Here is a 228285-nt window from a genome sequence, read left to right as displayed (position 1 = left end):
GCCGGCCGCGCGCCGTCACGAGGAAGATCTCGATATCGATACCGAGCTTGCGACGCTGTTTGCGCCTGCGGTTGCCGGCGGTCTCGACCGTCATAAGCACGCGGAAAACCGTGGCGCCGCCCAGGCGCGTCCCGCGCAGGCTCCGGAAGAAGCCGACGAATTCGAACGGGCGCTTGAAGAGGATTTCCGCCGCTCCATGCAGGAGGCTGCGGCTTCCCGTGGCAGCGCCCCGCGCGATGCCGAAAACACCTATGTCGACCATCAGGCGGCCTATCGTGAGGAAGATGAACGCGGCGGTCGCCGCTGGATCATGCCGGTTGCCGCTGCAATCGGTCTGGTGCTGATCGGTGGCGGCGTTTACGCGCTGGTCTCCGGCGGTTCGTCCAGCACCGGTTCCAATGGCGCGCCGGTCATCATCTCCGCCGATAACGATCCGATGAAGGTCGTGCCGGAAAATCCGGGCGGTCGCGTTGTGCCGAACCAGGACAAGGCGGTTTATGACCGCGTGGCCGGTGGCAGCGCTGCCGATCCGAAGCAGCCGGCGCTGATTTCCAGCAACGAGCAGCCGGTGGATGTGGTTCAGCGCACGCTGATCCCCGAACAGTTGCCGCTGGAAGGCGAAAACGACGCGGATGTGGAAGCCGCCGGCACGCCGGTTGGCGAGACCGAGGATCCGCGCCTGCTTTCGCCGGAAGAAAAGGCCGCACAGAACGAAGGTTCGGCTGCAACCGGCGTTTCGCCGCGCAAGGTCCGCACCATGATCGTCAAGCCTGACGGCACGCTGGTTGCCCAGGAAGTCGAGGTGCCGGCAGCCCAGCCGCCGAAGGCCGACAAGGTCGAGGAGCTTGCAGCACCGCAGACCGCCAAGCCCGGTGAGGGCGCTCCCGCCGTCATCGCCGCATCGCGGGTTCCGGTCGCGCCGGAACAGGCTCAGCCCCAGGCAAATACGCCAGCCGCTACGGCACCGACTGCACATACGGCACCGGCTGCCCAGTCGGCGGCGCCCGTTCCTGCGGCACGTCCGTCCTCGCAGCCCGCCAATGTGGTGGCAACGGTGACCAATCAGGGCAATGTCCGCCCCGCGACCGCTCCGGCGCAGCCGCAGGCCGCGCAGCAGCAGACGGCAGCCGCGACGCCTGCAGCGACCAGCACGCCTTCCGCCGGTGGCTACTACATCCAGATCGCCTCGCTGCCGAGCCAGGCGGAAGCCCAGAAGTCCTACCAGAACATGTCGGCCAAGTTCGGCTCGGTCATCGGTGGACGCGGCGTCGACATCAAGGCCGCCGAAATCGCCGGCAAGGGCACGTTCTACCGCGTCCGCATCCCGGCGGGTGACAAGAACGAAGCCGTGGCGCTGTGCGAAAAGTTCCGCTCGGCCGGCGGTAGCTGCCTCGTGGCGCGGTGATAGAGACGCGCCGGGGGTAGTACCCCGGCGCTGTTGTCTAACGACAGTGACGGAGCACCTAACCTCCGTCATGCCGAACTTGATCCGGCATCCAGCCACGGCGCGTCTGCGCCGTGAAACGAGTCTTACGCGATCAAGGACTTGATCGCGCTGGACCCCGGCTCGGAGGCCGGGGTGACGGACGGTAAACGTCGCCGCCCCCGGCATTGGCCGAGGAGCAGGCAAAGTTCTTCCCATCTATTCTGTAACAGGCGTGACACCATGACCGATTGCAAAGCTATGATCCTCGGATGCAGCGGGCTTTCGCTGACTGCCGACGAGATTGCCCTTTATCGCGATGAGCAGCCCTGGGGCTTCATCCTGTTCGGGCGCAACATTGGCGAGCCGCAGCAGATCACCGATCTCGTCGCCGCCATGCGCAATGCCGTCGGGCGGCCAGATGCGCCGGTTCTGATCGATCAGGAGGGCGGGCGCGTGCAGCGTATCAAGCCGCCGATCTTGCAGGCCTATCCGAACGCCCGCATTCTCGGTGAAATCTATGAGCGCGACCGGGGGGCGGGTCTGCGCGCCGCCTGGTTGATGTCGCGCCTGCATGCTTTCGACCTTATGAAATTCGGCATCAATGTCGATTGCCTGCCGGTGCTCGATGTGCCGGTGGAAGGCGCCAGCAATGTCATCGGCAATCGCGCTTATGGCTATACCCCGACCATGGTGGCCGAGATGGGGCAGGCGGCGGCCGACGGGCTGAAGGCGGGCGGCATGCTGCCTGTCATGAAACATATGCCGGGCCATGGCCGTGGCATGGTGGATTCGCACCATGAACTGCCGGTCGTCGATGTGCCGCTCGATGAGCTGGACGCCCATGATTTCGTGCCGTTCCGGGCGCTGAACCGCGAATTGATGGCGATGAGCGCGCATCTGGTGTTCAACGCCGTCGACCGTGAGCGGCCGGCGACGACCTCGCCGAAGGTGATCGAGGAAATCATTCGCGGCCGGATCGGATTTGACGGCCTGCTGATGTCCGACGACAGTTCCATGAATGCGCTGAAGGGCACGCTCGGTGAAAGAGCTGCGAATATTGTTGCGGGCGGCTGCGATATAGTCTTGCATTGCAACGGTGTGATGGGTGAAATGCTTGAGGTCGTGAAGGAGGTTCCCGTTCTTTCCGGCCGTTCGCTGGAGCGGGTGCGGGCCGTGGAAGCGGGTTTCCCCGTTGCGGACCCTTCCGACGAAGCGGAACTGAGAGCCGAATTCAACGCCATGTGGGCCGTTTCCTGACAGTCGGGCGGCGGCCCGTTACTCGGGACGACAGGCCGGACGCCCGGCGGATGGAACAATGGCCGCAGACAAGTCTCGCAATTCGACACCGATGGACAAGCTCTGGCAGGATGTGACGCCGGAGCGGCTGACGGGCGAGGCCGGGCTGGTCATCGATGTCGCGGGTTTCGAAGGCCCGCTCGATCTGCTGCTGCATCTTGCCCGCACGCAGAAGGTCGATCTGTCGCGCATTTCGGTGCTGGCGCTTGCCGAACAATATCTGCAATTCGTGGAAAGCGCGCGCCGTGTGCGTATCGAGCTTGCTGCCGATTATCTCGTCATGGCGGCGTGGCTCGCCTTTCTCAAATCCAAGCTCCTCATTCCGCAGCAATCGAAGGATGACGGTCCCTCGGGCGAGGAAATGGCCGCGACGCTCGCTTTCCGGCTGAAACGCCTGGAAGCGATGCGCGAGGCGGCGGAACGCCTCGTCAACCGCGCCCAGCTCGGCCGTGATGTTTTTGCCCGTGGCGCGCCGGAGCATATTCCCCATATCAACCGCTCGGCCTATGAGGCCAATCTCTACGATCTCCTGAGCGCTTACGCCAATCTGCGGCAGCGGCAGGCGATTACCCAGGTCACCATTGAAAAACGGCAGGTCTGGTCGCTTGTCGAGGCGCGTGAGCTTCTGACCCATCTTCTCGGCGATGTCGGGGAATGGACCGTGCTCGACCAGTATCTGCTGCAATATGTGCCCGATCCCGCCATGCGGGTGACGGCGATTGCCAGCGCCTTTGCCGCTTCGCTGGAGCTGGTGCGCGAGGGCTCGCTGCAAATCCGGCAGGAGGGCGCTTTCCAGCCCATTTATATGCGTAAGGGTGGACGGGACGACCGTGCGGTGAATGCCGAAAGGACTGACAATGATGAGTGACGACGAGACCGCCGAGGCTACCATCGCCGCCGACGGGGCCGAGCCCGAACCCACGGTATTTTCCGAGCGCCAGCTGAGGGAGGCCGAGCGGATCGCCGAGGCCCTGGTCTTTGCCTCGTCCGAGCCGGTTTCCGTGGGTTTCATCGCCGAGCGCCTGCCGCGCGGCATGGATGTCGTCGCCATTCTGCAGCATCTCAAGGTTCTTTATGCGGAGCGGGGCGTCAATCTCGTGCAGGTGGGCGGGCAATGGGCCTTCCGCACCGCCGGCGATCTTTCCTTCGTGATCCGCGCGGAGGAAAAGGAGCCGAAGAAGCTGTCGCGCGCGGCGCTGGAAGTTCTGGCGATTATCGCATATCATCAACCGGTGACACGCGCCGAAATCGAGGAAATCCGCGGCGTTCAGACCTCGCGCGGCACGCTCGATGTGCTGATGGAGGCGGGCTGGGTCAGATTCCGTGGCCGCAGGCGTACCCCCGGCAGGCCGGTGACGATCGGGACCACGGTGGAGTTTCTCGACCATTTCGGCCTTGAGGAATTGCGCGATCTGCCGGGACTCGAGGAGTTGAAGGGGGCAGGGCTGCTTTCGGGCCGCATTCCCTCCAATTTCGGCGTTCCTCTGCCGATGATGAGCGACGAATTGCGGGAGGACGAAGACCCGATCACGCAGCTCGATCTCGAGGAACTGGGCCTGCTTGCGCCGGGCGGGGGCGATGGCGACGACTGATATCGCCATCCTGTTGGCGTGGCCACGAAAACTTTATGCGCACTCGCTGTCGAAGCGGCGATTTGTCGTTTGAAAAAGCCTTTCAAACGTCTTACATCGTCTGAAAGCGAAATTCAGGAGTTTCAGTTATGGGTTCTTTTAGTGTGTGGCATTGGCTCATCGTGCTGGTGATCGTTCTCGTCCTCTTCGGACGCGGCAAGATCCCGGAATTGATGGGCGATGTCGCAAAGGGCATCAAGAGCTTCAAGAAGGGCATGGCTGACGAAGACCAGACGCCGCCGCCGGCCGATGCCAACACGAAGACCGTCGACCACAAGGCTGACGAGATCAAGTAAGCGGCCTGTCGCCGCTTGGTGTGGGACTGGCGCTAGAGCGCCGTGCGTTTTTTCGGACGTACAAGGACGCTCTACCACTTGTATGTTGCGCATCGTTCCGGTCGAAAATCGATTCCGATTTTCGGGGCCGATGCGCTAGGGTCTCGGGAGCATATTGATGTTAGATATCGGCTGGAGCGAGCTTCTGGTGATTGCGGTCGTGTTGATCGTGGTCGTCGGGCCGAAGGACTTGCCGCCCATGATCCGCGCTTTCGGCAAGACGATGGCCGGCCTTCGCAAGATGGCGGGGGATTTCCGCACCCAGTTCGACGAGGCCCTCAAAGAGGCCGACATGGACGATGTGCGCCAGACCATCTCCGATGTCCGCAATCTCAACCCCACCAACTCGCTGCGCGATGCGATGAACCCGCTTCGCCAGCTTGGCAATGAGATCAAGTCCGATCTGCAGAAGGCGACCACCCCGCCGGACGGCCTGTCTTCCACCCCTGCGCCCGTCGCAGGCGAGCCGGTTGCGCCGCTGGTGAGCGTGCCCGAGCCGGAGATGAAGCTGCCGGATGCGCCGCCTGTTGTCGCCGCATCCGCCGCGCCGGTTGCCGCAGCCGTCGCTGCGGAGGAGAAGCCGAAGCGCGCGCGGGCGAAATCGATTGCGACCGTGGAGGCCGAAGCGGTTGCCGTCAAGCCCAAACGCGCCGCCCGCAGCAAGGCCGCGGCGGCAACGCCCGAAACCGCCCCGGTCGCGAAAACCGCCGCGAAAACCAGTGAGCCCGCCGTTTCGAAGCCCGCTGTTTCCAATCCCACCGTGAAGGCCGTTGCCAAAAAGGCTGCCGTCAGGAAGTCTGCCGCAGACAAGGCGGTCGTGGCCGAGACCAAGCCGGCGAAAACGGCAAAAACCAAGGCCGCAAAGCCCAAAAAGGATGAAGCATGAGCGGGGATATCGAGGACAAGCCGCAGCCGCTTATCGAGCATCTCATGGAGTTGCGCACGCGGCTGATCTGGGCGCTCGGCGCGTTCTTCGTCGCCTTCATCGCCTGTTTCGCCGTTGCCAAGCACCTGTTCAACCTGCTCGTCATTCCTTACAAATGGGCGGTTCTCTGGGCAGGCCTCGATGTCACGAAATCGTCGCTGATCTATACCGCGCCGCAGGAATTCTTCTTCACGCAGATCAAGGTCGCCATGTTCGGCGCGATGGTGATCTCGTTTCCGGTGGTCGCCTCGCAGCTCTATAAATTCGTGGCGCCCGGTCTCTATAAGAACGAACGGGCGGCCTTCCTGCCGTTCCTCATCGCTTCGCCGATCCTTTTCCTCATCGGTGCGGCGCTCGTCTATTTCTTCTTCACGCCCATGGTCATGTGGTTCTTCCTCGCCATGCAGCAATTGCCCGAGGATGGCGAGGTGGCGATTTCACTGATGCCGAAGGTGTCGGAATATCTGAGCCTTATCATGACGCTGGTTCTCTCCTTCGGTCTGGTGTTCCAGCTGCCTGTCGTCACCACGCTTCTGGCGCGCGTTGGGCTTTTGACCAGCGACTGGCTGCGGGAAAAGCGCAAGTTCGCGATCGTCCTCGCCTTCGTGGTCGCCGCCGTGCTGACGCCGCCGGATCCCATGTCCCAGATCGGTCTTGCGCTGCCTGCGATCATTCTCTACGAGATTTCCATCTACATGGCTCGACTCGTGGAGAGGAAACGTGCGGCGGAATCCAAAAGCACGGAGCTGGAGGAGACCTGACATTCTTGAAGGTCTCGCCGCTCACGACATTTCCTCGCGCCGGGCTCATGCCCGGCGTTTTGCTGTAAAACGCGACGATGCAACAACGGTCTGGAACGACGATGCACGACATTAAATGGATACGCGAAAACCCCGAAGCTTTCGATGCGGCGCTTGCACGCCGAGGTGCTGAGCCCGCCGCCAGCGGTCTGATCGCGCTCGATGAAAAGCGCCGTTCCGTCATCCAGTCCCTGCAGGACATGCAATCGCGCCGCAACGCCGCCTCCAAGGAAATCGGTGCCGCCATGGCGCAGAAGAACATGGAGCTTGCCGAAAAACTCAAGGCGGAAGTCGCCGATCTCAAGGACAACATGCCGCGCGCGGAGGAGGAGGACCGTCAGGTCACCGCCGAGCTCAACGATGCCCTGTCGCGCCTGCCCAACATGCCCTTTGACGACGTGCCCGACGGCAATGACGAGCATGACAATGTGGTGGCCCGCGTGGTCGGCCAGAAGCCCGGCTGGAACCATGAGGCCAGGGAACACTTCGATATCGGCGAAGCGCTCGGCTATATGGATTTCGAGCGCGCCGCCAAGCTTTCCGGTGCGCGCTTCACGGTGCTGACCAGCCAGCTCGCGCGTCTGGAACGGGCGCTCGGCCAGTTCATGATCGACCTGCACACGGGCGAACACGGTTATACCGAAGTGTCCTCGCCGCTGATGGTGCGCGACGAGGCGATGTTCGGCACCGGCCAATTGCCGAAATTCACCGAGGACCTGTTCAGGACTACGGATGGCCGCTGGCTGATCCCGACAGCGGAAGTGACGCTGACCAACCTCGTCTCCGGCGAAATTCTCGACCAGGAGAAGCTGCCGCTACGCTTCACGGCGCTGACGCCGTCCTTCCGTTCGGAAGCGGGCTCGGCCGGCCGCGACACGCGCGGCATGCTGCGCCAGCATCAGTTCTGGAAGTGCGAACTCGTCTCCATTACCGATGCGGAAAGCGCCGTTGCCGAACATGAGCGCATGACGGCCTGCGCCGAAGAGGTGCTGAAGCGCCTTGGCCTGCATTTCCGCACCATGACGCTCTGCACCGGCGATATGGGCTTCAGCGCCCGCAAGACCTACGATCTGGAAGTGTGGCTGCCCGGGCAGAACACCTATCGCGAAATTTCGTCCTGCTCGGTCTGCGGCGATTTCCAGGCGCGGCGCATGAATGCGCGCTATCGCGGCAAGGACGACAAGGCGACGAAGTTCGTGCACACGCTGAACGGCTCCGGCACGGCCGTCGGCCGCTGCCTGATCGCGGTTCTCGAAAATTATCTGAACGAGGACGGTTCCGTCACAATTCCGGACGTGCTGCTGCCCTATATGGGCGGTCTGAAGCGCATCGAGAAGGCGGCCTGATTGTTCGTCTGCTAAGGGCGCGGCCGTCATTCCGGCCTTGAGCCGGAATCCAGCCAGCCCAAGTCCTTGGGCTGAAAAAAGACTCTTCCCGCCGCGCAGACGCGCGTCGACTGGATTCCGGCTCAAGGCCGGAATGACGGTCGTGGGGGTGCTTCTGTTAGAGAAATCATTGTGTCCTCATAGTGGGATACAGCAGCGGAGGAAAACATGCGGATTTTGCTGACGAATGACGACGGTATCCACGCCGAGGGTCTGGCCGTGCTGGAGCGTATCGCCCGTACGCTGTCCGACGATGTCTGGATCGTCGCACCGGAGACCGACCAGAGCGGTCTCGCGCACTCGCTGACACTGTCCGAACCGCTGCGTCTGCGAAAAGTTTCCGACAAGCATTTCGCGCTGCGCGGCACGCCGACCGATTGCGTCATCATGGGCATTCGCGAAGTCCTGCCGGAAAAGCCGGATCTCGTGCTCTCCGGTGTCAATGCCGGCGCCAACATGGCCGATGACGTGACCTATTCCGGCACCATTGCCGGCGCCATCGAAGGCACGCTGCAGGGCGTGCGCTCCTTTGCGCTCAGCCAGGCCTTCAGCCACGCCGATGGCCGCGTCGTGCCGTGGGAAGTCGCCGAAACCTATGCGCCGGACCTGCTGCGCAAGCTGATGAATGTCGATCTGCCTGACGGCACGTTCCTCAATCTGAATTTCCCCAATTGCGCGCCCAAGGATGTGCAAGGCGTTTCCGTGACCGGGCAAGGCAAGCTCGATTTCGGCCTGACGGTGGAAGAGCGTCAGGATGGCCGCGGTTTTCCCTATTACTGGCTGCGCTTCGGCGAGCGTCTCGGCACCTTCCGCGAAGGCACCGATATCCACGCTTTGAAACATGGCAAGATTTCCGTCACACCGCTTAAGCTTGACCTGACGGACTACACGGTGAAGGATCGGGTTGCGCAAGCACTTGGATTCGGAGTCGCCGATTGAAATCCGCAATGGTCGAAAAGGAAGGTTTTGCCGCTCTCGTTCTCCGCTTAAGGGGCGAGGGGATTTCCGATCTCGACCTTCTGACGGCGGTCGAGCAGACACCACGCTCCAAATTCGTGCCGCCGCAATTTGCGGCGGACGCCTATTCCAGCCGCACGATTCCGATCGACTGCGGCGCCTTCATGGAAGGCGCGGACATGGCGGTGAAGATCCTTGCCCGGCTGCAGCTGAAACCCGGCCAGCGCGTGCTGGAAATCGGCACGGGCAGCGGTTTCATGACCGCGATCATCGCGCGCCGAGTGGAGCGCGTCTTTTCGCTGGAGCGTTACAAGACGCTGGTGCAGCAGGCGCAGAACTGTCTAGACGATCTCTCCATTCGCAACGTCGTCATCCGTCAGGCGGATGGCAGCAACGGCCTGGTGGGCGAGGGCACCTTCGACCGCATCGTCTCCACCGCCGCCTTCACCACCATGCCCCGCTTCTTTGCCGAGCAGATCGTTTCGGGCGGCATGATGATCGCGCCGATCATTCTCGAAGACGAACGTTGCGTGATGACACGCTTCTCCAAGACCGGCAGCCGCTTCGAGAAGGAAGAGCTGTTCGAGGCGCCTTACCTGCCGCTCAGCACTCATATTGCGCGTCATTTGTGACAAAATGAAAATTTTGGCGACATTGTATTTTTGTCTCCTAATGTTCTGAATTGCCGCAACTATCTGATTTTCAATATCATTATTGTATCAACATGACGCATCCGGTTTTCGTCATGGTTATCGAAGTGTCAAAAAAGCGCTGAACGGCTTAACGTTTTAACGGCGTGGTAACACTAACGCGCTTTAATCATAAACATCGACGCATGGTTTTCCCCACCTCGGGAAATGGGCCTTGCAAGAAGTGAAATTTGTGCCGGATCGGTCTCGATGCGGCGGGTTGGCGTCAGTGTAGATCGAGTCATGCGTATGAGACATTCGTCTAAAATCGGAAAATCAGTCGCAAAAATGTTCGCAGCGGCATTGCTGGCAAGCGTCGCAACGGGCTGTAGCTCGGATGCAACGCGGTTCAGCGGCCTCTTTTCCAGTGGACCGGATCAGATGACCACGGCGTCAATTCCTGCCCGTCAGGGCGGCGGTGCTTACGGGCAGGCCCCGGTTCCGCAGGGCGACATGAATGGCGGTTACGCCTCTGCAGCACCGCAGGGCGGTTATGCCAACCAGAACATGGCGGGCAATTCCTACCCGCAATCGGGCGGTTATGGCGGCGTTCAGCCTTCCACGGCCCGCTCGGCTTCGGCCTCTCCGGTGCAGCGTTCCGAGCTGTCGGCGCCGACGGCGGTGGCAAGCCGCGATCCGTCGAGCCGCAACGAAGCCATGGCCCAGCCTTTCCCGTCCGCTCAGCCCAAGGCCGCGCCGTCTCTTGCGGCGCCCGCCCGGCAGGCTGCCGCTCCCGTCACTGATAATCTGACGACCGCAACCGTTCGTTCCGACAAGAACGGCTGGCACACCGATGGCGCTTCCTCCGTGACCCTGCGTCCCGGGGAAAGCATCGCGACCCTCTCCAACCGCTACGGCGTTCCGGAAAAGGAACTGCTGCGCGTCAACGGTCTGAAGACCGCATCCTCGGCGCAGGCCGGTCAGTCGATCCTCATTCCGAAGTTCGGTCAGGTCCGCAATGCCGCCAAGGACGCGGCCGGCGATATCGCTCTCAACCGCAATGGCGACCAGCCGACACCGCTGCGTAGTCCTGAAGGGAACGTGGCTGTGCTGCCGTCGCAGGCCGCCGCCCGTGACAAGGTTTCCTCCGAAACCGGCAAGCTGACGCCTCCCGGCGGCAAGCCGCTGCCGCCCACCGGTGGCTACAAGGTTCAGCCGGGCGACAGCCTGGCGAAGATCGCCCGCGAAAACGGTGTGTCGGTCGCTGCCCTCAAGGCGGCAAACGGTCTCAGCAACGAAAGCATCCGCGTCGGCCAGACGCTCAATATGCCCGGCGCTTCGACGGATGCCATCAAGACGGCTTCCGTTCCCGCCAAGGAAGCGGCCAAGCCGGTCGAAACCGCATCGGCCAAGCCTGAGCCCTACAAGGCACCGGCTGCTGCCGCGGCTCCGACTGCGCCTGCCACACCGGCCACCGCCAGTGTCAGCGACATCGAGAAAAAGGCCGACATGGCTTCCGTCGCACCGGAATCCACGGGCATCGGCAAATATCGCTGGCCGGTTCGCGGCGCGGTCATCAACAATTTCGGCGACAATGTCGAAGGCAGCCGCAACGATGGCATCAATATCTCCGTTCCCGAGGGCACGCCGATCAAGGCTGCTGAAAACGGCGTGGTCATCTATGCGGGTAACGGCCTGAAGCAGCTCGGCAACACGGTTCTCGTCCGCCATGACGACGGTAAGGTCACCGTTTACGGCAACGCCGCCAATCTCGATGTGCAGCGCGGCCAGAAGGTGCAGCGCGGCCAGACCATCGCCACATCGGGCATGACCGGCAGCGCCAAGCGTCCGCAGGTTCACTTCGAAGTTCGCAAGGATGCGACGCCGGTGAACCCCTCCAGTTTCCTTGAATAGGTATTGCGTCTCAAGGAATGATGAAGCCGGGTGAAGAGCCCGGCTTTTTCATTTTTGGGGTGGGGATCACGGGAGATTGCGTCAGGCGTTGTGGGCTTCGGCTTCACGGCACTTCTCCTCCGTCATGCCGGACCTGATCCGGCATCCAGCCGACGCGCGTCGGCGCGGCGAAAGGGTCCTTTCAGCCCAAGGACTTGGGCTGGCTGGATACCGGCTCAGGGCCGGTATGACGGAAGTGGGGAGGCAGTCGACTCGGACATCATCCCCGGTTTCAGGGGCATTACCCCTTCACTAACCCAACCGTCTTCTCGATGAAATCGGCAATGGCCCCGGTATCGTCGAGATCGAAAACCGGCAGCGCCGTGTCTGTCACCGCATGGTCGGCGGCAATGGCGACGATATGCGGATCGAGCGGCGCAAGCGGTTCGGTCTTGGCGGCCTCCAGCCGGCGTGCTTCGATCTTCGGCACCGGCTCGTATTTGTAGCCTTCGATCAGCACCAGATCGCAGGGGGCGAGGCGGGCGAGAATATCCTCGAAGGAGGGTTCCGGTTCGCCGCGCAATTCATGCATGATGGCGAAGCGGGTGCCTGAAACGATGGTGACCTCATGTGCGCCGGCCTGGCGGTGACGCCAGCTATCCGCGCCGACCTTGTCGATATCGAAATCATGATGGGCGTGCTTGATGGTGGAGACGCGGTAGCCGCGCGCCGTCAGCTCGGTGACGATACGGACCGCAAGGCCGGTCTTGCCCGAGTTCTTCCAGCCGGCGATGCCGAAGACCTTTTGTGCCGTCATGATTGCAGGTTCTCCAGATAGCTGCGCGCCAGCGCCAGTTCATCCGGCGTGTTGATGTTGAAGAACGGATCGAGGCTGCCCTTTGCCGTTTCCAGCGGCGGGAAGGCCACGCCGATGGTGACATGGCGGGCGAGATAGGCGCGGATGCGCCGGTTCGCATCGTTCTTCAGCCAGGCCTCGAGATCGTTGGCCAGCGCCAGCGGCCACAGCGCAAAAACCGGGTGAAGCTGGCCGCTGGAGGCGGCGATGACGATTGCATTGTCCGACAGGTGTTCGTAAAGCCGCGCCACGAGATCGTCCGGGAAAAATGGGCTGTCGGCGGGCGCCGTCAGGAAGTGGCTCGCCGCATCCCCGCGATGCTGGAAATGGCGCATGCCGGCGAGAATACCCGCGAGCGGCCCGGCATGGCCGTTCAGCGTATCGGGCAGCAGCGGCAGGCCGAAACTCTCCGCCCAGCCATTGGCCGCATTGATGGTGACATCTGAGACCTGCGGCGTGATGCGGCTGATGACATGGGAGATGAGGGGCGCATCGCCCAATTGCACCATCGCCTTGTTGCTGCCCATGCGCCGCGAAAGCCCGCCGGCAAGCACGAGACCGGGTATTTCGAAAGGGGCCGTCATTCCCGCTTTTCCTGCAGCCTTACGACATAGGTGGTGAGGAGGGCGACAAGGCCGGTCGCCAGCATCACCAGAAGAAGCGGCCAGGTTCCGTCCTCCCTGGACAGGACCGAGGAGGCGAGCACCGAGAGCGCTGCGCCGCCGCCGATGGTCATCGCGCCGCCGAGGCCGGAGGCGGAACCGGCCAGATGCGGCTGGACGCTGACCATGCCGGCATTGGCGCTTGGCAGTGTCACGCCGTTGCCGACGCCGATCAAGGCGAGCGGCACGAAAAACGCATAGGCGCTTTCCGCCCCGGCGGAGATCAGCATCATGGTCGTGGCGATGCCCGCAATGGCGATGACATTGCCCGACAGCATCATGCGGGTAATGCCGATTTCGCTGGCATAACGGCCGGAGATGAAGTTGCCGAGCATGTAACCGCTGGCCATGAAGAAGAATTGCAGCCCGAGCATGGCCGGCGCAAGCCCGTAAAGCACGCTGCCGACAAAGGGCGCACCGCCGAGGAAGGAGAAGAACATGCCTGACGAGAAGGTCGAGGTCAGCGCATAACCCCAGAAGAGCGGCGAGCGCAGAAGTTCCGGCCAGGCGTGAAACTGCTGCGAAAAGCTTGCCGATTTATTGTGGTTGGTTTCGCCGAGATCGAACCAGGCGAGCACCAGAATGCCGACGCCGAGCAGGGAGAGGAGGGCGAAGCTCGATTGCCAGCCGGAAATGTCGTTAAGCAGGCCGCCAACCGTCGGCCCCACCATCGGCACCACGGACATGCCCATGGTCACGTAGCCGATCATCGAGGCCGCCTGTTCCATCGGTACCATGTCGCGCACGATGGCGCGCGCCAGCACGAAGCCGGAAACGACGGCCGCCTGCGCGACGCGCCCGATCATGAAGACGGTGATGTTGGGCGCGAGCATGCAGACGAGCGTTGCGACGATCATGATGGCGATGCTGGCCAGCATGACCGGGCGGCGTCCGAAGAGATCGGAAAGCGGGCCGATGATGAGCTGCAGGCAGGCGGTGGCGGCAAGATAACCCGAAACGGCAAATTGCATCACCGCGTAGTCGGTCTCGAAATAAACCGCCATGGCCGCAAGCGAGGGCAGGAACACATTCATGCACAGCGCCGCGACGCCGGCGATGACCACCAGCGTGATGATGTGGGGCGGGGTGGTCCTGTCCAGAAAACGGCCGCTGTTCATGTCATTCTCCCGCCTCTTCCGTAACGGCAGTTTTCGTTACGGAAGCCGGCCGTACCGTGGTCGCGGCGGTGGGTGTGGCGGCTGCGCGCTTGGCCATCTGCGAGCGCTTGCGCAGGCTTTCGCGGTAGAAGGTATAAAGGCCTGAGCCGATGACAATCATGGCGCCGACGATGGTGTAATTGTCGATCTTTTCGTTGAAGAAGAACACGCCGATCATGAAACCCCAGAGCAGGCCGGTATAACGGAACGGCGCGACGAAGGAGATTTCGCCTGATCGCATCGACAGTATGATCGCCTGATAACCGACGAGCACCAGAATGGCCGAAGCGGCCAGATGCGATACGATCATGAAGTTCATCGGTTGCCAGCCGCCGAAGGGCACGATCAGCAGGCCGCCCACCGCCATGTTGACGAAGGCGGTGATGACCGTAATGGCGAGCGAGGGCACATCGGCATACATTTTCCGGGTCAGCAGATCGCGCGCGGCGGTGACGGCGAGCGATGCGACGACCAGAAGCGCACCCGGCGTGAAGCCTTCCGGGCCGGGCCTGATGATGACGAGCACGCCGATAAAACCGACGATGATCGCTACCCAGCGCCGCCAGCCCACGGGCTCACGCAGAAACAGCGCCGCACCCAGCGTCACCACCAGGGGCAGGGACTGCAATATGGCCGAGGCATTGGAGAATTCGATAAGGCCGAGCGCCGTCAGATAGAGCACGGCCGCAGTCACCTCGCAGAGACAGCGCAGGATGATGATGGGGCGCATGAGGGTTTTCAGCGGCCGGAGCGCGCCGAAATGGCGGGCGGCTATGTAGATCAGCACCACCGTCATGATGCCGCGGACGAACATGATCTGGCCGGTGTTGATATAGGGGGTGACGGATTTCGTCAGGGCGTCATTGGCCGTGAAGCTTGCCATGGCGAGCGCCATCAACAGGGCGCCGCGCGTATTGTCCGTCAATGCCATTCCAAAATATCCCAGACCATGCGCGGTTTTCCCGGCCGCCCTTTCGGGGCGATTTGGGCCGCCTTTCCGGCGTGACCGCGCATTCCTCCATGTAAAGAGACGTGGCATGGCACAGCCGGCATTTCAACCGTTTATATGGGTTGGTGGACGAGAAACAGTTTCAGCCGTCGCTCAGCCGCCGGTCACGCTCATATGGCGGGAGACGGCAGGCCGGTTGTGGGTGCGGTCGATGATGAAATCATGCCCCTTCGGCTTGCGCAGAAGGGCTTCATCGATGGCGCTGGAAAGATAGGCGTCGCTGTCGGAGGCGCGCAGTGCGGTGCGCAGATCGGCGGCGTCATCCTGGCCCAGGCACATATAAAGCGTGCCGGTGCAGGTGAGGCGGACACGGTTGCAGCTTTCGCAGAAATTATGCGTCATCGGCGTGATGAAGCCGAGCCGGCCGCCGGTTTCCTTCACCGTCACGTAACGGGCGGGGCCGCCGGTCTGGTAATCGCTGTCGATGAGCGTGAAGCTCTTTTCCAGATCGGCGCGCAACTGCGAAAGCGGCAGGTAGCGGTCGGTCCGGTCTTCCTCGATCTCGCCCATCGGCATGGTTTCGATCACCGTCAGGTCCATGCCGCGACCGTGGGCGAAACGCATGAGGTCGGGAATTTCGGTGTCGTTGAAATCCTTCAGCGCCACCGCGTTGAGCTTGACCTTGATGCCTGCGGCCTGGGCGGCGTCGAGCCCCTCCATGACGCGGTCGAGATCGCCCCAGCGGGTGATGTGGCGGAATTTGTCGCGGTCGAGCGTATCGAGCGACACGTTGATGCGGCGCACGCCGCAATCGGCGAGTTCCGCGGCGAATTTCGCAAGCTGCGAGCCGTTGGTGGTCAGCGTCAGCTCGGTGAGGGCGCCTGTGCGCACATGCCGGCCGAGGTTTCGCACCAGCGACATGATGTTCTTGCGCACCAGCGGCTCGCCGCCGGTCAGCCTCAGCTTGCGCACGCCGCGCGTTATGAAGACGGAACAGAGCCGGTCGAGTTCTTCGAGCGTCAGAAGGTCCTTCTTGGGCAGGAAGGTCATGTGTTCGGACATGCAATAGGTACAGCGGAAATCGCAGCGGTCGGTGACGGAAACGCGCAGATAGGTGATGGCGCGGCCGAAAGGGTCCACCATCGGTGTGCTGTTTTCCGTCAGGGTTTTCGCTTTTTCAAGCGAGCCGGAGAAACCGTTCACGTCTCCATCCTCAATGCGCCTTGCGCCGGGCACACACGCCGAATGTGTGCTCTATTAGCTGATGTAGTGGCTTGCCTATCGTGAGGCAAGTCCGTAATTCTGACGCATATGACGAGCTTGCGGAAGTGAAAAATGAGCGATGCCTGGCCGACCGAACTGCTTGTGTCGAAAGACCGGCGCGAATTGACCGTTTCCTTCGACGATGGAAGCGTTTACCGGCTTCAAGCCGAGATGCTGCGCGTGCTTTCGCCCTCTGCCGAGGTGCAGGGCCATGGGCCGGGACAAAAGGTCACGGTGCCCGGCAAACGCGATGTTGCCATCCGTTCCATGGTCGCCACCGGCAATTATGCGGTTCGCATCGTTTTCGACGATGGCCACGATAGCGGCATCTACACCTGGAAATATCTGAAGGAACTGGGTGAGACCGGGGATGCGCTGTTTGCGGATTATGAGCGGCAGCTCGCCGAAAAGGGCTTGAGCAGGGAGCCGCGATACCGGTAGGCGGACGCAAGGCCTGCGGACCCTCCCACCCTCATTCCTGTGCTTGTCACAGGAATCCAGCCAGCCCAAGTCCTTGGGCTGAAAAAGACTCCTCCCGCCGCGCCGACGCGCGTCGACTGGATTCCTGTGACAAGCACAGGAATGAGGGGAAGGAGGACAGCGGCATCTGAAGCCCGCATGCCTGATGGACAAATAACCCGTTGAATCTGCGCATCGTCCTTCAGTAAAATCGTTTTCGCTTTTCACGCCGATGCGCTAGGAAGTGAGGGAGGGAACACCCTCGTCTTATCGATTTTCAGCGGGGTGGCGTGTGGCTGTAGAAGCGAACGGAAATGATCTGGCCCAGGTGGTCGTGTTGCTGGCGGCAGGCGTTGTCGCCGCGCCGATCTTCAAGCGCATCGGCCTCGGTTCGGTGCTCGGCTATCTGGCCGCCGGTCTGGTCATCGGGCCTTACGGTCTCGGTTTTTTCTCCGATTCGCAGGCCATTCTGCATATAGCGGAACTCGGTGTGGTGATGTTCCTGTTCATCATCGGCCTTGAAATGCAGCCGTCGCGGCTGTGGTCGATGCGGCAGGATATTTTCGGGCTGGGTGCGCTGCAGGTGCTGGTCTGCATGGCGGGCCTGACATTGATCGGGGTCGGTCTCGGTTTTCCCGTCATCATGTCCTTCGTCGCCGGCACCGGTTTCGTGCTGACGTCGACGGCGATCGTCATGCAGATGCTGCAGGAGCGCAACAGCATGTCGAGCCTGAAAGGCCAGCGCATCATCGCCATCCTGCTGTTCGAGGATCTGGCCATCGTGCCGTTGCTGGCGCTTGTCGCCTTCCTCGGTTCGGGCGGCGAACATGTCACGGCGTCGGAGCGCTGGGCTTCCGTCGGCATCGCGCTTGCCGCCGTCGGTGCGCTCATCCTTGCCGGGCGTTATCTTCTCAACCCGTTCTTTCGCCTGCTTGCGGCTTCCGGCGCGCGGGAGGTGATGACGGCCGCGGCGCTGCTGGTGGTGCTGGGTTCGGCGCTTCTGATGCAGGTCAGCGGCCTTTCCATGGCCATGGGGGCCTTTCTTGCAGGCGTGCTGCTGTCGGAATCCTCCTTCCGCCATCAGCTGGAAGCGGATATCGAGCCGTTTCGCGGCATCCTGCTCGGCCTGTTTTTCCTCGGCGTCGGCATGGCGATCGATCTTGCCGTCATCGCCTCCAACTGGCAGCTCGTGGTCATCAGCGTTGCGGGCTACATGCTGCTCAAGGCCTTCCTGATCTATGGCGTGGCGCGGGCGCTCGGCACCACCCGGCGCGAAAGCCTGGAACGGGCGGTGCTGATGGCGCAGGGCGGCGAATTCGCCTTCGTGCTTTATTCGGCCGCCGTCAGCGCCGGCATTCTCGACCGGGAGGCGAACGCCATCCTGACGGCGACCATCATCATCTCCATGGTGCTGACGCCGCTGATGGTCATTCTGCATGACCGGCTGGTGCCGGCGGCGGTTCCCAATACCGACGATCTCGACGTGCCTGAAAATGTCGAGGGCAGCATTCTCCTGATCGGTTTCGGGCGTTTCGGCCAGATCGTCAGCCAGCCGCTTCTGGCGCGGGGCTACACTCTGTCGCTGATCGACAAGGATGCCGACTTTGTGCGTGAAGCGGCGGAATTCGGTTTCAAGGTCTATTATGGCGACGGCTCGCGGGCGGAAATCCTGCATGCCGCCGGTGCGGGCACGTCGCGCGCGGTTCTCATCTGCGTCGACGACAAGGAGGCGGCCGTCAGGATCGCGGAGATCGTCAAGCACGAATTCCCGCTGGTTCCGGTTCTCGCCCGTGCTTACGACCGCGGCCACGCCATCGATCTGCTCAAGGCTGGCGTCGATTACCAGATCCGCGAAACGCTGGAATCGGCGCTGAATTTCAGCGAGGAAGTGCTGGGCGCCATGGGTGAGGAGCGGGAAGACGCCGCGCGTCTGGTGGAAGAATTCCGCGACCGCGACGAGGAACGTTTCGCCATGGAAGTCGTCGGTGGCATTTATGCCGGCCGTTCGCTGATCCGCGGCAACGCCCAGCCGGCCGACCTCGTTGCCGCCCGGACCGCGCGCGAGCGGGCCGAGCGGGAAAAGGCGGAAGCGGCAGAGGAATAGGACGCCCCGGTCTTTCGGCGGCGACAGAGGGAATTGGTAGGGATAGGAACGGACATGACGATCATTCGCACGGTTGAGGAATTGAAGGCCATCTATGACAGCACGAGCGAGGCATCTATCGCCAAGGTGACAGCCACGCTGACGGCCGAATACCGGCTGATGATCGAGACTTCGCCCTTCCTGGCGCTGGCGACGGTCGGGCCGGAAGGCATGGACTGTTCGCCGCGCGGCGACAAGGGCGGCGTGGTCCGGGTGGCCGATGAGAGGACCGTGCTTCTGCCGGATTGGCGCGGCAATAACCGCGTGGATTCGCTTTTGAACATCGTGCGCGATCCGCGCGTGGCGCTGATGTTCCTGATCCCAGGCTCGAATACGACGATGCGCATCAACGGCCGCGCCGTGGTCTCCGTCGATCCCGATCTGCTGGAAAGCTTCGAGATGGATGGCAAACATCCGCGCACCGTCATCGTGGTGACAATCGATGAAGTCTATTTCCAGTGCGCCCGGGCGCTGATGCGCTCGGAACTGTGGAACCCCGATAATTTCGTCGACCCGGCTTCGCTTCCGACACCCGGTCTTCTGCTCAAGGCGGCCAAGGCGGAATTCGATCAGGAGACCTATGACCGGGAATGGGCGGCGCGGGCTGCGAAGACCATGTGGTGAGGCTTCCCCCTCCCACCCTCATTCCTGTGCTTGTCACAGGAATCCAGTCGACGCGCGTCTGCGCGGAGGGGAGGAGTCCTTTCAGCCCAAGGACTTGGGCTGGCTGGATTCCTGTGACAAGCACAGGAATGAGGGTGGGGAGAGCGCCGTGTTTTTAATGCGCCCAAATTGGCGCAATTTGCTTCACGTCCGATAAATCAGCCAGTTCTTGCCGGTATAGTTCTTCTGCATGCCGTCCTCGTAATAGACGGAGCGGTTCCGGCCGGTTTCCTTGGCATGGTAGAGCGCGGTGTCGGCATGGCCGTAAAGCTCGCTGGGGTTGGTGGCCTGTGCGGCGGAAGCGAAGCCGAGGGAGATCGTCACCGTGCCGTAGTCGGCTCCCGATCTCGAATTGCGGAAGGGCGTGCTTTCCAGCGACAGGCGGATGCGCTCGCACATCACCATCACCTCTTCCGGCGTATTGCCGTCCAGAATGATGGCGAATTCCTCGCCGCCGCTTCTGGCGACAAAACCATCCTTGCGGACATTGGCGCGGATGACCGAGGCGACGGTGGCGAGAATCTTGTCGCCGACCGGATGGCCGAAAGTGTCGTTGATCCGCTTGAAATGATCGATATCGAGCAGGACGAGCGTGGTATATTGCAGGCCGATGGAACTGTCATAGACGGATGCCAGCCGGTCGTCGAAGGCGCGCCGATTGGACAGGCGCGTCAGCGAATCCGTATTGGCGATGCGCTTGTACTCATCCAGCTCCAGACGCACCTGGTGCATCTCCTCGGCATGGCGGTTGACATCGTTGAAGGCCTTTTCGCCGTCGATGATCTTCGAGCCGGTGGCCTCGGCCAGCAGCGAAATCGCATTCCTCAGAATATTGCTGCTGGCGGCATTCTTGTCATCGATGCGCTGGCGCGTTTCGCCGAGAATCCTGTTGTAGTTTTCGATGGAGGATTGTTCGCGCCTCAGCGTGCCCAGAAGGCTCTCCAGTTCGCGCCTGAGCTTCTCATGCGCATCGTCGATGGACCGGGCGGGATTGCCTTCCCCGTAACGTGAGGACAGCTCGTCCAGATCCTCCTGCGTGACCCGATTTCCAAGCGCGGCCAGATCCTTCGTCAGGGCAGGGTTCGAACCGATATAGGCTTCGTAAAAGAGGCTGTAGTTACGCGGGATCGGCGAAACACCCATGCTCCGCATGGCATAGGCAATCTGCCCGGCAATGTCGGGCCCCGTGGTTTTGGGCGTGGATGCCGTGTTCATCAAGAAACTCCAGTGAGTCTGCTTATCGACTATGATTATTATTATGAAGCTCGTTTTGGAAAGCTTAATTTATGGGAAACTAATTTTTGTGCCCGGAAACTTCATTTTCGTCACTTTTTATTTTATTTAATTGATAAATATAAGTAATTTTCATTTTGAAGAATTCCGGAACTTTTTCCCTCTACTATTCGCCTTGGTGACAGCATCGCATTTATTCTGTCAATCCCAATAACGGGATTCGTGTGATTTATTTTGGCACAACAATATGGAGAAATAATCCCGGGGCAGAAAGGCATGGTGGTTTTTGAATTCGTGGAAATCCCGCCTATAGGCGGTTTTTTTTATCATTCGTGTCGGGATACAGGAATGTTACAGTCTTATCTTCGGTTTCCGTGCCATGCGACACGCGGCAGTGCCGTTTTGTGACGGCGCGGCAACCATTCGGTAAGGTTCAGGAGGAGGCGAGTTATGCTGCCGGCCGCAGGTCCGGCCGTATCGCCGGCATGTCAGGATCTCAGCCTGATGACCGGGCATTCCGTCCCGGCCGCCGCCGCCGGCGCATTTGGCGGGCGCACGATCAAGCCTTCGGAATGGGCCAATATCTTCATCATCGATGAATCCTGCTTCGCATGGGCTTCCGCCACCAGCAGGCCGTTTTCGTCCGTGCTGAAACGGGCGCGCAGATAATCCTGCCGGTGATCATTCGCTTTCAACGGCGTGGCGGTGCGGGCGGTGGCCGTGCGTTGCAGCGGCGCGCGGCGAGCGATGCTGCGGAGCAGCGGTTCGAGGAAAAGCAGGCCGCAGACGAGGCTTGCAACCGGGTTTCCGGGCAGGCCCAGAACCTGCATGGCGCCGATGGACCCGACCATCAGCGGTTTCCCCGGACGCATGGCGATGCGCCAGAAATCGAGCTGCATGCCTTCCGCCTTCAAGGCGGCCTGCACGAGGTCGTGGTCACCGACGGAGGCGCCGCCGAGTGTCACCAGCACATCGACCTTCGCCGCGACCGCCTTGCCGATGGCGGCGCGGATCAGCCTGTCATCATCGGCGATGATGCCGAGATCGACAACCTCGGCACCGGCCTGCCGGGCAAGGGCTGCGACGCCGAAGGTGTTGGAGGCGATGATCTGGGCGGGCTGTGGCGCGCTTCCCGGCGGCAGCAATTCATCGCCGGTGGCGAGGATGGCGATGCGCGGCCTGCGATAGACGGTGAGCGCGGCATGGTTCATAGCCGCCGCGAGCGTCAGGTCGGTGAAGCCGAGCTCACGCCCGGCCGTCAGGGCCGCTTCGCCTTCGGTAAAATCCTGTCCGCGCGGGCGGATATGTCGCCCGGCGGTGACGTCGAAGGCGGTGCGGATTTTTCCGCCCTCCAGCACTTCGGCATCTTCCTGAATGAGAATGGTGTCCGCACCCTGCGGCACGGGCGCGCCGGTGAAGATGCGCACGGCCTGACCTTCACCCACCGTGCCGGTAAAGGCATGGCCGGCGGCAGCCTGACCGATGACGGTGAGGACCGAGCCGATCTCCGCCGCATCGGCGCTGCGCAGCGCATAACCGTCCATGGCCGAGGCATCGAAGGGGGGCTGGGTGAGGCGCGCGGTGAGATCGGCCGAGAGAACCCGGCCATCGCATTCGGCGAGCGGCAGGGTTTCGCTTTCGGTCACCGGAACCGCTGCTTCCAGAAGGCGTCTCATGGCCTCATCCACGGGCAGCAGCGGTTTCATTCAAGTCTCCTGTCGCCGGAAATCGCCGGATTTGCCGCCGCTCTTTTCAAGAAGGCGGATATTGACGATTTCCATCGCCTTGTCGGCGGCCTTGGCCATGTCGTAGATCGTCAGGCAGGCGATGGATACGGCGGTCAGCGCTTCCATCTCCACGCCGGTCTTGCCGGACAATTTTACCAGCGCTTCGACCCGCAGGCCGGGCAGGGCGGCGTCTTCGGCAATGTCCACCGCCACCTTGGTCAGCATCAGCGGATGGCAGAGCGGGATAAGATTTGCCGTCTGCTTGGCGGCCATGATGCCGGCGAGGCGTGCGGTGCCGATGACATCGCCCTTCCTGGCGTTGCCCTCGCGGATGAGCGCCAGCGTTTCCGGCTTCATCTTCACGAAGCCTTCGGCGACGGCGACACGGACGGTCTCGGCCTTGTCGCCGACATCGACCATATGCGCTTCGCCGCCAGCATCGATATGGGTGAGCTTTCCCGCCTCGCTCATCGGTGCATTATTCCGCTGCCAGAATGCCGGATTGGCCGGTCAGCAGCGCTTTGGTCGCCGCTGTCACATCGTCCTTGCGCATCAGGCTTTCGCCGACGAGGAAGGTGCCGATACCGCTTTTTTCGAGACGCTTACAATCCTCGAAGGTGAAGATGCCGCTTTCGCCGACCAGCAGCTTTTCCGCCGGCACGAGGCCTGCGAGCTTCTCGCTGGTTTCGAGGCTGACTTCGAAGGTGCGCAGGTTGCGGTTGTTGATGCCGAGAAGCGGCGAGGAAAGCTTCAGCGCCCGTTCCGTTTCTTCCTCATCGTGCACTTCCACCAGCACATCCATGCCGAGCGCGAAAGCCTCGTCCTCAAGGCGTTTCGCCTCGTCGTCGGAAAGCGAGGCCATGATGAGGAGAATGCAGTCCGCGCCCCAGGCGCGCGCCTCATGCACCTGATAGGTCTCGAACATGAAATCCTTGCGCAGCGCCGGCAGGGCGCAGGCATTGCGGGCGGCGGTCAGGAATTCCGGGGCGCCCTGAAAGCTTGGGCTATCCGTCAGCACCGAAAGACAGGCGGCGCCACCGGCTTCATAGGCGGCGGCCAGCGCCGGCGGATCGAAATCCGGACGGATCAGGCCCTTGGAGGGGCTGGCCTTCTTGATTTCGGCGATCAGGCCGAACTTGCCTTCGGCCTGCTTTGCCCGGAGCGCCCTGTAGAAACCGCGCGGCGCGCTCTGGTCGGCGGCCATGGCCTTCAGGTCGGCCAGCGAAACCTTGGCCTTGGCGGCGGCGATTTCCTCGCGCTTGTAAATCTCGATCTTTTTCAGAATGTCGCTCATGATCTCGCTCTCATTCCTGATCCTCGTTGGACACGGCAACCAGACGGTCGAGCGCGGCTGCGGCCTTGCCACTGTCCAGCGCTTCGCTGACGATCGCCATCGCCTGAGACAGTGTTTCCGCCTTGCCGGCGATAACCAGCGCTGCGGCCGCGTTGCACAGCGACACGTCACGATAGGCGTTGCGCTTGCCGGACAGAACCTCGCGCAGCGCCGCCGCATTGGCAATGCCGTCGCCGCCCTTCAGATCTTCCATGGACGCGGGCTCGACACCGAAATCCTTCGGCGTCAGGTCGAAGGTGCGGATCTTGCCATTTTCCAGTGCCGCGACATGGGTAACGCCCGTGGTCGTCACCTCGTCCATGCCGTCGCCATGCACGACCCAGATGCTTTCCGAACCCAGATCGCGCAGCACTTCCGCAAGCGGCACCAGCCAGCGCGGCGAAAAGACGCCGAGCAATTGCCGTTTGGCGCCGGCCGGGTTGGAGAGGGGGCCGAGCAGGTTGAAGATGGTGCGCGTGCCGAGTTCGACGCGGCTTGGGCCGACATGGCGCATGGCCGAATGGTGCAGCTGCGCGAACATGAAACCGAGACCCGCCTCGCTGATGCAGCGGGCGATGAGTTCCGGACCGATATCGAGCTTCACGCCGAGCGCCGAGAGCGCATCCGCCGTGCCGGATTTGGAGCTCAGCGCCCGGTTGCCGTGCTTGGCGACCGGCAGGCCGGTGCCGGCGACGATGATCGAGGCGAGCGTCGAGATATTATAGGTGCCGATGCCGTCACCGCCGGTACCGACGATATCGATGGCATTGGCGGGGGCCGAAACCGGCAGCATGCGGGAACGCATGGAGGAGACGGCGCCGACGATTTCGTCCACCGTCTCGCCGCGCACGCGCAGCGCCATCAGGAAACCGCCGATCTGCGACGGCGTGGCTTCGCCCGACATCAGAATGTCGAAAGCCGCCCGCGATTCCTCGCGGTTCAGGCTTTCTCCATTGGCGACCTTGGCGATCAGCGGCTTCAGTTCGGCCATCTTGTCGCCCCCCGGGTTAGAAGCCGACCATCGCCTGATCGGCGAGGGCCTGATTGATGGTGACACCATAGTCATTCTGCAGGCGGTTGACCATCTGGTCCAGCATGTCGTCGCCGGCCGCGCGGGCAATGGCGGCGAACTGCTGGTCGTCATTGGCGAGCGCGTCGGCAGGCGCATTGGTGTCGACCGAGGTGACCTTGAAGAGGATACGGCTGGAACCGTCGGCATCGGCCGCCGTGCCCACCTTGCCCTCCGCGCCGGAGAAGACCGCCGCGATTGTCTGCTGGCCGAAAATAGCGTCTTCGCTGTTGCGGCGCAGGCCGGATTTCTGTTCGACGGCAAGGCTCAGCTCACCGGCCACGGCTTCCAGCGTGTCGCCCTTTTCGACGCGCGCCTTCAGTTCCTCGGCCTTGGCGGCAAGCGCGTTGCGCTGCTGCTCCGCCGTCCAGTCGGCCACGACATCGTCGCGAACTTCGGCAAGCGTGCGGTCGCGGGCGGCGATGATCTGGTCGACATCGAACCAGATGTAGCCCTCACGGCCGAGATTGATCGGCAGCGCTTCCGTGCCGGGTTCGGTCTTGAAGACCTCCTGCGCGAGCTGCGGGGAGGGCAGGCCCTGAACCGCATCGCCCTTTTCATCGAGGCCGGAAGCGTCGATGGCGGCGATGGTGACGGGTTTCAGGTTCAGCTGCGTTGCGGCATCGGCGAGCGAAGAACCGCCGGCGCGCAAATCCTCGTAACGGTCGTGAACATTGGTGATTTCTTCCGCAGCGGCGGCGGTGGCGAGGTCCTTGCGGATATCTTCCTTCGCCTCTTCCAGCGTGCGGGTCGTTTCCGGCTTGATGCCGGTGACGCGCAGGAGAACCGGGCCGAAGGAACCCTGGACCACCGGCGACACACCGCCATCCTTCTGGATGGCGAAAGCCGCATCGGCAATCGACTGGTCGGGGATGGTATCCTTGGTGAATTCGCCGAGGGTCACGTCGGAAGCGGTCTTGCCCTGATCCTTCACCACCTGGTCATAGGTGGTGTTGCCAAGGCGGATCTGCTCGGCGGCGGCCTCCGCCATTTCCTTTTCAGGGAAGGTCAGCTGCTCCACCGTGCGGCGGCCGGCGGTGCGGAAGCTGTCCTTATGGCTGTTATAATAATCGGCGATCTGGGCGTCGGTGACGGCGGCCTGATCGGCGATATCGGACGGCTCAAGCTTCACATAGGTGAACTTGCGGAACTCGGGCGCGCGATATTTCGTCTTGTTGGTTTCGAACCACGGGGCAAGCACGTCGTCGCCCGGCGCCTTGACCGGCGGAATGACGGCGTTCGAAAGAATGACGTAATCGACGGCGCGCTGCTCGTTGCGATATTGCTTCAGCGCATCCACCAGCACCTGTGGTGCGGCAAAACCGTCGGAAACGGCTTCGACGATCTGGCTGCGGACGGCGACCTTGCTGCGTTCCTTGATATAGTCATCCTCACGGAAACCGGAATTGCGCAGGCGCTCGCTGAAGAGATTGCGGTCGAACTGGCCGTTGACCGCCTTGAAGGCCGGGTCTTCGGCAATGAGATTGGCGAGGCGGTTTTCCGAGAGGCCGAGATTCATCCTGGAGGCCAGCTCGTCAAGCGCTGCACCGGCCGCAAGCTGGCTGAAGACCTGACGGTCGATGCCGAAGGCCTTGGCCTGCTCGGTCGTCAGCCTTGTGCCGAACTGGCGGCTGAGATCGGAAATCTGGCGCTGATAGGCGAGGCGGAATTCCTCCGGGCTGACCGTCTGGTCGCCCACCGTCATGACGGCGTGGGAATTGGCGGTGACAAGCGATGCGGAAACGCCCCAGATGCCAAAAGAGACAACAAGCAGGAGAAGCAGCAGCTTGGCTGCCATGGTTCGAGAAGCATTTCTCAGGGAATCGAGCATCGTTATGCAAACCTCACAGGAACGTCATCGCGGTCGCCGTCTGTCCGGCCCGCAACGTATCGGCGTTCCTTAAATCAATCCAAACGGAAATTGAAGGGAATTTGCCTTGGAAAAACGGGGTTTTGAAAACGCTTGTGTGATTGGAGGCGGGATTTTCCGCCATCGTCTTCGCCCCATCGCCCTCCGCGAGGCGCAAAATAAAACCGCCCGGAAGGTCCAGGCGGTTGAAAAGAATCACTTTTAAGCGGCCGTCTGTCCGGTCCGTCGCGCTCAGAAGGCGCGGTCGCGCCGGATCATCGCCTTGAATTCCTCGTCTTCACGTCGCATCTCAGCGACCACGGAGACCATCGATGTCACGAACATAACGCTGATCAGGGCAAGAAGCATTGTCAGAAATGTGAACATGATATCGTCTCCGGGAGTTTCGAGAAAATTCTCTCCGTTATCAGTAGTAATTCATATACTGATAACGGGCGGTCAGCTGCGGATAGTCTGGGCCCAGCTTTTCAGGCTTCTGTTCATAAAGGCTAAACGTCGTTGCTACCATTGCGATAACCAGTACTGTCCAGGCTGTGCTGATGACGCTGATTTTCGCCGAAGTAGACTGTTTTTCTCTTATAAACATCTGTCCGTTCCTTTGGTTCTTTCTTAACGCGCCATGTCTCGACATGTTCCGCGTCAACCGTAAAAATCGATTAGCATCGCGCCTGTGAAACTTCCTTGAATGGCTCGTTCATCTGGCGTTCAGGAAACTGGCTGATGTCGTCATTCGAGAAAAAGATACTCGGCTGCGAATGAAGCGATGATCGAAAGGACGATCATGAAGGCCAGCATTTTCAATTCTCCGGATGCTTAACGAGTGAGGGGCGTTTCGGTTTCCCGATGCCGTGCATTTAGACAAAATAGCTGTGAAACCGCACTGAACGGCCCATTCATCCGCGGTTCACGCCGCAGCCGCGCTTGTGAGGGGTGGTTATAAAGTCTTGCGCCGCGTGCCTCTCCATGACAAAAGGCGGCACATATGCTGAAGCGTCGAGACGCGCCCACCACCTGAGAGCGATATGACGATTGCCTTTTATCCAGGATCCTTCGATCCGATGACCAACGGACATCTGGATGTGCTTATTCAGGCGCTGAACGTGGCGTCGAAAGTCATCGTTGCGGTCGGCATTCATCCCGGAAAAGCGCCGCTGTTCAGCTTCGAGGAGCGGGCAGGGCTGATAAAGCGGGCGCTTGCCGAACATCTGCCGGGCGAAGCGGCGCGCATGGAAGTCGTCTCTTTCGATAATCTCGTCGTCGATGCCGCCCGAGAGCACGGTGCGCGCCTTCTGCTGCGCGGCCTGCGCGACGGCACCGATCTCGATTATGAAATGCAGATGGCCGGGATGAACCGCCAGATGGCGCCCGATATCCAGACCGTATTCCTGCCCGCCGGCACCTCGTCGCGACCCATTACAGCCACATTGGTCCGGCAGATCGCCGCCATGGGCGGCAATGTCGACGCCTTCGTGCCGAAAGCCGTGCTTGAAGCCCTCAACGCCAAGCTGAAGCGCTGACTTCAGCCCCACATTCTGGAGCCAATCCGATGAAACTCGTTCGATTTGCCTTTGCCGGCGCCATGTTTGCAGGCGCGCTCGCCGCCAGCACCTTCGCTTCCGCCGCCGAACTCCTGACCGTGCAGCTGAAGGACGGTCCCGTTGTCATCGAGCTGATGCCGGATGTCGCGCCGAAGCACGTGGCGCAGATCGAGGCGCTGGCCAAGAAGGGCGCTTATGACAATGTTGCCTTCCACCGCGTCATCGATGGCTTCATGGCGCAGACCGGCGATGTGCAGTATGGCAACATGGAGAAGGGCTTCAGCGCCCAGCGCGCGGGTACGGGCGGTTCCGACCTGCCGGATATTCCGGCCGAATTCTCCAAGGTTCCGTTCACGCGCGGCGTGGTCGGCATGGCCCGCTCGCAGGATCCGAATTCCGCCAATTCGCAGTTCTTCATCATGTTTGCCGACGGTCCGTTCCTGAACGGCCAATATACCGTGGTCGGCAAGGTCGTGTCCGGCATGGAAGCCGTGGACAAGATCAAGCGCGGCGCCGGCGGCAACGGCGAAGTTTCCAACCCCGACCGGATGATCAAGGTCACCGTCGGCAAAAAGTAAGGTAAGGGCAATGGAGCCCGAACAGAGGAGAATAGTCATGGCCGAGATCAAGGATCCGGAAAACACCATCATCATGGAAACGACGACCGGCAAGGTCGTGATCCAGCTGCTGCCGGAAGTTGCTCCGGGCCACGTCGCCCGCATCAAGGAACTCGTATCGGAAGGCGCTTACGATGGCGTCGTTTTCCACCGCGTCATCGAAGACTTCATGGCCCAGACGGGCGACGTGAAGTTCGGCAAGAAGGGTGCGGAAAGCTTCAACCCGGCCCGCGCCGGCATGGGCGGCTCCGACAAGCCGGATCTGAAGGCCGAGTTCTCCGCCATTCCGCATGTGCGCGGCACCTGCTCCATGGCCCGTTCTCAGAACCCGAACTCCGCCAACTCGCAGTTCTTCATCTGCTTCACGGATTCGCCGTGGCTCAACAAGCAGTACACCGTCTGGGGCCAGGTCATCGAAGGCATGGAAGCCATCGACAAGGTCAAGCGCGGCGAGCCGGTGAAGGACCCGGATTCGATCGTTTCCATCAAGCTCGCTTCTGCGGCCTGATTTGCGGAAATTGCAGTTCGACCCGTCTCGCAGTCTATGCGAGGCGGGTTTTGACGTTTATTGACGGTACGTGATTTTAAGGATGGACGCGGCAGTTTTGACGCTTGCCATCCGTCGCGCCGTTCTCTTCTTCCCTCATTCCTGTGCTTGTCACAGGAATCCAGCCAGCCCAAGTCCCTGGGCTGAAAGGACTCCTCCCGCCGCGCAGACGCGCGCCGACTGGATTCCTGTGACAAGCACAGGAATGAGGGGCGAGGATGCGTCGGGCCGCAAAACACCGTGCCGTGTCAAATTGGATTTCTGGAAGACCCTTGCAATGCGTGTAGACCTGTTCGATTTCGATCTGCCCGAGGAGAATATTGCCCTTCGCCCGGCGAACCCGCGCGATAGCGCGCGCCTGCTCGTCGTCGATCCGAATGAGAACCGCATGGAAGACAACCGTGTCTTCGACCTGCCGTCCTTCCTGAAGCCCGGCGATGCGCTTGTCTTCAACGACACCCGCGTCATTCCCGCCCAGCTCGAAGGTGTCAGGCTGCGCGAAGGTGCGCCAGAGACGGCGGTTTCGGCCACGCTGCACATGCGCGCCGATCAATCCCGCTGGAAGGCTTTCGCGCGTCCCGGCAAGCGCATCAAGCAGGGCGACCGCATCCGTTTCGGTTATGAGCGCGACAATGCCTGCGGCCTTGCCCATCTGGAAGCCACCGTTGAGGAGAAGGGCGAGGAGGGCGAGATCACGCTGCTGTTCGACGTCTCCGGCCCGGTGCTGGACGAGGCGATAGCCTCAGTCGGCCATATTCCCCTGCCGCCCTATATTGCCGCGAAACGTCCGGAAGATGCGCAGGACCAGACCGATTACCAGACGATCTACGCCCGCGAAAAGGGAGCCGTTGCCGCCCCCACCGCCGGGCTGCATTTCACGCCCGATCTGTTTGCCGCGCTGGACAAGGTGGGCATCGAGCGGCATTTCGTGACGCTTCACGTTGGGGCAGGCACCTTCCTTCCGGTCAAGTCCGACGATACCGACGATCACAAGATGCATTTCGAGATCGGCCATGTGTCGCAGGAAACCGCCGACCGGCTGAATGCCGTGAAGGCGCGCGGCGGACGGATCGTTTGCGTCGGCACGACATCGCTGCGCCTGATCGAAAGTGCGGCCGATGAGAATGGTGTTATCCACCCATGGTCCGATGCCACCGGCATCTTCATCACGCCGGGATACCGCTTTCGCGCGGTCGATATTCTGATGACCAATTTCCACCTGCCGAAATCGACGCTGTTCATGCTGGTTTCGGCTTTCTGCGGTCTCGAAACGATGCGTGACGCTTATAAGCACGCCATCGAAACCGGATACCGCTTCTATTCCTATGGCGATTCCAGCCTGTTGTTCCGGAAAAACTGATGCACGACAAATTCACCTTCACCCTGAAAGCCACGAGCGGCGGCGCGCGCCTCGGCGAAGTCGCCATGCCGCGTGGCGTGATCCGCACGCCTGCCTTCATGCCGGTCGGCACGGTCGGCACCGTCAAGGCCATGTATCTCGATCAGGTGCGCGAGCTTGGGGCCGATATCATTCTCGGCAATACCTATCACCTGATGCTGCGGCCGGGTCCGGAGCGTGTTGCCCGCCTTGGCGGCCTGCATGAGCTGATCCGCTGGCCGCACCCGATCCTCACCGATAGCGGCGGTTTTCAGGTGATGTCGCTTTCCGGCCTGCGCAAGCTTGACGAGCAGGGTGTGACCTTCAAGAGCCATGTGGACGGTTCTCTGCACCATATGTCGCCGGAACGCTCCATCGAAATTCAGGGCATGCTCGATTCGGATATCCAGATGCAGCTCGATGAATGCATCGCGCTGCCGGCCGAGCGCAAGGAAATCGAGCGCGCCATGGAAATGTCGCTGCGCTGGGCCGAGCGCTGCCGCGTGGCTTTCGGCGACCAGCCCGGCAAGGCCATGTTCGGCATCGTGCAGGGCGGCGACCAGCCGGACCTGCGCATCCGTTCCGCAGAGGGACTGAAGCAGCTCGATCTCAAGGGTTATGCGGTCGGCGGCCTTGCCGTCGGAGAGCCGCAGGATGTGATGCTCGGCATGCTCGATATCACCCTGCCGGTGCTGCCCACCGAAAAACCGCGTTACCTGATGGGCGTCGGCACGCCCGATGATATCCTGAAATCGGTGGCGCGCGGTATCGACATGTTCGACTGCGTGATGCCGACCCGCTCCGGCCGCCACGGGCTTGCCTTTACCCGTCGCGGCAAGGTCAATATCCGCAATGCCCGCCATGCCGAGGATATGCGCCCGCTGGACGAGCAGTCCAACTGCCCGGCCTCGCGCGATTATTCCCGCGCCTATCTGCACCATCTCACCCGCGCCAACGAGGCGCTGGGCGGCATGCTGCTCTCCTGGCACAATCTTGCCTATTATCAGGAGCTGATGCAGGGTATCCGCAAGTCTATCGAGGAAGGCCGTTTCGCCGATTTTTATGCGGAAACCATCGAAATGTGGGCGCGGGGCGATATAGACCCCATCTGACTCTTCCCGACTTTTTCTCCTGTTTCGGACGCTTTCCTTGGCACACGCGCCTTACGTTCTTTTCCGGGATGATACGACCGGCACGGTGACAGCCTTCACCGAGCCGGAAGAGATCATCGTCGCGGATGAACCGGCGTCGTTTTTTGCTGCGCTCAAGCGTATGGAAGAGCTGCGCCGGGCCGGGAAATACCTCGCCGGCTATATGTCCTACGAGGCGGGCTTCCTGTTCGAGCCGAAGCTTGCGCCTTTTGCGGACGAGTCTCGCAACGTGCCGTTTCTCAATTTCGGCGTCTTTTCCGGCCCGCAGCCGGATGAGGGACGGTTTGCGCGGCCGGCAAATCTGCCGGATGCGGATGCGTTTCTGTCCGATCCCGTGCCGGCATGGACCCTTCAAGACTATTGCCAGCGTTTCGCGCGGCTGCACGGGCATCTGCGTCGCGGCGACTGTTACCAGGGTAATCTGACCATGCCGGTCCATGCCCGCTGGAGCGGCGATCCGCTGACGGCCTTCTGGTCGCTGATCGAACGGCAGCCAGTGAAATATGGCGCGCTGGTCGATCTCGGCGGCCCGGTCATCCTGTCGCGCTCACCGGAACTGTTCTTCTCGGTGGATGGGGAAGGTTTCATCGAAACCCATCCGATGAAGGGAACGACGCCGCGCGGAGCCGATGCGGAAGAAGACCGGGCGATTATCGCCGCAATGCTGGCGGACGAAAAGACGCTTGCCGAAAACCGCATGATCGTCGATCTGCTGCGCAACGATATTTCCCGCATTACCGAAGTCGGCAGCCTTGATGTGCCGCGGCTGTTCGATATCGAGACCTATCCGACCGTGCACCAGATGGTTAGCCATGTGCGGGCGAAACTTCTGCCTGACGTGACGGTGGAAGATATCTTCGCCGCTCTGTTTCCCTGCGGCTCCGTTACTGGCGCGCCGAAAATGTGGGCGATGAAAATCCTGCGAGAGCTGGAAGCGACGCCGCGCGACGCCTATTGCGGCGCAATCGGCTTCATGTCCCCAAATGGTGAGATGCGGTTCTCCGTGGCGATCCGCACGCTCAGCCTGTTTGACGACGGCCGTGCCGTCTTCAATGTCGGCGGCGGTATCGTGTTCGATTCCGTTGCCGAGGCGGAGTATGACGAGTGTCTGCTGAAATCGAAATTCGCGGTGGGGGACAGGTTGCTTCGGGGGTGATTATCGCCCGATCACCTCAAACACCCCATTCTCCACCAGCACTTCCTTCGCCGCCGCATGGCTCAGAAAACCCGCAGGGCTGGCGCTGGCGCCATAGGCGCCCGATTGCAGGATGGCGAGGAGATCGCCTGCCTTGAGCTTCGGCAGCGCCGTATTGCGGGCGAGCGTATCGAGCGGCGTGCAGAGCGGGCCGACGATGGTTGCCGTCTCTTCATGCTCCGCCAGCATCATGGCCGGTGCGACGATGGGATAGTTGCGCTTGACGATCTGGCCGAGATTGCCGGATGCGGCCAGGTGGTGGTGCATGCCGCCATCCATCACCACGAAGGTGGTGCCGCGCGAGGTCTTTACCGAATTCACCTCCGCCACATAGACGCCGCCGGGACCGGCGAGGAAACGGCCGGGTTCGACGATGACATGGGCGTCGGTTATCAGCGGATGCGCCTTCAGGAGCGCCTTGAGATCGGGAATGGCGGCGCTGACTTTTTCAAGATCGAGCGGCGTTTCGCCTGCGAAATAGGGAATGCCGAGACCGCCGCCGAGATCGATGGTTTCGAGCGGCCTGCCGAGCATCTCGGCCATGCGCGCGGCAAGGGAAATGCCGTGTCTCCATTGGGAGACAAGCATGTCGGCATCGAGGATCTGCGTGCCGCCGTAAATATGGACGCCGACGAGATCGATATATCGGGCGTCCTTGAAGAGCGGCAGGACATTTTCCAGCTCCTCCTCATCGAAACCGAAGGCTGTGGCCTTGCCGCCCATGCGCATCGCGCCGGCCTGTGCATCCGGCACCGGATTGATGCGGATCGAGGCTTTGACCGGCTTGCCGATTGCCTCGATGCGGGTGATTTCCTCGGCGCTTTCGATATGGATTTCGCCGATGCCGCCCTCGATCACTTCGCGCAGCTCGGCCATGCCTTTGCCGGGGCCGGCGAAAATGATGTTTTGCGCTGCGACACCGGCCCTGATGGCGGCGCGGTATTCGCCGACGGAAGCGATTTCCGCACCCGCACCTTCCTGCCGGAAAAGCGAGACGATGGCGGGCAGGGGATTGGCCTTCACCGAATAATAGATATCGGCAAAACCGCCGAGCGCGGTTTCGAGATCGCGATAGGCGCGGCGCATGGCGGCGGCGTCATAGAGGAAGCAAGGCGTTCCGGTCCCGGCGACAATATCGCGCACGGGAAGTCCGCCGATCATCAGATCGTTCTCGCTTGTGTCGAATAACGCGGCTGCAAAAGCCGGGCCGTGGCTCTGGGGTTTATCCGTTGGCGCCATTGTCCGTCCGTTCGCGCACCAGCGCGCGGTAATCCACCTTGCCATTGGCCGTGACCGGCAGTCGTTCCACCAGTTCGATGGCGCGCGGGATCATGAAGGGGGCGAGCATTTCGGCCGCCTTCTTCAGCGCCGCCGAAACATCGATATTCTGGTTGGCGGCAGTCGCCACGGCATGGACCTTTTCGCCCGCAAAGGGGTCGGGCAGGCCGATGACGGCGACCTGCTGGAAAAGGCCTGTCGACATCAGGCTTTCCTCAACCTCGGTCGGGCTGATGCGATAGCCCGACGATTTGATCATCGCATCGTTGCGGGCGACGAAGCTGAAGAAACCATCCTCGTCCTCCACCGCCAGATCGCCGGAATAACACACGGTCTCGCCGCCCAGCGCCGCCGGAATGAAGGGGTGAGGGCGCAGCACCTTTGCCGTCTCCTCCGGCCGGTTCCAGTAACCCAGCGAGACGGTCGGGCCGCGATGCACGAGAATGCCGGGTTCACCCGGCTTCGCCCTCTGTCCCTCGGCGGTGACGATGAAGATTTCGCATTCGGGAATGGCCTTGCCGATGGAGGTCGGGCGGCGGTCGATTTCATCGGGCGGCAGGAAGGTGGAGCGGAAGGCTTCCGTGAGGCCATACATCAGGTAGATTTTCGTATCCGGCAGCTTCTCGCGCAGCGCTTTCACGGTTTCCTGCGGCACGCGTCCGCCGGAATTGGTGATGTAACGCAGATGCGGCAGAGGCGTCTTTGTGAGCGACGGGGCCGCTTTCGTCAGGATCGCCCAGATCGTCGGCACGCCGGCGAGACCCGTAATGGCGTGGTCGCGCAGATCGCGGACGATCTCATCGCCCAACCGGAAGGTGGAGATGATCGTGGCCGCGCCCTGTTCCACCGCCGTCAGCAGCTGGTTCAGGCCATAATCGAAGCTGAAGGGCAGCAGGCACAGAATGCGGTCTTTGCCGGTGATGTCCAGATAGGTGCGCACGATGCGGGCGCCGGCCAGAAGATTGCGGTGCGACAGCATCACGCCCTTCGGCGAGCCGGTGGAGCCGGAGGTATAAAGAATGGCGGCCAGGTCTTCCCCTATTGCCGCTGAAGGCCGGGCGGGTGTGTCGGCGCGGGCCTCTATCTCTTCCGCCAGCAGGACCGTGACCCCGGGAAGGTCTTCCAGTGCCGCTTTCAGCTCATCCATCATCGCGGCGTCGCTGATGACGATTTTTGCGCCGCAATCCTTAACGATATGGCGAATCTGCTGCGCCTTCAGCAATGCGTTCACCGGCACGAAGACGCCGGACGCCATGCTCACGCCAAAGATCGACCAGCATTCCTCGATGCCGCGCGGCAGATAGATGACGACGCGGTCTCCGCGTTGGGCTCCGGCTTCCTGCAATGCCGCCGCGCAACGGGCCGCCGCTGCGGAAAATTCGCGATAATTCAGCGATCGGTCCTTGTGGACGAGGGCCTGATCGTCGCTCGCCGCGCGGGCGGTAAGCAGGTGGTGCAGCAGGAAATGGGGTGTCATCTCCTCCGTTCCCTGAGGACGAAGGCGATGAGATCGGCCGGCGTGCCGAGATTTTCAGGCGTGAAATGTTCGTCATCGAGAATGATGCCGAAACCCTCGCCGAGGAAGATCATCAGCTCCAGAAAGCCGAGCGAATCGATCACGCCGCCTTCGAGAAGCAGCGTATCGGCGGAAAAGGGGGCATAGGCGGGAAAACGGTTGGAGAGGTAGGAATAGATGGTATCGGCAACGTCGATTTCACTCTTTTTCGCTGCAAGCATGCTCGTTCTCCGATTTCCCGCGTGTTTCCCAATGACCTGCCCGGAACGGCGCTTTTTCTGTAGAGGCCAAGATTCCGTCAAGTCGCGCACGACTCACTAAAATACCTACGGTGGCAATAACACCAACTCTGAGTATGCTTCGTTAATAAATCGTGGGTTCCATGCGCCTTTTACTTGTATCGGTGCAGATTTATGTGCGGCAAGCCCGCCGGCCTTTCGCTCTGCGCCCATTGCCGCCATGGTCAGCGCAAGCCGGCCATGGCCAAGAAGGTGGCGGGCAATTGCGGATATGTGCCTTTGCGCGACCTGCCGGTCTTCGCAATGGATGAGGCGCGCGGATGGCAATCTTTTGGTCGTGGTTTTCAGGAAGACCAGCGGGTAATGGCGGTTCTCTGCCTCCATAACCGCCACGATGCAGCCGAGACGGGCATGGTCTTCCAGCATGTCGCGCATTTCGGCGGAGAGTATTTCCGGTTTTATCGCGCCTGGCGGGCGCAGCCGTGCGCTTGCCGGGCGAAGCGCTGCAAAGGGCAGCGGATAAAGAAGCGTGGAATCGGTCACCGTCGCAAAGCCCAGCCTCTCATTCAGCTTGCAGGCTTCGGGAGAGGGGGTGAGATCGGTGAAGATTTCGTCCTCATTGGAGGATGCCATCTGCAACATGCGCGGGGCGAACCAGCGGCAGGAAGGCTCCACATACCAGCTCGACAGGTTGACGACGATCCTGCCGGTCTCCGGCAGGCGGCTTTTGATCGTCAGCAGCACACCTGCGGCATCGTCGCCCTTCATCAGCAATTGCCCGATCGGGCCGAGTTCGCGCCGCTCGTGATGTTCGCTCACGAGCGACAACCCGCGCGACCAGAAGGCCTCGCTTTTTTCCGAGAAGCCTTTCGCCAGAAGAGCGACGGCGGCGACGCGGTTTCCGTTGTCGATCGGTACGATTTTCAGGGTCGCTCTCCGCAGGTCTGGCGTCGTTCTGGGCGGGGAGGGATTTTCAACTCCACCGCGTAGTATCGGCTTACGACGATAGATTTACCGTCCCGTTAATCGCAATGGCTGCAGCGGGTTGGAGGCGATCACATTTGCATGAATGGCGGGCGCGCGGGGTTGCGCGCGCCGGCCTGCGTCTTGTCCAATCAATAAACCACGACGCCGCGAATGCTTTCGCCCTTATGCATCAGGTCGAAGCCCTTGTTGATGTCTTCGAGCGGCATGGTGTGGGTGATCATCGGGTCGATCTGGATCTTGCCTTCCATGTACCAGTCGACGATCTTCGGCACATCCGTGCGGCCGCGTGCGCCGCCAAAGGCGGTGCCCATCCAGTTGCGGCCGGTGACGAGCTGGAACGGACGCGTGGAGATTTCCTGGCCGGCGCCGGCAACGCCGATGATGACCGACTTACCCCAGCCACGATGCGAGGCTTCCAGCGCCTGGCGCATGACTTTGGTATTGCCGGTGCAATCGAATGTGTAATCGGCGCCGCCGATCAGGTCGCCATTGCGCTTCGTCATGTTGACGAGATAGGGCACGATGTCGTCGCCGACTTCCTTGGGATTGACGAAGTGGGTCATGCCGAACTTCTCGCCCCAGGCCTTGCGGTCGGGGTTGATGTCCACGCCGATGATCATGTCCGCGCCGGCAAGGCGCAGGCCCTGCAGCACGTTGAGGCCGATGCCGCCGAGACCGAAGACGATTGCGGTGGAACCGATCTCGACCTTGGCGGTGTTGATGACCGCACCGATGCCGGTTGTCACGCCGCAGCCGATGTAACAAACCTTGTCGAAGGGCGCGTCGGGATTGATCTTGGCGAGCGCGATCTCCGGCAGAACCGTATAGTTCGAGAAGGTCGAGCAGCCCATATAATGATGGATCTTGTCCTTGCCGATGGAGAAGCGCGAGGTGCCGTCCGGCATCACGCCCTGGCCCTGTGTGGCGCGGATGGAGGTGCAGAGATTGGTCTTGCGCGAGGTGCAGGAATAGCATTCGCGGCATTCCGGCGTGTAGAGCGGAATGACATGGTCGCCCTTCTTGACCGAGGTGACGCCGGGGCCGACATCGACGACGACGCCCGCGCCCTCATGGCCGAGAATGGCCGGGAACAGGCCTTCCGGATCGGCGCCCGACAGGGTGAAATCGTCTGTATGGCAGATGCCGGTCGCCTTGACCTCAACCAGCACTTCGCCGGCGCGCGGGCCTTCGAGTTGAACGGTCATGACCTCAAGCGGCTTTCCGGCCTGAATGGCAACTGCGGCGCGAACGTCCATATCTTATCTCCTGGCATTGTCTTGTGATTGAACAGGGCTGTTTTGCCCGAGCTTGGCTGGAGGGACAAGGGGCAAAGCCCGGTTTGTCGCCCCGAAGAAAACTGCATTACCGAAAACGGCCCGGTAGTGACCGGCACGGCGACCATAATTCATACGTTCTAATTTATTAATAAATGAATTAAGCATATGAATTTGCAGCATATTTTCCGGTTTTTGTTGGCCTTTGGTTTACGGTTTCCATGCTAATAACCCCGTGGATTTTGAGAGGTCGGCGAGAACTGCTTGCGAAAAAAGCAGTCGCCAATCGACAGGCAACTTTTAGCACCCGGCGGCGGGCCGGATATTTTTTAGCGTGGCAGAAACCCGGGCGCACCGCTTTTCACAGCGCGCCTTTCCCGCCGCGATGAGCGACATGAGACGGTGTTTTCAGGATGTTTGAGTGGACAAGAAAAAAGGTTGTTCGTGAAGGGCTGTTTTCGCTTTTCATGAAGGACCGCGCGGCGACCTTCGCAATCATGACGGCGTTGCTTCTGCCGGTTTTCCTTTTGTTTTTCGGACTTCTGTTCGAAGGCGGCCGGGCCATGGCCTATTACAGCCAGTCCAAACGTGTGATTGCACAGGCCTGCGAGCGTTCGACGAAGCCGACGCGAACGAATGTGCCGCTGGATGAGATACGCCGTAAGAATGTGCTCGATACTTTCGATGCGCTGATCCGTTCCACCAAGCAGGATGTGGTGAGCCGGGACGTCAAAATCGATTGGTTGACGACGGATATCGAGGCGAAGTTCGCCTACAAGACAGTTCTTGGGGATCTGTTCCAAACCAGGAAACTGGACTACCGCCTGTCCTACCGTTGCGGCGGTATTCCGCCTTATCCGCATGACGGCGAGGTCATCGTCAACAACACCTTCGAAAAATCGCTGAACGGCACGGAACGAATACTGAAAAACGGCAAGACCACCAAGACACCGAATGGTTGTTGGGGCGTTTACACCTACACTGAACTGGGATGGGACGGTGGTACGGGTCCGGGTATCGAGCTTCAGGACTGGAGCGATGCGGATTGTCGGAAGAATCACGGCTGGCAGGGCTACGGGGAGCAGGAAAAGGAAAAGACAACAGAGGCGGGAACGGCGTGTGTTGAAAAATCCGGAGCCACGACGTCCAAAGAAAACAGCGCTTCGAAAGACGGCAGCAAAACGCAATCCGGCGACAAGGAAGCCTTGAATTCCGGCGCGGCGCAGCAATGCCCGACAGAGGAAGAGGGGAGCGACAAAGCATCGCTACGCAACAAACAAGACGAGCGCATACCGCCAACCCGCTACGCCGTTGAACTCGACAGCCATTGGGAAGGGCAAAAAAGACGCGACGCCAACAGTTCGATCTTCAAATATGTGGAGATGCACCCCGGCAAATACGAAGTCTCGGTTTGGTACAGCGGACGCAACAGAGACTACGAGGGCTCGAACGACATCGAGATTTCCCTGCAGCTGCTGCGCCCACAAATGGGTCTGGAGAAAAAAATCATCCAGATGAGTCAGAAGGCGAATGAAATCCGCTGGGAGCGCCGCAGCTACAAGATCACGGTCGATACCTATTCGCTGTACAAGCTTTCGATCGCCGCTGCTGGAAAGAGCGACAGTCTGGGCGGCATCATAACCGCATTCGAGGTCACCTATCTTGACTCGCTTTAAAACACCCCGTCGCCGCTTCCCCAGTCTGTCCGGATCGTTTGCCGCCAATATCCAGGCGGCAAGCGCCGTCGAATTCGCTCTGCTTGCGCCGGTCTATATCCTGCTGATCTTCGGCACCATCGAGGTCAGTCTCGCGCTTTTTTTCAGTCTCAACATGTCGACGGCGGCCTATAGTGGTGCTGAATATCTCCGCAAGGCGGCGGCAAATAGAACCGTTGTTACCGAGGTGGATTTCAGGAAGGTGATCGCGTCCGGTTTTCTGCTCCCCACCACGGAGGAGGACATGAAAATATCACTCATTGCCATTGCGGATGCGGACCTTGCCGCCTCGCCAGTGACATTTCCGATTGAGAACAGGTTTGAAACGCCGAGCGCTGCGGCCGGACAATATCTGCTGGCGCTCGGTTATAACTGGAAATTCATTCTTCCCACCACTCACCTGCTTTTTTCCGGTTCCGGAAAGAATCCACAATTGCAGAATGTGTCGCTGGCGATCACCGCCATTCGGGTGACGGAGTGAGCGCGGTGCGGCTGAAATCTCTCTTCACTTCGCTGATGCGTTCGCGTTCCGGCGTGGCGGCGGTGGAGCTTTCTCTGCTGATGCCATTGCTCATTCTGGTACTGGCAATCGCAATCGAAATCGGTCGCGGCTGGATAAGCTATGACCGCTTCGTATCGGTGGTGGACAATACGGCGCGTTGGTCTGCCCGTTTCCCGGAATTCGAGGAGCGCGTCAGAACGGGGATCAAATCCTTCGTCATCGATACCGGGCGGCCGCTCGATCCAGACAAGCTCGATTTGACGCTCAGGAGCGCCAGGCTGGTGGGCGGCGTCGCCGTGACCGAATTTGCCCCTTACAATTTTTTCGGTTCCGCCGAAAATGTGAAGTGGGACAAGATATTAACAGAAGGAAACTTCAAGACCGAAGAGACGGCAATCGTGATTTCGGGTCGCTATAAGTATCGCCCGTTCATTTCGTTGCTGAGCAACACGACCATCGAGTTCGAGTATGTGACGGCGGTGAACCCGTATTTCTCCCGACACTACAAATATCAGAAGGGCAAGTCGGACTGGTCGTTCTGGAATGTTCGCTGATGGGATTGGCTACGGGCTTTCGCCGTAGCCAATGCTGTCGTGTTCAATGATCCTGAACGGTGCTGGTTTCCGGTGTGGTTTCACCAGTCTCCAACCACGCCGCACAATCCCGCAACGCCCGCGCTGCAATGAGCTGGCGTTTCATGATCGTCTTGTCCTTGCCGCGAAAACGCTTCACGCCTTCCGGCTTGACGATGGAACCCGGCGCCAGTTCCGGGAAGAGGCCGAAATTGATGTTCATCGGCTGGAAGGAGCGTTTGCCCGGCTCATCATCGGAGGAGAGGTGGCCGCCGGTGATGTGGTTGAGGAGCGAGCCGAGCGCGGTGGTGGCCGGCGGCAGGCTCGGGGCCTCGCCTTTCTGTTCGGCGGCGGCGAAGCGGCCGGCGAGAAGGCCGACGGAGGCGCTTTCCACATAACCTTCGCAGCCGGTGATCTGGCCGGCGAAACGCAGGTCCGGCCGCGATTTCAGCTTCAGCGAGCGGTCGAGCAGGATCGGGGAATCGATATAGGTGTTGCGGTGCAGGCCGCCGAGGCGCGCGAATTCCGCATTTTCGAGGCCCGGTATCATGCGGAATACATCCGCCTGCACACCGTATTTCAGCTTGGTCTGGAAACCGACCATGTTGTAGAGCGTACCGAGCGCATTGTCCTGTCGCAGCTGCACGACGGCATAGGCCTTGACCGTGGGGTTATGGGCGTTGGTCAGTCCCATCGGCTTCATCGGGCCATGGCGCAGCGTTTCGCGGCCGCGCTCGGCCATGATCTCGATAGGCAGGCAGCCGTCGAAATAGGGCGTGCCTTCCCATTCCTTGAAACCCACCGTGTCGCCGGCAATCAGCGCGTCGATGAAGGCGTTGTACTGCTCTTCGTTCAGCGGGCAGTTGATGTAATCCTTGCCGGTGCCGCCGGGGCCGACCTTGTCGTAACGCGACTGGTACCAGCAGATATCCATATTGATGCTGTCGCGGTGGACGATGGGGGCGATGGCGTCGAAAAAGGCGAGCGCATCCTCACCCGTCTCTGCCTGAATGGCGGCTGCGAGATCCGGCGAGGTCAGCGGGCCGGTGGCGATGATCGAGTTGCCCCATTCCTTCGGCGGCAGGCCATTCACCTCTTCGCGGATGATTGTCACCAGAGGGTGACTTTCCAGCTCTTTCGTCACGGCCTCGGAGAACCCGTCGCGATCGACGGCAAGCGCGCCGCCGGCGGGCACCTGGTGCCTGTCGGCGCAGGCCATGATCAGCGAGCCGGCAAGCCGCATTTCAGCGTGGATAACGCCGACCGCATTGGCGGTCGCATCGTCGGAGCGGAAGGAGTTGGAACAGACCAGTTCCGCCAGCGTATCGCCCTTATGCGCATCCGTGCCGCGCACGCCGCGCATTTCATGCAGGGTGACGGGCACACCGCTTTGCGCGATCTGCCATGCGGCTTCCGAACCGGCCAGTCCGCCGCCCACGACGTGAATGGGAGAAGTGGTCTTGTCTTGCATGCTGGCGTCCATGGGCGGCCGCGGGGCAAAGGCTCCCGTCCGGCGGCTGTCTTTCGAGTAATTGTTCCGCACGGGTCCCGAAGGACGCGGCATTGTTTGCGGATGCACTAGCATGCATGGCCGGGGCAGCCAAATGTTTTTGAGGGTGAGGGATGTGAGAGAGGGGATGTGGAGCGGGCGGGTGCCGCTTGTTTCTTCTCCCCGCCGGGGAGAAGGTCGCGGCAGCGGGATGAGGGGGCGAGGGTGCGGTCTATCGCAGGCGTCGCCCCCTCATCCGACCCTTTGGGCCACCTTCTCCCCGGCGGGGAGAAGAAATATGCCGCGATGCCGGGCGCCTTTCCAAAGGCTGGTTCCTCCAGCCAAACTCCAGAATCAAAAACGGCGCCAGAGGCGCCGCTTTTTTTACCTGTCGCTCAATCGTCGCGCCCTGGAGGTCGGGCAGCGGGACGATCGTTTACGCCTTAGCGGAACGAACGGGCTGCTACGTTACGGATGTCGTAACGGGTCAGGCCGATGTCGCTCAGAGCCTGGTTGGAAAGGCTGCCAAGTTCGTTGATCGTGCGGCGGTAGGAGATCCAGTTCTTAGCGATGCGGATAGGGTTCATGGTCGTTTCCTCAATCTATCTCTGTTGATTTCGTCTGCCGGCTCAGCGTTTCTCTGTGCTCTCGGCTGTTGAGGTTTATATATAGACATTGAGCCATGTTGTGCAGTGCAGAATTTAGGCTACTGCCATGCATTTGTGCAGTATGTCGGCTAAATTTGCGGCTTTGAATATCATCTGAGCAAAATATGAGCGGAAATGCCTGTGTTTCAGGCGGTTTTGACTGATATGGCAGCCTTTGGCGGCGCTAAAGGCGCTTTCAGGTGTGAAAAGGCGCGTCGGGAGGGGCTCGGACGTTATCCGGGCGCTGCGTAAATGGTCGGCCATCGATGCATTTTTCATCTGCCGACCCTGCTGGCGGCTAAGGCAGTGCCGCTTCGACCCGGAGAACCGCCCAAAACGAGAAAAGGCCGGAGGCGGGAGCCTCAGGCCTTTTTGGGTAGGTCGTCGCGCATCCGCCGCAAGGAGCGGCGGGGCGTATAATCAGAAGCCGACGGCGGTCTTGGCGACGCGGCGGATGTCCTGACGGCCAATGCCGAGGTCACTCAGTTCGCGGTCGGTCATGCGGCCGAGTTCGGTTACGGTCTGACGATACTTGCGCCAGTTGGTGAGCGAGCGTGCAATGTTCATTTTCATCTTCCTCTTCGTGCTGTTCAGTCTCTGCGGCCAGTCTTGGGAGGCGTTGGTCCGGGGCTGAACTCGATCTCTGTATGACCATGAATATAATCGGTTTAATCAAAACAAAAACAGACAAAGCAAGATGCCACCTATGCACGCATTGCAATGCACGCCGGTAAAACAGGCCGATTGCGGCGATTCATGCATAATTTGTGACCAATTTGTGTGCTTTTGGTGATCGTCTGGGGCTCCGGCAGTGCGAAGGCGTGAGGGATGACCGGATAAGGGGCGGGGCGGGGTGCGGAAGCCCCTCAATCGCTGGTCTGGAGCAGGGGCCGGCAATCCGGTAACTGGGCTGCGGGGCGCGCTATATATAATGTCAATGTAGCCGCATAAATATTGCCTGTTTTATCCGCCTGCCTGCATGCGATGCGCCGGGCGAGGTGGGGCGGGAAGGCGATGAGAGGCGGGCGCGGTGCGGCTTGCCGTTTTCCGCGCCAAATCGCCTCTGTCCGGCTGTTGCGCCCTGTTCCCCGGCGCGGGTGGCGAATAAGCGGAGAGCGCGGCCGCCTCCCGCCACCGGCGCGGGGGATGAGAAAAGTCCGGAGGAAACGAAAGGCGGCGATAAGGCGTGCTTGACCCTTTCTGAACATTGTGACATACCGCCGCCCAACGTGCGGGTATGGCGGAATTGGTAGACGCATTGGTTTTAGGTACCAACGCTTCGGCGTGGGAGTTCGAGTCTCTCTACCCGCACCACAAGCAAGGCATGGCTGCGCCACGCTTGCGCCAGAGTGCATCTTTATAAGATGCGGGGAGCTTCGGGGTTCATTTCTCCCCTTTGGTCTTTTCTCCGGTGCAGGCTAAATGGTGTCCGGCAGGCGCTTGTGTAAAGAAATAAGGGAAGCCACGGCCGGGGAACGATGTTTCCGGCGCAGTGCTCGAAAGTAAACCAACGGCTGTCTGAGCACCGCCGCCATGATGTGAAGGTTAGGAAAATGCAGGTTATCGAAACGCTCGCTGAAGGGCTGAAGCGCGAACTCAAGGTCGTTATTCCGGCCGCCGACATGAAGGCTCGTCTGGACGAACGCCTGGTTGACGCCAAGGACAAGGTTCGCATCAACGGTTTCCGTCCCGGCAAGGTGCCGATGGGCCACCTGAAGAAGATGTACGGCAAGTCCATCATGGCCGACCTCGTCAACGAGCTGGTTCGTGAAAAGCCGACCGAAATCCTCTCCAGCCGCGGCGAGAAGTCTGCGACGCAGCCGGCCATCTCCATGACCGAAGACGAGCAGGAAGCCGAAAAGATCCTGTCGGCCGAATCCGATTTCGAATTCACCGTTGCCTACGAAATCATTCCGGCCATCGAACTGAAGGCCAATGACGGCATCAAGGTGACCCGCGAAGTTGTTGAAGTCTCCGAAGACGAAATCAACGAGCAGATCCTGAAGATCGCTGAAAGCGCCCGCACCTACGAGACCAAGAAGGGCAAGGCCGCCGATGGCGACCGCGTCACCATGAACTATCTCGGCAAGGTTGACGGCGTTGCCTTCGACGGCGGCGCTGCCGAAGATGCCGAACTGGTTCTCGGTTCCGGCCGCTTCATCCCCGGCTTCGAAGACCAGCTGGTCGGCGTCAAGGCTGGCGATGAAAAGACCATCACAGTGACCTTCCCGGCCGACTACCCGGCTGCGAACCTTGCTGGCAAGGAAGCCAACTTCGACATCACCGTCAAGGAAGTCGCTGCCGCTGCTGCCGTCGAAATCAACGACGAACTGGCCACCAAGCTCGGTCTCGAATCGGCTGAAAAGCTGAAGGAAATCGTCAAGGGCCAGATCGAAAGCCAGTACGGCAACATCACCCGCCAGAAGGTCAAGCGTCAGATCCTCGACCAGCTGGACGAAATGTACAAGTTCGACACGCCGGCCGGTCTCGTCGACGCCGAGTTCGACAACATCTGGCGTCAGATCAACACCGATCTCGCCCAGTCGGGCAAGACCTTCGCTGACGAAGACACGACCGAAGAAGAAGCCCGCGAAGAATATCGCAAGCTGGCTGAACGCCGCGTCCGTCTCGGCCTCGTTCTCTCCGAAATCGGCGAAAAGGCCGGCGTGGAAGTGACCGAAGAAGAAATGCAGCGCGCGCTGTTCCAGCAGCTGCAGCAGTTCCCGGGCCAGCAGAAGGAAATCCTCGATTTCTTCCGCAACACCCCCGGCGCTTCCGCTTCGCTGCGCGCTCCGATCTTCGAAGAAAAGGTCATCGACAAGCTGCTTTCCGAAATCTCGGTAACGGACAAGACCGTTTCCAAGGAAGAGCTTCTGGCTGACGACGGCGAAGAAGCAACGGAAACCAAGAAGAAGGCGCCTGCCAAGAAAAAGGCTGCTGCCAAGGCTGACGACGCCGCTGAAGGCGAAGAAGCCGCTCCGAAGAAGAAGGCTCCGGCCAAGAAGAAGGCCGCCGAAGGCGACGCCGAATAATCTTCTTCAGTGCAAGCTGATTGAACAAGGGGCCGTGGCGCAAGCTGCGGCCTTTTTGGTTGATTCAGGATGCGATGTGGTCGGCCTTGAACCGGTTGGCCAGCGGCGTAATCATCGCCACTGGCCGCTATGCTAGAACTCCTTCCGGCCGTCGCTTCTCGGATCGTTATCCACCTGATGAGGGGCGTAGAGATCGGTGCGAGCTTTTCTGCGCCATGGTCGCGCGGGATGTTCGCGATCTATGATGAGATCCGCGAGCGCGATAGCTGGTAAACCGTTCATCGGGCATTGCGCCACCCATTGACCATCCGGTGCTGCGATTCCGGAGGGCGCGCCGGGGCTCTGGGCGGCAAGGGTTGAATAGCTGACCCAATAGGTGTTGCTCGCTGCATGTCCCAATATCTCGGCGGCAAACGCAGGGGCATTGGAAGCATCTTCGCCTGCAGTCGAAAACAGCATGCAATCGACATTCAGCTTCTCATATTCCATGAATATTTCCGGGTAGTGCGCTTCCATGCCAAGCGCGCAACCGAAACGGAAGCCATCGACTTCGAACGTCACCGGAATATGTCCGGGCGAGTACATGAACGAGATTTTGGTGTTCGACAGCAAACGTTCGTCGTAGCGGGTGACGAGCTTCCCACGATCGGAGACGACATACAGGCTGTTATATGGCCGGTGCGGCGGTGTCAGTCGATGGACCGCACCCAGAACTGTCCAAAGCTTCAGCTTGCGCGCCAGTTTTCTGATCGCCTCCAGTTCTTCGCGCAGAGTTTCCCATTCAAAGCGTGTCCAGTCGGATGGTCCGATTTGCCCCGGACCAGTCTCTGACATGATCCGTTTATGAGGCCAGCACGTCGCCCCTTCAGGGAAATGTATGAGACGAGCGCCAGCCTTATGGGCATCGTCCATGAGACGGCGTATTTCCTGTCCGCAGATTTTTAGGGCGGAGACGTCCCGAGGATCGTTGAACAAGGATGTTTGCGCGACCGCCACTCGTATTGAGTTGCTCAAAGGAGCGTCCGGTACTCTGCGAATATGCTGGAGAGCAGCTGTATAGGATTCGCCGGTTTTGGCTGCGCGCGCTCTTACACGCCGTTTTAGGTTGCTATTTTGCGTCATTGTCAGGCCTTTCACGTCCCGGACGCAGTTCCCCAGCAACCCGCCCGAAACGATCGGACCAAGACAATTGCCTGAGACAATGGTCCCTTTGCCTCCATTGAAGACCCTGCTGGGGAAGGTCGTGGAGGTTAGGCGCAGGCTACGCGGGGCAAATATCCGTTGGAAAAAGCCGATTCGTCAAGCGGTCGGCGCACCGCTCATGGGAAGTTTCCCGATCACAATGCAGTGCAGCATGATTTTTTGCTGCATCTGCTCTTGTTCATCTCCCGTTCATCTGGCACCCTGCGCAGCATGATTTGCCCCGGCCGCTGCATGCGGTCGTTCGGGCATTATGTGCCGCTCTTGCGCGGCCTTATCGCTGCCAAACCATTGGCCTTAAGCTTTTACCGTGCCTGCCGGGTTCTCCCGGTGTGCCCTTAATTTGCCAGGGGACAAGTATGTCGCCACGAATGGGTTTTACCCTTCTGTTGTCTCTTTTCACCGCCACTAGTACCGCGGCCCATGCCGATGAGGCCGGGTTGATCTGGAAGCCGGTGAAGAATTCGGACCGTTCCTATACGGCGCGCATCGGCGCGAAACTGCCGGTCGATACGCCCATTCGCGCGGGGCTGGAAATGGGCATGAGCACTTCCAAGACGGGGCAGGTGGTGGATACACCGGTGCGGGTATGGGGCAATGTCACGCTGCTGGCCGAACAGTTGCCCGGCGTTTCCCTGGCCCGTGATGTCGGCGTCATCTTCAATGCGCTGACGGGATCGAGCAGCGTTTCCGTGACCTCGCAGCAGAAGCGCATCGTTACGCCGGAGCTGGATATCGAGGCGAACCGCAATTTCACCGTGCGTTATGACGGCACGGCGCAGCAATGGAATGGCCTCGATGTGTCGCAGTCGCTGCGCCTTTCCCGCTCGGAAACCGGCACGGCCTTTGTGCTGACGGGGGCGAGCCGCAACAGTTTCAACGAGTTCAGCAGCGGCGTGGCGGTGGAGCAGAAACTGGGCGATCACCTGACTGTGCGGGGGACGCTCGATCAGGGTTATGCGGATCATTTCCGGCCGGGGGTGAGTGCGCGGTATAGTATTCGGTGGTGAGGGAGTGCCCTACCGGTTGTCGGATGAATGAGCAGAAACGATAGGCATTTTCGCGCCCTACGCGGCGTCATCCTTGGGCTCGTCCCAAGGATCTAATCACGTCGCATAAAATTGCGGCGTCGCAGATGCTCGGGACAGGCCCGAGCATGACGGAGGAGAGGGTTGCGCATATCGCACGAACTCTCCCCGCAACAAAAGCCTAGTCCTTCCTGATCTCACCCATGCGGTTCCACGCATCGAGCCCCGCAATCTTATAAGCCTCGGCAAGCGTCGGATAGTTGAACGTATTCTCCACGAAATATTCCACAGTGCCTTTGAGGTTCAGCACCGCCTGGCCGATATGCACCAGTTCGGTCGCGCCTTCGCCGACGATGTGGACGCCGAGCAGGCGGCGGGTTTTCAGCGAGAAGATCATCTTCAAGAGGCCGCTGTCGAGACCCATGATGTGGCCGCGCGAGGTTTCGCGGAAATGGGCGATGCCGCATTCATAGGGAATGCCGCGTTCGATGACTTCTTCTTCCGTCAGGCCGCAGGTGGAGATTTCCGGTACGGCATAGATGCCATAGGGGAAGAATTGCGGCGGTTCGCCGGCTGGTGCGCCGACGGCGTGGCGGGCGGCGATGCGGCCCTGTTCCATGGAGGTGGAGGCAAGGCTCGGGAAACCGATGATGTCGCCGGCGGCATAGATATTCGGCACCGAGGTCTGGAAGGTTTCGGGATCGACCTTCAGGCGGCCGCGGCTGTCGGCCTCCAGCCCGCAGGCCGAAAGATTGAGCGTATCGGTGGCGCCGACGCGGCCAGCGGCAAACAGCACCGTCTCGGCCTTCAGCACGCGGCCATTGCCAAGCGAGACGAGGCATTTGCCGCTTTCGTCGCGCTCCACCTTTTCCGCCTTCTGGCCGAAGATCAGCTTCATGTTGCGGTCGCGCAGCTGATAGGTGAAGTCCTCGACGATTTCCTTGTCGATGAATTCCAGCATGGTTTCGCGCGGCTCCACCACCGTCACCTGCGTATCGAGCGCGCTGAAAATGGTGGCATATTCGATGCCGATGACGCCGGCGCCGACGACGACCATGGAGCGCGGCAGTTCCTTGATCTCGAGAATCTCGTCCGAATCGAGCACCGCTTCGCCATCGAAGGGAATATGCGGCGGCCGATAGGGTCGGGTGCCGATCGTCAGCAGGATGGAGGTGCCTGTCACGGTCATGATTTCGCCGTCGCTCTTCACCACCTTCATGGTGTTGGCGTCGATGAAGCTCGCCGTGCCGCGAATGTGCTGCACGCGGTTGCGGGCGAACTGGTGTTCCAGCACTTCCACTTCGTGATCCAGCGTGATGAGCAGGCGGCGGCGCAGGTCTTCCGCATCGATCTCCTGCTTGACGCGATAGGCGCGGCCGTAAAAACCGCGCTCGCGCCAGCCGGTGAGGTTGAGCGCCGTCTCGCGCAGGGTCTTCGATGGAATGGTGCCGGTGTGCACGGAAACGCCGCCGACGCGGCTGCCCTTCTCGATGACCAGAACCCTCTTTTCGAGCTTGGCGGCCTGAATGGCGGCCCGTCTTCCCGCCGGACCGCTGCCGACAACAATCAGATCGAACTGGTGCATGAAAAACCCCGGAACAGAATTATTGCGATGACCGGATGTCGCATCCGGCATGGCGTCGCCGCGAAATGGTCGTGATGCCATTTTGACGATGGGGAGTGATTCCCCTTCAGCCTTGCCCGCTAGAGTGCAATGCAACAAACGCCTGCGTCAATCTGTAGCGCAAGAATCTGACGGATTCGTAACTGGGGGTGAATTTCGGCTTAGCTAAGGAGCGCGGGGCTTACCCCCCTCTGCCCTGCCGGGCATCTCCCCCACAAGGGGGGAGATCGGCAAGACGCATCTTTATCGCTTCAATCTCCAGCTTTGTGTCGGACGAGACCGCGCCGCAGATCGATCTCCCCCCTTGTGGGGGAGATGCCCGGCAGGGCAGAGGGGGGTAAGCCCCACGCACCTAGGCCCACCTTTCCTGAAAACGCCCTAAACCCCCAACAGCTTCATCCCGCCCGGCGTTGCCGGTCGGGGATACTCAGCGTGCGTCGGGCGATTGCCCGGCTGCGCTTCGGTTGAGGTTGGTGTGGGTCGGATGCGTTGCGCAGCCGGGTCTTTCACCATGCCGTATTTCGCAAGCGGCGGTGCACCGCCTTTTGCGAAATGGTCCTTTCCACGAACGTTGCCAGCGTTCCACCACCAGGACCGTCCCTCGGTTTCCGCCACGTCTGGCGTCCACCCGGCGGGACTGCGTTTAATCTAACAGCGCATCGCGGGGTGGGGAAAAGCGGGGATGAATTTTCCGGCGTCAGTCTTCCTTGCGGGTGACATGGCGGTGGAGTGCGGCAAGGTCCTGACGGAGCGCGGCCAGTTCGGCCAGCACCTTCACATCGATCTTTTCATGCAGGGAAAGAACCTCAAGCTCGGCCTTCAGGTTCACCTCATAATCCTTGGCGGCCTCGAAACGGTCGCGGGCGGCCTGGCGGTTCTGCGACATCATGATGATCGGCGCCTGAATGGCCGCCAGCATGGAAAGCAGCAGGTTGAGGAAGATGAAGGGGTAGGGATCGAAAGCGCCGGTCGTCAGGATGATGGTGTTGATGATAGCCCAGAAGATCAGGAAAAAGCAGAAACCGAGGATGAAACCCCAGGAGCCGCCGACCTTGGCGATATTGTCGGCCAGCCTGTCGCCGAAACTCGCGCCAGCGGAAAATTCCGCATTGGTGTCGCTCGAAACGAGCTTCTTCTGGTGCGACAGTTCCAGAATGCGCCGCTCCACTTCGCCGATTTCGCGAGAGGAACGCTTGAAATGCGAAACGATATAGTCGGAGATATCTGACACGGTGTGTCTCCGGTTCTGATGGGGCGCTGCGGATGTTTCCCGAGATAAACCCGCATGGCGGTGGAATTCAAACGATTTCCACCGCCATGCGGTTCAGGCGTCCCCGCCGAAAAACATCAGACCGATGGCGCGCCCTCGTGCAGCCAGTTGAAACCGGGGAAGAAGCGCTCGCGGCCATATTGCTGGCCGAACATCATGTCGAATTGCAGCAGGCGGTAATCGCGCACCACGTCGGGAACGGCGTTCGGGGCAATTGACCAGTCGGGCAGGGCCTTGCCGTCGGTCGTCACCAGCATATGCCGGTCGATGACGGAAAAGGCCTGCTGCACTTCGCCCAGCGTGCCGGTATAGAAGGGATCGGAGAAGCCTGCCGTCTTCAGCACGTGATAGGGCAAAAGCGCCGGGCTGATGGTTCCGATATTCTTGCGCACGCCCTTCTTTGAGGACCAGACGACGAGCGGCGTCTCGTGTTCCTTCTTCATCACCTCCAGCGGCGCGCGGCGGCTGGCCACCATGCCCGGCATGTAGCCGCTTTCCACGAAGGTCTGGCCGAGCGGCGGCAGATGGTCGCCGAAGAGGACGACGATGGTTTCACGGTCGCGCTTCTTCGCCCAGCGCATCAGTTTCAGCAGCGCTTCATCGGCTTCCGCCACCCCTTGCGAATAGGTGGCGAGCGCCTGCGAGGCCGAGGCGGAGAGATCGCCTTCGACGCCGATGGTGTTTTCGGCGTAACGGGTCGCCTCGTAGGGACCATGTCCCTGAAGGGTGACGGCGAAGAGGAAGAGCGGGTTCTGCGCCTTTTCGGCCGTCGCCATGATCTCGTCCATCAGCGCATCGTCGGAGGCGAAGTTGCCGCGTTTTTCCATGGCCGGCAGCGTCTCTTCGGAGCGGAATTCCTCGAAGCCGAAATTCCTGTAGACCTGCTTGCGGTTCCAGAACCATTCCTGGAAGGGGTGCATGGCGATGGCGGAATAACCTTCGCCCCGGAAGAAGCTGGCGAGCGACGGCACCGGGCGGCGGATATATTGCTGATAGGGAATGCTGCCATAGGGCAGGAATGCGTTGGAAAAGCCGGTCAGCGCCTCGAATTCCACATTCGCCGTCATGCCGCCGAATTCCGGGGAAAAGACATTGCCGGACTGTTTGGCGCGGATCGTCGGCATGGGGTCGGCGGAGAGGTTCACATTTTCCAGCCGCGTCGGATCCCACAGCGATTCGCTCATCAGCATGATGACATCGGGGTAATTGCCCTTGTTGGCGGCGAAGGCGGCGGGTTCGGATGTCAGGTCGGCAATGGTGTTTTCGCCGTAACCCTGCGGCGCCGAGACATTGGCCATCGGAATATTGAAGGCGAAGGCCATCAGGAAGCCGTTATGGCGGTAATTTTCCTGCTGATCCCACATCTTGGGAATGATGTTGAGGCGATCGCGCACCCAGGAATAATGCGAATAGTCCATCAGCGAGGCGAGACCCGCAAGAAGCGGCAGCGCCAGCGCGAGACCGGCGGCGCGTTCTCGCCAGCTCAAGCCCGGTGAATGGCGGCGCGCCAGCAGCCACAGCGCTGCGAGAGCGGCAATCGTGGCGCAGATGCCGAGGGCGACGAGTGCTGCCGTCATCGGCTGGGCCTTCAGCATGGTCGGCAGAAGCTCGAGAATCTGGCGGCCGAACAACAGGTCGGATGGATAAAGTGGATCGGAAAGATAGGTCTGTTTCTGTGCCGAAATCAGCCCCGTCAGCGCGCAGAGCGGCGCAAGCGCGATCAGCGACAGGTAACGCCTGCCAAGAAGTGCATCCAGCGCCACGAGAAGGGCGAGCACGGCGGCGATGGTGGTCATGCCGGGGCGGGCGGAGGAGGTGAGGAAAGCGCCGACATCGCTCAGCGAACCGCGGGCGATCCACTCCAGCGCCACGACCAGCACGACGGACGCGACCGTCAGATTGGCAAGCGGATAGGCGATGCCCGAAAGCTTGGAAAGGCTCCTTGTCCATGCAGGCGAAAAGACGAAACCAGCCTTTTCGGAAGCCGTTGTTTTTGGCGCCGAATCTCTCAAACCCATACTCCGGTATTGCAGGCGGCACGGCCGATCCGGGGAGGTGAATCGGGTGTCGCAAAAGTGTCATGTAACTGTCACATAAGCGCGATGAACGCGACATGAACTTTGAAGAGTCTGGCCGGTGCGGCGATAACCTTAGCGTGAACGCGCGCGGCCGAAGCGTAACGGACGCCGCCATGCAATTGCCGCGTTGCGGAGCGGCCACGGGCGCGGTATTGAAAAGCCATGAGCGACAGACACGATATCCAGAACCATCTCCGGATTGCCGTCGGGCAGTTCAATCCCACGGTTGGCGACGTGGCGGGCAATCTCGCCAAGGCGCGAGAGGCAAGGGCCGATGCGGCGACGCAGGGCGCCGATCTTCTGCTCCTGACGGAGCTGTTCATATCCGGCTACCCGCCGGAAGACCTGGTGCTGAAACCGGCTTTCCTGAAAGCATGCCTGAAAGCCGTGGAAGAGCTGGCGGCGGAAACCGCCGATGGCGGACCGGGCATCGTCATCGGTTTTCCGCGACAGGGCGAGACGGGCCGGCACAATTCCGTGGCGCTTCTGGATGGCGGCAAGATCATCGCGCTGCGCGACAAGATCGACCTGCCGAATTACGGCGAGTTCGACGAGAAGCGGGTTTTCTCCGAAGGCTCGATTTCCGGTCCCTATAATTTCCGTGGGGTCAGGATCGGCATTCCGATCTGCGAGGAAATCTGGAACGATATGGGTGTCTGCGAGACACTCGCCGAAAGCGGGGCGGAAATCCTGCTGGTGCCGAACGGTTCGCCCTATTATCGCGGCAAGCTGGATGTGCGCCATCAGGTGGCGCTGCGGCAGGTTATCGAAAGCGGCCTGCCGCTCGTCTTCGCCAACCAGCTGGGCGGGCAGGACGAGCTGGTGTTCGACGGCGCGAGCTTCGGCTTCAATGCCGATAAGACGCTTGCCTTCCAGATGAGCCAGTTCGAAGCCACACTTGCCGTCACCGACTGGAAACGCACGGCAGACGGCTGGCATTGCGAAAGCGGACCTTTCTCGAAGATTCCCGAAGGCGAGGAGGCGGACTATCGCGCCTGCATGCTGGGCTTCCGCGATTACGTCAACAAGAATGGCTTCAAAAGCGTGGTTCTCGGCCTTTCCGGCGGCATCGATTCGGCCATCTGTGCCGCCCTTGCCGTCGATGCGCTGGGCGAGGAGCGGGTGCGCTGCATCATGCTGCCTTACCGTTATACTTCGGAAGAATCGCTGAAGGACGCGGCCGATTGCGCGAAAGCGCTGGGCTGCCGTTACGACATCGTGCCGATCGTCGAGCCGGTGGAGGGTTTCCTCTCGGCGCTCTCCGATCTCTTCGAGGGCACGGAAGAGGGCATTACCGAGGAAAACCTGCAGAGCCGCACGCGCGGCACCATCTTGATGGCCGTCTCGAACAAGTTCGGCTCCATGGTGGTGACGACGGGCAACAAGTCGGAAATGTCGGTGGGTTATGCCACGCTTTATGGCGACATGAATGGTGGTTTCAACCCCATCAAGGACCTCTACAAGATGCAGGTCTATGCCATTTCCAGCTGGCGCAACGCCCATGTGCCGCCGGGCGCGCTCGGCCCTTCCGGCGAGGTGATCCCGGCCAATATCCTTTCCAAGGCCCCGTCGGCCGAATTGCGCCCCAACCAGACCGACCAGGATTCGCTGCCGCCCTATCCGGTGCTGGACGATATTCTGGAATGCCTCGTCGAGAAGGAAATGTCGGTCGAGGAAATTCTGGCCCGTGGCCATGATGTGGCGACCGTGCACCGGGTGGAGCATCTGCTTTACCTCGCCGAATACAAGCGCCGGCAATCGGCGCCGGGCGTGAAGATCACCAAGAAGAACTTTGGGCGTGACCGGCGTTATCCGATCACTAACCGGTTCCGGGATCGGTGATTGAAGGAAGACGCTGGTAGCGGATGTTTTGCCCGACAATGCCGCGTGTTTCTTCTCCCCGCCGGGGAGAAGGTGGCCCGAAGGGTCGGATGAGGGGGCAACGCTGCCGTAACTCACTGCCCTTGCCCCCTCATCCCGCTGCCGCGGACTTCTCCCCGGCGGGGAGAAGAAACAAGGGGCATGCGCTCGTTCCACAACAAGCCTTCGTGTTTAAGCAAGCGGCGCGGAGAAAGCCCCGCGCCGCCCACTCATCTCAAATAACCTGCCCCACATCGATGCGGTTGCCATCCGGGTCTTCAAACACAAAGGCGCGCAGGCCGTAATCCTTGTCCTGCAGGCCCTTGATGATGCGCAAGCCCTGGCTCTTGCAGAGCGCGTGCAGCGCATCGACATCGCTCACCATCATATGCGCCACATTGAAGGGTGCTGCCTTGTGGGCGGGCTGCAATGTCAGGTGCAGCTCGGCATTGCCCTGTTTGAGGATCATGAAGCCGACAGGGTTGCCGTTTTCGAAGGTCTTTTCGAAACCCAGCACGCCAACGTAAAAATCATGGGCCTTTTCGATATTCCTGACAGGAAGCATTGCGGCAATCCGCCCGAAGCGGATGCCGTGATCGGCGATGGTATTCATCGCGGAACCTCGGATCTGGGAGAAACGGCAAGGGTCACGGACGGTGCCGGAGCGCTGGCGTTTTTTCCGGTTTGAATTTGCAGGACGGTGCCTGCCGCCCTAGGATCATAATCATGGCGATGGCGGATGCAAACGGAATGTCTGCATTGCCGGGCGCTTTGAACGAGACACGGACACGCCCGGGAGGCAGAATGCGCAGCTCCATCGAAATCTTCAACATCCGCACCCGGCAGATGCGGGTGGTGTGGCAGACGCCCGATCTCTTCGAAGCGCCGAACTGGTCGCCGGATGGAAAATATCTGCTGCTGAACAGCGAAGGGCTGCTTTACCGCCTGTCCCTTGCCGGTGATGCGTCGCCGGAGAAGGTCGATACCGGCTTTGCGACGCTCTGCAACAACGACCACGGCATATCGCCTGACGGTTCGCTCTACGCCATTTCCGACAAGGTGGAATTCGGCAAGAGCGCCATTTATCTTCTGCCATCGGCGGGCGGCGCGCCAAGGCTGATGACGAAGAACCTGCCTTCCTATTGGCACGGCTGGTCGCCGGATGGGAAAGGTTTTGCCTATTGCGGCATTCGCGATCAGGTCTTCGATATCTATTCGATGGATATAACAAGCGGCGTCGAGACGCGGCTGACCCATGGCGAGGGCCGCAATGACGGACCGGATTATTCGCCTGACGGTGAGTGGATCTATTTCAATTCCAGCCGCACCGGGCGAATGCAGATCTGGCGCGTGCGGGTGGATGGCTCCGCCGTCGAGCGCATCACCGACAGTTCCTATGGCGACTGGTTTCCGCACCCGTCTCCGAAGGGAGGCAAGGTGGTGTTCGTTTCCTATGACGGCGACGTTTTCGACCATCCGCGCGATCTCGATGTTCGGGTGCGGCTGATGGACATGGATGGCGGCAATGCCGAGACGCTGTTCGAACTTTTCGGCGGGCAGGGCACGATGAATTCGCCCAACTGGTCACCGGATGGGGACGAGTTCGCTTATGTCAGGTATTTCCCGGCGGAATGATGGGGGTGAGGCAGGCCACATTGCCGCACCGCCGGCAGGATGCTTGCATTCGCAAACTTTTTTGCCCATAGCTTGCCTGTCAGGTGCCTGCCCATGCGGCGGGAGAATCGGGAATCCGGTGAAAGACCGGAACGTGCCCAGCGCTGTGAGGCGGACGTTCTTTTTTTTAGCCACTGAAGCAATTCGGGAAGGCGAAAAGGGCGGATGAAGCCTAGTCAGAAGACCGGCCTGACGGGATAGACCGAACCGCGCGGACGGCGGCAGGTTGTTGTCGAGGCGGGGCGCGCATTTGCGCCCGGTCTTCGCATTGTTGGGGATAAACGATGCCAGCCGATTCGTCCGTAAGCAATCCGCCCGGCGCCAGTTCGTTCGATCACGCGCTCTCGCCCGCCCGCCCGTTTTCCTGTGAGGAACGCGAGGCGATTTACCGCGCCATCGAGACCCGTCGCGACGTGCGCGATCAGTTCCTGCCGGACCCGCTGCCGGACGATCTGGTGGAGCGTCTTTTGAAGGCGGCCCATTCCGCGCCCTCGGTCGGTTTCATGCAGCCGTGGAATTTTACCCTCGTCACCGATGGCGCGATCCGTCAGGCGGCCTTCGTGGCCTTCAGCCGCGCCAATGAGGAGGCGGCGGCGATGTTTACGGGCGAGCAGCAGGCGCTTTATCGCAGTCTCAAGCTTGAAGGCATCCGCAAGGCGCCGCTCAGCATCTGCGTCACCTGCGATCCGACGCGCGGCGGCAAGGTGGTGCTGGGCCGCACTCATAATCCGCGCACGGATGTCTATTCCACCGTCTGCGCCATCCAGAATCTCTGGCTCGCGGCGCGCGCCGAAGGCGTCGGCGTCGGCTGGGTCAGCATTTTCCACGATAGCGACATTCGCACCATTCTCGATATTCCCGACCATATCGAAATCGTCGCCTGGCTTTGCCTCGGCCGTGTCGATGCGCTCTATAACGAGCCGGAACTGGCGGTGAAGGGCTGGCGACAGCGCGTGCCGCTGGAGGAACTGGTGTTTCGTAACCGCTGGGGCGGGGTGTAGAAGCGGAGACCTGTGAATAAGGCGGGACGTCGTCGCATGTTTCTTCTCCCCGCCGGGAGAAGGTGGCCCGAAAGGTCGGATGAGGGGGCAAGCTCTCCGAATATCGCTGACGCCGCCCCCTCATCCCGCTGCCGCGGACTTCTCCCCTTTGGGGAGAAGAAGCAAGGGGCGCGCGCTCGCTCCGCGATGTATGTCACTGCTGCGGCTGTATACCCTTCAATGCCGGGTTCTTCAGGTCGATCCGGCCTGTCTGGTCGGGCAGGAATTTCGGGCCAATGACGCGGACGCGGCTGTCGTTCGGGTCATAGTCGCGTTCGGGAACGGGCTGTTCCGGTGGCTTGGCGGCCTGTTGCTGTTCGGCGGGTTTCTCAGCCTTGTCACCTTGCGGTGATGGAATGGTGGTGATGCCGGAATAGGGTTTTTCGGGCTGCGGCCGGGCGGCCTCTTCCTGCTTTTGCATTTCCTTGTGATAGGCGGCCATGTTGCAGGCGCAGCCCGGCGCTTTTGTGCTAGCGTTCCTGTAGGCGAAGGCGGTCGGCAGGTCCCTGTAGGGTTTGCCTGTTTCCGCCGAAACCATGTCGGCGGTTTCCTGATCCGTCATGGAGTGGAAATAAAGCTCCGTCTCGGTCCCCGGACACATTTTCTCGCACTGCTCCGCCTGGGCGCGGAAATCGAGCGGCGAGGCATTGGAGGCGATGGGGAAAAACGAGCCGTCGCAGGTGCGCACGCACAGTGTGCGAAGCCCGCCCTCGGCGGTGGCGTTGGGGTAGGGCGAAAGCCCCGCCTGTCCCGGCGCGTCGCCGTTCTGCGGGCCATTCTGCCGGAAAGCGTCGGGATAACGCGTCACATCCGGAGGCGGCGGCAATTGCGTTTCCGTTTGCGGCACGGTGTTGCAGCCATTCGCATCGAGGGCGGCGAGAATGCGCTGACGCCTGATGTCGCCGTCGTCGTTACGCGCGGCCGCCATGGCGTCGTCGCGGTCACGGATGATGGCGTTGCGCTCGTTTTCCGCTTCCGCCAGCGCGTCGCCGATTTCGGCGCAGATACCCGCATTGGGATTGCCGTAGACGATGACGCTGCCGGATGAGCAGCCATAGCCGCGCAGGTCGTTCCTGATCTTGCGGATGACGATATTCTGGCGGGCGAGCGCATTGGCGTAACGCCGCACCTCGGCCGTATTGCCGATGACGCGGGGCGGCTCGCGCAATTGCGCATAAAGCGTATCGCAGACCTGATCCGCAAAAGCGGCGGCCGGGGTGATGAAAACAAGGGGAAGCAGGAGGCCGATGATGCGGCTGCGGCGGGTCAATTGTTCGATCCGTTCGATGTCCCCGGCCGGTGGCAGGGGCGTTATACTTCACGAAATCCGTGTTTCGGGAAGATAACATAAGCTGTTGCCGCAAGGCGGCAACAGCCTGTTCAAAATTGCGTTAATAGGGCCTCTATCACACCGAAGGGTGCGATGCCTGCACAACGGCGAAGGCCGCCATGTTGACGACGCCGCGCGAGGTGACGCTGGGCGACAGGATATGGGCGGGCAGGGCCGTGCCGAGCAGGATCGGGCCGACATGCAGGCCTTCCGTCAGCGTGCGGGTGACGCCGAGCGTGATGTTGGCGGCATCGAGGTTCGGGAAGACCAGCAGGTTCGCCTCGCCGGTCAGCACGCTGTTCGGCATGGCGCGCTTGCGCAGTGCTTCGGACAGGGCCGAGCCGCCCTGCATTTCGCCATCCACTTCCAGTTCCGGTGCGGCTTCCTGCACGATCTTCAGGGCACGGCGCATCTTGCGGGCGCTTTCGGAATCGCGCGAGCCGAAATTGGAATGGCTGGCGAGGGCGATCTTCGGCGTGATGCCGAAGCGGCGGATTTCCTTGGCCGCGAGAATGGCCATTTCCGCCACTTCCTCGGAGGTCGGGTCGTAATTCACGAAAGTGTCGGTCAGGAACAGCGCGCCCTGCTGGGTGATGAGCAGGCTGAGGCCTGCGAAGGAACGCACGCCTTCCTGCTTGCCGATGATCTGGTTGACGTCGCGCAGGTGGCGGTCGTAACGGCCTTCGAGACCGCAGATCAGCGCATCCGCTTCGCCGCGCTTCACCGACAGCGCGCCGATGACGGTCGTGTTGGTGCGCACGATGGTACGCGCGGCTTCCGGGTTGATGCCGACGCGGCCGACAAGGGCGAAATAGTCATCGACATAGTCGCGGTAGCGCGGATCGTCTTCCGGGTTGACCACGGCGAAATCCGTATGCGGGCGGATGCGCAGGCCGAAGCGCTTCAGGCGCGTTTCGATGATCTGCGGGCGGCCGATGAGGATCGGGATGCCGGTGCCTTCTTCCAGAAGCACCTGGGCGGCGCGCAGCACGCGCTCGTCTTCGCCCTCGGCAAAGATGATGCGCTTCTTTTCGGCGGCCTTGGCGGCATTGAAGACCGGCTTCATGATGAAGCCGGAGCGCCAGACGAAACGGTTCAGCTGGTCGAGATAGGCTTCGAAATCGGTGATCGGCCGGGCGGCGACGCCGCTTGCGGCCGCGGCACGGGCAACCGCCGGAGCGATGCGCAGGATGAGGCGCGGATCGAAGGGCGAGGGGATGAGGTAGTTCGGGCCGAAGACCGGCGTTTCGCCGCTATAGGCCTTTGCGGCCACTTCGGAGACTTCCTCCCGCGCGAGTTCGGCGATGGCCTGCACGGCGGCCATCTTCATTTCCTCGTTGATCGTGGTTGCGCCGCAATCGAGCGCGCCGCGGAAGATATAAGGGAAGCAGAGAACGTTGTTGACCTGGTTCGGGAAATCCGAACGGCCGGTGCAGATCATCGCATCCGGACGGGCCGCGCGCGCCGCTTCCGGCATGATTTCCGGATTGGGGTTGGCAAGCGCGAGGATCAGCGGGTTTTCCGCCATGCGCTCCAGCAGTTCCGGCTTCAGCACGCCGGCGGCGGAAAGGCCGAGGAAGACATCCGCACCGTCGATGGTTTCGGCCAGGACGCGCTTGTCGGTCTTCTGGGCGTAAACTTCCTTCCACTCGTCCATCAGCGTATTGCGGCCGTCATAAACGAGGCCTTCAATGTCGTGGACCCAGATGTTTTCTTTCTTCGCGCCCATGGCGACGAGCAGGTTGAGGCAGGCAAGGGCCGCCGCGCCGGCGCCCGAGGCGACGATCTTGACGCTCGAGAGCGATTTTCCAGCGAGTTCCAGCGCGTTGGTGACGGCGGCGGCGACGATGATCGCGGTGCCGTGCTGGTCATCGTGGAAGACCGGGATATTCATCTTTTCGCGCAGCTGGCGTTCCACCTCGAAACATTCCGGCGCCTTGATGTCCTCAAGGTTGATGCCGCCGAAGGTCGGCTCCAGCGCTGCGATGGTGGAGACCATGTCGTTGATGCCGGGCGCATCGATTTCGATGTCGAAAACGTCAATGCCAGCGAATTTCTTGAAGAGGACGGCCTTGCCTTCCATCACGGGCTTGGAAGCGAGCGGGCCGATATTGCCGAGGCCGAGCACCGCCGTGCCGTTGGAAATGACGGCGACGAGATTTGCGCGGGCGGTATATTCTGCGGCCGTTTCCGGATTTTCATGGATGGCGAGGCAGGGGGCGGCAACACCCGGCGAATAGGCCAGCGCCAGATCGCGCTGGTTGCCGAGCGGCTTGGTGGCCTGGATTTCCAGCTTGCCGGGACGCGGATAGCGGTGGAAAAAGAGCGCCTGTTCCTCGATGTCGGCCTTTGCCGTGTTGGCGGGCGTGTTGTTCTTATCGTGAGAGGTCATTCTTCCACCGTCATGTCTGGTTCAATTCCGGACCCCTGAATACAACAAACTTCCCCGTGGTACAGCCGTTATTTGACCGCACCTTATGCAAATGCGGCCATGGCTTATTCGCGTTTTCGTGAAGGCTTTCGTCATATTCCCTATAAAAACCGGCGTCTGTCATGTTGCTGAAACACGAGTCTGGTTCTGAGAGGTAAGAAAGCCGCAGGGACGCAACCGAACAGGGGGATGAAATCCGTGGCCGGTCAAATCGAAACCAGACAGTTCAGAACGCTTTTCATTTCGGATGTTCATCTTGGCTCCAAGGCGGCCAAGACGGATTATCTGCTCGACTTCCTGAAACATCACGAGGCCGAGACGATCATTCTCGTCGGCGACATCGTCGACGGCTGGCGCCTGCGCCGCAGCTGGTACTGGCCGCAGGGCTGCAACGACGTGGTGCAGAAGCTTCTGCGCAAGGCCCGCAAGGGAACGCGCATCGTCTACATTCCCGGCAATCACGATGAATTCCTGCGGGAATTTCCCGGCATGCATTTCGGCGGCATCGAAGTGGCCGAGCGCATGATCCATGAGGCCGCCGACGGCAAGAAGTACCTCATCATCCATGGCGATGAGTTCGACGTGGTGGTGCGCAATGCCCGCCTGCTCGCCTATCTCGGCGACTGGGCCTATGACGCGGCGATTGCGCTCAACATCGCCATCGCCGCCGTGCGCCGCCGCATCGGCCTGCCTTACTGGTCGTTTTCGGCCTGGGCCAAGCTGCAGGTCAAGCACGCGGTCAACTTCATCGGCGAATTCCAGCGCGTGGTGGCCGAAGAGGCGCGCCGCAACAATGTCGAGGGCGTCATCTGTGGCCACATTCACCATGCTGTCATGGAAGACATGGACGGCATCCGCTACATCAATACCGGCGACTGGGTGGAAAGCTGCACGGCGATTGCCGAAAACGCCGATGGCAGCTTCGAGCTGATCACCTGGATGCAGACGAGCGACGTTACCGCCGAGCAGGCATCGGACGAGATGGAGCCGGTGGATATTCCGGGACTGATCGGGAAGCACGCGGCCTGAATTGGGGCGTTTGACGTGCGCTGACGATAGGCTCGTATGGAATGCCGCATTCGATGAGTGGCAATATCCGCACACCGTCATCCCGGCCTTGAGCCGGGATCCAGCGCGATCAAGTCTTTGATCGCGTAAGACTCCTCTCACCGCGCAGACGCGCGGTGGCTGGATGCCGGATCAAGTCCGGCATGACGGAGGAAAGGTTCTGCTTCCCTGTGACTCTTTGAGTAAGGCATGAGGAGGATGCTGCCTTGGCGCGCGGTGCCTGGGCGAGACTTCCGCAATTCTGGCGGGGCCGGATAGCCATGCCTTCCTCATAGACGAGCCCTTCCGTCATTTAAGGCGAGCGGGTACGTCTTTCGTCTTCTCCCCGCCGGGGAGAAGGTCGCGGCAGCGGGATGAGGGGGCAAGCTCTCGGTTTATCGTTGACCTCACCCCCTCATCCGACCCTTCGGGCCACCTTCTCCCCGGCGGGGAGAAGAAACAAGGGGCGACGTTGTGGATCACCTTGTCTCACTGCTTCCAATACTAGCGACTTACCCCCACAGTTCCGGCCGCGCCGGATAAACCAGTGAACCCTCATAAACCAGACCAGGCTCACGATCCTCGGCCAGCAGCAGCGGTCCGTCGAGATCGGCAAAGGCTGTACCCTGCGCCGCCAGCACGGCGGGGGCCATGCCGAGGGAGGTGCCGAGCATGCAGCCGACCATGATGGTGAAGCCGAGCCTTTCGGCCTCGGCCTTCATGACGAGCGCTTCGGTCAGGCCGCCGGTCTTGTCGAGCTTGATGTTGATCGCATCGTAACGGTCGCGCAGGGCGGCGAGGTCCTTGGTGGAATGCACGCTTTCATCGGCGCAGATCAGCACCGGATGGTCGATGCGGGAGAGGATGTCATCCTTGCCGGCGGGTAGCGGCTGCTCGATCAGCGATATCTTCAGCTCTGCCGCAAGCCTCAGATAATATTCGATATTATAATCGTTCCAGCCCTCATTGGCGTCGATGATGATGCGCGCTTCGGGTGCAGCGGCGCGCACGGCCCTTAGACGCGCTTCGTCATCCGCCGTGCCGGTCTTGATCTTCAGCAGCGGGCGGCCTGCGTTTTCCGCCGTTTTCGCGGCCATGGTCTCGGGGTCGGCAAGCGAGATGGTGTAGGCGGTGACGAGCGGCTTTGCCGCCTGCCCAAGGATGCGCTCGGCAACGGTTTTGCCGGTGATCTTGGCTTCGAGGTCCCACAGCGCGCAATCGACCGCATTGCGGGCGGCGCCGGGTTGCATCGCCTGCTGTAGTTCCTGCCGTGTCACGCCGCCGGCGATCTGTTCCGCCATCGCTTCGATATCGGCGATGACGCCTTCAATACTTTCGCCATAACGCGGATAGGGCACACATTCGCCGATGCCGGTAAAGGAACCATCGCGGATGGTGCACGTTACGACATCCGCGTGGGTGCGGGTGCCGCGTGAAATGGTGAAGCTGCCGGCGACGGGAAAACGTTCTGTTGTGGCTTGAAGGTAACGGGGCATGTTTTTTCACTTCCGATTGGGCGGCAAAAGACACATGACGCCAAATTTATCACGAATTGTCGGCCGTCACTGTGGCTTGCCGGAGGCCAAAACGTTATGAAACCTTTAAGAATCTCGTGACGGCTGCACTCGCTCGGAGCATTATGCAAGAACAGGACACACGGCAACAGGCGAACCCGGCCGCAATCACCGAAGACGGTTCCGTCTCCGGCGGCGGCTTGCGTTTTGTCATGAGCGGTTCCTGGCGCAACAGCAATCTCGCCGGTGTTTTCCCCAGTCTTGAAAAGATCGAAAAGAGCAAATCCGCCGGTCCGGTGGAAATCGATCTTTCTTCCGTCGAGGCCATCGATACGACGGGTGCATGGATCATCCAGCGTCTGCGCAAGGACCTCGAGGCAAATGGCGCCACCGTCACCGTGACGGGCAATGACCGTATCGAAGAGGTCATCGGCCAGTTGCCCGAAAAGGTGGAGATGGAGGGCGAAGCCGCTGCGAAGGCGGGGCTCGCCGAACGTATTTTTGCGCCCATCGGCAAGGCCGTCATTCAGAACGGCGCGGATTTCCTGGCGGGCATGTATATTCTCGGCTCGGCCGTGCGCGGCGCGCAGATGAAGCTCGGACGCGGGCGTGGCGTATCGCCGGCGGCGATCGTCAACCAGATCGACCATATGGGCGTGCGCGCCGTGCCGATCATCATGCTGATGTCGTTCCTGATCGGTGCGATCATCGCGCAGCAGGGCGCGTTCCAGCTCAGATATTTCGGTGCGGAAGTCTTCGTTGTCGATCTCGTCGGCATTCTGCAGTTGCGCGAAATCGGTGTGCTTCTGACCGCAATCATGATCGCCGGCCGTTCCGGCAGTGCGATCACGGCGGAAATCGGCTCGATGAAGATGCGCGAGGAAATCGACGCGCTGAAGGTGATCGGCCTCAACCCCGTGGGCGTTCTGGTGTTTCCGCGGCTGGTGGCGCTCACCATCGCGTTGCCGCTTTTGACCATTCTTGCCAATTTCGCAGCGCTTTTCGGTGCGGCCATCGTGGCGCTGCTTTATTCAGGCATCACGTTTGAGGTGTTCCTGTCGCGTCTGCATGGCGCGGTCGAGGAATCGACCATTGCCGCCGGCATGATCAAGGCGCCGTTCATGGCGCTCATCATCGGCATCGTCGCGGCGGTGGAGGGCATGAAAGTGGGCGGTTCGGCCGAATCGCTCGGCCAGCACGTCACCTCCTCGGTGGTGAAGTCGATCTTCGTCGTTATTCTGGTGGATGGTCTTTTCGCCATCTTCTACGCAGCCATCGATTTTTAGGGAGGGCGCGTTGGAGAAACTGGACCAGAAACCGCAGGAGACCAGAACCGGGAAAGACGGGCGCGAGGTGGTGCTTTCCGTCGAGGGCGTGACCGTCGGCTTCAATGGCCGTAACGTGCTCGAAAATCTCGACCTCGATGTCTATCGCGGTGAAATCCTCGGCTTTATCGGCCCCTCCGGTGCCGGCAAATCCGTGTTGATGCGTGCGATCTTGCGGCTCCTGCCGCGGCAGGCGGGTGCGATCCGCATTCTTGGCACCGATTACGACAAGGCGAGCGAAGACGACCGCATGATGCTCGACCAGCGGCTTGGCGTGCTGTTCCAGCAGGGGGCGCTGTTTTCCGGCCTGACGGTGAAGGAGAACATCCAGCTGCCGATGCGCGAATATCTCGACCTGCCGAAAAAGCTGATGGATGAGCTTGCCTATCTGAAGATCGAGATGGTGGGGCTGAAGCCCGATGCGGGCGACAAGTACCCTTCCGAGCTTTCCGGCGGCATGATCAAGCGCGCAGCCCTTGCCCGGGCGCTGTCGCTCGATCCCGACCTCGTCTTCCTCGATGAGCCGACGTCGGGCCTCGATCCCATCGGGGCGGCGGAATTTGATATGCTGATCGCGCGCTTGCGCGATTCGCTCGGCCTGACCGTCTATATGGTGACGCACGATCTCGACAGCCTCTTCTCCGTCTGTGACCGCATTGCAGTGCTGGGCCAGAAGAAAGTGCTGGTGGAAGGGACATTGCAGGACATGTTCGCCTGCGACGACCCGTGGGTGCAGTCCTATTTCCGCGGCAAACGGGCGCGCTCTGTCGTTCTTCCGGACGGCAGACACGAAAATCCGGTGGAGTAACAAGAAGCATGGAAACCAAGGCGAACTACACCATAGTCGGAATTTTCACGCTGATCGTGATCGCCGCCGCATTCGGCTTCGTTTACTGGATGGCGGAATTCGGTCGTGGCGGCCCGACGGCGCAGCTCGTCGTGCGTATTCCCGGCTCCGCAAACGGTCTTTCCGTCGGTTCTCCCGTGCGCTTCAACGGTATTCCGGTCGGCACCGTGCGCGGGCTTGCGATCGACCGCGATGATCCGGCCTATTCCATCGCCTTTACCGAAGTGCAGGCCGATGCCCCGGTTTTCCCGTCCACCCGCGCCGTGCTTGAAATTCAGGGCCTGACGGGCGCTGCCTATATCGAGCTTTCCGGCGGCAACAAGGATGGCGAGCGCATTCTGCAGAAAGCCGTCGAAAGCGGCGTTCCGGCCGAGTTGACGGCCGATCTTTCCAGCGTCACCAACCTGCTTGCCACCGCCGATAAAATCCTGAAGCGCGCGGATGGCGCCATCGGCGAATTGCAGGGTTTCGTGCAGGATGCGCGTGGCCCGCTGACGCAGACGGTGCGCAATGCCGAGAAATTCTCCGATGCGCTGGCGGCCAATTCCGACGGCATCAAGAATTTCATTGCAAGCCTCAGCTCGCTTTCCACAACGGTGCAGTCGGTCTCGGTGCGTCTCGATGGCACGCTGACGGCCATCGAGGATCTGGTGAAGGCGGTGGATGCCGGCAAGATCGATTCCATCCTGTCGAATGTCGACAAGGTGACGAAGGATGTCGCTTCCGCTTCCAGCGATATTCAGGGCATCATGGAGACCGTGCAGAGCACGGCGCGCAATTTCGAAGCGGCGAGCACGGAAGTGCAGACCGTGGTGAAGCGCGCGGATGAGCTTCTGGCCTCCGTCGATCCGGCCAAGGTGGGCACCGTGGTTGATGACGTTTCCTCTGCGACCGCCGATGCGCGCGATGCCGTGGCGAACTTCAAGCGGATCGCCGATGACGTCGGCGCCCGCCGTGCCGATATCGACCAGGCGGTTTCCGACTTCACCGAAATGGGTCGCAAGCTGAACCTCGCCTCCAGCCGCGTCGACGGCATTCTCGCCAAGGTGGACGGCATGCTCGGCACCGATGACGCCAATTCGCTGTTTGCCAAGGCGCGTGAAACGCTGACCTCCTTCAAGGCGGTGGCGGATAATCTCAACGCCCGCATCGGGCCGATTGCCGACAATCTGACCCGTTTCTCCAGCTCGGGCCTGAAGGATTTCCAGGCGCTGATCGGCAGCACGCGGGTCACGGTCGACAATCTCAACAATGCCATCACCAATATCGACCGCGATCCGCAGCGGTTGATTTTCGGCGGCGAAACCGTGAAACAATATGATGGCAGAACAAGGCGTTAAGAGGGGTATGGGCCAATGACACGATTGATGAACGGCCGTCAGCGCCGCGCCCTCATTCTGGCTCCGCTGTTTGCCGCCTTGATGGCGGGCTGCGCGGGTGCGCCGAAGAACGATACTTTCGATCTCTCCGTCTCTTCGGCGGCGGTGGCGCAGGGGCCTTCGCTGAAAAGCCGGCAATTGCTGATCGCCGATCCGACCGCCCTGAAGGCACTCGACAGCGAAAATATCGTGGTGCGCCTTTCCGGCTCGGAGGTGCAATATCTCGGCAATTCGCAATGGAGCGACCGCCTGCCGCGCATGGTGCAATCCAAGCTGGTGGAAGCCTTCGAGGATACCGGCAAGCTCGGCGGCGTCGGACGGCCGGGGCAGGGGCTGGCAATCGACTATCAGGTCGTGACCGATATTCGCGCCTTCGAAATCGATACGGCGAAGAATATCGCCAATATCGAGATATCGGTGAAGCTCTTGAACGACCGCAACGGCACGGTGAAGGCGCAGGACGTGTTCCGCGCCAGCGCCCGCGTCAGCGGTTCCGGCAACGCCAATTTCGTGAAGGCGCTGGATCAGGCCTTTGCCGCCGCCACGCGCGATATCGTGGCCTGGACGCTGAAATCGCTTTAAGCGTTCGGTGTTATTGTCGTCACAGGAAACCGCTTTATGTTTGCGTAGCGCCGGTCACCGATCGGCCTATGCATGATGGTCCCGATTCGTGAGTTGGTGATGCGATTTCTGCTGCTGCTTTGCTTTATGTTTTCCGCCCTGTCTGGAACGGGCGCCGCCATGGCGGCCGGTCTCCGGCTGATCGACATTCCAGCCGCGAACGGTAAAGCTGCCATGAAGGCTGCGGTGTGGTCGCCCTGCGCGGCCGCGCCGGAAGAGGTCAGGATCGGTCCCTTTATTTTGCCCGCCGTGCGCGATTGCCCTGTTCCTGAAGGGAAGTATCCGCTCATCGTTATCTCCCATGGCTTTGGCGGCACCTATTTCAGCCATCGGGACACGGCGGCGGCGCTGGCGGATGCCGGCTTCATTGTCGCGGCGATCAATCACCCCGGAGACAATGCGCTTGAAATGAAGAAGGCGGGCGAGCTTTCCGCGCTGACGGGCCGTCCGGCGGATATTGCCCGGTTGCTCGATCATCTGCTTGAAGGTTTTAGCGAAGCCGGTTCCATCGATGCCGGACGGATCGGCGTCTTCGGATTTTCGCGCGGCGGTTATACCGCGCTGGTGCTTGCCGGCGGCACGCCTGATTTTGCCAATGCCGGGCTGCCCTGTCCCGACCCGCAGGCGCCGATTTGCACGCAGATGCGGCAGAAGACGACATTGCCGCAGCATGGCGGTCAGGATGCGCGGATAAAGGCTGTGGTTGCCGCCGACCCGTTGAATGCCTTTCCCGGCGCGGGCGACCTGAAGAATATCACGATCCCCGTTCAGCTCTGGAGTTCGGAACGCGGCGGCGATGGTGTCGCGCCCCAGGATGTTGCGAGGCTGCGCGACGATCTGCCGGTGAAACCGGACTATCGGATGGTAAAAGGGGCGGGGCACTTTTCCTTTATCGCCCCTTGCCCCGCCGAGATGGAAAAGGCCGTGCCCCAGATTTGCAGCGATGCGGCGGGTTTCGACCGGGCGGGGTTTCACCGCAGCTTCAACGCCGAGGTGGTCAGCTTCTTCAAGGCGTCGCTGCGCTGACGTTATTCCTTTCCGCGCCGGTCAGGCGGCGTCCTGCTGCGACTTCCATTCCGGCAGGGGGAAAACCCGGTCGTAGCTCCAGTTGAAGACAAAAGCATAGACCACGTAAAACAGCGCAAACGAGATATCCATCACCAGCGCGTGAGCAAGGCTGATATTCAGATACCAGGCAATGAAAGGCATCAGCACGATCAGCAGACCGAGTTCGAACAGCACGGCATGGGCGACCCGAAGGGCGGGCGTCTTCAGCGTCGTGCCTTTCAGCCGCTGCATGACGTGGTCGAAACCGAGATTGTAGACATAGTTCCAGACCGTCGCCAGCGTGGCGCTGACGATGCCGACAATGCCGATATCTTCCATCGGCATGCCAAACAGCAGCGCACCGAGCGGAATGATGAGCAGCAGGCCGATGATTTCGAAGCTGAGGGCGTGGCGGATACGATCTTGCAGGGAACGCATTTCATTCTCCGGTATGTGACCGGGCCGTCCCGCATGCTGTCGCCGATGTGGCCGAGGTCGTCCTCGCGCTGAGGCATATAGAGGTTTTGGACGAATTTTTCAAGCGCTGCGCATTTGGGGCCTCGGATATGGCTGGAAGGTCGCCGCTTGTTTCTTCTCCCCGCCGGGGAGAAGTCCGCGGCAGCGGGATGAGGGGGCAGGTTCTCCGCATATCTCTGCGCTAGCCCCCTCATCCGACCCTTCGGGCCACCTTCTCCCCGGCGGGGAGAAGAAACAACTGGCAGCGCCTCGACCTCTCTCGGAGCAAAGAGAGGGCGATGGGGAACAAGACCGGCGCATTTTCGTTATCGCTTATGGAAGGAGGCGTGCCATGCAGCAGAATTCCTCTGAGGGGAGAACGATAAAGGCCGCCAACACGGCGAAGGTTTCGACTTACACGCCAAGCCTCATTTCCCTTAAGGGAAGTTATGTGGCGATGATATTTCGCAGACCGCTTTGCCGAAATCCGCTGGATGTGCGGAAGAAATAAGGGCGACGGCATTTGTCTGTTGCCTGCCCCCGCACATCGATGACGACGACTGCCGAAATGATGATGAGCTTTAGATGTCTCTAAAGTGTGATTTTCAATCCGGCCCGTCTCCACCTAGACTGGAGATCGCCACCAGAGCGAAGGGAGAATGACATGAAATCAGTTCTCATTATCGCCGCTGTCTTTGGTTTTTCCGCCAGTGCAGCGCTTGCGGAATGCGCAGGTCATCAACAGATCAACGCTTCCGTTCCTGCCGTAGACCGTGAATTCAAAACCGCAAGCATCGTTCCGCCGACAGAGCCGGTGGAAAAGCCAGTCGTCATCCTGAAAAAGACCGACCGCCTTCCTGCGACGGTTGCGACGACCGGTGAACCAGAAGCAGCAATGCAACGCATGCAATAAACAGGAACAATAACCTCTTCATTCTAAAAATCCCGTGCGTGAGGTGATCCGCACGGGATTTTGCTTTCAGGAGGAAGGCGGGGCAGCCTTCGCTTTCACAGCGCCGCGCTCGCCGGTTCTTTGCATCGGTGATTAGCTATCGAGTTTCAGCGATAGCTGTTTTGGCCCTTCGTTCTTTTTGAGCACGTAAAGCGGCCGGGTGATGATGACTTCCGTTCGCCGTTGCAGCTCGCGCCGCCGCTCGAGCGCGCGTTCGCGCATATCGCGGGAGCGGGCGACAACGGAGAGGGCATTTTCTATGGCTGCGTCTGCTGTGTTCATCGCTGACCTCCATAATGTTCACTTTATGTTCTCATTATTGGTGGCTTGTGTCAACACTATGGCGGGGTTGCCGGCAGGCGGTTGGGCGCCCGGCGCGATGAACGGACCGGGGCGCGACGGGCTGCGTCTGAGTGCCGTGCGGGATCGGCTTTGCCCACACGTCGACCTTCACGGCACAAACCTGTTCCGGCAGTGTCGACAGGGACACTCCGGACCTGCTGTGTTGATTTTTGCGATGATGTTTCGATGACGCCGGCGCTGATCCGCCCGGCTTAAGGAGGGTATCAGGAGAGGGGGCGTTGATCCGGCGCGGGAACGCCGCCGGCGGACAATAGATCGGTGAGATGCTCGCTGGCGAGTGCGACGATGGCAAGGGCGGCCTGCTGGCGGTTCCAGCCGGCATGTTCCGCTTTCTCGATCAGCCCGTGAATGGAAGGTTCCAGCGCAAACTGGCACTCGGCCTGATAGTCCATGGTGTCGATCGAAAGCGACGGGGAATTGATTGCGGCCCGCATCCTTTGGTCTCCCTGTTTTCCGTCATGTCCACATACGCGAGACGCAAATCGGAACATGCACATTCAGAGGCCGGTGATATCGGGTATGCTCATGAGGCCCGCATATCACTGGCAGCGAATCCCCCAGCAGGCGGACGTTAGCGGCAAGTCTTGATCGCTGTCAACGCGTGCGCGGCGGCGATGACGTCGCCATCTCCGTTTTCAGAGCCTTCCGTTCGGGAAAGGCTTTCGCCGCCAGATCAGCAGCGCCATCACATAAAGCGCAAAAAGCACGAACCATGTGACGGGCAGCACCATGAAAAGCGCCGCATAAGCGCAATTTCCCTCAAAACAGGAGCCGAGAAATCCGGAATCGGCAAGCGCTGCCGATAATAAAAACGCACATATTCCGCTCCCGACCGCGCCGAGAATGAAAAGCAATATGTTGATGAGCAATCTCATGGTCCCGATCATAAGGACGATTGAGACAGCTTTGGGGAAACGGGCGGTGCCGCAACGCCAATAATCATCTTTTCGGCGGCCACACGGAAAGCCGGTTGCTGCAGTTGAGCCCGCGCTCTTACGGGGATGGTCGCGATTGCCGGGGCGTGGGGCGTATATGTCCAGACCGGCGGTTCACCTCACGCGGAGAGCTGACGGCATTATATATCTCTGTGTTTGTGGCGTCTTTTGTTTGTATATCTCTGTATTTTATGTTCCTAAATTCGGATTTGCTTGATGATTTTGATGTAAATCGTAATGATTTTCTTTATTCTGCAATTTATTTTAATTTAAAGTTGCTTTACTTTTGGTTTTTATTGATATGTTTAGGCTTGCTGCGATCGTGAAACTTAAGGGCGGGCGAAGCCCGGGAATGCTGCGCTTAATTCTTATTGACGAAATTGATTTCAAGAAACGGTGACGGTCGGTCTGTCCAGGCAGGCGGATCTGGCTTCGGTAGAGGGTATTGATTTGATCCTGCATTGGTTTCCATTCGCCAGCGCGTTCAGGCTGTCAGGCCTCGCGGCGCTGGTTCTGTTGTCCGCCGGTTTTTCGACGCAGGCCTCAGGCCAGTCACGGGTCTGCAACGATCCCACGCCGGCCGGCAATATCGATGAAATGTTCGATGCGATCTATGCCTGCTGGGTGCCGCCGGAAGACACTGCGGGGCTTGTCGTGACATTGCAGTTCATTCTGCACAAGGACGGACAGATAAGGGGCAAGGTGGTGGTCACCGCCGCGCGCCCACAGGAGGACAGCCCGAGGCGCAAGGCCTTCATCGATTCCGCCATCGAGGCGGTCAAACGGGCGGCACCTGTGCCTTTCACCGAGCAATTTGGAAGCCGTATCGCGGGGCGGCCGCTGGCGCCGCGTTTTGTCGGGGCAGACAGCAAGGCGCCGGAAACGGAATTATAAGCGCGTTTGACACCGGCCCGACCGTTGGCGCAGCCGCGCGTTGCAGGTGACGAGGGCGGCTCTATGCGCAACCACTATCGAAACATTATCGAAAAAGAACGGTTTGGTCAGCGCCCCGGCGCGTTTATGCGATGCTTTAATTTAGCATCGCAACGTCTTGTCATTTCAGGAAGAATTTGGTGGGTGATGTAGGGCTCGAACCTACGACCCGCTGATTAAGAGTCAGCTGCTCTACCAACTGAGCTAATCACCCGACCGGCACCGTGTGGCGGTGTGAGGGGGCGTATAAAGGGGAAGTTTGGGCTTGTCCAGCGCGGAAATGAAATTTCTTCGATTTTTGTGACGAAAAAATTTCAGTCGCGCTGGAAAAGTCTGGAAATCCGGGGTTTTACGGATTTTTCCTTTTATTCATCCGCGCCTGAAAGCCCGGCCGATAAGGATGAGGATGCAGGCGCCGATGAAGCCGGCGATGAGATAACCGAGCCAACCCGTCAAAACGATTCCAAACACCGAAAGGATGGCGTTGGCGACGATCGCGCCGACGATTCCAAGAAGGATGTTCATGAAAACACCCATATTGCTTTTCATGAATTGTTCGGCGAGCCACCCGGCGACACCACCGATGATGATGGCTGCGATCCAGCCAATGCCAGCAGATTCCATGATTTCCTCCCATGTTGCTGCATCGTCAAAGGTGATGATTCTCGTGGTGAAAAGCAAGGCAAACTCCTGAAAACCTCGCTTTATGCGGGTGGTTTTCCGCGCGGCAGGCGCTAAAAAGCCTGATGCGGCGCAAAGAGACGAAAGGCATGGATGTGCGGTTGATGTTCGGCGGATTGATGGACGGCAGAAGGATGTTCGACGGCCTGGTACGGGATCGGCGGCAAAGGAGCGCCATGGCGGCGATAATGGCCATGGTGCTTTTTCTGGCCGGCGGTCTTTTGTCGGCAATGCCGGCGGTGGCGCAGGGGGAAACAACATCGCCCGCCCCGGTGGCGATCCAGGCCTCGACCGTCGAACAGGCGAGGGCGGAGCTGGAGAAATGGAAGGCCGATGTCGCGGCGATTGCCAAACAGGTGGAAGCGGGCGGCAGCGACGATGTGCAGCTTGTGGACCTGAAGGGCCGCGCCGACACCATTGCCGCCGATGCCGCCGCCGCCAACACCAAGCTGCGCACCCGTCTCGACCAGATCAAGACCCGGCTGGATGCGCTGGGTGCGGCGCCTGCGGACGACCAGCCGCCGGAAGCGAGCATGGTGACGGAGGAGCGAAACCGGCTGACGGCGGAACGGGCCGAGGTGAATGCGATTGCCGGCGAGGTGGAGAGCACGGCCACCAATGCCGCGCAGATTTCCAATAACATCACTGCCGTTCGCCGGGCGCTTTTTGCCGCCACCCTGTTCAAGCGCACCGAAGTTTCGGCGCAGACGCTGGGCGACGCCTCCTCCGCCTTTCTGACCGAATTGACCAACCTCAACAACGCTTTCAGCAGTTGGGCGAGTTTCGTCTGGAATTACAAGCGCCTGCCGATGTTCGGGGCGGTGACGCTGTCGATCATGGCCGCCCTGCTGTTTCTCGTGGGCGGTTACCGCTTTTTCGGCAGCCGCATGGACCGGCGGGCGTTTACGGGCGAGCCTTCCTATCTGAGACGGCTTTCGGTGGCCTTCTGGTCGACGATGGTGCAGTCGCTGTCGCTGTTCCTGTTTCTCGTCACCTCCGCCTTCTTCCTCGATAATTTCAACGTGCTGCGTTCCGATATCGCGCCGATCCTGTTCGGGGCGATGGCGATCACCGGTTTCGTTTATTTCGTCTCGCGGCTGAGCTATGCGATCTTTGCGCCGACGCAGCCGGAATGGCGCCTTCTGAAGGTGTCCAACAAGGGCGCGCACACGCTGTCCTCGGCCGTGCTGCTGATGGCGCTCGTCAACGGGCTCGATTACCTGCTCGGCACGATCAGCGAGACGCTTTATTCGCCGCTGATCGTCACGGTTGCCAAGAGTTTCCTCGCCTCGATCATCATCGGCCTTATCCTGCTGACCGTATCGTTCCTGCGGCCGGTGATCGGCGAGGGGCAGGATTATGAGACCGGCAATCAGCGCCTGCCGCGCTGGCTCGTCATCCTGCTGCGGGTGGGCGGTCTCGTTCTCATCGGCGCCTGCCTGACGGGTTATGTCGGGCTTGCGCGCTTCCTTGCCACGCAGATCGTCGCCACCGGCGCGGTGCTGGCGACGATGTATATCGGCATTCTCTCGGGCAAGGCGATTTCGCGGCAGGGCGCCTTTGCGGAATCGCTTGCCGGCCGTTATCTCGCGCGGCGTTTCGGTCTCGGCGTGGTGGCGCTCGATCAGGCCGGCCTTGCCGCGGGGCTTGGCATCTATGCCGTCGCGCTTGCCTTCGGCGTGCCGCTCATCCTGTTTTCCTGGGGATTCCAGCCGGGCGATATCGAAAGCTGGGCCTATCGCCTGTTGACCGGCATCACCGTCGGCAATGCCTCCATTTCGCTGATCGGCCTCTTCGGCGGCGTCCTCGTCTTCGCCATCGGTTACATCATCACCCGCTGGTTCCAGAAGTGGCTGGACAATAACGTCATGGCGCGCGGCCAGGTGGATGCCGGGGTGCGCAACTCGGTCAAGACCGGTATCGGTTATCTCGGTATCGCGGTGGCGGCCATCTTCGGCGTGTCTTCGGCCGGTCTCAACCTCTCCAGCCTGGCGCTGGTGGCTTCGGCCCTTTCGGTCGGTATCGGTTTCGGCCTGCAGAACATCGTCTCCAACTTCGTCTCTGGCCTCATCCTGCTGGTCGAACGCCCCTTCAAGGTGGGAGACTGGGTGGTGACAGGCACGACGGAAGGCACCGTCAAGCGGCTTTCCGTGCGCGCTACCGAAATCGAAACCTTCCGCGGCCAGTCGATCATCGTGCCGAATTCGGAATTCATCAATTCCTCTGTCGGCAACTGGACACACCGCAACCGTATCATGCGCGCGGAAATTCCCGTTTCCGTCTCTTACGATTCCGATCCGCAGAAGGTCATGGATATTCTGCTGGAACTCGTGCGGGCCCAACCGCCGGTGTTGCGCAATCCCGAGCCGCATGTGGAGTTCCTCCGCTTCGGCGATTTTTCGCTGGATTTCGAACTACGTTTCCACCTTGCCGATCTCTCCAACGGGCTTGGCGTGAAAAACGCGCTCCGTATCGCAATCCTCCAGCGCTTCCGGGAGGAGGGGATCGACATCCCGTTCCCGCAGCGCAACCTCAACATCCACGTGGAAGGCGACGCCAACCCGCAGATGCTGGCGGCGCTGCTTTCGGAGGAGGGCGACAAGGCGGTGGTGGCCCATACGGGGGCGGCAACGGCAGAGAAAGAGGCCTCGAAGAGCGAGAAAGCGGCTGAGCCGAAGGAGAAACCCGGCGCGAAAGCGTAGATCGCTGTTGCTTGAGGACGTCGAGTTCCGGGCAGGGGCTCGCCGCTTGTCGCCTTCTCCCCGCCGGGGAGAAGAAACAAGCGGCAGGGCTGTGTCGCATTCATCCGGTGTGCTTCCCATTTTCTTCCCTGTCGCAGCACCCTATGGCCATGTCGCAATCAGGCGGCTGAACAACCCGCAAGCGCTTCATATTCCTCCCATCCAATGTCGGCGGAATAAGGCAAGGCCGGCGCTTTTCAGGGGTTCTGTAAATGAAGACACATGCACGGGCGGTGGTGATCGGTGGCGGCGTCGTTGGCGTTTCGACGCTTTATCATCTGGCCAAGAAGGGCTGGAGCGACAGCGTGCTCATTGAGCGCAAGGAGCTGACCTCGGGTTCCACCTGGCATGCGGCCGGGCTCCTGCCGCTGTTCAACATGAGCTATTCCGTTGGCCAGATTCACAAATATTCCGTGAAGTTCTATGAGGAGCTTCAGGAAGAGACCGGTATGAATGTCGGCTTCTCCAAGGTCTCGAATATCCGTCTCGCCCGCACCAAGGATCGCTGGGACGAATATATGTATTATGCCGGCATCGCCGAGACCATCGGCGTGCGCGTCAATATGCTGACGCCGGAGCAGGTGAAGGAAATCTGGCCGCTCTGCGAGACAGACGGCCTGCTTGGCGCCATCCAGCATCCCGACGACGGTTATATCCAGCCTGCCGATCTGACGCAGGCGCTTGCCAAGGGCGCGCGTGACCGCGGGGCGACCATCTATCGCAACACCACCGTCACCGCCATCGAGCAGCTGGAAGACGGTCACTGGAAGGTGACGACCGACAAGGGCGAGATCGTCGCCGAGCATATCATCTCCTGCACGGGCTCCTTTGCCCGCAAGACCGGCGAGATGGTCGGCATCAACATTCCGGTCATTCCGGTCGAGCATCAATATATCGTCACCGAGCCGCACCCGGCCATTCAGGAGCGCCGTCGCCAGGGCCTGCCGGAAATGGGCGTGCTGCGCGAATCCGACTCCGCCTGGTACATGCGTGAGGAAGCGGGCGGCCTGATCCTCGGTCCTTATGAAGTCGGCGCGCCGGTCTGTTATGTCGACGGTCCTTCCGACGACAGCGAATATGAGCTGTTCCAGGAGGAACTCGACCGCCTGATGCCGCATATCGAAACCGCCATGGTGCGCGTTCCGGCCTTCGGCGAAGTGGGCATCAAGAAGGTCTATAACGGCGCTATCGCCTATACGCCTGACGGCAACCCGATTGTCGGTCCCGCGCCGGGCCTGAAGAATTTCTGGCTGAACGAAGGCCATTCCTTCGGCATCACCGCTGCTGGTGGCGCTGGCTGGCAGCTGGCGGAATGGATCGTTGATGGCGAGCCGACGCTCGATCTGATGGGTGTCGATCCGCGCCGCTTCGGCCCTTACGCAACGGAAGGTTACCTCATCGCCAAGAACGAGGAAGCCTATGCCAATGTCTTCACCATGCATTACCCGGACGAAGAGCGCTCCGCCGCCCGCCCGCTGAAGACGACACCGGTCTATGACCGCCTAAAGAAGCTCGGCGGCGTGTTCGGCTCCGTCTATGGCTGGGAGCGCGCCAACTGGTATGCACCGGAAGGTTATGCGCTGCGCGAGGAAGACCTCGGCGTCGGTGCGGATGTCATCACCAGCCACAATCACGCACCGGCCCTGGATGACGGCCGTATCGTCGAGAAATGGTCGTTCCGCCGCTCGAATTATTTCGAACATGTCGGCAACGAGGTGAAGAATGTCCACCAGAATGTCGGCGTGCTCGATATGTCGGCCTTCGCCAAGATGGAGGTCTACGGCCCCGGTGCGCGGGCATGGCTGGACAGCATTCTCGCCAATGCGGTGCCGAAGAAGCGTGGCCGTATCGCGCTCACCCATCTTCTGACGCCGAACGGCGGTGTGAAGGCGGAATTCACGGTCTATGAATGGGCGCCGGGCCGCTTCTACATGGTTTCGGCCGGTGGTCTCGAAGCCCATGACCACGACGTACTGTTCCGTCTGGCACCGACCGATGGCTCGGTTGTGCTGCAGCCGATCACCCAGAAATACGGCGTGCTGGTTCTTGCCGGTCCGAAGTCGCGTGATCTGCTTAAGAAGTTGACCCGCACCAGCCTTGAGAACAAGGACTTCCCCTGGCTCACCGGCAAGCAGATTTCCGTCGGCGTTGCGACGGCGCATGCGCTGCGCGTCAACTTCGTGGGCGAGCTTGGCTGGGAACTGCACCACCCGATCGAGATGCAGAATTACATCTTCGACCGGCTGATGGAAGCGGGCGCCGAATTCGGCATCAAGCCCTTCGGTATCCGCGCCATGGTGTCGATGTCGCTCGAAAAATCCTACCGCAACATGGGACGCGAGCTTTCGGTGGAATATAACGCCTATGAATCGGGTCTCGACCGCTTCCTGCGCCCGGAGAAGAGCTTCATCGGCCGCGATGCGCTTGTGGCCTATAAAGAGGCCGGCGTGAAGTGGGTGTTCTCGACGCTCACCGTGTCTGGCAATACGGATGTCGATGCGCGCGGTTCGGAAGCGATTTTCGATGAAAGCGGCGCGCTTGCGGGCCGCGCGACGAGCGGCGGTTTCGGCTGGCGTCTCGGCAAATCCGTCGCGCTCGCCATGCTCAAACCGGAATATGCGGCGGTGGGCACCAAGCTCAAGATCCGCATTCTCGGTACGTCCTACGATGCCGAAGTGGTGGAAGAAAGCCCGTTCGACACGGATAATGCGCTTCTGCGCGCCTGAGACAGAATATCCCCTCCCAAAGTCGGAATACGGCCCCTCGTGGGCCGTATTTCCGTTTAGGTAAGCATGTGCTCAACTGCTTTTCCGGCAAAAGTGTTATTAATGATTCTGAAAAATGAGCCTGCTATCTTTCCCTGACATACGATGGGGGATCGGGGCAGAATGAATTTTCTAGGCATTACGGGCATGCAATATTCTGGCGTGCCTTTTACCAACAGCCGCATCTTGCTGGCGGAAGATACCAATGTGTTCACCCAGATGGTGAGCATGCGTCTGAAGGAACTGCTGGGCGTTACCGTGGAAGTGTGCCGCAATTTCGAGGAATTGCAGGCCTGTTATGAACATTCTCCCGAACCGGTGACGCTGGCGATTTCCAACATCAACCTGCCGGGGGCGGAAAAGGGCGAGGCGCTGGAATATCTGATCGATCTTTCGATCCCGACCATCGTTTTCACCAGCACTTTTCATGAGGCGACGCGCGAAACGCTGATCGCCAAGGATGTGGTCGATTATATTCTGAAGGACAATATTTTCGCCGTGGATATGCTGACGGAATCCGTCTGCCGCTTTCTCACCAACCACCGCCATCACGTGTTGATCGTCGATGACAGCCCGACGGCGCGGGCGCTGCTTTCGAGCCGTCTCAAGCGTTATAATTTCCGCGTCAGCCTGGCGGATAGCGGTGCGAAGGCGCTCGAGATTCTGAAGGCCAATCCCGATATCGGCCTCGTGGTGACCGATTACAACATGCCCGATATTGACGGTTTCGAACTGACGCGGCGCATCCGCACCGTGCGCGGGTCGCATGAGCTGCGCATCATCGGCGTGTCCTCCTCCACCAACCGGCTGCTTTCGGCGCGGTTCCTGAAGGCGGGCGGCAATGATTTCATGCTGCGCCCCTTCATCGACGAGGAGTTTTATTGCCGGGTCAACCAGAACCTCGATACGCTGGTGCAGATACAGCTGGCGAAAGCGGGGGTAAGGCCGGCGGCCTGACCCAAGCTTTTCCCGCTAAAGCTGCGATTCCAGCGGCAGGAAGCGCATGATACCGGCAACGATGCGGCGGCTGATGGTGGCGTCGGGTTCGCGCCGGTATGTCCTTGTCCGCCCCTGTTCTTCCGTCATCCAGACGATGTGCCTGCCTTTGTCGATTTCCAGCTCGAAACTCATGGTGCGACGGATTTCGCCCGCGAATATCTCGTCCATGCGGGCAACCAGCGGGGCCGAGTTGAACACGACGCCCATTTCCGTATTGAGCGAGGCGGAACGCGGATCGAAATTGAGCGAGCCGATATAGCCGGTCCTGCCGTCACGGGTGAAGGCCTTGGTGTGCAGGCTCGCCTGTCCCGAGCCGCGCAGGGTGAAGTTCGACTGATCCGCCTGCGCGCGCAGCTCGTGCAGGCGCACCCCGCCGGAGAGAAGCGGTTTTCGGTAGCGGGCATAACCGGCATGGACGGCGGCCACATCTGTCGCGGCCAGCGAATTGGTGAGGATGGCGACCGACACGCCGTTCTCGGCGAGCTGTAGAAATATCCCCACGCCCTGTTTGCCGGGAATGAAATAGGGGGAGGTGATGTGCAGGCTGTCGCTTGCCGCCTGCATCAGCGGCAGCAGGCTTTCCATCAGGAAGTTGTGACCCTTGCGGCGTTTGCCCGCCGCTTTTTCTGGCGGGTCGGCGAGGATATCCGCCGCCTCGACCCAGTGCAGACGGTCAGACATCAGGAAATGGTCGCGGCCATACTGGCTTTCGACCCGCTCCAGATAGGGTTTTGCCGCTTCGCTTTTCGGCAGGGCGTCCAGCTCGCGCCGCAGCCTTGCGAGTTTGCTCGGCCTGCGCGCCAATAGCGAACGCACGGGCACGGAAACGGCGCTGTTCCAGTAATCGTCGAAGATTTCCATAGCGTCGGCGACGATCCTGCCGAAGCCGAGAATATCGAAATCGTGGAAGTTCGCCCGCTCGGCGGCGTCGAAATAGGCGTCGCCAATGTTGCGCCCGCCGACGATCACGGCCCGGCCATCGGCAATCCAGGCCTTGTTGTGCATGCGCCGGTTGACGCTTCGGAAGCGTAGCACCAGCTCTATGCTTCGATGCAGAATGTTTTCCCGCGCCCGGGTGGGGTTGAACAGTCGCAACTCGATATTCGGATGGCTGTCGATGGCGTGGAAGATGCGGTCGGAGATGGAGACGCCGAGATCGTCGAGCAGCAGGCGCACGCGCACGCCGCGATCGGCGGCGGCGATGACTTCACGCATCATCAGCCGTCCGGTCAGGTCGGCATTCCACATGTAATACATCAGATCGAGGCTGCGCCCGGCGGCACGCGCCGCCGCCACGCGCACCGCAAAGGCATCGAGGTTGGAATGCAGCAGGCAGAGCGCATTTTTCTCGTTCCAGCCGTTTCTTATCGATTGCCAGTGCCGGTCCAGCGTCGTTGCGTCTTCGGCAAGGGGCAGGGCGGTGGAAGGGCGCTTGGGAATTGCCTTTTCCCGCTGTTTGCCGATGACGACAAACAGGCTCGGCCCTATGACCATAAGAAGAATGATGATGAAGACCGTAAATGCAGTCACTTGTTTTGATCGCTCCCGGCCCGAAGAGTATCAGGCGGGATGAAAACGCGCGAGCGGATAAAGCGTTCACGGCACCTCGTGCCATCGGCGTGAAAAAGGCGCATTTTCCACGCGCCGAAAGGGCTTGTGAATCACATAAGTGTGTGCTTATGTGTTGTCATGACAGAGAACGATATTTTCCGGGCGCTGGCTGATCCGACGCGCCGCGCCATTTTCGAAAAGCTGGCGGATGGCGCCATGAACGCTTCCGCCCTGCGTGAGGGGATAGAGATCAGCCAACCGGCCATGTCGCAGCATCTTTCGGTGTTGCGCGGGGCAGGGCTGGTGGTCGAGAAGCGGCAGGGCCGTTTCGTCAATTATGAAGTGGATCCGGACGGGCTGACGCGCATTGCGGCCTGGCTCGGCAAATATCGCGCCTACTGGCCGCAGCGCATTGAGGCTCTCAAACTCCTGCTGAAGGATATGGACCAATGAACAGGCAGACACCGGAAGCGCCGAAGAACGGCATCGAGCTTGAATATGATCTGGACGAGCCGCCGCAAAAGGTCTGGCGCGCCATCAGCATTCCGGCGTTTCGTGAAAACTGGCTGCCGAATGAGGCTTTGGCGGAGCCCGATGCGATCGATATCAAGCCCGGCGAGGAGGTTCGCTACCGGCTGCGCGAGGATAATCCGCCATTTCTGGAAAGCACCGTCACCTTCAGGATCGCGGCGAATGCCCATGGCGGCACCAGCCTGCGCATCATTCATGACCTGCCAGTCAATACCGGCCGGATGATAAAGGCCGCCGCAAACCACAACGGTTCGCCGATCAAGCTCGCCGCCTGATCCGGAACGTTCCCCGACATTTCAACGACAGGAGTTCGCCGATGCGCGAAGCGATGCAACTCGTCCCTATGGTAGTCGAACAATCGTCAAGGGGAGAAAGGTCTTTCGATATCTATTCCCGGCTGTTGCGGGAAAGGATCATCTTCCTCAACGGTGAGGTGAACGATGCGGTTTCGGCGCTGGTCTGCGCGCAATTGCTGTTTCTCGAGGCGGAAAACCCGAAGAAGCCGATCCATCTCTATATCAATTCGCCGGGCGGTGTGGTGACCAGCGGTCTCGCCATGTATGACACCATGCATTATATCCGCGCACCGGTTCATACGCTCTGCATGGGAACGGCCCGCTCCATGGGGTCGTTTCTGCTGATGGCGGGTGAACCGGGCGAGCGGAGCGCCCTTCCCAATGCCAGCATCCACATTCATCAACCGCTGGGCGGTTTCCAGGGGCAGGCTTCGGATATGCTGATCCATGCCGAAGAGATGAAGCAGACGAAGCACCGTATGACGCGGCTTTATTCCGAACATTGCAAACGCAGTTATGAAAAATTCGAAGCGGCCATGGACCGGGATTTTTTCATGACGGCGGAGCAAGCTCTGGAATGGGGCCTGATCGATCGCATTCTGGGCGTTCGTGAGGATGTCGCGGCATAAGCCGGACGCTTATTCGGATTTCCTGCTGATATTGGCGCCCACAGGCAGGACCTCCAGACTGCGCCGGTCCAATTGTGCAAGTACCTCGCCGAAACCGAAGCGGGATGTCCAGCCCAGACCCTCTGCGGCGCGGGCGGGCGAATAGATCCGGTCAATCGTTGCCGGCACTGCCCATTCCCTTTGCGTGAAAGCGTCGGCGAGGGCCGGGGTCCGCTGCCAGAGAACGGAAGCGGCATCCTTGGCGAGGCTGTCGCAGTCATCGGCGGAAAACGGGGTGGTTGCTGATATGATATAGCGCTGGAAATCGCCCCCCGCATTGGTCAGCGCCAGCACATGCGCATCGGCGACATCGCGAATATCGACGCCACGATGCAGCCGGTAAGCCGCCATCACGTCGGCGGGCTCCGGGAAACTTCTGGACATGCGAAGCACGCGCACGGCGAGATGCGGGCCTGCCATTCCCTCCAGCATCTGCTCGGCTTCAAGTTTGGTGCGGTGATAGATGCTTTTCGGCCGGGGCGGCGTCTCTTCATCGATGAAGGTGCATGACGCTGCAGACACCGCGTGTCCGTAAAGCGCCGTGGTGCTGGTGAAGACCAGCCGCGACACGCCCACCGCCATCGCCGCTTGCGCCACCATGTGGGTTCCCTCGACATTGATGCGCTGGAATTCCGAGTCCGGGACAATGCCGACATGCGGAGCGTGGAGTGCTGCCGTATGGATCACCGCATCCGCCCGTTCGAAAGCGGAGCGCAGGAGCGCCTCGTCCGCGAAATCGCCAACGATATGGGTGGTGGAAAAGGGGGAGCGATCCATGCCGGTGACATCGTGCCTGCCGGACAGCGCACTGAAAATCGTGCGGCCGACCCGACCGGAACTGCCCGTCAGCACTATCCGCATGATGTTGCCTCCACATCAACACAAAAGGCAGCGCCATGCGCTGCCTTTCAAGGGTTCATCCGGACGATCAGATATCCAGATTATCCGCGAATGCCGCCCGTTCCTGAATGAAACGGAAGCGGGCATCGGCCTTGGTGCCCATCAGATTGTCGACGGCTTCGCGGGTGCCTTCGAAATCCACATCGTCGATCTCGACGCGCAGCAGGGTGCGCTTTTCGGGATCCATGGTGGTTTCCTTCAGCTGCTGGGCCATCATTTCACCGAGGCCTTTGAAGCGGCTGATTTCGACCTTCTTGCCCTTGAACATGGTCTCCATCAATTCGGCGCGGTGGGCGTCGTCGCGGGCGTAAGCGGATTTGGCCCCTTGCGCGATCTTGTAGAGCGGCGGCACTGCCAGATAGAGATGGTTGCCGCGAATGAGTTCCGGCATTTCCTGATAGAAGAAGGTGATGAGCAGCGAGGCGATATGTGCGCCGTCGACATCGGCATCGGTCATGACGATGATGCGCTCATACCGCAAATCCTCTTCGCGATATTTGGTGCGCGTGCCGCAGCCGAGCGCCTGGATGAGATCGGCGATCTGCTGGTTGGCGGAGAGCTTTTCGCGGCTGGCGCTGCCGACGTTGAGGATCTTGCCGCGCAGCGGCAGGATGGCCTGGTTGGCGCGGTTGCGCGCCTGCTTGGCCGAGCCGCCCGCCGAGTCGCCCTCGACGATGAAAAGCTCAGCGCCTTCTGCGGTGTTCTGGGCGCAATCCGCCAGCTTGCCGGGCAGGCGCAGCTTGCGCACGGCGGTCTTGCGGTTGACTTCCTTTTCCTTGCGGCGGCGCAGGCGCTCTTCGGCGCGCTCGATCACCCAGTCGAGCAGCTTCGCCGCTTCGCCCGGATTGCCGGCGAGATAATGGTCGAAGGGATCGCGCAGCGCGTTTTCGACGATGCGCTGGGCTTCGACGGTGGCGAGCTTGTCCTTGGTCTGACCGACGAATTCCGGCTCGCGGATGAAAACGGAGAGCATGCCGGCGGCAGAGATCATCACGTCATCGGTGGTGATGTCCTTGGCGCGCTTGTTCTGCGTCAGGTCCGCATAATTCTTCAGGCCCTTGGTGAGCGCGATACGCAGGCCCGCCTCATGCGTGCCGCCTTCGGGCGTGGGAATGGTGTTGCAATAGGAATGGATCTGCGTATCGCCGCCATACCAGGTTACTGCCCATTCGAGCGCGCCATGGCCACCGGTCTTTTCCGTGCGTCCGGAGAAAATCTCGCGGGTAACGGTGAATTCCTTGCCGAGCGTGGCGGCAAGATAATCCTTCAGGCCGCCGGGGAAATGGAAAACTGCCTTTTCGGGGATTTCACCGCCGGCCGGGACCATGCCGGGATCGCAGCTCCAGCGGATTTCGACGCCGCCGAAGAGATAGGCCTTGGAACGGGCCATGCGGAAGATGCGGGCCGGTTCGAACTTGGCGTGATCGCCGAAGATTTGCGGATCGGGATGGAAACGCACGCGGGTGCCGCGGCGATTGTGCACGTCGCCCAGCTCTTCCAGCGGACCGATCGGCAGGCCGCGCGAGAAACGCTGGCGGTAAAGCTTGCGGTTGCGGGCCACTTCCACTTCGAGAAGATCGGAGAGCGCATTGACCACGGAAACGCCGACGCCGTGCAGGCCGCCCGATGTCTCATAGGCCTTGCCGTCGAACTTGCCGCCGGCGTGCAGCTTGGTCATGATGACTTCGAGCGTCGACTTGCCGGGAACCTGCGGGTGGTTTTCCACCGGAATGCCGCGGCCATTGTCGGTGACCGTCAGGAAACCTTCGGCGTCGAGATGGACCTCGATGAAATTGGCGTGGCCGGCGACGGCCTCGTCCATGGAGTTGTCGATGACTTCGGCGAAGAGATGGTGCAGCGCCTTCTCATCGGTGCCGCCAATATACATGCCGGGGCGCATGCGCACCGGCTCCAGCCCTTCGAGCACGCGGATCGAGGACGCGCCGTAGTCGTCACCGGATGGTGATACAGGGGCGGGCGGCGTCACGGCCGCAACGGCTGCGGGTTTCGGCTGCACATTCGCGTTGGCGGCCGCGGTCACCGGCGTCTTTGCGGTATCCTCGTTCGTTTCCGTATCGCTGTTTCGTGCTGCCGGAAGACCGGAGAAGAGATCGTTGCTGTCGTCCATCATGTCCAAAGTTCAAAGTCGTGTGTCAGAATTTCGCCATGCGAATCATTATGCCAGTAGCGTCAATCATAACGCCAAACGCGGTTCCCGTCCGATTTGAAGTGGGTCCGTCTGGCAAACGCGGCGCATCCTATGCCACGATTGTGTCAGGGTTTCGCAACAGGAGGATTGCGCTGGCGAGGTTGCAATGGCAAGTCTCGCAGCCACGAATGAACGGTTAGCCAAGGCATGTCCACAGCTCATTTCACGTTTTGTACTCTTTTCAGCCTGACTGTGGCGGCCATGCCCGTCGCAACCTCCGCCGCCGAGGGGCCGCTGCGGCCTTTCAAGGACGAGTTGTTTTCCGCGCAGACGGTGCTTTCCACGGGCGATGGCGGCGCATCCGAAGTCATCGACTATCAGGAGATGCGCGATATCAACGGCCGCGACGAGGTGCCCGAGCGGCGGGTGAAACGGCAATATGTAGATATGACGCCGAAGAAGGCGCAGGCACTGGAAACAATGTCCGTCGAGGGCAGGGCGCTTGAGGTCGGCCGCGTCGGGCCGGCAAGCGGGCAGGCCTTCACGGTCATCTTCATTCATGGGCGCGGCGGCGACCGGCGGCTCGGCATGAACGACTACACCTTCGGCGGCAATTTCAACCGGCTGAAAAATCTCGCCGTCGCCAATGGCGGCACCTATTATGCGCCGAGTGTGCGCTCCTTCGATGAGAACGGCGTCGCCGATATCGCGACGCTGATTGCCGATGCGGCCAAAAAATCGGGCGGCAAGCCTGTCGTGTTGACCTGCGCCTCGATGGGCAGTTTCATCTGCTATGGCATCAGCCGGGACAAGGCGGCCGTCGCCAATCTCAAGGGCATGGCGATCCTCGGCGGTGCGGTCGATCCGGATTTTCCGAAAAGCGCCTTTGCCAGGGCGAAGAAGCCGGTCTGGTTCACCCATGGCAGCGCCGACAAGGTCTATTCGGCCGATCAGCAGGCAAGCATCTTCCGCTCTTTGCTGAAGGCCGGCGAGCCGGCGCGGTTCACGCGCTATGAGACCGGTAGCCACGGCACACCGGTGCGCATGACCGACTGGCGGGCGGTTTTGAACTGGATTTTGAGCCGCTGAGGCCGCGATTTGGGTCAGCAACGGCAAATTTCTAGAAATTGCCCGTTGTTTTGAACCTTTGGGCCGCTTTTTTGTACCATTTGTTGCCGGCTGAGGTTAAAGGAATATCCCGGGATTTCCGGCAGTGTTTCTGTCGCGATTATGGGCCGTGATACGGCTGAGGGAAGGGGCGCCGCCACAGGCGGCCTCAAGACAAAGGGAATGGGATACGCATGACGCCGAATGTTCGACCGCTTGTTGCCGGAAACTGGAAGATGAACGGCACCCGTGCCTCGCTCGATCAGATCAAGGCCATGGCAGAGGGCGTCAAGGGCGCGCTGTCCGAAAAGGTGGATGCGCTGATCTGCCCGCCCTCGACATTGCTCTACGTCTCAACGGCGCTGTGCGATGACAGCCCGCTGATGATCGGCGCGCAGGATTGCCACCAGAACGCCTCCGGTGCCCATACCGGCGATATTTCCGCCGAGATGATCGCCGACTGCTTCGGCACCCATGTCATCGTCGGTCATTCCGAGCGCCGTACCGACCATGCCGAGACCGATCATCTGGTGCGCGCCAAGGCCGTTGCCGCCCATCAGGCCGATCTTATCGCCATCGTCTGCATCGGCGAGACGGCGGATGAGCGCAAGGCGGGCCAGACGCTCGATATCCTCAAGCGCCAGCTGGCCGGCTCCCTGCCGGACGAGGCGACGGCCGAAAATACCGTCATCGCCTATGAGCCCGTCTGGGCGATCGGCACGGGTCTGACACCCACCGTGGACGATGTGCGCGAGGCCCACGCCTTCATGCGCGACGAACTCGTCAAGCGCTTCGGCGACGCCGGCAAGACCATGCGCATCCTCTATGGCGGCTCGGTAAAGCCCGCCAATGCGCTGGAACTGATGGGCGTCGAGAACGTGGATGGCGCGCTGATCGGCGGCGCGAGCTTGAAAGCCGCAGACTTCCTGTCCATCTATGCGGCATACGAGCAACTGACGGCCTGAGACAGGTTTTCCTGTTACAGATGGCGGGAAAGGGGCTTGGAATAAGCCTTCGCCTCATGTAAAGAGCCGCGAAACCTTCTTTGTAGTGCTCCGCGCGGGGCATGGAATGGATTGTCATGCAGACCGTTTTGATTGTTATTCACCTCATGATCGTGCTGGCGCTTGTCGGCGTGGTCCTGATCCAGCGTTCCGAAGGCGGCGGCCTCGGTATCGGCGGCGGTTCGGGCTTCATGTCCGCGCGCGGAACGGCCAATGCGCTGACGCGCACCACGGCGATCCTTGCCGCGCTGTTCTTCGCGACCTCGCTCGGCCTCGGTCTCCTGACGCGTTACGAATCGCGCCCGACCGATATTCTGAACCGTATTCCGGCCACGCAGGGCCAGGGTAACGGCATTCTCGATACGCTCGGCCCGGCGACGACGCCGTCGACGCCGGCTCCGGCTGAGAATGGCGTTCCGACCAATGGTGCAGCCGCACCGGCTCAGACGACCCCGGCTCCGGCCGCTTCCGGCACGGCCGCTCCGGCCCCGGCGCAGCCCGCCGATCCGAACGCAGTTCCGACCGGTCAATAAGCCCGGTTTTGATTTAACGCTCCGGCAGGCCAGCGCATAGCCCTTGAAATCTTCATGATTTAAAGAAAGGACTATGCGCCGACCTAAAAGCGTTACAGCGTCCTTTGCGCGTCATGAATGACGCGCGGCGCTGTAATGCCTGCCGGTTTTCTTTTGTTCGCATTCCGGCCTGACCCATCGCAAATTCGTCAACAGCGAATTTTCGAAAGCATGAAATTTGGGCTGGCGGAATCAGAGGTAAAAAGGTATCCGGTGAATCCCATGGCGCGATATGTATTCATCACAGGCGGCGTGGTCTCCTCTCTAGGCAAGGGCATCGCCGCGGCAGCACTCGGAGCTTTGTTGCAATCCCGTGGTTATCGGGTGCGGCTTCGTAAACTCGACCCCTATCTGAACGTCGATCCCGGCACCATGAGCCCGACACAGCACGGCGAAGTGTTCGTGACGGATGACGGTGCCGAGACGGACCTCGACCTTGGCCATTACGAGCGCTTCACGGGGCGTTCGGCCACCAAGACCGACAACATCACCACCGGTCGCATCTACAAGAACATCATCGACAAGGAACGGCGCGGCGACTATCTCGGCGCAACCGTTCAGGTCATTCCGCATGTCACCAACGAGATCAAGGATTTCGTGATCGAAGGCAATGACGATTACGACTTCGTCATCTGCGAGATCGGCGGCACGGTGGGTGACATCGAGGCGATGCCGTTCATGGAAGCGATCCGTCAGCTCGGCAACGACCTGCCGCGCGGCACGGCGATCTATCTTCACCTGACGCTGATGCCTTACATTCCGGCGGCTGGCGAGCTGAAGACCAAGCCGACCCAGCATTCCGTGAAGGAACTGCAGGCGCTCGGCATTCATCCCGACATTCTGCTCGTGCGCGCCGACCGGGAAATCCCGGAAGCGGAACGCCGCAAGCTTTCGCTGTTCTGCAACGTGCGTCCGTCCGCCGTCATTCAGGCGCTGGATGTGGCGAATATCTATGACGTTCCGATTGCCTACCACAAGGAAGGTCTCGATTCGGAAGTGCTGGCCGCCTTCGGCATCGAGCCGGCGCCGAAGCCGCGTCTGGAGCCCTGGGAAGAAGTCTGCAACCGCATCCGCACGCCGGAGGGCGAAGTGACGATTGCGATTGTCGGCAAATATACCGGCCTCAAGGATGCCTATAAGTCGCTGATCGAGGCGCTGCATCACGGTGGTTTCGCCAACCGCGTCAAGGTCAAGCTGGAATGGATCGAGTCGGAAGTCTTCGAAAAGGAAGACCCGACCCCCTATCTCGAAAAGGTCAACGGCATTCTGGTGCCGGGCGGCTTCGGCGAGCGCGGTTCGGAAGGCAAGATCATGGCGGCGCAGTTCGCGCGTGAGCGCAACGTGCCCTATTTCGGCATCTGCTTCGGCATGCAGATGGCGGTCGTGGAAGCGGCCCGTCACCTTGCCGGCATCGAAAATGCCTCCTCCACCGAATTCGGTCCGACCTCAGAGCCGGTTGTCGGCCTGATGACCGAATGGGTCAAGGGCAACGAGCTGGAGAAGCGCTCCTCCAAGGGCGATCTCGGCGGTACGATGCGTCTCGGCGCCTACAAGGCGGCGCTGAAGAAAGACACCAAGATCGCCGAAATCTACGGCACCACGGATATTTCCGAGCGCCACCGTCACCGCTATGAGGTGAATGTGGATTACAAGGACCGGCTGGAAGAATGCGGCCTGGTCTTCTCGGGCATGTCCCCGGATGGCGTCCTGCCGGAAACGGTGGAATATCCCGATCACCCGTGGTTCATCGGCGTTCAGTACCACCCGGAACTGAAGAGCCGCCCGCTTGACCCGCATCCGCTTTTCGCCAGCTTTATTGAAGCGGCGGTGGAGCAGAGCCGGCTGGTTTGACGGTTTGAATGATTACGAAGAGGGCCGCTTTTGCGGCCCTTTTTATCTATCGCGATCATAGAACCACTTAAGCCGCGGTAGCCGTCCGATTGGAACCTTTAGCAAGACATCCTCGTGATAGCAGAACTATTTCAGCTTTCGAGTTCGGCCAGTATCGCGTTTGCGCTTTCCGTAAGTTCCACCCAGTCGGAACAATATCGGAATATAGATCGCTCAAACCCAATGTTTTCGGCCTCTTTGGCATGCATCACCTCGACCATTTTGCGAAATAATGCTGATTGCGGAAAATCGTCATAAATATTTTCTAATTCTGTTCTCAGATACGGTATTAAAGAGTTATCATAGGAGTGCTCGGAAACCAATTTAACCAACAAATCCTCGACTTCAATGATTGCTCCATGTGATTTGACTATATCTGTAACAATTTCACAGCATTGGTTCCTATCTTGTGCTTCCCACAGATCGAGGAAACGTGTATAAATAGGTACGAAATCTGAATACATAACGGCTAGTATACTTAGGGGAACCTCACCAAACGCCGCTTCGTCCGTCTCCATCATGGGAATTGCATGTCCTTCTTGAGAGAATCGGATAAGCAATTTTTCCAGCGTCCCAAACCAAGCACGCAGGTCATCAAGCACTTCAGAGTGAAGCGCGAGTTTTATCCAAGCATTATAATTTATTTCAGTCCAAGGATAGAATTCCTCACTCGAATTCCATGTTCCCGATAAATCAATGACCCTGTACCAAATATTTTCATCAGATAAGCTTTCTTCAATTCTCAAAGATATCTCATTGAGGTCTCTAATTATTTCTTGAGGTTTTTGCGTTGAAACAATACAAAACGCAATCTCGGAGTTCTTCTTTTTCTCTATTACGGGCACAATGCAATCCTTTATATAAATATTATATAGATATATTTAATTAGAGTTTTATATTATTTTAATATTAGAAAATATAGAATTTTCTTGAGTATAGGAAGTGATAGATCGTTTATTACGGTCAGCTCGATCAGTGGGTCGCCACTATTACTTCCTTCTGTTCCTTTAACGAAAACGGGCCCGAAGGCCCGTTCTGCATTCCACCAAAATCCAAACCGATTACTTCGGGCCGATCATGTTTTCCGGGCGCACATACTGGTCGAACTCCTCGTTGGTGAGGTATCCACCGCCGACGGCCTCGTCGCGCAGCGTCGTGCCGTTCTTGTGCGCGGTCTTGGCGATCTTGGCGCAGATGTCGTAGCCGAGCTTGCTGTTGAGCGCCGTCACCAGCATCAGCGAGTTTTCGACGCCCTTTTTGATATTGTCTTCGCGGGCCTCGATGCCGACGACGCAATTGTCGGTGAAGGAGACGGCCGCATCGCCTAGAAGCTGGACCGACTGCAGGAAGTTGTAGGCCATCATCGGGTTATAGACGTTGAGTTCGAAGTGGCCCTGCGAACCGGCGAAGGAAAGCGCTGCATTGTTGCCGAAGATGTGGGCGCACACCTGCGTCAGCGCTTCCGACTGGGTGGGGTTGACCTTGCCAGGCATGATCGACGAGCCGGGTTCGTTTTCCGGCAGCGACAATTCACCGAGACCGGCGCGCGGGCCGGAGCCGAGGAAGCGGATGTCGTTGGCGATCTTGAAGAGCGCAGCCGCAGCCGCATTGATCGCACCGTGCGAGAAGACCATGGAATCGTGCGAGGCGAGCGCCTCGAACTTGTTCGGCGCGGTCACGAAGGGCAGGCCGGTGATCTTGGAGATTTCCTCGGCGACCTTTTCGGCAAAACCGATGGGGGCGTTGAGGCCCGTGCCGACGGCAGTGCCGCCCTGAGCGAGCTTGGAAAGCGCTGGCAGGGTGGTTTCGATATTGGCGATGGCCGAGGCGACCTGCGCGGCGTAGCCGGAGAATTCCTGGCCGAGTGTCAGCGGCGTTGCATCCTGCGTGTGGGTGCGGCCGATCTTGATGATCTTCTCGAACTGCTTGACCTTGGCTTCCAGCGCCTTGTGCAGGTGCTTGAGGCTCGGCAGCAGGTGGTGAACGATCTCTTCCACGCAGGCGATGTGCATCGCCGTCGGATAGGTGTCGTTCGAGGACTGGCTCATATTGACGTGGTCGTTGGGATGAACCGGCTTCTTGGTGCCCATTTCGCCGCCGAGCATCTCGATTGCGCGGTTTGAAATCACCTCATTGGCGTTCATGTTGGACTGGGTGCCGGAGCCGGTCTGCCAGACGACGAGCGGGAAATGCTCGGTCAGCTTGCCGTCGATGACTTCCTGCGCGGCGGCGATGATGGCGTCACCGACCTTGGGGTCGAGGCCAGCAAGCGCCATGTTGGCGCGGGCTGCGGCCTGCTTGACGATGCCGAGCGCGCGAACGACAGAGGCGGGCTGCTTTTCCCAGCCGATCTTGAAGTTGCCGAGCGAGCGCTGCGCCTGCGCGCCCCAATAGCGATCGGCCTGAACTTCAATGGGTCCAAATGTATCGGTTTCCGTCCGTGTGGCTGTCATCAATCTTGCCTTTTTACTCGTTTTCCTCCGCCAAAACGGCGCCTTCGCCCGCCTTGCGCGGCCGATATATAGAATCATCGCGCCGGCAATGAAAGCGTTGCAATGCAGCGGAGGCAGATATTTCCCGCCGCACAAAAGCGATTTCGCCGTATGGCGCGGCGCGGGGTGAAAAAGGCGCCGGCGTGTCATTTTTACTACGACGCGAAATGGCCGGAAAAGCGGGCTTTCCGGGGTGCTGGGAAGGTCTGGCGGGGCAGGGCAAAGTGAATGAAATAAATGGAAATTTAACCATTCTCGCCAATTCTGGAAATTACGTTTTTACGGCTTTGGCTGTATCATAAGGTTCATTTCGGCACGGTTGTGGGCTTTTTCGCGTTTTCTTTTCAACGGGCCGTCGATCGGCTAGACAAGCATGAAACTGATGCCCGCCCTTTCGCTGGCGGTGCTGGGTGCTACGAGGATCAAATTGCAAGTCACATCTGGAAAAACATCGGCAGCACTGGTGCTGGCTCTCGGTCTTTCCGTTTCCACCGCTCTTCCCGGCAGCGCCGGTGCGGTAACGCTGATGGACCTCCTGCGCGGCGGCCCTGGCAAGATCGCGCGCGATCGCGGTGAGTTGCCGCCGGCCGGCATCGTCACCTCGCCCCCCGGATCGAGTGCCGGCCAAAGTGCGGATGCTTCCGATCCCGAGCCGCTGCCGCGTGTTTCCGGCCCGCGCTATTACGACTACAAGGCGGATACGGCCCGTGCGGTGAACACGGCGAATTTCGGTGAAGGCCTTGCCAATCTGAAATTCAGCGCCACCCCTGAGATCGCCAAGGCGCTGGAAGCCTATTACGGCGCTGGCGGCAAGACGCTCTGGGTTTCGGAAGGCGAGCTGACCGCGCGCGCCAATGCTGTCATCGCCTTTCTCGAGACGGTCGGAGAAAGCGGCCTCGATCCGGCCGATTACAGCATTTCGCCACCGGCAAAGGATGTGACGGCCAGCATCAGCAACGCTTCCGGTGCGGCTGCGACCGATACGCCGGTGGAGACGGCCTCGGCGCCCGTGTCCGACGCCTATCAGCGGGCGCAGATGCAGTTCGAGCTGGCGCTTTCCGCCAAGGTTCTCGCCTATGTGCAGGATACGGCCCGTGGCCGTGTCGATCCGAACCGGCTTTCCGGCTATCACGATTTCAAGCGCAAGACGGTGAACCTCGCACCCGTGCTGAAGCTTGCGGGCCTGAGCCCCGATGTTGCCGCCTATCTGCGCAGCCGCGAACCGTCGAGCGCCGAATATCTGGCGCTGAAGGCGGAGCTTGCCCGCCTGCGCGGTGAGGGCGATGCGGCGCATGTCGTCCGCGTTCCCGCCGATCTGGTGCTGAAGCCCGGCAACAGCAGCGCGGATATGGCCAATGTCGTCAAGGCCATCGAACATCGCGCTTCGCCCGCCTTCAAGGCCGAACATGCCGCGACCATTTCCGCTTACCAGCAGACGCCGGATTATACGCCCGATCTCGTCGATCTGGTGAAGGCGTTCCAGAGCGAAAACGGCCTGAAACCCGATGGCGTGATCGGCCGCGCCACCGTGCGCGCCATGGTCGGCGAAAGCAATGACGCGAAGATCGCCAAGGTGCAGGTGGCGATGGAGCAGGTCCGCTGGCTGCCGGCCGATCTCGGCCAGCGTTATGTCTTCATCAACCAGCCCGCCTTCATGGCCTATTACCACAATGACGGCCAGGAACAGTTCGGCATGAAGGTGGTCGTCGGCTCCAAGGCCAACCAGACCTATTTCTTCCAGGACGAAATCCAGACCGTCGAGTTCAACCCCTATTGGGGCGTGCCGCAGTCGATCATCGTCAACGAAATGCTGCCGAAGCTGCGCCGCGATCCGTCCTATCTCGACCGGCTGGGTTACGAAGTGCAGGTGGGCGGCCGTGCCGTCTCCTCCACCAGCGTCAACTGGTATGGCTCCACAAACGCCGTTTCCGTGCGCCAGCCGCCGAGCAGCGACAATGCGCTGGGCGACTTGAAAATCCTGTTCCCCAACGCGCATGCCATCTACATGCATGACACGCCGGCCAAGAGCTTCTTCAATCGCGACATGCGGGCGCTGAGCCATGGCTGTATCCGTCTGGTCGATCCGCGCCGCATGGCCGCCGCCGTTCTCGGCACCAGCGTCGACAAGGTCGGAGAGCAGATCGCGTCCGGCAAGAACCGCGCCGTGCAGGTGCCGGAGAAGGTTCCGGTTTATGTGGCCTACTTCACCGCCTGGCCGGACAAGGACGGCAAGGTGCAGTTCTTCGACGATGTCTATGACCGCGACAGCTATGTGCAGAAGGCGTTCGCCGTGACGACGAAGGCGCGGCCCGCGTCGATCTGATTAGGATAGCATCAAGAAAAAAGCGCCGGAGACGGCGCTTTTTTTTGAAGGAAAGGCCTGCCCAATTTGTTTGGTGCTGGAGTCCGCCTGCTACATTTGGCGTTAAAGGCAACACCGTACTCCGTCACCCCGGACCTGATCCGGGGTCCAGCGCGATCAAGTCCTTGATCGCAAAAGAGTCTTTTCACGGCGCAGACGCGCCGTGGCTGGATGCCGGATCTAGTCCGGCATGACGGAAGAGAGGTTGTTCAGCTCTCATTGACGTCGGAATCGCCGTTCCCTGGCGCTTTACTTGTCTGGTCCAGCCTCTCAGGCCGCGGCTGCACCCTTCGCAACCAGCTCTTCGAACAGCGCCGGCGTCAACGCTGTGAAATCGTCGATCACGACATCCGGCTCCAGTTCAACCATCGGCACATCCGAATAACCGAAGGTCACGCCGATCGACGGCACGGCGGCGTTCTTTGCCGCGAGAATGTCGTTGATGCTGTCACCCACCATGATGGAGCGCTGGACGTCGCCACCGGCTTTTTCGATGGTGCCGAGAATATGGCGGGCATCCGGCTTGCGGAAGGAGAAGGTGTCGCCGCAGGTGATGGCGGCGAAATAGCGTGTCAGACCGAGTTCTTCGAGCAGCGGCAGAGCGAGGATTTCAGTCTTGTTGGTGCAGACGGCAAGCGTGATGCCGGCTTCCGAGAGCGCATCCAACGTGTTGATGATGCCGGGATAGGGGCGGCTTTCGCCGGGCATTTCGGCGCGGTAATGGGTGATGAAGCGCTCATAGAGCGGCTCGATTTCAGCTTCCGGCAGTTCCGTTTCGCGAAGCGCAAAGGCGCGCTTGATCATCACTCGCGCGCCCTGGCCGACGAGGTGGGTCAGGTCGTCATAGGTGACGGGAGCAAGCCCGGCTGCGGCAATGGTGTGGTTAAGGCTCGAGACCAGATCGGCGGCGGTATCGACCAGCGTGCCGTCGAGATCGAAAATGGCGAGCGGGGAGAGCGGGCGGGATGTCACGGGAACTGGCCTCTCGGGAATGCGTGTAACTGATGTATCGGTGCTTTCATTCCCGCCAAGCCTAGGCAAACGGGCCTGTCTTTGCAACCGCGTCACAACGTTCTGTTCGTTGGCTTGAAAAAGGCTTTCGTTTGGCTTTCGACCCGTGTAAACAGCACGGCGACGACAAAGTTACCGGAGTTTCAGGCACATGGATGCCCGCCAGATGAAGATCAAGGCCGCCGAGGCCGCATTGTCCCACGTGCAGGATGGGATGCGGCTCGGTATCGGCACGGGTTCGACGGCCGAGGAATTCGTCAGGCTTCTGGCCGAAAAGGTCGCCGCCGGTCTGAAGGTCGAGGGCGTGCCGACATCCGAGCGCACCGCGCGCCTGTGCGTCGAGCTTGGCGTGCCGCTGAAATCGCTGGATGAATTGCCGGAACTGGATCTGACCATCGACGGTGCGGATGAGGTCGATCATGCGCTGCGTCTCGTCAAGGGCGGCGGCGGCGCGTTGCTGCGCGAAAAGATCGTTGCGGCGGCATCCGCCCGCATGATCGTGATCGCCGACCAGAGCAAGGTGGTGGAGACGCTGGGCGCCTTTCCGCTTCCCATCGAAATCAACCCGTTCGGCCAGGTGGCGACGCGTATCGCCATCGAAAAACTGGCGTCGCGTTCCGGGCTTTCCGGCACGCTGACGATGCGTTCTTCCGGCGACGGCGCTTTCATGACCGATGGCGGACACCTTATCCTCGACGCATCTTTTGGCCGTATTCCTGATGCAGAAGCGCTAGCACGCGAGCTGAACACGATTCCCGGTGTCGTCGAGCACGGACTTTTCATAAATTTGGCATCGCTTGCCATTATCGCGGGTCCTGAAGGCGCCCGCGTGATGCAGGCAGTATAACAGGAGCGAGATTTTCATGGTCAAACTAGCGGGACTGGGCAAAGCTGCCGCTGCTTCGATCCTCATTTCCGGCATCGTGTTCGGTACTGCCGCACGCGCTCAGGAAATTTCCGAAGCGCATATCGCTGCCGCACGGCAGGCGATTACCTCTCTTGGCGTTACCGACCGTTTCGACGACATTCTGCCGGGTCTGGCGGAGCGTCTGAAGGCCGAACTCATTCAGGCTTCGCCGAACGTTCAGGACGCGATCACCGAGACCGTCGATGCGAAGGCTCTCGAGCTTGCGCCGCGCCGCGCCGATCTGGAGCGCGAAGCAGCGCTCACCTATGCGCGCGCCTTCACCGTCGAAGAGCTGAACGCCATTTCCACCTTCTACAGCAGCGAAGCCGGCAAGAAGCTCCTGAAGGACGGCCCGATCGCCACGCGCGAACTGATGAAGGCTGCCGATATCTGGGCCGCCGGCATCAACCGCGACCTCAACGCTTCCAGCATGTCGGAACTGCAGAAGGTTGCCGGCGCCGATCTGAAGCCGCTTCCGGCCGATCAGAACGCCACCGGTGGCGCTCCGGCTGCTCCCAAGCCCTGATTGAATGAACAGGCTGAGCATCGGACCGGAAAGTGTAATGCGGTTTCCGGAGAATCCGATGCTTAATCAAAAAGCCTATCTTCAGAAATATTCAAAGCCCGGCCGCAAGACCGGGCTTTTCATTTGTGCGTCGCAGCACCTATATGTGCCGTGAATGCGCCGCCGCCCGTCTCGAGGCTGACGGCGGCGGTTTTGATCAGGGGTTTTGACTATGACAGCTTATGACTACGATCTTTTCGTCATCGGTGGCGGTTCCGGCGGCGTGCGCAGCGGCCGCGTGGCGGCCTCGCTCGGCAAGCGCGTCGCAATTGCCGAGGAATACCGCTATGGCGGAACCTGCGTCATCCGCGGCTGCGTGCCGAAGAAGCTGTTCGTTTATGCCTCGCAATTCCCTGAGCATTTCGAGGATTCGGAAGGATTCGGCTGGAGCGTCGGCGAGCGCAGCTTCGACTGGAAGAAGCTGATCGCGGCGAAGGACAAGGAAATCACCCGTCTCGAAGGGCTCTACCGCAAGGGTCTGGAAAACGCCAAGGCCGATATTTTCGACAGCCGGGCGGAACTGGTCGACGCCCATACCGTGAAGCTGACGAAAACCGGAGAGACCTTCACCGCCGAGCGTATCGTGATTGCCGTCGGCGGCACGCCGAACGAGCACAAGGCGCTGCCCGGCCATGAGCTGACGATCTCGTCCAACGAGGCTTTCGACCTGGAAGAGCTGCCGAAATCGATCCTGATCGCCGGCGGCGGTTATATCGCGGTGGAATTCGCCAATATCTTCCATGGGCTGGGTGTCGAAACGACCCTGATCTATCGCGGCAAGGAAATCCTGTCGCGTTTCGATCAGGACATGCGCAAGGGCCTGCACGAGGCCATGGAGGCCAAGGGCATCAGGATCCTGCTCGGCGATGTCATCGAAGAAGTGACGAAGGGTGAGGGCGCATTGCAGGCCCGCACCAAGAACCATGGTACGCTTGCCGTCGCGACGGTGATGCTGGCGCTCGGGCGCGATCCGAACACGAAAGGTCTCGGTCTCGAAAATGCCGGTGTGAAGCTCGATGCGCGGGGCGCGATCGTCGTCGACGATTATTCGCGCACGAATGTGCCGAACATCTTCGCGCTGGGCGACGTCACCGACCGGGTACAGCTGACGCCGGTGGCGATCCATGAGGCCATGTGCTTCATCGAAACCGAATACAAGAACAACCCGACCAAGCCGGATCATGAGCTGATCGCGACGGCGGTGTTCTCGCAGCCGGAAATCGGCACCGTCGGTCTTTCGGAAGAGGAAGCCGGCAAGAAATATCCGGAACTGGAGGTTTATCGCGCCCAGTTCCGGCCGATGAAGGCGACGCTTTCCGGCCGTCAGGAAAAGACGATCATGAAGCTGATCGTCAATGCCGCCGACCGCAAGGTCGTCGGCGCGCATATTCTCGGCCATGAGGCAGGCGAGATGGCGCAGCTTCTCGGCATCACGCTGAAAGCCGGCTGCACCAAGGATGATTTCGACCGCACCATGGCGGTTCATCCGACGGCCGCCGAAGAGCTGGTGACGATGTATTCGCCGAGCTATCGCGTCGTGAATGGCGAGCGTGTGTAACGCCGGTACAGGCGTGATATAATCGCCGCCCACATCAGCCTGCCGCCCTTCGAAAGCGAAGTTTTCGAATGGCGGCGGCGTTGTTAAATCGTTTGAATTGACTTTTGTGCGTCTGGAGCGCTCAAAACGGGCAGAATGAGCCGGATGGCTCAGGGATCGGCTATGCAAAGCCGATGCTTGGAGCTATAAGCCGCTCAATTTTTCGAGGCGGCCGCGCGACGTCGCGCGGGCGAGAAAAGGGTGAGAACATGGCACAGAATTGGACCCCCGGCAGCTGGCGGCAGAAACCGATCCAGCAGGTTCCCGAATATCCGGATGCGGCAGCGCTTGCGGCAACGGAAGCCACGCTTGCGACCTATCCGCCCCTGGTCTTTGCCGGTGAAGCCCGCCGCCTGAAGAAGCAGCTTGCCAATGTGGCGGAAGGCAACGCCTTCCTGCTGCAGGGCGGCGATTGCGCCGAAAGCTTCGCCGAACATGGCGCGGACAATATCCGCGACTTCTTCCGCGCCTTCCTGCAGATGGCCGTCGTGCTGACCTATGGCGCGCAGCTGCCCGTCGTGAAGGTCGGCCGCATTGCCGGTCAGTTCGCCAAGCCGCGCTCTTCCAACGTGGAAGCGCAGGATGGCGTGACGCTGCCGTCTTACCGCGGCGACATCATTAACGGCATCGAATTCAACGAGGCCTCGCGCATTCCGAACCCGGAGCGCCAGCTCGACGCCTACCGCCAGTCGGCGGCGACGCTGAACCTGCTCCGCGCTTTCGCGATGGGCGGTTACGCCAACCTCGAAAACGTTCACCAGTGGATGCTCGGTTTCATCAAGGACAGCCCGCAGGCGGACCGTTACCGCAAGCTGGCCGACCGGATTTCCGAGACCATGGATTTCATGAAGGCGATCGGGATCACGGCGGAGAGCAATCCGAGCCTGCGCGAGACCGACTTCTTCACCAGCCATGAGGCGCTGCTTCTCGGTTACGAAGAGGCGCTTACCCGCGTCGATTCCACCTCGGGCGACTGGTACGCCACCTCGGGCCACATGATCTGGATCGGCGACCGCACGCGCCAGCTCGACCATGCGCATGTGGAATATTTCCGTGGCATCAAGAACCCGATCGGCCTGAAATGCGGCCCGTCGCTGACGCCCGACAATCTGATCGAGCTGATCGATGCGCTGAACCCGGCGAACGAGGCCGGCCGCCTGACGCTGATTTGCCGTTTCGGCCATGACAAGGTGGCGGACAGCCTGCCGAAGCTCATCCGCGCTGTCGAGAAGGAAGGCCGCAAGGTCGTCTGGTCCTGCGATCCGATGCATGGCAACACGATCACGCTCAACCACTACAAGACGCGTCCGTTCGAGCGCATCCTGTCGGAAGTCGAAAGCTTCTTCCAGATCCACCGCGCCGAAGGCACGCATCCGGGCGGCATCCATATCGAGATGACCGGCAAGGACGTAACGGAATGCACGGGCGGCGCGCGCGCCGTGACGGCGGATTCGCTGTCCGACCGTTACCACACCCATTGCGATCCGCGCCTCAATGCCGATCAGGCGCTGGAACTGGCCTTCCTGCTGTCCGAGCGCATGAAGAGCGGCCGCGATGAGAAGCGTCTGGCAATCGCCAACGCCTGATCTGACACCATAAACAAAAAAGCCGCCGGGAGACCCTCCGGCGGCTTTTTCATGCGCGGTACTGAATTATTGCACCAACGCCGGCTGCTGGCAGCGGACATCCGTGACACGCACATCGGCTTCGCCGATCTTGACGCCGAGAACCAGAAGCACGTTGTAGAGCAGCTGATCGACCGGAGCGGTGACTGCCGCAAGCGTGTTGGCAAGCGCCGACTGAATGCCCGCCAGGCCTCCCAAATCCAGGTTGAGGAAGAGAAGCCTGATATCCAGGTTGAGGTTTTTCAGCAGTGAACTGACAAGAGTGGTGACGGTGTCCTTGGTGGAGACACTCTTGATCTTGGCCTGGGTAATATCGGACTGCGTGAAGGTCAGCTTGGTCTTGGTCATATTGGTGGCGTTGATGAGGGCGCTGCCATTGATGGCGAGCAGCGCCGAATCCACGATTGCGGCCTTAGTGACGCGCGGGTCCCTGCCGAAATTGGCAAAGGCCGTGGTATCGACATTGCCAAGGGCGATTTCGACGACGCCGGGAACGACCTCGACATCGACGGTGCCCTGTCCGCCGCCCGTGCAGCGAATATCGGCAAGCCGCGCTTCGGCATGGGCGACTTCCACATAAAGCGGGAGATTGACCTTGAGGCCGGCAATGGCCTGAAGCCCGTCCACCACGACACTGACCGCAAGACGGGTCTGTGCGGTGCGCACCACGGTGCCCTGACCGCCGACGGCGAGCGACGGCGTTTCGACCGGCGGTTCACCGATGGCGAGCGTTGCCTTGACCGAGGCGAGGCCGAGAAGATTGGCGTTGATATTAAGGCCCAGCTGGTTGCCGCCATTGCCCGCCACGGCGGCGGCATTGATGAGATCGAAGACGCCAGCGGTGACCTTGAGGTTTTCGCCCGTACCGATCAGCTTGTCCGAGAACGGGCCGAGATTGAGGATCTCCTCGAGCTTGATCTTGACGTTGCTCTTGTTGACGGTTTTTTGCAGCGTATTCAAAATGTTGACGACCGCCGGCTGCAAGCCTGTGGTTTTCGTCAGTACGTCGAGGAATTTGCCGTAGCTGATTTCCGTCTTCAGAACATCCTTATAGGTGCCGGCGGTGAGGTTGAGATCGATGGCCAGCGCCTCGACGATCTTGAGCGCATTGACATCGGCGGCGAGAAGCGCCTGATAATCCATGAGTTTCAATGAAACCGTGGTGCCGAGCAGACCGCCGAGCAGGCTGTTGAGAATTCCCTCATCGAGGCTGGCGAGCCGCGATCCCACCGAAAATGCCGCGATCCTTTGGGACGAGGCCGTTCCGACCGCCGAGACCTTTGGCGGCTTGGTGAAGGCGGAAGCGAAGAATATCTGGCCCTGTTCGACGATGTTCACCTTTATCGCATTGGTGGGCAGGGCGTTATCGACGAAACGCTGGCCGACCGGGACTGTCGCATCCGGCTCGTAATGACCCTTGATGACCTCGGCATAACCCTTGCTGTTGGCGAATTCATTCAGCGGGTCGAAGGGTTGCAGGCCCTTTTCGGTCAAAAGCCCCTGGGCCGTCCTGACACCGAGATCCATGCCATTGAGGGCGAAATATTGCTGAACCGCCTTTTCGGCGTCCGTGGCGTTGGCTGCCGCCGATATGGCCGCGAGATCGGCGGTCTGCTGCAATTGCCGTTTCTGCAATGTCAGATAACCGTAATCGACGCCGAGCGCCAATATGCCGATGAAGAGCGGTGCGGTGAGCCCCGCCGAAATGGCGATGTTGCCCGTTTTATCCTTGAGGAAGCGGGGAAGCAGGGAATGAAAATCTCGCATGTCATGCTCCTCCGATCCGGATGGTGGAAAAACGCCGGATGACCGGCTCGGGCAGGGTGTAGCTGTAGAGGCTCCAGATCGGTAGATCGCGGGCGTCATATTCGACCTTCACCGTGAACTGGTTGGCATTGGCGGGATCCGTCGCGACATCGACGGTGAAGCGGCTCTTGTCCATGAAGGCGTAGCTGAGGTCGCTTTTGGTGACGAAATCCCGGGCAAGCTGCTGGCGTTCGGTCGTGTTGAGGCCGGCAACCGCCGTCCGTGCCGCGTCGGCGGCGATCTGCTGCACCGAATAGGCCGCCATCAGATAAATGCCGTAGGCGATCATGGTGAGCAGGACGAGAAAGAATATCGGTGCGACGATGGCAAACTCGACAGCAGACGAGCCAGATCTATCGCGAAAGAAACGCACTCCATTAAACATAAAGCACCCCCGTTCCTTCAGGCATCAAGGTTCGATGCCTTGATTTATTATTTTCGGAAATGCTAATTTATAGGTGTTAATTTTGTGTTGATGCCGCTCCTATGGGTTGCAGCTCTTCTTAAGCTTTCGCGTTTACTTCAGATCAGCCGAAGCCCTTTGAAGCTGGCGTGGCCGTCCTTGCCGATGATGATGTGGTCGTGGACGGTGATGCCGAGCGGCTTTGCCGTATCGATGATGGTCTTGGTCATCTCAATATCGGCGCGCGAAGGTGTTGGGTCTCCACTTGGATGATTGTGGATTAAAATCAAGGCGGTAGATGAAAGTTCAAGGGCGCGGCGCACGACCTCGCGCGGGTAGACCGGCGTGTGATCCACGGTTCCCTGACCCTGTACCTCATCGGCGATCAGGACGTTGCGCTTGTCGAGGAACAGGACGCGGAACTGTTCGCGCGTTTCATGGGCCATGGCGGCGTGGCAATAATCGATGACCGAGGACCAGGAGCCGAGCACCTGCTTGTTGCGGATCTCGCTTTTCAGCATGCGCTGGGAAACGGAGGCGACGAGCTTCAGATCGAGCGCCACGGTTTCGCCCACGCCCTTCACCTCCTGCAACAGCGGCAAGGACGCGCCGAGCACGCTGCCAAGCGTTCCGAAGCGGGCGATCAGGGCCTTGGCGATGGGCTTGGTATCGCGCCTCGGGATCAGCCGGAAGAGAAGAAGCTCCAGCAATTCGTAATCGGCGAGCGCCGCGTCGCCGCCATCGCGATAGCGCGCCCGCAGCCGGTCGCGATGTCCGTGATAATGGGCGGCATCCGCCTCCTGTTCGACGATGGCTGCCGGCCTTTTCGCGCCGCTTCGCGATTCGGCAAAAAAGCCGCGCTCATCCGCTCCGTTGAACAGATCGCCTTCGCCCGCCTGAAAGCCGGGAGTTTTGGAAAGATCGGCGGAAGGCGGGGCGGGGCGTTTTGCCATAGGCGGGTCTGGCCTTATGCGGGGGGAAGCGGCGGCAGGCCCGGACGGTCGAAGCCGCCGGGCGACAGTGTGAAGATTTCGCAGCCGGTGGCCGTGACGCCGACGGCATGTTCATATTGTGCGGAGAGCGACCGGTCGCGCGTTACCGCCGTCCAGCCGTCGGAAAGCACCTTCACATGCGGTTTGCCGAGATTGATCATCGGCTCGATGGTGAAGATCATGCCTTCGCGGATTTCCGGCCCTTCATCCGGGCGGCCGTAATGCAGGATGTTCGGCGTGTCGTGGAACAGACGTCCGACGCCATGGCCGCAGAAATCGCGCACGACAGAGCAGCGCTCCGCTTCCGCATAGGCCTGGATCGCCGCGCCGATTGCGCCGGTGCGCACGCCGGGCTTCACCGCCGCGATGCCGCGCAGCAGGCATTCATAGGTCACTTCCATCAGCCGCTCGGCGGCGCGCTTGATCTGGCCGACCGGATACATCCGGCTCGAATCGCCATGCCAGCCATCCAGCACATAGGTCACGTCGATATTGACGATATCGCCTTCGCGCAGCGGCTTCGCATCCGGAATGCCGTGGCAGACGACGTGGTTGATCGAGGTGCAGACGGATTTGGTATAGCCGCGATAATTCAGTGTTGCCGGCAGCGCGCCGTGGTCGGCGCCGAATTCGAAGACGAAACGGTCGATGGCGTCGGTCGTCACGCCTGGCTTGACGATTGCGGCGAGTTCATCGAGGCAACGCGCCGTCAGCTGGCACGCCTTGCGCATCCCGTCGAAGTCCTCAGGGGTATAGAGGCGGATGACGCCGGTATTCTTGAGGGGGGCGGAGGCTGCGTCGATATAGGTGACCATCTTGGTGCTTTCTGTCTCTTTACGTCCCTGTTCATAAAACAGCCGGACGCCATTCGTCCATCTTAACCGTTCCGCTGACCGAAATTTGTGCCGGGGAGACCGTGCATTTCACCGCATAGGCCTCCACGCCGCGCGCCATCGCCCGCTGAAACGCCAGCGCATAGACGGGATCGAGATCGTCGCAGATGCGCATCCGGTCGCAATCGTCGCGCTGGATGAGATAGAGCATCACCGAACGGTAACCTGCTTGCGCAGCGTCACCCAGTTCCTCCAGATGTTTCGCACCGCGTTTGGTGGCGGTATCGGGAAATTCGGCGAGGCCTTGTTCGCGCATGAAATGCACGTTCTTCACTTCCACATAGGCGTCCGGCCGGCCGGGTTGCGACAGCAGGAAATCGATGCGGGAATTGCGGCCGTATTTCTGTTCGCGCCGGATCGTCGAATAGCCGGAAAGTTCAGGGATGCGGCCGTTCAGGATCGCTTCTTCCGCCAGCCGGTTCGGCATGCCGGTATTGATGCCGACCGTGGTGCCATCGGCCTCGACCATTTCCAGCATGTGCCGGTACTTGCGGGTGGGGCTGTCATGTTCCGACAGCCATATGCGGGAGCCCGGAGCCGTGAGCCCGCGCATGGAGCCGGTATTGGGGCAGGAGCCGGTGATCGCGGTGCCGTCTTCCAGAATGGCGTCGAACAGGAAGCGCTTGTAGCGGGAAATCAGCGTGGCGGGAGTAAGCGTGGGTGTGAAGAGCATGTGGCGCCTGAAAGATGTTAGGTGATGGAACTGGTCAGGAAAGGACGTAGGTTCCCGGCGCATCGCCGAGCACGGGCCGCTTGCCGTCCTCCGGTTTTCGCGCCTTCACCTTCTCGCCATCCTGGCTTTCGATCCAGTTCTGCCAGTGCACCCACCAGGAGCCCTTATGCGGGGTGGCGACGGCCTGCCAGGCATCGAAGTCGCCGGCCGGTGACGTGCCTGTCCAATATTGGTATTTTTCGAGCTGCGGCGGATTGATGACGCCGGCTATGTGGCCGGATGCGCCGAGCACGAATTCCACCGGCCCGCCGAACAGCGCAGCACCGGTGAAGACCGATTTCGCCGGGGCGATATGGTCGTCGCGGGTGGCGAGATCATAGACGGGGATTTTGATGTCGCCGAGATTGATCCGGTTGCCGGCGACCCGCATCAGCCCGCGGGCGAGATTGTTCTCGAGGTAACAATTGCGCAGATAAAAAGAGTGGCTGGCGGCCGTCACCCGCGTCGAATCGGAGTTCCAGTAGAGCAGGTCGAAGGGCAGGGGCTCGGCGCCGCGCAGGTAATTGTCGACCACATAGGGCCAGATGAGATCGGAGGCGCGCAGCATGTTGAAGACGGTGGCCATGATCGAGCCGTCGAGATAACCGACCGCCTGCATGTGCTTGTCCAGCGCCGCAAGCTGGCCTTCGTCTATGAAGACCTTGAGATCGCCGGCATGGATGAAATCGGTCTGGGCGGCCAATAGCGTGGCGCTGCGGATGCGCTCATCGCCTTGCTGCGCATGCAGCGCCAGCGCGGAGGATAAAAGCGTGCCGCCGACGCAATAACCGATGGCGTTGATTTCTTTTTCGCCGGTTCGCTCCTCGATGGTGTCCAGCGCAAAATCGATGCCTTCGCGGACGTAATCATCCCAGCCCTTGTCGGCGAGGCGGGCATCCGGGTTGATCCAGGAAACCATGAAGACGCTGTGGCCCTGCTCGAGGCACCAGCCGACGAAGGATTTCTGCGGGTTGAGATCGAGAATGTAGAATTTGTTGATCCATGGCGGCACGATCAGCAAAGGCCGTTTGAACGCTTTCTGCGTCGTCGGCGCATAGTGGATGATTTCGCAGAGCGGGCTTTTCGCCACCACCTTGCCCGGCGTGACGGCGATATTCTGGCCGATGACGAATTTGCTGTAATCGGTCTGGCGCAGTTTCAGGTGGCCGTTGCCGGCCGCGACATCCTCGGCCAGTTGCGCCATGCCCTTGACGAGATTGGCGCCGCTGGAGGCGACCGTCTCGCGGAAGACCTGCGGATTGGTGAAGACGAAATTGGCCGGCGAAAGGGCCTCCGTCATCTGGCGCATGTAAAACAGCGCCTTGGTGCGGGTATGTTCGTCCAGCCCGTCTGCCTCCGTCACCATCCGGTCGGCGAAACCGACGGTGGTCTGGTAGGCCTTCAGGAGAAAATCGAAGAACGGATTGGCCTGCCAGTCGGCATCGGCAAAACGCCTGCTCCTGCGTTCCGCAGGGCCGCTTTCGGCGGGTTTTTCCGGGGCCGAATCGGCATCGCCGGAAAACTGCGCCACCGATTTCGCCCAGAGATCGTAATAGCTGGAAAGCAGGTGGGTCTGTGCCTCGAGCGAGCGCTTCGGTTCGGCCATCCAGTATTCGGCGACATCGGAGAGCGTCTTGACGAGATCGGTTACCGGATCGGCGCTGGTCTGGGGAATCTCACCGCGTTCGCGCGGCGCCAGCCACTCGGATGCGGCCTTGCCGAGATTTTCGAGCGCACGGGCGATATTGATCGCGAAGGTTTCCGGGTCGCGGATCAGGTAGGCCTCGGCGGAGCTGGCGTCGAAGCCGGGCGTTTTGCCACCCTTTTTCGTGCCCCCGCCGTCAACACCTGCCATGCACCATCCTCCACCAAATTTGTGTTTGCACATTCTGCATGAAAACGAATACAAGTTCCACCAGCAAGGGGAGGCCGCAAAGGGCCGAACCGTGGTCGAATTCGATATCGACAGATATCCTTACAGGCGGAACATGACGATGGGCAAGCACATGGGCACATGGGGAACATATGCGGAAAATGCGGCAAGAATCGCTGTGCTTTCGCTCTCCGGCGCAATGCTCGCCGCCACACTTGCCGCCTGCAAGGCTCCGGAGCCGATCGTCGCGCCCGCCCATATGCGCCGCCCGACAGCCGAAATCGTCGGCCCGCGCCCGGTCAGCGACACTGCGGTTAGCCAGAAGCGCGACACCGGCACCTATCCTACCTTCTCGCAGCCGCTGACGGCCGCTGGCACCCAGATGGGCGAAGATGAGGCCTCCACCATGGAATCGAGCCTGTCGCGCCTCGGTGCGGCACGGCGCAACGGCCAGATTTCGGAAGCCGAATACAAGCGCCGCGTGGCGGAGCTGCGGGCGCTTGCCGAAAACCAGAAGCCGGTTGCGACGCCTGCCGCCTCGCAGTAAATCCCAAATCAATACATGCTATGGCCATCGCGTATGGCAGCTTTGGCGCTATATTTTGCGAAACCGGTTTTGATCGAAATGCGCAATCCAAAAGTGCTTTTAGTTTTTGTAGTTTTGTTGGGCGTTCTGCCTCTTGTCCTGCGCTTACTCGACGTAGGGCCGTCGATCTTCCTCGGTATATCGATCTTTGTTCTGAATATTTTAGTTTGCTTGTGGGGTGCGGCCACGCGATATCGTTTGGGGTGGCTAAGTTATGGGGTCGCCTGCGTATTCGCTTTTGTACTGGCCGGCATGTCCAGCCCTCTCTCCCTCGTCCTGTTGCTGCTTGCAGCGAAAGCCTGATTTGCTTCGACGGCTCTCTCTTGCGGGAGGAGTGGCAATCATAACCCCTTCTTTACCCTGCCTCTGAACCTTCCGCTTACCCAAGATGTTAAGCGGATGGATGCGGTTTGCCACTTATGATGCGGCCATAACAAACAGGCCGCTGAAAAAGCGGGGCACGGGGTGAAATATCATGAAATGCATCGCCGCTTTGCTGGTTCTTGCCGGTTTTGCGCTCGCACCCGCTCAGGCGCGGGCGCCGCACATCAATTTCGGGACACCTGCACTTCAGGGGCAGTGAGAGGCAAATTCCGTCAGTCGTTGCCGGCGGCGTCGCTCAGCACGTCGAGATCGGGCACGGTGATATGGCGATTGTTCTCGATGCGGATAATGCCTTCCTTGCGCAGCTTGGTCATTTGCCGGCTAACCGTTTCGATGGTCAGCCCGAGGAAATCGGCGATATCGGCGCGTGAAAGCGGCAGGTCGAAACAGGATTTGTCGTCGTTTTCCGGGTCGATATGGGTGGCGATCATATAAAGGAAGCTGGCAACCTTTTCCTGCGCCGATTTGCGCCCCAGCGTCAGCATCCAGTCGCGCGCCTCGTCCAGTTCCTTCAGGGACTGGTTGTGGAGCTTGCGTTCCATATCGGGCACTTCGGAAACCATCCGGTCGACGACGCGGCGCGGGAAGAGACAAATCTCCACATCGGTTGCGGCTTCCGCCGTCATCTTGCTTTCCGCCATGAAGGGGCGGCCGAGAAAGTCCGGTGCGAATTGCAGGCCGACGATCTGCTGGCGGCCGTCCGACATCATTTTCGACAGCTTCACTACGCCGTTCAAAATATTGCCGTAGGAGGTGACGAGTTCGCCCTGGCCAAGAAGCTCATTGCCCGCTTCCAGTTTCTTACGGCTGGAATGGCGGTTCAGCTCGCAAAGCTGCTGCGGCGTCAGGCTGCTGCAAAGCCCGCCATGGCGCGCCTCGCAGGAGCGACAAACGACGGGTTCTTCCGAATTGTGGATGGTCTTCTGCAGCGTGTCCATAAGCCTTTTCCAATGCTGGCTTTTTCAGGACGATTGCGACCGTGGGTGTCAAATCCGGTCTCATGCAAGGCTTTCGCCACGTAGCCGTCGCCCCTGCGTCTACTTTAGCAAGAACTTACGGTGCAATTTGATTGAAGTCAAAGTTGCAAACTGTCGCAGCCGTTACTGAAAGAGAGGAAATCGACATTTTCTTGATAAAAGGCAAATCGGGCGATGAATACCGAACTTCTTCACAAATATTCGGGTGCAGTGCCGCGTTACACGAGCTATCCGACCGCGCCGCATTTCCACGAGGGAATCGATAATGGCACCTATCGCCGCTGGCTCGGCGCGCTCGGTCACAGGAATCGCCTGTCGCTTTACCTGCATATTCCCTATTGCGACCGGCTTTGCTGGTTCTGCGCCTGCCACACCAAGCACACCCTGAAATACGAGCCGATTGCCGTTTATCTTGAAGCACTTAAGCAGGAGATCGAGGCCGTCGGCGCGCTTGTTTCGCCGGATGCGGTGGTGAGTGCCGTGCATTTCGGCGGCGGCTCGCCCACCATGTTGAAGCCGGAGGACATGCAGAGCCTGATGGACTGTCTGCGGCGTCATTTCACCTTCGGCCTCGCACCCGAGATCAGCGTCGAGATGGACCCCAACGATCTGGATGACAGCCGCTACGATGCGCTTGCCGCCATCGGCATGTCGCGGGCGAGCCTCGGGGTTCAGGACTTCGATGACAAAGTGCAAAAAACCATCAACCGCATCCAGTCCTTCGAACAGACGAAATCCGTGGTGGATGCGGTGCGGGCAAGGGGCGTTCATTCGGTCAATTGCGACATTCTTTATGGGTTGCCGTTCCAGACCTGCGGGACATTGGAAAAGACGGTGAACCAGATCGTGTCGCTCGACCCCGATCGCATCGCGCTTTTTGGTTATGCGCATGTTCCGTGGATGAAAAAACACCAGTCGCTGATCCCGGAGCAGGCCCTGCCGGATATTGCCGAGCGCTACCGCCAGATGACGATGGCGGCGGAGATGCTGAAACAGGCGGGTTACGAGGCCATCGGCATCGATCATTTCGCCAAGCCGACCGATACATTATGTCAGGCCGCCGAAGCGGGCGCCCTGCGGCGGAATTTTCAGGGCTATACGACCGACACGGCCGATGCGTTGATCGGGCTTGGCGCATCGTCCATCGGCAGGCTGCCGCAGGGTTATGTGCAGAACATGGTGGCGACGGGGGAATATCAGCGGATGGTGGGCGAGGGCGGTCTTGCCGCCGTCAAGGGCATAGAATTGTCGCAGGACGATCATCTGCGCTCGCATGTCATCGAAAGGCTGATGTGCGATTTCGCTATCGATCTTTCGCAGTTGCAGCACCGTTTCGGCAAGGTGAGCCATTCCGTGAGAGCGCAGGCGCAGCATTTTGCCGCAAGCGACAGGCACGGTGTGGTGCGGATGGACGCCGATATTTTTGCGGTGACGGAGGCTGGAAAGCCCTTCGTGCGTAACATCGCGGCAATCTTCGACGCTTATCTCGGCAATGGACGCGGCCGTCATTCGGTTGCTGTTTAGGCAACAGTTTTGGGGCAAATTTCAAAGTTACGTCACGAAACCATTGGCTTTTTTGTGCGACTTGCCTATGTGGTGCGTCAGACAGGATAATTCATACGAACGACAATAAGGATTATGGGCGTGACAGCTACATTCGACAAGGTTGCCGACATTATCGCCGAAACCAGCGAAATCGACCGCGAAACCATTACGCCGGAGAGCCACACGATCGACGATCTGGGCATCGACAGCCTCGACTTTCTTGATATCGTTTTCGCGATCGACAAGGAATTCGGCATCAAGATTCCGCTCGAGCAGTGGACGCAGGAAGTCAACGAAGGCAAGGTTTCCACCGAAGAATATTTCGTGCTGAAGAACCTTTGCGCCAAGATCGACGAATTGCGCGCAGCCAAGGGCTGATGTGACAATGCCCGCTTGCAGCGGGCATTTTCTTTTGATGCCGCCTGCGGGCAAACCATGACTAACCGACCAGAGACGGGCCGGACGGATGTTGCTTGAATATTTTCAGATGATCGACAAGGTCGAGGCCGTGGACATGACGACGCGCACGTTGAAGGCGCAGTCTGTCGTTCCCGACAAAAGCCCGGTTTTCGAAGGCCACTTTCCCGGCATGCCGCTCGTTCCGGGCGTGCTTCTGATCGAGACCATGGCGCAGGCTTCCGGCATGCTGGTTCTGGCATTTTCCGATTTTGCGTCCATGCCGTTCCTGATGTCGGTCGACGGCGCCAAGATGCGTACCTTCGTGGAGCCGGGCGCCGTTCTCGACATCGAGGCGGTGCTGGAGCATGACGGTTCCGGCTTTGCCGTTACCAAGGCGAAGATCACCTCGGATGGCAAGAAGGTCTGCGACGCGCAGCTTAAGCTCAGGACCATGCCCTTCAGCGAAATTCCGCTTGGGCCTATCGTCAAGAAGCGGGCCGAGGAAGTCGGCCTGATGGCGGCGATTGCCGCGGATGCGCAGAAATAAGCGTTTCCGTTCGTTTCGAAGGAGAGCGTTTTTCCCGCCGGCCCGGTTTTTGAGCACGAAAATCGTGGGCTCGCGACGGCGGATCAGGCCTTCACCATTGCCAATCCGCATCGCGCGCTTTATTCCGCAACGCATGAAGTGGTTGTTCGCGACCGCTGTTGGATAGCCGTGACCGTTCGACGGGGCCGGCTGCAAAGGATGACAGACGATGAAATCTGACAATGATGTGGTGATAACAGGGGTCGGCATCGTGACCTGTCACGGCGTCGGCAGCCAGGCGCATGTGGCGCTTCTTTCGGGAACCGCCGTGCCGGAGCCGGTGGTCGAGACCGAAAAGTTCAAGCCCTATCCGGTCCATCCCATGCCGGAGATCGACTGGTCCGCGCAGATCGCCAAGCGCGGTGACCAGCGCCAGATGGAAAACTGGCAGCGCCTCGGCGTTTTCGCCGCCGGTCTCGCACTCGACGATGCCGGGCTGAAGGAAGATGCCGAAGCCTGCGCCACCATGGACATGATCGTTGCCGCCGGCGGCGGCGAGCGCGACATCAATGTCGATACGCTGATCGTCGACGAGGCGCTGAAGCGCAATGATCGCGAAAAGCTGCTCAATGAGAAGCTGACGACGGAACTGCGCCCGACGCTGTTTCTCGCCCAGCTTTCCAACCTGATGGCCGGCAATATTTCCATCGTGCACAAGGTCACCGGCTCTTCCCGCACCTTCATGGGCGAGGAAGCGGCCGGCATTTCCGCCGTCGAAACCGCATTTCACCGCATCCGCTCCGGCGAATCGAGCCATGCGCTGGTGGGCGGCGCTTTCTCGGCGGAACGTCCCGACATGATCCTGCTGTTTGAAGCCATCGGCGCGCATGCGCAGGGCGGCTGGCAGCCGCTGTGGTCGCGCGAAGGCCAGGAAGGCGGCGGCATGGTTTCCGGTTCGCTCGGCGCATTCCTCGTGCTGGAATCGCGCAAGCACGCCAGCGAGCGCGGCGCGCGCATTTATGCCCGCATCGACGCCATCGAGGGCGACCGCGGCAGCCGTGACGAAGGCAAGATGGAAAAGCGCATGGAGCGGCTGCTTGCTCCCGCCAAGGACAGCGCGGCGACCGTCGTGTTTTCCGGCGCGAGCGGTTATGACGGCGTGACGGCCCGCGAGAAGGACATTCTCGAAAAGGCCCTGCCAAATGCCGTCATTCGCGGTTTTGGCGGTATCACCGGTCATGGGCTGGAAGCACAGTTCCCGCTCGGGCTGGCTCTGGCTGCCCTGACGCTTGAAAGCGGCGCGAAGGTGCCTACCTTCGATGCGGCTGAGGAAAAGCCCATGGGCGAGGCGGCCAGCGAAGCCGTCGTCACCACCGTCGGCCATGTGCGCGGCGAAGGTGTCGCCGTTCTGTCCCGCGACGTTTGAGGAGAAAGACCATGACTTCCAATTTCAGGGATCATCTCGGTCGTCCCATCGTCGCCGTCACCGGCATGGGCATCATCACCTCGCTCGGGCAGGGGCTTGCCGATAACTGGGCGGCGCTGACGTCGGGCAAATCGGGCATCCACAAGATCACCCGTTTCCCGACCGAGGGGCTTTCGACCCGCATCAGCGGCACGGTGGATTTCATCGATATCCCGGTTCCGAATTCCGTGGAGCGTTCCTATGCTTTCGCGCGCGAAACCACCATCGAGGCTCTGGCGCAGGCCGGTATCTCCGGCGATTTCGACGGCCCGCTGTTTCTCGCGGCGCCGCCTATCGAGCCGGAATGGAGCGCCCGTTTCGAGCTTGCCGACCGGTCTCCGCCGGCCGCCCAGCCGGGTGACGCCTATGAACGGTTCCTGACGGCCTTCCGCCAGCGTCCCGACCCGGCATTCCAGGAAGCCGCCCTGTTCGGCGCGATTTCCGAGCGTCTTTCCGACCGTTTCGGCACCCGTGGCCTGCCCGTCACGCTGTCTACGGCCTGTGCATCCGGCGCGACCGCGATCCAGCTCGGCGTCGAGGCGATCCGCCAGGGCCGCACCGAGCGGGCGCTGACGGTTGCGACCGACGGTTCGGTCAGTGCCGAGGCGCTCATTCGCTTCTCGCTTCTCTCTGCACTTTCGACCCAGAACGACCCGCCGGAAAAGGCCTCCAAGCCGTTCAGCAAGGACCGCGACGGTTTCGTGATCGCCGAAGGTGCGGCCACACTGGTGCTGGAATCGCTGGAAGCCGCGGTCGCACGCGGTGCGAAGGTGCTCGGCATCATCAAGGGTGCGGGCGAGAAGGCTGATAGCTTCCACCGCACGCGGTCTTCGCCCGATGGCGGCCCGGCGATTGCGACGATCCGTGCGGCACTGGCCGATGCGGGCGTGGCCGAAAGCGATATCGGTTACATCAACGCCCACGGCACTTCGACGCCTGAGAACGACAAGATGGAATATGGCTCCATGCTCGCCGTCTTCGGCGAGGGCCTGAAGGATATTCCGCTGTCGTCCAACAAGTCGATGATCGGCCATACCCTGACCGCTGCAGGCGCCGTGGAAGCGGTGTTCTCGCTGCAGACCATGCTGACCGGCACGCTGCCGCCGACGATCAACTACAACAATCCCGATCCGACCATCACGCTCGACGTGGTGCCGAATGTGAAGCGGGATGCTCAGGTAAGCGCGGTTCTGTCCAACTCCTTCGGGTTCGGCGGGCAGAATGCAAGCCTTGTCATGACGCGGGAACCGGCTTAACCGGTTTCGCCATCAACAGGAGCGTTTCCGCGGCAATTGCGGAAACGCTCTCGCTTCTTTGATTACGCATTCCGGCCGCAAAACGGTTACAGAGTTTTGCGGGAATAGCTTTTAGATAACGCCCCCAGATAAACGCCCCTGGGCGAAGGACTGATACATGCGCGCTCTTCAACTCGTGGACGACCGGAAGCTCGAAAAAGTGGACCTGCCCGAACCGGATGCACCGGCGCCGGGCGAGGTGACGCTGCGTGTCAAGGCCGTAGCGCTCAACCACATCGACGTATGGGGCTGGCGCGGCATGGCTTTCGCCAAGCGCAAGATGCCGCTCACCATCGGTGCCGAGGCTTCGGGTGTGGTCGAAGCCATCGGTCCGGGCGTTTCGAATGTGCTGCCCGGCCAGCTCGTGTCAATCTACGGTGCGCGCACCTGCGGGCTGTGCAAGCCGTGTCGCGAAGGCCGTGACAATCTGTGCGAACATGTTCAGGGCGTGCACGGTTTCCACCTTGACGGTTTCGCTCAGGAAAAGATCAATATTCCCGCCCGCCAGCTTGTGCCTGCGCCGCATGGCGTCGATGCCGTTGCTGCGGCTCTCGCACCGGTGACCTTCGGCACCGTCGAGCACATGCTGTTCGACAATGCCAAGCTGGAGTCCGGCGAAACCATCCTCATTCATGCCGGCGGTTCCGGCATCGGCACGGCGGCGATCCAGCTTGCCAAGAAGATGGGCTGCACCGTCATCACCACTGTCGGTTCGGACGACAAGATCGAACGGGCGAAGGCGCTGGGCGCCGACCACGTCATCAACTACCGGACCGACCGTTTCGAAGGCGTCGTGCGCAAGCTGACGAAAAAGAAGGGCGTCGACGTCGTGTTCGAACATGTCGGCAAGGACACCTGGGCGGGTTCGATGTTCTCGCTGAAGCGCGGCGGCCGTCTCGTCACCTGCGGCTCCACGTCGGGCGTTTCCACCGATATCAACCTGATGATGCTGTTCCAGCAGCAGCTTAAGCTGCTCGGCTCCTTCGGTTGCCGCATGGAAAACATGGCCAACGCCATGCAGAAGATGGCGCGCGGCATCGTTCATCCCGTCATCGACACCGAAGTGACCTTCGACGATATCGACCGGGCGCTGGAGCGCATGGAGACGCGCCAAGTGTTCGGCAAGATCGTTCTGCGGATGGACTGAGCATCTTGAAGCTGTTCCTGACACGGATTGTCCTGAAACTGGACCACTTCCGGCAGTGGCTGATTGCGACATTCGCCTTCGGCCTTCTCAACCTGCTGAAGCTTTTTCCCGCCGATGCGGGCATTCGCGCCGCCGACCGGCTGGCGCGCTGGGTGGGGCCGAAAACCGGCCGCCACAAGCTGATGCTCCATAATCTGGCGCGCGCCTTTCCGGAGAAATCCGAGGAGGAGCGGCTTGAGATCGCCATGGATAGCTGGGCCAATATGGGCCGGCTTGCGGCGGAATATGTGTTTCTCGACCGGCTGTTCGATTTCGATCCGGAAAAGAACGAACCGGGCCGCATCGAGGTCGAGGGCATTCCGACCTTCCTCGAGCTGCGCGACAATCCGCGGCCCTTCATCGTCTTTACCGCCCATAGCGGCAATTTCGAATTGCTGCCGGTGGCCGGCTCGGCTTTCGGTCTCGATGTAACGGTGCTGTTCCGTCCGCCGAACAATCCATTCGTGGCGGACAAGGTGTTCAATTTCCGCAAGGAGCGCATGGGCAATCTCGTGCCGTCGCACGCCGGTTCCTCTTTCGCGCTTGCGCGGCAGCTGGAAAAGGGCGGTGGCGTCGGCGTGCTCGTCGACCAGAAGTTCGGCAAGGGTCTGACAACGAAGTTCTTCGGCCTTGAAGTCCGCACCAATCCGCTGCTTGCCAAGCTGGTGCGGCAGTTCAACTGCGATGTCTATCCGGCCCGTTGCGTGCGTCTTCCCGACAATCGCTACAGGCTGGAAATAGAGCCCAAGGTTGAAATTCCGCGCGACGAGAAGGGCAATGTCGACATTCAGGCGACGGCGCAGCTTCTGAACGACAAGGTGGAAAGCTGGGTGCGCGAATACCCCGGACAATGGCTGTGGTATCACGACCGCTGGGACGTGAAGCACCGGATTTGAGGTGACTGCCGTGCGGCCGGATTTTCCGCGACTTTCACGAAATTCGGCCGGGAAACCGCGCGTTTCGGTGTTTTTCCATATTAGCGGAACCTCATTTTTCGTTCATGGATTATCGAAATTGAAAAATTGGCGGCTGCTGTGATATTTTGGACAACAATCCTCGCGGCGTTCCTGCGTTTCGTTACGTCATTTTTAAGCGCAAAGACGCTATAATCAGGGGGCAAAGGGTTAATCCGTTCGCATTGGGAACCGGGTTATGCCCGTTCAGGGAGAGTTGGGTTGAAAGATTTGATTGAGTTGTTCTGGCTGCGTTATACGGAACTGCAATCTGCCGTTGGTAAAAACGAAGCCGACAAGATCGCAGTGCTGGAGCGTGAACTGGAGCAGCTTCTCGAGCGGGTCGTCGGGCGTCAGACAGAAAACTCCGAGGATATTCGCGAACAGTTCCGTTTCGCCATCGACCTCCTGAACCACGAGGCGGAGGATCTCGGCTGCGTGCAGCGCAATTCCGAGCTTCTGAGAACCCTGGTCGACCGTTATGTCGGCATGCCGCCCAAGGCCAAGGTCATCGGTGACGAGGACGAGGACACCCTGGAATGGCATCACCGCCATCTGATCCTCGATGAGGACATGCTCAACGATCTGGACGAGCCGGTGGTCATCGTTTCTCCCGGCTACCGCGTGTCCTTTGCCAATGCGCTTGATGCTTTCCAGCGCAATGCGCCGGAAGGGCTCGTCGGCTGCCACATTGCCGAACTCGTCGGCGTCCACCGCTTCCAGAACGACCTTCGGGAAAAACTCGACAATTGCTTCAAGGGCGATACGTCGAAATATACCTATGCGGAAGATCAGAACGGCCGGACGATCGTGAAGTCGCTGGAAATGTCCCCCTGCTATTCCTCCGCCTATAAGCTCGTGGGCGCTATGGTGGTGATCCGGGAAATTGCCGATCGCAGACGTCGCGCCACGGCGTAACGGCAGGCGCCGGTCTCTGACGACACTCTCCCGGCTTTGCCGTTTCCGGCTATTTCGGGAACACGGTTTCCCATATCGCGGCGATGGACCATGCGGATGATGCATCCGCAAGGAGCTTCGTCGCCATGGCCAGGCAGGAAAGCACCAGCAGCGGGCGGATGATCTTCGCGCCGTTCTTCATGGCGAAGCGGGAGCCGATCTGTGCGCCGATGAACTGGCCGACGCCCATGGCGAGGCCGAGCTTCCACAAAACCGCACCACCTATCGCAAACACAACGAAACCGCCGAAGTTCGAGCCGAGGTTCAGAAGCTTGGTGTGGGCGGTTGCCTTCAACATGCCGAAACCGGCAAGCGCCACGAAGGCGAGCATGTAGAAGGATCCCGCGCCGGGGCCGAAAACGCCGTCGTAGAAGCCCACCAGCGGCGCGACGGTGAAACCGAACACGAAGGGCGTGATGCGGCGATGGCTGTCGATATCGCTGAGCTGCGGCTTGAAGGCGAAATAGATCGCAATCGCGATCAGCAGGAACGGCATGATGGTGCGCAGCAGGTCGGACGGCACGAAGGCGGCGGTGACCGCGCCGAGCCCGCCGCCAAGCATGGCCATGACGGCCATGGGCAATTGTTCCCTCAGATTGACATGGCCGCGCCGGGCATAGGCGATGGTGGCGGAGGCAGAGCCGAACTGCGATTGCAGCTTGTTGGTGCCGAGCGTATCGAGCGGTGCAATGCCCATGATCAGCATCGCCGGAATGGTGATGAGACCGCCGCCGCCGGCAATGGAATCGATAAAGCCGGCAAAGATGGCGACGCAGAAGAGAACGATAAATACGTTGAGGGCGATGTCTTGCACTGAAGATGTCCGGGCAGGCGGCGGGAGAGGGCTTCTTCTTTCACTGAAAAGACCGCCACGCAATATTTTTCTGCATGATATGCAGCCTGCGGGGGGATTGCGGTGTTGCCGCTTATCGTTATGTTTCCGTGGCGCGTCGCCGGCGGAAGCGGATGGCGCTTGAAGACATATGGATGAGGGCATTATGCATAAAGTGATATTCGATACGGACCCCGGTGTGGACGACGCCATGGCGCTTCTGTTCCTGCACCGTCACCCCGATATCGATCTGATCGGCGTCACCACGGTTTTCGGCAACGCCCCCATCGATATCACCACCCGCAACGCGCTCTTCCTCAAGCGGGAATGGCAGATGACCGCACCGGTCGCGAGAGGCGCCGGCGTGACTTTCGATCCCGCCCGCAAGGAAGGCCATTGGCCGACCTTCATCCACGGCGAAAACGGCCTCGGCGATATCGATATCCCTGAAACCATCGATCTGCCGCTCGATCCGCGCCCGGCGCATCGCTTCATCATCGAGACGGTGAAGGCCAATCCCGGCGAGGTGACGCTGATCGCAGTCGGCCGCATGACCAATCTGGCGCTGGCACTACGTGAGGAACCGGATTTCGCCGCGCTGGTGAAGGAAGTGATCGTCATGGGCGGCGCCTTCGACATGAACGGCAATGTCTCCCCGGCGGCCGAAGCCAATATTCACGGCGATCCGGAAGCGGCCGATCTCGTCTTCACCGCGCCGTGGCGCGTTGTCGTCGTCGGTCTGGACGTGACGACAAAAACCGTGATGACCAGCGCCTTCATGGCGGAGATGGCAGAGGCCGGCGGCAAGCCAGTGCAGCTGCTTTCCGACCTGTCGCAGTTCTATATCGATTTCTACAAGACCCGCACCGGTGACGGCATGGTGGTGCATGACAGCTGCGCCTGCGTCTATCTCGTCGCGCCGGAACTGTTTACCACCCGCAGCGGCCCGGTGCGTGTCGTCTGCGGCGGTCTTGCCGACGGCCAGACGATCCAGAAGCCGGATGGCCGCGCCTTTCCGCCGGGCGACTGGGACGGGCATCCGAGCCAGCTCATCTGCACGGATATCGAGCCGGAGCGCGTGCTTTCGGTCATCCGCGCGGCAATTGTGAAGGGTGAGCGCGGCTGAAGGGCAGGAATGGCCGTTCTTGAGCATGGCTTGCCTTGCATTTTCCAAGAATCTGGCGTTATGCAAGTTCCCTGATCATAGTGCGCGATCCGCCTTGCCGGCGGGGCTGAGAAGGCCGTGCCGGAAGGACGAGCGGATCACCGCTATGCGGCGTGGGCCGAGAAAAGCCTTGTAGGTTTTCCCGTGCTTTGCGCTACAATGAATAACGCCTGCCGGGTCGGTTCGTGTCGGCGGCGTTTAACAACAAAAAACGAACCTTCGTTATGGGCCGGCAGAACCGGTCCATTCCCATGAGGAAAGAGATGGAAGAGTTTCACAAGGTCCGGCGTCTGCCGCAATACGTCTTCGAACAGGTCAACCGTTTGAAAGCGAGCGCGCGAGCGGCCGGGGCCGATATCATCGATCTCGGCATGGGCAATCCCGACCTTCCGACCCCGAAGGCCATCGTCGACAAGCTTTGCGAGGTCGTTCAGGACCCGCGCACCCATCGTTATTCCTCGTCCAAGGGCATTCCCGGCCTTCGCCGCGCGCAGGCAGCCTATTATGCCCGCCGTTTCGGCGTGAAGCTGAACCCCGACACGCAGGTCGTCGCTACGCTCGGCTCCAAGGAAGGCTTCGCCAATATGGCGCAGGCCATCACCGCGCCGGGTGACGTGATCCTGTGTCCGAACCCCACCTATCCGATCCATGCCTTCGGTTTCCTGATGGCGGGCGGCGTTATCCGTTCGATGAATGTCGAACCGGATGACAGCTTCTTCGGACCGCTGGAGCGCGCCGTGCGCCACTCCATCCCGAAGCCGCTGGCGCTGATCGTCAACTACCCGTCGAACCCGACGGCGCATGTCGCTTCGCTCGATTTCTACAAGGACGTCATCGCCTTTGCGAAGAAGCACGAGATCATCGTGCTTTCCGACCTTGCCTATTCGGAAATCTATTTCGACGAAAACAATCCGCCGCCTTCGGTTCTCGAAGTTCCCGGCGCAATCGACGTTGCGGTGGAGTTCACCTCCATGTCGAAGACCTTCTCCATGCCCGGCTGGCGCATGGGCTTTGCCGTCGGCAACGAGCGTCTGATCGCGGCGCTGACGCGCGTGAAGTCCTATCTCGATTACGGCGCTTTCACGCCGATCCAGGTTGCGGCGACCCATGCGCTGAACGGTGACGGTTCCGACATCGCCGAAGTGCGCAATGTCTATCGCCGCCGCCGCGACGTCATGGTCGACACGTTTGGCAAGGCCGGTTTCGAAGTTCCGCCGCCGGCGGCAACGATGTTCGCCTGGGCGAAGATCCCGGAAAAGTTCCGCCATCTCGGCAGCCTGGAATTCTCCAAGCTTCTGGTCGAGAAGGCAGATATCGCCGTTGCTCCCGGCATCGGCTTTGGCGAGATGGGTGACGATTACGTCCGTCTCGCGCTCGTGGAAAACGAGCATCGAATTCGTCAGGCAGCGCGCAATCTGAAGCGTTTCCTGTCGAGCGCAGACGAAACGATGCATAACGTCGTTTCGCTCAACGCCCACAGATAAGGGCAACCCAAGGCGGCCGGGTCCCGGCCGCCAACATCAACAGCAATCAGGAACATACCCATGGCAGATTCATTGAGAATCGGCATAGCGGGGCTCGGCACTGTCGGCGCTTCGCTCGTGCGCATCCTCCAGCAGAGAAGCAACGAACTTGCGATTACCTGCGGACGCGCGATTGAGATTATTGCGGTGAGCGCGCGCGACCGTTCGCGCGACCGCGGCATCGATCTCACGGGTATTACCTGGTTCGACACGCCGGAGCAGCTGGCGAGCGAAGCCGAGATCGACGTCTTCGTCGAACTGGTCGGCGGCGCTTCCGGTCAGGCGGAAAATGCGGTGCGCGCCGCGCTCGCACGCGGTCTCCATGTGGTGACAGCCAACAAGGCGCTGCTGGCCAAGCACGGCGTCGAACTGGCGACCATTGCCGAAGACAAGGGCGCGCTTCTCAATTTCGAAGCGGCGGTGGCCGGCGGTATCCCCGTCATCAAGGCCCTGCGTGAGTCTCTCACCGGCAACCATGTGTCGCGCATCTACGGCATCATGAACGGCACCTGCAATTACATCCTCACCAAGATGGAGAAGGAAGGGCTGTCCTTCGAGGCCTGTCTGAAGGAAGCGCAGCGGCTGGGTTATGCCGAAGCCGATCCGGCCTTCGATATCGAGGGTAACGATACGGCCCACAAGCTGGCCATCCTGACGACACTTGCCTTCGGCAACAAGATTTCGGCCGATGACATCTATCTCGAAGGCATCACCAATATCTCCAGCGAGGACATTCAGGCGGCCGCCGAACTCGGTTACCGCATCAAGCTTCTCGGCGTGGCGCAGGTGACGGAATCCGGCATCGAGCAGCGCGTGCATCCGACCATGGTGCCGCTCGATTCCGTTATCGCCCAGGTGGATGGCGTCACCAATGCGGTGGCGATCGAATCCGACATTCTCGGCGAATTGCTGATGGTTGGTCCGGGTGCGGGCGGCAACGCCACGGCGTCCGCCGTGCTCGGCGACATTGCCGATATCGCCAAGAGCCGTCCGGGCGCCCAGCAGGTGCCCGTTCTCGGCCGTCCGGCGAAATCGCTGACGGAATATCGACGCGCCAAGATGAAGAGCCACGAGGGTGGTTATTTCATTCGCCTCACGGTGAAGGATCAGGCCGGCGTCTTCGCCTCCATCGCCACCCGCATGGCGGATAACAACATCTCGCTGGAATCCATCGTGCAGCGCCAGCGCGTGCATGTGGAAGGCGCGCCGCAGACCATCATCCTTGTTACCCATGCGACGATGGAAGATGCGATCCGCAAGGCCGTGAAGGCGATCAAGAACGAGAAATATCTCGTCAGCGAGCCGCAGGTCATCCGCATCGAGCGCACCTGAGGCGCTTCGTCATCTTGATGTTATCGAGGGCCGCGCTTCCGGATGGAGGCGCGGTTTTTCGTTCTATGGCTGCCCGCATCATGTCGGGAATCTCGCGCCCATAAAATTTGGGGGGACGGCGTCGGAAGCGCTGGAAAACAAGGCGATTCGGCACTATGGTTAATCCTGTTCACCAAGCGAGGGAGGCGTGGCCGTGACATCGATCATCCTGTTCAAGGACAATAAGCGTGCAGGCGTTGCGGCCGCCCATCACCGGGCGCGGCCTCACAATGCCAATGACAATATCCGCAGCATGGAATTCGATATGGGGGAGCATGAGCGCAACTGGTGTTCGCTTGCCGTGTTCTCGCTGCTGCTGCTTGTTGGCGCCGTCTCGATCGTCAGCCCGTTTTTCTCGATTTTTTCGGTGTGAATCCTCATCTGCGCGTTTTTGCTTGAAAAACGCGCCATCGCCATTTAGCCCGTTTTAAAGCGCGATTGGGCGCATGACAGGATGAATGGACAGGATGGCAATGATGGAGCCGGCCGATACCGTGGCCCGCGCGTTTCTAAGCGTGGAGCGGTCGGCGACAGAACAGCGCTGGGTGTCGCGGCTGGATCAGGCCGGGCAGAACCGCGCGCTGGCCATGTCCCAGATCCACGCCATTCCAGAACTAATCGCACGGGTGCTTGCCGGGCGCGGTGTGGGTGTCGATGACGCCCTGGCGTTCCTCGATCCGACCATTCGTTCCCTGATGCCCGATCCGCATGTGCTGACCGATTGCGAAAAGGCCGCCGAGCGGCTGGTGCGCGCCATCGAGACAGGCGAGAAGGTGGCGATCTTTGGCGACTACGACGTCGACGGCGCTGCTTCCTCCGCTTTGATGTACCGGTTTCTCGCGCATTTCGGTCTGACACCGGAAATCTATATTCCCGACCGTATTTTCGAGGGCTACGGGCCGAACCCGGCGGCGATGCAGCAGCTTGCCGCCAATGGTGCGACGCTGATCGTGACGGTCGATTGCGGCTCCACCAGCCATGAATCGCTGAAGGCCGCCAGGGATGCGGGAACGGATGTCGTTGTGATCGACCACCATCAGGTCGGCACGGAACTGCCGCCGGCCGTGGCGCTGGTCAATCCCAACCGCGAGGACGATCTTTCGGGGCAGGGGCATCTCTGCGCCGCCGGCGTCGTGTTCCTCGTGCTGGTGGCCACCCTGCGGCTGTTGAAAGAGAAGCGGCACAGGCAGGCTTTCACGCTGGATCTGCTGTCGCTTCTCGATATCGTCGCGCTTGCCACCGTGTGCGATGTGGTGCCGCTGAAGGGGCTCAACCGCGCCTATGTGGTGAAGGGGCTGATTGCCGCGCGCCATATGAACAATGCCGGGCTTGCCGCCTTGTTCAAGAAGGCGGGGCTGGGCGGGCCTGTGACGCCCTATCATTTCGGTTTCCTGATCGGGCCGCGCATCAATGCCGGCGGCCGCATCGGCGACGCTGCGCTCGGCAGCCGTCTCCTGACCATCGACGATGCGTCGCAGGCCGAGGTCATTGCCGAGAGGCTGGATGAGCTGAACCGCGAGCGGCAGGCCATGGAAGCGGCCATGTTGGCGGAAGCAGAAGCGGAGGCGCTGTTCGAATATGGCGACGGCTCGGGTGCGGGCGTCATCGTGACTGCGCGTGAAAACTGGCATCCCGGCATTGTCGGTCTGCTTGCCTCGCGTCTGAAGGATCGCTTCCGCCGTCCCGCCTTCGCCATTGCCTTCGATCCTTCCGGCAAGGGCACCGGCTCCGGCCGTTCGATCAACGGCTTCGATATGGGGCGCATGGTGCGCGCCGCCGTGGAGGCCGGTTTGCTGGTCAAGGGTGGCGGTCACGCCATGGCAGCCGGCCTGACGGTGGAGCGCGCCAATCTCGGCAAGCTCAGGACTTTCTTCGAGGAGGCGGCGGCAAAGACCGTGAACGAGCTGGTGGAAAGCAGCGTGCTGAAGATCGACGGCGCTATCGGCGCGTCGGGCGCGACATTGCAGCTTGTCGACCAGCTGGAGCAGGCCGGTCCATATGGCTCCGGTCATTCGCAGCCCATCTTTGCCGTGCCGGCGCATCGTCTGCGCGATGTGCGGCTTGTGGGTACAGCTCACGTCAAGATCACGCTGGAGGCCATGGACGGCTCGCGACTGGACGGTATCGCGTTTCGCGCCGCAGAAGCGCCTCTGGGGCAGATGCTGCTGAATGCACGCGGCCGGAATATTCACGTCGCCGGCACCGTGGGCGCCGATCTCTGGCAGGGCCAGAGGCGCGTTCAACTGCGCGTTCTGGACGCGGCTTTCGCGCCCTGACGGGCCTTCCAGCTATCTTGGAATTTCACCGGACACCGGCCCAGGCGAGTGGATAAGGTGCAACGAGACTTCTTTACGCGATGCGTGAAGATTTTCGTGCAGGCAGCTGATTTTACATGAGAAGCAAGTGGCACGCCCTAGGGGAGTCGAACCCCTCTTTTCAGAATGAAAATCTGACGTCCTAACCGATAGACGAAGGGCGCGTGCGCTTGTGGTGTGGCGCCCTTATAGTCAGGCTCCGGTTGGTCCGCAAGCGGAAAAATTGATTTTTCTCGCTTCGTGACGAGTTTTTTTATGGAGGCCGGAAGGGCTGTGGAAAACTGCGCCAGAACTGGCCAAGGTCTTGAAATATCGCCCCTATCGCTGCGCGTCAGTAATGCCCCCATGCCTTGCGGGAGGGCCGGGGACGCAGTTTTCCAACCCTTAGCTGGCATAGGCTGCCGGCTGGATGAAACGGACGCTGTGGGGAGGGCTGAAGGGGAAAGGCAAGCCGGGTTGATTTGCCTGTTGGCGTTTCGTCCGGCTTGCCTTCCATCGGGGGGACAGCATTCTAACGTGCCCGGCGGGAATCGGTTCCGGCGCATTGATCACGCGTGACGAATTTGCGAGCTGATGCGATGCTGTCATATTTTGAAGGGGAAGAACACGAAGGCAAGTGGCACGCCCTAGGGGAGTCGAACCCCTCTTTTCAGAATGAAAATCTGACGTCCTAACCGATAGACGAAGGGCGCGTGCGCTTGTGGTGTGGCGCCCTTATAGTCAGGCTCCCGAAGGTCTGCAAGCGGAAAAATGCATGATTTGACAAAAAAATGACATGAGCCGCCAGAAGCCCTGAAAAACAAGGATTCCTGTTTCGTAACAAATGGTTAAACTGCGGCGCCGCGCCCATTTTCGTGCTCTTGGCGCTTTGGGAACGGTGGAATCACGGAATCGAAATCTGCGCGCTCGTGCATGGAGATAACGATCTCAGCAGGTCTCCAGAAACGAAAACGGGGCCGAAACGGCCCCGCTCGATATACGTGTCGATCGCAGTCTCAGTGCAGAATCTGGCTGAGGAACAGCCGGGTGCGCTCGTGCTGCGGATTGTCGAAGAATTCGGCGGGCGAGTTCTGTTCGACGATCTGGCCCTGGTCCATGAAGATGACGCGGTTTGCCACCTGGCGGGCGAAGCCCATTTCGTGGGTGACGCACAGCATCGTCATGCCATCTTCGGCAAGGCTCACCATGGTATCGAGCACTTCCTTGACCATTTCCGGGTCGAGCGCCGAGGTCGGCTCGTCGAACAGCATGATCTTCGGCTTCATGCAGAGCGAGCGGGCAATCGCCACGCGCTGCTGCTGGCCGCCGGAGAGCTGGCCGGGATATTTGTTCGCCTGCTCGGGGATCTTGACGCGCTTCAGATAGTGCATCGCCACTTCTTCGGCTTCCTTCTTGGGCATCTTGCGAACCCAGATCGGCGCCAGCGTGCAGTTTTCGAGGATCGTCAGATGCGGGAAGAGGTTGAAGTGCTGGAACACCATGCCGACTTCACGACGCACCTCATCGATCTTCTTCAGGTCGTTGGTGAGCTCGATGCCATCGACATTGATCGTGCCCGACTGATGTTCTTCAAGCCGGTTGATGCAGCGGATCATGGTCGATTTGCCGGAGCCCGAAGGGCCGGCGATGACGATGCGTTCGCCCTTCATGACCTTCAGGTTGATATCGCGCAGCACGTGGAAGTCGCCATACCACTTGTTCATGCCGATGAGTTCGATCGCCACGTCCGTTGTCGAGACGGTCAGTTTTTTTGCTTGGGTTTCTGCCATTTGAGCGTCCCTTATCGTTTATGCCCGGTGTCGAGGTGCCGTTCCATGAACAGCGAATAACGCGACATGCCGAAGCAGAATATCCAGAATACGAAGCCTGCGAAAATATAGCCAGTCATGGCGGTGACGGGCGTGGCCCAGTTCGCATCCGATTGGTTGAGTGTGACAATGCCGAGCAGGTCGAACATGCCGATGATCGAGACCAGCGACGTGTCCTTGAACAGCCCGATGAAGGTGTTGACGATGCCCGGAATGACGAGCTTCAGCGCCTGCGGCAGCACGATCAGTCTCGTCTTCTGCCAGTAGTTCAGGCCGAGCGAATCCGCACCTTCATATTGTCCCTTCGGAATGGCCTGCAGGCCGCCGCGGATCACCTCCGCCATATAGGCCGAGGAGAACAGCGACACGCCGACGAGCGCGCGCAGGAACTTGTCGAAGGTCCAGCCGTCGGGCAGGAACAGCGGCAGCATGATGCTGGCGAAGAACAGGACGGTGATCAGCGGAATGCCTCTGATGACTTCGATGAAGAGCACGCAGAGCATCTTGATCACCGGCAGGTTCGACCGCCGGCCGAGCGCCAGAAGAATGCCGAAGGGGAGCGACACCGTGATCCCGAAGAACGACAGGATGAGGGTCACCATCAGTCCGCCCCAGAGTTGCGTTTCCACCTTCGGCAGGCCGAAGACGCCGCCGATGAGCAGGAAAAACGCGATGAAGGGCAGGATGATGAAAAGCGCCAGCGCATTCAGTCGCTTGAACGGCGCTTTTGGAATCAGCATCGGTATCAGCAGGATGGCGAACGCCACCATCACCAGGATGGGACGCCAGCGTTCGTCGATCGGATAGCGGCCGAAGACGAATTGGCCGAGCTTCGCCGAAACGAAAGCCCAGCACGCACCGGACTGGCCGTCCGGCAGTGCACCGCCCTGCGAAGCGGTCAGGCAGGCGATACGATCGCTGCCGGTCCATACCGCGTCGATGAACAGCCACTTGATGATCGGCGGCACCAGATAGGCGAGCAGGGCAAGGGCGATAACCGTCAGGACGGTGTCCTTCGGCGTGGCGAAAAGTTTGGTGCGCAGCCAGTGGCCGAAGCCGACGGCGCTCGAGGGCGCGGGTTTGGCGTCCTCGATGGTCTGTCGCACGAATGCGTGATTGCTGATCGTCATCGTTATCGCTCCACCAGGGCCATTTTCGCATTGAACCAGTTCATGACCACGGCCGTGAGCAGGGACAGCGAGAGATAGATGACCAGCCAGATTGCAACGACTTCGACCGCCTGTCCCGTCTGGTTCAGGATCGTGCCGCCGACCGAGACGATGTCGGCGAAGCCGACAGCGACCGCAAGCGAGGAGTTCTTGGTCAGGTTGAGATACTGGCTCGTCAGCGGCGGGATGATGATGCGCATCGCCTGCGGAACGACGATCAGGCGCGTCGTGGTGCTGGAGCGAAGTCCCAGTGCATCCGCAGCTTCCGTCTGCCCCTTCGCCACGGCCTTGATGCCGCCGCGAACGATTTCGGCGATAAAGGAGGCAGTGTAGAAGGAAAGCGCCAGGAACAGCGACATGAATTCAGGTGCGACGACCGCGCCGCCCGAGAGATTGAACCGCCCTGCAATCGGATAGTCGAATGTCAGCGGTGCCCCGAGCGCCAGAAATGTCGCCAGCGGCAGGCCGATGATGAGAAGCGTCGCCGTTATTCCGGTGCGGAACTGCTGTCCGGTTCTTTCCTGTCTGGCCTTCGCCCAGCGGTAAACGAAGACGCTGAGAAGGATGGCGACGAGGAAAGCGAGCGGCACGAGCCAGGTGCCTTCTCCCCACAGCGGCTTGGGAAAGAAGAAGCCGCGATTGTTGAGGTAGGTTCCAAGCGGAAGCTCGAGCGACTCGCGCGCCTGCGGCAGAACCGAGATGACGCCCTTGTACCAGAAGAAGATGACGAGCAGCGGCGGGATGTTGCGGAAGATTTCCACATAGGCCTGCGCGAGTTTCGAAATCAGCCAGTTGTTGGACAGCCGGGCGATGCCGACGATGAAACCGATGATCGAGGCGGCGATGATGCCGAAAAACGCAACCTGGATCGTGTTGAGAATGCCAACGAGCAATGCCCGGCCATAGGTCGCATCGCTGGTATAAGCGATTAACGACTGGCCGATATCGAAACCGGCTCTTCCGTTGAGGAAGCCGAAGCCGGACGAGATGTTTGACCGTTGAAGATTGGTGATCGTATTCGTCACGATGATCCAGACGAAGGCGGCCAGGACGACGACTGTCAGGACCTGATAGAAAATGCCGCGTATGCGTGGATCGTAGATAAGTGACGACGCGCTTTGCGCGCGCGATCGTTGCGAACTGACCGCGTTGCCTGCCATAGGCACCTTTCCCTTTTATGTGCTCTTTGCGAGCTTATTTATATAATTTGAAGCGGAGGCCGGGCGTTGCCCAGCCTCCTTATGATCTAGCCGGTAATGGGGCCGATCAACGGACCGGCGGTGCGTATTGCAGGCCGCCCTTGGTCCACAGCGCGTTCTGGCCACGCTCGATCTTCAGCGGGGAGCCAGCGCCGACGTTGCGGTCGAAGACTTCGCCGTAGTTACCCACCAGCTTGATGATGTTGTAGGCCCAGTCGTTGGTCACGCCGAGATCGGTACCGATCTTGGTGCCTTCTTCCGTGCCGAGCAGGCGCTTCACGTCCGGATTGGCGCTGTTCTTCTGCTCATCGACATTCTTGGAGGTGACGCCAAGCTCTTCGGCGTTGACCATCGCATAGTGAACCCAGGTCACGATGTCGAACCACTGGTCGTCACCCTGGCGAACGGCCGGGCCAAGCGGCTCCTTGGAGATGACTTCCGGCAGAACGACGTTTTCGTCCGGGTTCTTCAGCTTCAGACGGATTGCATAGAGACCCGACTGGTCGGTGGTGTAAACGTCGCAACGGCCCGAATCATAAGCGGAGGTTGCGTCGGATTCCTTTTCGAAAACGACCGGGTTGTACTGCAGATTGTTGGTCTTGAAGTAGTCGGCCAGGTTGAGCTCGGTGGTCGTGCCGGTCTGAACGCAGACGGCGGCGCCGGAGAGCTCGAGAGCGGACTTCACGTTAAGGCTCTTCTTGGCGATGAAGCCCTGGCCGTCATAATAGTTGACGGTGCGGAAGTTGAAGCCGAGCGACGTGTCGCGGCTGATCGTCCAGGTGGTGTTACGGGTCAGAACATCGACTTCACCGGACTGGAGAGCCGGGAAGCGGTCCTTGCTCGAAAGGGCGACGAACTTGGCTTTCGAAGGATCACCGAAAACCGCGGTGGCAATACCACGGCAATAGTCCACGTCGATACCGGACCATTCGCCCTTGTCATCGGGATTGGAAAATCCCGGAATGCCCGCGCTGACGCCGCAGGTGACGAAACCTTTTCCCTTCACATCCTGAAGCGTCGCAGCCGAAGCGACCGAGGCTCCTCCCAAAACTGCTGCGCCGATGGCGGCTGACAGAATTGCCTTTTTCATTTTTCCCAACCTTTGTTTGTTATCGTCACTTGGAAGGGGACCGGCATGTTTGTCTTCCCCAGCTCCCCCTTCAGCGAGATCTTTTTCGATCCGCTTTTTCTATCACAATCACAATTGGCAGCGGGGTCAAGACGTGCGGGCAATAATTGTGCCTATAAAACGGAATTTTCCAAATTTTGGTCGGGAAGTGTGCAAAGGGTGAAAATATAAGCATATTTTTGCGGAAATTTGCACTTGCACAGTATTTGTATACTTCTTGTATTCTGGTTGGCGATGGATCAATCCGACCTGCTCAGGCGTCCCTGCGGGACTTGACCTTGCGCTGCGGTCTTAGCATTGTCGCACGCGTCAATGTTCCTTCGAAAGCTGATCTGAAATGACCAAGACAAATGACCTGCTTTCCGCCGCAGGTGTGAATACGCGCTTGACCCATGGCGGCAACGATCCCGCGGACTGTTTCGGTTTCGTCAATCCGCCCATCGTGCGCGGTTCGACCGTGCTTTTTCCCGACGCGGAGACGCTTTCGACCGAAAACCAGAAATATACCTATGGCACCCACGGCACGCCGACGACGGATGCTTTGTGTAATCTCGTCAACGAACTGGAAGGGTCTGCCGGAACCATTCTCGTGCCCTCGGGCCTTGCGGCCATCACCGTGCCGTTCCTTGCCTATCTCGGCGCCGGCGATCATGCGCTGATCGTCGATTCCGTCTATTTTCCGACGCGCCGTTTCTGCAATACGATGCTTAAGAAGCTCGGTGTCGAGGTGGAATATTACGACCCGGCAATCGGGGAGGGCATTGAGGCTCTCATTCGGCCGAACACCAAGCTGGTGCATCTGGAAGCGCCGGGCTCCAACACCTTCGAGATTCAGGATGTAAGGCTGATCACGGATATCGCTCACCGGCATGATTGCGTGGTGACGATGGACAATACCTGGGCGACGCCGCTTTATTTCAAGCCGCTCGATTTCGGCGTCGATGTCTCCATTCACGCCGCCACCAAATATCCTTCGGGTCATTCGGATGTGCTGATGGGCTTCGTTTCGGCCAATGAAAAGCACTGGAAGGCGCTTTATCAGGCCAATACCAATCTCGGCATCTGCGTCACCTCCGACGATGCGTACCAGATCCTGCGCGGCATGCGCACCATGGGAATAAGGCTGGAGCACCACCAGAAAAGCGCGCTCGATATCGCCACATGGCTGGAGAGCCGTGACGACGTCGTCCGTGTGCTGCATCCGGCACTGCCGAGCTTTGCCGGGCACGAACTCTGGAAGCGCGATTTCAAGGGCGCAAGCGGTGTCTTCTCCTTCGTGCTGAAGGCGGAAGAGGGCAAATACAAGCAGGCGGCGGCCGCCTTCCTGAATGCGCTGACCTTCTTCGGGCTCGGCTATTCCTGGGGCGGATACGAATCGCTTGCCGTTTCGGTCTCGCTTGTCGACAGAACCATTGCCAAGGGCCCGTCGGAAGGGCCGGTGATCCGCCTGCAGATCGGGCTTGAGGATATCGCCGATCTCAAGAAGGACCTCGAGGCCGGGTTTGCGGCAGCGGCCGGGGTTTGACCTCAGCCTTTGGCGCGATAGCCGTAGAGCCAGTCGAAGTCCTTCAGGAAGGCGTCGGTGGGACGCGTGGAAAACACGAAGTCCCGCGCAATACGCACCGGGCCTGTGGCGTGATAGGCAAAACGATTGAGAGAGGCCCGCTTGCGGGCCTTTTCTATGCGCGGCAGGCGCAGTGCCTCAAAGCTGGCAAGGGCCTGCGGCAAGGGCAGGGGCTTTTCGGCGTTGCCGCCTGCCGTCGCCCCCGCAAGTTCGAAAGCATCCTCTATCGCCATGGCCGCGCCCTGTGCGGCGAAGGGCATCATGGCATGCGCCGCATCGCCGATCAGCACCGTGTCGCGGCCATTGTGCCAGCGGCCCGGGCCGGCCTGATAGAGCGGCCAGAAGGTGGGATTTTCAGACGAATCGAGCAATCGGACGATATCCGGGCTGAAGCCGCGAAACTGTTCCAGCAGCATGGCTTTCTGCCGCCCGCTCGATTCCGCCCGCCAGGTTGCGCCGGGATCGGCACCGAGCGCGATGGCGACAATGTTGAAGCCGCCGACTTCCTTCAGCGGATAAGCGACGATATGGCCGCCGGAACCGAGATAGGCGGTCACGGCGCTTTTGTTGATGGCTGACGGCACATCGTTTGCGGCAACGGTGAAGCGCCAGGCAATATTGCCGGAGAAGGTGGCTGTGGGGGCGGAAGGGACCGCGAAGCGGGCCGCCGACCAGACGCCGTCCGCGCCGACGATCAGATCATGGTCACGGAAGGTGGTTGCGGCAATCACATCCACCGTCGCGTTTTCAATGCGCTTGCCGAGATGCAGGCGGCAGAGCGGGTTGCGTGTCACCGCCTGGAGAAGCGCATTCTGCAGCGTCGAGCGGTGCAGCACGCCATAGGGTGCGCCCCAGCGTGTGCGCGCCACCGCGCCCATCGGCAGCGAGAGCAGCGTGGCGAGCGATTTTCCGGAGGCGAGTTCGACGCTGACCGGTTCGGTCCAGCGCGCTTCGATTTCCGGCAGCACGCCGAGTTCGGCGAGAATGCGGGCGGCATTGGGCGAGAGTTGCAGGCCTGCGCCCACTTCCGTCAGCTCACCGGCCTGCTCGATGATGTCACAGTCGATACCGTACCGGGCAAAGGAAAGGGCAGCGGTGAGACCGGCGATGCCGGCACCGACAATGGCTACGGATTTGATGGGCATTGGTGCGCCCCGATCAGGAAAAGTGGAAGGTCAGGCGGCCTTCACATGGAAGACGCAGCCCGGAGGATTGGTCTGCTCGGCCTTCAGCGACGGATTGTAGCGGTAAAGGGTGGAGCAGTAGGAACAGACCTTCTCGTTGTCGTCGCCCATATCGATGAAGATATGCGGATGATCGTAGGGCACGGAAGCGCCGGTGCACATGAATTCCTTGACGCCGATCTCGATCATGCGGTGTCCGCCATCGTTCTGGAAGTGGGGAATGGAATGCCCGGCCATGTTCGTCTCCAAATGCAATATCGTTATCGAGCCGCAATCCGTCTTCGCGTGCCGGCTCGTCGTTGCGGATATGTAGCCTCAAACGCATTGCATCTCCATAAAAATCGTCAGCAAAACATGTTCAACATTGCTAATTCCTGCCATATGGTCCGGCAAAAAGGATGTCCTTGATGAATCTCAACACGCCGCAGTTTTCCGATTTTTCCCATGACGGCCTTCGCCTTGCCTATTTCGACGAGGGCGATCCGGCGGGCGAACCGGTTCTGCTGATCCACGGCTTCGCCTCCAGCGCCAATGTCAACTGGGTGCATCCCGGCTGGTTGAAGACGCTGGGCGAAGCGGGCTACCGGGTGATCGCCATCGATAATCGCGGCCACGGCGCAAGCGACAAGCCGCACGATTCCGAAGCCTATTATCCGCCCGTCATGGCCGGGGATGCGGTGGCGCTGCTCAACCATCTCGGCATCGCCGAAGCGCATGTGATGGGCTATTCCATGGGCGCGCGCATTTCCGCCTTTCTGGCCATGGCGCATCCGGAGCGCGTGCGTTCGCTGGTCTTCGGCGGTCTCGGCATCGGCATGGTCGAAGGTGTCGGCGACTGGGATCCGATTGCCGAGGCGCTTCTCGCACCTTCGCTCGATGTCGTCACCCATGAGCGCGGCCGCATGTTCCGTGCCTTCGCCGACCAGACGAAAAGCGACCGGCTGGCGCTTGCCGCCTGTATCGAGACGTCGCGGGTTCTCGTCACGCGCGAACAGGCTGAGAAAATCGATGCGCCGACGCTGATCGCGGTTGGAACGAAGGACGATATCGCCGGTTCCGGTGCGGAGCTTGCCGCGATCATGCCGCATGCGCGGGCCATCGATATTCCCGGCCGCGACCACATGCTGGCCGTCGGCGACCGGGTGTTCAAGGCGGCGGTGCTGGAATTTTACCGCTCGCTTTGACCCGGAGCATTTTCGGGAAAAGCGGAGCCCGGTTTTCCGTCCGGAAATGCGCCAACGCTGAGGACGGCAAGAAACGGTTTTTCATGCTGCATGAAGAAAAACTGAAGCCTTGCCGCCTTTAAAGTCGTCATTCGAATCCCATTTCTAATGCACGTCTTTTTCTGTATAAAGAACGACCACTGCAAACGAGGAGACCATTCATGGTCGCACGTACCGAGGCCCGTCAGCCCGAACAGCTGGCGATCGTCGATCCCATCTGGGGCAGCCTGCTCAATGAAGCCCGCAGCGCCGCGGCGCAGGACCCGCTGCTTTCGGCCTTCCTTTATTCGACGATCCTCAATCACCGGTCTCTCGAAGAATGTGTGATCTACCGTATCTGCGAACTCCTCGATCACCCCGACATGCAGGCCGTGCTTCTGCGCCAGACCTTCCAGGACATGTTGGATGACTGGCCGGAATGGGGGAGCGTGCTGCGCGTCGACATTCAGGCCGTTTACGACCGCGATCCCGCCTGCACGCGCTTCATGGAGCCGCTCCTCTATTTCAAGGGTTTCCAGGCCATCCAGACCCACAGGCTCGCCCACTGGCTGCTGCAGAAGGGCCGCAAGGACTTCGCGTTTTATCTGCAAAGCCGCTCCTCGAGCATCTTCCAGACGGATATCAATCCGGCCGCGCGCATCGGCAAGGGCATCTTCCTCGATCATGCCACCGGGCTTGTCGTCGGTGAGACGGCGGTGATCGGCGACAACGTCTCCATCCTTCACGGCGTCACGCTCGGCGGCACCGGCAAGGAAGGGGCGGACCGCCATCCGAAGATCGGAAACGGCGTGATGATCGGGGCCGGGGCGAAAATCCTCGGCAATATCGAGATCGGCAGCTGCTCGCGCATCGCTGCCGGTTCGGTGGTGCTGAAGCCGGTTCCGCCCAAGACGACCGTTGCCGGCGTGCCGGCGCGTGTGGTGGGAGAAGCAGGGTGTTCCGAACCCTCGCGCCTGATGGACCAGCTTATCGGGGCCGATATCTGACTGGCCCTGCCGCGCTCCGATGGGGCCGGCATTTTCACGGTCGTCCGTGTGGAAGACACGGATGACTTGCCGCTTTCACTTTACTTTGGCCTTTGTCCCATGCCAAAAGCGGGCCAACGCGAACCGCACAGGAGAATAGTGGTGAAAGCCGACGAAATCAAAAAACTCGACGCCTATTTCAAGCGCACCTTCAACCCGACGATGGTGGTCAAGGCGCGTCCGCGCAAGGACGATTCCGCCGAAGTGTATCTTGGCGAAGAGTTTCTCGGCGTCGTTTATATCGATGACGAAGACGGCGACCGCTCCTATAACTTCTCCATGGCGATCCTCGACGTCGATCTGTGATCGTCACCATCCGGTGACGGATGGAGTTTCGCACTGAACCAGTCGCCCGTGGCGGTTACGCCGCGGGCGATTTGTTTTTTCGGCTGCTCACCTGCATCATCAGGCGGTTTTCCGGCCGCAGGGTAACCCGCATCAGCGGCTCGGTATCTGCCGGGCCTTTATTTTTGAGGTGAACGTCCTGCAAAAGCACGGCAAGGATTGCGACAGCCTCCATCATGGCAAAGGCGTTGCCGATGCAGACGCGCGGGCCAGCGCCGAAGGGCATATAGGCATAGCGGTGGCGCGCCTTGACCCTTTCGGGCTCGAAGCGTGAAGGGTCGAAGCGGTCGGGTTCTTCCCACAGTGTTGTGTGCCGGTGGACGGCGTAGATCGGCACATAAAGAACGGTGCCGGCGGGGATGTCATGCTCGCCGAGCCTGAAGTCCTGCAACGCCGTGCGTGTCACGACAGGGGCGGGCGGGTAAAGCCGCATCGCTTCCGAAAATACCTGTCTGATATAGGTCAGGCGGGCGATATGTTCGGCCGCGACCGGTTCACCTGCGGTAACGGTTTTGATCTCGTCGATGACCTTGCGCTCCACGTCGCTGTTTTGCGAGAGCAGATGGAAGGTCCAGGCAAGGCCGAGGGCCGTGGTTTCATGCCCGGCGGTGATGAAGGTCAGGAGATTGTCGATGATTTCCGTGTCGCTCATCATGCGTCCGGTTTCCGGATCTTTCGCTTCGAGCAGCATGGAAACCAGATCGTTCCTCTCGATTGGCTTCCGGCGTCTTTCGGAAATGACGGTTGCCAGGCTGGAGCAAAGATAATCCACCGCCGTGCGCGCCTTGCGCCGGCCCGGATGCGGAAGCCATTCCGGTGCGCCCAGCATGGCGAGTGCGAAGGTCCAGCCCGTGGGTTTCAGATAGTCGGTGATGCTTTGCTCGACACGCCCGATATCGATGCCGTGGCCGCCGGACATCATGGTTTCGACGATGATGTCGAAGGTCGTCCGCATCATCTCATGGCCGATATCGATGTCGCCGGCAGGCGATGAGCGCCAGCGCTCTTGCGTGCGGCGCGCGGCGTCGATCATGACCGGCAGCAATTCCAGCAGTTTTTCGTGCCGGAACGCTGCGGCGACGGATTGCCTTTGCCACTTCCAGTGATCGCCATCGGCCGTCAGAAGCCCCTGGCCGAGCGCGGGGCCGAGGGCGCGGCGCACATCTTCGCCCTTGCCGAGCAGATGGGCGTTCTTGACCAGCGCCTCATGGATAAGCGCGGGGTCGGCAAGATGAACCCGCATGACGCCGCCGAGACGGGTAAAGACCGCCGGCTCGCTGAAAATCTCCGGTGGCAGAGCCTTCAACGGATTGCGGATGAGCGACAGCGCGACGCGGGCTGTTGCGAATTTGGAGACGGGAGCGATTCCGGGCGTATCCGGGGAGGCGGTGCGAAGGTCGGTTCCGGTCATTTACAGGTCCTTTGTCCGCGTTGAACACTTACATTTCCTGTTAAGGTGCATACCTTATTCTGGGTATTTAAGGTGCATACCTTAGATTTCAATGGTCGGGTTCGAAATCAATGAAGAAAAGCAGTACCGGGCGGACGGCGGCACGCCCCACGCGCCAAAGAATTCTCGACGCCGCTCTCACTCTGTTTAACGAGCGCGGGCCCGACCACGTGACGACCGCCGAAATCGCAAGGGCGGTAGAGATCAATGAGGGCAATCTCTATTATCACTTCCGTACCAAGGAAGCGCTGGTTCTGGCGCTGTTTGCACGGTTCGAAGCCGACGCGCTGGCAATTGTCGGAAAGATTGACGGGGCCGACGAAGGGGCGGCGGCAACCTATGCCGGTTTTCTGCGGCTCTGGTTTTCGCTGGTGTGGGACTATCGTTTCCTGTTTCGCGATCTGGTCGGTCTTGTCTCTTCCGCCCCAGCGCTGGTGGAGCCCGTGCGCGCCATAAGCGCCGCGATGCGCCTTGCCGTCGGCGATATCGTCGCGCGCATGGAGAAAGCGGGCCTCGCCGCGATACCCGAGGAAGAGCGGCCTGCCGTTCTGACGAACCTCTGGATCGTCTCCACCTATTGGGCGTCCTATCTCAACCTTCAGGAAGGCACCACCGAGTTCGGTCCGCCGCAGCTTGACTGGGGATTGAAGCAGGTCTCAAGCCTGTTCAGACCCTATCTCTCCCCGGAAGCGAAAGCCGAGCTGGAAGTGCTGCTGGTAGGGGAGCCGTAGATTTCACCGGACGGTGATATGGCTGGAAAACAAGGACGCCCGCGACGATATCCGTCGCGGGCGCTTTTACGATGATCAGCCATATGCCGCTGAAGTATCAGGCGGCCTTCAACAGATCGCCATGCGGATCGAGGACGAACTTGGTGGCTGCGCCCTGATCGAAGCTTTCATAGCCCTGCACCGCATCGTCGAGCGCGATGATCTTGGCGTTGACGATATCGGCAATCGGCAGGCGGTCGTGCAGGATCGCCTGCATGAGCTGGCGGTTATATTTCAGCACCGGCGTCTGGCCGGTGTGGAAGGATTGCGCCTTTGCCCAGCCGAGGCCGAAGCGCAGCGACAGGCTGCCCTGTTTCGCCGCCGCATCGACTGCGCCTGGGTCTTCGGTGACATAGAGGCCCGGAATGCCGATGGAGCCGGCGGCGCGGGTGATTTCCATCATCTGGTTGAGAACGATGGCCGGCTGTTCGCCGCCCGCATGGCCGCGCGCTTCGAAGCCGACGGCGTCGATGGCGCTATCCACCTCGTTGGTGCCGACGATTTCGGCGATCATGTCGCCCAGCCGGTCGCCCTTGGAAAGATCGACGGGTTCAAAACCGACTTTTGCCGCGTGCGCAAGGCGATCCTTGTTGAAATCGCCGATCATGACGACCGCAGCACCCAGAATCCGGGCGGATGCGGCGGCGGCAAGGCCTACCGGGCCGGCGCCCGCAACATAGACAGTCGAACCGACGCCGACGCCCGCCTTGACGGCGCCGTGGAAGCCGGTCGGCAGAATGTCGGACAGCATGGTGAGGTCGCGGATCTTCGACATCGCCTTGTCGCGGTCCGGGAACTTCAGCAGGTTGAAATCGGCATAGGGGATGGTGACATAACGGGCCTGTCCGCCGATCCAGCCGCCCATATCGACATAACCGTAAGCGCCGCCGGCGCGAGACGGGTTCACCGTCAGGCAGACGCCGGTATCCTGCGACTTGCAGCAGCGGCAGCGGCCGCAGGCGACGTTGAAGGGCACCGAGACGATATCGCCGATTTCGAGCATCTCGACATCGACGCCTTTTTCGATGACTTCGCCGGTGATTTCATGGCCGAGGACAAGGCCCGGCATCGCCGTGGTGCGGCCGCGCACCATATGCTGGTCGGAGCCGCAGATGTTTGTGGAAATCACCTTGAGAATGACGCCGTGCTCGATACGGCGTCCATCCGGCGCCTCAAGCTTCGGGTCGTCGATATCGCGAACTTCGACCTGACCCGGCCGCATGTAAACGACGCCTCTGTTCCTGCTCATATCCATCTCCTCCATGGTTTAAACACCGTACCTGTCCGCTCCTCCGGAAACAGGTGACTCCATGGGTGCAGCAAACCATGTGAGGGGAGATGTGGCGTTCGGGAATACGACACGCGGTGTGGTCGTAACGACACCGCGTTTCGACCGATGTCACGGTGGTGTTATCTGTCGAGCGGTTTTCTGAGGCGGCCGGCGGCGTCCTGAATATATTGCCAGGCGACACGGCCCGAGCGGCCGCCGCGCGTGGTCGCCCATTCCAGCGCTTCGTGATGCAGCGTTTCGCGGTCCAGACCCAGATCGAAATGCGCCGCATAGCTGTCGATCATCGTCAGATAATCTTCCTGGCCGCATTTGTGGAAGCCGAGCCACAGGCCGAAACGGTCCGAAAGCGAGACCTTCTCCTCCACCGCTTCCGAAGGGTTGATGGCGGTGGACTGCTCGTTTTCCATCATGTGGCGCGGCAGAAGATGGCGGCGGTTGGAGGTCGCATAAAACAGCACATTGTCCGGCCGTCCCTCGATGCCGCCGTCGAGCGCCGCCTTCAGCGATTTATAGGCCGTATCGTCATGGTCGAAGGAGAGGTCGTCGCAGAAGACGATGACGCGATGGCCGGAGGCTTTCAATATGTCGAGCAAAGCGGGCAGGGTGTGGATGTCCTCGCGGTGCACTTCCACCAACTTCAGCGAAACGCCGCTTGCCGTGCGCACATCTTCGTGAACGGCCTTGACCAGCGAGGATTTGCCCATGCCGCGCGCACCCCACAACAGCACGTTATTGGCGGCAAAACCCTCCGCGAAACGCAGTGTGTTTTCGTGGAGAATGTCGCGGACATGGTCAACACCACGGATGAGCTTCAGGGCGATGCGGTTGGGGCGGGGAACCGGCTGGATAAAGGAGTTGACTGGCGCCCAGACGAAACAATCGGCCGCATTCCAGTCGTTTACGGCGGGCGCCGGCCCGGCCAGACGTTCCACGGCGATGGTGAGCCGGCGCAGTTCTGAAAGAAGCAGGGAGGCCGTTTCTTCTCGAATCATGGTGTTTCTTCCGCTTGTCTGGTGTTCAAAACTCTGTTTTGCGCCCGGCCTAGCATGGCGTTTCAGGCCCATAAAGGTTAAGAGGTCCGGAATCGGTACGGCGTGGGCCCTGCATCTGTTGCAATCCCGGCGTTCCCCACTATATTCCGGCGGCTTGAAAGCTGGGGCGGCATCCAAGGTCGTGCCGTAATTCTGAGGAGTTTTATATGTTCATTAGTCAAGCTTTTGCCCAGGACGCAGCGGGCGGCGCATCGGCCTTCGGTTCCGGCCTTGAAATGCTTTTCCTGTTTGCGCCGCTTATGGTGGTCTGGTACTTTTTCCTTATCCGCCCGCAGCGCGCGCAGATGAAGAAGCGCCAGGAGACGCTGACCAATATTCGCCGTGGCGATCAGGTCGTTCTCGGCGGCGGCATCGTCGGCAAGGTGACCAAGGTCATCGATGACAATGAACTCGAAGTCGAAATCGCCGAAGGCGTGAAAATCCGTGCCGCCCGTGCCTACATTGCCGAAGTGCGTGTGAAGGGCGAAGTGGTCAAGACGGAAGCCGCTTCCTGATCCTGCCGGATTATCGAATGCCCGATTGCGAATTTTGACGGGTTGCGCAAAGCGCGACCCCAACCCTGACCGAGATCGAAATGCTTCATTTTTCCCGTTGGAAAACAGTCTTCATCTGGCTGCTTGTGCTGGCAAGCGTCTTCATCGCCTCTCCCAACCTGTTTACGGACAAACAGCTGGAGGGCATGCCTGCCTGGTACAAGGACAACAAGGTAACGCTCGGTCTCGACCTTCAGGGCGGTTCGCACATCATGCTCAAGATCGAGCGTTCCGACATCGTCAAGGAACGGCTTGAAACGATCGTGGGCGATGTGCGTACGCAGCTTCGCGACGCCAACATCCGTTATTCGGGACTCACCGGCAACGGCCAGCAGATTCAGGTCCGCATCAGCGATCCCGCTCAGGTGGAAGCCGCCAAGAACGCGCTTCGCGACCTGACGCAGCCGGTGTCCGCCGGCACGCTGGTCGGCGGCTCCATCACCGAAGTGACGATGAATGACGGCGGCGACAATCTGCTCAGGCTCAACCTGACGGATGAAGGCATCGACTACCGCCTGTCATCCGCCGTTTCGCAGTCCATCGAAGTCGTGCGCCGTCGCGTTGACGAAGTCGGCACCACCGAGCCGCTCATCCAGCGTCAGGGTTCTGACCGCATCATCGTGCAGGTGCCCGGCCTTCAGGATCCGCAGCGCCTGAAGTCGCTTCTGAACCAGACGGCAAAGCTCTCCTTCCGCATGGTCGATACGACGATGCCGGTACAGGAAGCCATGAACGGCCGTCCGCCCGCGACCTCCGAGGTTCTCTATTCGCAGGACGATCCGCCGGTTCCCTATCTGGTGGAACGCCGCGCGCTCGTTTCCGGCGACAATCTCGTCGACGCGCAGGCAAGCTTCAACCAGCAGACCAACGAGCCGGTTGTCACCTTCCGCTTCGACAGCCGCGGCGCGCAGCGTTTCGCGCAGGCGACGCAGCAGAATGTCGGCAAGCCTTTCGCCATCGTGCTCGATAACCAGGTCATCTCCGCACCTGTCATCCGTGAGCCGATCATTGGCGGCTCGGGACAGATTTCCGGTAATTTCTCGGTGCAGGGCGCCAACGACCTCGCGGTTCTGCTGCGCGCCGGTGCGCTGCCGGCCACGCTGACCGTGGTTGAAGAACGCACCGTCGGCCCGAGCCTCGGTAACGACTCCATCACCGCCGGCCTGACGGCCAGCGCCATCGGCGCCGTCGGCGTCCTCATCTTCATGTTCGTCTTTTACGGCTTCTTCGGCCTGCTGGCGAATATCGCCCTCATCGTCAACGTCATCATGCTGCTCGCTGTGTTGAGTGTGATCGGATCGACGCTGACCTTGCCGGGTATTGCCGGTATCGTCCTGACCATCGGCATGGCGGTGGATTCGAACGTTCTGATCTATGAGCGAATACGCGAGGAGGTGAAGAGCGGCAAACCGCTGATCCAGTCATTGGATAACGGCTTCACCCGCGCCTTTGCGACCATTATCGACGCCAACCTGACGACGCTGATCGTGGCAAGCGTGCTGTTCTACATGGGCACAGGCCCGGTGAAGGGCTTCGCAGTCACGCTGGCCGTCGGTATCATCACCACCGTCTTCACGGCCTATACGCTGACGGCATGGATGTTCGGCTACTGGGTTCGCCGCAGCCGTCCGAAACACCTGCCGAAGGGTGTCCGCACCGCCATGTTCGACGGTCGCGACATTCCCTTCATGCGTTATCGCCGCGTGGTGTTCATGATCACCGGCGCCATCATGCTCGCCTGCGTCGGCGGTTTCGTGGCCAAGGGTCTGAACCTCGGCATCGATTTCCAGGGCGGTTCGGTCATCGAAGTGCGCGCCAAGCAGGGTGAAGCCGATCTCGCCGATATTCGCGATCGTCTGAACCAGCTCAATCTCGGTGAAATCCAGGCGCAGAATTTCGGTACGCCGCAGGATGTTCTCATCCGCATCCAGGCGCAGGACGGCGGCGAAAATGCCGAGCAGTCCGCCATCACCATGGTACGCGGCGAGCTTGAGGACAAATACGACTTCCGCCGCGTGGAAGTCGTCGGTCCTGCCGTTTCCGGCGACCTGACCGTTACCTCCACCATCGGCGTTATGCTCGCCATGGCGGCGATCATGGTCTACATCTGGGTTCGCTTCGAGTGGCAGTTTGCACTCGGCGCGGTCATCTCCATGGTGCACGACGTGGTCTTCACTATCGGCCTGTTCGTCTTCCTTGGGATAGAGTTCAATCTGACCAGTATCGCGGCGATCCTTACGATCATCGGATATTCGCTGAACGATACCGTGGTCATCTACGACCGTGTCCGTGAAAACCTCAGGCGATACAAGAAGATGCCGCTTTCCATGATCATCGACGTGTCGCTGAACCAGACTCTGTCGCGTACGATCCTTACCGGTCTGACCGTACTTCTGGCACTGCTGGCACTGTATCTCTTCGGCGGCGAGGTCATCCGTTCCTTCACCTTCGCCATGCTGTTCGGTGTCGGTATCGGCGTGTTCTCCTCGGTTTACATCGCCGCTCCGGTGCTGATCGCCTTCAAGCTGCGTCCTGACAGCAAGGATGCGGAAGATGAGAAGGACGACAAGAAAGAAAACAACACCGGCGCCATTGGCGGCAAGCCTGCCGTCTGATGGCCGGCGGGATTGAAATACGCCCGGCCCATTTTCCCGGCCGGGCGCCCATCGATGCCTATGGCAATGGCGGTTTCCGTTTTGCCGACATGTCGCATCGCGGTTCGCTTCTGCTCCTGCCTTCGGGCATCTATGGGTGGGAGCCTGTCGATGCGAAAGAACTGACGGTCGGACATTTCGAAAAGGTTCTGGCGGAAGCGCAGGATATCGAAGTGCTGCTGATCGGCACGGGCGACGGCATGCGGGTCCTGCCGAAAGAATTGCGCGCCGCCTTCAAGGAGGCGGGCATTTCCGTTGACCCTATGAGCACGGGTGCTGCCGTGCGCACCTATAATATCATGCTGTCGGAATCGCGCGCCGTGGCTGCGGCGCTGATTGCCGTCGAAGGCTGACAGGACGTTTCGCGCGGGGAACCATGGCACCCACAGAAAATCTCGACGTCTGCCTTGCGACGCTGCGCGATACCGATCGCGACCGCTATCTCGCCTGTCTTCTGTCGCCTGCCGACAGGCGTAATGCGCTTGCCGCGCTATACGCCTTCAATGCCGAAATCGCCCGCATCCGCGATTCCGTGCGCGAAGCGCTGCCCGGCGAGGTGCGCATGCAATGGTGGCGCGATCTTCTCGACGGTAATCCGCACGGCGACAGCCAGTCCCACCCGGTGGCTGCCGCGCTTTTGACGACGATCGAGCGATATCGCCTGCCGCGCCCGGTTCTCGCCAATATGATCGAGGCGCGTATCTTCGATCTCTATGACGACCTGTTCGAGGATCGCAATGCGCTGGAAGGCTATGCCGGAGAGACCGCATCCGCATTGATCCAGCTTGCAAGTCTCGTGCTTTCCGCTGAAGACGCCGCATCCAGCGCGGAGGCGGCAGGTCACGCGGGCGTGGCGCAGGCCATGGCCGGCATGCTGCTGCTCATGCCGCTGCACCGGCGTCGCGGACAGGTCTATATTCCCGCCGATATGCTGGCTGCGGCCGGGCTCGACCGCGAGACCTTTCTTGAAGGGCAGGACAGGCAGCGCATCGGTATCGCCATCGAAATTTTCGCGGCCCATGCGCTGGATCATATCGAGAAGGCGAGACGCTCGAAGATTTCGAAAAATGTCTTTGCCGCCTATCTTCCCGTCGCCCTGTCCGGGCCGGTCATCGCCGCCGCCCGTAAGGCGGGGAGCGGCGTATTCGACGGCGACCTGCAGCTGTCGCAGCTTCGCCGGCAATGGCTGCTGGCAAAGGCTTCCTTCCTCAAGCGTTTCTGATGGCGCGGATCGCGCCAGGCGGTGAAACGACGTCGATCCCGCAAAGCCACACTTCACACAAGCCTCGGTCTATATGAACCTGAACCGGGTTCGCATCGTTTCGATTCGCGAATCTTGATGTTTCGATGCTGAGGGAGCGTCCCGGATGAGTATTGCGATCTGGATTATCGTTTTCGTGCTGCTTTCGGTCTTCGCTGTTTATGCCTGGCGCATGTCGCGGGCGACGGATGAGGATAACAGTCATGATGTGGGGCAGGCGATCATGGATTTCGCCCGCGCCTTTCCCAATGAGGCGATCAGAAGTCTGCATATGACGGCGGATGGCGGCGCAGCCTTCGTGCGACTGCACGACAACAAGGCCGGCTTCATGCGCAATATGGGGTCGCATTATGTGTGCGTGATGATCGATCCCGAGCGCATCCGGGTCGAAAGTCTTGAAAGCGGCGACGGTTTCGTCGTCACCTTTTTCGACATGCCGAAATATAGCGGCTCATACCGGTTCAAATCGGCCGGAGAGGCGGCCGAGGTTTCCCTCTGGCTGCTCGGCAGTCTTGTGGAGGCGCAGGACCATCACGACGAAGGGCCGCTGCCCTCGAACGGTTGAGGCATGTCAGGTGTCGACTGTCACTGCCCGTCAAGCGGCGGGTTCGCACCGACCTGCTGGCGCTCGCGCCAGATGATGAACAGGCCGGATGCGACGATAATGAGGATGCCGAGCCATTTCGACGGCGTCGGGAAATCCGAAAACAGCGCATAACCGAGGATCGTCGCCGAGATGATCTCGAAATACTGGAACGGCGCCAGCAGAGAGAGCGGCGCCAGCCGGAAGGCCCTGACGATCAGCAGGTGCATGTAGCCGGATATCGATCCCAATAATATGAGAAGGGCAAGTGCGAAGCCGGATTGCGGCAGCGAGACGGCAAAATCCTTGTCGCCAAGTGCATCGCCGGCGAAAAGTGCGGCCCCCATGAACACGGTTCCCGCAATGCCAGACATTGTCTGCATGACCAGCGGGCTGTCGGCATCGCCGATGGCGCGGTTCAGGAAGAGGTAGAGCGTATAAAGAAAGGCGCAGGCGACCGGCAGAAGCGATGTCCAGCCGAAGATTTCGAAACTCGGCTGAATGACGATCAGCGCGCCGCCGAAGCCGACCGCGATCGCCGTCCAGCGCTTCCAGCCCACTTTGTCGCCGAGGAAGAGGGCCGACATCATCGTCAGCATGAAAGGCTCGACGAAATAGATCGCGAAGACATCGGCGAGCGGCATGTATTTGACGGCGGCGAAGAACATCAGGCTGGCCGAGGCGTGAAGGACGCCGCGCAGGCAGTTCATCCATGGCCGTTTGGCGCTGAACAGCGCCCTGGGCGACACCACGAGCAGCAGCGGCAGGGTGCAGAGCACCTGGAAAAAGAAGCGGTAGAAGGTCACCTGCGCCGGCGACATGCCGCCGCTCACCGCCATGTATTTGGCGATCGCATCCATGACCGGCAGCACCAGCATGCAACCCGCCATGATGGTCATGCCCTTGGCGATATCGTTGAAACCGGTCTGGCTGGTCATGGATTGGGGAGTCATGGGTCAGGCTGCGCTTTCGACCAAAAGGTCCAACGGGAGAGGGGACGCCCGTAAGGTCGCCCCCCTTCCGGGGTCAGGCGGCCTTCTGGCGCGGCAGGCTCTTCATATCAATGACGAAACGATAACGCACATCGCTTTTTATCATGCGTTCATAAGCGTCGTTGATCTGATCGATATCGATCATCTCGATTTCGGCGGCGATGCCTTTTTCGGCGCAGAAATCCAGCATTTCCTGCGTCTCGGGAATGCCGCCGATCATCGAGCCGGCAAAGGTCTTGCGGCCCGGAATGAGGCTGAAGGCCAGCACCGAGAGCGGCTTTTCCGGCGCGCCCACCTGCACCAGCGCGCCGTCACGTTTCAGCAGCGCCAGATAGGCGTTGATGTCATGGTCGGCGGCCACGGCGTCGATGATGAGATCGAGGCTCGAAGCGGCCTTCTTCATCTGCTCGGCATCGCGGGAGACGATCACCTCGTGTGCGCCGAGCTTTTTCGCATCCTCCGCCTTGCTGGGCGACGTCGTGATCATCACCACGGTTGCGCCCATGGCATTGGCGAGCTTGACCGCCATATGGCCAAGACCGCCAAGACCGACGACGCCGACACGCTTGCCGGGTCCGGCGTTCCAGTGACGCAGCGGCGAATAGGTGGTGATACCCGCGCAGAGCAGGGGTGCTGCCGCCGCCGGGTCGAGGCCTTCGGGAATGTTGAGGACGTAACGGTCATCGACGACGACGTGGGCGGAATAACCGCCGAGCGTATGCGCACCGCCGCCCATCGCTTTGTCGGGCGAATTATAGGTGCCGGTCATGCCGTTTTCGCAATATTGCTCCAGCCCCTCGGCGCAGCTGGCGCATTCCCGGCAGCTATCGACAATACAGCCGACGCCGACGCGGTCGCCCGCCTTGAACCGGGTGACCTGCGCGCCGACACGGCCGACGCGGCCGATGATTTCGTGGCCGGGAACGCAGGGATAGAGGGAGCCCGGCCATTCGCTGCGGGCAGTGTGGATATCGGAGTGGCAGACGCCACAGAATTCGATCTCGATTTCGACATCGCGCGGGCCGGGATCGCGACGCTTGATGGTCGCGAGCTTCATCGGCGAAGAGCCGTCATCGCAGGCATAGGCGGACGTTGTAAACATGATCGTTCCTCCTCTTGTGGTGATCGATGCTGGAAACACCGGCCTGCGGCAAAGGTTGCGGTGGGATCAGCCGCTTGCGCCGGTTTCGGGCACTGCCTCGCCAAACACCTCCTCAAAGGCCTCGCGCAGCAGAACGTCGACGTCGCCGATCATAACCGGCAATCCAAGATCGACAAGGCTGGTGACGCCATAGGCGCTGATGCCGCAGGGAACGATGCCGGAAAAATGCGAGAGGTCTGGATCGACATTGATCGAGAGCCCGTGGAAGCTCACCCATTTGCGCAGCCTGATGCCAAGTGCCGCGATCTTGTCCTCGGCCATGCCGCCATCGGGAAGCAGCGGTTTCTCCGGACGCCTGACCCAGACGCCGACGCGGTCCTCGCGCCGCTCGCCACGCACATTCATCTTGTCGAGCGTGCGGATGATGACATCCTCCAGCGCCGCCACATAGGCGCGGACATCCTGCCGCCGCCGCTTCAGGTCGAGCATGACATAGACGACCCGCTGTCCCGGCCCGTGATAGGTATATTCGCCGCCACGACCCGTGGCGAAGACGGGGAAACGCTCCGGCTCTATGAGGTCGGCGGCATCGGCGCTGGTGCCGGCAGTATAGAGCGGCGGGTGTTCCAGAAGCCAGACGAGCTCGTCTGCCTCGCCGCTGGCAATGGCGGCGACTTCACGCTCCATTTCCTCAATCGCCTGCTCATAGGGGACGAGGCCTTCCGAGATTCGCCAGCGTATGGGCGGTGATCCGGCGGCGGGCAGCATGTTTGTCTCGATATCGGTGCGTGTGAGCATGAAAAAGTCCTTTCCACAGCCTTCTCGCAAAATGGCGACAAGGCCGCAACCCCAGCATTTCCGGGCTTCCTGCATATAGGATGGTGCGGTGCGATTTTTAATTTCAAAAAACTGTCACGACGCTCTTGTGCACCGAAAATCCTTTTGCTACATGCACCCCCGTCGGCGCAAGTCGACGCCTACCACGATGCGGTCGTGGCGGAATTGGTAGACGCGCAGCGTTGAGGTCGCTGTGGGGCAACCCGTGGAAGTTCGAGTCTTCTCGACCGCACCAAAGAAACCCGCTTCGGCGGGTTTTTTCTTTTTTAGCCAGTCATTTAGCTTGCCCTCTGTTTTCTGCCCCAGGTTCCTTGGACCGTGTTGGATGTAACCCGGGGCCACGTCAGTCTGTTCTATCCCGCAGCCAGAGCGCCATGAATTAAGGGCGGCAAATTATCGACCTGCCGCCGTTCGGATTGAATGGACGAGGTGGATCAGCGTCGGTTGCGCTGCCCGTCACCGACACGGTAGGGGTCCCCATCCATGACCTGATCCATGCGCCACTCGTTTCCACGATATGGACTATGCCAGGTCTGGCACCCGGCCAGAAAGACGGTTGCGGTCAGCAATCCGAAAGTGAGGGCGGCTCGCACCATATTGAACTCCTTCGACATGTCATCACAAGCCATGTAGGCGCAGCCAGGTGGTTTTGCGATGTCTCTTCGAAATTTATCGTCCATTTCGGAACCCTGGAGCACCTCCGGTCAAAACGGAATCGTCGGACGTGCTCTATCGCTTTGTTTTTTCGCATTTCCGGACGTGAAACCGCTACGCACTTTTACTGGAAATGCTCTAGCTGGATTCGGCCATCGTAAATTTCGGTGGATATCGATGCACGCTGCAGTAGTCGTGCGGTTCCCCCCTACAAAAACGAGGGGTGGAATATTAGAGGTCCGATGTTAGCTTTTGTCAGGAAAATATGTCTGGGGGTTTTCGTGCTGGGGGACAAAACGGATTCAGACAATGCGCTTGGCTATTACATGTGGAGCATTTCCGACAACAGGCTGATCATGGATGCGGTCACTGCGGAATGCCACGGGTTTTCGGAGCCGGTTGCGTCACGCGGGGTGACGATCGAGGAGATTCTCGAAAGAATCGATGTCGAGATGCGCGATCAGGTGGCGCAGGCCATTTTTGAGAGCATCACTACCGGTGTGTTTTTCGACCAGCGCTACAAGGTCAATCTGCCGGACGGGTCGGACCGGTGGATCGTGGCGAAGGGCAGGGCGATTTTTGATGCCGACAATACGCCGTTTCTGGGCATTGGCAGCGTTCGGGATATTACCCTGAAAAAAACCTATCAGTTCGAGCCTCGGCAATAGCGGCCGGACGGGGTGAAAACCGTGCATAAAAAGAGGCGGCTTTCGCCGCCTTTTTTCGTCTGCACCGTGCGGGGACATCAGAAGACGGCAAGATATTTCAGCAGCGAAATAATGCCGATGATGATGACGATCACCTGTGCGATCTGTTTCGCACCGCCGCCGACCGGCAGTCGCGCGATAAGCCACAAGACGAGCACAATCACCAGAAAGGTGATCAGAATGCTGACGAGCGTAGATGTAACCATATGTCCCAGCTCCCTTTTCAATCAATACTCAACGGTCGTTCACCGTTGCGTGAGTAAAAGCGCGAGGCTAATTTTGGTTCCATCGGGTGAAATCGCGGTGTGAGGTCGGGCATGAATCAGTTCAGGGTTAAAAAGCGGCCGACGGGCGCTGTCGTCACTCTTGGCCGTCTCGGGCATCCCGATGTCGTCACGGCCACCGGAGGCGCTCTGACGGTGGTGACGGCGGCCTCGGAGCCGGGTTTCAATCCGCTCGACCTTCTTTATTCGTCGCTGTCGGCCTGTCTGGCGCTCAGCGCGCGGATTGCAGCAAGCCGCATGGGCGTGCTCGACCGGTTCGAAAAGGTTACGGTGCATGTATCCGGCGAAAAGGCTGAGGAGGAGCCGTCGCGGATCGTGCGTTTCGATGTCCGGATAGAGATAAAGGGGGATTTCGATGAGGCGACGCGCAGCGCCATCGCCCATATGGCCGAGGATATCTGCACCGTCAGCAACACGCTGAAGGGCGATGCGGAATTTGCGCTTTCGATTACCGGCTGACCATCAGGATTTCCGGGATTTTTCCCATTTTTTCACCAGCCGGTCGCGCTTGAGCTTCGAGAGGCGCTTCAGCCAGAAAATGCCGTCCAGCTGGTCGATCTCGTGCTGGATGCAGATGGCGTGAAATCCCTCGGCGGTCTGTCGGTGTTCGCCGCCGGCTATGTCCTGAAATCTCACCTCGATTTCCAAGGGCCGCTCCACCTCGTCGGTAAAGCCCGGCATGGAGACGCTGCCCTCCATATGCCGCATGGTCTGCGTGGATTGGCTGACGACTTCAGGATTGATGTAGGTAAGCACGGTTCCCGGTGTCAGCTCCAGCACGAAAACTCGCTGTTTTATGCCGATATGGGCGGCGGTGATGCCGACACCGGGCGCGGCGCGCATCGTATCGATCAGGTCCGCCACCAGCTCTTGCAATTGCCCGTCGAAAGCCGTGACCGGCGCGCAGATTTCGGACAAGCCGGAATGAGGGTAGGGCAGGATCGGCCTGATTGCCAAGGAGTGCTCCGTTCGTTTCAAATCCGCAGGGACGCCGCCGCAAGGGCCTGTCCTTCTTCGGTCGCCTCCAGAAAGCTGCGCTGGGTGCGGGCATCGCGTTTTGTCACCCGCACGAAACGTGGCGACAGGGCAGTGATTTCGCGCAGAATGAGGGCGTGCGCAAGCCCCAGCCGGTTGGCGATGCTGCGGCTGTCAGCGGCGATGTTCAGATAAACCGAAAGAAGGATCGCCGCACCCGTGGCGGTCAGCGCCTGTAAGGAGCATTCCTGAACCCGCTCCACCGCCGCCATGAACGCGGCGGCGGATTGCTCCTCTTCCATCAGGAGGCATCCCGGCGCAGGCGAACGGAGACGAGCACCGATTTCGATGTCGGCGTGAAACTGCCTTCGCCATAGCTCGACAGCGGCACCAGCACGTTAAGTTCGGGATAATAACCGCCGACGCTGCCCTGAGGGATATTATAGGGCACCAGCCGGAAATTCCGCGCAATGCGTTCCACGCCGTCGCCATATTCGCCGATGACATCGACGCGCTGGCGGGAATGGGCGCCGAGCGCTTCCATGTCCTTCGGGTTCATGAAGATGACGTGGCGCTCGCCATAGACGCCGCGATATCGGTCATCCATGCCGTAGATCGTGGTGTTGTATTGATCGTGGCTGCGGAAGGTCTGCAATACGAACAGGTCATCGCGCGTGAGCGCCTGCTGGTGTTCGGTTTGTTCGGGCAGCGGACCGCTATAGAAGGTGGCCTTTTTCGCCGGTGTGTTCCATTCCCGTTCGGCTGCTGCGTTGCGCAGATGAAAACCGCGCGGCACGCGGACGCGCTCGTTGAAATTATCGAAACCGGGAATGACCCGCTCGATCATGTCGCGGATGAGATCGTAATCATCGGCAAGCGCCTTCCAGTCGACTTGGGCATTGCCAAGCGTCGCCTCGGCGATGCCTGCAACGATCGCGACTTCCGAACGCAGCTCATCCGAGGCCGGCGGGTTGATGCCGCCGGAACCGTGCACCATGCTCATGGAATCTTCGACCGTGACGATCTGCGACCGGCCGGCCGAATTGCGGTCGATTTCCGTTCGACCGAGGCAGGGCAGCACAAAGGAGGTTTCGCCCGGCACCAGATGCGAATGGTTGAGCTTGGTGGCGATGTTGACGGTCAGCTTCTGCTTTTCGAAGGCCTTGACGATCAGCGGGCTGTCGGGCGTCGCACGCATGAAATTGCCGCCGAGCGCGATGAAAGTCTCCGCCTTGCCGTCCAGCATCGCGGCGACGGCTTCGACGGTATTGTGGCCGGGCTTGCGCGGCATGGGGACGCCGAGTTCCTTTTCCAGCGCGTCGATAAGCGCCGGCGGGGCTTTCTCGTCGATGCCGACGGTGCGGTCGCCCTGCACGTTGGAATGGCCGCGCACCGGGCAAAGGCCGGCGCCGGGCCGGCCGATATTGCCGCGCAGCAGCATGAAATTGGTGATCTCGCGAACGATGATGACCGAATGCTTGTGCTGGGTGACGCCCATGGCCCAGGTGGCGATGACGGAACCGGCATCCATGTAGATACGGGCAGCTTCCTCGATCTCCGCGCGGGTGAGGCCGGACTGGTCGAGAATGCTTTCCCAGCTCGTCGCATCGACGGCAGCGCGATAGGCCTCGAACTCCGCCGCATGTTCGGCGATGAAGTCGTAATCGATGATGGCGGGTTCGCCCGCCGCCCTTGCGGCATCGTCGGCGGCGAAGACCGCCTTGCTCATGCCGCGCACGGCCGCCATGTCGCCGCCCTGGCGCGGCTGGTAATAATTGGTGGCGATGCGGGTGCTGCCGCCGGTAATCATCTCCACCTTGTCCTGCGGGTCGGCAAAGCGCTCCAGACCCTTTTCGCGGATGGGGTTGAAGACGGCGATGCGGGCGCCGCGAAGGGCGGCGCGGCGCAGGTCGCCCAGCATACGGGGATGGTTGGTGCCGGGATTTTGCCCGATGACGAAAATGGCGTCCGTCTGCTCGAAATCCTCAAGCAAAACGGTGCCCTTGCCGACGCCGATCGAAGCCTTCAGGCCGACGCCGCTCGCTTCGTGGCACATGTTGGAACAGTCGGGGAAATTGTTGGTGCCGTAAAGCCGGACCATCAGCTGATAGAGGAAGGCAGCCTCGTTGGAGGCGCGGCCGGAGGTATAGAACTCCGCCCGGTCCGGGCTGTCGAGACTGTTGAGGATACGCCCGATTTCGGCGAAGGCATCGTCCCAGGAGACGGGCAGATATCTGTCGCTCGCCCGGTCATAACGCATGGGGTGGGTGAGGCGGCCCTGTTTTTCCAGATCGTAGTCGGACCAGCCGCGCAGTTCCGAGACGGTGCGGCTGGCGAAGAAATCCGGCGGCACCCGGGCTTCCGTTGCTTCCCATGACACCGCCTTGACGCCGTTTTCGCAGAACTCGAAAGAGGAGCCGTGTTCCGGGTCGCCCCAGGCGCAGCCCGGGCAGTCGAATCCATCCGGCTGGTTGGTCTTCAAAAGCGTGCGGGCGCCGGAAATCGGGGCACCGGATTCGAGAAGGCGTTTGCCGACGCTTTTGAGTGCGCCCCAGCCGCCTGCGGCGGTCGATGCCTTGCCTATGAAGTCCGTCTTGCTCATGGTCCTGATTCCCGGAATCTGTCTTTTCGTGCCCGCCTGCCGGCGTTTGCCGTTTGTCAAATGCTTATCCAGAAGCGCCGTTCCACGCTGCCTGTCAATGTCTTAATTGTGCATTGCGGCGAAACCTTTGTTCGCCCGTTCGACATTTGAAACGGGAACGGCGTAAAGGGGGTGGGCGTTGTCGCAAAACAAGCTGCAAAGCTTGGCTAAACATGCCTATAGCCGCTGGCCGTGGCTAAGCCTGCGAACCGGAAGAGGAATGTTGAATGGATTTTTCGCCGCAGCCGGAGAGCTTGTTTATTTGCCGCTATCCGGTTGTTGACAATAAACCTTTTAACGCCATTCTGCCTGCGCATCCGTGCACTGCGGCATTTGAATACAAGGGGACGCCAGATGACAGACCGTGACGACGATCCTGTCGCGCCCGAGGACATGAAGCCTGCGGAAGCGCCCTCCGATATTTACGCAGAAGACGGGTCCGTCCGCTCGGATTTTCTGACGATGGTGGGTGCCGCGATCGCTGACCGCGATCTGCTTTTCCTGCGCAAGAACGTGGCGCGGCTGCACGAATCCGAACTCGGCGACCTGCTGGAATCCATTCTGCCGGAACAGCGCCATGCGCTGGTGCGTCTTCTCGGTTCCGACTTCGACATGACGGCGCTGACCGAGGTGGATGAGGGTATCCGCCTCGATATCGTCGACCAGATGTCGAACGAGCAGATCGCCGCCGGTATCGGCGAGCTGGATTCGGACGACGCCGTCTATATTCTCGAGGACCTCGACGACGAGGACCGCGAGGATATTCTCTCGCAACTGCCGTTCACCGAACGTGTGCGGCTAATGCGGGCTCTGGATTATCCGGAAAGCTCGGCCGGCCGCCGCATGCAGACGGAATTCGTGGCCGTGCCGCCGTTCTGGACCGTGGGGCAGACCATCGACTATCTGCGCGAGGAGGAGGAGCTGCCGGATTCCTTCACGCAGATCTTCGTCATCGATCCCACCTTCAAGCTGGTCGGCGCGCTCGATCTCGACAAGGTGCTGCGCGCCAAGCGTCAGGTGAAGATCGAAACGATCATGCACGAGACCAACCACTCCATTCCGGCGGAAATGGACCAAGAAGAGGCCGCGCAGCTTTTCGAGCAATACGACCTTCTCTCCGCCGCCGTGGTCGACGACAACGGTCGACTGGTGGGCGTGCTGACCATCGATGACGTGGTGGACGTCATTCAGGAAGAGGCCGAAGAGGATCTGCTGCGCCTTGGCGGTGTCGGTGACGAAGAACTGTCGGACTCGATTGCCAGCACATCGCGTTCACGCGTGCCCTGGCTTGCGGTCAATCTCATCACCGCCTTTCTCTCCGCCTCCGTCATCAGCCTGTTCGATGCGACGATCCAGCAGATCGTCGCGCTGGCGATCCTGATGCCGGCGGTGGCCGGCATGGGCGGCAACGCCGGATCGCAGACCATGACGGTGTCGGTGCGGGCGCTCGCCACCAAAAGCCTCGATATTCACAACGCCGCGCGCATCATCCGGCGCGAGGCGGGTGTGGGTATCCTGAACGGCATGCTGTTCGGCTGCGCCATCGGCATTGTTGCCGGTATCTGGTTTCAGGATATCCATATCGGTGGCATCATCGCCACGGCCATGTGTCTCAACATGCTGGCGGCGGCGCTGGCGGGCATTCTCATTCCGCTGGTGCTCGACAAGTTCGGAGCGGACCCGGCGGTCTCCTCGGCGGTCTTCGTCACGGCGGTCACCGATATTGTCGGCTTTTTCGCCTTTCTGGGGATCGCGACCTGGTGGTACGGTATTTCCGGGTAGGGCCAGGCGGGCGAAAATTGACTTTTACGTGAAGGTCAAATAATATCATCCGGTTATGAATCGGATAGGCCCTTGGACAAATATTATAGCATAACCGAACTGACACGCGAATTCGGTGTTTCCACCCGTACCTTGAGATTTTACGAGGACGAGGGGCTGATTCACCCTGAGCGTCGCGGGCGCACACGGCTTTTCAGGGCTGCGGACCGCCGCCTCATTCAGGAAATCCTGCGTGGCCGCCGTATCGGTTTCACGATCTCCGAAATTCGCGAAATCATCCACGTCTACAAGGAACCGCCGGGCGAATCGGGCCAATTGGTGCTTCTGATGAAGAAGGTCGATGAAAAGCGCGCCGAGCTTCGGCAAAAACGCAAGGACATCGAAGAGACGCTGGCGGAACTCGACAATGTCGAAGAAGCCTGTCTGACGCGGCTTGCCGAAATCGGCGTTGGGACTTGAACCCGGCCCTATAGCGGTATTGGCTATTCCGTCGACGTAACTGTCGAGAATTGCTCCGAAGCCTTTCCTCTTTCGTTGCATATGGAACGAGCGGGTTTCGCTTGTTTCTTCTCCCCGCCGGGGAGAAGGTCGCGGCAGCGGGATGAGGGGGCAAGCTCTCGATTTATCGCCGACGTTGCCCCCTCATCCGACCCTTCGGGCCACCTTCTCCCCGGTGGGGAGAAGAAAAGGCAGCAAGCGCTAACGTTCTGGCTACCTGAGCCTACTGCGCCTCAACCGTGCACTGTTGCGCCACCTCACTAACCTTCGTCTGCTGATCGGCGCTGAGCTTGCCTTCCATCATCGTGTCGAACAGGTTTTCCGCCTGCAGCTTCTCCAGCGTGCAGCCGCAGAAACGCTGGCACAGTTCCAGCCCGTTCGCCTGCTCGACGCAGCTCTTTTCACAGCTCGATTTGTAAAGCTCGACCTGATCGACAGGCGGGGGCGGGGCGATGAGCGACAGCGTGTAGACGAGGCCGATCAGCACCGGCTGGTGGATGAGGTAGAATGCCAGGCTGTGACGGCCGGCGCCTGCGATCAGGTTGCGAGGCGAACTCGGGCTTCGAAAGCGGTCGAGCCAGTCGCGCGGCGTGACGAATTGCGAGACCGCAAGTCCGGCGAGGAAGGGCGCAAGCCAGGGGAGAAGCGGCACATAATCGTTCGAACGGGGCGGCATGGTGGAAAAACCGATCCAGGCCAGCCATTTTGCGTTGAACAGTTCCGATTGCAGATAGTGCGGCAGGATGAAAGCGATCGCTGCAAAAAGCAGCGTCACGGCCGCGGGTGCTCGCAGGAACAGCAGCCCGACAAGGCTTGCGGCGGCGATATTGTGCAATATGCCGAAGAAGATGAAGCTGTCCGGAAAGGCGAAATAGGTGGCGACGGTAATGAGCAGCGCCGAGCCGGCCACCATGGCAAAACGCTTGCCGAAGGACGGCCAGTTCACGCCCTTGCCATGGGCGAGAAACAGGCTGAAACCGGCCAGAAACAGGAACGAGCTGGCGATGCCGCGCGCATAGAGTTTCCACAGGCCGGTCGTCGCCGTGCCGGGTTCGAGATAGCCGAAATATTCCAGATTCCACGTGAAGTGGTAGGACGCCATGGCGATGAGGGCCAGCCCGCGCAGGGTGTCGAGACCGCCTATGCGGCCTTTGCGGCGGTTTTCGTTTGCGGCTGCGTTCGTGTCCATGGTTTCCGTTTTTCAAGCTTTCGGGGAGGCCGGTATCACGCTGGGCTTGGCCCTTGAAGTGCGGCTATTTCAAGGCCTGTTTTCTTCCATGATGGCGCGTCGTGCTTCGGAAAAGAACTGGCGGCGTAACAGCGCCACGATGATGATGACCGTGCTGGCGATGAAGACATAAGGGCTGATGAACCAGCCGAGATAACCGATGGACAGAAAGATGGTCCGCAGGCCGTCATTGAAGTTCTTAGCAGCGATGATGTTCATCTTTATGACGTTTTCGGCCGCCCGCTCCGCCGCCTCGCGATCGGCGCCGACGTCGTGGACCATGGGAATGGCGCCGAACAGGATCGTGCAATAGTTGAACAGGCGATAGGACCAGCCGAACTTGAAGAAGGAATAACCGAAAAGACAGGTGAGCCCTATGACCTTCAGTTCGAAGGCCGTGCGCCCGGCATAATGCACGAAAGGCATGTCGCGAAATACCGATTCGACCTGTTCGGTCGCGCCTAGAAGGGCGAAACATCCGCCGATGGCGAAGATGGAGGTGGAAGCGAAAAAGGCGGTGCCGTTCTGCAGGCCGGCCATGATCTGCGTGTCGATCATCTTCAGGTCGCGCTTCAGCGAATTCATGATCCAGTCGCGGCGGCGCTCGGCCATGGCCTGATTGAGGCTGGCTCTCGAAAACAGCCTCGTTCCCGTCGTGACATGGGTATAGACGGCCCATAGCAGGATGAAAACGACGATCGAGATATAGTCCATGACGGTCATCACGGGCAGGCCACCTTGCTGTTTGCGAATCTTCGAAAGCATATTGATTTGAAGGCCATGGCAAGGCAATGGCGGCGGCTGCCGTCACTCCATATTCTCCTTTGGCGTTGCGGTTTCATCATTCGGTTTTTCGCTAACTTTCCGGTAACCAAGTCGCTTTATCAATCCAGTCGCGGACGACAGGTCTGCCGGTTCCGGATTAAGGTTTTGCGTCCCGGTTCCGCCTGATTTTTGGCTAACGGCAGGGACCGATTGACAGGATAGCCGTTCGCACCTAGCCTTTCATCAGGACCGGTGTTTCCGGTATCCGGAGTCGCCAAGGCTGATATGCCCCGCATCCTGCAGGCAGGTCTTGTTTTCTCCGGTCCGGTATCAGCGGCAGTCCGGCATGAGCAACCGGGGGACGCCTTTTTCTACGAATCGTTCCCTTCATGTCTGCCTGTCCCTGGCTTGCGACACGGCGAAGATGCCGGTCCGCTTCATTCTCTTCCTTCAGGTTTTAGATGACAGATAAAAACCGCTCCGTTTTCATTCTTGGCGGCGCGCGCTCCGGCAAGTCCCGTTTTGCGGAAGAGCTTGCGGGCAAGTCCGGTGGAAGCCTGCATTATCTGGCCACCGGCCGGGCATGGGATGACGAGATGCGCGACCGCATCGTCCATCATCAGGCGCGGCGCGGCGGCGAATGGGCCACGCATGAAGCGCCCGTCGATATTGCCGCCGTGCTGGAGCGGCTAGACGCGCCGGAAAATGTCGTTCTCATCGATTGCCTCACCCTGTGGCTCACCAATCTGATGATGGAGAATGCCGATATAGAGGCTGCCTTTGCGGCGCTTGAGGCGGCGATTGCATCGGCTCGGGCGAGGCTGATTTTCGTCTCCAACGAAGTCGGTCTCGGTATCGTGCCGGAAAACCGCATGGCGCGAGAATTTCGCGATCACGCCGGCCGCCTGCATCAGCGAATCGCCGCCATTGCCGGTGAGGTCTATTTTGTCGCCGCCGGTCTGCCCCTGAAGATGAAGGGCTGAGACGGCACCCGCGAAAGCAGGGCCGACATCACCGCGCATTTTTGCTCTTACGCAAATTTCTCTCATAAAGCCGCGCCCCGTTTTGCCGGGGCTGCGACAGCTTTGCTTTCTTGATCTGGATCAAGGTGGCGTTGCCCTGCCGGTGGCAATGCTCCAACCGACGCAAAGGCGCGTTTCCGCTCTCCCAGGCGCGTGCCGCGCCTTTCGTCGGTCGGCTTGCACGTTGGGGGAAACCAACAATGAATTACACGTTAGAAACCGCGATCGTGGCGCTCGGCGCCTTTCTCGCGTTGCTCGGGGCAGCCTTTGCCCATGATAGTCTTTTCGCCGCCCATATGTGGGTGCTGTTCTTTACGCTTCTGGTCAGCACGGTGCTTCTGCTGCGCCGTGTCTCCTTCGCGCCTGTCGATTCAGCCGCGCGTGCCCGCCTCAAGTCGGAATATTTCGACGAGGTGGTGAAATACGGCGTCATCGCCACCGTGTTCTGGGGTGTCGTCGGTTTTCTGGTTGGTGTCGTGGTGGCGCTTCAGCTCGCTTTTCCCGATCTCAATATCGCGCCCTATTTCAATTTCGGCCGGATGCGGCCGCTGCACACATCGGCGGTGATCTTCGCTTTCGGGGGAAATGCGCTGATCGCCACATCCTTCTACGTGGTGCAGAGAACCTGTCGGGCGCGCCTGTTCGGCGGCAATCTCGGCTGGTTCGTGTTCTGGGGCTACAACCTCTTCATCGTCATGGCCGCCACCGGCTATCTGCTCGGCATCACGCAGGGCCGCGAATATGCGGAGCCGGAATGGTATGTGGACATCTGGCTGACCATCGTCTGGGTCGCCTATCTGCTTGCGTTCCTCGGCACGATCCTCACGCGCAAGGAGCCGCATATCTATGTGGCGAACTGGTTCTATCTGAGTTTCATCGTCACCATCGCCATGCTGCATATCGTCAATAATCTGGCGGTGCCGGTGTCCTTCCTCGGGATCAAGAGCTATTCGGCCTTTTCGGGCGTGCAGGACGCGCTGACGCAATGGTGGTACGGCCATAACGCCGTCGGCTTCTTCCTGACGGCCGGCTTCCTCGGCATGATGTACTACTTCATCCCGAAGCAGGTGAACCGCCCGGTCTATTCCTACCGCCTGTCGATCATCCACTTCTGGGCGCTGATCTTCATGTATATCTGGGCCGGTCCGCACCACCTGCACTATACCGCGCTGCCGGACTGGGCGCAGACGCTCGGCATGGTGTTCTCGGTCATGCTGTGGATGCCGTCGTGGGGCGGCATGATCAACGGCCTGATGACGCTTTCGGGCGCATGGGACAAGATCCGTACCGATCCCGTCGTGCGCATGATGGTGATGGCGGTGGCATTCTACGGCATGGCGACCTTCGAAGGCCCGATGATGTCGATCAAGGCCGTCAACTCGCTCAGCCACTATACCGACTGGACCATCGGCCATGTTCATTCCGGCGCTCTCGGCTGGAACGGCATGATCACTTTCGGCGCGATCTATTACCTGACGCCGAAACTGTGGGGCAGGGAGCGTCTCTATAGCCTGCAACTGGTCAACTGGCACTTCTGGCTCGCCACGCTCGGCATCGTCGTTTACGCCGCCGTCATGTGGGTGGCCGGCATCCAGCAGGCGCTGATGTGGCGCGAATATGATAGCCAAGGCTTCCTCGTCTATTCCTTCGCGGAATCGGTCGCGGCGCTGTTCCCCTACTACGTGATGCGTGCATTGGGCGGCCTGATGTTCCTCAGCGGCGCGCTGATCATGGCCTACAACGTCACGATGACCATCCTCGGTCATCAACGCGAGGAGGGCGCCAGCAAAGGCGCGGCACCCTCGCTGCAGCCTGCTGAATAAGGAGCGGCCCCATGTCCATTCTTGACAAACACGCCGTCATCGAACGCAACGCGACGCTGCTTCTGGTCGGTTCCCTGCTGGTCGTTTCCATCGGCGGCATCGTTGAAATCGCACCGCTCTTTTATCTCGAAAACACCATCGAGAAGGTGGAGGGCATGCGACCCTACACGCCGCTGGAGCTGGCCGGGCGCAACATCTACATCCGCGAGGGATGTTATGTCTGCCACAGCCAGATGATCCGGCCGTTCCGCGACGAGGTGGAACGTTACGGGCATTATAGCCTGGCGGCGGAATCCATGTACGACCACCCGTTCCAGTGGGGCTCCAAGCGCACGGGGCCTGATCTTGCGCGCGTCGGCGATCGTTATTCGAACGAGTGGCACGTGCAGCATCTGGTCGATCCGCGTTCGGTGGTGCCGGAATCGATCATGCCCTCCTATGCGTTCCTGAAGACCACGCCGCTGAAGATCACCGACGTTTCCATGGAGCTGAAGGCCAACCGCGCCGTCGGCGTTCCCTATAGCGACGAGATGATCGAAAAATCCGCTGCCGATCTTGCCGCCCAGGCCGACCCGAATGCGGATTCGTCGGAACTTCTGGCGCGTTATCCGAAGGCGAAGGTGGGCGATTTCGACGGCGATCCGGCCAGGCTCACCGAAATGGATGCTCTGGTCGCCTATCTGCAAATGCTCGGCACGCTGGTCGATTTCTCGACCTATGACGATGCCGCCGGATACCGGTGAGGAGGTTTAAGCCATGGAAACCTACACGGCCATGCGCCACTTCGCCGATAGCTGGGGCCTGCTTGCCATGACCCTGTTCTTTGCCGGCGTCGTCGTTTTCACCCTTCGCCCCGGCTCGAAAAAGGCCGCGGACGATGCCGCCAGCATTCCGCTTAGGGAGGACTAAGATATGTCCGAAAAACACATTGATGACATCAGCGGCGTCGAAACCACCGGCCATGAATGGGACGGTATCCGCGAGCTGAACAATCCCATGCCGCGCTGGTGGGTCTGGACCTTCTATTTCACGATCCTCTGGGCTATCGGCTACACCATCGCCTATCCGGCATGGCCGCTGATCAATGGGGCGACGCAAGGGTTACTCGGCTGGAACAGCCGCGGTGACATCGCCGCCGAAATTGCCGATGCAAAACAGTCGCAGAGCGTCCTTGTCGACAAGATCGCCAATTCGTCGCTTGCCGAAATTCAGGCCGACCCGACCCTGATGCAATTTGCCCTTTCCGGCGGCGCTGCCGCTTTCAAGGTCAATTGCATTCAGTGTCACGGTTCGGGCGCTGAAGGCGGGCAGGGCTATCCCAACCTCAACGATGACGACTGGATGTGGGGCGGCAGCGTTGACGACATCTATACGACGGTGAAGCACGGCATTCGTTTTGCCGACGATGCGGATACGCGCGCTTCGGAAATGCCGGCCTTTAGCGATATCCTCCAGTCGAATGAAATCCGCGAGGTTGCCGCCTATGTCGTCAGTCTCACCGGCACCCCCTCCAACCCGGCGCTGGTGGAGCCCGGCAAGCAGCTCTTTGCCGACAATTGCGCCTCCTGCCACGGGGAAGACGCCAAGGGCAATCGCGAATTCGGCGCGCCCAATCTTGCCGATGCGATCTGGCTGAAGTCCCAGGGCGAAGAGGGCATTGTCTCGCAGATACGGTCGCCCAAGCACGGGGTCATGCCCGCCTGGGGGGAGCGTCTCGGCGATACGACGGTCAAGCAGCTGGCGATCTTCGTGCACTCGCTTGGCGGTGGTGAGTGATAGCAAAGACAGGAAATGGAAAGGGCTGTGTCATGCGGCCCCCGGATAGATGACAGCGGGCCTGAAAGCTCTCTTCCGTCATGCTCGGGCCTGTCCCGAGCATCTGCAACGTCTCGATTTAATTGGACGTGATTAGATCCTTGGGACAAGCCCAAGGATGACGTCGAGTGTAAAGAAGCTCTGCCATCACACTCAAAGGGCCGCTATGCGGCCCTTTTTTCTTTATCGGTCCGACCAGACGGCCAGTTCGTATCCATCCGGATCGGTGAAATGGAAACGCCGCCCGCCCGGAAAATCGAAGATTGCGACGCTGATCTGCCCGCCGGCGGCTTCGACGCGCCGCTGCACATCTTCGATATCGGTGGCGTAGAGAATGACGAGCGGTCCGCCCTTGGCCGAGACCGGCGCCGTGGTGGTGAAACCGCCGGTCAGCCGGCCATCGGAAAACTCGCAATATTGCGGACCGTAATCCTTAAAGGACCAGCCGAAGGCGCCACCGTAAAATTCCTTGCTGCGCTCGATATCGGTGACGTTGAATTCGACATAGTCGATCCGCCGGTCGTTCGTATTCGTGGTCATGCTTCCTCCATCAATCCGTTTCGAGCAGCGCCTTCAGCGTTTCGAGATCGGCCGTGACAGCTTTTGCGTCCTGCTCGAAATCCTCGTCCGTCATGCCCTGAAGGCGAAGCAGGGTGAAACTCACCTCCGTACCGCTGCCATTCGGCGTTACCCGTAGCGCGTTATAAACCTTCACGCCATCCGGCAATGTCACGACATGGTCGATGACGCCGAACTCGTTTGCGGGCGCAAAATTGACGCGCACTTCGCCAAGCGGCCCGCCCTCGGCGATCCAGTCCTCGCCGTCCGGTGTGAGGCCGCCCGCAAGGCCTGCGGCCCAGCGGGGCATGTTCTGCGGGTTGGAGGCGAAGTCATAGACGTGGCTCCAGGGTTTTTCGACCGACAGATGAATGATTCTCGACTGCATGACAGGCATTTCATCCTCCCTTGGCGGCGCGTTCCCATACTGCGCCACTTTGTCGTCACTTGATGTAAGTCAAGGATGTTTCACCGGGGAGATGGGAGAAAGCAAGGAGATAAAAACGGACTCCTATCATGAACATCTATCGCGCCGGACAGGATCGCCCGCAACAGCCTGTCGAAAGGCTGGAAGCGGAAGCCGTCAATTCCGCAAAAACGCGCAAACCGCTCTACGAGGCACGCAGGAAGATTTTTCCCAAGCGCGCTGAGGGGCGGTTCCGGCGGTTCAAATGGCTGGTGATGCTGGTCACGCTCGGCATTTATTATCTGACGCCGTTCCTGCGCTGGGATCGCGGTCCCTATGCGCCGGATCAGGCGGTGCTGATCGATATCGCCAACCGGCGCTTTTATTTCTTCTTCATCGAAATCTGGCCGCAGGAGTTCTTCTTCGTTGCCGGATTGCTGGTCATGGCCGGGCTTGGGCTCTTTCTTGTCACTTCCGCTGTCGGGCGTGCATGGTGCGGTTATACCTGTCCGCAGACCGTCTGGGTCGACCTGTTTCTGGTGGTCGAGCGGGCGATAGAGGGCGACAGGAACGCGCGCATGAAACTGGATGCCGCGCCCTTCACATTCGGCAAATTGCGCAAGCGGGTGCTGAAACACGCGATCTGGCTGGTGATCGGCGTTCTGACCGGCGGCGCCTGGATTTTCTATTTCGCCGATGCGCCGACACTGGCGATGCAGTTCATGACCGGGCAGGCGCCGATGATCGCCTATTCCACCGTCGCCATCCTCACCGCCACCACCTATGTCTTCGGCGGGCTGATGCGGGAACAGGTCTGCACCTATATGTGTCCCTGGCCGCGCATTCAGGCGGCGATGCTGGATGAGAATTCGCTTGTCGTCACCTATAATGACTGGCGCGGCGAACCGCGCTCGCGGCATGCCAAGAAGGCTGCGGCGGCAGGGGAGAGCATCGGCGACTGCGTCGATTGCAATGCCTGCGTCGCGGTCTGTCCCATGGGCATCGACATCAGGGACGGGCAGCAGCTGGAATGCATCACCTGCGCGCTCTGCATCGATGCCTGCGACGGGGTGATGGACAAGATCGGCAAGCCGCGCGGGCTAATCGCCTATGCTACCCTTTCCGAATATCAGTCCAACATGGCGCTGGCGACCGGCAATGGTGAGCATGCCATCCGCCCCGCCAATGTGCGCGAGGAGGACGGCAGATTCAGGAAGAGCATCCGCCACTTCAACTGGCGCATCGTCTTCCGGCCGCGCACGCTGCTTTACACGGCCATCTGGTCGGCGGTCGGCATCGGCATGCTGTTTGCGCTGGTGACGCGCGAGCGGCTGGCGCTGAATGTGCTGCACGACCGCAATCCGCAATATGTGCTGGAATCGAACGGCTCCATTCGCAACGGTTATACGGTGCGCATTCTCAACATGGTGCCGCAGCCGCGCATAATGAGCCTGACCATCGAGGGCATTCCGAATGCGGTGATGAAGATCAACGGCATGCCGGAAACGGCCGCGCGGACCTTCGAGGTGACGGTGGAGCCGGACGAGGCGACGACGCTGAAGGTCTTCGTCACCCTGCCGGGCAAAGATGTCGCGCGGGCGGCGGAAAATTTCGAATTCATCGTCAGCGATACGGGCGGCCATGAGACGGCCCGCTACGACGCTGTCTTCAACGCTCCGGGAGTGAAAAAATGACCGTGAACAATCGCCAGACGTCCGGTTTCACTTTTACCGGCTGGCATATGCTGGGTGTCATGCTGCTGTTTTTCGGCACCGTCATCACCGTCAACATGGTGATGGCCTGGAACGCGGTCAACAGCTGGAGCGGGCTCGTCGTGCCCAATACCTATGTGGCCAGCCAGCAGTTCAACGCCAAGGCGGAGGCCGCCAAGGCAAGGGCTGCGACCGGGATCAAGGGCAAGCTCATCGTGGATGAAACGACGGTGCGTTACGAGGTGTTTCATCCCGACACCGGCCCGGTCGACACCGATAAGGTGACGGCGCATTTTCGCCGGCCTGTCGGGGAACGCCAGAATTTCGACATGGAACTGACCCCGGTTTCCACCGGTGTCTTCACCGGCCCGCATGACATGCTGCCGGGCCAATGGATCGTCGAGGTTACCGCCGTCAAGGACGGCCGGATCATCGTGCATGAGGGCACGCGGATCGCCGTCATCAGGGGGCGCCAATGAGCTGCTGCGCACCGGGAACGGAAGGTTCGCTACAGCTTGGCGAGCCGGTCAATCCGCCATCGTCGGAGGAGTTGCTGCTGGCGAGCCGCGATCTGGGGCAGGGATTGCGCCAGACCGATCTCAGCGTGCCGGATGTGTATTGCGGCGCCTGCATCACCACCATCGAGACCGCGCTCGGCCGTCTTGGCCAAGTGGAGCGGGCGCGTGTGAACCTGTCGTCCAAACGTGTGGCGGTCGTCTGGAAAGAAGAGGTCGACGGCGTCAGGACCGATCCCGCCGATCTTGCCCGCGCTATTCTTGCGACGGGATACCGCACGCATCTTTTCGCCAGCGGGCAGGATGCCTCGGACGCGTTGCGCTCGCAGCTGATCAGGGCGGTGGCGCTGTGCGGCTTTGCTTCCGCCAATATCATGCTTCTGTCCGTCTCCGTCTGGTCGGGGGCGGATGCTGCGACGCGCGACATGTTCCACTGGATTTCGGCGATGATCGCCGCGCCGGCGCTGATCTATGGCGGTCGTTTCTTTTACCAGTCGGCCTGGAATGCGCTGAAACATGGCCGCACTAATATGGACGTGCCGATCGCGCTTGCCATCACGCTCTCTTATGCCGTCTCGCTGTGGGAGACGATCCATCACGGCGAACATGCCTGGTTCGATGCGACCGTGTCGCTGCTGTTCTTCCTGCTGATCGGCCGAACGCTGGACCATATCATGCGCGACAAGGCGCGCTCGGCCATTGCCGGGCTTGCCCGTCTTTCGCCGCGCGGGGCAACGGTGATCGGTGAGAATGGAACGCGGGAGTATCGGCCGCTTGCCGATATCCAGCCGGGAATGTCGATTACGATTGCGGCCGGGGACCGGGTGGCGGTGGATGCCGTGGTCGTCTCCGGCAGCAGCGATCTCGACATGTCCATCGTCAACGGCGAAAGCGCGCCACGCCGCGTTGCGGCAGGCGACAGTCTTCAGGCCGGTACGCTCAACCTCACCGGTTCGCTGACTGCGCGGGTGACGGCATCGGCGAAGGATTCCTTCCTCTCCGAAGTGATCGGGCTGATGGAAGCGGCCGAAGGCGGGCGTGCGCGTTACCGCCGTATCGCAGATCGTGCCGCGAGCTATTATTCTCCCGTGGTGCATCTTCTTGCGCTGGTGACGTTTCTCGGCTGGGGCATTTTCGGTGGCGACTGGAAACAGGCGATGCTGATCGCTATTGCGGTTCTCATCATCACCTGCCCCTGCGCGCTTGGTCTTGCCGTTCCCGTGGTGCAGGTGGTGGCCGCCGGAAGGCTTTTCCGGCACGGCATCATGGTCAAGGAAGGCTCGGCCATGGAGCGGCTGGCCGAAATCGATACCGTGCTGTTCGACAAGACCGGCACCCTGACCGTCGGAAAACCGAGATTGGTCGAGACCGGCGATGTGAAGCCTGCCACCATGGCGGTTGCAGCGGGGCTTGCCGCCCATTCGCGTCATCCCCTGTCGAAAGCCCTGCATGCTGCCTATAGCGGCGCTGTGCCGACCTATGAGGCGGTACGGGAAATTCCGGGCTCCGGCGTCGAGGCGGAGACGGAAGCCGGAACCTACCGGCTCGGTAGCCGCCGTTTCGCGTGCCCAGGTGAAGCGAGCGTCGATAATGGCGATGCGCGGTCGGAAGTGGTGCTGTCTCTCGACGGTCGGCATCTGGCGAGCTTCGGCTTCGAGGATAATCCGCGCGCGGGTGCGGTTGCGGCTTTGCGTAATCTCTCAGTGCGGGGCCTGATGCAGGAAATCATCTCGGGTGACCGGGCCGCCGCCGTCAGCGCCATGGCGCAGCGGCTGGGGATCGACAACTGGCATGCGGACCTTTCGCCGAAGGACAAGGCGGCGCGCTGCGCCGAACTTGCCGGAGAGGGCCGCAGGGTGCTGATGGTGGGAGACGGTATCAACGACGCGCCGGCGCTTGCCGCCGCGCATGTGTCCATGGCGCCGGCCACCGCCGCCGATATCGGCCGGCAGGCCGCCGATTTCGTGTTCATGCAGGAGGATCTCGATGCCGTGCCTTTCGCAATCGAGACATCGCAGCGGGCAGGAAGGCTGATCCGGCAGAACTTCGCGCTTGCCATCGGCTATAACATCATTGCCGTGCCGATTGCGATTGCCGGTTATGCGACGCCGATGATTGCGGCCATCGCCATGTCGACATCGTCCCTGATCGTCGTCGCCAATGCCCTGCGGCTTGCCGGTACGGCTGAAACCGTCCGTCCTCAGAACGAAGCGAAGACCGGATTTGCAGGCGAGGGGGCGCAACTGGCATGAACATGCTGATCTATCTCATTCCCGTCGCGCTGTTTTTAGGCGCGCTTGGCCTTTTCGCCTTCCTCTGGTCGGTGCGCTCCGGCCAATATGAGGATATGGACGGGGCTGCCTGGCGGGCGCTGGATGATGGTGATGACCGGCCCCGACGATCATAGGAGGCGAAGCGGGCTTAACGTTTTGAGTGGGCCTCGACCTGTCGCAAATATGCAAAGCTGATTTGCGTCATCAAAATTTAATCGTTTCAGTCGCCCCCAGCCTTGCCGTTTGTTCATTACAGTGCCACAACACGACCACCTAAAAGCAAGATGGAGGCACATCCGTGGAACAGGCAGAAATCGGTTTGATCGGTCTCGGTGTCATGGGCTCGAACCTGGCGTTGAACATCGCGGAAAAGGGCAACAAGATTGCCGTATTCAACCGAACCCCTGAAGCGACGAAAAAATTCTACGCCGAGGCTGGGGACTTGCAGGGACAGTTGATCCCCTGCGAAACCATCGAGGAATTCGTCGCCGCCATTCGCCCTCCGCGCCCGATCATCATCATGATCAAGGCCGGCGACCCGGTCGACCAGCAGATGGAAATCCTGAAACCGCATCTCGCCAATGGCGACATCATGATCGACGCCGGCAATGCGAATTTCCGCGATACGATCCGCCGTTTCGACAATCTGAAGGATAGCGGCCTGACCTTTATCGGCATGGGCGTTTCCGGCGGTGAAGAAGGTGCGCGCCATGGACCTTCGATCATGGTCGGCGGCACCGAGGATAGCTGGAAGCGCGTCGAGAAGGTGCTGACTTCCATTTCCGCGAAGTACAATAACGATCCGTGCGTGGCATGGCTCGGCAATGACGGCGCCGGCCATTTCGTCAAGACCATCCATAACGGCATCGAATATGCCGATATGCAGATGATCGCCGAAATCTACGGCATCCTGCGTGACGGCCTTGGTATGAGCGCCGTCGAAATCGCCGATGTTTTCGCAGAATGGAACAAGGGCCGCCTGAATTCCTACCTGATCGAAATCACCGAGAAGGTTCTGCGCGCCGCCGATCCGATCACCGGCAAGCCGATGGTCGACCTGATCCTCGACAAGGCTGGCCAGAAAGGCACCGGCAAGTGGTCGGTCATCGAGGCGCAGAATATGGGCGTCGCCGCAACCGCCATCGAGGCGGCCGTGGCTGCGCGTATTCTTTCCTCGCAGAAGGACGAGCGTGAAGCTGCCGAGAAGATCTTCGGCCTGCCGACCGTTGCGCCTGCACCGGCTGACAAAAAGGCGTTTATCGCCGATCTGGAAAGCGCGCTTCTGGCCGCCAAGGTCGGCGCTTATGCGCAGGGCTTCGCGATCATGTCGGCCGCTTCCAAGGAGTTCAACTGGAACCTGCCGATGCCGACGATCGCCCGAATCTGGCGCGCCGGCTGCATCATCCGCTCGGAATTCCTCGATGAGATCACCTCGGCCTTTACCAAGGACCCGCATGTGGCCAACCTCATCGTGACGCCTGCCTTTGCCGGCATCGTCAAGGATACCGACGCGCCGTTGCGCCGTGTCGTTTCCTATGCCGTTCTCTCCGGCCTGCCGGTATCGGCGCTGGCTTCGGCACTCGGTTACTTCGACGCCTATCGCCGCGGCCGCGGTAGCGCCAACCTCATTCAGGCGCAGCGCGACTTCTTCGGCGCGCATGGTTTCGAACGCACCGACGGTGTGGACAAGCCGCATGGCCCTTGGGGCAGCGGCGCCGACATTTTCTGATCGGCTGAAACGACAAACAAAAAGGCCCGCGAAAGCGGGCCTTTTTTTCATTTCTGTTGCTAGTTCAACTCAGCGGGCGGCGGCGAGGCCGACGATCAGGCCGCTGACGGCGTTGATGAGCAGGAACTGGTTGTCGACGCGCACCCAGCGCTGGTCGCGGCGCGGCTCGGCAAGGCGATAGCGGCGATAATCGCGGCGGTCGATCACGTGGCGGCGTTCACCCGCAGACAGGCGCTGGCCGCGATCCCAGCGGTGCTTCTTGACGATGACCTTTTTGGTGGTGACCTGGCGCTCGACGGTGACGCCGCGATGGCGATCGTCGTGGCGGCTTTGGGCCTGAGCCATCGGAGCGGCGAGAACGGTAGCGGCCAGAAGAATGGTGACGAACTTTTTCATGGAAGTTTCCTCTTGGGTTTCGATGAGGAGAACTTACGAATAAACGAATGAACGGAAACTGAATTTAAAATTACATTTATGTAATGGTTGTTAACGGTTAGGGGTGGGAGTTAATCTTTTGTTTTGAGATTTTTGGCCCGGCTTTTGCAATGTGCAGACCGCCCGGCGGAACCGGGCGGTCTCTCCTCGGTCAGACGCGTTCGGCGGATTTTGCCCAGAGGTTGATATCCGCTTCCTTGGCGTAACGGTCGATTTCGGCAAGTTCCTCGGCCGTGAAATCCGGCTTGTCGAGCGCCTTCACGCAATCCTCGACCTGTTCGACACGGCTTGCGCCGATGAGCGCCGAGGTGATGCGGCCGCCGCGCAGAACCCAGGCAATCGCCATCTGCGCCAGCGTCTGGCCGCGCCGCTCGGCAATGCTGTTGAGTGCACGGATGTTCTCGACATTGCGCTCGTTGAGGAAAGCGGGGTTCAGCGACTTGCTCTGCGCGGCACGGCTGCCCTGCGGCACGCCACCCAGATATTTCGTCGTCAACATGCCCTGCGCCAGCGGGGAGAAGACGATGGAGCCGATGCCCAGTTCTTCCAGCGTATCGACGAGACCGTCTTCCTCGATCCAGCGGTTGATCATCGAATAGCTCGGCTGATGGATGATGCAGGGCGTGCCGAGATCCTTCAGGATCGCGGCGGCCTCGCGGGTGCGCTTCGAATTGTAGGACGAGATGCCGACATAAAGCGCCTTGCCCGAACGCACGATCTGGTCCAGCGCGCCGCAGGTCTCCTCAAGCGGCGTGTTGGGGTCGAAACGGTGGGAATAGAAAATATCGACGTAATCCAGCCCCATGCGCTTCAGGCTCTGGTCGCAGGAGGCGATTACGTATTTGCGGCTGCCCCATTCGCCATAGGGGCCGGGCCACATGTTGTAACCGGCCTTGGAGGAGATGATCATCTCATCGCGATAGCCCCTGAAATCCGTCTTCAGGATTTCACCGAAGGCGGTTTCGGCGCTGCCGGGCGGCGGGCCGTAATTGTTGGCGAGATCGAAATGGGTGATGCCGAGATCGAAAGCGCGGCGGCAAATGGCCTGTTTGGTCTGGTGCGGCGTGTCGTTGCCGAAATTGTGCCAGAGCCCGAGCGAAATCGCCGGCAGCTTCAGGCCGGTCTTGCCGCAGTGATTATATTTCATGGATGCATATCGGTTTTCGGCCGGTTGCCAAACCATGGGTCTTCCTCCGCTTGCTGATGACTGGCTGCCGGAGAACCCGGCAACCTTTTGAACCGATGAAGACAGGCGTGGGTTCACCTGTCATTCCCGAGAGGGATGGTTATGCCTTTCTCCGCATGGTTTCAATGCCGGGATTGGGCGAGGATTGGCAGGTATGAAGATCGAAGATGCGGAAATGCGGCTGGGGGCCGTCCGCTTTCGGGGTGAAGATGATACGGCGCGTTTCGCCGGCGGCAAGATCGAAGAGATTGTCGGAATAACGTCCGGGCTGATCTGCCTCCAGCATGACGAAGAGGGCGAGACCCGTGGCGGTGACATCGATTTCGAACTGGCCGTTTTTCAGTGTGTTGGTGGTGAATGTCAGGCCGGCGGGCTGAAGTTCCAGCGCCTTGTAGCTATCGCGCACATGATGGCCTTCGCCGGTCATGCCGTTAGACGCGATGAAGCTCCAGGCAAGTACGGCGCCATCAGGCAGGCTGTCCATGTCGATATCGGTCAGCATGGCGGCCCTGTCGGTCGCGCAGGTGCCATTGGCGGATTTCAGTGGCACGCGGTTGCCGTCCATGGTCAGCGCAACGATGTTCATGTCGATTTCCACATCCTCGGCCGTGTCGTTGACCATGGAGAAGCTCACCCGGCGTCCATCTTCTGAAGGGATGGCCGAGACCGTGACGGGCTGGAAGAAACGACGGGCGGCATAATGCAGCGCTTTCCAGCGGCCGCCATAATCGAGGCTCGACCATGAGGCGACCGGCCAGGTGTCGTTCAGCTGCCAATAAAGCGTGCCCATGCAATGGGGCTTGAGCGAGCGCCAGTAATCGACGGCCGTGCGGATGGCCAGCGCCTGCTGCACCTGACTGAGATAAACGAAATTCTCGAAATCCTTCGGGAAGCGGAAGTAACGGAACATGGTGCCCGCAATCCGCTCATTGCCGCCGACATTCTTCTGGTGCAGCTCGATGACCGGGGAGGCGATGTTCATGTCCCTGTCTTCCGCGTAGGTGCGGATGACGGGTATGGATGTATAGGACTGGAACCCGAATTCGGAGCAGAAGCGCGGTTTCACCGAACGATAATTGTCGAACGACTTGTTCTCGTGCCAGACGGACCAGTAATGCATGTCGCCGGAACCATCCGCGTGCCAGGCATCGCCATAGTCGAGATAACCCGACGCGGGGCTCGATGGCCACCAGTGCGCTTCGGGAGCGGCTTTTTTCAGGGCCCGTTCAATGGTGCGGTTCAGACGGTCATAGGCCACGAGATAACGGTCGCGATTGTTGCGGGATTCATCGAACCAGGTCAGCGCACCCACCAGCTCGTTATCACCGCACCAGAGCGCGATGGAGGGATGGGAGGAGAGGCGTTTAACCTGATAGTCGACCTCGTGTTCGACATTATCGAGGAAGTCCTCGCTGCAGGGGTAAAGGTTGCAGGCGAACATGAAATCCTGCCAGACCAGCAGGCCGAGGCGGTCGCAGAGATCGTAGAACCAGTCTTCCTCATAGAACCCGCCGCCCCAGACGCGGATCATGTTCATATTGGCCTCGACCGCAGAGCAGAGAATGTCTTCGGTCTTTTCCCGGCTGGTCAGCGAATAAAGCGCATCGGCGGGGATCCAGTTGGCGCCGCGGCAGAAGATTTCACGGCCGTTGATGCGGAAGGCAAAGCGGCTGCCGGCCTCGTCCTTGTCCGTCAGAAGCTCGATGGTCCTGAAGCCGATCTGGCGGGTGACTGTCTCATCAGGCAATTCCACCGTCAGCGTGTAGAGCGTCTGTTCACCACTGCCGGCCGGCCACCAGAGCTCCGGATTTTCCACGAAGAAGACGTGGCGCACCACCGTTTCACCGGCGCCGACGCCGCAATCGAGCCTGAGCCTTTCGTCATTCAGCGACAGATAGACCGGCAGGCTCGCCGGGCCTTCGGCAAACAGCGTGACGGCCACATGCAGTTCCACGCCGCCTTCGACATGATGCTGCGAGGTGACGATATGTTCGATGCGGGCTGTATCGAGGCGCTTCAGCAGGATTTTGCCGTAAAGGCCGAGCGGCGCAATCGCGATATTCCAGTCCCAGCCGAAATGGCATTGCGGCTTGCGCAGCATGTTGCCATTGGCAATCGGCGAATTGCCGGGGTGATAGGGAATATAGAAAGGCTGTCGTGCCTGTCGTTCCGCGCCGGCCGCGATGTTGGAATGGAAATGGATGCGGATGGTGTTTTCACCCGGCCGCACAACCCGCGAAACATCCGGGCGGTAACGGCGGAAACAATTGTCGGCGCTCAGCACCGGGATGTCGTTGACGAAGACGATGGCGACGGTGTCGAGGTAGTCGATATCGAGATACCAGCTGGCATCCGCCTCATCGAGAATGAAGGTTCGCTCGAGGATCCAGTCCTGCTGCGCGACCCATTGCACCGCCTTCTCATTGGCGCCGTGATAGGGATCTGGAATGATGCCCGCATTTTTGAGCGCGGTGTGAATATCGCCCGGTACGGAAAGCTGGGTGGCGTGGTCTCCTTCCACCGAGGTCAGGCGCCAGGACCCGGCCAGATCGATGACGGTTTCGGGCGAGGAAGAAGAAATCATAATCGGACCCTGCATAGTATGAATTCGAAGAAGACTGGCCTGCATCATGGCGCAGGCTTGTGTCAGAATCTGGGGGAATGGATGCCCGCAAAGCGGCTGCCTCACATTTATCCGGCTTTGCGATTTCCTCCCTTCGGCAACGTTACCGTAAAACAATCGTTCCGTCATGCCTATGAGTGACAATCGGTAACATGAAAAATGCCGGGGAAGGCTGGGTCTTGATAATGACGTTGCCTCGTCCAAAATTCTTCGATTTTTATTATTTTATATTAGACTGTTAAATAAATTTTTTAATCTATATAATTAGGAAATTTATCCAATGATATCCGGACTTTTGGCCCCGTAAGAAAAGGATCGCGGTCGGGAAATATTTTCCGGACCTATATCGTTTTAGCTGAATTGGCGGATAGCCGGACAAGACCGGCCTTTGACCGCAGACCTTTGCCTTTGCAACGGAGCAAAAGCTATCTATGATTATCGTTCGGTAAAGCGTGGCGAAATGACATGAACGATACTGGTAAATCCGGCAGGGACGACATACCCGCGACCACGGGCGAGCGTCCGACCTTGAAGACAATCGCCTATATGACGGGTCTCGGCATCACCACCGTCTCGCGCGCACTGAAGGATGCGCCCGATATCGGCGCTGAAACCAAGGAGCGCGTGCGGCTGATCGCCCGGCAGATCGGCTACCAGCCAAACCGCGCCGGGGTGCGCCTTCGTACCGGCAAGACCAATGTGATTGCCCTTGTGCTGAGCGTCGATGAAGAACTGATGGGTTTCACCAGCCAGATGGTATTCGGCATCACCGAGGTTCTTTCCACGACACAATATCATCTGGTCGTGACGCCCCACATCCATGCCAAGGATTCGATGGTGCCGATCCGCTATATTCTCGATACCGGTTCGGCGGATGGGGTCATTATTTCGAAGATCGAGCCCAACGATCCGCGTGTTCGTTTCATGACGGAGCGCAACATGCCCTTCGTCACCCATGGGCGGTCCGATATGGGCATCGACCATGCCTTTCATGATTTCGATAACGAAGCCTATGCTTATGAGGCGGTCGAGCGACTGGCGCAATGCGGACGCAAAAGGATCGCCGTCGTTGTGCCGCCATCGCGGTTTTCGTTCCACGATCACGCCCGCAAGGGGTTCTTGAGGGCAATCAGGGATTTCGGCCTTAGCGAATTTCCGCTGGGTGCCATCACCATCGAAACGCCGCTCGAAAAAATCCGCGATTTCGGCCAGCGGCTGATGCAATCGGATGACCGTCCCGACGGCATCGTTTCGATCAGCGGCAGCAGCACCATTGCGCTGGTGGCGGGTTTCGAAGCGGCAGGTGTGAGGATTGGCGAAGATATCGATATCGTCTCGAAACAGTCCGCCGAGTTTCTGAACTGGATCAAACCGCAAATCCACACCGTCAATGAGGATATCAAGCTGGCGGGCAGGGAGCTTGCGAAGGCCCTTCTGGCGCGCATCAACGGCGCGCCGCCGGAAACCTTGCAGAGCATCAGCGGCCCTGTCTGGTCTTCGATGGCGCCGAAGCCGTAACGAGCCGATTTGCGATTGATGGCGCGACGTCTCCACCCAGCGATTGTCGCGCCTCCGTTCCTTATGCGGTACTTTATATTTCAAGTGCAAGTAACTGGTTTGAAATATGTATTCTTCCGATCATTTACGCCTCGGCCGTATTCCGGTTCAAAGCCGGAATGACGGAAGCGGGGCGTTAGGGGCGGCAATGCGCATCAGGACAGGCAATCCTTCAGCGAGCCTGCAATGCCGCGCATCAGCTTGAAATAGAGGTCCGGGCCGGGTTCCAGTGTCGCTGCCTCCGGATCGAGCGTCGCCGATTTCGCGGCGGTGCCTTCGGTAATGACCGAAATCAGCTTCGGCTCGAATTGCGGTTCAGCGAAGACGCAGGTTGCGCCGAGCTGGCGAACCTTTTCCTGCATCTGCTTGACGCGGTCCGCACCCGGCAGGGTTTCGGGGCTGACGGTGATCGACCCCGCCGTCTTCACGCCGTAACGATGCTCGAAATATTGATAGGCATCGTGGAAGACGATGAAGGGCTTGTCCTTCACCGGCTTGACCGTTTCCTTGAGTTCGGCGTCGAGCGCATCGAGGTCGTCGATCAGTTTTTTGGTATTGGCCTGATAGGTCGCGGCATTGCCGGCATCGGCCGCGATCAGCGCGGTTTCTATCGTCTGCGCCATGGCCTTGGCATTGGCGGGATCGAGCCAGAGATGGGTGTCATATGCACCGTGGTCATGGTCCTCGTGACCCTCCGCATGGTCGTGTCCATGATCGTGCGCGCCTTCCTCTTCAGCATGGCCGTCATGCGTCTCGTGGCCTTCATCGCCATGGTCATGTGCTTCAAAGGGGCCGCCTTCGCGGAAGGGCAGCTTTTCCAGACCCTTTGCGTCTTCCAGTTCCACCACGGTTGCCTTGCTGGCAAGCGCTTCGAGCGGCTTTTCCAGGAATGCTTCCAGTCCCGGCCCAACCCAGAAGACCACATCGGCCTTTTCCAGCTTGCGGGCATTGGACGGTCTGAGATTATAGGTATGCGGCGAAGCCGCGCCCTCGACGATGAGCTGTGGTTCGCCGACGCCCCGCATGATGGCGGCGACGAGGGAATGAACGGGCTTGATCGAGACCACGACATCGGGCGCGGCGGTGGCGCCGGAAGCGGCGGCCGCTATTGCCACCGATGCCATGAGCGGGATCAGGAACGATTTCATGAAATGCACTCCACTTGAAGAAGTATAGTTATGTTATTACATTTATTGCGTAACTCTATAACGTATGCAATAGCGGTAAGCAACATCGCCGAACGGACAATCCCATGCTTCATTCCGCCCATCGGGGCAAAGAGATACTGGTTTCCCTTGCCAATGCCGGCGTGCAGCGCAACGGCCGCTGGCTGGTGCGCGGCGTGGAGTTTTCCGTCAGCAAAGGCGAGATCGTCACGCTGATCGGGCCGAACGGTTCCGGCAAATCCACCAGTGCGAAAATGGCGATCGGCGTCGTGAAGCCGACCGAGGGCGAGGTTTCGCGCATTGCCGGTCTGAAGGTCGGTTATGTGCCGCAGAAGCTTTCCGTGGACTGGACCATGCCGCTTTCGGTGCGGCGGCTGATGACGCTGACCGGGCCGCTGCCAGCCCGCGAAATCGATGCGGCGCTGAATGCGACGGGCATTGCGCATCTCGCCAATGCGGAAGTGCAGCACCTTTCCGGCGGCGAGTTCCAGCGCGCGCTTCTGGCCCGCGCCATCGCCCGCAAACCCGATCTGTTGGTTCTTGACGAGCCCGTGCAGGGTGTCGATTTCTCCGGCGAGATCGCGCTCTATGACCTGATAAAAAATATCAGAAATTCAAATAATTGCGGAATTCTGTTAATCTCGCATGACCTGCATGTGGTGATGGCCGAAACAGATACCGTCATATGCCTGAACGGCCATGTCTGCTGCCGGGGCACGCCGCAGGCGGTGAGCCAGAGCCCGGAATATATGCGGCTGTTCGGCGGCGCCGCAGCCAAGGCGCTCGCGGTCTATAGCCACCATCACGATCATACCCATCTGCCCGATGGCCGGGTGCAGCATGCGGATGGTTCGGTGACCGATCATTGCCACCCCGAGGATGGGCACCATCATATGCATGACCACGGCCACCGTCACGACAGCCATGACGAATGCGGCTGCGGCCATGAGCATGAGGGACATACGCCATCCAGGCACGGACAGGGAGAGCGCCATGTTTGACGATTTCTTCGTTCGCGCCATGGTCGCCGGTATTGGCGTTGCGCTCACTGCCGGTCCTCTCGGCTGTTTCGTCGTCTGGCGTCGCATGGCCTATTTCGGCGATACGATGGCCCATTCGGCGCTGCTCGGCGTCGCGCTGTCGCTGCTGTTGCAGCTCAACCTCATCGTCAGCGTCTTTTTGGTGGCGTCGGCCGTGTCGATCCTGTTGCTCTTTTTGCAACGGCGTCAGGCGCTCTCCGCCGATGCGCTGCTTGGCATCTTGTCCCATTCGGCACTGGCGATAGGACTCGTCATCGTCGCTTTCATGAGCTGGGTGCGCATCGATCTCGTCTCGTTCCTGTTCGGCGATATTCTCGCCGTTACCCGCAGCGATATCGCCCTGATCTGGGGCGGCGGGCTGGTGGTCATCGTCTCAATGGTGTTCCTGTGGCGGTCGCTGCTTGCCTCCACCGTCAATACGGAGCTGGCCGAGGCCGAGGGGTTGAACCCGGAGCGCGCAAAGCTGATCTTCACGCTGTTGATGGCGCTGGTGATCGCAATTGCCATGAAGGTGGTCGGCATCATGCTCATCACGTCGTTGCTGATCATACCGGCGGCGACCGCCAGACGCTTTTCCGCGACGCCTGAGGTGATGGCGGTGGTGGCTTCGCTGATCGGCGCGGTCGCCGTTGTCGGCGGCCTGTTCGGCTCGCTCAGTTACGATACGCCGTCCGGCCCATCCATCGTGGTTGCCGCGGTTATCCTCTTCGTTATAAGCCTGTTGCCGGCGCCGGGTTTTTCCCGCGCCGCGGATGAAGGAGGCAAATCATGAATGCGCAGACCCAGCAGAACCTCACCAAGAACCAGTCGCTGGTCATGAATGCCCTCTCAAACGCGCATCAGCCGCTCAGCGCCTATATGATCCTCGACAAGCTACGGGATGAGGGTTTTCGTGCGCCGCTGCAGGTTTACCGGGCGCTGGAAAAGCTGGTTGAGTTTGGTCTCGTGCACCGGCTTGAGAGCCTCAACGCCTTTGTCGCCTGCACCCATACGCAGGCGGAGTGCTGCTCGCACCACCATGGCACGGTGGCTTTCGCCATCTGCGAATCCTGCGGGCAGGTGACGGAATTCCACGATCATGAAATCGACCACCGCCTCGAGCGCTGGGTGAAGGACAGCAAGTTCAAGGCGGAAAAGACCACCATTGAAATTCGCGGCCTCTGCGCCGCCTGCTCGGCTTAGTCTCACGGCAGGGCGGGCGTGGATGCCCGCCGTTTCCTATCCTTCGATGATCGCCAGATCTTTCGAAAAACGCTTCCAGTTTTCGATGTATTTTTCCGCCGAGCGGCGAAGCCCCGCGGCGGCCTCATCATCCAGCGTCCGGATGGCGCGCGCCGGCGAGCCGACAATCAGGGAATTGTCCGGAAATTCCTTGCCCTCCGTCACCAGCGCATTGGCGCCGACGAGGCAGTTGCGGCCGATTTTTGCGCCATTCAGGATCGTCGCGCCCATGCCGATGAGCGAATTGTCGCCAATGGTGCAGCCATGCACGATGGCATGGTGGCCGATGGTGCACATTTCGCCGATGACGGCGGGAAAACCGGGATCGCTATGCACCATCACGCCCTCCTGAATATTGGTGCCGCGCCCGATGCTGATCGGCTCGTTATCGCCGCGCAGCGTTGCGCCGAACCAGATGCCGACATCCTCGCCGAGCGTCACCGAGCCGATGACATTGGCGTCGGGGGCAACCCAATAGCGATCAGGCGCAGGGGTCTGTGGCACCCGGTCGGCGAGGCGGTAAAGCGGCATGGTGGTGTCCTCCCTTTTGTTCTTCGACGGCCTCAGGCAACCGTGACGCCCAGCGTGCCGATACCCTCGACGCCGCATTCGATCCGGTCGCCACGCACGATGGGGCCGACGCCGGCCGGCGTGCCGGTCATGATGACGTCACCGGCGGTAAGCGTGAACAGCTTGGAAAGCTCGGCAATCACTTCCGGCACCTTCCAGATCATCTGGGCAAGATCGCCCGTCTGCTTGCGTTCGCCATTGACGTCGAGCCAGATCGCACCGGTAGCGGGATGGCCGATCCTGTCTGCTGGGACGATGGGGGAGACCGGTGCGGAATATTCGAAGGCCTTCGCGCCTTCCCAGGAGCGGCCCATCTTCTTCAGGCCGTCCTGCAGGTCGCGACGGGTCATGTCTATGCCGACGGCATAACCCCAGACATGGCCCAGCGCCTCGGAGGCCGGGATATCGGCACCGCCGCTTTTCAGAACCACGACACACTCGACTTCGTAGTGCACATTCGATGACAGCGGCGGGTAGGGGAAGTCCTGACCGGCGGGCAGCAGATTGTCCGGGTTTTTCTGGAAATAAAAGGGCGGCTCGCGCGAGGGATCGTGGCCCATCTCAATGGCGTGATCGGCATAATTGCGGCCGACGCAATAGACCCGCCGTACGGGGAACAGATCGCCCGTGCCTTCCACGGGCAGGAGAACGGGTTTCGGAGCGGGGATGACGGTGGCGGCCATGTGGATTTCCTATCGTCTTTTTCGGTGCAATTCTTGTCCCGCGATTCCGGGGCGATTTCCAGTTCAAAATGACCCTGCCTGCAAAACTGGCTTTTTACGGTCCTTTGCTGTAGAAGCCGGCGCAAAGAGGTTAATCCATGTACAGACAAGCGCTTGCAAACGGCGAAAAAATCTTCGCCGTGGCCCCCATGATCGACTGGACCGATACCCGCTGCAGATTTCTGCACCGGCAATTGTCGAAGCGTGCGCTGCTTTATACCGAAATGATCGTCGCCGACGCCATCATCCATGGCCAGCGCGACAGGCTGCTCGGTTATCACCCTGAGGAACATCCCGTCGCGCTGCAGCTTGGCGGATCGGATCCGGCCAAGCTCGCCGAGGCGGTGCGGATCGCCGGCGATTACGGATATGACGAGATCAACCTCAATGTCGGCTGTCCGTCGGATCGGGTGCAATCCGGTACCTTCGGCGCCTGCCTGATGCGTGAACCGGAGGTGGTGGCGCAATGTGTCACCGCGATGAAGGCTGTCGCCCGCGTGCCGGTTGCGGTGAAATGCCGGATCGGAGTGGACGATCAGCAGCCGGAAGCGGTCCTGCCGGATTTTCTGAAGCGGGTTGTTGCGGCGGGCGCGGACGCGGTCTGGGTTCATGCGCGAAAAGCCTGGCTGCAGGGGCTTTCGCCAAAGGAAAACCGCGAAGTGCCGCCGCTCGATTATGATCTCGTCTATCGCATGAAGCGGGAAAACCCCGATGTCTTTATCGGCATCAATGGCGGTATCGCCGATCTCGATCAGGCGAGCGGGCATCTCCAGCATATGGATGGCGTGATGCTCGGCCGTGCCGCTTATCACAACACGTCCATTCTTGCCGATGTCGACCATCGCATCTATGGCGAAGAGGCTCGCCAGCCGGACTGGATAGCGCTGCGTGACGCTATGATGGCCTATGCCGCCGACTATATCGCAGCGGGCGGACGTCTCAACCACGTCACCCGCCACATGGTCGGTCTGTTTCAGGGCATGCCCGGCGCGCGCCGTTTCCGGCAAATCCTCTCCAGCGACGCCACCCGGCCGGGCGCTGGCCCGGAGGTGATCGAGGCCGCTTTCGCGGCCATCGATTTCAGCCCGACGAAAGACATGGCGGGCTGAAAGCGCTCAGACCGCCTTTTGCAGTTCCTGCGCACCAACAGGCGCATTGACCTTGCCGCCGGTGATGAAGAAGGCGAAGACATCGCGCGGTGTCTTTTCGACCTTCCGATCCGGCGCTATCAGCGGCAGATCGCCCGGCACGCCGCCCTTCGCATAGGTCTTTACCCGCTCGGCCCAGTGGTCGATCTCTTTTTTCGGGTAACAGGTCTTGGTATCGTCCTCGCCCTTCTGCAGGCGGCAATAGACGAAATCGGCCGTCACATCCGGCAGCATCGGATAGTCATGATGATCGGCGCAGACGACGGCGACCTTATGCCTGGCGAGAAGATCGATGAATTCCGGAACCTGAAATGTCTCGTTGCGCACTTCGACGACATGGCGAAGACGGATGCCGTCCTGCTTCTCCGGTAACAGGGACAGAAATGCGCCGAAATCCTCCGCGTCGAATTTTTTCGTCGGCGCGAATTGCCAGAGGATCGGGCCGAGGTGGGACCCGAGCTCCGTCAGCCCCTGCGTCAGAAACTTCGTCATCGATTCACCGGCCTCGGCCAGAACCCTGCGGTTGGTGACGAAGCGGCTCGCTTTTAGCGAGAAGATGAAATCCTCGGGCACTTCGGAAGCCCATTTGGCAAAAGTTTCCGGCTTCTGGCTGCTGTAATAGGTTCCGTTCACCTCTATGGCCGTGAGCTGCCGGCTGGCATGCTCCAGCTGGCGCTTCTTCGGCAGTTTTTCAGGGTAAAAAGTGCCTTCCCATGGCTCGAAGGTCCAGCCGCCGATACCGGTGCGGATCGTGCCTGACATATTCATCTCTCTAATCTCCTCCACCGGCCCGATCCACTGATGACAATTCACATGAGTTGCCACGTGTGTTCTCTTGAAATTTCTCAAGTGTAAATCTTGGATATTTTTCTATCCATTCTGTTCTTTGCATTGCCCGCGCGGAAATGTCAGAGATGCAATATATCTTGCTTAGCTCAAACATTATTTCATTCTTCTCGCGTTCCACCTTTATGACAGCACCTAGGGGGTGCTTTTCTAGGTCGGCCGTTCCCATCGCCGTATATCGATGAACAGGCACTGGAGTCAGATTGCACCATCGATCTGACACCAATAAGTGCAGCTCCCAATGGAATTCATCTAGGTGCCACCACAGATTTCTGTATGTTTCAAACTTTCTGTCGTTAATCGGGTTCGCCCGTTCAACTTCAATGCAGATTACCGACATAACGTCTTCATCGATAAACCAAAGATCAGGAATAATTCCTTCTTTCCAAACCTCTCCTCTCTCCAGGAATTCCTTCCAAGAGGTTGATTCTTCGGTGTTAGCCCATCCTTCTTCATTCCATTGAAGCTCTTGGATTGCTTTTCGAAATCCAGAACGTCTGGCTGCCCGATATGACTGCTGAAGCAATGTTATTGCGGTCTCGTGTATCGATCCAACCAATTTGTTCTACTCCGCAGCCTCCCGTTTTCCGGCCGGCCGGCGCTCGAGAAGCTCCTTCAGGAAGTGACCGGTATAGGAACGTTCGACCTTGACGATGTCCTCCGGTGTGCCGGTCGCCACCACCTCGCCGCCGCCCGTGCCGCCTTCGGGTCCGATGTCGATGATCCAGTCAGCCGTCTTGATGACTTCGAGATTATGTTCGATCACCACGACGGAATTGCCCTGTTCGACCAGCGCATGCAGCATTTCCAGGAGCTTGTTGACATCGTGGAAATGCAGGCCGGTCGTCGGCTCGTCGAGAATATAGAGCGTGCGGCCCGTCGAGCGTTTCGACAGTTCCTTGGCGAGCTTGACGCGCTGCGCCTCGCCACCGGAGAGCGTATTCGCCTGCTGGCCGACCTTGATGTAACCGAGGCCGACATCGAAAAGCGATTGCAGCTTGTCGCGCACGGCCGGCACAGCGGCGAAGAACTCCACGCCTTCCTCCACCGTCATATCCAGCACATCGGCGATGGACTTGCCCTTGAAGGTGACATCGAGCGTCTCGCGATTGTAACGCTTGCCGTGACAGACATCGCAGGTGACGTAAACGTCAGGCAGGAAGTGCATCTCGATCTTGATGACGCCATCGCCCTGGCAGGCCTCGCAGCGGCCGCCCTTGACGTTGAAGGAAAAACGGCCCGGCGCATAACCGCGCGCCTTGGCCTCCGGCAGGCCGGCGAACCAGTCGCGGATCGGGGTGAAGGCGCCGGTATAGGTGGCCGGGTTGGAACGCGGCGTGCGGCCAATCGGCGACTGGTCGATATCGATCACCTTGTCGATGAATTCGAAACCGTCGATGCGGTCGTGTTCGGCCGGGATTTCGCGCGCACCCATCACCCGGCGCGCCGCCGACTTGTAGAGCGTCTCGATCAGGAAGGTGGATTTGCCGCCGCCCGATACGCCGGTTACGGCAGTGAAAACACCGAGCGGCACGGCGGCCGTGACATTCTTCAAATTATTGCCGCGTGCGCCAAAAACCTTGATCTCGCGGCCCTTCTTGGGCTTGCGGCGCTCCGCCGGCACCGCGACGCCGAGTTCGCCGGAGAGATATTTGCCGGTCAGCGATTTCGGATTGGCCATCACCTCCTGCGGTGAGCCTTCAGCGATCACCTGACCGCCATGAATGCCGGCGGCGGGGCCGATATCGACCACATAATCCGCCGTCAGAATGGCATCCTCGTCATGTTCGACCACGATGACGGTATTGCCGATATCGCGCAGGTGTTTCAGCGTATCGAGCAGGCGGGCATTGTCACGCTGGTGCAGGCCGATCGACGGTTCGTCGAGAACATAGAGAACGCCGGTGAGGCCTGAACCGATCTGCGAGGCCAGCCGGATGCGCTGGCTTTCACCGCCGGAAAGCGTGCCGGAATTGCGCGACAGGCTGAGATAATCCAGCCCGACATCGTTGAGGAAACGCAGGCGCTCGCGGATTTCCTTAAGAATACGGACTGCGATCTCGTTCTGCTTGGCGTTGAGGCTTTCCGGCAGCACCTCGAACCAGTCGCGCGCGGTGCGGATCGACATTTCGGTGACTTCGCCGATATGCAGCCTGTTGATCTTGACGGCGAGCGCTTCCGGCTTCAGGCGGTAACCGGCGCAGGCCGGGCAGGGGGCCGCCGACATGTAGCGTTCGATTTCCTCACGCGCCCAGGCGCTGTCGGTCTCTTTCCAGCGACGCTCCAGATTGGGCACGATGCCTTCGAAATTCTTCACCGTCTTGTAGGAGCGGGCGCCGTCCTGATAGTTGAATTCGATCTTGTCATCGGTGCCCTGCAGGATGGCATGCTGAGCCTCTTTCGAAAGATCCGACCACTTGCTCGACAGCTTGAAACCGAAAGCCTTGCCGAGCGCTTCCAGCGTCTGATTGTAATAGGGAGAGGAGGATTTCGCCCAGGGAGCGATGGCGCCGTCGCGCAGGGTACGGGCGGGCTCCGGCACGATCAGGTTTTCATCCACCTTCTGCTGCGAGCCGAGGCCATCGCAGCTCGGGCAGGCGCCGAAGGGATTGTTGAAGGAGAACAGCCGCGGCTCGATTTCCGGAATGGTGAAGCCGGAAACGGGGCAGGCGAATTTTTCCGAAAACAGCACACGTTCATGGGTTTCGTTGAGCGACTTGTTGGCGGAGCCGCCGGCGGCGGTTTCTTCCGGCGGCAGGGGCTTGTCGGCGAATTCCGCGACCGCCAACCCGTCGGCGAGCTTGAGGCAGGTTTCGAGACTGTCGGCAAGGCGCGCGGCCATATCCGGGCGCACCACCGCACGGTCAACCACCACGTCGATATCGTGCTTGTATTTCTTGTCGAGGGCGGGCACGTCGGCGATTTCGTAGAACTGGCCATCCACCTTGACGCGCTGGAAGCCCTTCTTCATGAGATCGGCGAGTTCCTTTTTATATTCGCCTTTGCGGCCGCGCACCATCGGCGCGAGAATATAAAGACGTGTGCCTTCCTCGAAAGCGAGGATGCGGTCGACCATCTGGCTGACCGTCTGGCTTTCGATCGGCAGGCCCGTGGCCGGCGAATAGGGGACGCCGACACGCGCGAACAGCAGGCGCATATAGTCGTAGATTTCGGTGACCGTGCCGACCGTGGAACGCGGATTGCGCGATGTGGTCTTCTGCTCGATGGAGATTGCCGGTGACAGGCCGTCGATCTGGTCGACATCCGGCTTCTGCATCATTTCCAGGAACTGGCGCGCATAGGCCGAAAGGCTTTCGACATAACGGCGCTGGCCCTCGGCATAGATCGTATCGAAGGCAAGCGAGGACTTGCCCGAACCGGAAAGGCCGGTCATGACGATCAGCTTGTTGCGCGGCAGGTCCAGATCGATGCCCTTGAGGTTGTGCTCGCGGGCGCCACGGATGGAAATCGTCTTCAGTTCACTCATGACAAGGCTCGGACAAAAATAACAGGCTTGATGGCAGCGCGTCCTTATGTAGTGACGCAGCCGGATGTGTCGAGGTCTATTCCCAATCGGTCGCAGCTTTTCGGAATGCTTGACTCGAAATCTGCGATTTAATAGAACAAAAAAGGAACGAATTGCAAGCGCGAATGTCTGCTACCGCAGCTTAAGATTATTCTTTGTGGATAGTTCCATGCTTGCGGTGCCCTTTGCGGGCGGCGGCAGCTATTGTGTGGCGAATTTTTTGAAATGCAATTGCCGGTCATGATGGCCGGCGGACAGGATGACGAGATGGCTGGTAGCGTAAACAAGGTAATTCTGATCGGGAACGTGGGCGCCGATCCCGAAATCCGCCGGACGCAGGATGGCCGTCCCATCGCCAATCTGCGTATTGCCACTTCGGAGACCTGGCGGGACCGCAACAGCGGCGAGCGCCGCGAAAAGACCGAATGGCACACTGTCGTCGTCTTCAACGAAGGCCTGTGCAAGGTCGTCGAGCAATATGTCAAGAAGGGCGCCAAGCTCTATATTGAAGGCCAGCTGCAGACGCGCAAATGGCAGGACCAGACCGGTAACGACCGTTATTCCACTGAAATCGTGCTGCAGGGCTTCAATTCCACGCTGACGATGCTCGATGGTCGCGGTGAGGGCGGTGGCCGTAGCGGCGGCGATTTCGGCGGCGGCAACGATTATGGCAGCGGCGGCGGCTCCAGCTATGGTGGCGGTTACGACCAGCAGTCCTCGTCGCGCGGCGGCTCTTCCCGTGGCGGCGGCCAGCCTTCCGGCGGCTTCTCCAACGATATGGATGACGATATTCCGTTCTGACGCTGATATCGAAGAAACTATCACAAGTCAGAATTTTTGTGATTTTTTCCTATTCTCTGGTATTTTGGGAGGACTGACGGGAGATTTAAACACATGGCGACCATGACCGTTTCCTTGCCAGATCCCATGAAAGAATGGATCGAGACCCAGGTCCTGACAGGCGAATATGCCAGCGTCAGCGACTATGTGCGGGATTTGGTGCGTCGTGACCGGGCGCGACGGGGGCAGGAGTTCAGCGTTGATGAGCTTCGCCAGATCGTCGCGGATTCCCGCGTGAGCGGCATCGGTTCCCGCAGCATGGATGATCTGTTTACGGAAGCCGAACGGATAGCGGCCGCACGTGGAGTTGTGCGTGAATAGCTATCGGCTGACTAAACAGGCCGAAAGCGAAATTCTCGATATCTTTATCTATGGCGTTGAACAGTTCGGATTGAGACAGGCACATTTTTACAAGAATGAAATGGAAAGCTGTTTCCAGTTGCTTGGCGATAATCCGCGCATAGGACGTCTTGCCCCGACGATTGGGGAAGGTGTGCGCCGACATGAGCATGGAAGCCATATCATCCTCTATGAAATTGACGGTTCAGGCGTCCTCATTCTCACGGTGGTGCATGGTAGAAGCATCCGCCGCCTAAAGCTTTGACGCTTTCGGGTAGCGGTTGACGTCCTTGAATTTTTCAGCGTGTGTTCTTCCCGTTCATTGGCTTGAGTGCTGCCGCTTATGCCGCGACCTTGTCCGCCAGCATCGCGACCATGACATCGGATTGCGACACGATGCCCACCATCTTGCCTCTGGCGTCGATGACCGGCAGGTAATGCAGTCCTTCTTCGGCAAAGCGGATGATGGCCTCTTCGATTGCCGTTTCCGGCCGGACGGTTCTGACCGGCGACGTCATGATGTCTTTGACGGTATCGTTGGGGGCGCTTGCGCCGGAGAGGATGAGGCGCAGCCGCTGCAGGAAACCGATGGAGGGGCGGCCGTTTCTCCAGCTTGCCTTTTCCAGAAAATCCGTCTGGGTGACGATGCCGACGATCTCCGCTTTATCGTTGGTGACCGGCAATGCCTTGAAATGGTGGCTGTGCATCAGCGCGTGGGCATGGCGCAGACTGTCATCAGGCGCAACACCGACGACATCGCGCGACATGACGCTGGCGCAATCGAGATGCAGCGCACGGCGACGCCAGGAGCGCAATTCGGTCTTGCGTAAAATGGTTTCGAGCTCGTCCCGGTCGATATCCAGGACCTGGTCATATTCCTTCAGCACCTCGTCGAGGTCGTTGGAGGAAAATCCGATTTTCTGGATGGGGGTCGGATCGGTAGTGCCATGGGCGGCCTTGCCAAGCTTCAGGCCGTGAGGATAGGCGCGGCCGGTGGCATTGTTATAGGCGAGGGCCAAGGCAAGAAGGATCAGCGAATTTCCGGCGACCGGCCATAGCAGGAAGCCATAACCGAGGCTGTGTATGGCAGGGCCGCCGAGAACGGCGGTCAGCGCCACGGCACCGCTTGGCGGGTGCAGGCAGCGCAAAACCATCATCGCGGCAATGGCGAGGCTGATGGCGAGCGCGCTGGCAAGAAATAGATCCGGAACCAGCAGTGCGACTGTTACGCCCACGAAGGCCGAAACGAGGTTGCCGCAGAGGATCGACCAGGGCTGCGCCAGCGGGCTTGAGGGCACGGCGAACAGAAGCACGGCCGAAGCGCCCATCGGGGCGATCATGGCGGGCAGGGTGGGATCGAAACTGAGAGCGAGACTTCCCATAAGGCCGGTCAGCAGAATGCCGACAAAGGCGCCGGTTGCGGAGCGCAGCCTTTCCCTGTTGCTGACGGGTGCGGCATCCGGGATGAGGCGACGCAGCGTGGAACGCATGGAGATAACTTTCGAATCCGAAAAAAACATGCGTCTTTTAGCCGAAGCGGCGGTCGGATTTAAAGGGAGGATTTTCCGGCGTTTTAGCGGTTGGCGGGAATTTATTGCGCAGGCACCGCCAAGGGGCGGCTTTTCAAAAAGCGAAGGCCGATTTTATCCCGTCGACCACGAATTGCACGGAAAGGGCGGCAAGCAGCACGCCGAGCAGACGGGTCAGGATCGCGCGACCGGTATTGCCGAGAAAACGGTCCATCCGCTCCGAGACTATCAGGGCCGCATAAACGAGAGCCATGGCGAAGGCGAGGATTAGGATGAGCACCAGCATCTCGACGGTGGTTTTCATCGAGCCGGCAAGTAGCACGGTCGCGGAAATGGCGCCCGGCCCGGCGATCAGGGGCAGCGCCAGCGGAAAGACCGCCAGATTGTGAAGGTGGTCCTTGGTGATGGCGATCTCGGAGGTCTTTTCCTTGCGCTCCTGGCGTTTTTCGAAAATCATCTCGAAGGAAATCCAGAACAGCAACAGGCCGCCGGCGATGCGGAAAGCGCCGAGCGAGATGCCGAGAAGATTGAGGATGGCAAGGCCGAAGAGCGCGAAGACGGCGAGAATGCCGAAGGCGATGATGGAGCCGCGCAGCGCCACCTGGCTGCGCTGGTCGCGCGTCATGCCGGCGGTCAGCGCCAGAAAGACGGGGGCGAGGCCCGGCGGATCGAGCGTGACCAGAAGTGTGGTAAGCGCGTTGATGAGCGTTTCGCTGCTGGCCATTCTTTCCCCGTCTCATCTGTTTTTAGGGCGGAGCCTACGCAAGTCGCCGGCACTTTGAAAGGGAGCGGCGGCGCTTTTGCCGGGCTAAATCGTGAAATGCGGCGTTCGTCTTGCAAATGACGCAAAAGCCTGTTCAAAACTCGCCGGGAAATTGGCTTAACGTGGCTGTTTCCGCTATAAAAATCCATCCGATTCTTAACAGAGAATGTGATCCGTTTTGACTGACCAGAGCCCCCCCGGCGGCGGAAAACTTCCGCCAGGCATTGAACCGATTTCCATCATGGAGGAAATGCAGCGGTCGTATCTCGATTACGCCATGAGCGTCATCGTGTCCCGCGCGCTTCCCGATGTGCGAGACGGCCTGAAGCCGGTTCATCGCCGTATTCTTTACGGCATGTCCGAACTCGGCATCGACTGGAACAAGAAATACGTCAAATGTGCCCGCGTTACCGGGGACGTGATGGGTAAATTCCATCCGCACGGCAATGCGGCGATCTATGACGCTTTGGCGCGTATGGCGCAGGACTGGTCGCTCCGCCTGCCGCTGATCGACGGGCAGGGCAATTTCGGCTCCATCGACGGCGATCCGCCGGCGGCGGAACGTTACACCGAATGCCGTCTGGAAAAGGCCGCCCATTCGCTGCTCGACGATCTCGACAAGGAAACGGTCGATTTCCGCGACAACTATGACGGCACCTTGCAGGAACCGGTCGTCATTCCGGCGAAGTTCCCGAACCTTCTGGTCAACGGGGCAGGCGGCATTGCGGTCGGCATGGCCACCAATATTCCGCCGCACAATCTCTCGGAAGTCATCGACGGCTGTATCGCCATGATCGACAATCCGGCGATCGAGCTGCCGGAGCTGATGCAGATCATTCCCGGCCCGGATTTCCCGACAGGCGCGCTGATCATGGGCCGTTCCGGCATCCGTTCGGCCTATGAGACCGGCCGCGGCTCGGTCATCATGCGCGGCCGCGCTACCATCGAGCCGATGCGCGGCGACCGCGAGCAGATCATCATCACCGAAGTTCCCTATCAGGTGAACAAGGCGAACATGATCGAAAAAATGGCCGAACTGGTCAAGGAAAAGCGCATCGAGGGCATTTCCGACCTGCGCGACGAATCCGACCGTCAGGGCTATCGCGTCGTCATCGAATTGAAGCGCGACGCCAATGCCGAAGTCATCCTGAACCAGCTTTACCGCTACACGCCGTTGCAGACCTCCTTCGGCTGCAACATGGTGGCGCTGAACGGCGGCAAGCCGGAGCAGATGACGCTCATCGACATGCTGCGCGCTTTCGTGGCCTTCCGCGAGGATGTGGTCAGCCGTCGTACGAAATATCTGCTGCGCAAGGCGCGCGAGCGTGCGCATGTGTTGGTTGGCCTGGCGATTGCGGTTGCCAATATCGACGAGGTCATCCGGGTTATCCGTCATGCGCCCGATCCCGCTTCGGCCCGCGAAGAGCTGATGACGCGGCGCTGGCCGGCGCAGGATGTGGAAAGCCTGATCCGTCTGATCGACGATCCGCGCCACCGCATCAATGAAGACGGCACCTATAATCTCTCGGAAGAGCAGGCTCGCGCCATTCTCGAACTGCGCCTTGCCCGCCTCACCGCGCTCGGCCGCGATGAAATCGGCGACGAGCTGAACAAGATCGGTGCTGAAATTTCCGAGTACCTCGAAATCCTGTCGTCGCGCCTGCGCATCCAGCAGATCGTCAAGGACGAGCTTGTCGCCATCCGTGACGAGTTCGGCACGCCGCGCCGTTCCGAGATCGTCGAGGGCGGTCCCGATATGGACGATGAAGACCTCATCGCCCGCGAGGACATGGTCGTCACCGTTTCGCATCTCGGCTATATCAAGCGCGTGCCGCTGACCACTTACCGGGCGCAGCGTCGCGGCGGCAAGGGCCGTTCCGGCATGGCGACGCGCGACGAGGATTTCGTCAACCGTCTCTTCGTTGCCAATACCCATACACCGGTGCTGTTCTTCTCCTCGCGTGGCATCGTCTACAAGGAAAAGGTCTGGCGTCTGCCGATCGGGACGCCGCAGTCCAAGGGCAAGGCCCTCATCAACATGCTGCCGCTGGAGCCCGGCGAGCGCATAACCACCATCATGCCGTTGCCCGAGGACGAAACGACCTGGGAAACGCTGGACGTGATGTTCTCGACGACGCGCGGCACGGTTCGCCGCAACAAGCTCGGCGATTTCGTGCAGGTCAACCGCAATGGCAAGATCGCCATGAAGCTGGACGAGGAGGGCGATGAAATCCTCTCCGTCGAAACCTGTACGGACCGCGACGACGTGCTGCTGACGACCGCGCTCGGCCAGTGCATCCGCTTCCCCGTGGACGATGTGCGCGTCTTTGCAGGCCGCAACTCCGTCGGTGTGCGCGGCATCAACATGGCCGAGGGCGACCGCATCATCTCCATGACCATTGTGGGCCATGTGGAAGCTGAACCGTGGGAGCGTGCGGCCTATCTGAAGCGCTCGGCTACCGAGCGGCGTGCCGCAGGCGTCGATGAGGATGATATCGCGCTCGTCGGCGAGGAAGTGACGGAGGAGGGTGAACTCAGCGAAGAGCGCTATCAGGAACTGAAGGCACGCGAAGAATTCGTGCTGACGGTTTCCGTGAAGGGCTTCGGCAAGCGTTCCTCTTCTTACGACTTCCGCACCTCGGGTCGCGGCGGCAAGGGCATCCGCGCCACCGATACCTCCAAGACCAACGAGATCGGCGAACTCGTCGCAGCCTTCCCCGTGGAAGAAGGCGACCAGATCATGCTGGTTTCCGATGGCGGTCAGCTCATCCGCGTGCCGGTCAACGGCATTCGCATCGCCAGCCGCGCCACCAAGGGTGTGACGATCTTCTCGACCGCCAAGGATGAGAAGGTGGTTTCCGTGGAGCGCATCAACGAGCCGGAAGGCGACGACGAAGCAGAGAACGGCAATGGCGAAGATGCCGCCGACGATCTGCCGGATACGCCGGAGGCACCGGATAACGAGGCGTAAGCCGCCTCGTTATCTTCGGTTACCAATCAACAAAAACCCCGCGGCGCTCAGGCTCCGCGGGGTTTTTGTTTGTATCTTATCGACTGTGTTTGATCTTCAGCGAATGCGAATATGGACCGGAGCGCGACCCGAGCGGCTTGCGACATGAAGGTGGATGTTCGCTTCCGGCTGATTGGAGCGCCAGGCGCGGGCGCCATGCGACAGAAGCAGCGCCACGAGATCGCGTGTCTTCGCCTTGGAACGATTAAGACCGAGATCGGCGATACGCATCGCCGCTTCGTGAATGGGATGCAGAACCGACAGGCTGCCATGCCCGTTGCCAGACGCAATGTCCGAATAATTCTCGTTGACTGCCATCTTGGAAAGCCTCGCTACACATTACAAACTTCGAGGAGACAGGCGATGTTTCGACCATGAACCACCGCCTGTGGAAACGTCTGTTACTGGAGTGACGCCCAGCAGCTGACGCCTTTCTTTTTCAATGCATTGCATGCATTCACCGCGGCGTTCTGGCCATCGAAGCCGCCGAAACGGGCGCGGTAGATCTGGGAGCCGTCCTTACTGAAGGCGACCGTGAAGGGTTTTGCGGAGCGCAGTGCGGCGCCGCCCTTTTCCTGCGCGTTCTGCAACAGGCCGCGTGCGGAGTTTTCATCGGGAGATGCACCGATCTGGATGACCCAGCCGCCCTGCGGAGCCTCGGACCTGGCCGAAACCGAAGGGGCGGAGAGGACAGGCGCCGTGGTGGAAGCGGTGACGATATTGTCCACCTTGGTCGAATTGGTGATCAACTTGCGGTCCGGTGCAGCGGGCGCCTGATTGATTGGATCCTTGCCCTTCTGCCAGGTGGCGGCTTCCATGGCCTTGACGGCTGCATTGGAAGAGGAGCCTGCGAAGGCGGTAACCGGGGCTTCTTCGTAACGGGTCTGCGGCACCGGACCGGAATTGGGCAGGCCGGCTGCGGTTGCTGCAACTGCCACGGAAGGAACAGCAGCGGCCACGGCGACGGGCTCTTCGACCGGCGCTGAGCGGGTCTGCGCGATCAGGTTGCTGTTGCCGCCACGCGATGCCTGCGGCAGGTAGGTTGCAACAAGCTTGCGCATGGTGGCGTCACGGGCAGCGCTCGAGCGGCCGCCGAGAACGACGGCGACGATGGAGCGACCGTCGAGCTGAGCCGATGTGGCAAGGTTGCTGCCGGCTGCACGGGTATAACCGGTCTTGATGCCATCCACACCCTTCACGGTTCCGACGAGGCGGTTATGGTTGCCGATAACCTGCTTGCCGAAGTTGAAGGTGCGGGTGGAGAAATAGCCGTAATATTGCGGGAAATGCTGGCGAAGCGCGACGCCGAGACGGGCCTGGTCGCGCGCCGTTGTCATCTGCGCCGTGTTGGGCAGGCCGTTGGCGTTGCGATAGGTCGTGCGGGTCATGCCGAGTGCACGGGCCTTGGCGGTCATCATTCTGGCGAAACGGTCTTCCGAGCCGCCGAGATATTCGCCGAGCGCGGTTGCCATGTCATTTGCGGACCGGGTGACGAGTGCAAGGATAGCCTGTTCCACGGTAATGCTGCCGCCGGCGCGCACGCCGAGCTTGGATGGCGGCTCCTTGGCGGCGTTGGCTGACACCGGCACCTTGGAATCGAGCGAGATACGTCCGGTATTGAGCGCCTCGAATGTCAGATAAAGCGTCATCATCTTCGTCAGCGAAGCCGGATAACGCAGCCCGTCCGGATCCTCGCCATAGAGGACCTTGCCGGTCTTGGCATCGATGACGATGCCCGCATATTTCGGATCGGCCTTTGCGGTTTGAACGGATGTTGCGGTTATGAACGCCGCAGCAAGGGTTAACGCAATAAACCTTACGAAAGACGTCGCACCCGCTTTGCGCGAATGTGCCCCAGATAGACTTTTCAACACTGCTGAACTCTTCAATCGCATATTTCTGTTCCGCTCGGACACGCCCCGCCCGATGCTCCGGGAAGAAACTTTATCGGGATGGCGTTACCAAGTGGTTTATGAAAGGTATCTGCCTTCCATAAAATGCGACTTTTCGCACGCAATCTGTGCCGTGCTGTTTCACCGATTTCCGTCTTTTACGAGGCGGCGCTCGATATAGTTTTTCACATCCGCGTCCAGCTTTTGCCATTGCGGCAGCAGGGCGGAGGAGAAACGGTAAAACAGACTGAGGTCCTGTCCGGCGTGAATATCCCTCTGGCAATCGCTGCCGGTGGCCGCCTGCGGCGTTTGCGGCAGCAGGCAGCGCACCACATAGGCGCTTTTGCCCTCGCGCTCGCCGGTCAATATGACTTCCTTGCCGTAACCGGAATCAGCCCGCAGGCGGTGCAGCAGCAGGCCGTGCTGCAGCGGCACGGGCTCTCCTTCCGTCAGCCGCGAATAGATCGGCCCGAAACGACCGGACATGTCCTCGGACATGGTGCTTTGCGAAAGCTGGATGAAGATCAGCCCTGCCGCCTGCGCCGGATCGTCGAAGACGGCGCGATTCGCTTCCTCGTAACCCTTGAGGTCGGGCCAGCTCAGATAAAGGTCGACGCGCTCGCGTTCTCCGCCGAGGCGCTCGGAAGGCGCCCGCAGGGTGTTTTTGGCAAGCTTCAGCCGGTCGTTGCCGATGACGATCTCCACCTCCTCGGTGGCCGTCGTATGGCCCGCCTGGAGAATCCGCTCGCCATACCATTTAATGCCGACATTGAGGACGCCGAGAAAGACGAGAAGAATTCCGGCGATGAGAGCGGCCCGGAGCATGAGTGACGATGAAAGCAGGGGTTTCTGGTCGTTCATGGGCTTCCATATTCGTTCCGGCCGCCGGATAAATTTCAGGCCGGGAAATAGCCGTGCAAAGCTTTAACCCGAGGCGATCGGCATTGAAATGATGTTTTGCCGCTGCTACCTGATAACGACCAAGCAAAGGACGGCATATGGCAGCGCGCGACAGATATTCCCGGAAGCTCGAATGTTCCAGATGTGGTCATCAGGGTTTTGCCGAAGCGTCGGAATCGGATGACAAGAGCCGTCGGGACGTCGATTTTCGCATCGATGAAATGCCGCGTGGATTTCGCGCGGAGCGCGCCTCGGGCGATCCGACGGATTTCATGATCCGCTGCGCCCAGTGCGGCAATATATTCCGTTTCCTGCAGAAAACCGCCTATGCGCCCGGAGGCGAGCCGCGCGTGAAGGCCTGAAGGGAAGGTACCGGCATGACTTTACCGCAACAACCGAACGGAGCGCCGCAAAGGCGCAAGCCGATCTGGCCGTGGATCGTGCTGCTGGTGCTGACGCTTTCAGCCATTTATTCCTATAATCGCGCCAACGAAATCATCGCGGAATTGTCCGATACCTTGCCGCCGGCGCTGCTGAACCTGTTCGAAGATATTCTCCGGGGTGACGGCCGGCATGGCAATGGCGGGCCGAGCATCGGCGTCTGAGGCGAGGGCGGTATAGAGAGCCGCTGGCCTTTTGGGCCGCGCTTCGTCTTCTGGGCCATAAAAGAAAAAAGCCCCGCAAAGAGGCGGGGCAGGTTGATCGCTCGGGGAAAGTTGGGCAATGCCCGGGAGCGATGGGTTGATATAAGTGACAATAGTGCTGACGCGATAGGCCATTTCCGTCCCAAACAGTACGCCTATGCATAAATTTCGCTCAATCAGCAGATTTTTGAACGATGAGTTCGGAAAATCTGTAAGACAACTTGACAGACTTTCGCTTTATTCTTCGCATTGCCTCGAATTGCACATATTCGCCTTTAACATAACGTGACATGAGCAGACGCATGGATAAATCGGGAATCCTCTTCGTGGCGCTTTTGCTGGTGCTTGTCGCAATCGTTTTAAGCCTGACGCTATTCGAGACGGCTCAGCAGGTGCCCTCGATACCTTCAGGCGACGGATCCCTGCTGCCGCCGGCAACGCCCCCGGGGCAATGATCTGCCAACCGTAAGAGAACGGCGATGCAGCTCGCCCGGGCGGGATTGACGGCCTTTTTCAAACCGCTATAAAGCCTCACCACCGATGGATGGGTGTCCGAGTGGTTTAAGGAACCGGTCTTGAAAACCGGCGTGCGTGAGAGCGTACCGTGGGTTCGAATCCCACCCCATCTGCCATCAAGCGCAAAGATCATTCGAACAACGCTGCGACGAGGGATGCCTCGATCGCTTTGCTCAGCTTTGGAATGGCTCGAATTTAGCGCGAATGAGAAACCCGCCTTGCGGCGGGTTCCATGTGTTCATCCAATCAGATTTCCGGGCAGCCCCGTTCATTGGCGAAGGTGATGCGATCCGGTCCCCGGCGCGTGAAGCCTTCGACGACGACACGACCAGGGGTGACGCGCACGACCTCTGGATCGCGCAGGCCTGCCTCACGGGCGGCGGCGCGGGCTTCGCGTTCGCTGCAGCCACGCATGCGGGGCGGGCCGCGGCGGTCTAGGTCCCGGTCACGATCGCGGATGACGGGGCGAACGCCATCGGGGCCGATTCTGAGTTCCATATCCTGCGCACCTGCGGGGATCGGCGCGGCGAAGGATACCAGGGCGATGCCCATCGCAAGAGCTGTGGTTTTCATAAGCTTGATCATGTTTCCTCCCTCAGCCGAAACCGGCGGAAAGCTCGTTTGTTTGCGGGGAGAGAACGCGGTTGCCGTCCGTTTGTTCCTTGCGGATGCGGTGAACGGGAGATGTTGAGGCGGGTAAATCCGGCCCGATGGACGGGCTTAAAAGATAGAAATCATTAACCACGTTCGTTACAATTTTATCGAATTTGCAGAAGTCGTTCGCATTTTCGCCACGTTATGCACAAGATTAAGCGACTGTTAGGTGCTTCGATGGCAGGGGCAAATAATCGAGGCAAGTGAGGGTGCGGTTCTCCGAGCCAATAGCAGCGTGGGGCAGACGATTTGAATTCTTCGGTCAAGAAACTCGGCATCAACGCCAGGTCGGGCGTGAAGTGGCTTGCAATTTCCGTGCTTTGCGCCGCAACCGCATCGTGTTCCACGACATCCGAGACCAAGCCTAAGCCCAAGCGCAGCAAGGAATATTTTTCCGAATCCGAATATGGCGTCAAAGCCAGCCCGCGCGTGGCCGATGGCAAGGCCATTCCCAAGGGCGGCGGGCGAGAGCTGATCGGCAATGCCTATACCGTCAAGGGCCGCCGTTATTTCCCGAAGGAAGAGCCGGGTTACAACAAGACCGGTCTTGCTTCCTGGTACGGTTCCGCCTTCCATGGCCGCCTGACCGCCAATGGCGAAGTTTACGACAAAGAACATCTTTCTGCCGCACATCCGACATTTCCCCTGCCGAGCTACGCGCGCATCACCAACATGGAAAATGGCGCTTCGGTTCTGGTGCGCGTCAACGATCGCGGACCGTTCCACGAAGGCCGCCTGATCGACGTTTCCAGCAAGACGGCCGATCTTCTCGACATGAAGGCCACCGGCACGGCCAATGTGCGGGTACAATATGCCGGCCGAGCACCGCTCGATGGTCACGACATGCCTTATCTGATGGCATCCTATATTCCGAAGGGTTCGCGTTCGCCGGGTGTAGCACCCGAAGGGCAGATCGCGACGGGCGTGATGGTGGCTTCGGCCTCGCCGAATTTCGTTCCGGCTCCTGCCTCCAACCCGAATTATGGCGGCTCCGCACAGACGGCGCTCGTCGGTTCCAAGAAGAATGCGGCGCTTCAGGCCATGCCGCTGGTCAACGGCCCGGCGCCGGCTTTCGAGCAGTTCGCGATCCTGCCGGAAATTGGTCCTATCCTGGCCGAGCGTCCGGAAGGCAATTTCATGCGTGAGCCGGCGGCGCCCGGCGGCAATTATCTGCGTGTGCCGACGCCTTCCTCCAAATTTGCGGCGGCCTATTCCGAAGAATCTGCTACGGTCTCCAGGACCGCGAGCGCCTTCGACAGCGTGCTCGTCGACCGTGGCGCGCTGAACGAGCAATCGATACTCGCCCATGTGAAGCGTCAGCAGGCCAAGTCGCGCTGACGGATTGAAGGATACGGCCGGCCTCTCGCCTTTATCGCGGGCAGCCGGTTACGGCAGGCAGGACTGGGCGGTTTCATGCGCAAGGCCATTCATCGCTCCTATTGTTCGGTCGTCGCAGCGGCAGCGTTTGCGTTTTTCAGTGCAGGCCCGGTGCAATCACAGACCGGCCCCTTCATTGCGAAGGCCGAACAGGCCTATATGATCGATGCCGAAACAGGCACGGTGCTTCTTTCGCAAAACGAGAATCAGCCTTTTCCGCCCGCGTCGCTTGCCAAGCTGATGACGGTGGAAGTGGTGCTGGATGCGCTGTCAAAGGGGCAGATGACGGCAGAGACGGCTTATCCCGTCTCGGAATATGCCTGGCGCACGGGCGGCGCGCCCTCGCGCACCTCGACCATGTTCGCGGCGCTGAAATCCTCCGTCAGCATCAACGATCTTTTGACCGGCATCATCGTGCAGAATGGCAATGACGGCTGCATCGTCGTTGCCGAGGGCATCGCGGGTTCGGATGCCGCTTTCGCCAAGCGCATGACGGCGCGGGCGGGCGAACTGGGCATGAGCAGCAGCACCTTCACCAATTCGACCGGGCTTCCCGATCCCGGCAACCGGACGACCGCGAGGGACATGGTACGTCTTGCGCAACATCTGCGCGACACCTATCCCGAGCGTTACGGGCTTTTCACCAAACCGGATTTCGAATGGAACCGGATTTTCCAGCGCAACAAGAATACGCTCCTGATGCCCGGCAGCGGCATAGACGGTCTCGGTCTCGGTTTTGCGGAAGGTAGCGGTTTTGCCGCTGTCGTTTCGGCCGAGCGGGAAGGCCGCCGGGTCTATCTGGCGCTTGCCGGCATCGTGGACGACAAGACGCGGCAGGAAGAGGCCCGCCGGGTGGTGGACTGGGGCCTGACCGCCTTTGAAAAACGCCATCTCTTCAGCAAGGACGAAGCCGTCGGGTCTGTCAGCGTTTATGGCGGCGATGTTTCGCATATCGATCTTTCGCCGAAGGAAGATGTCAGCGTGCTGGTGCCGGTCAATAATCCGGATCGTATTTCCGGCCGCATCGTCTATCGCTGGCCCCTGAATGCACCGCTGGACGTCGGGGCAAATGCCGGAACGCTTAAGATTTTTTCGGGCGAGCGCCTGTTGCGGGAAGTACCGCTTTATACGAAGGCGGCAGTCGGCAAGGGGTCTCTCACCCAGAATGCGACAGGCGCGCTGAAGGAACTGCTGCTGTTCTGGCTCTGAAAGCCTGTTCCATGCGCGGCCTTGTTCCTATGCTTTTGTTCAGGCATCGGATTTTCTGAAAACCGCTTCACAGATTTCGGTTCGATGCTGTAAACAGGCATTTCGAATTCGAGGAAACCCGTGCAGGACGTGACATTGGCCGAAAAGACCGGATTGTTCATCAGCTTCGAAGGCGGCGAAGGCGCCGGCAAGTCGACGCAGATTCGCACGCTTGCCGAGGCGCTTCGCGGCCGTGGTTTCGAGGTGGTTGTGACGCGTGAGCCGGGCGGCTCGCCGGGTGCGGAGGCCGTTCGGCATGTTCTGCTCTCGGGTGCGGCGGAATCCTTCGGGGTGCGCATGGAAGCGATCCTGTTTGCGGCGGCGCGCAACGACCATGTCGAAGAGGTCATTCGCCCGGCGCTTGCGCGCGGCGAGATCGTGCTTTGCGACCGGTTCCTCGATTCGTCCCGTGTCTATCAGGGCACGACCGGCAATCTGGAGCCGGATTTCATCGAGACACTGCAACGCATCGCGATTGACGGCGTCGTGCCGGAACTGACGCTGATTTTCGATATCGCCGCCGAAAAGGGGCTCGCCCGCGCCAGAAAGCGCGCGGATGAAGGCGCTGCGCCGGACCGGTTCGAAAAAGAGGAAATCGAGACCCACGAGAAGCGGCGTGAGGCCTATCTGGATATCGCGCTCGCCGAGCCGCGTCGTTGCCGGATCGTCAACGCCGACCAGCCGGAAGAAAAAGTGGCGGAGGATGTCATTTCCTTCGTCGAGCCTTTGCTCGAACAGCTGAAAACAGCAACGGGCGCGGCGCATGAGTGAGGTTCAGGGCGTTCTCGACGGTGCGATTGCGCCGCAGCAGAACACGAAGCTTTTCGGACATGAGGAAGCGGAAGCCTTCCTCGCGCAGTCCTATCGCTCCGGCAAGGGCCATCATGCCATTCTGATCGAAGGGCCGGAGGGGATCGGCAAGGCGACGCTTGCCTTCCGTTTCGCCAATCATGTGCTCAGCCATCCCGATCCGTCGCTGGCGCCGGATTTTCTCGCCGATCCCGATCCGCAATCGCTGGTCAGCCGGCAGATTACCGCAGGCGCCTCTCATAATCTGCTGCATCTGACCCGTCCGGTGGATGAAAAGACAGGCCGTGTGAAATCCGCCATTACGGTGGACGAGGTGCGGCGGGCAGGGCACTTCTTTTCGCAGACATCGGGCACCGGCAACTGGCGTATCGTCATCATCGACCCCGCCGACGATCTCAATCGCAACGCCGCGAATGCGATCCTCAAAATACTGGAGGAGCCGCCGAAACGGGCGATGTTCCTCGTTCTCTCGCACGCGCCGGGAAAATTGCTGCCGACCATCCGCTCACGCTGCATGCCGTTGAGGCTCCTGCCGCTTTCCGATGCAGCGATGGTGCAGTCCCTCGACCATCTCGGCATCAGCCCATCCGGCGAAAAACGCGATGCCCTGCTTGCCGCCTCCAAGGGCAGCGTGGCGCAGGCGTTGAAGCTGATGAATTACGGCGGCTCCGACATTGTCGAGGCCTTTGCGGAGGTCATGGCGGCTGAGGGACCTGGCGTGCGCAAGCGGATGCACAAGCTCGCCGAGGTTCTGGCACAGAAGGACGGCGACATCGTTCTCGGCTTCTTCATGGAGCATGTGACGGAAGAGCTGATGGAGCGCGCAAGGGCGGCGGCGATGGCGGGCGATATCGCGGCGGCGGAGAAACATGCACGGCTTTCCTCGGCGCTCTCGGAACGCATCACCGTGGCGCAGGCATATAATCTCGACAAGAAGCAGATGGTGCTTTCCATTCTGGAGGATATTCGCTCGGTTTAGGTGCGGGGATCAGGAATCATACCCGAAATGGGGAAGTTGTTGTTTCGCTGCTGCGAACAATGGTTTAAGAGCGGTCTATCCAAAAAACAGCCTGTAAAGTCGATAGACCGTCATGACAGACAAGACACCATTCTACATCACCACCGCGATCTCCTATCCTAACGGCAAGCCGCATATCGGTCATGCCTATGAGTTGATTGCGACGGACGCCATGGCACGCTTTCAGCGCCTGGATGGAATGGATGTGTTCTTCCTGACAGGCACCGACGAACACGGCCAGAAGATGCAGCAGACGGCGCGGGCGGAAGGCATTTCGCCGGAAGACCTGGCTGCGCGCAATTCCGACCAGTTCCGCGCGATGGGCAAGCTGCTCAACGCCTCGAACGACGATTTCATCCGCACCACGGAAGAACGTCACCACGAGACCTCGCGCAATATCTGGAACCTGATGGCCGACAGCGGCGACATCTACAAGGACAGCTATGCAGGCTGGTATTCCGTGCGCGACGAGGCCTATTATGCCGAGGACGAGACGGAAGTGCGCGCTGACGGCGTTCGTTACGGGCCGCAGGGCACGCCGGTCGAGTGGGTGGAGGAGGAAAGCTACTTCTTCAAGCTCTCCGAATATCAGGACAAGCTGCTGAAGCTCTATGAGGAGAACCCGGAGTTCATCGGCCCGGCAGAACGCCGCAACGAAATCATCTCCTTCGTCAAATCCGGTCTGAAAGACCTGTCGATTTCCCGCACCACCTTCGACTGGGGCATCAAGGTTCCGAACGATCCGAAGCACGTCATGTATGTCTGGGTCGATGCGCTGACCAACTACCTCACCGCCACGGGTTACATCGAAGACAGGAACGGCCCGCGCGCCAAATATTGGCCCGCCGACGTGCATATCATCGGCAAGGATATCATCCGCTTCCATGCCGTCTATTGGCCGGCGTTCCTGATGAGCGCGAAGCTGCCGTTGCCCAAGCGGGTCTATGCGCATGGCTTCCTGCTCAACAAGGGCGAGAAGATGTCGAAGTCGCTCGGTAACGTCGTCGATCCCGCCAATCTGGTGAACCATTTCGGTCTCGATCAGGTCCGTTATTTCTTCCTGCGCGAAGTCTCCTTCGGCCAGGACGGCAGCTATAGCGAAGAGGGCATCGCCACCCGCATCAATGCCGATCTTGCCAACGGTATCGGCAATCTCGCCAGCCGTTCGCTGTCGATGATCGTCAAGAATTGCGATGGCCAGATCCCGACGCCCGGTGAGTTCACCGAAGAAGATAAGGCGATGCTTGGCTCCGCCGACGGGCTGCTGGCGCTCTGCCGCGAGGAGATGGGCAAGCAGCTCATCCACCGCGCGCTTGCGGCCATCATCGCCGTCGTCTCGGAAACCGACCGCTATTTCGCCTCTCAGGAGCCGTGGGCGCTGAAGAAGACCGATCCCGAGCGCATGGGCACCGTGCTTTACGTTACGGCGGAAGTGGTGCGCCAGATCGGCATTCTCCTGCAGCCCTTCATGCCGGAATCCTGTGAGAAGCTGCTCGATCTCGTTGCGGCACCTGCCGACAAACGTGATTTTGCCGCACTCGGCGAAGCGGGCCGTCTGGTTCCGGGCACGCCGCTTGAGGCGCCGAAGCCGGTCTTCCCGCGTTACGTCGCACCGGAAGCGTGAAGGCCAGACCCATGCTGATCGATACGCATTGCCATCTGGATTTTCCCGATTTCGAGGCTGAGCGCGACGATATCATCGCCCGCGCCCATGCTTCGGGTGTGAGCCAGATGGTGACGATTTCGACCCGGGTGCGCCGGCTGCCCGAACTTTTGAAGATCGCGGAAAAATATCCGTCGGTCTTCTGTTCGGTCGGCACGCATCCGAACAATGCCGATGAGGAACTGGATATCTCCGCCGACGAGCTTGTGCGGCTGGCGGAAAGCCACGGCAAGATCGTGGCGATCGGCGAGGCGGGTCTGGATTATTTCTACGATACGCAGAAGCCGGAAGACCAGAAGACCGGCCTCATTCGCCACATAGAGGCCGCAAGACGAACGAAGCTGCCGCTTGTCATTCACAGCCGAAGCGCCGATGACGACATGGCTGCTATTTTGCGCGCCGAAAGCGGAAAGGGACCATTCCCCTTCATCCTGCACTGCTTTTCCGCCGGTCCCGAGTTGGCGAAAACCGGTGTCGAGCTTGGCGGTTATGTGTCCTTTTCCGGCATTCTGACCTTCCCGAAATCGCAGGATATCCGCGATATCGCCGCCACCGTGCCGCTGGACCGGCTGCTGGTGGAAACGGACGCGCCCTATCTTGCGCCGAAGCGCTGGCGGGGAAAGCGCAACGAGCCGTCCTACGTGGTCAATACCGCTGAGGTTCTGGCCGAGGTGCATGGTGTTTCTTATGAGCGCATGGCCGAAATCACCACCGAAAACGCCTTCCGCTGCTTTTCCAAGATGACAAGGGTGTAGATGTGGCAATCTACCGTCGTCGCTTCACGGTTCTCGGTTGCGCGTCGTCGCCCGGCGTGCCGCGCATCAACGGCGACTGGGGCGCCTGCGATCCCGAAAACCCGAAGAACCGGCGCACGCGAACGGCCTTCATGGTGGAGCAGATCGGCCCGGATGGCGGCAGGACGACTGTCGTCATCGACACAGGCCCGGATTTTCGCGAACAGATGATCGCGGCGAAGGTGGAGGCGGTGGATGCGGTGCTTTACACCCACGCCCATGCCGACCATCTGCACGGTATCGACGATCTGCGCATCTATTTCGCCCTTCAGCAAAACCGCATTCCGATCTATGCCGATCCCATTACCATGGCGCGGATAAAGGACGGTTTCGCCTATTGCCTGGAGACCCCGCCGGGCAGCAGCTATCCGCCCATCGTCGAACCGCGGATCATCGCCGATATCGACGCGGCGCTGATCATTGATGGGGCAGGCGGGCCGATCCCATTCAACGTGCATATGCAGCAGCATGGCGATGTGCATTCGCTGGGCTTCCGTATTGGTGACGTCGCCTATTGCACCGATGTCAGCGATTTTCCGGCAGAAAGCCTGCCGAAGCTTGCCGGTCTCGATGTCCTCGTCATCGACGCGCTGCAGCACCGTTATCACCCCAGCCATCTTTCACTGGAACAGGCGCTTGGCTGGATCGAAAGATTCGCACCTAAAAGGGCGATCTTGACCCACATGCATATTCCGCTCGATTATGAGACGGTGATGCGGGAAACGCCTGATCATGTCGAACCGGCTTATGATCAGATGCGTTTCGAGATCGAGATCGAATCAGCCTGACGCCGCCTGAAAAGGAACAGCATGTCGACCAAGCCTTTCCGTGCACCCAGTATGGCGAGCTTCTTCGACAATCTGCGCGCCAGTCGCCTGCGGGCGATGTTCCGGCGCGGCGAACTGGGACTGGTGCTCCTTGCCGTCTTCATCGGCATTGCGGCCGGCCTTCTGGTGGCGTTGATCGGCGCCTTGAGCACGGCGTTGCATATGCTGGTTTTCGGCGTCGAGCGGCTGAGCAGCAGCGATCTTTCCGGACGGATCGTGCTTGCCGGCCCGATCATCGGCGGCATCGTGCTCGGGCTGATCATCTTCGTTCTTTCGAAGACCCGCAAGAAACCCATGGTCGACCCCATCGAGGCGAATGCGCTGCACGGCGGCCGGCTGTCGCTGACGGACAGCATCATTGTCTGTGTGCAGAATATCGTCTCCAACGGTTTTGGCGCATCCGTCGGGCTTGAGGCCGGTTACACCCAGATCGCCAGCGGCGTCGCCTCGAAGATCGGCATCAAGCTGAAACTGCGGCGAGGGGACATGCGTATCCTTGTCGGTTGCGGTGCGGCGGGCGCGATTGCTGCGGCCTTCAACGCGCCGCTGACCGGGGCGTTCTACGCCATCGAACTCATCATCGGCACCTATACCGTTGTGACGCTTGCGCCGCTCATCGTCTCGGCACTGGTGGCGACGACGGTCATCGGGATTATCGGCGGCCATGGCATCTCGATCGATATTGTCGATGCCAGCCGTGTAACACCGGCGGATTATGTGCCCGCCATCTTTCTCGGCGTCGTATGTGCGGCCATCGGCATCGTGCTGATGCAGGCGGTGTCCTTCATCGAAGAAACCGCACGCAAAAGCGCCATTCCGGGCTGGCTGCGTCCTGCCATCGGCGGCGTGGCGGTTGGCGGGCTCGCGCTGATTTCACCGCAGGTGCTGTCGAGCGGCCATGGCGCGCTGCATCTCAATATCGATGCCGAACTAACGATATACGGGGTAGCCGGGCTGTTCCTGCTGAAAGCGGCGGCGAGCGCTATTTCCATCGGTTCGAATTTCCGTGGTGGCCTGTTTTTCGCGTCGCTGTTCATGGGCTCGCTGCTCGGCAAGATTTTCGCACTCTGCGCACCCTATATCGGTTATGGCTCGACAGCGCCTATCGTCTATGCCGTGATCGGCATGAGCGCCTTTGCCGCCGCCATTATCGGCGGTCCGCTGACGATGACGTTTCTGGCGCTGGAACTGACTGGCGACTTCCAGATCACGGCGCTGGTGCTTGCCGCTGTCATCACCACTTCGCTCGTGGTGCGCACCACCTTCGGTTACTCCTTCGCCACCTGGCGTTTTCACCTGCGGGGCGAGAGCATTCGCAGCGCCCACGATATCGGCTGGATCCGCGATCTGACGGTCGGCAGGATGATGCGCGCCGATATCCGCAAGGCCAATGTCAGCATGGGGCTTCCGGCCTTCAAGGAGAAGTTCCCGCTCGGTTCGACGCAACGGGTAATCATGACCCATGATGACGGGCGTTATGCCGGCATCGTCCTGGTGCCGGAAATCTACGCCGACCCGATGGATCGCGACCCCAGCAAGATCAGCCTCGAAACCTATCTGCAATACAAGAACGATGTGTTGCTGCCGACCATGAATGCCCGTCAGGCGGCGGCAGCCTTCGATGCGGCGGAGAGCGAAGCGCTGGTTGTAGTCAATGACAAGATCGAAAATCGCCCTGTCGGATTGCTTACCGAAAGCCATACGCTGAGGCGCTATAGCGAAGAACTGGATTTGAGACGCCGGGAGGCGTCAGGTGAGTTTTGAAATTACATTAGATTATCTGTTTTATGTATTGATATAATTATATTTTTATAATCTTCATTTCCTGGTTTTAATCCTTGGCCGGGAACGGTCTTTTCGCCGCGCAGACGCGCGTCGGCCGGATTTCTGCGACCGACACAGGAACGAGGGCGGAGGAGCGACTCCGGCCCGGGAGCCAATTTGTCGCGTATGTGATGCACAACAACTCCACCAAAGTCAGCTTTTTACCCAACATCCGGCGGCACTGAACATGTGATCCCGCACGGCATTTTTCGCCGTCATGTCATTTTTCTCAGCGCCCGCTTGACAAAAAAACATTCGCCGCAATAAATAGACTGACTGCTTAATTAATGAAATACCAAGTCGGAAATAGCCAGTCGGGGAAGGCAAGGTGGGACATGTTCGCACCTGTCCGGTCCCGAAGCCCGAGTGGCCAGATATTTTACTGCCTTCATCCTTACCGGCAGCGCCGGGAGCCGGTGAAACTTGGAGAGTGCGATGCCTTCAGACAGCAGCACGGTTGAGACGATGCCTCTTGCGACGTCCTGCGGTGAACTCGAAACGGTTTCGGGGGCCGGGTTTCGCGGGCTCGGTCTTCCGCATCGCCGTGCGCCGCTTTATGGAGTGATCCTTGCCGGAGGCCTGTCGCTTTTCGGCAATGCGGTGGCGGCCGTTGCGTTGCCGTGGATCGTGCTGTCCCTGACCGGCAATGCCGCATGGACAGGGATAGCGGCGGCGGCTGGCATGATACCGCTGGTTATCGGCGCTTTCTGCGGTGGCCCTGTCGTCGACCGTTTCGGTTCGCGCATCGTTGCGGTCACCGCCGATCTCGCCAGCGCCATGAGTATCGCGGCCATACCCTTTCTCATGATGGCGGGGCAGATGGATATCAGCCTTCTGCTCGGCCTGATCGTGGTCGGGGCGCTGCTCGACGGCCCGGGCATGATCGCCCATGATGCAAGGGTGCCGGAACTTGCCCGCATCGCCCGGATGCCGATCGAGCGGGTCACCTCGATAGATGAGTTGCTCGAAAATGCGGCGATGATTTTCGGCCCGCCGGTCGCGGGCATCGCCATTGCCGCTTTCGGGATGGAATATGCCTTGATGATCACGGCGGCCTGTTCGCTGCTCGCCGCTATGATCGGCGCGATCTGTTTGCCGCGCCATAGGCGCAAGTCCGCCGGTGCGGATAGCGGCGATGCGACATTTGCGGGTCTGCGCTTTCTGCTGACGGAGCCGCTTCTGCGTCTTCTGCTTGTCGTCGCCATGGTGATGCCGGCGGTTTTCGGGGCGCTCAACGCCGTTGTCCTGCCGGTGCTGTTCAAGGCCAGCGGAGCGGATGTCCTCGATCTCGGGCTGTTTCTTTCGGTCTCTGGGGCCGGGGCGGCTTTGTCTGCGGTGGTTTTCGCCATTCGCGGCCACTCGTGGAACAGCCGGGCCGTGCTGCTCGCCGGCATATCCGGCGCGACGTTTTCCATCGGTCTCATCGCTTTCCTTCAGAGCGGTCCCTTGCTGCTCATCGCGGCCGCCCTGATCGGCCTTTCCACCGGGGCGCTCGGCCCGCTCGCCAATGCGATGTTTCTGAAACGCGCGCCGGCCGCGATCCGCGGCAGCGTGCTTGGAACCACGGCGGCGATTGCGATGATGGCGACCCCGCTTGCCGTGCTGATCGCCGGTTTCGGTCTGGAAGCCGCCGGCGCCGTCTGGTTCTTGTGGGGGCTCAGCGCCACGCTCTGCCTGCTGGTGTTCTGGGTTTTCTTCAGCCCGGCCGCACGCGCGCTGGCGAAATCGCCGCCATGAGCGGGCGGCCACCTGTTCCTTCGAGACGCAATCAAACCCGCTCCTGTGCCGCAGTATACGCCTGGCAGCCGAAAATCCGGTTCGGGCGGGTGCTTCTCCGCTCCCAATTCGCCTTTTACGGGTAAGGCGGATTGACAGGCAATCATGATATAATTAATGGACTAAGTGCTCAATTAATTTATGGGAGCAATCATGGCCCGCAAGCTGGATCCAGCCAAGCATGAAGCCAAGCGGCAGCAGATTCTCGAAGCCGCCATTACCTGCTTCGCGCAAAACGGCTTTCACCAGACCACCACGGCGCAGATTTGCGCGGCGGTCGGCATGAGCTCCGGCAATCTCTTCCATTATTTCGACAGCAAGGAAGCGATCATCGAAACGATCGTTGCCGAAGAGCGACGGGAAACCGCCGACTATTTCACCGCACTCGGCGCGGCGGACGATAAGTTCGGTGCGATTTTGGGTTTCGTCGACGCCTCGCTGGAGCTTGCGACCAATCCGACCTATGCCCGGCTGGTATTGGAAATCGCTTCCGAAGCCATTCGCAATCCAGCCATTCATGCGCTTGTGCGCACCGCCGACCAGGAAATTCGCGCAGGCATCGCCGATCTCGTGCGCAAGGGAATGGAGCGGGGACAGATCGACGCCAATCTCGACGCCGAGCGCGCCGCCACCTGGATCGCCGCATTGATCGACGGTGTTTTCTCGCGTCTGGCGGTCGATCCCGATTTCCGGCCCCTGAAAGAAGCCGATATGATGCATCTGATCATCGGCCGCTTCCTGGCGGCACGGCAATATTCCAATGCAGCGGATGAAGCCGGACGATGTCCGACGCCGGTAACGGCTGGGGCATAGGCCCGTACCGAATAGTCCCGAAAACCGGATTGCGGTCTCAAGGACGGTCGTGTCGTGGCTTTATGACGCGAAGCTGGTTCAAGCGCTTTCAGGGCAGGGCGAGGGGAATTTCTTCGCCCGGCCTGTCGACCATGACGATATCCGTCACTTGACACATTCAATATATCCATTATTCTGGATATATGGATAACAGTAGTGCAATAACCGCGCTTGGCGCGCTCGCCCAATCTACCCGACTGGAGACCTTCCGGCTACTCGTGCGCCACGAGCCGGATGGCATTCCGGCCGGTGAGCTTGCGCGTCTTGTCGACGTTCCCCAGAACACGATGTCGGCGCATCTCGCCACGCTTTCCCGGGCCGGTCTGGTCAAGAGTGAGCGGCAGAGCCGGTCTATCATCTATCGCGCCGATCTTGACGGGTTGCGTCTGCTGACCCTGTTTCTGCTGAAGGATTGCTGCGGTGGTTCGACCGAGCTTTGCGCGCCTTTGATTGCAGAACTGACACCCTGCTGCAGCCCGCAGGCAAAGTCGTCATGAACCCGCCGGGCTGGTGTCCGCCATCTCTTCTGCTTCGATCGTGGGGCTTGCCAGACCACCGATCTAACCACGGACCGAAACCATGACCGACAAGATCTATAACGTGCTCTTTCTGTGCACGGGCAATTCCGCTCGCTCCATTCTTGCCGAATCCATTCTCGCCAAGGAAGGTGAGGGGAGGTTCAATGCCTATTCCGCCGGCAGCCGGCCGAAGGGAGAGGTAAATCCTCACGCCCTGAAGGAACTGGCGGTGCTGGGGTATCCTACCAGCGGGCTCATCTCGAAAAGCTGGGACGTGTTTGCCGGGCCTGATGCGCCACGGATGGATTTTATCTTCACGGTTTGCGACAGCGCCGCCGGCGAAGCCTGTCCAGTCTGGATCGGCCATCCGATGACGGCCCATTGGGGGATAGAGGATCCCGCCGCTGCGGTCGGCTCGGAGATCGAGGTTCAGCGCGCCTTCGCGCAGGCCGCGCGTTTCCTCAAGAACAGGATCGTGGCTTTCGTCAGCCTGCCCCTGCAATCCATCGATCGAATGGCGCTGGAAGCCCGGCTTCGACAGATCGGTGCATTGGATGGAACCACCAATCCTGAAGGAAAGTCGGCCTGATGTCCTTGTTCGAACGATATCTGACCGTCTGGGTGTTTCTGTGCATCGTCGCCGGTGTCGCGCTCGGCCATTTGATGCCCGGCGTCTTTCAGCTCATCGCTGCGGCCGAGATCGCCAAAGTGAACATTCCGGTCGCGATCCTGATCTGGCTGATGATCATTCCGATGCTGCTCAAGATCGATTTCCGGTCTCTTTCGCAGGTCGGCATGTTCTGGCGCGGCATTGGCGTGACGTTGTTCATAAACTGGGCCGTCAAGCCTTTCTCGATGGCGCTGCTCGGCTGGTTTTTCATCGGCTGGCTGTTCCGACCTTATCTTCCGGCTGGTGAGATCGATTCCTATGTCGCCGGGTTGATCATCCTTGCTGCGGCTCCATGCACCGCCATGGTCTTCGTCTGGAGCAACCTTACACGGGGTGAGCCGCTGTTTACGCTGTCGCAGGTCGCGCTCAACGATGCGATCATGGTCGTGGCCTTTGCTCCCGTCGTCGGCCTGCTGCTCGGCCTTTCCGCCATTACCGTGCCCTGGGATACGCTTGTTCTCTCCGTTGCGCTCTATATTGTCGTTCCGGTCATCCTTGCGCAGCTGATCAGGCATCGGCTCATGACTGACGGAACATTACGGATGCTGGATTGCGTTCTCGCAAAGCTGCAGCCGGTTTCTCTGACGGCGCTGCTCGCGACACTCATTCTTCTCTTCGCCTTTCAGGGCGAGCAAATCATCGCCCAGCCGGCCATCATCGGCCTGCTCGCCATTCCCATCCTCATCCAGGTCTATCTGAATTCGGGGCTTGCCTACCTCCTGAACCGCATGACGGGTGAACGCCATTGCGTCGCCGGGCCTTCCGCACTGATAGGCGCCAGCAACTTCTTCGAACTCGCGGTCGCGGCCGCCATCAGCCTGTTCGGCTTTCAGTCAGGTGCGGCGCTGGCAACCGTTGTCGGCGTCCTCATCGAAGTTCCGGTCATGCTTTCGGTCGTCTGGATCGTGAACCGCTCGAAGGGCTGGTATGAGGCTGCACCCGCCGTTTCCCGAACCATAATGACCGAAAGGCAGTGACCATGGACGCCACCATCTATCACAACCCGTCCTGCGGGACGTCGCGCAACACGCTGGCGCTGATCCGCGCGGCAGGGATTGAACCGACCGTAATCGAATATCTGCGGGAACCGCCGACACGCGAAAAGCTTTCAAGAATGATTGCAGATGCGGGCCTGACGGTGCGCGAAGCCATGCGCGAGAAGGGGACGCCCTATGCCGAGCTCGGTCTCGACAATCCGGACCTGACGGACGACCAGTTGCTCGATGCGATGATGGAAACGCCGATCCTGATCAATCGTCCCTTTGTCGTGACACCGCTCGGCACCAGGCTCGCCCGTCCTTCAGAGGCCGTACTGGATATTCTGCCGGACACTTTCAAAGGGCCGTTCTTCAAGGAGGATGGCGAGCAGGTCCTCGATAATGAAGGAAAGCGCATTGTCTGACAGGTTTCCCGCGTTGCAGGCGCATCACCTGCACAGCATTGACCCAGAGGCTCTGCGTCCGGCGTTTTCGACCCATAAACCGCGCATCCTGATCCTTTATGGCTCGCTGCGCGAGGTGTCCTATAGCCGTCTGCTGGCATTCGAGGCTGGGCGGCTGCTCGAACGGCTCGGTTGCGAGGTTCGGATATTCGATCCGAAGGGCCTGCCTTTGCCCGATGAAGCGCCGGCCAGCCATGCCAAGGTGCAGGAACTGCGTGAACTTTCCGAATGGTCGGAAGGACAGGTCTGGGTAAGCCCGGAACGTCATGGCGCAATGACCGGCATCATGAAGTCGCAGATCGACTGGATTCCTCTTGCAATCGGTTCTGTACGGCCGACACAGGGCAAGACGCTCGCTGTCATGGAAGTGTCCGGCGGCAGCCAGTCCTTCAACGCCGTGAACCAGATGCGAATTCTCGGCCGATGGATGCGGATGATCACCATTCCCAACCAGTCCTCGGTGGCAAGGGCGTATCAGGAATTCGACGCGGAAGGCCGGATGAAGCCGTCATCCTATTATGACCGGGTCGTGGATGTCTGCGAGGAACTGGTGAAATTCACGCTGCTGACGCGTGGCGCTTCCAGCTATCTCAAAGATAGATATAGCGAACGCAAAGAGTTGGCAGATGAACTTGAGAAACGTGTTTCGCTAAAATCAATCTGACGGGCTGGGTTCGGTTCAACGCTTCGTGCTTTTCAATTCCGGAACCATATGATCAGTTCGATTGTGGCGGGAGAAGATATTCACGGGCTTTCGAGGTGTTGAACCTGCCATGGCTTGATCGTGCGGCGACGTATGTAACCAGCAATAGCCGCACAAATCTGGAACTACAGGATCAAATAAGTTCCATAATCTATCTTATGCGATTATTGTTTGTGGATTGGCGCCATCTCCCTGACGGGTGTTTTTTCGGCACACAGTCAAAGTTGGTCTTCCCCTATGGGCGGGATTTTGAGGATCTGCCGGCGTGGTGCGGATTAAACCTCTTCCTGTGGTGTTCTCCTGAGTGCGACTACTCATCAAGGAGCTTGCGCCGTGAAATATTTCCACTCCATCACTCTCCTTATCCTGACATTGGTTTGTTCGCCGGTCTCTGCCAGTCCATTCTCGTCGGCGGCCGGGCGCTATCGTATCGATCCTGCCTCTCACATCCGCTTCTCAATTGCGCAGGTTGCCGGTCCCGGGATCAAGGGCACAATTCCTGATATTTCCGGCCGCTTCGACATCGACCCGGACCAGCCGGCCAGATCTTACGTCGAAATCAGTCTCAACCCTTCCAGCGTCCAGACCGGGCAAGAACGGGTGGAAAACTTCCTGCGATCCAGCGCGGTTTTCAATATCGCCGTTTATCCGCAGATCGTGTTTCGCTCCAGCCGCGTTACGCAGGACGGACCGCGCAGCGCTGTGGTTGAAGGCATATTGACAGCCAGAGGCATATCCAGACCCGAAACGTTTCACGCGACATTCGTTGAACAACAGAAGGGATCCGTCACCTTCCACGTCACCGGCAATGTCGCACGCCTGCCCTATGGCATGGGTGTCGGAGTGCCGCTCTATTCGAATACGGTTGCATTCGACATCGATTTGAAGGGCATCAGATAAAGCGAGGGGGCATCAAAAAATCGAGCGGCGGTGGGATTAAGTGCCGCGGGCGGGTGTTTGTCTAATATCGGGCATATCGTCCAATCCGTTACCCTTCAAAGGACTATCGTCATGCGTGCACATCATTTCATTCTGGCCGGCGTTGTGGCGCTTGCCGCCACGGCCGCCCTCGCCGAACCATATGCCGGTGGCGCCGTGGTTGAAAAGGCAACGGCCAAAGGCACGATCCTGACCGACGCCAAGGGCATGACCCTTTATACATTCGACAAGGATACCAATGGCGCGTCGGTCTGCTACGACGGCTGCGCAAAGAAATGGCCGCCCCTCGCCGCCTCGAAAACCGACAAGGCGGATGGCGACTATAAACCAATCTCCCGCAAAGATGGTACGATGCAATGGTCGCATGACGGAAAGCCGCTCTATCGCTGGCAGATGGACAGGAAGCCCGGCGATGTCACAGGCGATGGCGTCGGCGGCGTCTGGCACATTGCCAAGGAATAGTATCCATGCCGGATTTTCTGGACGAGATGACGAGTTGCATACCAGCGCTTCGCCGCTACGCGAATGCGCTTACGCATGACCGTGACACGGCTGACGATCTCGTCCAGGACTGTCTGGAAAGAGCCATCCGTAAAAAGGCGCTGTGGAAACCGCAGGGACCGTTGCGTCCGTGGTTGTACCGAGTGCTCGTCAACGTCTACCGCAACAATCTGCGCGGACGAAATCGCCGGCCCTCGCAAGTGCCGATCGACGATGTTGCGGAACAGCTGTTTGTGCCGGCGGCGCAGACGGGCCGGATTGCGCTTGCCGAAATGGCCCGTGCCATTGAAAAACTGTCCGGCGAACATCGCGAGGCCCTGCTCCTCGTCGTCGTCGAGGGCCTCAGTTATGCGGAAGCGGCAGATGTTCTTGAAATTCCGCTGGGCACGCTGATGTCCCGTCTCGGGCGGGCCCGAACGGCTCTCGCCCGGATGACCCAGGAAGACCAGCCAAATCTCAAGGTGATAAAATGACCGGCAGCGAACCGCAGATAACCGAAGCCGATCTGATCTCTTATGTCGACGGTCAGCTCGAAGACCCACGGCGTGACGCCGTTCGTGCCCACCTCGCCTCCAATCCGACCGATGCGCGCAAGGTTGCGATGTGGCAGCAGCAGAATGCGACGCTGACGGCTCTCTACGGCCCTCTTGATACCGACGCCCTGCCCGAGCGTCTCAACGTGTACCGCATTGAGCGACGTCTGCGGTCACAGCGCGCCGATTGGCGTAACATGGCGGCGGCATCTATCCTCATTCTGGCCGTTGGGTTGACGGGCGGCTGGTTCGGGCGCGGGCTGTTGTCGCAGGTCGCGGAACCGACCCCCTCCATCGTGGCGGATGCAACGCAGGCGCATAAGCTGTTTGCGAGCGAGGTTCTGCATCCGGTGGAAATCCGGGCCGATGCGGAGAATGCTTCCAGCCTGCCGAAATGGATTTCGAAGCGGCTGGACCGCAAACTGAACATTCCCGATCTCACCCGCCACGGTCTGTCCCTTGTCGGCGGCCGGGTTCTTCCCAGTTCCGAAGGCGCCGCCGCCCAGCTGATGTATGAGGATAAAAGCGGGCAGCGCGTCACTCTTTACATCGTGGCTGCGGCCGATTCGAGCGACACCGCCATGCAGCGGTCCAGCCTCGGTTCGCTGGAGGCCATCTCCTGGGACGACGAAACCATCCGCTGTGCGTTGGTTGGCAACCTGCCGTCCGACCGTATGGACGCCATCGCGAAAGACACCTATCAACAATTGAGCTAGCCGATGAGATACTTCGAGGATCATTCCGATAGCGCAACGACGCGGGAACGGCCGTGGCGTAATACGTCCATATCCTACGGACTGTTGGCAATCGCGTTCCACTGGACAATCGCGGTGCTTTTCCTAGCGCAGCTTGCGCTGGGATACGTGATGAGCCGCGACAATATCGACCCGGTTCTTCAGTTCGACCTGTTCCAATATCACAAGTCGATAGGATTTCTGGTGCTGGCCCTCGCCGTGCCGCGTTTCCTGTGGTCTGTTTTCAGTAGAAAGCCGCAGGCTCTAGAAGGTGATGGACTGGCAGCGAGGTTCGCCGCGCGGGCCGCTCACGCCGCGTTGCTGTTCCTGACGCTTGCCGTCCCCCTCGCCGGTTGGGCAGTCGCGTCGACCTCGCCTCTACAAATCCCCAGTTACGTCTTCGACCTCGTGGTCGTACCGGGATTGCCTCTGGTGATTTCCGACAAGGCGGAGGCCTTCTGGAGCGAGATTCACGCCACCCTCGCCTACCTTGCCGCAGCTATCGTCTTTCTTCATGTGGCGGCGGCGTTGTGGCACCATTTCATCCGTAAGGACGCGACGCTCCGACGTATGCTTCCATTTCCGACAGCCGCAGATAACAGGCGCAAAACCGCCTCTTTCCGGAAATAAACCCACAAGCCGTTATTGTATAAGTATTTGTTTCTATTATTTTTTTATGAGGGACAATATCCATCCGGTGGCGTCGTTCGAACCGGAAAGAATGGGCGGATCACCTGACGTTGCATAAAAGTCGCATCGTAACGGCTTTCGGCCTCTTCGCCGCGCTGGACGACTCTGTTTCGGAGCGATCGTTTGTTACTGTCGCCGCCGAAGAGCATTGGCGCATCGAGGTAGACTTTGCCTAAGTAAATACCGGTCTCAATCCAGTTTCACCCGTATTGCCGGATAGCCGCAGGCTGTCGGCGTATGATCATGTTCATCGGGTGGTGGCAAGAGACCGGTCTGGCATTGTTATAATGTGCCCTGCGCAGCGCCGCTGTCTCAGCTCTTCACCACCCCAGAACACCGCCATGCCGTTCCCGTAAGGGTTTTCTCCTGCACCATCTTGGTGGACTTCCGAATGGAAGACCAAGAGACTATGTGCAACTTACTTCGGGTCCAATGGACCGTTACGCCACGAACGGCGCCCCAGCCCTGGCTTGCATGCAGCGGATGCGGCGGCCTGAGGGCATTTCAGGCCAGCGGCAAGATCCGGCTCAATGCCAATGGCCGCAAGCTGGATGCCTGGCTTATCTATAGATGCATAATCTGCGACAAGAGCTGGAACAGGCCGATTTTCGAGCGCCAGAATGTCCGGGACATAAGCCCTGCCGTTCTCGAAGCGCTGCAGTCCAACGATCCGCAATGGATAAGGGCGGAGACCTTCAACCTCGAAGCCTTGAGACGTAAATCGCAGCGCGTCGACGAGTTTCCCGAATTCGATATCGCGAAACAGATCCGGGATGAACCTCCCGACTGGGCAATGGCGGAGATTGATCTCACGGTTCCGTTTCAGACCGGCATACGCCTTGACCGTCTGCTGGCGTCTGAACTCGGGCTTTCGCGGTCGATGCTGCAGAAGCTTCAGGATGACGGTTCGATTCGGGCGCAGTCCGACCGTTCCGATCTTTTGCGGCGGCGCGTTAAAAACGGCACCCGGATTGTGATCGCGCGCTGCGACGGCTTCGATCCGGAGCATTTGTGGAGACCCGTCACGGCGGATTTCTAACGGCATGGCGAGGGCCTGAAGGTTCAGGCCCTCGCTTGCGGCATCGTTAAATCGGAAAATCCTATACTCCGCCTCAGGCGAGCGCCTTCTTCACCGCAGCGAGACCACGGCGCAGGAACGGATCGGAATGGACGTAGAAGAATTGCACGCCACGCTCCCGCCAGTGCGGCATTTCTTCCAATGTCGCGAGCGTTCCCGCGATTTTTCCGGCTGCGCGTATCTTGTCGACAGCGATGGCGACTTTTTCTATCACCACCTCCGGGCGCGGCTCACCGAATGGCGGCGCGGGCGGATAGCCCATATCCTGCGAAAGATCGCCGGGACCGATGAAGAAGACGTCGATACCCTCGACCGTCAGCATCTCGTCCAGAGTGTCGACCGCATCGACGGTCTCGATCATGGCGATGACGAGCCGCTTTTCATAATCCGACGGCAGGGCGTAACGCACCGCATCGACAATCGCGCGGGCCTCGTCGGCATTGCCGACCATGGGCACCATGATCCCGTCCGCGCTGGCATTCAGGTAGCGGATGATGAGCGGCCGCTCGTGCGAATGCGGACGCACGATGGCAGCGCCACCGACGGAGCGCACCACCTGCCCGGTCGCCCGCACATCCTCGAAGCTCCATGTGCCGTGCTCGCAATCGAGGAAGATTGCGTCCGCGCCCAGTTCCACCAGCCGGGCGGAAAGGCCCGACGACGTATGGTGCGGGGTGAACATGCTGATAGCTTCACCCGCCGCAAGACGGGCGCGTAGCTTTGCTCCATTCATGGACGTCTCTCCCTAGTTCTTTTTCGGCATATCCGGCGTATCGTCCGGCGCGCCCACCCAGCGAGCGACTTCGATATCCTTTGAAGTGTCACGCATATGGGTCGGGCAGATGTGCAGTTCCGGAATGACCGCGCTTTTGTTCAGGCTGGCGCAAAGCAGGATGGCGCGGGCGACGTCATGCGGATCCATCATCACGGCGCGTTCTTCCTTGAGAGGCGGCCGCGCGCGGTTGTTCATGATCGGCGTATCCGTCTCGCCCGGCAGGATGGTCGTCGCACGGATACCCTGGTTGCGATAGGTATTGTGCAGGAAGGTCATGAAGTTCTTCACGCCCGCCTTCGCCGCACCATAGGCCACGCCGCCCAGAAGATTGGGATTGAGGGCGGCAAGCGAAGAGACGGTAATGATGGCGCCTTCACCCTTTGCGATCATCTCCGGCAGCACCGCCTGTGTCAGGTTGAACACGGCCGTCAGATTGACGTTGATGGTGGCGTTCCACTCCTCCTCGTCGATGAAGCGGGCGTTGAGCACCTTGCTGGCGGAACCGGCATTATTGACCAGAATATCGATGGGACCGACGGCCTCGCCGATCGACTTGACCGTGTCGAAGATCGCATCGCGCGAGGCGATATCGAGCGTGCGAGCGATGGCCTTGCCCTTTTTCTTCTCGATCAGTTCCGCGACCTCGCGCAGCGGATCGAGACGGCGTCCAGTCAGAACGACCGTCGCCCCTTCTTTCGCCAGCAGAATTGCGGTTTCGCGGCCGATGCCTGAACCGGCGCCGGTTACCAGCGCAATTTTTCCGTTCAACAGTCCCATTCTCATCTCCTATTCGGCTGCGGCAGCAATGGCGCCAGAATAGCCGAAGATTTCTTTCGCCGCCTTCGCGGTTACCAGACCTTCGGAAATATCCTGTTCGATCAGCGCGCGCGAACGCTCGCTGGCCCTGCCCCAGCCGCCACCGCCGGGTGTCTGGACTTCCAGACGTTCGCCGGTCTGAAGCACGACCTTACCCTTGGGGAAATGCGACTTGCCCTGCTTCATCACCTTGCCGGCGGACCCGCTCTGGCCTTCCACCACGCCGAAGCAGGGGTGGCGGACGCGTTCCGATGCCAGATAAATGTTCATCGGGTTTTTGCCGAGATTGCGCAGAACGACGCGCTGGCCAAGGCCGCCGCGATGTTTGCCGGCGCCACCGGAATCGGCGATCAGTTCCTTGCGTTCCGTCAGCACCGGAACGGCGACCTCGAACATTTCGATGGCCGTGACCTTGCAGTTGGAGGGGAAGCTCAGCGTGTCCAGCCCGTCAAATTCGGCGCGTGCGCCCTGCCCGCCATGGAAATTCTGCACGGAACCATATTGCGTGCCATCGTTACGCTGACCGACGCAATTGGCCGCCCAGATCGGCGCACCGCCGCTATCGCCCAGAACCTTTTCCGGCACGATGCCTTCCAGCGCCTTGAAGATCAGCGAAGGAATGACGTGACCGATGAGATTGCGCGAATTGCCCGCCGTCCACTCCTGCGGATTGAGAATGCAGCCGAGCGGCGCTTCGTCGGTGATCGGGACGATGCAACCCTCATTATTGGGTGTTTCGGCATCGAGCAGGCATTTCAGCGCGTAGACCGAATGGGCGTAACGGTAGTTCGTGCGGCAGTTGATCGAGTGCAGGACCTGATCCGACGTGCCGGTATAATCCACATGAATGGAATCGTCCCTGACAATCACCGAGGCTTTCAGCTTGACGTCGACATCGTAGCCGTCGAGCAGGACTTCGGCGGAATAGGTGCCGTTCGGCCATTCGCGGATCGCCTTGCGCGTCTGCGCCTCCGAACGGGTGTGGATGGCGTCGGCCAGCCCATCGACATCGTCCAGCCCGTATTCATCGAGGAATTTCACCAGTTCGCGGCCCATGACATTGTTGGCGGCGATCATCGATTCCAGATCGCCGCGCACTTCCGTGGGAAGGCGGACTGAGGCTGCGATGATATCGAACACATCCTCGTTCGGAACGCCGGCCTTGAGCAGCTTGACGATGGGGAAACGGATGCCTTCCGCGAAAATGTCGCTGGCTTCCGAATGCAGCGGCGCGCCGCCAATATCGGGAAGATGGGCGATGGACCCCGCATAAGCGACGACCTTGCCATTCTTGAAGATCGGCGTGATCATCGTCACGTCGGGCAGATGGCCGGTTCCGATTTCCGGATCGTTGGTCGCGAGAACGTCGCCCTCTTCCAGTATCTCGACTGGAAACTTCGGCAGGAAATATTTCTGTGCCGCCGCGGGCAGCGAGGTGATGAAAACCGGGATCGACCAGGTGCATTGCGCCAGCGCCCTACCCTTACTGTCGAGAAGTACCGTAACGTAATCATGGTTCTCACGCACGATCGGCGAAAACGCCGTCTTGCCGAGCACGTTGTCGGCCTGATCCGCGATGAAGATCAGGCGGTTCCACATGACCTGAAGGTTGATCGGATCGTTGAAATCGGTTGCGGGTTTCGACATTTGACTGCCCCCTTAGAGAATATTGATCACGAGATTGCCGTGGGCATCGACATGGAAGGTGCCGCTCGGCCCGACAACGGCTGTCGATTCACGCTGTTCCACAATGGCAGGCCCCTTCACGTCGTGGCCGACCGGCAGCTTGTAGTGGTCGTAAACCGAGGTCTCGACATAGCCGCCCGCCTCCTGAAAATAGACCTGCCGGCTACCTTTTAGGGCTTCGGCAACGACGGTTTCATGCGGCCGGGTGACCTGATCCTTCTCGCCGCTGGCGCGCAGACGCCAGGTGATGACTTCCAGCGGTGCAGCCACCGTGCGGCCGAACAATTCGCGATAGAGCTTGAAGAAACTGTTACGCAATTCTTCGAGGAAAATGTCCTTCGGCAGGTTGCGGTCGGGAAGGACCACCGTAATCTCGTGCCCCTGCCCCACATGGCGCATATCCACGGTATAACGATTGGTGATTGTCTCCTTCGGAACGCCGGCGGCCGAAACGACCTCCGCGCCCTGAGCGGAAAGATCATCGAGCAGGCGGTTCATCGCCTCGATATCCCAGACATCGAGCGCCATCGGATGGCTTGCGGAGAGATCGACGGCAACCGGCGCGATCAACAGGCCGATGGCGGAGCTGACGCCCGCGCCCGTCGGGCAGATGATACGCGAAATGCCGAGCTTGCGGGCGATGCCGTAGGCATGCACTGGCCCTGCCCCGCCGAAGGCCACCATCGGCAAAGAGCGCGGATCGACGCCAAGATCGGTCGCGTGCATGGCAGCGGCCTTGCTCATGGATTCATTGACGAGATCGTGGATGCCCCAGGCGCAGCGCTCGACGGTCACATCGAGAGAAGTGGCCAGTTTGGACATCGCCCCGTGGGCCGCGTCCCTCGACACCTTGAACGAGCCGCCGACGAAGGATTCCGTTCCCATGTAACCGAGCAGAATATCGGCGTCGGTTACCGTCGGTTCGGTTCCGCCGCGCTGATAGGCGGCCGGACCCGGCATGGCGCCGGCGGAATGCGGGCCGACATCGAGAAGGCCGAGCGGGTTCTTCGCGGCGATGGAACCGCCGCCAGCGCCGATCTCGATCATCTGGATCGACTGGATTTTCAGCGGAAAACCGGATCCCTTGCGGAAACGCTGGTAATGCGCGACTTCGAGATCGGTGCCGACATTCGGTTCGCCATCGGGAATGAGGCAGAGCTTGGCGGTGGTGCCGCCCATGTCGAAGGAAAGAACGCTCGCCTCACCTGCCGTGCGGCCGAATTCGGCGGCGGCGACAGCACCTGCGGCGGGGCCGGATTCGATCAGGCGCACGGGAAGTTCGGCGGCGCGGCGGCTCGGCACAAGACCGCCCGAAGAGGTCATCCACAGCACCTGCCGGTCGATGCCCTTCCCAGCAAACTCCCGCTGCAGATGGGCGACGTGGCCGGACATTTGCGGGCGGGTATAGGCATTGACCACCGTTGTCGAGGCGCGGTCGAATTCGCGCATTTCCGGGCAGACCTCAGAAGAGAGCGAAACAAAAATGTCAGGGTCTTCCTCACGCAGGAGTGCGGCGACGCGCTGTTCGTGCTGCGGATATTTATAGGCATGCAGCAGGCAGACCGCCACCGAGCGGATGCCTTTTTCCTTCAGCCGTCCGGCGATCTCGCGAACGGTCTCTTCCTTGAGTTCCGTCATCACCTCGCCATCGGCGGCGATGCGTTCTTCGGCGCCGAAACTGTTGGCGCGGGTGACCAGCGGATCGGGATATTTGATGTTCAGGTCATAGAGATCGTAACGCCCCTCGTTGCGGATGCGCAGCATGTCCTGAAAACCGTCGGTGGTGACGAAGCCGGTCTCCACGCCCTTGCGCTCCAGCACGGCATTGGTAACGACGGTGGTTGCGCCAAGCACCTGCAGGTTCTCGATGGCAATCGCGTCCGCATGTTTTTCGAGCAGCTCAGACACGCCCTGCACAACGGCTTCGGCCGGATTTTTCGGCGTGCTCAGGACTTTATGGAGGTGAAGTTCGCCGCTGTCGTCCAGAAGCGCGAAATCGGTAAAGGTACCGCCAGTATCGAAAGCCAGTTTTGCCATTGTTTCCCTCGAGCGACCATGCAGCCTCTCTGGCTGCCTTGTGGATCCAAATTTGAATCCGTTCACTGATGGAAAATTGAAGCCTTCAGCCGGCCTTTACCAACACAACCTCGGTCTGCCGCCATAGGGTTTGCTTATAGCGAATTCAGATGGCGCGAATGCCGGGGTGGTGGCCGCTCTTGAGCTTTGTGACGATCTCGAGAAGCACGGAACGCGCCGCCAGAGCCGGCTCGGAAAGCGGCATATGATCGGAGACGCAGAGCGACACTGTTGCATCGATGACAGGTGTTTTGAGGGGATGTAGCTGTGCGCCGCTGAAGCTCGGGGTCTCCAGTACAACCGAGGCCGGAAGGATGGTCGAGCCGAGGCCGTCCAGTACCGCCGCCCCGAGTGCCGGTACGGATTCCAGCTCGGAAATGACCTCCGGCTTTGCGCGCGCCCGCGCTAGCCCTTCATCGATGAGCCGGCGAAGGAAATGCGCCTTGCTCGGCAGCAGCATCGCGTGGCCATCCAGCGCCGAGAGCGGAAGCGGCTGACCGGGTTCAGTCGGCAGCTTCATATCGGCGGGCGAGACGAGGAACATTTCTTCCCGGAACAAAGGTTCCAGCGTCACGCCCTTGATCGGATCGGAGGTGTAGATCAGCGCCATGTCCATCTTGCCAGTCATGATCAGCTCGCTGAGAATATGGCCGAAACTGTCGTTGATATGGACCGTGATGGCGGGAAACCGCGCCCTCATCTCCTTGATAAGCGGCAGGGACAGCGCGCTGGACGAGGAATAGGTGGCAAGCCCGATGGAGACGCGGCCGGAGACCGAGCGGGCGGAGCGGTCGATATCGGTCTGCGCCTGCTCGATCTGCTTCAGCATGATCTGTGCATGGCGATAGAGGATCAACCCCGCTTCGGTTGGCGTGATACCGACATTGCTGCGCAGCAGGAGCTGGTGTTTGAAATGCTGTTCCAGCGACGCGATCTGCTGCGACAGCGCCGGCTGTGCCACACGAAGAATGCCGGCGGCACGCGAAACGCTGCCGGTATCGACGATCTTGACGAAGCTCTTGAGTTTTTTGAAATCGACGCTCATCGGTCCCCACTTTTTTGGGGAAATCCTAGCGTATCGAGGAGGAAACGGGAATGGATTTCTGCAAGGACGGCGCGTAATTTCAATGGGATAGGGGTTTTCGGTATATGTGCACGACGCAACTGTGCGCGTACATCCCCACCTCCGTCATTCCGGCCTTGAGCCGGAATCCAGTCGACGCGCGTCTGCGCGGCGGGACAAGTCTTTTCAGCCCAAGGACTTGGGCTGGCTGGATTCCGGCTCAAGGCCGGAATGACGGGAGGTGAAAAACTGCACAAACCGTTGTAAAGGCGAGCCTGTTTACGGGTCCGATTTGCCCTACCTTAGCGCAGCCACCGCACGCTCGATGCGGTCACATGCATCCTCCAGCACCTCCATGGAGGTGGCGAAGGAAATGCGAAAATAGGGCGAAAGCCCGTAGGCCGCACCCTGAAGAGCCGCCACGCCGACGCTGTCGAGGAGATAGAGGACGAAGTCGAGATCGTTTGCGATCACCTTGCCATCCGCCGTCGTCTTGTCGATCACCCCGGCGCAGCTCGGATAGAGGTAGAAGGCCCCATCCGGCACCATGCAGGAGAGGCCGGGGATCGCGTTCAGACGTGCGCAGGCGTAGTCGCGCCGCTGTTTATAGACCGCAACGCTTTCCGTCACGAATGTCTGGTCACCGGCAAGCGCATGGGCGGCGGCGGCCTGGCTGACGGAAGACGGGCAGGACGACATTTGCGACTGCAACTTGTTGATGGCGGCGACGAGGGCTGCCGGCCCGGCCCCGTAACCGATCCGCCATCCCGTCATGGCATAGGATTTTGAAACGCCGTTGGTCAGAAGCACCCGATCCTTCAGTTCCGGAACGACGGCAACGAGGGTTTTCATAGGCTCATCCCTGAACCAGACCTGATCGTAAATATCGTCGGAAAGGATCATGACATGCGGATGGCGCAGCAGCACCTCGCCCAGCGCCTTCAGTTCCGCTTCGCTATAGGCAGCACCCGTCGGGTTCGAGGGGGCGTTGAGGATCAGCCACAGCGTCTTCGGGGTGATTGCCGCTTCCAGCGCTTCGGCCGTCAGTTTGAACCCCGTTTCCTCCGGGCATGCGACGATGACGGGCGTGCCGTCATTGGCAATGACCATATCGGGATAAGACACCCAGTAGGGAGCCGGAATAATCACTTCCGCACCATTCTCCACGCTTGCCATCAGCGCCAGAAACAGGATCTGCTTGGCGCCGCCGCCAACGCAGATTTCACTATCGCCATAGGCGATGCCAAGACGCTTCTGGAAGTCGCCGATGATCGCCTTGCGAAGCGCCGGCGTGCCGTTGACGGCGGTATATTTGGTCTCGCCCCGGTCTATGGCGGCATGCGCTGCCGCCTTGACGGCTTCCGGCGTATCGAAATCCGGCTCGCCCACCGTCAGATCGGCGATATCGCGGCCGGCGGCCTTCAATTCGCGGGCGCGAGCCGCCGCCGCCGTGCTTGGCGAAACCCTAATTTTCGACACGCGTGATGCTGGCACGAAAGTGCTCATGGTCTTTCCTCGTCTCAATCTAAAGCTTTGGACCTGTCAATGCGCGGCTTCGAGTTCGCCGCGCATCTTTCCGGTCAGGAACAATTCGCCAAGTTCGTCATGGGTGATCTCCGCCGGCGTGCCGTCCCAGATCACCTTGCCGAGACGGAGAATGACGGCGCGCTCAGCCACCTCCATGGCCTTTTTGGTGTTCTGCTCGACAAGCAGGATGGTCATGCCATTTGCATGCAGCCGCAGGAGTTCATCGAAGACGATGCCGATTGCGGCCGGCGACAGGCCGACCGAGGGCTCATCCACCAGCAGCACCTTCGGCCGCTGCAGAACCGCCATCGCCACTTCGAGCAATTGCTGCTCGCCGCCCGACATATTGCCCGCGAGCGTCGAGCGTCGCGTCTTCAGGATCGGGAAAAGGTCGTAGACATAATCCCGGTCCGCCTTCACCTTTGCATCGCGAATGGTATAGGCGGCCATTTGCAGGTTTTCATCGACGGTCATGACCGGAAAGTTGCAACGGCCCTGCGGTACGAAGGATATGCCCTCCCCCAGAATGGCGCGCGACGACAATCCGGCGATGTTCCTGCCGCGCCAGTCGATGCCGCCTTCCTTGATGGTCGTCATGCCGTAGAGCGTCTTAAGCAGGGTGGATTTGCCCGCACCGTTCGGCCCCATGAGGGCCACGAATTGGCCGGTCGGCACATCCAGATCGACGCCGTTCAGGATATCGAGATTGCCGTAACCCGCGCGCAGGCCCTGGATGGAAAGATTGCTGTCAGCCGCCAAGATAGGCCTCCCTCACACGCTGGTCCTGAATGATGTCATGCGGCAGTCCCTCGACCAGTTTCGTTCCCTGATCGAGCACGACCACACGCTGGCAGATGCTGGTGACCACATCGATATTATGTTCGATGACGAGGAAACTCACGCCGAGCGATTTATTCGCATATTGGATCGTCTCCACCACACGCTCGATGATCTTCGGATTGATGCCCGCCATCGGCTCGTCGAGCAGGATAAGCTTCGGCTCCGGCATCAGCATGGAGGCGAACTGGATGAGTTTCTGCTGGCCGCCGGACAGATTGCCGGCGGGCTGGTGGCGAACGTCCCAGAGGCCTGCCATCTTGATCAGTTCGCGCGCCCGCTCTCTCAACCCGGCCACGCGGCGGCGCGACATGCCGCCGAGGCCGAATGTCGACAGGAGTGAGGGAAATGTGAACATCTGACCGGCGATGACGAGGTTTTCCTCCACATCGAGCGCCTTGAAGGTGACTGTCTTCTGGAACGATCGCAGCATGCGGCCTTCACGGGCGATGCGGTTGAGCGACCAGCCGGTGATGTCCTGCCCGTCCAGTATCACCTTGCCGGTATCCGGCCGGGCAAGCCCGGTGCTGCAATCAAAAAAGGTGGACTTTCCCGAGCCGTTAGGCCCGATCAGTCCGGCTATCTCGCCGCGATTGATGTGCATGCTGACATCGTTGACCGCCTTCACCGCACCATAGGACTTGCTGAGGTTCTTTATCTCAAGGATGGGAAGATGAGCCGTCATTTCGAGCCTCCGATCGCGTTCCAGAAGCGATTGATCAGGGGAGCAAAGCCCTTTTTGAACCAGAAGACGAGAACGAGAAGGCAGAAGCCATAGGCGATCATCCGCACTTCAGGAGCCACGCGCAGCGCCTCTGTCAGACCGACGAAAAGCAGGCTGCCGAACACGGTTCCCGAAATCATGCCAGCACCACCGCCAAGAACGATGATCAGCATCGTCGTGGAATAATACATCTGGAAGGTCAGCGGGCTGACCACCGTGAGGTAATGGGCATAGAGGCTGCCCCCTACCCCGGCAAAGACGGCGCTCAGCATGAAAACGATCAGCTTGTAACGCCAGGTCGGAACACCGAGGGATTCCGCCAGCGTTTCGTTTTCGCGAATGGCGACCATGTTGCGGCCCGCCGGCGAGCGGACGATTGCCCATGCGGCAAGCGTTCCCAGAACGCAGATGGCCAGAGCCAGATAATAGAAGCTGGTGGTTCCGCTGACCGTGAAGGAGAGCGGTCCGAGCTCGAAATAGGGCTTCGGGATGCCGGAAAGGCCCATGTCGCCGCGGGTCAGCGAAATCCAGTTCTTGGCGATTGCCTGGCCGATGATGACGAAACCGAGCGTACACATGACGAAGGACGTTGAACGCAGACGCAGCGCCGGAATGCCGAGCGGCAGGGCAAGCGCGCCGGAGACGAGGCCCGCGGCAATGAGGTTCACGTAAAACGGCGTTTCATAGTGAACCGCCAGCAGACCGGCGGTATAGGCGCCGATGCCGAAGAAAGCCGCCTGCGCCAGCGACAGCAGACCGGTATAACCGACGAGCAGATTGAGGCCATGCGCCGGCAGCATGAAGATGAGCGCGATGATCAGCGAGTGGGTAACGTAACGCGTGCCGATGAAGGGCGCGGCAAGTGCTACGACGATCAGGACGGCGGCGAGCGGAATGCGCAGATCGCGGCGGCGTGCCTGGGGAACGGTGTCTGTGAGAGACATGTCGAGTCCTCAAAATTCGAGTAAATTCGGCGGGCGCGGCTTCTAAAAGCGCGCCTGCGTCGAAAACAGGCCGTGCGGACGCCACATCAGCATCAGGATCAGCGTTGCGAAGCCCACCGTGTCGCGGAATTGCAGCCCGACATAGGTGGCGACGAGGCTTTCGGCGATGCCGAGGATCATGGCCGCGAAGAAGGTGCCGCGTACGTTGCCAAGGCCGCCCATGATGATGATCGGCAGGGTCTTGAAGGTGATGAGTTCTCCCATGCCGCCATAGACGCTGACATTGACCGGCG

The 228285-nt window shown here is 60.2% G+C and carries 218 protein-coding genes, 6 tRNA genes and 1 riboswitch (2 of these 225 cut by a window edge); of the genes, 126 read left to right on the top strand and 98 right to left on the bottom strand.

The genetic code is table 11. The annotated features are described in order from the left end of the window. From I3J13_RS02805 to I3J13_RS02755, 11 genes are all read left to right on the top strand, one after another. Nucleotides 1-1405: the 3' end of an SPOR domain-containing protein gene (locus I3J13_RS02805; protein WP_196377949.1), read on the top strand. It extends 1640 nt beyond the left edge of the window; the window shows 1405 of its 3045 coding nt (coding positions 1641-3045); its start codon lies off the left edge, out of view; it ends in the stop codon at nt 1403-1405. A gap of 261 nt (nt 1406-1666) precedes the next feature. Beyond that, complete coding sequence (gene nagZ / locus I3J13_RS02800; protein ID WP_196377948.1) at nt 1667-2683, top strand: beta-N-acetylhexosaminidase; 1017 nt, start codon at nt 1667-1669, stop codon at nt 2681-2683. Nucleotides 2684-2741: 58 nt separating this feature from the next. Continuing rightward, a complete protein-coding gene (locus I3J13_RS02795) occupies nt 2742-3590 on the top strand; it encodes a segregation and condensation protein A (protein ID WP_003522723.1) in 849 nt (282 codons plus the stop codon). Then, the gene (scpB, locus tag I3J13_RS02790; protein ID WP_196377947.1) at nt 3580-4314 is read left to right on the top strand and encodes an SMC-Scp complex subunit ScpB; all 735 of its coding nucleotides are present in this window, start codon (nt 3580-3582) and stop codon (nt 4312-4314) included. The genes I3J13_RS02795 and scpB overlap by 11 nt, the downstream gene beginning before the upstream one ends. A 128-nt stretch (nt 4315-4442) precedes the next feature. After that, entirely contained in the window at nt 4443-4649 is a 207-nt protein-coding gene (locus I3J13_RS02785; RefSeq protein ID WP_003509722.1) for a twin-arginine translocase TatA/TatE family subunit, read from the top strand. A gap of 157 nt (nt 4650-4806) precedes the next feature. Beyond that, nucleotides 4807-5574, top strand: a complete 768-nt coding sequence (tatB, locus tag I3J13_RS02780) for a Sec-independent protein translocase protein TatB (RefSeq protein ID WP_196377946.1) — start codon at nt 4807-4809, stop codon at nt 5572-5574. After that, nucleotides 5571-6374 carry a twin-arginine translocase subunit TatC gene (gene tatC, locus I3J13_RS02775; RefSeq protein ID WP_003522727.1) on the top strand — a complete coding sequence of 268 codons (804 nt, stop codon included), beginning with the start codon at nt 5571-5573 and terminating at the stop codon, nt 6372-6374. Before tatB ends, tatC begins: the two co-directional genes overlap by 4 nt. A gap of 101 nt (nt 6375-6475) precedes the next feature. Further along, a complete protein-coding gene (gene serS, locus I3J13_RS02770; protein ID WP_059760200.1) occupies nt 6476-7759 on the top strand; it encodes a serine--tRNA ligase in 1284 nt (427 codons plus the stop codon). A gap of 207 nt (nt 7760-7966) precedes the next feature. Further along, nucleotides 7967-8737 carry a 5'/3'-nucleotidase SurE gene (gene surE / locus I3J13_RS02765; protein ID WP_020811580.1) on the top strand — a complete coding sequence of 257 codons (771 nt, stop codon included), beginning with the start codon at nt 7967-7969 and terminating at the stop codon, nt 8735-8737. Then, the gene (locus I3J13_RS02760) at nt 8734-9387 is read left to right on the top strand and encodes a protein-L-isoaspartate(D-aspartate) O-methyltransferase (protein WP_003522731.1); all 654 of its coding nucleotides are present in this window, start codon (nt 8734-8736) and stop codon (nt 9385-9387) included. The genes surE and I3J13_RS02760 overlap by 4 nt, the downstream gene beginning before the upstream one ends. Before the next feature lie 345 nt (nt 9388-9732). After that, nucleotides 9733-11298, top strand: coding sequence for a LysM peptidoglycan-binding domain-containing M23 family metallopeptidase (locus I3J13_RS02755; protein WP_196377945.1), 1566 nt, complete (start codon nt 9733-9735; stop codon nt 11296-11298). Nucleotides 11299-11578: 280 nt separating this feature from the next. Here I3J13_RS02755 and mobB read toward each other — a convergent pair whose 3' ends face one another. The 5 genes from mobB to moaA all read right to left on the bottom strand — a co-directional run bounded on the left by mobB (nt 11579) and on the right by moaA (nt 16104). Further along, the gene (gene mobB / locus I3J13_RS02750) at nt 11579-12094 is read right to left on the bottom strand and encodes a molybdopterin-guanine dinucleotide biosynthesis protein B (protein ID WP_196377944.1); all 516 of its coding nucleotides are present in this window, start codon (nt 12092-12094) and stop codon (nt 11579-11581) included. Next, nucleotides 12091-12717, bottom strand: a complete 627-nt coding sequence (mobA, locus tag I3J13_RS02745; RefSeq protein WP_196377943.1) for a molybdenum cofactor guanylyltransferase MobA — start codon at nt 12715-12717, stop codon at nt 12091-12093. The genes mobB and mobA overlap by 4 nt, the downstream gene beginning before the upstream one ends. Next, nucleotides 12714-13913: a multidrug effflux MFS transporter gene (locus tag I3J13_RS02740; RefSeq protein ID WP_020809125.1), complete on the bottom strand. Its 1200-nt coding sequence runs from the start codon at nt 13911-13913 to the stop codon at nt 12714-12716. The genes mobA and I3J13_RS02740 overlap by 4 nt, the downstream gene beginning before the upstream one ends. 1 nt (nt 13914) lies before the next feature. Further along, nucleotides 13915-14883: a DMT family transporter gene (locus I3J13_RS02735; RefSeq protein ID WP_003522736.1), complete on the bottom strand. Its 969-nt coding sequence runs from the start codon at nt 14881-14883 to the stop codon at nt 13915-13917. Nucleotides 14884-15054: 171 nt separating this feature from the next. Next, nucleotides 15055-16104 carry a GTP 3',8-cyclase MoaA gene (gene moaA / locus I3J13_RS02730; protein WP_196377942.1) on the bottom strand — a complete coding sequence of 350 codons (1050 nt, stop codon included), beginning with the start codon at nt 16102-16104 and terminating at the stop codon, nt 15055-15057. Between the two features lie 132 nt (nt 16105-16236). On the opposite strand from moaA, the gene I3J13_RS02725 reads away from it, so the two are divergent. From I3J13_RS02725 to I3J13_RS02715, 3 genes are all read left to right on the top strand, one after another. Then, nucleotides 16237-16605, top strand: coding sequence for a gamma-butyrobetaine hydroxylase family protein (locus I3J13_RS02725; RefSeq protein ID WP_142779303.1), 369 nt, complete (start codon nt 16237-16239; stop codon nt 16603-16605). 310 nt (nt 16606-16915) lie between these two features. Then, nucleotides 16916-18727, top strand: a complete 1812-nt coding sequence (locus I3J13_RS02720) for a monovalent cation:proton antiporter-2 (CPA2) family protein (protein WP_080851818.1) — start codon at nt 16916-16918, stop codon at nt 18725-18727. 54 nt (nt 18728-18781) lie between these two features. Continuing rightward, nucleotides 18782-19390 carry a pyridoxamine 5'-phosphate oxidase family protein gene (locus I3J13_RS02715; RefSeq protein ID WP_080816895.1) on the top strand — a complete coding sequence of 203 codons (609 nt, stop codon included), beginning with the start codon at nt 18782-18784 and terminating at the stop codon, nt 19388-19390. Between the two features lie 183 nt (nt 19391-19573). Here the strand turns inward: I3J13_RS02715 and I3J13_RS02710 are convergent, their stop codons facing one another. The 9 genes from I3J13_RS02710 to I3J13_RS02675 all read right to left on the bottom strand — a co-directional run bounded on the left by I3J13_RS02710 (nt 19574) and on the right by I3J13_RS02675 (nt 27247). Continuing rightward, on the bottom strand, nt 19574-20644 hold the full coding sequence (locus I3J13_RS02710) for a GGDEF domain-containing protein (RefSeq protein WP_196377941.1): 1071 nt from the start codon (nt 20642-20644) through the stop codon (nt 19574-19576). Between the two features lie 506 nt (nt 20645-21150). Next, nucleotides 21151-22368 (bottom strand): molybdopterin molybdotransferase MoeA, encoded by a 1218-nt coding sequence (locus I3J13_RS02705; RefSeq protein ID WP_196377940.1) that lies wholly within the window; start codon nt 22366-22368, stop codon nt 21151-21153. Then, nucleotides 22369-22860 (bottom strand): cyclic pyranopterin monophosphate synthase MoaC, encoded by a 492-nt coding sequence (gene moaC / locus I3J13_RS02700; RefSeq protein WP_003522743.1) that lies wholly within the window; start codon nt 22858-22860, stop codon nt 22369-22371. 7 nt (nt 22861-22867) lie between these two features. Beyond that, nucleotides 22868-23683 (bottom strand): indole-3-glycerol phosphate synthase TrpC, encoded by an 816-nt coding sequence (trpC, locus tag I3J13_RS02695; protein WP_080816898.1) that lies wholly within the window; start codon nt 23681-23683, stop codon nt 22868-22870. Nucleotides 23684-23693: 10 nt separating this feature from the next. Then, complete coding sequence (gene trpD, locus I3J13_RS02690) at nt 23694-24713, bottom strand: anthranilate phosphoribosyltransferase (protein WP_127756917.1); 1020 nt, start codon at nt 24711-24713, stop codon at nt 23694-23696. Nucleotides 24714-24729: 16 nt separating this feature from the next. Further along, nucleotides 24730-26622 (bottom strand): peptidylprolyl isomerase, encoded by a 1893-nt coding sequence (locus tag I3J13_RS02685; RefSeq protein ID WP_080707256.1) that lies wholly within the window; start codon nt 26620-26622, stop codon nt 24730-24732. A 13-nt stretch (nt 26623-26635) separates the two neighbouring features. Further along, nucleotides 26636-26860, bottom strand: a complete 225-nt coding sequence (locus I3J13_RS02680; RefSeq protein WP_196377974.1) for a hypothetical protein — start codon at nt 26858-26860, stop codon at nt 26636-26638. Nucleotides 26861-26892: 32 nt separating this feature from the next. Further along, nucleotides 26893-27027: a hypothetical protein gene (locus tag I3J13_RS25930; RefSeq protein ID WP_003522748.1), complete on the bottom strand. Its 135-nt coding sequence runs from the start codon at nt 27025-27027 to the stop codon at nt 26893-26895. Between the two features lie 40 nt (nt 27028-27067). After that, entirely contained in the window at nt 27068-27247 is a 180-nt protein-coding gene (locus I3J13_RS02675) for a hypothetical protein (protein WP_003522749.1), read from the bottom strand. 436 nt (nt 27248-27683) lie between these two features. Here I3J13_RS02675 and coaD point away from each other — a divergent pair, with 436 nt between their 5' ends. The 6 genes from coaD (at nt 27684) to I3J13_RS02645 (ending at nt 33048) form a co-directional block, all read left to right on the top strand. Next, complete coding sequence (gene coaD, locus I3J13_RS02670; protein WP_020810243.1) at nt 27684-28178, top strand: pantetheine-phosphate adenylyltransferase; 495 nt, start codon at nt 27684-27686, stop codon at nt 28176-28178. Between the two features lie 29 nt (nt 28179-28207). After that, nucleotides 28208-28777 (top strand): peptidylprolyl isomerase, encoded by a 570-nt coding sequence (locus I3J13_RS02665; RefSeq protein ID WP_020810244.1) that lies wholly within the window; start codon nt 28208-28210, stop codon nt 28775-28777. Between the two features lie 37 nt (nt 28778-28814). Beyond that, on the top strand, nt 28815-29324 hold the full coding sequence (locus I3J13_RS02660) for a peptidylprolyl isomerase (RefSeq protein WP_020810245.1): 510 nt from the start codon (nt 28815-28817) through the stop codon (nt 29322-29324). A 316-nt stretch (nt 29325-29640) separates the two neighbouring features. Continuing rightward, nucleotides 29641-30723: a tRNA preQ1(34) S-adenosylmethionine ribosyltransferase-isomerase QueA gene (gene queA / locus I3J13_RS02655; RefSeq protein ID WP_196377939.1), complete on the top strand. Its 1083-nt coding sequence runs from the start codon at nt 29641-29643 to the stop codon at nt 30721-30723. After that, nucleotides 30723-31853, top strand: coding sequence for a tRNA guanosine(34) transglycosylase Tgt (tgt, locus tag I3J13_RS02650; RefSeq protein ID WP_065655975.1), 1131 nt, complete (start codon nt 30723-30725; stop codon nt 31851-31853). Before queA ends, tgt begins: the two co-directional genes overlap by 1 nt. 37 nt (nt 31854-31890) lie before the next feature. Then, entirely contained in the window at nt 31891-33048 is a 1158-nt protein-coding gene (locus I3J13_RS02645) for an aminodeoxychorismate synthase component I (protein ID WP_196377938.1), read from the top strand. Here I3J13_RS02645 and I3J13_RS02640 read toward each other — a convergent pair whose 3' ends face one another. The 5 genes from I3J13_RS02640 to I3J13_RS02620 all read right to left on the bottom strand — a co-directional run bounded on the left by I3J13_RS02640 (nt 33049) and on the right by I3J13_RS02620 (nt 38363). Continuing rightward, the gene (locus I3J13_RS02640; RefSeq protein ID WP_196377937.1) at nt 33049-34326 is read right to left on the bottom strand and encodes a type III PLP-dependent enzyme; all 1278 of its coding nucleotides are present in this window, start codon (nt 34324-34326) and stop codon (nt 33049-33051) included. Further along, nucleotides 34310-35842, bottom strand: a complete 1533-nt coding sequence (locus I3J13_RS02635) for an AMP-binding protein (protein ID WP_196377936.1) — start codon at nt 35840-35842, stop codon at nt 34310-34312. Before I3J13_RS02635 ends, I3J13_RS02640 begins: the two co-directional genes overlap by 17 nt. Next, entirely contained in the window at nt 35839-36102 is a 264-nt protein-coding gene (locus I3J13_RS02630; protein WP_020810249.1) for an acyl carrier protein, read from the bottom strand. The genes I3J13_RS02635 and I3J13_RS02630 overlap by 4 nt, the downstream gene beginning before the upstream one ends. 105 nt (nt 36103-36207) lie before the next feature. Continuing rightward, nucleotides 36208-36948 (bottom strand): hypothetical protein, encoded by a 741-nt coding sequence (locus I3J13_RS02625; RefSeq protein WP_196377935.1) that lies wholly within the window; start codon nt 36946-36948, stop codon nt 36208-36210. 287 nt (nt 36949-37235) lie between these two features. Next, the gene (locus tag I3J13_RS02620; protein ID WP_003525152.1) at nt 37236-38363 is read right to left on the bottom strand and encodes an S-(hydroxymethyl)glutathione dehydrogenase/class III alcohol dehydrogenase; all 1128 of its coding nucleotides are present in this window, start codon (nt 38361-38363) and stop codon (nt 37236-37238) included. A 431-nt stretch (nt 38364-38794) separates the two neighbouring features. Between I3J13_RS02620 and I3J13_RS02615 the strand changes: the two genes are divergently transcribed. From I3J13_RS02615 to I3J13_RS02605, 3 genes are read left to right on the top strand one after another with little or no spacing between them, the layout of a single operon-like run. After that, the gene (locus tag I3J13_RS02615) at nt 38795-40057 is read left to right on the top strand and encodes a pilus assembly protein (protein ID WP_196377934.1); all 1263 of its coding nucleotides are present in this window, start codon (nt 38795-38797) and stop codon (nt 40055-40057) included. Continuing rightward, complete coding sequence (locus I3J13_RS02610; protein ID WP_196377933.1) at nt 40044-40577, top strand: TadE/TadG family type IV pilus assembly protein; 534 nt, start codon at nt 40044-40046, stop codon at nt 40575-40577. The genes I3J13_RS02615 and I3J13_RS02610 overlap by 14 nt, the downstream gene beginning before the upstream one ends. Beyond that, complete coding sequence (locus I3J13_RS02605; protein ID WP_338081629.1) at nt 40574-41152, top strand: TadE/TadG family type IV pilus assembly protein; 579 nt, start codon at nt 40574-40576, stop codon at nt 41150-41152. The genes I3J13_RS02610 and I3J13_RS02605 overlap by 4 nt, the downstream gene beginning before the upstream one ends. Nucleotides 41153-41195: 43 nt before the next feature. Here the strand turns inward: I3J13_RS02605 and trmFO are convergent, their stop codons facing one another. The 3 genes from trmFO to I3J13_RS02590 all read right to left on the bottom strand — a co-directional run bounded on the left by trmFO (nt 41196) and on the right by I3J13_RS02590 (nt 43873). Further along, the gene (gene trmFO, locus I3J13_RS02600) at nt 41196-42653 is read right to left on the bottom strand and encodes a methylenetetrahydrofolate--tRNA-(uracil(54)-C(5))-methyltransferase (FADH(2)-oxidizing) TrmFO (RefSeq protein ID WP_196377932.1); all 1458 of its coding nucleotides are present in this window, start codon (nt 42651-42653) and stop codon (nt 41196-41198) included. 449 nt (nt 42654-43102) lie between these two features. Then, on the bottom strand, nt 43103-43246 hold the full coding sequence (locus I3J13_RS02595) for a DUF1127 domain-containing protein (protein WP_003495735.1): 144 nt from the start codon (nt 43244-43246) through the stop codon (nt 43103-43105). Nucleotides 43247-43726: 480 nt separating this feature from the next. Further along, the gene (locus I3J13_RS02590) at nt 43727-43873 is read right to left on the bottom strand and encodes a DUF1127 domain-containing protein (RefSeq protein WP_004433052.1); all 147 of its coding nucleotides are present in this window, start codon (nt 43871-43873) and stop codon (nt 43727-43729) included. Between the two features lie 664 nt (nt 43874-44537). Here I3J13_RS02590 and I3J13_RS02585 point away from each other — a divergent pair. Both I3J13_RS02585 and tig read left to right on the top strand, forming a co-directional pair. Beyond that, a tRNA-Leu gene (locus I3J13_RS02585) sits at nt 44538-44620 on the top strand. A 239-nt stretch (nt 44621-44859) separates the two neighbouring features. Beyond that, nucleotides 44860-46338: a trigger factor gene (gene tig, locus I3J13_RS02580; protein ID WP_196377931.1), complete on the top strand. Its 1479-nt coding sequence runs from the start codon at nt 44860-44862 to the stop codon at nt 46336-46338. Nucleotides 46339-46470: 132 nt separating this feature from the next. Here the strand turns inward: tig and I3J13_RS02575 are convergent, their stop codons facing one another. After that, complete coding sequence (locus tag I3J13_RS02575) at nt 46471-47460, bottom strand: carbon-nitrogen hydrolase family protein (protein WP_196377930.1); 990 nt, start codon at nt 47458-47460, stop codon at nt 46471-46473. Between the two features lie 437 nt (nt 47461-47897). Here I3J13_RS02575 and I3J13_RS02570 point away from each other — a divergent pair, with 437 nt between their 5' ends. Then, complete coding sequence (locus tag I3J13_RS02570; RefSeq protein ID WP_196377929.1) at nt 47898-48548, top strand: hypothetical protein; 651 nt, start codon at nt 47898-47900, stop codon at nt 48546-48548. 199 nt (nt 48549-48747) lie between these two features. Here I3J13_RS02570 and sthA read toward each other — a convergent pair whose 3' ends face one another. From sthA to I3J13_RS02555, 3 genes are all read right to left on the bottom strand, one after another. Further along, nucleotides 48748-50151, bottom strand: a complete 1404-nt coding sequence (gene sthA / locus I3J13_RS02565; protein ID WP_142779285.1) for a Si-specific NAD(P)(+) transhydrogenase — start codon at nt 50149-50151, stop codon at nt 48748-48750. 736 nt (nt 50152-50887) lie between these two features. Further along, nucleotides 50888-51421 (bottom strand): DUF1003 domain-containing protein, encoded by a 534-nt coding sequence (locus I3J13_RS02560; RefSeq protein ID WP_031233651.1) that lies wholly within the window; start codon nt 51419-51421, stop codon nt 50888-50890. Between the two features lie 116 nt (nt 51422-51537). Beyond that, nucleotides 51538-53478, bottom strand: a complete 1941-nt coding sequence (locus tag I3J13_RS02555; RefSeq protein ID WP_196377928.1) for an LTA synthase family protein — start codon at nt 53476-53478, stop codon at nt 51538-51540. Between the two features lie 222 nt (nt 53479-53700). Between I3J13_RS02555 and I3J13_RS02550 the strand changes: the two genes are divergently transcribed. Beyond that, on the top strand, nt 53701-55380 hold the full coding sequence (locus I3J13_RS02550; protein ID WP_196377927.1) for an NAD+ synthase: 1680 nt from the start codon (nt 53701-53703) through the stop codon (nt 55378-55380). Between the two features lie 253 nt (nt 55381-55633). Here I3J13_RS02550 and I3J13_RS02545 read toward each other — a convergent pair whose 3' ends face one another. Beyond that, nucleotides 55634-56011 (bottom strand): bleomycin resistance protein, encoded by a 378-nt coding sequence (locus tag I3J13_RS02545; RefSeq protein ID WP_196377926.1) that lies wholly within the window; start codon nt 56009-56011, stop codon nt 55634-55636. A gap of 191 nt (nt 56012-56202) precedes the next feature. Here I3J13_RS02545 and I3J13_RS02540 point away from each other — a divergent pair, with 191 nt between their 5' ends. Further along, on the top strand, nt 56203-57033 hold the full coding sequence (locus I3J13_RS02540; RefSeq protein WP_196377925.1) for a TolB family protein: 831 nt from the start codon (nt 56203-56205) through the stop codon (nt 57031-57033). Between the two features lie 64 nt (nt 57034-57097). Beyond that, a riboswitch (cobalamin riboswitch) is annotated at nt 57098-57279 on the top strand. A 77-nt stretch (nt 57280-57356) separates the two neighbouring features. Then, nucleotides 57357-58073 carry a 5,6-dimethylbenzimidazole synthase gene (bluB, locus tag I3J13_RS02535; RefSeq protein ID WP_196377924.1) on the top strand — a complete coding sequence of 239 codons (717 nt, stop codon included), beginning with the start codon at nt 57357-57359 and terminating at the stop codon, nt 58071-58073. Nucleotides 58074-58266: 193 nt separating this feature from the next. Here the strand turns inward: bluB and I3J13_RS02530 are convergent, their stop codons facing one another. Continuing rightward, nucleotides 58267-59382 carry a DUF2865 domain-containing protein gene (locus I3J13_RS02530; RefSeq protein ID WP_196377922.1) on the bottom strand — a complete coding sequence of 372 codons (1116 nt, stop codon included), beginning with the start codon at nt 59380-59382 and terminating at the stop codon, nt 58267-58269. A gap of 136 nt (nt 59383-59518) precedes the next feature. Further along, entirely contained in the window at nt 59519-61834 is a 2316-nt protein-coding gene (locus I3J13_RS02525) for an NADP-dependent malic enzyme (RefSeq protein WP_020809546.1), read from the bottom strand. A 228-nt stretch (nt 61835-62062) separates the two neighbouring features. On the opposite strand from I3J13_RS02525, the gene I3J13_RS02520 reads away from it, so the two are divergent. Continuing rightward, a complete protein-coding gene (locus I3J13_RS02520; RefSeq protein ID WP_196377921.1) occupies nt 62063-62902 on the top strand; it encodes a UDP-2,3-diacylglucosamine diphosphatase in 840 nt (279 codons plus the stop codon). A 530-nt stretch (nt 62903-63432) separates the two neighbouring features. Here I3J13_RS02520 and dgcA read toward each other — a convergent pair. Continuing rightward, complete coding sequence (gene dgcA, locus I3J13_RS02515; RefSeq protein ID WP_196377920.1) at nt 63433-64416, bottom strand: N-acetyl-D-Glu racemase DgcA; 984 nt, start codon at nt 64414-64416, stop codon at nt 63433-63435. Between the two features lie 143 nt (nt 64417-64559). On the opposite strand from dgcA, the gene I3J13_RS02510 reads away from it, so the two are divergent. The 5 genes from I3J13_RS02510 (at nt 64560) to I3J13_RS02490 (ending at nt 69632) form a co-directional block, all read left to right on the top strand. Then, the gene (locus I3J13_RS02510; protein ID WP_196377919.1) at nt 64560-65720 is read left to right on the top strand and encodes an ABC transporter permease; all 1161 of its coding nucleotides are present in this window, start codon (nt 64560-64562) and stop codon (nt 65718-65720) included. 10 nt (nt 65721-65730) lie between these two features. Further along, complete coding sequence (locus I3J13_RS02505) at nt 65731-66567, top strand: ABC transporter ATP-binding protein (RefSeq protein WP_035223193.1); 837 nt, start codon at nt 65731-65733, stop codon at nt 66565-66567. An 8-nt stretch (nt 66568-66575) separates the two neighbouring features. Then, the gene (locus tag I3J13_RS02500) at nt 66576-67946 is read left to right on the top strand and encodes an MlaD family protein (RefSeq protein ID WP_020810470.1); all 1371 of its coding nucleotides are present in this window, start codon (nt 66576-66578) and stop codon (nt 67944-67946) included. A 15-nt stretch (nt 67947-67961) separates the two neighbouring features. Further along, the gene (locus I3J13_RS02495) at nt 67962-68567 is read left to right on the top strand and encodes an ABC-type transport auxiliary lipoprotein family protein (protein ID WP_080851881.1); all 606 of its coding nucleotides are present in this window, start codon (nt 67962-67964) and stop codon (nt 68565-68567) included. A 99-nt stretch (nt 68568-68666) separates the two neighbouring features. Next, nucleotides 68667-69632, top strand: coding sequence for an alpha/beta hydrolase family protein (locus I3J13_RS02490; protein WP_196377917.1), 966 nt, complete (start codon nt 68667-68669; stop codon nt 69630-69632). Between the two features lie 21 nt (nt 69633-69653). Here the strand turns inward: I3J13_RS02490 and I3J13_RS02485 are convergent, their stop codons facing one another. Further along, entirely contained in the window at nt 69654-70091 is a 438-nt protein-coding gene (locus I3J13_RS02485; protein WP_003520624.1) for a PACE efflux transporter, read from the bottom strand. 682 nt (nt 70092-70773) lie between these two features. Between I3J13_RS02485 and I3J13_RS02480 the strand changes: the two genes are divergently transcribed. Beyond that, complete coding sequence (locus I3J13_RS02480) at nt 70774-71022, top strand: hypothetical protein (protein ID WP_196377915.1); 249 nt, start codon at nt 70774-70776, stop codon at nt 71020-71022. Nucleotides 71023-71154: 132 nt separating this feature from the next. On the opposite strand, the gene I3J13_RS02475 is transcribed toward I3J13_RS02480, so the two are convergent. The 3 genes from I3J13_RS02475 to I3J13_RS02465 all read right to left on the bottom strand — a co-directional run bounded on the left by I3J13_RS02475 (nt 71155) and on the right by I3J13_RS02465 (nt 72311). Next, nucleotides 71155-71343: a hypothetical protein gene (locus I3J13_RS02475; protein ID WP_003524758.1), complete on the bottom strand. Its 189-nt coding sequence runs from the start codon at nt 71341-71343 to the stop codon at nt 71155-71157. A gap of 284 nt (nt 71344-71627) precedes the next feature. After that, nucleotides 71628-71858, bottom strand: a complete 231-nt coding sequence (locus I3J13_RS02470) for a hypothetical protein (RefSeq protein ID WP_003524760.1) — start codon at nt 71856-71858, stop codon at nt 71628-71630. A 201-nt stretch (nt 71859-72059) separates the two neighbouring features. Next, on the bottom strand, nt 72060-72311 hold the full coding sequence (locus I3J13_RS02465) for a hypothetical protein (protein WP_196377913.1): 252 nt from the start codon (nt 72309-72311) through the stop codon (nt 72060-72062). A 498-nt stretch (nt 72312-72809) separates the two neighbouring features. Here I3J13_RS02465 and I3J13_RS02460 point away from each other — a divergent pair, with 498 nt between their 5' ends. After that, a complete protein-coding gene (locus tag I3J13_RS02460) occupies nt 72810-73253 on the top strand; it encodes an energy transducer TonB (protein ID WP_236000797.1) in 444 nt (147 codons plus the stop codon). A gap of 177 nt (nt 73254-73430) precedes the next feature. Here I3J13_RS02460 and I3J13_RS02455 read toward each other — a convergent pair. Both I3J13_RS02455 and I3J13_RS02450 read right to left on the bottom strand, forming a co-directional pair. After that, nucleotides 73431-73506: transfer RNA gene (locus I3J13_RS02455), tRNA-Lys, on the bottom strand. Between the two features lie 155 nt (nt 73507-73661). Further along, nucleotides 73662-73916, bottom strand: a complete 255-nt coding sequence (locus I3J13_RS02450) for a GlsB/YeaQ/YmgE family stress response membrane protein (RefSeq protein WP_003524764.1) — start codon at nt 73914-73916, stop codon at nt 73662-73664. Nucleotides 73917-74038: 122 nt separating this feature from the next. Between I3J13_RS02450 and I3J13_RS02445 the strand changes: the two genes are divergently transcribed. The 3 genes from I3J13_RS02445 (at nt 74039) to I3J13_RS02435 (ending at nt 80436) form a co-directional block, all read left to right on the top strand. Then, on the top strand, nt 74039-76675 hold the full coding sequence (locus I3J13_RS02445) for a mechanosensitive ion channel family protein (RefSeq protein ID WP_196377911.1): 2637 nt from the start codon (nt 74039-74041) through the stop codon (nt 76673-76675). A 251-nt stretch (nt 76676-76926) separates the two neighbouring features. Next, nucleotides 76927-79440 carry a GcvT family protein gene (locus I3J13_RS02440; protein WP_196377909.1) on the top strand — a complete coding sequence of 838 codons (2514 nt, stop codon included), beginning with the start codon at nt 76927-76929 and terminating at the stop codon, nt 79438-79440. Nucleotides 79441-79602: 162 nt separating this feature from the next. After that, nucleotides 79603-80436, top strand: coding sequence for a response regulator (locus tag I3J13_RS02435; protein ID WP_031233782.1), 834 nt, complete (start codon nt 79603-79605; stop codon nt 80434-80436). 15 nt (nt 80437-80451) lie between these two features. Here I3J13_RS02435 and I3J13_RS02430 read toward each other — a convergent pair whose 3' ends face one another. After that, nucleotides 80452-82008 (bottom strand): phospholipase D-like domain-containing protein, encoded by a 1557-nt coding sequence (locus I3J13_RS02430; RefSeq protein ID WP_196377907.1) that lies wholly within the window; start codon nt 82006-82008, stop codon nt 80452-80454. A gap of 159 nt (nt 82009-82167) precedes the next feature. On the opposite strand from I3J13_RS02430, the gene I3J13_RS02425 reads away from it, so the two are divergent. From I3J13_RS02425 to I3J13_RS02415, 3 genes are read left to right on the top strand one after another with little or no spacing between them, the layout of a single operon-like run. Next, nucleotides 82168-82482, top strand: coding sequence for an ArsR/SmtB family transcription factor (locus I3J13_RS02425; RefSeq protein ID WP_003524773.1), 315 nt, complete (start codon nt 82168-82170; stop codon nt 82480-82482). Continuing rightward, nucleotides 82479-82835, top strand: coding sequence for an SRPBCC family protein (locus tag I3J13_RS02420; protein ID WP_196377905.1), 357 nt, complete (start codon nt 82479-82481; stop codon nt 82833-82835). The genes I3J13_RS02425 and I3J13_RS02420 overlap by 4 nt, the downstream gene beginning before the upstream one ends. Nucleotides 82836-82876: 41 nt before the next feature. Beyond that, the gene (locus I3J13_RS02415) at nt 82877-83485 is read left to right on the top strand and encodes an ATP-dependent Clp protease proteolytic subunit (protein ID WP_196377903.1); all 609 of its coding nucleotides are present in this window, start codon (nt 82877-82879) and stop codon (nt 83483-83485) included. 9 nt (nt 83486-83494) lie between these two features. Here I3J13_RS02415 and I3J13_RS02410 read toward each other — a convergent pair whose 3' ends face one another. Both I3J13_RS02410 and parE read right to left on the bottom strand, forming a co-directional pair. Further along, nucleotides 83495-84385, bottom strand: coding sequence for an NAD-dependent epimerase/dehydratase family protein (locus I3J13_RS02410; protein WP_196377901.1), 891 nt, complete (start codon nt 84383-84385; stop codon nt 83495-83497). A 67-nt stretch (nt 84386-84452) separates the two neighbouring features. Next, nucleotides 84453-86555 (bottom strand): DNA topoisomerase IV subunit B, encoded by a 2103-nt coding sequence (parE, locus tag I3J13_RS02405; protein WP_196377898.1) that lies wholly within the window; start codon nt 86553-86555, stop codon nt 84453-84455. A gap of 225 nt (nt 86556-86780) precedes the next feature. Between parE and I3J13_RS02400 the strand changes: the two genes are divergently transcribed. From I3J13_RS02400 to I3J13_RS02385, 4 genes are all read left to right on the top strand, one after another. After that, nucleotides 86781-87662, top strand: a complete 882-nt coding sequence (locus I3J13_RS02400; protein ID WP_196377897.1) for an alpha/beta fold hydrolase — start codon at nt 86781-86783, stop codon at nt 87660-87662. Between the two features lie 212 nt (nt 87663-87874). Further along, a complete protein-coding gene (gene tpiA, locus I3J13_RS02395) occupies nt 87875-88645 on the top strand; it encodes a triose-phosphate isomerase (protein WP_080851921.1) in 771 nt (256 codons plus the stop codon). A 116-nt stretch (nt 88646-88761) separates the two neighbouring features. After that, a complete protein-coding gene (secG, locus tag I3J13_RS02390) occupies nt 88762-89217 on the top strand; it encodes a preprotein translocase subunit SecG (protein ID WP_003524802.1) in 456 nt (151 codons plus the stop codon). 261 nt (nt 89218-89478) lie between these two features. Next, on the top strand, nt 89479-91107 hold the full coding sequence (locus I3J13_RS02385) for a CTP synthase (RefSeq protein ID WP_059760448.1): 1629 nt from the start codon (nt 89479-89481) through the stop codon (nt 91105-91107). A 131-nt stretch (nt 91108-91238) separates the two neighbouring features. Here the strand turns inward: I3J13_RS02385 and I3J13_RS02380 are convergent, their stop codons facing one another. Next, entirely contained in the window at nt 91239-91991 is a 753-nt protein-coding gene (locus I3J13_RS02380; RefSeq protein ID WP_196377895.1) for a hypothetical protein, read from the bottom strand. A gap of 216 nt (nt 91992-92207) precedes the next feature. Then, the gene (fumC, locus tag I3J13_RS02375; protein WP_035223240.1) at nt 92208-93599 is read right to left on the bottom strand and encodes a class II fumarate hydratase; all 1392 of its coding nucleotides are present in this window, start codon (nt 93597-93599) and stop codon (nt 92208-92210) included. A 412-nt stretch (nt 93600-94011) separates the two neighbouring features. Between fumC and I3J13_RS02370 the strand changes: the two genes are divergently transcribed. After that, complete coding sequence (locus I3J13_RS02370) at nt 94012-95961, top strand: L,D-transpeptidase family protein (RefSeq protein WP_236000796.1); 1950 nt, start codon at nt 94012-94014, stop codon at nt 95959-95961. Nucleotides 95962-96270: 309 nt separating this feature from the next. Here the strand turns inward: I3J13_RS02370 and I3J13_RS02365 are convergent, their stop codons facing one another. Further along, complete coding sequence (locus tag I3J13_RS02365; RefSeq protein ID WP_196377894.1) at nt 96271-96972, bottom strand: HAD-IA family hydrolase; 702 nt, start codon at nt 96970-96972, stop codon at nt 96271-96273. A gap of 190 nt (nt 96973-97162) precedes the next feature. On the opposite strand from I3J13_RS02365, the gene rpiA reads away from it, so the two are divergent. The 4 genes from rpiA (at nt 97163) to I3J13_RS02345 (ending at nt 101666) form a co-directional block, all read left to right on the top strand. After that, nucleotides 97163-97858 (top strand): ribose-5-phosphate isomerase RpiA, encoded by a 696-nt coding sequence (gene rpiA, locus I3J13_RS02360; RefSeq protein WP_003524809.1) that lies wholly within the window; start codon nt 97163-97165, stop codon nt 97856-97858. 16 nt (nt 97859-97874) lie between these two features. Next, nucleotides 97875-98444: a DUF2059 domain-containing protein gene (locus I3J13_RS02355; protein ID WP_003524811.1), complete on the top strand. Its 570-nt coding sequence runs from the start codon at nt 97875-97877 to the stop codon at nt 98442-98444. Between the two features lie 211 nt (nt 98445-98655). Beyond that, nucleotides 98656-100041: a glutathione-disulfide reductase gene (gene gor, locus I3J13_RS02350; RefSeq protein WP_196377893.1), complete on the top strand. Its 1386-nt coding sequence runs from the start codon at nt 98656-98658 to the stop codon at nt 100039-100041. 248 nt (nt 100042-100289) lie between these two features. Then, complete coding sequence (locus I3J13_RS02345; RefSeq protein ID WP_035262011.1) at nt 100290-101666, top strand: class II 3-deoxy-7-phosphoheptulonate synthase; 1377 nt, start codon at nt 100290-100292, stop codon at nt 101664-101666. 66 nt (nt 101667-101732) lie between these two features. On the opposite strand, the gene I3J13_RS02340 is transcribed toward I3J13_RS02345, so the two are convergent. The 6 genes from I3J13_RS02340 to I3J13_RS02315 all read right to left on the bottom strand — a co-directional run bounded on the left by I3J13_RS02340 (nt 101733) and on the right by I3J13_RS02315 (nt 108366). After that, the gene (locus I3J13_RS02340; RefSeq protein WP_196377892.1) at nt 101733-103472 is read right to left on the bottom strand and encodes a TadG family pilus assembly protein; all 1740 of its coding nucleotides are present in this window, start codon (nt 103470-103472) and stop codon (nt 101733-101735) included. 1 nt (nt 103473) lies between these two features. Next, nucleotides 103474-103896 (bottom strand): TadE/TadG family type IV pilus assembly protein, encoded by a 423-nt coding sequence (locus I3J13_RS02335; protein WP_003524819.1) that lies wholly within the window; start codon nt 103894-103896, stop codon nt 103474-103476. Nucleotides 103897-104033: 137 nt separating this feature from the next. Continuing rightward, on the bottom strand, nt 104034-104867 hold the full coding sequence (gene radC / locus I3J13_RS02330; RefSeq protein WP_196377891.1) for a RadC family protein: 834 nt from the start codon (nt 104865-104867) through the stop codon (nt 104034-104036). A gap of 14 nt (nt 104868-104881) precedes the next feature. Then, nucleotides 104882-105721: a type I methionyl aminopeptidase gene (gene map / locus I3J13_RS02325; protein ID WP_142779246.1), complete on the bottom strand. Its 840-nt coding sequence runs from the start codon at nt 105719-105721 to the stop codon at nt 104882-104884. A gap of 31 nt (nt 105722-105752) precedes the next feature. Beyond that, the gene (gene sfsA, locus I3J13_RS02320) at nt 105753-106472 is read right to left on the bottom strand and encodes a DNA/RNA nuclease SfsA (RefSeq protein WP_196377890.1); all 720 of its coding nucleotides are present in this window, start codon (nt 106470-106472) and stop codon (nt 105753-105755) included. Between the two features lie 34 nt (nt 106473-106506). Then, nucleotides 106507-108366 (bottom strand): PHA/PHB synthase family protein, encoded by a 1860-nt coding sequence (locus tag I3J13_RS02315; RefSeq protein ID WP_196377889.1) that lies wholly within the window; start codon nt 108364-108366, stop codon nt 106507-106509. Nucleotides 108367-108391: 25 nt separating this feature from the next. Between I3J13_RS02315 and I3J13_RS02310 the strand changes: the two genes are divergently transcribed. After that, complete coding sequence (locus tag I3J13_RS02310; RefSeq protein WP_236000795.1) at nt 108392-108931, top strand: hypothetical protein; 540 nt, start codon at nt 108392-108394, stop codon at nt 108929-108931. A 33-nt stretch (nt 108932-108964) separates the two neighbouring features. After that, the gene (locus I3J13_RS02305) at nt 108965-109273 is read left to right on the top strand and encodes a hypothetical protein (protein ID WP_196377888.1); all 309 of its coding nucleotides are present in this window, start codon (nt 108965-108967) and stop codon (nt 109271-109273) included. A 293-nt stretch (nt 109274-109566) separates the two neighbouring features. On the opposite strand, the gene fnrN is transcribed toward I3J13_RS02305, so the two are convergent. Continuing rightward, complete coding sequence (gene fnrN / locus I3J13_RS02300; protein WP_003524835.1) at nt 109567-110292, bottom strand: transcriptional regulator FnrN; 726 nt, start codon at nt 110290-110292, stop codon at nt 109567-109569. A gap of 213 nt (nt 110293-110505) precedes the next feature. Here fnrN and hemN point away from each other — a divergent pair, with 213 nt between their 5' ends. From hemN to I3J13_RS02260, 8 genes are all read left to right on the top strand, one after another. Then, nucleotides 110506-111855: an oxygen-independent coproporphyrinogen III oxidase gene (gene hemN, locus I3J13_RS02295; protein ID WP_196377886.1), complete on the top strand. Its 1350-nt coding sequence runs from the start codon at nt 110506-110508 to the stop codon at nt 111853-111855. A 114-nt stretch (nt 111856-111969) separates the two neighbouring features. Further along, nucleotides 111970-112254: an acyl carrier protein gene (locus I3J13_RS02290; RefSeq protein WP_003495848.1), complete on the top strand. Its 285-nt coding sequence runs from the start codon at nt 111970-111972 to the stop codon at nt 112252-112254. An 88-nt stretch (nt 112255-112342) separates the two neighbouring features. Continuing rightward, nucleotides 112343-112822, top strand: a complete 480-nt coding sequence (locus I3J13_RS02285; RefSeq protein ID WP_020810293.1) for a 3-hydroxyacyl-ACP dehydratase FabZ family protein — start codon at nt 112343-112345, stop codon at nt 112820-112822. A 208-nt stretch (nt 112823-113030) separates the two neighbouring features. Next, nucleotides 113031-114227, top strand: coding sequence for a beta-ketoacyl-ACP synthase (locus tag I3J13_RS02280; protein WP_196377885.1), 1197 nt, complete (start codon nt 113031-113033; stop codon nt 114225-114227). Between the two features lie 11 nt (nt 114228-114238). Next, on the top strand, nt 114239-115522 hold the full coding sequence (locus I3J13_RS02275) for a beta-ketoacyl-ACP synthase (RefSeq protein WP_003524844.1): 1284 nt from the start codon (nt 114239-114241) through the stop codon (nt 115520-115522). A 157-nt stretch (nt 115523-115679) separates the two neighbouring features. Then, complete coding sequence (locus tag I3J13_RS02270; protein WP_059758710.1) at nt 115680-116708, top strand: zinc-binding dehydrogenase; 1029 nt, start codon at nt 115680-115682, stop codon at nt 116706-116708. A gap of 5 nt (nt 116709-116713) precedes the next feature. Further along, a complete protein-coding gene (locus I3J13_RS02265) occupies nt 116714-117643 on the top strand; it encodes a lipid A biosynthesis lauroyl acyltransferase (protein ID WP_416172051.1) in 930 nt (309 codons plus the stop codon). 279 nt (nt 117644-117922) lie between these two features. Further along, nucleotides 117923-118618, top strand: a complete 696-nt coding sequence (locus tag I3J13_RS02260) for a nitrogen regulation protein NR(II) (RefSeq protein ID WP_020810296.1) — start codon at nt 117923-117925, stop codon at nt 118616-118618. 49 nt (nt 118619-118667) lie between these two features. Here the strand turns inward: I3J13_RS02260 and I3J13_RS02255 are convergent, their stop codons facing one another. Continuing rightward, nucleotides 118668-119471, bottom strand: coding sequence for a TSUP family transporter (locus I3J13_RS02255; protein WP_031233909.1), 804 nt, complete (start codon nt 119469-119471; stop codon nt 118668-118670). A gap of 184 nt (nt 119472-119655) precedes the next feature. Between I3J13_RS02255 and I3J13_RS02250 the strand changes: the two genes are divergently transcribed. The 5 genes from I3J13_RS02250 (at nt 119656) to recJ (ending at nt 125824) form a co-directional block, all read left to right on the top strand. Continuing rightward, a complete protein-coding gene (locus I3J13_RS02250; protein WP_059758720.1) occupies nt 119656-120615 on the top strand; it encodes a nucleoside hydrolase in 960 nt (319 codons plus the stop codon). A gap of 302 nt (nt 120616-120917) precedes the next feature. Continuing rightward, the gene (locus tag I3J13_RS02245) at nt 120918-122138 is read left to right on the top strand and encodes an LL-diaminopimelate aminotransferase (RefSeq protein ID WP_035260789.1); all 1221 of its coding nucleotides are present in this window, start codon (nt 120918-120920) and stop codon (nt 122136-122138) included. Nucleotides 122139-122198: 60 nt separating this feature from the next. Beyond that, a complete protein-coding gene (locus tag I3J13_RS02240) occupies nt 122199-123509 on the top strand; it encodes a homoserine dehydrogenase (protein ID WP_035260791.1) in 1311 nt (436 codons plus the stop codon). 187 nt (nt 123510-123696) lie between these two features. Beyond that, nucleotides 123697-123921, top strand: coding sequence for a hypothetical protein (locus tag I3J13_RS02235; protein WP_003524853.1), 225 nt, complete (start codon nt 123697-123699; stop codon nt 123919-123921). A gap of 94 nt (nt 123922-124015) precedes the next feature. After that, complete coding sequence (gene recJ, locus I3J13_RS02230) at nt 124016-125824, top strand: single-stranded-DNA-specific exonuclease RecJ (protein WP_127756171.1); 1809 nt, start codon at nt 124016-124018, stop codon at nt 125822-125824. A 128-nt stretch (nt 125825-125952) separates the two neighbouring features. Here the strand turns inward: recJ and I3J13_RS02225 are convergent. The 6 genes from I3J13_RS02225 to I3J13_RS02200 all read right to left on the bottom strand — a co-directional run bounded on the left by I3J13_RS02225 (nt 125953) and on the right by I3J13_RS02200 (nt 131129). Next, a tRNA-Glu gene (locus I3J13_RS02225) sits at nt 125953-126027 on the bottom strand. Between the two features lie 453 nt (nt 126028-126480). After that, nucleotides 126481-126555 (bottom strand) — tRNA-Glu (locus I3J13_RS02220). Between the two features lie 303 nt (nt 126556-126858). Then, the gene (locus I3J13_RS02215; RefSeq protein WP_003524857.1) at nt 126859-127632 is read right to left on the bottom strand and encodes an amino acid ABC transporter ATP-binding protein; all 774 of its coding nucleotides are present in this window, start codon (nt 127630-127632) and stop codon (nt 126859-126861) included. An 11-nt stretch (nt 127633-127643) separates the two neighbouring features. Beyond that, nucleotides 127644-128801: an amino acid ABC transporter permease gene (locus I3J13_RS02210; RefSeq protein WP_003524858.1), complete on the bottom strand. Its 1158-nt coding sequence runs from the start codon at nt 128799-128801 to the stop codon at nt 127644-127646. Between the two features lie 2 nt (nt 128802-128803). Next, nucleotides 128804-130000: an amino acid ABC transporter permease gene (locus tag I3J13_RS02205; protein WP_196377883.1), complete on the bottom strand. Its 1197-nt coding sequence runs from the start codon at nt 129998-130000 to the stop codon at nt 128804-128806. A gap of 106 nt (nt 130001-130106) precedes the next feature. Further along, nucleotides 130107-131129 carry an amino acid ABC transporter substrate-binding protein gene (locus tag I3J13_RS02200; protein WP_003524863.1) on the bottom strand — a complete coding sequence of 341 codons (1023 nt, stop codon included), beginning with the start codon at nt 131127-131129 and terminating at the stop codon, nt 130107-130109. A 376-nt stretch (nt 131130-131505) separates the two neighbouring features. Between I3J13_RS02200 and I3J13_RS02195 the strand changes: the two genes are divergently transcribed. Further along, complete coding sequence (locus I3J13_RS02195) at nt 131506-132693, top strand: cystathionine beta-lyase (protein WP_125145669.1); 1188 nt, start codon at nt 131506-131508, stop codon at nt 132691-132693. Nucleotides 132694-132695: 2 nt separating this feature from the next. On the opposite strand, the gene I3J13_RS02190 is transcribed toward I3J13_RS02195, so the two are convergent. Both I3J13_RS02190 and I3J13_RS02185 read right to left on the bottom strand, forming a co-directional pair. Further along, nucleotides 132696-133877 (bottom strand): FAD-dependent monooxygenase, encoded by a 1182-nt coding sequence (locus I3J13_RS02190; protein ID WP_196377881.1) that lies wholly within the window; start codon nt 133875-133877, stop codon nt 132696-132698. A 30-nt stretch (nt 133878-133907) separates the two neighbouring features. Then, nucleotides 133908-134153 carry a zinc-finger domain-containing protein gene (locus I3J13_RS02185; protein WP_035261222.1) on the bottom strand — a complete coding sequence of 82 codons (246 nt, stop codon included), beginning with the start codon at nt 134151-134153 and terminating at the stop codon, nt 133908-133910. A 170-nt stretch (nt 134154-134323) separates the two neighbouring features. On the opposite strand from I3J13_RS02185, the gene I3J13_RS02180 reads away from it, so the two are divergent. From I3J13_RS02180 to I3J13_RS02170, 3 genes are all read left to right on the top strand, one after another. Continuing rightward, the gene (locus I3J13_RS02180; protein ID WP_035261230.1) at nt 134324-135100 is read left to right on the top strand and encodes an alpha/beta fold hydrolase; all 777 of its coding nucleotides are present in this window, start codon (nt 134324-134326) and stop codon (nt 135098-135100) included. Between the two features lie 200 nt (nt 135101-135300). Further along, on the top strand, nt 135301-136125 hold the full coding sequence (gene cysE / locus I3J13_RS02175) for a serine O-acetyltransferase (RefSeq protein WP_035261225.1): 825 nt from the start codon (nt 135301-135303) through the stop codon (nt 136123-136125). A gap of 141 nt (nt 136126-136266) precedes the next feature. Then, a complete protein-coding gene (locus tag I3J13_RS02170) occupies nt 136267-136470 on the top strand; it encodes a DUF3126 family protein (RefSeq protein WP_003524869.1) in 204 nt (67 codons plus the stop codon). A 55-nt stretch (nt 136471-136525) separates the two neighbouring features. Here I3J13_RS02170 and I3J13_RS02165 read toward each other — a convergent pair whose 3' ends face one another. Continuing rightward, complete coding sequence (locus tag I3J13_RS02165) at nt 136526-137920, bottom strand: cytochrome P450 (protein WP_196377879.1); 1395 nt, start codon at nt 137918-137920, stop codon at nt 136526-136528. 110 nt (nt 137921-138030) lie between these two features. On the opposite strand from I3J13_RS02165, the gene I3J13_RS02160 reads away from it, so the two are divergent. Beyond that, nucleotides 138031-138690 carry a TetR/AcrR family transcriptional regulator gene (locus I3J13_RS02160; protein WP_196377877.1) on the top strand — a complete coding sequence of 220 codons (660 nt, stop codon included), beginning with the start codon at nt 138031-138033 and terminating at the stop codon, nt 138688-138690. Between the two features lie 97 nt (nt 138691-138787). On the opposite strand, the gene fdhA is transcribed toward I3J13_RS02160, so the two are convergent. Next, nucleotides 138788-139978: a formaldehyde dehydrogenase, glutathione-independent gene (gene fdhA, locus I3J13_RS02155; protein WP_003524961.1), complete on the bottom strand. Its 1191-nt coding sequence runs from the start codon at nt 139976-139978 to the stop codon at nt 138788-138790. Nucleotides 139979-140139: 161 nt separating this feature from the next. After that, nucleotides 140140-141012, bottom strand: coding sequence for an ATP-binding protein (locus tag I3J13_RS02150; protein ID WP_196377875.1), 873 nt, complete (start codon nt 141010-141012; stop codon nt 140140-140142). Between the two features lie 206 nt (nt 141013-141218). Here I3J13_RS02150 and yajC point away from each other — a divergent pair, with 206 nt between their 5' ends. From yajC to I3J13_RS02125, 5 genes are all read left to right on the top strand, one after another. Beyond that, nucleotides 141219-141566: a preprotein translocase subunit YajC gene (gene yajC / locus I3J13_RS02145; RefSeq protein ID WP_003524964.1), complete on the top strand. Its 348-nt coding sequence runs from the start codon at nt 141219-141221 to the stop codon at nt 141564-141566. A gap of 80 nt (nt 141567-141646) precedes the next feature. Continuing rightward, nucleotides 141647-144220: a protein translocase subunit SecDF gene (gene secDF, locus I3J13_RS02140; protein WP_003524965.1), complete on the top strand. Its 2574-nt coding sequence runs from the start codon at nt 141647-141649 to the stop codon at nt 144218-144220. Beyond that, a complete protein-coding gene (locus tag I3J13_RS02135) occupies nt 144220-144612 on the top strand; it encodes an Mth938-like domain-containing protein (protein WP_003524967.1) in 393 nt (130 codons plus the stop codon). The genes secDF and I3J13_RS02135 overlap by 1 nt, the downstream gene beginning before the upstream one ends. 23 nt (nt 144613-144635) lie before the next feature. Next, nucleotides 144636-145481 (top strand): phytoene/squalene synthase family protein, encoded by an 846-nt coding sequence (locus I3J13_RS02130; RefSeq protein ID WP_196377873.1) that lies wholly within the window; start codon nt 144636-144638, stop codon nt 145479-145481. Nucleotides 145482-145626: 145 nt separating this feature from the next. Continuing rightward, on the top strand, nt 145627-146085 hold the full coding sequence (locus I3J13_RS02125; RefSeq protein WP_059753108.1) for a hypothetical protein: 459 nt from the start codon (nt 145627-145629) through the stop codon (nt 146083-146085). 20 nt (nt 146086-146105) lie between these two features. On the opposite strand, the gene I3J13_RS02120 is transcribed toward I3J13_RS02125, so the two are convergent. The 3 genes from I3J13_RS02120 to lipB form a co-directional block, all read right to left on the bottom strand. After that, nucleotides 146106-147041 carry a DMT family transporter gene (locus I3J13_RS02120; protein ID WP_196377970.1) on the bottom strand — a complete coding sequence of 312 codons (936 nt, stop codon included), beginning with the start codon at nt 147039-147041 and terminating at the stop codon, nt 146106-146108. A gap of 88 nt (nt 147042-147129) precedes the next feature. After that, entirely contained in the window at nt 147130-148197 is a 1068-nt protein-coding gene (locus tag I3J13_RS02115; RefSeq protein WP_196377872.1) for an NAD(P)-dependent alcohol dehydrogenase, read from the bottom strand. Between the two features lie 66 nt (nt 148198-148263). Continuing rightward, the gene (gene lipB / locus I3J13_RS02110; protein WP_196377870.1) at nt 148264-148995 is read right to left on the bottom strand and encodes a lipoyl(octanoyl) transferase LipB; all 732 of its coding nucleotides are present in this window, start codon (nt 148993-148995) and stop codon (nt 148264-148266) included. A 189-nt stretch (nt 148996-149184) separates the two neighbouring features. Here lipB and I3J13_RS02105 point away from each other — a divergent pair. Continuing rightward, nucleotides 149185-149269 (top strand) — tRNA-Leu (locus I3J13_RS02105). Nucleotides 149270-149468: 199 nt separating this feature from the next. Here I3J13_RS02105 and I3J13_RS02100 read toward each other — a convergent pair. Next, complete coding sequence (locus I3J13_RS02100; RefSeq protein ID WP_078053104.1) at nt 149469-149630, bottom strand: hypothetical protein; 162 nt, start codon at nt 149628-149630, stop codon at nt 149469-149471. A 300-nt stretch (nt 149631-149930) separates the two neighbouring features. Here I3J13_RS02100 and I3J13_RS02095 point away from each other — a divergent pair, with 300 nt between their 5' ends. Beyond that, nucleotides 149931-150356, top strand: coding sequence for a PAS domain-containing protein (locus I3J13_RS02095; protein ID WP_020813199.1), 426 nt, complete (start codon nt 149931-149933; stop codon nt 150354-150356). Nucleotides 150357-150433: 77 nt separating this feature from the next. Here I3J13_RS02095 and I3J13_RS02090 read toward each other — a convergent pair whose 3' ends face one another. Next, nucleotides 150434-150601, bottom strand: coding sequence for a Thivi_2564 family membrane protein (locus tag I3J13_RS02090; protein WP_003502827.1), 168 nt, complete (start codon nt 150599-150601; stop codon nt 150434-150436). Between the two features lie 111 nt (nt 150602-150712). On the opposite strand from I3J13_RS02090, the gene I3J13_RS02085 reads away from it, so the two are divergent. Next, the gene (locus I3J13_RS02085) at nt 150713-151138 is read left to right on the top strand and encodes an OsmC family protein (protein ID WP_196377868.1); all 426 of its coding nucleotides are present in this window, start codon (nt 150713-150715) and stop codon (nt 151136-151138) included. A 3-nt stretch (nt 151139-151141) separates the two neighbouring features. Here I3J13_RS02085 and I3J13_RS02080 read toward each other — a convergent pair whose 3' ends face one another. The 3 genes from I3J13_RS02080 to I3J13_RS02070 are packed head-to-tail and all read right to left on the bottom strand — an operon-like array spanning nt 151142 to nt 154256. Beyond that, complete coding sequence (locus I3J13_RS02080; protein ID WP_196377866.1) at nt 151142-151636, bottom strand: peptide deformylase; 495 nt, start codon at nt 151634-151636, stop codon at nt 151142-151144. A gap of 17 nt (nt 151637-151653) precedes the next feature. Further along, nucleotides 151654-151956 (bottom strand): hypothetical protein, encoded by a 303-nt coding sequence (locus tag I3J13_RS02075; protein ID WP_196377865.1) that lies wholly within the window; start codon nt 151954-151956, stop codon nt 151654-151656. Then, nucleotides 151956-154256 carry an FdhF/YdeP family oxidoreductase gene (locus tag I3J13_RS02070; protein WP_196377862.1) on the bottom strand — a complete coding sequence of 767 codons (2301 nt, stop codon included), beginning with the start codon at nt 154254-154256 and terminating at the stop codon, nt 151956-151958. Before I3J13_RS02070 ends, I3J13_RS02075 begins: the two co-directional genes overlap by 1 nt. A gap of 393 nt (nt 154257-154649) precedes the next feature. Between I3J13_RS02070 and mgtE the strand changes: the two genes are divergently transcribed. Then, nucleotides 154650-156077 carry a magnesium transporter gene (gene mgtE / locus I3J13_RS02065; RefSeq protein ID WP_003524988.1) on the top strand — a complete coding sequence of 476 codons (1428 nt, stop codon included), beginning with the start codon at nt 154650-154652 and terminating at the stop codon, nt 156075-156077. 72 nt (nt 156078-156149) lie between these two features. After that, nucleotides 156150-156536, top strand: a complete 387-nt coding sequence (locus I3J13_RS02060; RefSeq protein ID WP_003524989.1) for a MerR family transcriptional regulator — start codon at nt 156150-156152, stop codon at nt 156534-156536. 262 nt (nt 156537-156798) lie between these two features. On the opposite strand, the gene I3J13_RS02055 is transcribed toward I3J13_RS02060, so the two are convergent. Both I3J13_RS02055 and I3J13_RS02050 read right to left on the bottom strand, forming a co-directional pair. Further along, the gene (locus I3J13_RS02055) at nt 156799-157764 is read right to left on the bottom strand and encodes a heparan-alpha-glucosaminide N-acetyltransferase (protein WP_020813194.1); all 966 of its coding nucleotides are present in this window, start codon (nt 157762-157764) and stop codon (nt 156799-156801) included. Nucleotides 157765-157833: 69 nt separating this feature from the next. Continuing rightward, nucleotides 157834-158526 carry a DUF599 domain-containing protein gene (locus I3J13_RS02050; RefSeq protein WP_003524993.1) on the bottom strand — a complete coding sequence of 231 codons (693 nt, stop codon included), beginning with the start codon at nt 158524-158526 and terminating at the stop codon, nt 157834-157836. Between the two features lie 503 nt (nt 158527-159029). On the opposite strand from I3J13_RS02050, the gene cobU reads away from it, so the two are divergent. The 5 genes from cobU (at nt 159030) to ccoP (ending at nt 163189) form a co-directional block, all read left to right on the top strand. Next, nucleotides 159030-159551, top strand: a complete 522-nt coding sequence (gene cobU / locus I3J13_RS02045) for a bifunctional adenosylcobinamide kinase/adenosylcobinamide-phosphate guanylyltransferase (RefSeq protein WP_196377860.1) — start codon at nt 159030-159032, stop codon at nt 159549-159551. A 239-nt stretch (nt 159552-159790) separates the two neighbouring features. Next, nucleotides 159791-161413: a cytochrome-c oxidase, cbb3-type subunit I gene (ccoN, locus tag I3J13_RS02040; protein WP_196377858.1), complete on the top strand. Its 1623-nt coding sequence runs from the start codon at nt 159791-159793 to the stop codon at nt 161411-161413. A gap of 11 nt (nt 161414-161424) precedes the next feature. Further along, nucleotides 161425-162156, top strand: a complete 732-nt coding sequence (gene ccoO / locus I3J13_RS02035; RefSeq protein WP_196377856.1) for a cytochrome-c oxidase, cbb3-type subunit II — start codon at nt 161425-161427, stop codon at nt 162154-162156. Nucleotides 162157-162169: 13 nt separating this feature from the next. Further along, nucleotides 162170-162322 (top strand): CcoQ/FixQ family Cbb3-type cytochrome c oxidase assembly chaperone, encoded by a 153-nt coding sequence (locus tag I3J13_RS02030; protein WP_006316283.1) that lies wholly within the window; start codon nt 162170-162172, stop codon nt 162320-162322. Nucleotides 162323-162325: 3 nt separating this feature from the next. Continuing rightward, entirely contained in the window at nt 162326-163189 is an 864-nt protein-coding gene (gene ccoP / locus I3J13_RS02025) for a cytochrome-c oxidase, cbb3-type subunit III (RefSeq protein ID WP_196377854.1), read from the top strand. Nucleotides 163190-163411: 222 nt separating this feature from the next. On the opposite strand, the gene I3J13_RS02020 is transcribed toward ccoP, so the two are convergent. Further along, nucleotides 163412-163768, bottom strand: coding sequence for a VOC family protein (locus I3J13_RS02020; protein WP_196377853.1), 357 nt, complete (start codon nt 163766-163768; stop codon nt 163412-163414). A 10-nt stretch (nt 163769-163778) separates the two neighbouring features. Beyond that, nucleotides 163779-164183: an SRPBCC family protein gene (locus I3J13_RS02015; RefSeq protein ID WP_020813185.1), complete on the bottom strand. Its 405-nt coding sequence runs from the start codon at nt 164181-164183 to the stop codon at nt 163779-163781. A gap of 119 nt (nt 164184-164302) precedes the next feature. On the opposite strand from I3J13_RS02015, the gene ccoG reads away from it, so the two are divergent. The 5 genes from ccoG to gndA all read left to right on the top strand — a co-directional run bounded on the left by ccoG (nt 164303) and on the right by gndA (nt 170421). Further along, the gene (gene ccoG, locus I3J13_RS02010) at nt 164303-165886 is read left to right on the top strand and encodes a cytochrome c oxidase accessory protein CcoG (RefSeq protein WP_196377851.1); all 1584 of its coding nucleotides are present in this window, start codon (nt 164303-164305) and stop codon (nt 165884-165886) included. Next, complete coding sequence (locus tag I3J13_RS02005) at nt 165883-166383, top strand: FixH family protein (RefSeq protein WP_196377849.1); 501 nt, start codon at nt 165883-165885, stop codon at nt 166381-166383. Before ccoG ends, I3J13_RS02005 begins: the two co-directional genes overlap by 4 nt. Continuing rightward, complete coding sequence (locus I3J13_RS02000; protein ID WP_196377848.1) at nt 166380-168671, top strand: cation-translocating P-type ATPase; 2292 nt, start codon at nt 166380-166382, stop codon at nt 168669-168671. Before I3J13_RS02005 ends, I3J13_RS02000 begins: the two co-directional genes overlap by 4 nt. Further along, nucleotides 168668-168826: a cbb3-type cytochrome oxidase assembly protein CcoS gene (gene ccoS / locus I3J13_RS01995; RefSeq protein ID WP_003502794.1), complete on the top strand. Its 159-nt coding sequence runs from the start codon at nt 168668-168670 to the stop codon at nt 168824-168826. The genes I3J13_RS02000 and ccoS overlap by 4 nt, the downstream gene beginning before the upstream one ends. A 164-nt stretch (nt 168827-168990) precedes the next feature. Beyond that, nucleotides 168991-170421, top strand: coding sequence for an NADP-dependent phosphogluconate dehydrogenase (gene gndA / locus I3J13_RS01990; protein ID WP_003525022.1), 1431 nt, complete (start codon nt 168991-168993; stop codon nt 170419-170421). 69 nt (nt 170422-170490) lie between these two features. Here gndA and I3J13_RS01985 read toward each other — a convergent pair whose 3' ends face one another. From I3J13_RS01985 to I3J13_RS01975, 3 genes are all read right to left on the bottom strand, one after another. Continuing rightward, on the bottom strand, nt 170491-170817 hold the full coding sequence (locus tag I3J13_RS01985) for an RcnB family protein (protein ID WP_035223395.1): 327 nt from the start codon (nt 170815-170817) through the stop codon (nt 170491-170493). A 190-nt stretch (nt 170818-171007) separates the two neighbouring features. Then, on the bottom strand, nt 171008-172039 hold the full coding sequence (gene mgrA / locus I3J13_RS01980; protein ID WP_035262142.1) for an L-glyceraldehyde 3-phosphate reductase: 1032 nt from the start codon (nt 172037-172039) through the stop codon (nt 171008-171010). A 103-nt stretch (nt 172040-172142) separates the two neighbouring features. Beyond that, on the bottom strand, nt 172143-174641 hold the full coding sequence (locus I3J13_RS01975) for a beta-mannosidase (protein WP_196377847.1): 2499 nt from the start codon (nt 174639-174641) through the stop codon (nt 172143-172145). A 489-nt stretch (nt 174642-175130) separates the two neighbouring features. Between I3J13_RS01975 and I3J13_RS01970 the strand changes: the two genes are divergently transcribed. After that, nucleotides 175131-176183 (top strand): LacI family transcriptional regulator, encoded by a 1053-nt coding sequence (locus I3J13_RS01970; RefSeq protein ID WP_196377846.1) that lies wholly within the window; start codon nt 175131-175133, stop codon nt 176181-176183. Between the two features lie 194 nt (nt 176184-176377). On the opposite strand, the gene znuA is transcribed toward I3J13_RS01970, so the two are convergent. Beyond that, nucleotides 176378-177370, bottom strand: coding sequence for a zinc ABC transporter substrate-binding protein ZnuA (znuA, locus tag I3J13_RS01965; protein WP_196377845.1), 993 nt, complete (start codon nt 177368-177370; stop codon nt 176378-176380). A 104-nt stretch (nt 177371-177474) separates the two neighbouring features. Between znuA and znuC the strand changes: the two genes are divergently transcribed. Genes znuC through zur form a run of 3 tightly spaced genes read left to right on the top strand, consistent with a single transcriptional unit; the run spans nt 177475 to nt 179610 of the window. Next, a complete protein-coding gene (gene znuC, locus I3J13_RS01960) occupies nt 177475-178389 on the top strand; it encodes a zinc ABC transporter ATP-binding protein ZnuC (RefSeq protein WP_196377844.1) in 915 nt (304 codons plus the stop codon). Next, on the top strand, nt 178382-179200 hold the full coding sequence (znuB, locus tag I3J13_RS01955; RefSeq protein WP_020809931.1) for a zinc ABC transporter permease subunit ZnuB: 819 nt from the start codon (nt 178382-178384) through the stop codon (nt 179198-179200). The genes znuC and znuB overlap by 8 nt, the downstream gene beginning before the upstream one ends. Next, on the top strand, nt 179197-179610 hold the full coding sequence (gene zur / locus I3J13_RS01950; protein ID WP_020809932.1) for a zinc uptake transcriptional repressor Zur: 414 nt from the start codon (nt 179197-179199) through the stop codon (nt 179608-179610). Before znuB ends, zur begins: the two co-directional genes overlap by 4 nt. Nucleotides 179611-179646: 36 nt before the next feature. Here the strand turns inward: zur and I3J13_RS01945 are convergent, their stop codons facing one another. Both I3J13_RS01945 and I3J13_RS01940 read right to left on the bottom strand, forming a co-directional pair. Continuing rightward, nucleotides 179647-180180, bottom strand: coding sequence for a gamma carbonic anhydrase family protein (locus I3J13_RS01945; protein WP_003525039.1), 534 nt, complete (start codon nt 180178-180180; stop codon nt 179647-179649). Between the two features lie 32 nt (nt 180181-180212). After that, nucleotides 180213-180902: a fumarylacetoacetate hydrolase family protein gene (locus tag I3J13_RS01940; protein WP_059753040.1), complete on the bottom strand. Its 690-nt coding sequence runs from the start codon at nt 180900-180902 to the stop codon at nt 180213-180215. A 137-nt stretch (nt 180903-181039) separates the two neighbouring features. On the opposite strand from I3J13_RS01940, the gene dusA reads away from it, so the two are divergent. Next, nucleotides 181040-182050, top strand: coding sequence for a tRNA dihydrouridine(20/20a) synthase DusA (gene dusA / locus I3J13_RS01935; RefSeq protein ID WP_196377843.1), 1011 nt, complete (start codon nt 181040-181042; stop codon nt 182048-182050). Between the two features lie 6 nt (nt 182051-182056). On the opposite strand, the gene I3J13_RS01930 is transcribed toward dusA, so the two are convergent. From I3J13_RS01930 to uvrA, 3 genes are read right to left on the bottom strand one after another with little or no spacing between them, the layout of a single operon-like run. Next, a complete protein-coding gene (locus I3J13_RS01930) occupies nt 182057-182857 on the bottom strand; it encodes a DUF72 domain-containing protein (RefSeq protein WP_196377842.1) in 801 nt (266 codons plus the stop codon). Between the two features lie 4 nt (nt 182858-182861). Beyond that, entirely contained in the window at nt 182862-183494 is a 633-nt protein-coding gene (locus tag I3J13_RS01925) for a hypothetical protein (protein WP_206696063.1), read from the bottom strand. A 6-nt stretch (nt 183495-183500) separates the two neighbouring features. Further along, nucleotides 183501-186422, bottom strand: coding sequence for an excinuclease ABC subunit UvrA (gene uvrA, locus I3J13_RS01920; RefSeq protein ID WP_020809937.1), 2922 nt, complete (start codon nt 186420-186422; stop codon nt 183501-183503). A 264-nt stretch (nt 186423-186686) separates the two neighbouring features. Here uvrA and I3J13_RS01915 point away from each other — a divergent pair, with 264 nt between their 5' ends. The 3 genes from I3J13_RS01915 (at nt 186687) to I3J13_RS01905 (ending at nt 187905) form a co-directional block, all read left to right on the top strand. Further along, nucleotides 186687-187262 (top strand): single-stranded DNA-binding protein, encoded by a 576-nt coding sequence (locus I3J13_RS01915; RefSeq protein WP_065655441.1) that lies wholly within the window; start codon nt 186687-186689, stop codon nt 187260-187262. A 93-nt stretch (nt 187263-187355) separates the two neighbouring features. Further along, nucleotides 187356-187622 carry a type II toxin-antitoxin system ParD family antitoxin gene (locus I3J13_RS01910; protein ID WP_196377840.1) on the top strand — a complete coding sequence of 89 codons (267 nt, stop codon included), beginning with the start codon at nt 187356-187358 and terminating at the stop codon, nt 187620-187622. After that, a complete protein-coding gene (locus I3J13_RS01905) occupies nt 187615-187905 on the top strand; it encodes a type II toxin-antitoxin system RelE/ParE family toxin (RefSeq protein ID WP_196377839.1) in 291 nt (96 codons plus the stop codon). Before I3J13_RS01910 ends, I3J13_RS01905 begins: the two co-directional genes overlap by 8 nt. Before the next feature lie 76 nt (nt 187906-187981). On the opposite strand, the gene I3J13_RS01900 is transcribed toward I3J13_RS01905, so the two are convergent. Both I3J13_RS01900 and I3J13_RS01895 read right to left on the bottom strand, forming a co-directional pair. Beyond that, nucleotides 187982-189130: an HPP family protein gene (locus I3J13_RS01900; RefSeq protein ID WP_196377838.1), complete on the bottom strand. Its 1149-nt coding sequence runs from the start codon at nt 189128-189130 to the stop codon at nt 187982-187984. A 133-nt stretch (nt 189131-189263) separates the two neighbouring features. After that, nucleotides 189264-189893, bottom strand: coding sequence for a MarC family protein (locus tag I3J13_RS01895; protein WP_003525062.1), 630 nt, complete (start codon nt 189891-189893; stop codon nt 189264-189266). A 217-nt stretch (nt 189894-190110) separates the two neighbouring features. On the opposite strand from I3J13_RS01895, the gene gyrA reads away from it, so the two are divergent. Beyond that, nucleotides 190111-192903 carry a DNA gyrase subunit A gene (gene gyrA / locus I3J13_RS01890; RefSeq protein ID WP_142779206.1) on the top strand — a complete coding sequence of 931 codons (2793 nt, stop codon included), beginning with the start codon at nt 190111-190113 and terminating at the stop codon, nt 192901-192903. Between the two features lie 96 nt (nt 192904-192999). Here gyrA and I3J13_RS01885 read toward each other — a convergent pair whose 3' ends face one another. The 3 genes from I3J13_RS01885 to I3J13_RS01875 form a co-directional block, all read right to left on the bottom strand. Continuing rightward, nucleotides 193000-193260: a hypothetical protein gene (locus I3J13_RS01885; protein ID WP_003502750.1), complete on the bottom strand. Its 261-nt coding sequence runs from the start codon at nt 193258-193260 to the stop codon at nt 193000-193002. Nucleotides 193261-193343: 83 nt separating this feature from the next. Further along, a complete protein-coding gene (locus I3J13_RS01880; protein ID WP_082710415.1) occupies nt 193344-194837 on the bottom strand; it encodes a D-alanyl-D-alanine carboxypeptidase family protein in 1494 nt (497 codons plus the stop codon). Nucleotides 194838-194975: 138 nt separating this feature from the next. Continuing rightward, nucleotides 194976-195695 (bottom strand): hypothetical protein, encoded by a 720-nt coding sequence (locus tag I3J13_RS01875; protein WP_196377837.1) that lies wholly within the window; start codon nt 195693-195695, stop codon nt 194976-194978. Between the two features lie 137 nt (nt 195696-195832). Between I3J13_RS01875 and I3J13_RS01870 the strand changes: the two genes are divergently transcribed. From I3J13_RS01870 to I3J13_RS01855, 4 genes are all read left to right on the top strand, one after another. After that, on the top strand, nt 195833-196096 hold the full coding sequence (locus I3J13_RS01870; RefSeq protein WP_035261275.1) for a hypothetical protein: 264 nt from the start codon (nt 195833-195835) through the stop codon (nt 196094-196096). Nucleotides 196097-196111: 15 nt separating this feature from the next. Then, complete coding sequence (locus tag I3J13_RS01865; protein WP_035261278.1) at nt 196112-196339, top strand: hypothetical protein; 228 nt, start codon at nt 196112-196114, stop codon at nt 196337-196339. A 341-nt stretch (nt 196340-196680) separates the two neighbouring features. Continuing rightward, nucleotides 196681-196833 (top strand): hypothetical protein, encoded by a 153-nt coding sequence (locus I3J13_RS01860; protein ID WP_196377836.1) that lies wholly within the window; start codon nt 196681-196683, stop codon nt 196831-196833. Nucleotides 196834-196920: 87 nt separating this feature from the next. Further along, nucleotides 196921-197010: transfer RNA gene (locus I3J13_RS01855), tRNA-Ser, on the top strand. A gap of 130 nt (nt 197011-197140) precedes the next feature. Here the strand turns inward: I3J13_RS01855 and I3J13_RS01850 are convergent. Next, entirely contained in the window at nt 197141-197479 is a 339-nt protein-coding gene (locus tag I3J13_RS01850; protein ID WP_196377835.1) for a hypothetical protein, read from the bottom strand. 318 nt (nt 197480-197797) lie between these two features. On the opposite strand from I3J13_RS01850, the gene I3J13_RS01845 reads away from it, so the two are divergent. The 21 genes from I3J13_RS01845 (at nt 197798) to I3J13_RS01745 (ending at nt 217505) form a co-directional block, all read left to right on the top strand. After that, nucleotides 197798-198886, top strand: a complete 1089-nt coding sequence (locus I3J13_RS01845) for a septal ring lytic transglycosylase RlpA family protein (RefSeq protein ID WP_196377834.1) — start codon at nt 197798-197800, stop codon at nt 198884-198886. A gap of 75 nt (nt 198887-198961) precedes the next feature. Then, nucleotides 198962-200134 carry a D-alanyl-D-alanine carboxypeptidase family protein gene (locus tag I3J13_RS01840; RefSeq protein ID WP_196377833.1) on the top strand — a complete coding sequence of 391 codons (1173 nt, stop codon included), beginning with the start codon at nt 198962-198964 and terminating at the stop codon, nt 200132-200134. Between the two features lie 135 nt (nt 200135-200269). Beyond that, nucleotides 200270-200944 carry a dTMP kinase gene (gene tmk / locus I3J13_RS01835; protein ID WP_196377832.1) on the top strand — a complete coding sequence of 225 codons (675 nt, stop codon included), beginning with the start codon at nt 200270-200272 and terminating at the stop codon, nt 200942-200944. After that, on the top strand, nt 200937-201962 hold the full coding sequence (locus I3J13_RS01830; protein WP_196377831.1) for a DNA polymerase III subunit delta': 1026 nt from the start codon (nt 200937-200939) through the stop codon (nt 201960-201962). Before tmk ends, I3J13_RS01830 begins: the two co-directional genes overlap by 8 nt. Nucleotides 201963-202074: 112 nt before the next feature. Next, nucleotides 202075-203625, top strand: a complete 1551-nt coding sequence (gene metG / locus I3J13_RS01825) for a methionine--tRNA ligase (protein WP_196377830.1) — start codon at nt 202075-202077, stop codon at nt 203623-203625. A gap of 11 nt (nt 203626-203636) precedes the next feature. Beyond that, the gene (locus I3J13_RS01820; RefSeq protein ID WP_196377829.1) at nt 203637-204419 is read left to right on the top strand and encodes a TatD family hydrolase; all 783 of its coding nucleotides are present in this window, start codon (nt 203637-203639) and stop codon (nt 204417-204419) included. A 2-nt stretch (nt 204420-204421) separates the two neighbouring features. Further along, nucleotides 204422-205246 (top strand): MBL fold metallo-hydrolase, encoded by an 825-nt coding sequence (locus I3J13_RS01815; RefSeq protein ID WP_196377828.1) that lies wholly within the window; start codon nt 204422-204424, stop codon nt 205244-205246. Between the two features lie 21 nt (nt 205247-205267). Continuing rightward, complete coding sequence (locus tag I3J13_RS01810; protein WP_420867938.1) at nt 205268-207049, top strand: chloride channel protein; 1782 nt, start codon at nt 205268-205270, stop codon at nt 207047-207049. A gap of 495 nt (nt 207050-207544) precedes the next feature. Next, complete coding sequence (locus I3J13_RS01805) at nt 207545-208846, top strand: MFS transporter (protein ID WP_196377827.1); 1302 nt, start codon at nt 207545-207547, stop codon at nt 208844-208846. 192 nt (nt 208847-209038) lie between these two features. Next, complete coding sequence (locus I3J13_RS01800) at nt 209039-209698, top strand: TetR/AcrR family transcriptional regulator (protein ID WP_196377826.1); 660 nt, start codon at nt 209039-209041, stop codon at nt 209696-209698. A 182-nt stretch (nt 209699-209880) separates the two neighbouring features. Further along, nucleotides 209881-210234 carry an ArsR/SmtB family transcription factor gene (locus I3J13_RS01795; RefSeq protein ID WP_142779182.1) on the top strand — a complete coding sequence of 118 codons (354 nt, stop codon included), beginning with the start codon at nt 209881-209883 and terminating at the stop codon, nt 210232-210234. Nucleotides 210235-210316: 82 nt separating this feature from the next. Further along, nucleotides 210317-210844: an arsenate reductase ArsC gene (locus tag I3J13_RS01790; protein ID WP_196377825.1), complete on the top strand. Its 528-nt coding sequence runs from the start codon at nt 210317-210319 to the stop codon at nt 210842-210844. After that, entirely contained in the window at nt 210844-211902 is a 1059-nt protein-coding gene (arsB, locus tag I3J13_RS01785) for an ACR3 family arsenite efflux transporter (protein WP_196377824.1), read from the top strand. The genes I3J13_RS01790 and arsB overlap by 1 nt, the downstream gene beginning before the upstream one ends. Nucleotides 211903-211904: 2 nt before the next feature. Further along, a complete protein-coding gene (gene arsC / locus I3J13_RS01780) occupies nt 211905-212327 on the top strand; it encodes an arsenate reductase (glutaredoxin) (protein WP_196377823.1) in 423 nt (140 codons plus the stop codon). Further along, the gene (gene arsH / locus I3J13_RS01775) at nt 212302-213030 is read left to right on the top strand and encodes an arsenical resistance protein ArsH (protein ID WP_338081630.1); all 729 of its coding nucleotides are present in this window, start codon (nt 212302-212304) and stop codon (nt 213028-213030) included. The genes arsC and arsH overlap by 26 nt, the downstream gene beginning before the upstream one ends. Before the next feature lie 372 nt (nt 213031-213402). Beyond that, entirely contained in the window at nt 213403-213969 is a 567-nt protein-coding gene (locus I3J13_RS01770) for a YceI family protein (protein WP_196377821.1), read from the top strand. A 111-nt stretch (nt 213970-214080) separates the two neighbouring features. Next, nucleotides 214081-214470: a COG4315 family predicted lipoprotein gene (locus tag I3J13_RS01765; protein ID WP_196377820.1), complete on the top strand. Its 390-nt coding sequence runs from the start codon at nt 214081-214083 to the stop codon at nt 214468-214470. Nucleotides 214471-214475: 5 nt separating this feature from the next. After that, a complete protein-coding gene (locus I3J13_RS01760; protein WP_035217313.1) occupies nt 214476-214982 on the top strand; it encodes a sigma-70 family RNA polymerase sigma factor in 507 nt (168 codons plus the stop codon). After that, the gene (locus tag I3J13_RS01755) at nt 214979-215758 is read left to right on the top strand and encodes an anti-sigma factor family protein (RefSeq protein ID WP_196377819.1); all 780 of its coding nucleotides are present in this window, start codon (nt 214979-214981) and stop codon (nt 215756-215758) included. Before I3J13_RS01760 ends, I3J13_RS01755 begins: the two co-directional genes overlap by 4 nt. 3 nt (nt 215759-215761) lie before the next feature. Next, nucleotides 215762-216406 carry a cytochrome b gene (locus I3J13_RS01750; protein ID WP_196377818.1) on the top strand — a complete coding sequence of 215 codons (645 nt, stop codon included), beginning with the start codon at nt 215762-215764 and terminating at the stop codon, nt 216404-216406. A 349-nt stretch (nt 216407-216755) separates the two neighbouring features. Continuing rightward, nucleotides 216756-217505, top strand: coding sequence for a DUF1062 domain-containing protein (locus tag I3J13_RS01745; RefSeq protein WP_196377817.1), 750 nt, complete (start codon nt 216756-216758; stop codon nt 217503-217505). 73 nt (nt 217506-217578) lie between these two features. Here I3J13_RS01745 and I3J13_RS01740 read toward each other — a convergent pair whose 3' ends face one another. From I3J13_RS01740 to I3J13_RS01695, 10 genes are all read right to left on the bottom strand, one after another. After that, entirely contained in the window at nt 217579-218277 is a 699-nt protein-coding gene (locus I3J13_RS01740) for an HpcH/HpaI aldolase family protein (RefSeq protein ID WP_196377816.1), read from the bottom strand. A 12-nt stretch (nt 218278-218289) separates the two neighbouring features. Further along, complete coding sequence (locus tag I3J13_RS01735; protein ID WP_196377815.1) at nt 218290-219096, bottom strand: SDR family oxidoreductase; 807 nt, start codon at nt 219094-219096, stop codon at nt 218290-218292. 9 nt (nt 219097-219105) lie between these two features. Then, nucleotides 219106-220782: a hydantoinase B/oxoprolinase family protein gene (locus I3J13_RS01730; protein WP_196377814.1), complete on the bottom strand. Its 1677-nt coding sequence runs from the start codon at nt 220780-220782 to the stop codon at nt 219106-219108. A gap of 12 nt (nt 220783-220794) precedes the next feature. After that, entirely contained in the window at nt 220795-222858 is a 2064-nt protein-coding gene (locus I3J13_RS01725) for a hydantoinase/oxoprolinase family protein (RefSeq protein ID WP_196377813.1), read from the bottom strand. A gap of 145 nt (nt 222859-223003) precedes the next feature. Continuing rightward, nucleotides 223004-223942, bottom strand: a complete 939-nt coding sequence (nac, locus tag I3J13_RS01720) for a nitrogen assimilation transcriptional regulator NAC (protein ID WP_196377812.1) — start codon at nt 223940-223942, stop codon at nt 223004-223006. A 315-nt stretch (nt 223943-224257) separates the two neighbouring features. After that, nucleotides 224258-225466 (bottom strand): aspartate transaminase, encoded by a 1209-nt coding sequence (locus I3J13_RS01715; protein ID WP_196377811.1) that lies wholly within the window; start codon nt 225464-225466, stop codon nt 224258-224260. A 36-nt stretch (nt 225467-225502) separates the two neighbouring features. After that, nucleotides 225503-226246, bottom strand: coding sequence for a branched-chain amino acid ABC transporter ATP-binding protein (locus I3J13_RS01710; RefSeq protein ID WP_196377810.1), 744 nt, complete (start codon nt 226244-226246; stop codon nt 225503-225505). Further along, a complete protein-coding gene (locus I3J13_RS01705) occupies nt 226236-227009 on the bottom strand; it encodes an ABC transporter ATP-binding protein (RefSeq protein ID WP_196377809.1) in 774 nt (257 codons plus the stop codon). Before I3J13_RS01705 ends, I3J13_RS01710 begins: the two co-directional genes overlap by 11 nt. After that, the gene (locus tag I3J13_RS01700) at nt 227006-227992 is read right to left on the bottom strand and encodes a branched-chain amino acid ABC transporter permease (protein WP_080817073.1); all 987 of its coding nucleotides are present in this window, start codon (nt 227990-227992) and stop codon (nt 227006-227008) included. The genes I3J13_RS01705 and I3J13_RS01700 overlap by 4 nt, the downstream gene beginning before the upstream one ends. Nucleotides 227993-228034: 42 nt before the next feature. Further along, a protein-coding gene (locus I3J13_RS01695) for a branched-chain amino acid ABC transporter permease (protein WP_035217353.1) crosses the window boundary here: on the bottom strand, nt 228035-228285 show its 3' end. The gene runs 622 nt beyond the window's last position; only the last 251 of its 873 coding nucleotides appear in the window; its start codon lies off the right edge, out of view — the gene reads right to left on this strand; it ends in the stop codon at nt 228035-228037.

Source organism: Agrobacterium leguminum (assembly GCF_015704895.1).
Taxonomy (GTDB): Bacteria; Pseudomonadota; Alphaproteobacteria; order Rhizobiales; family Rhizobiaceae; genus Agrobacterium; species Agrobacterium leguminum.
This window is presented reverse-complemented; position numbering and strand designations above follow the sequence as displayed.

Bases quoted from the DNA above. Each gene is read 5' to 3' on its own strand.
- nagZ (WP_196377948.1), top strand. From the start codon at position 1,667: ATGACCGATTGCAAAGCTATGATCCTCGGATGCAGCGGGCTTTCGCTG.
- I3J13_RS02795 (WP_003522723.1), top strand. From the start codon at position 2,742: ATGGCCGCAGACAAGTCTCGCAATTCGACACCGATGGACAAGCTCTGG.
- scpB (WP_196377947.1), top strand. From the start codon at position 3,580: ATGATGAGTGACGACGAGACCGCCGAGGCTACCATCGCCGCCGACGGG.
- I3J13_RS02785 (WP_003509722.1), top strand. From the start codon at position 4,443: ATGGGTTCTTTTAGTGTGTGGCATTGGCTCATCGTGCTGGTGATCGTT.
- tatB (WP_196377946.1), top strand. From the start codon at position 4,807: ATGTTAGATATCGGCTGGAGCGAGCTTCTGGTGATTGCGGTCGTGTTG.
- tatC (WP_003522727.1), top strand. From the start codon at position 5,571: ATGAGCGGGGATATCGAGGACAAGCCGCAGCCGCTTATCGAGCATCTC.
- serS (WP_059760200.1), top strand. From the start codon at position 6,476: ATGCACGACATTAAATGGATACGCGAAAACCCCGAAGCTTTCGATGCG.
- surE (WP_020811580.1), top strand. From the start codon at position 7,967: ATGCGGATTTTGCTGACGAATGACGACGGTATCCACGCCGAGGGTCTG.
- I3J13_RS02755 (WP_196377945.1), top strand. From the start codon at position 9,733: ATGTTCGCAGCGGCATTGCTGGCAAGCGTCGCAACGGGCTGTAGCTCG.
- mobB (WP_196377944.1), bottom strand. From the start codon at position 12,094: ATGACGGCACAAAAGGTCTTCGGCATCGCCGGCTGGAAGAACTCGGGC.
- mobA (WP_196377943.1), bottom strand. From the start codon at position 12,717: ATGACGGCCCCTTTCGAAATACCCGGTCTCGTGCTTGCCGGCGGGCTT.
- I3J13_RS02740 (WP_020809125.1), bottom strand. From the start codon at position 13,913: ATGAACAGCGGCCGTTTTCTGGACAGGACCACCCCGCCCCACATCATC.
- I3J13_RS02735 (WP_003522736.1), bottom strand. From the start codon at position 14,883: ATGGCATTGACGGACAATACGCGCGGCGCCCTGTTGATGGCGCTCGCC.
- I3J13_RS02725 (WP_142779303.1), top strand. From the start codon at position 16,237: ATGAGCGATGCCTGGCCGACCGAACTGCTTGTGTCGAAAGACCGGCGC.
- I3J13_RS02715 (WP_080816895.1), top strand. From the start codon at position 18,782: ATGACGATCATTCGCACGGTTGAGGAATTGAAGGCCATCTATGACAGC.
- I3J13_RS02710 (WP_196377941.1), bottom strand. From the start codon at position 20,644: ATGAACACGGCATCCACGCCCAAAACCACGGGGCCCGACATTGCCGGG.
- I3J13_RS02705 (WP_196377940.1), bottom strand. From the start codon at position 22,368: ATGAAACCGCTGCTGCCCGTGGATGAGGCCATGAGACGCCTTCTGGAA.
- moaC (WP_003522743.1), bottom strand. From the start codon at position 22,860: ATGAGCGAGGCGGGAAAGCTCACCCATATCGATGCTGGCGGCGAAGCG.
- trpC (WP_080816898.1), bottom strand. From the start codon at position 23,683: ATGAGCGACATTCTGAAAAAGATCGAGATTTACAAGCGCGAGGAAATC.
- trpD (WP_127756917.1), bottom strand. From the start codon at position 24,713: ATGGCCGAACTGAAGCCGCTGATCGCCAAGGTCGCCAATGGAGAAAGC.
- I3J13_RS02685 (WP_080707256.1), bottom strand. From the start codon at position 26,622: ATGCTCGATTCCCTGAGAAATGCTTCTCGAACCATGGCAGCCAAGCTG.
- I3J13_RS25930 (WP_003522748.1), bottom strand. From the start codon at position 27,027: ATGTTCACATTTCTGACAATGCTTCTTGCCCTGATCAGCGTTATGTTC.
- I3J13_RS02675 (WP_003522749.1), bottom strand. From the start codon at position 27,247: ATGTTTATAAGAGAAAAACAGTCTACTTCGGCGAAAATCAGCGTCATC.
- coaD (WP_020810243.1), top strand. From the start codon at position 27,684: ATGACGATTGCCTTTTATCCAGGATCCTTCGATCCGATGACCAACGGA.
- I3J13_RS02665 (WP_020810244.1), top strand. From the start codon at position 28,208: ATGAAACTCGTTCGATTTGCCTTTGCCGGCGCCATGTTTGCAGGCGCG.
- I3J13_RS02660 (WP_020810245.1), top strand. From the start codon at position 28,815: ATGGCCGAGATCAAGGATCCGGAAAACACCATCATCATGGAAACGACG.
- queA (WP_196377939.1), top strand. From the start codon at position 29,641: ATGCGTGTAGACCTGTTCGATTTCGATCTGCCCGAGGAGAATATTGCC.
- tgt (WP_065655975.1), top strand. From the start codon at position 30,723: ATGCACGACAAATTCACCTTCACCCTGAAAGCCACGAGCGGCGGCGCG.
- I3J13_RS02640 (WP_196377937.1), bottom strand. From the start codon at position 34,326: ATGGCGCCAACGGATAAACCCCAGAGCCACGGCCCGGCTTTTGCAGCC.
- I3J13_RS02635 (WP_196377936.1), bottom strand. From the start codon at position 35,842: ATGACACCCCATTTCCTGCTGCACCACCTGCTTACCGCCCGCGCGGCG.
- I3J13_RS02630 (WP_020810249.1), bottom strand. From the start codon at position 36,102: ATGCTTGCAGCGAAAAAGAGTGAAATCGACGTTGCCGATACCATCTAT.
- I3J13_RS02620 (WP_003525152.1), bottom strand. From the start codon at position 38,363: ATGGACGTTCGCGCCGCAGTTGCCATTCAGGCCGGAAAGCCGCTTGAG.
- I3J13_RS02615 (WP_196377934.1), top strand. From the start codon at position 38,795: ATGTTTGAGTGGACAAGAAAAAAGGTTGTTCGTGAAGGGCTGTTTTCG.
- trmFO (WP_196377932.1), bottom strand. From the start codon at position 42,653: ATGGACGCCAGCATGCAAGACAAGACCACTTCTCCCATTCACGTCGTG.
- I3J13_RS02595 (WP_003495735.1), bottom strand. From the start codon at position 43,246: ATGAACCCTATCCGCATCGCTAAGAACTGGATCTCCTACCGCCGCACG.
- I3J13_RS02590 (WP_004433052.1), bottom strand. From the start codon at position 43,873: ATGAACATTGCACGCTCGCTCACCAACTGGCGCAAGTATCGTCAGACC.
- tig (WP_196377931.1), top strand. From the start codon at position 44,860: ATGCAGGTTATCGAAACGCTCGCTGAAGGGCTGAAGCGCGAACTCAAG.
- I3J13_RS02575 (WP_196377930.1), bottom strand. From the start codon at position 47,460: ATGACGCAAAATAGCAACCTAAAACGGCGTGTAAGAGCGCGCGCAGCC.
- I3J13_RS02570 (WP_196377929.1), top strand. From the start codon at position 47,898: ATGTCGCCACGAATGGGTTTTACCCTTCTGTTGTCTCTTTTCACCGCC.
- sthA (WP_142779285.1), bottom strand. From the start codon at position 50,151: ATGCACCAGTTCGATCTGATTGTTGTCGGCAGCGGTCCGGCGGGAAGA.
- I3J13_RS02555 (WP_196377928.1), bottom strand. From the start codon at position 53,478: ATGGGTTTGAGAGATTCGGCGCCAAAAACAACGGCTTCCGAAAAGGCT.
- I3J13_RS02550 (WP_196377927.1), top strand. From the start codon at position 53,701: ATGAGCGACAGACACGATATCCAGAACCATCTCCGGATTGCCGTCGGG.
- I3J13_RS02545 (WP_196377926.1), bottom strand. From the start codon at position 56,011: ATGAATACCATCGCCGATCACGGCATCCGCTTCGGGCGGATTGCCGCA.
- I3J13_RS02540 (WP_196377925.1), top strand. From the start codon at position 56,203: ATGCGCAGCTCCATCGAAATCTTCAACATCCGCACCCGGCAGATGCGG.
- bluB (WP_196377924.1), top strand. From the start codon at position 57,357: ATGCCAGCCGATTCGTCCGTAAGCAATCCGCCCGGCGCCAGTTCGTTC.
- I3J13_RS02525 (WP_020809546.1), bottom strand. From the start codon at position 61,834: ATGACCTCTCACGATAAGAACAACACGCCCGCCAACACGGCAAAGGCC.
- I3J13_RS02520 (WP_196377921.1), top strand. From the start codon at position 62,063: ATGAAATCCGTGGCCGGTCAAATCGAAACCAGACAGTTCAGAACGCTT.
- dgcA (WP_196377920.1), bottom strand. From the start codon at position 64,416: ATGCCCCGTTACCTTCAAGCCACAACAGAACGTTTTCCCGTCGCCGGC.
- I3J13_RS02510 (WP_196377919.1), top strand. From the start codon at position 64,560: ATGCAAGAACAGGACACACGGCAACAGGCGAACCCGGCCGCAATCACC.
- I3J13_RS02500 (WP_020810470.1), top strand. From the start codon at position 66,576: ATGGAAACCAAGGCGAACTACACCATAGTCGGAATTTTCACGCTGATC.
- I3J13_RS02495 (WP_080851881.1), top strand. From the start codon at position 67,962: ATGACACGATTGATGAACGGCCGTCAGCGCCGCGCCCTCATTCTGGCT.
- I3J13_RS02490 (WP_196377917.1), top strand. From the start codon at position 68,667: ATGCGATTTCTGCTGCTGCTTTGCTTTATGTTTTCCGCCCTGTCTGGA.
- I3J13_RS02485 (WP_003520624.1), bottom strand. From the start codon at position 70,091: ATGCGTTCCCTGCAAGATCGTATCCGCCACGCCCTCAGCTTCGAAATC.
- I3J13_RS02480 (WP_196377915.1), top strand. From the start codon at position 70,774: ATGAAATCAGTTCTCATTATCGCCGCTGTCTTTGGTTTTTCCGCCAGT.
- I3J13_RS02475 (WP_003524758.1), bottom strand. From the start codon at position 71,343: ATGAACACAGCAGACGCAGCCATAGAAAATGCCCTCTCCGTTGTCGCC.
- I3J13_RS02470 (WP_003524760.1), bottom strand. From the start codon at position 71,858: ATGCGGGCCGCAATCAATTCCCCGTCGCTTTCGATCGACACCATGGAC.
- I3J13_RS02465 (WP_196377913.1), bottom strand. From the start codon at position 72,311: ATGATCGGGACCATGAGATTGCTCATCAACATATTGCTTTTCATTCTC.
- I3J13_RS02450 (WP_003524764.1), bottom strand. From the start codon at position 73,916: ATGGAATCTGCTGGCATTGGCTGGATCGCAGCCATCATCATCGGTGGT.
- I3J13_RS02445 (WP_196377911.1), top strand. From the start codon at position 74,039: ATGCGGCGCAAAGAGACGAAAGGCATGGATGTGCGGTTGATGTTCGGC.
- I3J13_RS02440 (WP_196377909.1), top strand. From the start codon at position 76,927: ATGAAGACACATGCACGGGCGGTGGTGATCGGTGGCGGCGTCGTTGGC.
- I3J13_RS02435 (WP_031233782.1), top strand. From the start codon at position 79,603: ATGAATTTTCTAGGCATTACGGGCATGCAATATTCTGGCGTGCCTTTT.
- I3J13_RS02425 (WP_003524773.1), top strand. From the start codon at position 82,168: ATGACAGAGAACGATATTTTCCGGGCGCTGGCTGATCCGACGCGCCGC.
- I3J13_RS02420 (WP_196377905.1), top strand. From the start codon at position 82,479: ATGAACAGGCAGACACCGGAAGCGCCGAAGAACGGCATCGAGCTTGAA.
- I3J13_RS02415 (WP_196377903.1), top strand. From the start codon at position 82,877: ATGCGCGAAGCGATGCAACTCGTCCCTATGGTAGTCGAACAATCGTCA.
- I3J13_RS02410 (WP_196377901.1), bottom strand. From the start codon at position 84,385: ATGCGGATAGTGCTGACGGGCAGTTCCGGTCGGGTCGGCCGCACGATT.
- parE (WP_196377898.1), bottom strand. From the start codon at position 86,555: ATGATGGACGACAGCAACGATCTCTTCTCCGGTCTTCCGGCAGCACGA.
- I3J13_RS02400 (WP_196377897.1), top strand. From the start codon at position 86,781: ATGTCCACAGCTCATTTCACGTTTTGTACTCTTTTCAGCCTGACTGTG.
- tpiA (WP_080851921.1), top strand. From the start codon at position 87,875: ATGACGCCGAATGTTCGACCGCTTGTTGCCGGAAACTGGAAGATGAAC.
- secG (WP_003524802.1), top strand. From the start codon at position 88,762: ATGCAGACCGTTTTGATTGTTATTCACCTCATGATCGTGCTGGCGCTT.
- I3J13_RS02385 (WP_059760448.1), top strand. From the start codon at position 89,479: ATGGCGCGATATGTATTCATCACAGGCGGCGTGGTCTCCTCTCTAGGC.
- fumC (WP_035223240.1), bottom strand. From the start codon at position 93,599: ATGACAGCCACACGGACGGAAACCGATACATTTGGACCCATTGAAGTT.
- I3J13_RS02370 (WP_236000796.1), top strand. From the start codon at position 94,012: ATGAAACTGATGCCCGCCCTTTCGCTGGCGGTGCTGGGTGCTACGAGG.
- rpiA (WP_003524809.1), top strand. From the start codon at position 97,163: ATGGATGCCCGCCAGATGAAGATCAAGGCCGCCGAGGCCGCATTGTCC.
- I3J13_RS02355 (WP_003524811.1), top strand. From the start codon at position 97,875: ATGGTCAAACTAGCGGGACTGGGCAAAGCTGCCGCTGCTTCGATCCTC.
- gor (WP_196377893.1), top strand. From the start codon at position 98,656: ATGACAGCTTATGACTACGATCTTTTCGTCATCGGTGGCGGTTCCGGC.
- I3J13_RS02345 (WP_035262011.1), top strand. From the start codon at position 100,290: ATGGCACAGAATTGGACCCCCGGCAGCTGGCGGCAGAAACCGATCCAG.
- I3J13_RS02340 (WP_196377892.1), bottom strand. From the start codon at position 103,472: ATGCGAGATTTTCATTCCCTGCTTCCCCGCTTCCTCAAGGATAAAACG.
- I3J13_RS02335 (WP_003524819.1), bottom strand. From the start codon at position 103,896: ATGTTTAATGGAGTGCGTTTCTTTCGCGATAGATCTGGCTCGTCTGCT.
- radC (WP_196377891.1), bottom strand. From the start codon at position 104,867: ATGGCAAAACGCCCCGCCCCGCCTTCCGCCGATCTTTCCAAAACTCCC.
- map (WP_142779246.1), bottom strand. From the start codon at position 105,721: ATGGTCACCTATATCGACGCAGCCTCCGCCCCCCTCAAGAATACCGGC.
- sfsA (WP_196377890.1), bottom strand. From the start codon at position 106,472: ATGCTCTTCACACCCACGCTTACTCCCGCCACGCTGATTTCCCGCTAC.
- I3J13_RS02315 (WP_196377889.1), bottom strand. From the start codon at position 108,366: ATGGCAGGTGTTGACGGCGGGGGCACGAAAAAGGGTGGCAAAACGCCC.
- I3J13_RS02305 (WP_196377888.1), top strand. From the start codon at position 108,965: ATGGCAGCTTTGGCGCTATATTTTGCGAAACCGGTTTTGATCGAAATG.
- fnrN (WP_003524835.1), bottom strand. From the start codon at position 110,292: ATGGACACGCTGCAGAAGACCATCCACAATTCGGAAGAACCCGTCGTT.
- hemN (WP_196377886.1), top strand. From the start codon at position 110,506: ATGAATACCGAACTTCTTCACAAATATTCGGGTGCAGTGCCGCGTTAC.
- I3J13_RS02290 (WP_003495848.1), top strand. From the start codon at position 111,970: ATGGGCGTGACAGCTACATTCGACAAGGTTGCCGACATTATCGCCGAA.
- I3J13_RS02285 (WP_020810293.1), top strand. From the start codon at position 112,343: ATGTTGCTTGAATATTTTCAGATGATCGACAAGGTCGAGGCCGTGGAC.
- I3J13_RS02280 (WP_196377885.1), top strand. From the start codon at position 113,031: ATGAAATCTGACAATGATGTGGTGATAACAGGGGTCGGCATCGTGACC.
- I3J13_RS02275 (WP_003524844.1), top strand. From the start codon at position 114,239: ATGACTTCCAATTTCAGGGATCATCTCGGTCGTCCCATCGTCGCCGTC.
- I3J13_RS02270 (WP_059758710.1), top strand. From the start codon at position 115,680: ATGCGCGCTCTTCAACTCGTGGACGACCGGAAGCTCGAAAAAGTGGAC.
- I3J13_RS02250 (WP_059758720.1), top strand. From the start codon at position 119,656: ATGCATAAAGTGATATTCGATACGGACCCCGGTGTGGACGACGCCATG.
- I3J13_RS02245 (WP_035260789.1), top strand. From the start codon at position 120,918: ATGGAAGAGTTTCACAAGGTCCGGCGTCTGCCGCAATACGTCTTCGAA.
- I3J13_RS02240 (WP_035260791.1), top strand. From the start codon at position 122,199: ATGGCAGATTCATTGAGAATCGGCATAGCGGGGCTCGGCACTGTCGGC.
- recJ (WP_127756171.1), top strand. From the start codon at position 124,016: ATGGCAATGATGGAGCCGGCCGATACCGTGGCCCGCGCGTTTCTAAGC.
- I3J13_RS02215 (WP_003524857.1), bottom strand. From the start codon at position 127,632: ATGGCAGAAACCCAAGCAAAAAAACTGACCGTCTCGACAACGGACGTG.
- I3J13_RS02210 (WP_003524858.1), bottom strand. From the start codon at position 128,801: ATGACGATCAGCAATCACGCATTCGTGCGACAGACCATCGAGGACGCC.
- I3J13_RS02205 (WP_196377883.1), bottom strand. From the start codon at position 130,000: ATGGCAGGCAACGCGGTCAGTTCGCAACGATCGCGCGCGCAAAGCGCG.
- I3J13_RS02200 (WP_003524863.1), bottom strand. From the start codon at position 131,129: ATGAAAAAGGCAATTCTGTCAGCCGCCATCGGCGCAGCAGTTTTGGGA.
- I3J13_RS02195 (WP_125145669.1), top strand. From the start codon at position 131,506: ATGACCAAGACAAATGACCTGCTTTCCGCCGCAGGTGTGAATACGCGC.
- I3J13_RS02190 (WP_196377881.1), bottom strand. From the start codon at position 133,877: ATGCCCATCAAATCCGTAGCCATTGTCGGTGCCGGCATCGCCGGTCTC.
- I3J13_RS02185 (WP_035261222.1), bottom strand. From the start codon at position 134,153: ATGGCCGGGCATTCCATTCCCCACTTCCAGAACGATGGCGGACACCGC.
- I3J13_RS02180 (WP_035261230.1), top strand. From the start codon at position 134,324: ATGAATCTCAACACGCCGCAGTTTTCCGATTTTTCCCATGACGGCCTT.
- cysE (WP_035261225.1), top strand. From the start codon at position 135,301: ATGGTCGCACGTACCGAGGCCCGTCAGCCCGAACAGCTGGCGATCGTC.
- I3J13_RS02165 (WP_196377879.1), bottom strand. From the start codon at position 137,920: ATGACCGGAACCGACCTTCGCACCGCCTCCCCGGATACGCCCGGAATC.
- I3J13_RS02160 (WP_196377877.1), top strand. From the start codon at position 138,031: ATGAAGAAAAGCAGTACCGGGCGGACGGCGGCACGCCCCACGCGCCAA.
- fdhA (WP_003524961.1), bottom strand. From the start codon at position 139,978: ATGAGCAGGAACAGAGGCGTCGTTTACATGCGGCCGGGTCAGGTCGAA.
- I3J13_RS02150 (WP_196377875.1), bottom strand. From the start codon at position 141,012: ATGATTCGAGAAGAAACGGCCTCCCTGCTTCTTTCAGAACTGCGCCGG.
- yajC (WP_003524964.1), top strand. From the start codon at position 141,219: ATGTTCATTAGTCAAGCTTTTGCCCAGGACGCAGCGGGCGGCGCATCG.
- secDF (WP_003524965.1), top strand. From the start codon at position 141,647: ATGCTTCATTTTTCCCGTTGGAAAACAGTCTTCATCTGGCTGCTTGTG.
- I3J13_RS02135 (WP_003524967.1), top strand. From the start codon at position 144,220: ATGGCCGGCGGGATTGAAATACGCCCGGCCCATTTTCCCGGCCGGGCG.
- I3J13_RS02130 (WP_196377873.1), top strand. From the start codon at position 144,636: ATGGCACCCACAGAAAATCTCGACGTCTGCCTTGCGACGCTGCGCGAT.
- I3J13_RS02125 (WP_059753108.1), top strand. From the start codon at position 145,627: ATGAGTATTGCGATCTGGATTATCGTTTTCGTGCTGCTTTCGGTCTTC.
- I3J13_RS02120 (WP_196377970.1), bottom strand. From the start codon at position 147,041: ATGACCAGCCAGACCGGTTTCAACGATATCGCCAAGGGCATGACCATC.
- I3J13_RS02115 (WP_196377872.1), bottom strand. From the start codon at position 148,197: ATGTTTACAACGTCCGCCTATGCCTGCGATGACGGCTCTTCGCCGATG.
- lipB (WP_196377870.1), bottom strand. From the start codon at position 148,995: ATGCTCACACGCACCGATATCGAGACAAACATGCTGCCCGCCGCCGGA.
- I3J13_RS02100 (WP_078053104.1), bottom strand. From the start codon at position 149,630: ATGGTGCGAGCCGCCCTCACTTTCGGATTGCTGACCGCAACCGTCTTT.
- I3J13_RS02095 (WP_020813199.1), top strand. From the start codon at position 149,931: ATGTTAGCTTTTGTCAGGAAAATATGTCTGGGGGTTTTCGTGCTGGGG.
- I3J13_RS02090 (WP_003502827.1), bottom strand. From the start codon at position 150,601: ATGGTTACATCTACGCTCGTCAGCATTCTGATCACCTTTCTGGTGATT.
- I3J13_RS02085 (WP_196377868.1), top strand. From the start codon at position 150,713: ATGAATCAGTTCAGGGTTAAAAAGCGGCCGACGGGCGCTGTCGTCACT.
- I3J13_RS02075 (WP_196377865.1), bottom strand. From the start codon at position 151,956: ATGGAAGAGGAGCAATCCGCCGCCGCGTTCATGGCGGCGGTGGAGCGG.
- I3J13_RS02070 (WP_196377862.1), bottom strand. From the start codon at position 154,256: ATGAGCAAGACGGACTTCATAGGCAAGGCATCGACCGCCGCAGGCGGC.
- mgtE (WP_003524988.1), top strand. From the start codon at position 154,650: ATGACAGACCGTGACGACGATCCTGTCGCGCCCGAGGACATGAAGCCT.
- I3J13_RS02055 (WP_020813194.1), bottom strand. From the start codon at position 157,764: ATGGACACGAACGCAGCCGCAAACGAAAACCGCCGCAAAGGCCGCATA.
- I3J13_RS02050 (WP_003524993.1), bottom strand. From the start codon at position 158,526: ATGACCGTCATGGACTATATCTCGATCGTCGTTTTCATCCTGCTATGG.
- cobU (WP_196377860.1), top strand. From the start codon at position 159,030: ATGACAGATAAAAACCGCTCCGTTTTCATTCTTGGCGGCGCGCGCTCC.
- ccoN (WP_196377858.1), top strand. From the start codon at position 159,791: ATGAATTACACGTTAGAAACCGCGATCGTGGCGCTCGGCGCCTTTCTC.
- ccoO (WP_196377856.1), top strand. From the start codon at position 161,425: ATGTCCATTCTTGACAAACACGCCGTCATCGAACGCAACGCGACGCTG.
- I3J13_RS02030 (WP_006316283.1), top strand. From the start codon at position 162,170: ATGGAAACCTACACGGCCATGCGCCACTTCGCCGATAGCTGGGGCCTG.
- ccoP (WP_196377854.1), top strand. From the start codon at position 162,326: ATGTCCGAAAAACACATTGATGACATCAGCGGCGTCGAAACCACCGGC.
- I3J13_RS02020 (WP_196377853.1), bottom strand. From the start codon at position 163,768: ATGACCACGAATACGAACGACCGGCGGATCGACTATGTCGAATTCAAC.
- I3J13_RS02015 (WP_020813185.1), bottom strand. From the start codon at position 164,183: ATGCCTGTCATGCAGTCGAGAATCATTCATCTGTCGGTCGAAAAACCC.
- ccoG (WP_196377851.1), top strand. From the start codon at position 164,303: ATGAACATCTATCGCGCCGGACAGGATCGCCCGCAACAGCCTGTCGAA.
- I3J13_RS02005 (WP_196377849.1), top strand. From the start codon at position 165,883: ATGACCGTGAACAATCGCCAGACGTCCGGTTTCACTTTTACCGGCTGG.
- I3J13_RS02000 (WP_196377848.1), top strand. From the start codon at position 166,380: ATGAGCTGCTGCGCACCGGGAACGGAAGGTTCGCTACAGCTTGGCGAG.
- ccoS (WP_003502794.1), top strand. From the start codon at position 168,668: ATGAACATGCTGATCTATCTCATTCCCGTCGCGCTGTTTTTAGGCGCG.
- I3J13_RS01985 (WP_035223395.1), bottom strand. From the start codon at position 170,817: ATGAAAAAGTTCGTCACCATTCTTCTGGCCGCTACCGTTCTCGCCGCT.
- mgrA (WP_035262142.1), bottom strand. From the start codon at position 172,039: ATGGTTTGGCAACCGGCCGAAAACCGATATGCATCCATGAAATATAAT.
- I3J13_RS01975 (WP_196377847.1), bottom strand. From the start codon at position 174,641: ATGCAGGGTCCGATTATGATTTCTTCTTCCTCGCCCGAAACCGTCATC.
- I3J13_RS01970 (WP_196377846.1), top strand. From the start codon at position 175,131: ATGAACGATACTGGTAAATCCGGCAGGGACGACATACCCGCGACCACG.
- znuA (WP_196377845.1), bottom strand. From the start codon at position 177,370: ATGAAATCGTTCCTGATCCCGCTCATGGCATCGGTGGCAATAGCGGCC.
- znuC (WP_196377844.1), top strand. From the start codon at position 177,475: ATGCTTCATTCCGCCCATCGGGGCAAAGAGATACTGGTTTCCCTTGCC.
- znuB (WP_020809931.1), top strand. From the start codon at position 178,382: ATGTTTGACGATTTCTTCGTTCGCGCCATGGTCGCCGGTATTGGCGTT.
- zur (WP_020809932.1), top strand. From the start codon at position 179,197: ATGAATGCGCAGACCCAGCAGAACCTCACCAAGAACCAGTCGCTGGTC.
- I3J13_RS01945 (WP_003525039.1), bottom strand. From the start codon at position 180,180: ATGCCGCTTTACCGCCTCGCCGACCGGGTGCCACAGACCCCTGCGCCT.
- I3J13_RS01940 (WP_059753040.1), bottom strand. From the start codon at position 180,902: ATGGCCGCCACCGTCATCCCCGCTCCGAAACCCGTTCTCCTGCCCGTG.
- dusA (WP_196377843.1), top strand. From the start codon at position 181,040: ATGTACAGACAAGCGCTTGCAAACGGCGAAAAAATCTTCGCCGTGGCC.
- I3J13_RS01930 (WP_196377842.1), bottom strand. From the start codon at position 182,857: ATGAATATGTCAGGCACGATCCGCACCGGTATCGGCGGCTGGACCTTC.
- uvrA (WP_020809937.1), bottom strand. From the start codon at position 186,422: ATGAGTGAACTGAAGACGATTTCCATCCGTGGCGCCCGCGAGCACAAC.
- I3J13_RS01915 (WP_065655441.1), top strand. From the start codon at position 186,687: ATGCAATTGCCGGTCATGATGGCCGGCGGACAGGATGACGAGATGGCT.
- I3J13_RS01910 (WP_196377840.1), top strand. From the start codon at position 187,356: ATGGCGACCATGACCGTTTCCTTGCCAGATCCCATGAAAGAATGGATC.
- I3J13_RS01900 (WP_196377838.1), bottom strand. From the start codon at position 189,130: ATGCGTTCCACGCTGCGTCGCCTCATCCCGGATGCCGCACCCGTCAGC.
- I3J13_RS01895 (WP_003525062.1), bottom strand. From the start codon at position 189,893: ATGGCCAGCAGCGAAACGCTCATCAACGCGCTTACCACACTTCTGGTC.
- I3J13_RS01885 (WP_003502750.1), bottom strand. From the start codon at position 193,260: ATGGCAGTCAACGAGAATTATTCGGACATTGCGTCTGGCAACGGGCAT.
- I3J13_RS01880 (WP_082710415.1), bottom strand. From the start codon at position 194,837: ATGCGATTGAAGAGTTCAGCAGTGTTGAAAAGTCTATCTGGGGCACAT.
- I3J13_RS01875 (WP_196377837.1), bottom strand. From the start codon at position 195,695: ATGAACGACCAGAAACCCCTGCTTTCATCGTCACTCATGCTCCGGGCC.
- I3J13_RS01870 (WP_035261275.1), top strand. From the start codon at position 195,833: ATGGCAGCGCGCGACAGATATTCCCGGAAGCTCGAATGTTCCAGATGT.
- I3J13_RS01865 (WP_035261278.1), top strand. From the start codon at position 196,112: ATGACTTTACCGCAACAACCGAACGGAGCGCCGCAAAGGCGCAAGCCG.
- I3J13_RS01860 (WP_196377836.1), top strand. From the start codon at position 196,681: ATGGATAAATCGGGAATCCTCTTCGTGGCGCTTTTGCTGGTGCTTGTC.
- I3J13_RS01850 (WP_196377835.1), bottom strand. From the start codon at position 197,479: ATGATCAAGCTTATGAAAACCACAGCTCTTGCGATGGGCATCGCCCTG.
- I3J13_RS01840 (WP_196377833.1), top strand. From the start codon at position 198,962: ATGCGCAAGGCCATTCATCGCTCCTATTGTTCGGTCGTCGCAGCGGCA.
- I3J13_RS01830 (WP_196377831.1), top strand. From the start codon at position 200,937: ATGAGTGAGGTTCAGGGCGTTCTCGACGGTGCGATTGCGCCGCAGCAG.
- metG (WP_196377830.1), top strand. From the start codon at position 202,075: ATGACAGACAAGACACCATTCTACATCACCACCGCGATCTCCTATCCT.
- I3J13_RS01820 (WP_196377829.1), top strand. From the start codon at position 203,637: ATGCTGATCGATACGCATTGCCATCTGGATTTTCCCGATTTCGAGGCT.
- I3J13_RS01810 (WP_420867938.1), top strand. From the start codon at position 205,268: ATGTCGACCAAGCCTTTCCGTGCACCCAGTATGGCGAGCTTCTTCGAC.
- I3J13_RS01805 (WP_196377827.1), top strand. From the start codon at position 207,545: ATGCCTTCAGACAGCAGCACGGTTGAGACGATGCCTCTTGCGACGTCC.
- I3J13_RS01800 (WP_196377826.1), top strand. From the start codon at position 209,039: ATGGCCCGCAAGCTGGATCCAGCCAAGCATGAAGCCAAGCGGCAGCAG.
- I3J13_RS01795 (WP_142779182.1), top strand. From the start codon at position 209,881: ATGGATAACAGTAGTGCAATAACCGCGCTTGGCGCGCTCGCCCAATCT.
- I3J13_RS01790 (WP_196377825.1), top strand. From the start codon at position 210,317: ATGACCGACAAGATCTATAACGTGCTCTTTCTGTGCACGGGCAATTCC.
- arsB (WP_196377824.1), top strand. From the start codon at position 210,844: ATGTCCTTGTTCGAACGATATCTGACCGTCTGGGTGTTTCTGTGCATC.
- arsC (WP_196377823.1), top strand. From the start codon at position 211,905: ATGGACGCCACCATCTATCACAACCCGTCCTGCGGGACGTCGCGCAAC.
- I3J13_RS01765 (WP_196377820.1), top strand. From the start codon at position 214,081: ATGCGTGCACATCATTTCATTCTGGCCGGCGTTGTGGCGCTTGCCGCC.
- I3J13_RS01760 (WP_035217313.1), top strand. From the start codon at position 214,476: ATGCCGGATTTTCTGGACGAGATGACGAGTTGCATACCAGCGCTTCGC.
- I3J13_RS01755 (WP_196377819.1), top strand. From the start codon at position 214,979: ATGACCGGCAGCGAACCGCAGATAACCGAAGCCGATCTGATCTCTTAT.
- I3J13_RS01750 (WP_196377818.1), top strand. From the start codon at position 215,762: ATGAGATACTTCGAGGATCATTCCGATAGCGCAACGACGCGGGAACGG.
- I3J13_RS01740 (WP_196377816.1), bottom strand. From the start codon at position 218,277: ATGAATGGAGCAAAGCTACGCGCCCGTCTTGCGGCGGGTGAAGCTATC.
- I3J13_RS01735 (WP_196377815.1), bottom strand. From the start codon at position 219,096: ATGGGACTGTTGAACGGAAAAATTGCGCTGGTAACCGGCGCCGGTTCA.
- I3J13_RS01730 (WP_196377814.1), bottom strand. From the start codon at position 220,782: ATGTCGAAACCCGCAACCGATTTCAACGATCCGATCAACCTTCAGGTC.
- I3J13_RS01725 (WP_196377813.1), bottom strand. From the start codon at position 222,858: ATGGCAAAACTGGCTTTCGATACTGGCGGTACCTTTACCGATTTCGCG.
- nac (WP_196377812.1), bottom strand. From the start codon at position 223,942: ATGAGCGTCGATTTCAAAAAACTCAAGAGCTTCGTCAAGATCGTCGAT.
- I3J13_RS01715 (WP_196377811.1), bottom strand. From the start codon at position 225,466: ATGAGCACTTTCGTGCCAGCATCACGCGTGTCGAAAATTAGGGTTTCG.
- I3J13_RS01705 (WP_196377809.1), bottom strand. From the start codon at position 227,009: ATGACGGCTCATCTTCCCATCCTTGAGATAAAGAACCTCAGCAAGTCC.
- I3J13_RS01700 (WP_080817073.1), bottom strand. From the start codon at position 227,992: ATGTCTCTCACAGACACCGTTCCCCAGGCACGCCGCCGCGATCTGCGC.